The organism is Pseudomonas sp. LBUM1670 (assembly GCF_059695695.1).
On sequence record NZ_CP166783.1, the window covers coordinates 1526038 to 1756255 of the forward strand.

Here is a 230218-nt window from a genome sequence, read left to right on the forward strand (position 1 = left end):
CGTTCTTAATCGGTGCCTTGGTTTCTTTCTGCTGCATCTGCGTGGTGAAACCACCGCCCTGGGCCATGAAACCCGGGATCACGCGGTGGAAAATCGTGTTGTTGTAGAAGCCGCTGTCGACGTACTCAAGGAAGTTCTTGGTACTGATCGGCGCCTTGACCGGGTCAAGTTCGATTTCGATCTGACCGTTGGTGGTCTCCAGCAGCACGTGCGGCGCCTTGGCGGGCGTGGCGGCCATCAGGTTGGCGGCGAACAGAACGGAGCCAGCGACGAGGGCGATTTTTTTCAGCATGGGTCAGTGATCCTGAGTGTGGTGGTGTCGACTGCGGTGAGAAACTCGAGCAGGGTTTGGTTGAAGCGTTCGGGTTGATCCAGCGGCGTGGCGTGGCGCGAATCGGCGATCACCACCAGCCGCGCATCGGGCAGCAGTTTTACGTAAGTCTCCTTCAGCGACACCGGTGTGTAGTCACGGTCGGCGCTGACGATGAGGGTTGGACAGGACACTCTGGAAAGTCGTTCCTGAACACCCCAGCCAACGATCGCGTCGAAGCTGGCGAGATAAGCATGTTTGTCGTTTTTTGCCCAGCGCTCGGCGATCTTTTGACGCAATTCGGCCTGTTCCGGTTTCGGGAACAGTTTGGCGCCCATGGCTTTGCCGATGGTGCTCAGACTGAGCGCACGCATCAGGCTCCAGCGCTTGAACCACTGCCAATAGTCGTCGCGGCTGCGCAGTTTGACCTCGGGCGCGCTGTTGACGATGCACAGGCTTTTAAGCAATTGCGGCTGATCCACCGCCAGTTGAAAGCCGATCATGCCGCCCATCGAAAGTCCCACATAATGTGTCGGGCCGAGGTTTAAATGCTCGATCAGGGCGACCAGGTCGGCGCTGAACCCGGCGATGCTGTAGCGCTCGCGGGGTTTGTCCGAGCGACCGTGGCCGCGTATGTCCGGGACGATCACCCGATAGCGGGCCGACAATGCCGGGATCTGATTTTCCCAGTCCAGGGTGCTGGAACCCAGCCCGTGGACCAGCAGCAACGGCGTGCCGTGGCCATATTCCTCGTAGTGCAGGTTGCAACCGTCATGTTCGAAATAGGCCATGTGTTCACTCCGTGTCAGGCTTGTTCAGGGGCGGCGAAGGGGGCATCCAGCGGTGCGGTATCGAAGGTGCGCAGCAGTTCGATGAGGATTTGCGTCGCCGGGCCCAAGGGTTTGTCCTTGTTCGAATACAGGTAGAAGCTCGGGTTACGGCTTCCGCCCTGATCCAACGGTAGCAGCTTGAGCGTCCCTTCCTTCAATTCGCGTTCGATCATGTGCCGGGGCAGCCACGCAAAACCCAATCCGCTGCCGACAAACGTCGCGGCGGTGGCGAGGCTGCCGACGGTCCAGCGCTGTTCGGCGCCGAGCCAGCCGACATCCCGTGGTTGCTGGCGACCGGAGTCGCGGATCACCACTTGCATCTGGCTTTCCAGGTCCTGGAAATTCAGCTCGCGGTTCAGGCGATGCAGTGGGTGTTCGGGGTGGGCGACGGCGACGAATTCTACGTCGCTCAATTCCGCGCCCAGATAGCCAGGAATACTGAGGCCGGTGATCGCGAGGTCGGCCACGCCTTCGAGCAAGACTTCCTCCACGCCCGACAACACTTCTTCGCGCAGACGCACTCGGCAGCCGCGGCTTTGCGGCATGAACGCGGTCAAGGCGCGGACGAGGCGGGCGCTCGGGTACGCGGCGTCGACCACCAGCCGCACCTCCGCTTCCCAGCCTTGCTCCATGTGATGCGCCAGGTCTTCCAGTTGGCTGGCCTGTTTCACCAGTTGCCGCGAGCGGCGCAGCAACACGCCGCCGGCTTCGGTCAGCACGGCTTTACGGCCATCGATGCGCAGCAGGGGGACACCGAGCTGGTCCTGCATGCGTGCCACGGTGTAGCTGACTGACGATTGCGAGCGGTGCAGCGCTTCGGCGGCCTGGGCGAAACCACCGTGGTCGACCACGGCCTGCAACGTTCGCCATTGATCAAGGGTCACGCGGGGCGCTTTCATGTTGAGCTCCTCTTGTCCTAAGCTGGCAGTCCTTATTGGAGACTGCCGAATGAAAAAATTCTGTGTTGTGGTGCTGGCGATGTTGCCGTTGACTGCGTTTGCCTACCCGATCGACGTCCAAAAACAGCTGAATGGCTTGAGCATCGACTACAACGCGTATGACACGGATACCGACATCGCCTCCATTCAGGTGAACAACTACGGCAGCACCGATGCAGTCTGTAAGGTGGTTTTCAATAACGGTCCGGAAGCGCCGCGCACCCGCAATATCGAAGTGGCTGCCGGCAAGCACAAAAATGCCACTGCCAAGTTCAACCGGACCATCATCAAGATGCGCATCAACCTGACCTGCACCCCGAAATAGCATCGAGATCCTGTGGGAGCGGGCTTGCTCGCGAAGGCGGTGTGTCATTCAACGTATGAGGTGACTGACACGGCCTCTTCGCGAGCAAGCCCGCTCCCACAGGTCATGGTCAGCTTATAAACGAATTTATTGATGGGTTATAGCAGTTATTTGCGCTTTTTCATCGATATGACTCTGTTTAACCTTCACTCCATCGACTTACAGCATTCTCAGATGGAGCCTACATCCCATGTCCCGCGTTCTGATCATCGAAAGCAGTGCCCGTCAGCAAGACTCGGTTTCCCGTCAACTGACCCAGACCTTCATCAACCAGTGGAAAACCGCACACCCCAACGACCAGATCACCGTGCGTGACCTGGCCGTCAACCCGGTGCCGCACCTGGACATCAACCTGCTGGGCGGCTGGATGAAACCCGCCGGGCAGCGCAGCGACATCGAACAGGTTTCCCTGGAGCGCTCCAACCAGTTGACCGATGAATTGCTGGCCGCCGACGTGCTGGTCATGGCTGCGCCGATGTACAACTTCGCAATCCCCAGCACGCTGAAAGCCTGGCTCGACCACGTGCTGCGTGCCGGCGTGACCTTCAAGTACACCGACACCGGCCCACAAGGTCTGCTCAGCGGCAAGCGCGCTTACGTGCTGACCGCTCGCGGCGGGATCTACGCCGGCAGCACCGCGGATCATCAGGAACCCTACCTGCGTCAGGTCATGGGCTTCATCGGGATCCACGACGTGACCTTCATCCATGCCGAAGGCATGAACCTGGGCGGCGACTTCCAGGAGAAGGGCCTGAACCAGGCCAACGCCAGGCTTGCCGAAGTGGCTTGAGGCTTTAATCGCCGGATAATCGCTGGATGGTCTAGTGACCGAGCCAACCCTTCAAGCCTGTACGCGCATCGACCTCCCTTTGCACTTGTGGCTCCTGAGTGCTGTAGCCCGATCGAACGCTTTAGCGAGATCGGGCTTTTTTTTGCCCGGGATTTGATGGACGACACATAAACCGGTGGGAGCGGGCTTGCTCGCGAAGGCGGTGTGTCATTCAACGTATGAGGTGACTGACACGACCTCTTCGCGAGCAAGCCCGCTCCCACAAGGGATTTGTGTTGCCTGACTGTTCGCAGTGAACAGCAAAACCCGCTATCGTCGCCGCCATTCGAAACGAGGCGAGCATGGGCTATCTACTTTTTGTCACGCTGATCCAGGCGTTTTCCTTCAGTCTGATCGGCGAATACCTGGCCGGTCATGTCGACAGCTACTTCGCGGTGCTGGTGCGCGTGCTGCTGGCGGGATTGGTGTTCATTCCGTTGACGCGCTGGCGTTCGGTGGAGCCGGCGTTCATGCGTGGCATGCTGCTGATCGGTGCGTTGCAGTTCGGCGTGACCTACGTCTGCCTGTACCTGAGCTTCCGGGTGCTGACGGTGCCGGAAGTGTTGCTGTTCACCATCCTCACGCCGCTGCATGTGACGCTGATCGAAGATGCGCTGAACCGGCGCTTCAATCCGTGGGCGCTGGTCGCGGCGCTGGTGGCAGTGTTCGGCGCGGCGGTGATTCGTTATGACCGGATCAACCCGGATTTCTTCATGGGGTTTTTGCTGCTGCAACTGGCCAACTTCACCTACGCCGCCGGGCAGGTGCTTTATAAGCATCTGGTGGCGCGCCATCCGACCGATCTGCCGCATTACCGGCGCTTCGGTTATTTCTATCTCGGCGCATTGGCGGTGGCGTTACCGGCCTTTCTGCTGTTCGGCAAACAGAATTTCCTGCCCGAAGCACCGCTGCAATGGGGCGTGCTGATGTTCCTCGGCCTGGTCTCGACCGCGTTGGGGTTGTACTGGTGGAACAAGGGCGCATGCCTGGTGAATGGCGGGACGCTGGCGGTGATGAACAATCTGCATGTGCCGGTGGGGCTGCTGATTAATTTGCTGATCTGGAATCAGCATGAAGAGCTGGGGCGGTTGTTGCTGGGTGGTTCGGTGATTTTGATGGCGGTGTGGATCAGTCGGTTGGGTATACGCCAACCCGCAGTCGCACACTGACCCCCTGTGGGAGCGGGCTTGCTCGCGAAGGCGGTGTGTCATTCAACGTATGAGTTGACTGATATGGCCTCTTCGCGAGCAAGCCCGCTCCCACATGGGAATATGTATGGCTACATGACATGCTTTTCGGGCGCGGGAATGTGGCTTGCGCCTAGCACCGCCGGGAGCAACCCAGCGCGCAGATCCCCACCACTCGGCTGCTGATAAAGACTCAACCCGAACTCCGGCAGCACCGCTAGCAGATAATCGAAAATATCCCCCTGAATCCGCTCGTAATCCGCCCACGCCGTGGTGCGCGTAAAGCAGTAGATCTCCAGCGGAATCCCCTGCGCCGTGGTCTGCATCTGCCGCACCATGCAGGTCATGTTCGGCTGGATCTCCGGATGACTCTTCAAATACGCCAGTGCATAGGCGCGGAAGGTCCCGATGTTGGTCATCCGCCGCCGGTTGGCCGACATCGCCGCCACGTTGCCCTGAGCCTCGTTCCACGCCTTGAGTTCAGCCTGTTTGCGGCTGATGTAGTCGGTCAGCAGATGCACTTGGGACAGTTTCTGTTCTTCGTCATCACGGATGAAGCGCACACCGCTGGAATCGATGAACAGGCTGCGTTTGATCCGTCGCCCACCCGACTGCTGCATACCGCGCCAGTTCTTGAACGACTCGGACATCAGGCGCCAGGTCGGAATCGAAACGATGGTCTTGTCGAAGTTCTGCACCTTGACCGTGTGCAGCGTGATGTCCACCACATCGCCATCGGCGCCGACTTGCGGCATCTCGATCCAGTCGCCGACCCGCAGCATGTCGTTGCTGGTCAGCTGCACGCTGGCGACGAACGACAGCAGGGTGTCCTTGTAGACCAACAGAATCACCGCCGACATGGCGCCCAGACCCGACAGCAGCAACAGCGGCGAGCGGTCGATCAACGTGGCGACGATGATGATCGCGCCAAACACGTACAAGATCATTTTCGCCAGTTGCACGTAGCCTTTGATCGAACGGGTGCGGGCATGTTCGGTGCGCGCATAGATGTCCAGCAACGCATTGAGCAGGGCGCTGATGGCCAGCACCAGGAACAGAATGGTGAAGGCCAGTGCGACGTTGCCGAGGAAGATCAGGCCGGTTTTGCTCAGTTCGGGCACCAGGTGCAGGCCGAACTGGATTATCAGCGACGGCGTCATCTGCGCCAGGCGATGAAACACCTTATTCTGGCGAAAGTCGTTGACCCAGTGCAACGCCGGTTGGCGGCCGAGCATTTTGGTCGCGTGCAGGATCAGGTAGCGCGCCACTCGTCCGAGGGTCAGCGCCACCACCAGCAACAGAAGCAGTCCGAGGCTGGAATGCAGGAGCGGATGCTGATCGAGAGCACCCCAAAGGTCTTGGACGTTGAGCCAGAGCTGTTTGATATCCATGGGTAAAACCGTTCTTCTATAGGGCGCGTCGGGGCGATTAGAGCATTTAAGACGCTTTGCATGACGTTTAAGGACAAAAGACGCAACAAAAAAGCCACTGTTTGCGGTCGTTTGCATAAAGAAACTCGGCCTCGGCGCTCGAAACCGTTACCCTATGCAGCTGTTTTTTTGTATTTCTTCGAGGTAGCACCCGTGTTTTCCCAATTCGCCCTGCACGAACGCCTGCTCAAAGCCGTGGCCGAGCTTAAATTTGTCGAGCCAACGCCGGTGCAAGCAGCGGCTATTCCGCTGGCGCTCCAAGGGCGTGACCTGCGGGTGACAGCGCAAACCGGCAGCGGTAAAACCGCCGCTTTCGTTTTGCCAATCCTCCACCGTCTGATCGGCCCGGCGAAAATCCGCGTCAGCATCAAGACCCTGATCCTGCTGCCGACCCGCGAGCTGGCTCAGCAGACCATCAAGGAAGTCGAGCGTTTCGCCCAGTTCACTTTCATCAAGTCCGGCCTGATCACCGGCGGTGAAGACTTCAAAGTCCAGGCCGCCATGCTGCGCAAGGTGCCGGACATCCTGATCGGTACGCCGGGGCGGATGATCGAGCAACTGAACGCCGGTAACCTCGACTTGAAAGAAGTCGAAGTGCTGGTGCTCGACGAAGCCGACCGCATGCTCGACATGGGCTTTGCCGAAGACGTGCAGCGTCTGGTGGACGAGTGCACCAACCGTCAGCAAACCATGCTGTTCTCCGCCACCACCGGCGGTTCGGGCCTGCGCGAGATGGTCGCCAAGGTCCTGAACAACCCGGAACACCTGCAGCTGAACAACGTCAGCGATCTGAATGCGACCACTCGTCAGCAGATCATCACCGCTGACCACAACCAGCACAAAGAGCAGATCGTGAACTGGTTGCTGGCCAACGAGACCTATCAGAAGGCCATCGTGTTCACCAACACCCGGGCCATGGCCGACCGCATTTACGGCCGCCTGGTGGCGCAGGAATACAAAGCGTTCGTCCTGCACGGTGACAAGGATCAGAAAGACCGCAAGCTGGCGATCGATCGCCTGAAACAGGGCGGCGTGAAAATCCTCGTTGCCACCGACGTCGCCGCCCGCGGCCTCGACGTTGACGGTCTCGACCTGGTCATCAACTTCGACATGCCGCGCAGCGGCGACGAGTACGTTCACCGCATCGGTCGCACCGGCCGCGCCGGCAACGATGGCCTGGCCATCTCGCTGATCTGCCACGGCGACTGGAACCTGATGTCGAGCATCGAGCGCTACCTCAAGCAGAGCTTCGAGCGCCGCACCATCAAGGAAGTCAAAGGCACCTACGGCGGACCGAAAAAGGTCAAGGCCTCGGGTAAAGCCGTTGGCGTGAAGAAGAAAAAGGTCGACGCCAAGGGCGACAAGAAGAAAACCGGCGCCAAGGCACCGACCAAGCGCAAAATCGCCAACCGCCCGAAGACCGACGCCCTGTCGCTGGTCAGCAAGGACGGCATGGCGCCGCTCAAGCGCCGCAAGCCGGAAGCGCCGGCGGCTGAGTAAGCGTCGATAGCGATTCAATAAAAACCCGGACAGTGTCCGGGTTTTTTTTACGTCAAAAGATCGCAGCCTTCGGCAGCTCCTACCTTGGACCGCGTCCCCCTGCAGGAGCTGGCGAAGCCTGCGATCTTTTGATCTTGTCTTCAACCCTCGGCTTTCTTCTCCGCCGATCCCAACTCCTTCAAGCGCTGATCGATCAACTGGCACTTGTCCGGCAAATCCTTGCTGGCCGTGCCCAGATCCATCTTCTGCAACTCCGCATTTATTTCCTTGGCCTTGGCCGGATTCTGCTCCGTGAGTCTGGCGACTTCCTTGGCCAACAGTTCGCGCTTGGCAGTGGCTTCCTCCGGCGTGCAGGCCCAGGCGGGGAGGGCGCAAGCGAGGGTGGCGACGAGGGTGAGTTTCAGCAGGGTTTTCATGGAGTGGGCCTCGGTTCCGGTTAAGGCGGGTTATCCGGTTGAGGGTTGAGGTCAGGGGAAAGTTCAGCGCTCAGGCATCTTTTGTTTACGTACATATACCGGTGAAGTAGCCGCGCCGTTGTAAGCGACAGCACCAGTTAAAACGGGCGACCTTCAGGTCGCCCGTTTTCATTCACCGCGTAGCCGCGCTCGCAAGCGTCTACCAATGACATCCATCCTGCTCGCGAAGCGATCTATCCCCCGTGGCAGCAGCTAGAAGAAGCTTTGTCTTCATACCGATCGTGATGCCGTACCCATTCCATGATTTCCTCTTCATTACGCCCCTTGGGCGTCAGGTCGAGGTAGTTGTAGGCGCCGACCAGCATGTCCAGGCCTCGGGCATAAGTGGAATAGGTGTGAAAAATCTCGCCAGCTTCGTTGCGATAAAACACGCTGAGGCCTGGGAGTTCTTCCTCGGTAGCGTCGGATTTTTCGTAGTTATAGGTCGCCTTGCCGGCAGCGACATCTTCTGCCCGGGCCGAGACGCCAAAGTCATAGTTGAAATCGCAGCCTTCTGACGACACCCAATCGAATTTCCAGCTCATCCGCCGTTTGAAAGCCTGGAATTCGGCGAACGGTGCGTGGGAAACCGCCACCACGGCGACGTCATGATGGGCCAGGTGCTGGTTTGCACCGTCGATGTGGTCGGACAGGAAGGAGCAACCGGGGCAGCCTTCGTCCCAGCCGTCGGCGAACATGAAGTGGTAGATGACCAACTGACTGCGATCGCCGAACAGGTCGGCCAGTTTCAGCTCGCCGTTCGGGCCTTGGAAATGGTAGTCCTTGTCGATTTTCACCCAAGGCAGGGCGCGGCGTTCGGCGCTGAGTTTGTCCCGTTCCTTGGTGAAGGCTTTTTCGTGGGCCAGGTGTTGTTTGCGGGCCGCGAGCCATTCTTCTCGCGATACGACTTGATGGTTCTGAACGTTCATCGGGTTTTCTCCTGCGCAATGCGGGGAGGTGACTGACACAACCTTGTCGTTTGACCTGTGCCGAATTCGACATACCTCCGGTCAGCGCCGTTCAAAACCTGCGCTGAACGGCTGCGGGCGCCGCCGGTCACAACCTTTGAAGGACATCACACTCACGGGTTTTGGAGGTTGAACAGGATGACGACTTATAACTGGGATTTGATTGAACGCTTGCTGCACGAAGTGCAAAACGGAGCGGCCAGCTTCACGCCACGGCCCTATGCCGAGCAATATGCGGCGGAGAAAGCCACGGAAGGCGAGCAGACTGAAAACCTGGATCACCTGAAAGCGGTGGCCGGCGAGTATGAAAAGTTACTGTTGGCGCGCGGTTATATTGAACCTCGGCCAGAAGAGCAGGGGGGGACTGGTTCGAACTACATACTGACTCCACGGGGCTCGAGTTTGTTGAGCCTGATCGACAGCAGCATTCCGGGCGATGCTCATCCACGGCAGGTGCTGGATGAGCAGAAAGATGCGCTGGATGAGGCGACGTTTGATGAGGTGGCGTCCAAGGCGCAGATTGCCTGATTGAACACATGACTAACTGTGGGAGCGGGCTTGCTCGCGAATGCGGTGTGTCAGTCGACATGATTGTTGAATGACACACCGCATTCGCGAGCAAGCCCGCTCCCACAGGGTTTTGCATTGCGCCTAGCTCCGTTGCGCTGCCTTCAGGCACTTCAAATCATTGAAGTCCTTGCGCACCCCTTCAATCTTTTTCAACAACCGCTCACGCTGAGTCGGCGTGCTCTCGGCCATCAAATCCACAAACAGGCTTCGCGCCTGTGCTTCGGTATTGGCGTAGGCCTTGCGGTAATCGGACGTCCATAAACTCTCGCGATTCACCAGAAGCGTCTCGATTCGCTGTGGGAATTCAGGACTCTGACGTTGCACAACCGCCGCACTGAACTGCTTCTGCCAGTGCGCGCGGTTGGCAATCCATTGCGTGTTCTGGTCACCCAAGGCATTCGACCAGGCGACGACACGTTGTTGCTGGGTCGGACTGAGCGGGCCGAGCCAGTCATTCAAACGTTTTTCCATACGCTCGCCGCGCTCCTTGATCTGCTGATCGAGGGACGGTTTCAGGTAATTCTGCTGGCGTTTGCGCTGGTCCTTGGCAAAGGCGTCGTTCATTTCCGCCACTTGCTTGTCATCCAGCCCCTGCAACAACTCGATGGCCGACGGGGTGATTTCCCGGGCGGTCTGGGCGATGGCTTGCTTGGCTTCCTGGGTGCGGGTTTGCAGCGCGGCGTCGGTCACCTGGTTGGTTTCGACCATCACCTGCAAACGGTCGAGCCAATCGAGGTAACCCGGCAGTTGCGTGGTGCAGTGCCAGCTCAAGTGTTCTTTCAGGCGCTCGTCGAACCAGCCTTTCTGCTCGCCGTTCATGTCCAGGTAATCGCTGAGCGTCCACGGAATGATCACGTCGAGGTTGCGATAGGCCAGTCCCACGCGACTGCACGCGCCGAGGGCGAGACTGAGGGTGAGGACGATGGCGAGACACTTCAACCAGCGCGACATGGGCGAGTCCTTGCGAAAGCGTAGGTTCTCATGTGAACGCAGAATGAGCCCGGCAGTTCAGCCGATCAATAGAACGCGCGTTCGGCCTTGAGGGTGACCAGACCGTCGCATTGGCTGTTGTGCCCGGAATAGGCCAAGCAGTCGCTGCCGCTGAGGCTCGAGTCGCTGTAGATCAGGTCCAGGTCGATGCCCATGAACGGGCGGGACAATGTCAACGACCAGTCGGTGAAACTGCCGACGTAGCCACCGTCCACCGACACCGGAGTATGGAGTTGGTGGGTGGTGTATTTCATGCTGATCCCGACGCCGAACGGCTGATTGCCCCCGAGGTCGGCGAACACCGTGCTGTTCTGTTTGTCCGGGTCGTTGCTGAAGGCGGCGCCGAAACGGCTGCCCAGCAGGGTCAGGCCGCCGAAGAGTTCCTGGGTGTCGAGGGTGTCCACTTTCGGGTAGCTGTAATGGATCATGCCGACTTCGTAGCCGAGCGTTTGATCGAAGGGTTGTTTAAAACCCATGTAGGAATCGACTTCAAGGTTGTTCCCCGGACTCAACCCCATGCTCGGTGTCCATTGGCCGAAGTAGAAGCCACTGTCGTGGCTCAGGTCGAGGCCGCCGTGAAAGGAGCGGTGGCCGAGGGTTTGACCAGTCCCTGGGCCATGCTGCGGCTGGGGGAGGTGCCGAGTTTGAGATCGAAGTCTCCCAGTTCACGCTGGAAGATTTGCGCGTTGGCGACCGAACAGGACAGCAGGCCGACGAGCAAAAACAGAAAGGGTTTGAGCATGCGTCACTCCATGACAGCGAGGAGCAGAAACAAAAACTGCTGAAACGCTTAATCCAGACGTGTGCAAGCATATCGGCGAATGTTCGGCATCGAAGGCCGTTCGTCGATTTTTGAAATATTGATGTGTTTGATGGGGTGTTGCGGGAGGGTTCCAGTCCAAGCGCTTCGAAGCTCAAAGCGCTTACGGACCAGGTGACGCGAGCGGATCTTGTAAAGGTGTTACTTTTTGCCGAGCGTGATCTGCTTGGACGGGCCGAACGTCTGGCCGCTGACGCCTTTGGCAATTTGCTGGATCTCGCCACCGGACTTGAGGAACGCAGCAATCTGGCTGTTGATCGATTCGCTGGTTTCAACGGCTGGAGCTGGCTTTGCTTTGCTGTTGGATGCTTTTACACGCATGGCGGCCATTAACCTGTAGAAAATTAACTTGGCCACGCATCGTACAGGAAATACTTGACAATTGCTTGGTAAATATCCCCCTGAAATACGCATCACAAAAGCGGGATCAGTCGCAAGTTATTATTCGAGATATTCCCGTAAGCTGCTGTTTTAAATAAGAACATCGGTGGATGTAAATGTATTTCTGCCTGATTGGAAGGGGCAAAAATCCGCAGGCTGGTCTGACGAGTGGCCAGACGCGTCCAACAAACCCCAGGAAAATTAAGACCTTCAGAGGATTTTTCTCGAGCCACCTGGCCGGGCGTCGAACGCAGCGTGCAAAAACGGGTAGAATGCCGCCCACGCAATGAGGGTATTTGAAATGGCTTTAGTCGGGCGTTACAACAGTTTGCAAGTGGTTAAACACACTAACTTCGGTTTATATCTGGACGGTGGTGCGGATGGCGAAATCCTTCTGCCTAACCGTTATATTCCCAAAGATATTCCCAGCGAAGATGAAGACTGGCTCAACGTTTTTATTTATCTGGACAGCGATGACAAACTTATCGCAACTACCGAAAAGCCGAAAGTTCAAGTCGGTGAATTCGCCAGTTTAAAAGTCGTTGAAGTCAACAGCATCGGTGTTTTCCTGGATTGGGGTTTGCCGAAGGATCTGTTGCTGCCGTATTCCGAAGAGAAGCGCCAGATGACGGCTGGCGAGTACGTCGTGGTGCACGTGTATCTCGACAAGCACACCCGCCGCATCACTGCGACCGCGCGTCTGGACCGTTATCTGGACAAGGCCCCGGCCAACTATACCCCTGGCCAGGAAGTTGATTTGCTGGTTGCCGAGTCCACCGACATGGGCTTCAAGGCGATCATCAACAACAAGCACTGGGGCTTGATCCACAAGAACGAAATCTTCAAGTTCATGCGCGCCGGCAAGGAAGAGAAGGGCTTCATCAAAGAAGTCCGGGCCGACGGCAAGATCAGTCTGAGCCTGCAACCCGTAGGTGAAGAAGCGGCCACCAGCCTCAACTCGAAGATCCTCGCCAAGTTGCGCGAAAACAACGGCACGCTGCCGGTGAGCGATAAGAGCGACCCGACGGTGATCACCAGCATGTTTGGCGTCAGCAAAGGCAACTTCAAGAAGGCCATCGGTGCGTTGTACAAGAATGGCCAGATCGTTATTCATGCCGATCGCATTGAACTGAGCTGACCTCGCGCCGGCCCCATGCAGGTCGATCACATGGGTTTGACGCCGATCAACTGTAGGAGCGAGCTAGCTCGCGATGGACTTCAGGACGACGCGTGTATCCAGAGAATACGCGTTATCGTTGGCGTCCATCGTCGGAACGCCGCCCGGAGCAAGCTCGCTCCTACAAGTCGGCGCGCGTGCCGGTTGTATACAGAAAATCCTGCACCGTTAGCAGGCGGACGCGCCCTTTTCATGGGCACTCGCTGCGCTGTTTTCTAGCTGAAACTCGCTCCGTCCTGGCGTAGAAGCCATGATCTGTCACACATTTCATACCTATGGCACGCATTCTGCGTAGCACCTCGTATACAAACCATGCCAGCTCCCGTACGCAGTGTGGTCTCCACATCAACTTCGGGAGTCGCGCCTGTACTTTCGAGGAGTCCTGCGATGACCGAGCAATTGCCCAACGGCTACAGCCCCCGCCTGTATAACCAGGATCTGGGGCCGCTGCCGCAGAAATGGAATTGGTACAACATCTTTGCCTTCTGGATGAGCGACGTTCACAGCGTCGGCGGTTATGTGTTCGCCGCCAGTTTGTTCGCCCTGGGGCTGGCCAGTTGGCAGGTATTGATCGCGTTGCTCGGCGGGATCTGCATTGTGCAGCTGATCGCCAACCTGGTGGCCAGGCCGAGCCAGCAAGCGGCGGTCCCGTATCCGGTGATCTGTCGATTGGCATTCGGGGTGTTCGGGGCGAATATTCCTGCAGTCATTCGCGGCATGATCGCGGTCGCCTGGTACGGAATTCAGACGTACCTTGCCTCCAGCGCGCTGATCATTGTGGTGCTGCGCTTCTTTCCTTCAATGGCGGCTTACGCCGAGCCGCAGTTCGCCGGTTTGTCCTACTTGGGCTGGTTCGGATTCCTCAGCCTGTGGTTCGTCCAGGCGCTGGTGTTCTGGGCCGGCATGGAGTCGATCCGACGCTTCATCGATTGGGCTGGGCCAGTGGTTTACGGCGTGATGTTCATGCTGGCCGGCTGGATCGTCTGGAAGGCCGGCTGGAGCAATATCAGTTTCACCCTCGCGGAAAAATCCCTCTCGGGTTGGGAAGCATTCGGTCAAGTGATCGTCGCGACGGCGCTGGTGGTGTCGTACTTTTCCGGGCCGACCCTGAACTTCGGCGATTTCAGTCGTTACTGCCGGAGCATGAAGGACGTGCGTCGCGGAAACTTCTGGGGCTTGCCGGTGAATTTTCTGGCGTTCTCCCTGGTGACGGTGGTGATCGTATCCGGCACGTTGCCGGTGTTCGGTGAAATGCTTCACGACCCGATCGCCACCGTGGCACGGATCGACAACAGTGTGGCGGTATTGCTCGGCGCTTTTGCATTTGTCACCGCGACCGTCGGCATCAACATCGTCGCCAATTTCGTGTCCCCGGCCTTCGACTTCGCCAACGTCGCCCCGAGCAAAATCAGCTGGCGCGCCGGGGGCATGATCGCCGCCGTGGCATCGATTTTTATCACCCCGTGGAATCTGTTCAACAACCCTGAGGTGATTCATTACACCCTTGATGTGCTGGCGGCGTTCATCGGCCCGTTGTTCGGGATTCTGTTGGTGGACTACTACCTGATCAAAAAGCAGCAGATCGACGTCGATGCATTGTTCAATGACGGCCCGAGCGGTAAGTATTACTACAGCGGCGGGGTCAATTGGACGGCGGTAAAAGCGCTGATTCCTGCAACGTTGCTGGGCGTAGCCATTACCTTCACTCCCGTGCTGCAACCGATGGCGAACTTCGCCTGGTTCACGGGCTGTTTCCTCGGCGGCGTGATTTACGCCGTTCTGGCCTGGCGCGAGCAAACACCGCGGACGATTGCCGCGGCCACGGCCGGATGACGCAAGCGGGCATTTAAAGGTCTCTGGCAGGCGGCAATTTCTGGCCATCTGGTTAATAATCGACAGCATCATTTTTCGCCCCGACACCGTTTGTTCAACAAACGGGTCGGGGCTTTGCTTTTACTGTCGAGTCACTGCCATGGATTGTGTTGTCGAGGTGTCCCGGTGAGCGCCACCCGGCGTAGCGCCGATAGGTTTGCCCTGCAAGTGATGATCGGCCTGTGCCTGATCTGGGGTGTGCAGCAAGTGATGATCAAGTGGGCGGCGCCTGACATCGCGCCGGTCATGCAGGCTGCGGGGCGGTCGGGCATTTCTGCGTTGCTTGTAGGATTGCTGATCTGCTGGAAGGGCGGCTGGGATCAGGTCGGCAACACGTGGCGCGGTGGACTGCTGGCCGGCGCGCTCTTTGGCCTGGAATTCTTCTTCATTTCTGAAGGCCTGCAACTGACCACGGCCGCGCACATGTCGGTGTTCCTTTATACGGCGCCGATCTTCACTGCGTTGGGCGTGCACTGGCTGTTGCCGAGTGAACGTTTAAGGCCGGTCCAGTGGCTGGGCATTTTCCTCGCCTTCGTCGGGATTGCCATCGCGTTTGCCGGCGGCGTGTCGTGGGACAACCTCGATCGCCGCATGTTGATGGGCGATGCGCTTGGCGTATTGGCCGGCGCCGCTTGGGGCGCGACTACCGTGGTAGTGCGCGCTTCGCGCTTGTCGGAAGCACCGGTGACGCTGACGTTGTTCTACCAACTGATTGTCGGTTTCGTCGGTTTGCTGCTGATCGCGATGCTCAGCGGCCAGATCACTCACGTCAGCCTGACTACCGTGGCGGTGGCCAGTGTGCTGTTCCAGGGCTTGGTTGTATCGTTCTTCAGCTACCTGACCTGGTTCTGGTTGCTGCGTCGCTATCTGGCGGCGAACCTGGCGGTGTTCTCGTTCATGACGCCATTGTTCGGCGTCACGTTCGGTGTGGTGTTGCTGGGCGAAGCGCTGAGCCTCAACTTCGTCATTGGTGCCGTGCTGGTGTTGCTCGGCATTACGTTTGTCAGCGCTGAACAGTGGGTGCGCCGTCGTTTACGCAAAGCCCTCGGCCAGCACTGACCGGACGGAACAACAGGCCGCCAGCGATCAGCAAACCGCTGCCCGCTACGATCAGCGCCGCCTGCAAGCCGCCACTGAAATGGCTGCTCAACGCCGCCAACAACGGTCCGGCGAGCTGACCCACGGCGAAGCAGGCTGTCAGCAGTCCGGCATTACGCTGGGTGGCGTGGGGCGCCAGTTCCCGCGAGCGTTGCATCACCAGCTGCATGCAGGCCAGGAACGGCGTGCCACACAGGATTACCCCCAGCGCCAGGCCTGACCCGCTGCCCAACAGGCAGGCGAACACACCGGCCGCCTGCAGCCACAACGTTGCCATCAGCCAATGGCGGGTGGCATTGGGGTTGTGACGACGAAGACTCACCAGCGCCACGCCGATGGCCGACGCCAGACCAAAGCACGGCCAGAACAGGTCGGCTTGCCATTGGCCATGGAACTGCGCGTTGGCCATTTGCGAGAGGAAAGTGGCCGGGATGATGTAGCCCAGACCGTACAAGCTGTAGATCACTCCCAAACGACCGATGCCCTGGTTGCCCGAATCGGCAGCGTTGGAGGCGACTGCCACGGTGGCGGACGGTTGCGGCAGGAAGGGCAAAATCCCCAACAGCATCACCAGCCCGACGCCGGCGTATACCAGCCACAAGGTGGCGGAGGTCTGACTCAACAGGTTCGAGCCCAATGCCAGCAATCCTGTCAGAAAAATCCCCAAACCCGGTCCGGCAAATACCAGCGCGCCAAGCCGGGGGCGACCGGCTGCCGCGGCCAGTGGCTGGCTCAACGCGGTGATCATCACCAGCACCCAGGCGCTGGCCACGCCCGTGCCGAAACGCAGCAACAGATGCGACCAGAACCCGTTGGCCCAGAACGATGCGAGCGTGAGTAGTACACACAGCCACAACCCGCCCAGCAGCCGTCGCCGGACCTGCTCGGGACGACGGGAGAACATCGCGTCCACGGCGCCGACGAAGTACCCAAAGTAGTTGGCCGCCGCAATCAGACCGGCGGCCGTGAGGTCGACCTGACCTTCGCTGAGCAGGTGTGGCATTTGCGGGGTGAGGGCGAACCGCCCGATGCCCATGGCCATCATGAGCGCGATGAAACTGGCGAGTAAGCGAATCAGAGGCGACATAGTCTGAGTTCCGGCAGAGGATCATGACCGTCAGGCTAGGACTGATTGACTTTCTTTAAAAATGAATAATAGTGAGTAACTTGTTCTGATTTGGAGAATGGCGTGGAATTCAGCCAATTGCGGATCTTCCAGGCGGTGGCGCAAGAGGGCTCGATCACCCGTGCTGCCGAGCGTTTGCATCGAGTGCCGTCGAATCTGTCGACACGACTCAAACAACTTGAAGAACAGCTCGGTGTAGAACTTTTCGTACGCGAGCGTCAGCGTTTGCAGTTGTCACCGGCAGGAAAAGTCCTGCTGGACTACACGGCGAAGCTGTTCAACCTGCACGATGAAGCGCAAGCGGCGGTGCAGGGCGGGCAACCGGCGGGTGAATTCGTGCTGGGTACGATGTACAGCACCGCCGCCATTCACCTTCCAGGGCTCTTGGCCCGTTATCACCGCACGTACCCGGCGGTGAACCTGCAAGTGCAGTCGGGCCCTAGCGGCGAACTGCTGGAAGGCCTGCTCACCGGTCGACTCGATGCGGCGCTGGTGGACGGCCCGCTTGAACTGGCCGGGCTCGACGGCGTGCCGTTGTGCGACGAACGGCTGGTGCTCATCAGCGAAGCCGATCACCCGCCAGTGCGCAGTGCGCTGGATGTGGAGGGGCGCTCGGTGTTCACCTTTCGCCAGGGTTGTTCCTATCGGATGCGGCTGGAAGCATGGTTCGCTCATGATCACGCGGCCATGGGCCGGGCGATGGAGATTGAATCCTATCCGGGAATGCTCGCCTGCGTGATTGCCGGTTCGGGGGTGGCGCTGATGTCGGAGTCGATGCTGGCCAGTCTGCCGGGCCGCGAAAGTGTGGCGGTGCACCCCTTGGCCGAGCCGTTCGCCACGGCGACGACCTGGCTGATGTGGCGCAAGGGCATGGTCGGGGCCAATCTGAACGCGTGGATCGAGCAGCAACAGGCGGTTTTTCCATCGCAAGCAATTCCGGCGCAGGCAATAGCCTGAGCTATAGGTCAGGTATTTTGATCAATTCAGTAACAGATCATTGCGGATTTTGCCGAGCATTGCGTAGGACTTCGGACTATTATCAGTGCGAAGGGGCTACAGAATTTCAGCCGCTCGGCACTACCCTGAAGGGGGCACCATGAAAGAGAAAATCCAAAACTGGCTGCATGACCTGGGTGTCGCACTCGGTTTGATCGAACCGCCTCTGCAACCTGTACCTATTCGCACTGACGACGAACAGCGTCGACGCCAGCAACGCCGTCGGTAACGAAGGGGCGAAGGGACGAAGGGCTTGAAGGGCTTGTTGTGGCGAGGGGATTTAGCGAAACGTCGCACCGCCCCGTTCGGCTGCGAAGCAGTCGTAAATCGCCTGACGCGGTTCGCCAGATATAACCCGGGTGAATGGTCTTGGGGCTGCTTCGCAGCCCTACGGGGATAAATCCCCTCGCCACATTAATCTTGATTGCCAACCGGGGCGCATCTGCAACCCACTTCAACGCCGCCCGATCTCCAGCAAAAACCGACTCAAGTCATCCGCCGTCCTGGCGCTTTTGAGCAACCGGTCTTCCTCCGCCGTAAACGCCGTCAACCCCAGTTCATCTTCCAGATGAAAGATCAGCTCCTCGATATCTTCTTTATCCAATCCTAATGCCATCAGGCTGGAGTGATCGTCGAAGTCATCCTGACGCTCCAGCAGTCGGCTGATGAAACGATGCACAGCGGCACGCACGGTGGCTTTTTTCATGAGGGCTCTTCCAGGGCGTTGGTGTTGTCCCTGTGCTTGAGTACAGCAGGCTTCAGGCGTGCGAGCGCTGCCACTCGTCAATCATGCTGCGCAAATGTTCCCCGGAAAAACTCCCGAAATGACCGCCATGCACGGTGCGGATCGGCAACTCACGCAAGCGTTGCAGGCTGCGGGCGTAGTCGTCGAGGTTGGAGTGGTAGGCGTCTTCGATCAATGGCCCGTCGTAGATGATGTCGCCGCTGAACAGGGTTTCGGTTGCCGCCTCAAACAGGCTGATGCCACCGGGTGAATGTCCGGGTGTGTGCAGTACTTGCAGCACTCGATCACCCAGGTCCAGCACATCCCCCTCATTGATAAACCCGGTGGCCGGTGCGGCTTTGACCCGGTATTCGGCGTAGCACAACGGACAGTCCGGGTGTGCCTCGAACATGTCATCGCCGACGAACACCCGGCTCAAGTCGTTTTCGCCGTCAGGTGCCGCAAGGATGTCCGCTTCGGCAGGATGCACCAGGCGTTCAGGGAATTCGTGATGCCCGGCGATGTGGTCGAAATGGCAATGGCTGGCCACCGCCAGCAGCGGTCGTTCGGTGATCCACGGCAATTGCTCGCGCAGGCTGACCAGCCCGGAACCGCTGTCCAGCAGCAGGTCTTTGTCGCGACCCTGAATGTGCCAGAGGTTGCAGCGATAGAAAGGGCGGATGTAGGGCTCGTGAATCAGGCGGATGCCGTCGCTGAGTTGTTTGACCTCGAACCACTGATCGCGAGAAACAATCTTCATCAAAGGTTTTCTCCAGACGAAAAAAAACGGGTGTGGCAACCGACGCCACACCCGTCGAAGAAAGCATCAAGTCGTTATGTTCAGCTTAGATAGCGCTCGCCACTACTGCCGGGCGACGGGACATCAGGCTGACCACAACGAAGCTCACCAGACCTACAGCCAGGCTGTAGTAGATCGGGGTGTTGGCGTCCATACCGTCCTTGACCATGAACAGCAGCGCCGTGGCGAAGCCCATGCCCATGCTGGCGATAGCGCCGGCGGTGGTTGCGCGTTTCCAGAAGATTGCACCGATCAGCGGGATCAGCATGCCGCCCACCAACAGGTTGTAGGCCAGGGTCAAGGCACTGATCACGTCGTTTACCACCAGCGCGATACCCAGCACGGCGATGCCGGTCAGCAGGGTGAACAGGCGGTTGATACCCAGGCTCGACTGTTTACCGCCGCGCAGTTTCGGCAGCAGGTCTTCGGTCAGGGTGGTGGCGGCGGCGAGCAGGCCGGCGCTGGCGGTGGACATCATCGCCGCCAGGGCAGCGGCGATCACCAGGCCACGGATACCGTCCGGCAGGGACAGTTTGACGATGGCGGCGAAGGCGTTGTTGACGTTGTCCAGGTCCGGGATCAGCACATGAGCGGCCATGCCGATCAGGGCGCAGGCCAGCCCGTAAAGGATGCAGTAGAAGCCTGCGAATGTACCGGCGACCTGAGCCACTTTGGCGCTCTTGACGGTGAACACACGCTGCCAGATGTCTTGGCCGATCAGGATCCCGAAGAAGTAGATCATGAAGTAGGTGATGATGGTGTCCCAGCCAATCGTGGTGAAGCTGAAGGCGGTTGCCGGCAGTTTCAACACCAACTCATCCCAGCCACCGACGCGGTACAGGCAGATTGGCAACAGGATGAACATCAGGCCCACGGTCTTGATGACGAACTGGACGATGTCGGTCAGGGTCAGGGACCACATGCCGCCGATCGCCGAATAAATCACCACCACGCCACCGCCGACCAATACCGACAGCCAGAACGGCAGGTCGAACAGCACTTGCAGCACGGTGCCAATGGCCAGGATCGAGACCACGCCGATCATCAGCGCATACGCCAGCATGATCACCGCGCTCGCGGAGCGGGCCATCGGGTTGTAGCGTTTTTCCAGCACCTGGGTAACGGTGTAGATCTTCAGTTTCAGCAGCGGTTTGGCGAGGAACAGGTTGAGCGCCACGATCCCGCAACCCAGTGCGGCGCAGAGCCAGAAACCGGAGATGCCATGAACGTAGCCCAGACGCACGGTGCCCACGGTGGACGCGCCGCCGAGGACGGTGGCAGCCATGGTGCCCATGTACAGGCTCGGGCCGAGGTTACGACCGGCGACCAAAAAGTCTTCGTTGGTCTTGGCCTTGCGCATGCCGTAGTAGCCGAGTATCAGCATCGCGGCGGCGTAGATGAGTACGACGAATAAATCCAAAGCCATGATGGCGTGTCTCCGATTGTCTTTTTTATGGTGAAACAAACAAGGTTCTGTGGTGCAGCTTTTGGTGGGAGCGGGCTTGCTCGCGAAGACGGCGGCACATCCAACATCGATGTGACGTAAAGACCGCTTTCGCGAGCAAGCCCGCTCCCACAGGTAATGCGTTGAATCAGGCGGCTTGTCGCAACGCCGGTTTACCGAGCGAATCCGTGCTTTTGCTGCGTGAATCATTCGGGCCGAACACCGCAGCCGATTCCGGAAACAGGCTCAGCAGCGCCAGGTACACCAGCGAGGCCAGGCCAAGGGTCACCGGCAGGCTGATGTCGATGCCATCCGCCAGATTCCCGAGGACACCCACGAATTGCCCCGGCAGGTTCACAAAGCACAAACCGACCAATGCACTCGGGATCCAGGCACCCAGCCCACGCCAGTTCCAGCCATGCGTGAACCAGTAACGACCGCCTTTCTCGCCGCGGGTGAACACTTGCAGGTCATCCGGGCAATAGAAGCCGCGGCGCACCAGCAGACCGATGATCATGATCACCATCCACGGGGTGGTGCAGGTGATGATCAGCACGGCGAAGGTCGACACGCTCTGCACCAGGTTCGCCGCGAAGCGTCCGATGAAAATGAAGGCAATCGACATCACACCGATCAGCAGCGTGGCCTTGACCCGCGACAGCACACGCGGGAACACACTGGACATGTCCAGCCCGGTGCCATACAGCGAGGTGGTGCCGGTGGACATGCCGCCGATCACCGCGATCAGACACACCGGCAGGAAGAACCAGCTCGGCGAAACGGCCAGCAGACCGCCGACGTAGTTGTTGGCGGCGATGTAGTCCGGCGCCTTGATCGCGACGATGGTCGCGGTGGCGAGGCCGAACAGGAACGGGATGAACGTTGCGATCTGCGAGATCACCACCGCGGCCATGATCCGGCGCTTGGAAGTGTCACGCGGGATGTAACGCGACCAGTCACCGAGAAACGCGCCGAACGAAATCGGGTTGCTCATCGCTACCAGCGCGGCGCCGATGAAGGCTGCCCAGAAACCAGGCTGACCCATGTTCACGGTACCGGCGTAGTTCACGTCGAAAGGACCGGCGAAAGCGAAGATGCCCAACAGGAACAACAGGCTGGCGCTCCACACCGCGATCTTGTTGACCCACAGCAGGAAACGGAAGCCGTAGATGCAAACCGTCAGCACCAGAATCGCGAACAGACCGTAGGCCAGGCCCAGGGTCAGGTCGGTTTCCGGCAGACCGATCAGGCGTTTGGCGCCGCCGATCAACGCATCACCCGAACTCCACACCGAGAGCGAGAAGAAGGCTATGGCGGTCAACAGCGACAGAAACGAGCCGACGATCCGCCCGTGCACGCCGAAGTGTGCACCGGAAGACACGGCGTTGTTGGTGCCATTGATCGGACCGAACAGGCCCATCGGCGCGAGGATCAGCGAGCCGAGCAGCACGCCCAGCACAATCGCCCAGACACCGGCCTGAAAAGACAGGCCAAACAGCACCGGGAAACTGCCGAGCACGGCGGTGGCAAAGGTGTTGGAACCGCCGAAGATCATCCGGAACAAGTCCATCGGGCCTGCGGTGCGTTCGTTGTCCGGGATCTGTTCGACCCCGTAGGTTTCAATGTGCGTAAGGCTTTGGTCATTGTTGTTGTTATTCATGATCTGCTCCGATCATAAAGGCGCGCTCATCGTGTGTGAGCGTCACCTGTTTGGCTAAGGGGTTGGCAGCCCTTCCGGCATTGCGGACAAATGTTCATGGCAGGCCAGCCACAGGCCTTGTTGTTCTTGGCCAGACGCTTGTTTCTTGAAAACAATCGTCTCGCGCTCCTGGCTGAAGTGTTGCTCCCCTTGCGTGCGCAGCTCGGTGGCCACGTCATGGATGAAAATCGCCACGTCACCCTGCAGGCTGACAAAGGCGTTGCTCGAGGTGCACGACAGCACCTCGAAGCCATCCTCGGTACGCCAGCTGTTCCACAACGCCTGATAGGCATCGCGCGACAGCAGTGCCTGCTCGAGAGTGTAAAACACGAAGCTGGCATCGGCGCTGAACGCACCGAAGTAGGCTTCGCGATCGTTACGGGCAAAGGCAGATACCAGATCGGCGGCGGCCTTCAAAACCTGATCACGTTCGTTCACGACCGATCCTCAGCGATGGACCACGCCAGGCAGTACGCAGAGCATTTCGTACAGCAGGTTGGCGGCCAGCAGCGAGGTGTTGCCGGTGGTGTCATAAGCGGGCGAGACTTCTACCAGATCGCAACCCACCAGGTCGAGGCCTTGGCAGCCGCGAACGATTTCAATGGCCTGAATGGTCGTCAGACCACCGATTTCCGGGGTACCAGTGCCAGGTGCCCAGGCCGGGTCGATGCCGTCGATGTCGAAACTCAGGTACACCGGACCGCCGCCGACTTTTTCGCGAACTTCGGCCATCAAAGGCGTCAGGGATTTGTGCCAGCACTCTTCGGCCTGAACCACACGGAAGCCCTGGTTACGGCTCCAGTTGAAGTCGTCAGCGGTGTAACCCTGGGCGCGCAGACCGATTTGCACGACGCGGTCCGGGTCGATAAGGCCTTCTTCGACGGCGCGACGGAAGGTGGTGCCGTGGGCGATTTTCTCGCCGAACATGTGATCGTTTACATCGGCGTGGGCGTCGATGTGCACCAGGCCGACCTTGCCGTGCTTCTTGTGGATGGCACGCAGGATCGGCAGGGTGATGGTGTGGTCGCCGCCGAGGGTCAGAGGGATCACATCGTGTTCGAGGATGTTGTCGTAGGATTCTTCGATGATCCGTACGGCATCCAGCAGGTTGAAGGTGTTGATTGCCACGTCGCCGATGTCGGCAACCGACAGCGAGTCGAACGGCGCTGCGCCGGTGGCCATGTTGTACGGGCGGATCATCACCGATTCGGCGCGGATGTCACGCGGCCCGAAACGGGTGCCCGGACGCAGCGAAGTACCGATGTCCAGTGGCACGCCAACGAAAGCGGCGTCGAGGCCGGCAGCGGTAGGTACATGGGGGAGTCGCAGCATGGTGGCGATGCCGCCGAAGCGCGGCATTTCGTTGCCGCCCAGTGGTTGGTGAAGAATCTTGTCCACGGGTAGGGCCTCGTCGTTGTTTTATTTATGTCGGTTGCGCAGGTCCAGGGAGGATCGGGCACCGTTAGGGGGCCGATTCTGCGAAAGGTAGTGGCCGGGAAGAATCGCTACGGGCAAATACTTAGTTCAGATTTTTCTAAACTAATGCCTTGCCTGGCGCTAGACTCCCGGATCACCATTACCCCTGTGGGAGCGGGCTTGCTCGCGAAGGCGTCGTGTCATTCGACATCAATGGTGCCTGACCCGCCGCCTTTGCGAGCAAGCCCGCTCCCACAAGGATTGTGTTTCTACAGAAGTACCGCGCGTAACCTGGTGACCGGAGCACTTCCATGGCCAACGCTTTACCCGACCTGAAACTGTTGCGCATCTTCGTCAGCGTGGTCCGTCATCAGGGGTTCGCCAACGCCCAGCAAGAACTCAACCTCTCGACCTCGGCGATCAGCACCTACATGAGCCAGCTCGAAGCAGCCCTCGGCCTGGTGCTCTGCCATCGCGGTCGCGGTGGTTTCAGCCTGACCAGCAAAGGCGAATTGTTCCATCAGGAAACCCTGCGCCTGCTCGGCGAACTCGAAGGTTTCGAGCAATACGCGGCGGCGCTGAAGGGTGAACTGCGCGGCACGCTGAACCTCGGCGTCATCGACTCCACCGTCAGCGACAAGGCCTTGCCGTTTGCCGAAGCCATCGGCGCCTATAGCCAGGAACACCCGGCGGTGCATTTGCACCTCTCGGTGATGAGCCCGTACGAACTGCAACTCGGCGTGCAGGACAATCGTCTCGACCTGGCCATCGGCGCGTTTTCTACGCGCATGAGCGGGCTGGTCTACATGCCGCTGTACCGCGAACAGCACTGGTTGTATTGCAGCAGCCGCCATCCACTGTTCACCGAGCGACGCATCCCCGAGCAAGTCATCACCCAGCAACGCATGGTCGGCCGCGGTTACTGGAGCCAGGCCGAACTGGCGCGCCACGGTTTCAAGCACAGCGCCGCGACCGTGGAAAGTATGGAGGCGCAGCTGATCCTGGTGCTGTCCGGCGCCTACATCGGTTACCTGCCGGAGCACTACGCCCAGGCCTGGGCAGACAAGGGTGACTTGCGCGTGTTGCTGCCGGCGACCTTCGGTTATCAGGCGCCGTTCTCGATGATCGTGCGCCGGGGCCGCAGCCGCGAACCGCTGATCCAGACGTTTCGCGACCTGCTCAAATCGCAACTCAATCAGGCCGTTTAAAGGGAAAAGAAGTAATGTCCAGAACCCAGTGCCCGCGCTGCCTGCGCCCGCAAACCCATTGCTTGTGCCCCCTGATCCCGAGCCTCGACAGCCGCACTCGGGTGTTGCTGCTGCAACATCCAAGCGAAGTGAACCATGCGCTGAACACCGCGCGGTTGGCGGCGTTGGGGCTGAAGAGTGCGCAGTTGATCGTGGGCGAAGTATTCGAGGATTTGCCGGCGTTGTTGAATCAGCCGGGCTATCAGGCACGACTGCTGTTTCCTGGGGAGGAGGCGCAGCCGTTGCAGGCGTACACCGCGAATGATCAGCCGCTGTTGCTGGTCGTACCGGACGGCACCTGGCGCAAGGCGCGCAAAATGCTGCACCTCAATCCGCTGCTGGCGGCGTTGCCGAGGGTGATGCTGGCGGAGGGCGGGGTGTCGCGTTATCGCTTGCGCAAGGCGCCGGAACCGGGCGCGTTGTCGACGGTGGAGGCGATTGTGCGGGCGTTGCAGACGCTGGAAGGGCCTGTCAGTTTCGAGCCGTTGTTGAAACCGTTCGAGGCGTTGATCGAGGGGCAGATTGCGGCGATGGGGGAGGAGACCTTTCAGAAGAATCACGGGCCGAAATAATCGTTGCCAGTGAGGGCCTCTTCGCGAGCAAGCCCGCTCCCACATTTGATCGCATTCCTTCTGGAAGAACTCGGTCGAATGTGGGAGCGGGCTTGCTCGCGAAAGCGGTAGAATAATCACCAAAAACTCCGGATCCAGACTACCGCTCGCGCATCGCCTCTGTCCGCGCCTTCAACACCGGTTTCAGCAGATAATCCAGCACACTTTTCTCCCCCGTGATGATGTCCACAGTGGCAACCATGCCGGGAATAATCAACAGCGGTTTCACATCCCCACCCAAGTGATTTTTATCAGTGCGCACCTGAATCAGATAAAAACTGTTGCCCTTGTCATCCGTAATCGTGTCCGCACCAATCAACTCCAGCTTCGCACTCAACCCGCCATAAATCGTGTAGTCGTACGCACTGAACTTGACCATCGCTTTCTGCCCCGGATGCAGGAACGCCACGTCCTGCGGTCGCACCTTGGCTTCGATCAGCAGGTTTTCTTCGATGGGTACGATTTCCACCATGTCGCTGCCCGGCTGAACCACGCCGCCGATGGTGTTGACCTTCAGCACTTTGATAATCCCGTGCACCGGCGACACCACCGTGGTGCGGCTGACGCGGTCATCGATGGCGATGCTCGACGCGGTGATTTTCGACAGGTCGGTGCGTTTCTCATTGAGCTCCTTCGCCGCGTCCGAGCGGAAGGATTGTTCCGATTCGTCGATCTTGCTTTTGATCTCGTTGATGGCTGATTCGGCGCGAGGAATCGCCAGCGTCGTGGCGTTCAGCGAGCCGCGAATCTCCACCGCGCTGCGTTTAAGCCGGAGGATTTCCACCGGCGAAACCGCCCCGGTGCCCACCAACGGCGCGGACATGTTCATTTCCTGTTGCAACAGCGCCAGGCTTGAACTGAATTGACCCTGTTTCGAGCGGAACTCCGCCAGTTCCTGGGTTTTCTGCCGCAGTTGTTCGGTCAGCGTGCGCTGTTCGCTGGCCAGGCGCCGTTGCCGTTGTTCGTACAGCGAGCGCTCGTCCTCAGCGACTTGCGGCGCCTTGGCGATCACCTCCGGCGACAGCTTGAACGGCCGCCCTTCGGCCTCGGCGGACAGGCGTTCGACCTGCGCGGTCAACGCATACCGATCGACCTCGCTTTCACCCTTGTTCGACAGAAACCGTGTGTCATCCAGACGCAGCAAGGTGTCGCCCTTGTTTACCATTTGCCCTTCGCGCACGAAAATCTCGGTGACGATGCCGCCTTCCAGGTTCTGGATCACTTGAACCTTGCTCGACGGAATCGCCTTGCCTTCGCCCATGGTGACTTCCTGCAACACCGCGAACTTGGCCCAGACCACGGCGCTGATGATCAACGCAGCGGCGAGCCACACGGTGATCCGCGACCAGCGCGGAGAATCCTGCAACGAAGCGCCGGCCGTTTCTGGCATGAACTCGCTTTCGGCGCTTTTGCTGAAGCTGTCGAAGTAGCCGCGTGAACCTTGTGAAGACGACATGGGCGGACTCCTAGACGGGCGCAGAGCCGACACGGCCCTTGCGCAGTGCATCGATGACCGCTTCTTTCGGGCCGTCGGCGACGATCCGCCCGTTGTCCAGCACTACTAACCGATCCACCAGGCTGAGCATCGAGGTGCGGTGGGTCACCAGCAGCAAGGTTTTGCCCTGGACCCAACCGTGGAGTTTTTGCCGCAGGACATCTTCGCTGCTGTTGTCCATGGCGCTGGTGGGTTCGTCGAGCAGCATGATCGGTGGGTCGAGCAACAAGGCGCGGGCCAGCAACACCGCCTGACGCTGACCGCCGGACAGCAATTGCCCGCGTTCGCCGACAGGCCGGTCAAACCCTTGTGGATGTTGACGGGCCAGTTCGGTCACACCGGTCAGTTCCGCCACTTCCAGCATTCGTGAATCGCTGATGTAACGCGCGCCGAGGGTCAGGTTGTCGCGCAGGCTACCGGCCAGCAGCGGCAGGTCATGGGCGACGTAACCGATCTGTTGGCGCAGGTCGGCGACGTCCAGTTGCCGCAGGTCCAAGCCATCGAGCAGCAGTTGACCTTCCTCCGGCTCGTAGAAGCCCATCACCAGTCGCCCCAGGGTGCTTTTGCCCGAGCCGCTGCGCCCGATGATGCCGACCCGTTCACCGGGTTTCAGGCTGAAACTGATGTTGGCCAGCGCCGGTGCGTTCTGGCCGTTGTAGCGAAAGGTCACGCCGTGGACGTCGAGAGCGCCCTGCAATTGCGTGCGTTCCAGCGGCCGCTGTTTGGCGTCGCGCTCTTGCGGCAGCCCCATCAGCGCATCGGTGCTTTTCATGGTCAGTTGCGCTTGCTGATAGCGCGTGATCAGCCCGGCGATCTGCCCCAGCGGCGCGAGTACGCGACTGCCGAGCATGTAGGTCGCCACCAGCGCACCGACGCTGAGGTTGCCGGCGATGATGCTGTAGACCCCGGCGACAATGGTCGCCATGCCGGAGAACTGCTGGATGAACAGCGTGCCGTTGGTGGCCAGCGCCGAGAGGTTGCGCGCGTGGCTGTCGAGGCGGGTGAGGGCGCCGTGGGTGCTTTCCCATTTGTGCTGGCGTTCGCTTTCGGCGCTGCAGGCCTTGAGGGTTTCCAGGCCGCCGAGGGTTTCGATCAGCAAGGCCTGGCGCTCGGCGCCGAGAGTCAGGCTTTTTTGCACGGTGTCGCGCAGGCGCACCTGAATCACCATCGCGAACAGGATCGTGAGCGGAAACGCCAGCAACGGAATCACTACCAGCCAGCTACCGAGCAGGCCGATCACCACCAGCATCAGCACGGCGAAGGGCAGGTCGATCAGGCTGGTCAGCGTGACGGCGGTGAGGAATTCGCGCAGACCCTGAAAGTCATGAATGCTCTGGGCAAAACCGCCAATGGTCGCCGGGCGCGCTTTCATCGACATGCCGGTGATGCGTTCGAACAGCGTCGCGGAAAGGATCACGTCGGTTTTCCTCCCGGCAGTGTCCAGCAAATGCGCGCGAACCACTCGCAGTGCCAGTTCGAAACCGGTGCCGATCAGCAAGCCGATGGACAGCACCCACAAGGTTGAAGTGGCCTGGTTCGGCACCACCCGGTCGTAAGTCTGCATGACGAACAGCGGTACCATCAGCCCCAGGAGGTTGATCAGAAAACTCGCCAGGATCGCATCGCTGTACAGCCATTTCGACAGCTTCAACGTGTCGCGAAACCACGCCTCGACCCGTGGCACCAGCGGCGAGCGCAAGTCTTCGAGTTCATGCCGTGGCCGGGCGAACAAGGCCTGGCCGCTGTAGTTTTCGCTGAGTTCTTCGCGGCTGACCCACTGCTCGCCGCCATCGGCTTCGCTCGGCAGAATCAGCAAGCGGCCGTCATCGCCAAAGCGACGCAGGACGGCGGTGCGGCCGTTGTTGAGGATCAGCAACACCGGCAGGTTGAGCGCGGAAATGTCTGCCAGGTCACGGCGTAACAGCCGCGCCTGCAAACTGGCCCGGGCCGCTGCACGCGGCAGCAGGTCCAGGCTCAGGCGTTGGTGTGCCATTGGCAGCCCGGCACTCAGGCTGGCGCGACTGACCGTCGCGCCGTGGAGTTTGCAGAGGATCAGCAGACCGTCCAGAAGCGGGTCATCGAAGCTCAGCCGCGGATCGACACCAGAGTTGCCGGGTTCCATGCTGGTCACATTGATCGCTCCCTTTGAACCGTGGATACACATCTCACTGTAGGAGCTGCCGCAGGCTGCGATCTTTTGATCTTGATCTTAAAAAACAAAATCAAAAGATCGCAGCCTGCGGCAGCTCCTACATGAGGTAACTTCATTTGAGTTCAGGCAAGCGGGCTTCGTTCTTCACTTCGGTCCGGGCGATCGCATCGGCAGGCAGCACCACCCGTTGTTTGCTCAGCAACTGACCCATGTTCGCCAGCACGCGGTACATCGAGAATTCCTCGGTGTAGCGCACTTCGGTGTAGCGGCGGTTGGCGTTGTAGAGCTCGTTTTCGCTGTCGAGTACGTCGAGCAGGGTCCGTTGGCCGAGGCCGAACTGGTCCTGATACGCCGCCCGCACACGGGTGGTGGTTTCCGCGTATTCGCGGGCGGTCGGGGTTTGTTTTTTCGCGTTGACCATGGCGTTCCAGGCCAGGCGGATGTCCTCGTTGAGCTGGCGCAGGGCGTTGTTGCGGATGTCCATCGCCTGGTTGATCTTGTGTGCATCGGACGCCAGCCGCGCCTTGTCGCTACCGCCGCGGAACAGGTTGTAGTTCATCACGATACCGACGCGCCACTGGTTGTCGTGGCCTTCTTCACCGGCGATATTGTTGTTCGCGCCCACCGCTGCCTCAGCGTCGAAGCGTGGGTAGAACGGCGACTTGGCGACTTCGTACTGGCTCTCGGCCGATTGCACATCGGCCTGGGCGGATTTCAGGTACGGGTTGTTGTCGACCATGCTCTGTTGGGCATCCTGGATCGTGGCCGGCAATTCGCCACGAATCGATGGCAGCGTTTCCAGTTCATCGGGCATGCGCCCTGTGACGGCGTAGAAATTCGCTTCGGCATCGGCCAGATCGACTTCGGCGGTATCGAGGTTGTTCTCCGCCAACGCCCGGCGAGCCACGGACTGATCGGCGTCGGCGTTGCTGCCGATACCGCGCTGGGTACGCAGGCCGATCTGGTCGTTGACCCGCAGGTGCGCCTGCAAATTGTTCTTGGCCAGGGTCACCAGTTCGCGGCGCTTGAGCACTTCGAGATAGACCTCGATGGTGCGCAGTGCCAGGTCCTGAGCGGTGCCCTGGGCGTAATAGGCCCGGGAGTTGACCACGCCTTTGGTGCGCTCGACTTCGTTGGATGTATTGAAACCATCGAAGAGCATCTGCCGCAGGCGCAGTTCCGACTGGGTGTAGTTCAGGATTTCCGTGTGGTGATTGCCGAAGGCCCGGGTGTTGGTGTTGTCGCTGTACCCGCGCCCGTACGCGGCATTCAGATCAACAGAGGGATAAAAACCGCCCTTGGCGACTTTCACGTCTTCATCCGCAGACAGGCGGCTGTCTACCCGCGACGCGAGTTCCGGGTGGGTGGCGATGGTGCTCTGGATCGCCTCGGTCAGAGACATGGCTTGAGCCTGGGTCGTGCAAGCCATGGCCAATAGAATCGCACTGCAAAGCGGGGACAATCGGCGCATGGGGCATCTCCCTGAAATCCTTATGGTGCTTATTATTCGCCAAATATTTGGCGGTATTTATAGGTGTAACTGTTTCATACTTGTAACATCAGAGCTAAGAACATTTTCAATAGAACCTTAGAAGCTTTTCTCATAATTGGTATGTCGAAAAAAACTTATGCGCTCTGAAAAATCCAGCACATTGTTCACTGCGAAAGCCTTTGATTTTAGAGCTTTCGGGAGCTTCTTGAGGGTCGAGAAAAGTTCAATCCAATTATCGACACAGGGCGAGGAAGTGCTGGAAGGGGAGGGACGCGAAACGGTTTTTCGGTGACGGTTTTTTGTCACTTGCTGGTTCAAAACCGTTACGCATTGCTCGTAGGTTAGGTGGTTTCGCAACGGCATTCCGATGTGATTGATTACATTGGGTTTTATGCCGAAGCGGAACACTTCGCCCACGAGTGAAACGCTTGGCGAGAATGTCGCCAGGGCAGCGGCTTGATCAGGCAAGCCGCTGCCCGGTAGACGATCCGCCGATAACCCGCTCACGCCATGAACACGTTCTTCGCAATCAACAGGATGCCGACAGCGGTTGGCAGCGGAGGAAGTGCACATGGCTACGCTCATCGGTATCGTCAGTAAGGTCATTGGTCAGGTGTTCGCGCAAGCAAGCAACGGCACCCGACGTGCGTTGATCGAGGGGGACAGGCTGTTCGCCGGCGATCAACTGGTCACGGGTGCCGAAGGCGCGGTGGCGGTGCACCTGCAAAATGGCCAGGAACTGACCCTCGGGCGTGGCAGCAGCCTGCAAATGAACTCGCAGTTGCTTGCACATCAGGTGCCCCATGTGGATACCGCTGAAGCGAGCACGCCGACGCAGGCGCAACTGACCGACGTCGAACGACTGCAAAAAGCGATCGCGGCGGGTGATGACCCGACTCAGACAGCGGAAGCCACGGCGGCAGGCCCGGGTACACCGGGCGCACCCGGAGGTGCATTGGGTGGCGGCCACAGTTTTGTGCTGCTGGAAGAAGTGGCGGGGCGGGTCGATCCAACCATTGGTTTCCCTACCGCCGGCTTCAACGGTATTCCTGAATTTCCTCTGGAGCGTCTGGCCGGTGATCCGGACAACGGTGGCAACGCGGCTGCGGCGCCGATTGGTGCTGATACTTCGGATGTTCCGGGCGTTCCGGATGTTCCGGATGTTCCGAATGACCCTGAAGCTTCGGACAGTCCCGTCACCCTCAACGGCCTCGATGTTCCCGGTGGCGAACTGACCGTCTACGAAAAAACCCTCACCTTCGGCACCGACCCCGATGCCCCGGCTCTGACCCGGACGGGTACCTTTACTGTCAGCGCGCCGGATGGCTTGCAAACCCTGACTGTCGGCGGCATCGCCATCGTCACCGCTGGCGTGGCGGCAGGCTTCCCGCAATCGGCCGACACCTGGCACGGCAGCACGCTAACCATCACCGGTTACGACCCGGCTACCGGCGTGGTGAGCTACAGCTACACCCTCAATTACGACAGCGATCACCCGAATGCCGATGGCGCCAACAGCCTCTCCGAAAACTTCGACGTCATTGCCACCGATGCGGACGGCAGCACCGCGACCGGGCAAATCAACGTCAACATCGTCGATGACACGCCGAACGCCAACCCCGACGCAACGTCGGTGACGGAGGGCGGCGTGGTCAGCGGCAACGTGCTGTGGAACGACGTCGCCGGCGCCGATGGCCCCTTGCTCGGCGGTGGCGTGGTCGGCGTGCGCGCCGGTTCGGACACTTCGACCCCGGTCACTGGCGGCCTCAACACCCAGATCAACGGCACCTACGGTTACCTGACCCTGGACGCTCAGGGCAACGCCGAATACCACAGCTACCCGAACGGGGTGAATGGCCCCGGCGCGACCGACGTGTTCACTTACACCCTGCGCGATAACGACGGCGACGAAAGCACCACGACCATCACCATCGACGTCAACAACAGCTGTATCAACAACCCGGTCACCCTCAACGGCCTCGATGTTCCCGGTGGCGAACTGACGGTTTACGAAAAAAACCTCACCTACGGCACCGACCCGGATGCCCCGGCCCTGACCCAGACCGGCACCTTCACCGTCAGCGCGCCGGATGGTCTGCAGACCCTGACCGTGGGCGGCATCGCCGTGGTCACCGCTGGCGTGGCCGCCGGCTTCCCGCAATCGGCCGACACCTGGCACGGCAGCACGCTAACCATCACCGGTTACGACCCGGCCACCGGCGTGGTGAGCTACAGCTACACCCTCAATTACGACAGCGATCACCCGAATGCCGATGGCGCCAACAGCCTCTCCGAAAACTTCGACGTCGTCGCCACCGATGCGGACGGCAGCACCGCGACCGGGCAAATCAACGTCAACATCGTCGATGACACGCCGAACGCCAACCCCGACGCAACGTCGGTGACGGAGGGCGGCGTGGTCAGCGGCAACGTGCTGTGGAACGACGTCGCCGGCGCCGATGGCCCCTTGCTCGGCGGTGGCGTGGTCGGCGTGCGCGCCGGTTCGGACACTTCGACCCCGGTGAACGGCGGCCTCAACACCCAGATCAACGGCACCTACGGTTACCTGACCCTGGACGCTCAAGGCAACGCCGAATACCACAGCAACCCGAACGCCGTGAACGGCCCCGGCGCGACCGACGTGTTCACTTACACCCTGCGCGATAACGACGGTGACGAAAGCACCACGACCATCACCATCGACGTCAACAACAGTTGTATCAGCCCGGTCACCCTCAACGGCCTCGACGCATGCGGCGGCGAGCTGACCGTCTACGAAAAAAACCTCACCTACGGCACCGATCCCGATGCCCCGGCCCTGACCCAGACCGGCACCTTCACCGTCAGCGCACTGAATGGCTTGCAAACCCTGACTGTCGGCGGCATCGCCATCGTCACCGCTGGCGTGGCGGCAGGCTTCCCGCAATCGGCCGACACCTGGCACGGCAGCACGCTAACCATCACCGGATACGACCCGGCCACCGGCGTGGTGAGCTACAGCTACACCCTCAATTACGACAGCGATCACCCGAATGCCGATGGCGCCAACAGCCTCTCCGAAAACTTCGACGTCATTGCCACCGATGCGGACGGCAGCACCGCGACCGGGCAAATCAACGTCAACATCGTCGATGACACGCCGAACGCCAACCCTGACGCCACGTCGGTGACGGAGGGCGGCGTGGTCAGCGGCAACGTGCTGTGGAACGACGTCGCCGGCGCCGATGGCCCCTTGCTCGGCGGTGGCGTGGTCGGCGTGCGCGCCGGCTCGGACACTTCGACCCCGGTCACTGGCGGCCTCAACACCCAGATCAACGGCACCTACGGTTACCTGACCCTGGACGCCCAAGGCAATGCCGAATACCACAGCTACCCGAACGGGGTGAACGGCCCCGGCGCGACCGACGTGTTCACCTACACCCTGCGCGATAACGACGGTGACGAAAGCACCACCACCATCACCATCGACGTCAACAACAGCTGTATCAACAACCCGGTCACCCTCAACGGCCTCGATGTTCCCGGTGGCGAACTGACGGTTTACGAAAAAAACCTCACCTACGGCACCGACCCGGATGCCCCGGCCCTGACCCAGACCGGCACCTTCACCGTCAGCGCGCCGGATGGTCTGCAGACCCTGACCGTGGGCGGCATCGCCGTGGTCACCACTGGCGTGGCCGCCGGCTTCCCGCAATCGGCCGACACCTGGCACGGCAGCACGCTAACCATCACCGGATACGACCCGGCCACCGGCGTGGTGAGCTACAGCTACACCCTCAATTACGACAGCGATCACCCGAATGCCGATGGCGCCAACAGCCTCTCCGAAAACTTCGACGTCATTGCCACCGATGCGGACGGCAGCACCGCGACCGGGCAAATCAACGTCAACATCGTCGATGACACGCCGAACGCCAACCCCGACGCAACGTCGGTGACGGAGGGCGGCGTCGTCAGCGGCAACGTGCTGTGGAACGACGTCGCCGGCGCCGATGGCCCCTTGCTCGGCGGTGGCGTGGTCGGTGTGCGCGCCGGTTCGGACACTTCGACCCCGGTCACTGGCGGCCTCAACACCCAGATCAACGGCACCTACGGTTACCTGACCCTGGACGCTCAGGGCAACGCCGAATACCACAGCAATCCGAACGGAGTGAACGGCCCCGGCGCGACCGACACGTTCACCTACACCCTGCGCGATAACGACGGTGACGAAAGCACCACCACCATCACCATCGACGTCAACAACAGTTGTATCAGCCCGGTCACCCTCAACGGCCTCGACGCATGCGGCGGCGAGCTGACCGTCTACGAAAAAAACCTCACCTACGGCACCGATCCCGATGCCCCGGCCCTGACCCAAACCGGCACCTTCACCGTCAGCGCACTGAATGGCTTGCAGACCCTGACCGTGGGCGGCATCGCCGTGGTCACCGCAGGAGTGGCGGCCGGCTTCCCGCAGTCGGCCGACACCTGGCACGGCAGCACGCTAACCATCACCGGTTACGACCCGGCCACCGGCGTGGTGAGCTACAGCTACACCCTCAATTACGACAGCGACCACCCGAATGCCGATGGCGCCAACAGCCTCTCCGAAAACTTCGACGTCGTCGCCACCGATACGGACGGCAGCACCGCGACCGGCCAAATCAACGTCAACATCGTCGATGACACGCCGAACGCCAACCCTGACGCCACGTCGGTGACGGAGGGCGGCGTGGTCAGCGGCAACGTGCTGTGGAACGACGTCGCCGGCGCCGATGGCCCCTTGCTCGGCGGTGGCGTGGTCGGCGTGCGCGCCGGCTCGGACACTTCGACCCCGGTCACTGGCGGCCTCAACACCCAGATCAACGGCACTTACGGTTACCTGACTCTGGATGCCCAAGGCAACGCCGAATACCACAGCAACCCGAACGCCGTGAACGGCCCCGGCGCGACCGACACGTTCACTTACACCCTGCGCGATAACGACGGTGACGAAAGCACTACCACCATCACCATCGACGTCAACAGTGGCTGCATCCAAGCGACCAGCGACAACGACGTAACCGTCATCACCAACGTGCTGTCGGGCAGCGTCACGGTGCCTGGCGACGTGCTGCCGGCCAACGACACCGACACCAACCCGCTGACCGCCTCGCCAACCACCTTCAACACCGGCTGGACCGCCAAAGGCGCGGACTTCACCGGCAGCAACCAGAACTACAGTTTCACCGGCAGCAACGCGCAATCCGTGACCATCGCCCGCAGCGCCTTCGTCGCCAACACCGCCGCCATGACCGCGGTGCTGGTGGTCAGCGGCGCGTTGGGCGAAGTCAAACACAACACCGCCAATGACGAAGACCGCATTACCGTCAGCCTCAAACAGGGTGAAACCCTCAACCTCGACCACAACCTGGCGACCGGTCACGTCGCCATGGAGTACTCGGTCAACGGCGGCCCGTTCATTGCCATCGGCGATGGCCAGACCATCACCGCAGCAGCGGACGGCACCTACCAGATCCACATCACCAACATCGACAATGACGGGCCGGGCCACAGCGGCAAGGGCGCAGAAAACTACCAGCTGACCCTGACTGTCGACTACTCCGGCGTCCACAACGTCACCCCGGACTACCACGGCACCTACACCGTCAACGACGACCATGGCGGCAGCGACAGCGCTGCGGTGACCATTACCTATCAGGACGGCCACACCCTCACCGGCACGGCGGGCGATGACGTGTTGGTGGCAGGCACCGGCAACAACGTGATCAACGCGGGCGACGGCAACGATGTGCTCACCGCCGGTGCAGGCAACAACGAACTGCACGGTGGCGCTGGCAATGATTTGCTTTACAGCGGACCGGGCAACGACCTGCTCGACGGCGGCGATGGCATCGACACCGCGAGCTACGCCCATGCCACCGCCGGGGTCAAGGTCGACCTGAGCCTGCTCGGCGCGCAAGGTACCTTAGGCGCCGGCACAGACACCCTGACCGCGATCGAAAATCTCATCGGCTCCAACTTCGACGACACACTCACCGGCGACAACCACAGCAACATCATCACCGGCGGCCTCGGCAACGATGTGCTCAACGGTGGCGGCGGTGACGATTTTCTCATCGGCGGCCTCGGCAACAACACCCTCAGCGGTGGTGCCGGCGCGGACACCTTCCAGTGGCTCAAAGGCAACAGCGGCCACGATGTGGTCACCGACTTCACCCCGGGCACCGACAAACTCGACCTGTCGCAACTGCTGCAAGGCGAGAACGGCACCGCGGCGTCGCTGGATGACTACCTGCACTTCAAAGTCACCGGCAGCGGCGAGTCACTGGTCACCAGCATCGACGTCAGCGGCATGGCCGGCGCCGCGCCGAACCAGACCATCGACCTCGCGGGGGTGAACCTGGCCAGCCATTATGGGGTGACGCCGGGAGCGGGCGGGGTGATTGCCGGCGGGGCGGACACGGCGACGATCATTAACGGCATGTTGAATGACCATTCGTTGAAGGTGGATACCGTGTGATCTGAAGCTTTAAACCACAAAACCCGCCATCCCTGTGTAAGGGATGGCGGGTTTTTTGTTGCGCGTAGTTCAGGGAAGTGTCCGACCAGCGGTAGCAAAACCTGTGATTTCTGACAGTAGCCATTCTTCTGGTAGTGCCTTTAAATCGAGTCATCGGTTAGTCAAAACATCCGTCTAATCACCGCTGTAACGCGCTGCCGATCCAACGCTGCGGAAAATGCAAATCAGGTTCTCGAACAGGCGCCGGGTCACTTTGGATTGGGCGTTGAATCGTTAAGTGGGCGCAACGCCCGATGACTGAAAGGAGCTGTGAAATGACCATCCTTGAAAAGCCAACCGCAACCGCAAAAGAACAGAGATTGCAGAACTACAGGAAGAAACGTCGTATTGCTCAGGCCGACATAGCAGCGCCGACATTAAAAACAATTGTGTTACTGCCAGCGACGGCGGACGACCCGGGCAATCAGCTTCATTCCAGAGATCGAGGTCTTGCAATGGACCTGAAGTTTGAAAGATTTCCAACGGCAGATTATCCAGATGAATCAACCATCACAGTGCAAGCCCTGTTCAACGGCACCCCGGTAGGAAACATATTGACCGAGGCCACGCCACTGAAAGACTCATTTTTTGAACAAACGTTGACGATACCGGCAGGTCTGACAAACCAACCAGGCGAACATTTGGTGCAATACCGCGTCGGTTATCGTTTAAATGGAGATGATTCGTTGCCGTTAACCGTCAATGTCGACGATGAGTCCCCTGTCCTTTCGGTGGAAGTTATCGTTCCTGCTCCAATTAAAAATGAGGGTATTACCGCTGAATTTTTTGATACTAACAATTTCGTGCCGTTGAGTTTGGCCGCTACGTATACCGGTGCAAAAATTAACGATATCGTTCAATATTTTATTAAAGAGTCTGGTCAGCCAACAGCAAGCGCTACGCTTATAGATACCATAGTGCGCACTGATCTTGCTGTTCCATTGAATACCGAAAAGCTTACCAAGGCGTTGGTCGGGATCGATGAAGGGAAGGTTGATGTTTATGCGGTAGCAACTGATCGTAAAGGCAATGTAAGTCAAACGTCTCCGTTGCTGGTACTTGATGTGTCACTCTTTCCTTCCCCAAGGGACCAGGCGGTGACAGTCGAACTGCATGATGATGACGGTGTTATCTTGTTCGAAGATGCACGAACACCAGTCAATACAGTTCTGGCTTATCTTAACTATAAACCTGATGATAAGTGGCGGCTCTCCGTAGAGAATCAGCTCCCTGCAGTGGAATTGGATCTTACTGGAGGCTCGCATACCCATACGTTTCTGTACAAGTATCTATACAATGGGAACGCTGGTGAGAAAGTAGTCGATTTCAACTGGCAAATCAGGCGCGGTGACAAGCTCTATCCGCCGGGTTTGCCACACAACAAAAAATTGAAGATTGATTTAAGAACACCAGGTGAACAACCCGATCCCGAGAACCCGGGATTGCCAGGCTCGCCTGATCCGAGATTGGAGCTGATCACGGTTCAAGGTGTAGATAGGTCGAGGTCTAACTACCTGATCACGGCAGACTCGGAACATGGGGCGAAGGCTTTCGTTAAAATACATAAAGACCATAAACCGGGTGAGCAAGCACATTTGGTCTTTCACGGCGTTGAAATCGAAGAGGCAGAAGGAGGCGTCTTTACGGTGGAGGCTAGCCACGATGATGACACTATTATGTGGTTTGATGTTCCGTCCGATTATATCAAGGGTGGAGGTAATAATAAGCAGACCCGTGTAGAGTACTATCTGACTCATAGTTTGAATTCCACAGTCATTCGCTCGAATGTCACGTTTGTAGAGGCTTATATTAATCCTACCTCTATGGAACAGGCCAACTTCGCGATTACCGGTGATGCGGGCGATGGTCCAGAGTTGTACTGCGGCTCCTTACAACACAACGGCGACTTGGGCACTATGGCGGTGGAGGCCACGTTTGCCGGAGGCGCTCAATTCGCGAATTCGATTATTAAGTTTCACGTCCAGGGTTATGAAAATACGCAAGATACCGGCGGCAACAATGTGCCAGGCTTGGTCATTCCTGATGCAATAGATACCGTGGAGATACAATTAGACGCTAGCGGGAGCGCGAAGAGCGCGTTTTTTACTTATCACGTCTTTGAGAAAATCAAAAACGGTTGGTGTGAAATTACCACTTCTACCAAACAGGACGGTTATTCGACGCCATCTGAACCACGTTTGTTCCGGGTAGGTATGGAGCGCCCCGGGGGAGATTTCTGCAGAATTCCCTGATCAAAAAATGGAGGCGCTTAGGCGCCTCCTTTTTTTTCATAGTGTCTTTATTGTGTTGCGGGTTGGCTTGGCGTCAGGGGATTTTTCCTCAAGTGATCAGAGATTAATCCTACATCCTTCTGTAGGAGTAAACGCTATTGTCCGCCCCCCTCACAGTCCTCCCTTTGTCGTTAACCGACGAGGAGGTAACGATGAACAGGACATGAAGCCATGACGACTGACAACACAAAGAAACGTTTATCCATCGCTACAGATTCCATCGCCATGCTGGCACTAATGCCGGCATTTTTATTGATGAGTTCCTCCGCTTTGGCAGCGGTCATTGTTGATAACGGCGCCACACTGGATATCGATTCGAATGATGCATCTATCGATTACCTGGTGCGCAATAACAGTGTGCTGAATATCAATGGCGCGACGACCCAAAGCGTACAGATCCAATCGGGCTCCACCTTAAATATTGACGGCGCGACCGTTGTTGGTAATCCGGGGAATGCCGGTATAACGATCAACAGCAGTCGGGCGACCATTGATCGCGCAATAGTCTCCAGTGACACCATGGCGTTAGTGCTTAACCGGCCGCCATTATCCACTCAGGGCTCGACCGTTACCGCTGCCAACAGTGACTTCACAGGTGGTAACGCCGGTGCGGCTGTGTCGGCGTTCAGCACACTCGAACTCATCGATAGCGACGTGACAGGAACAAACGTAGGCAGCTACGGCTTGATCATTGCGGGTGGGACAGTACGTGCCACAGCCAATACTCGTATCAGTGGTGATGCTTCGGGTGTATTGATGGACAGCGACCCGCTCGGTGCTAACCCGTCGCTGGTTCTGGACAATTCCAGCGTCGAAGGCCGTAGCGGCCCGGCAATCCTGGTCGATCAGGGTGTCGACGCCAGTATTCAGGTATTGAACGGTTCCAGGTTGATCGCCGCCGACGGCAATTTGCTGAAGGTGCAAGGTGCTTCGACGGCGAACATGTTGGTCGGTCGCAGCATTCTGGAAGGCAATGTGGACGTGGATGGCAACAGCACCGCCAATCTCACGCTTGACGGTGCTCAATGGACCGGCGACTTCAATGTCGGAAGCGGTTCCACTGGCAATCTTGACTTGCGAAACCAGTCACGCTTTACCGGGCGTCTGGACGGGGTCAGCAATCTGTCGATCAACCAGTCGGAATGGATCATGACCGGTAACGACACCGTCGGCGCATTGAACATGGCGGGCGGCATTGTACGTTTCGGTGCTGCCAGTGCGCCGGGTACTTACTATCAACTGAACCTTGGCAGCCTCAACGGCAGCGGCACGTTTTTCATGAAGGGGGACTTCGAGACGGGTGAGCGTGACTTCCTGAACATTGCCGGCGCGGCCAATGGCCAATTCGGTCTTGCGGTCAGCGCTTCCGGCAAGGATACCGTGTCTCCGCAACAATTGACGCTGGTGCACATGGACTCCGGCAGCGCAACATTCTCGCTGGTGGGCGGTCGCGTGGACCGTGGCGCCTGGTCTTATTCGCTGGCCAGTTCCACCAACGCCGCGGGCGGCACCGATTGGTACCTGGACCCGTACTCCAGAACGATCAGCCCCGGTGCGCAATCGGTGGTGGCATTGTTTAAAACGGCACCTACCATTGCTTATGGCGAGCTGACGTCGGTGGAAAAGCGCATGGATGAGTTGGAATCGAACGCTAACCTTCAGGGCTTCTGGATCCGGCCGTTCAGCAACAGGTACAACGTCGCCGATGTTTCTGGCGTCGGGTATCAGCAGCGACAGCAGGGCCTTTCCCTGGGCGCCGATACCCGGCTGGGTGACAGCCTGTGGCGGGTCGGTGTGTTGGCGGGTTACAGCCATGCCGATATTGATCTTAAGGGTGGTACTTCCGCGACGGTCGACAGCGTTTTCGCAGGTCCTTATTTCAACTGGCAAAATCCGGACAACGGCGTTTACGTCAACGGCGTATTCAAGATCAACCGTTTTCGGAATAAATCCAAAGTCAGCTTGAGCGACAGCACCCGTGCCAAGGGCGATTACAACAACTCAGGGGTGAGCGCGCTGGTCGAGGTTGGCCAGAACATCAAGCTGGATAATGACGTATCCATCAAACCGTTTGCCCAGATATCGGCGGCTGTTATCGGCGGCGCAGAGTACGATTTCGACAATGAGATGGCCGCTGATGGCGACCGTACGCACTCGTTGCGCGGCAAGTTGGGCGTCGCTACTGGTCGCAATTTCAACGTTGGCAACGACACGACCGTGCAGCCGTATGCTCATGTTGCGTTGCTTCATGAATTTGCCAATAAAGACGGCGTTCAGGTCAACGGCAACGATCTTAATACCGATTTGTCTGGCTCCGGTTTTGAGATCGGTACCGGGGTAGCTGTTTCGTTGTCCAAGAACATCCGCGTGGATGCGGGGTTTGATTATGCCAAGGGTAAAAGCTTTGAGGCGCCTTTCGCGGTGAGCTTGGGGTTTAGCTACGCGTTCTGATTGATGCGCATAAAAAAACCGCCTGTGAAGGCGGTTTTTTTATGTCGCTGAAATATCAACTGAAGGCTTTTGGCAGTTTTAGATGTCTCACTATGGCAAAACTGTAACTACGTAATCATCGGACGCTGGGGTTGAGCCATCCGACTCCTGGATGGTGAAGGTGTACTTGGCAGGGGGCAATTTGCTGACGAAGTGGACGCATATGCCATTTTCATTGGCTGTATCATCTGATGGAGGAACGGGGGCACCATTTAATTTCATTCTCTTACCCGCCGCTGCTTTACCTCTGACGACGAGCCACTTGCTTTTGGTCGCGCCCCCGTTTTCGATCTGCTCATTATTCTCGCCAACGAGAAGGGTGATTTCGGATGGCTTGGCTGTTTCCACAGTAAATGAGTAAGTTCTGGACTCACCACCTTCGGGGTAACGAGCTACGGCTTTAACTACGTAAGGCTTGTTGGAGAGCGGGCCTATTTCGATTTTGCAGGTCCCGTCTGCCTTCACGACTTCTTGACCCAATAGGGTCTCTCCGTCGAAAGCCTGGATCTCTTTGTCTTTCTCGCCTGTGCAATTAACGAACAGTGATTTTTCGGAAGTGGTGCTGTCCTCTGCAATCACGTTATTTGCAGCGTCGGTAATGTCAACGAGAGTGACGGCGGTAGCGGCTCTTACAGTAAAAGTCCGCGGGGTTGTGGGGGCAAGCCGATTGCCGATTGCTTCTGCGGTAACGCTGTAAGGTCCGTTGGCTAAGTTTACGAAACGATGCGTCCAGTTGCCTTTATCGTCAGCCTTCACGTCGACGGGGGTGGGAACCCCACCCACGAGTTTGACTTTCGCGAGTGCACCAGCTGTGCCGATGAGGGTCAGGTTTTTCTCAATGGTGCTCTCACCCTCAGGCACGCTGGTGTCATCGTCAGTGAGTACATCATCAATGCTCAGCGGGACACCTTCTCCCTTTGTAAAGGTAAAGACGCTGGACTCTTTTCCATCAGGTGCCTGGAACTTGATCTCGTATTTTTTTTCTTCCAGCCCGCTCAAGGTGAATTTAAAGAGACCACAGGCATTAACCGTCGCCTTTTCACTCAACTCAGTCTCGCCGTCAAATACCTTGAGCATTGCACTTGGAGGAGCATTGCCGGTGAATTCGGCGGCGTCGCCATCGTAGCCCCCACCGTTTTCAATGGGTTTCCCATCACCTGTAACGGTGTTAATGATTGGTGTCAGGGTCGCTGCGGTCAATCTTCTGGGACCGGAATAGTCAAAGGGGGCTTTTTTTTCTATAGCGGAAAGTACGACGCATTTGAATAGTGGCAGCGTAAACGTTTTGGTCCAAATCCCGCCTGGGCCGCTTGTCACCTCAGTCAATGGGGTAACTCTATCGCGCAACACAAGTTCAGTGTCGGGTGCAGCCCTGCCCTTAACTGTCACGGTCGAATCATAGGTTATTGCGTTTTCATCAATGACCGCGCCATTGCGGTCACGGATATCTTCGATAGTCACAGTGGCGGTTTCATCGGGAAACGGGGTATTGACGGTCATGGCGATGACTCCAGTCATTTAGGGGGGACGGAGTGATTTAAAGAGGGAAACGCCAGATTGGCTACTGTCATAACTAACAGGTTTTTCCGAATTTCCGACGAATGGATCCGGCCCATGTACCGCTAGAGCAATAGGAAAATTTTTGTTGAAGTGAGGGAGCAGGAAATAGCTTGGCTGGTGAAGTAGTTCAGGATTTGCGCAAAGTCTTCTGCCGAAGAATATAAGCCGTCACCAGCACCGCGCTGGTCAGCATAAAACCGCGTGCCCACGGCAGGGGCACCAGGTAGCACGACAACAGAATGCTGACCCACATCAAACCAATGGCATACACCTTGCCCTTGAGCGGAATGCCGTTGCCGTCAAGGTAATCGCGAATCCACGGACCCAGCCGTGGATGCTCCACCAGCCAATTGTAAAAGCGCGGTGAACTGCGGGCAAAACACGCGGCCGCCAGTAGCAGGAAAGGCGTGGTGGGCAACACCGGCAGGAAAATTCCGATCACCCCCAGCGCTACGCTCAGCCAGCCGATGGCCAGCAGCCCGTAACGCAACATCAGGGAGCGGTTGCCTATGGGGTTGTCCATAGGCAGAACCTTAGTGGTGACGTGGCTTGAGGATCGCCGGTTTTTCGTCTGGCGCGTTGCACAGCAGGTACAGCGCGGTCAGGGCTTCCGGGATCTGCACGATCATGTCGTCCATCAGGTTCGGGTCGGCCGCGATGTCGGAGAACTCGGGCTGTTCGTCGAACAGACCGGAACCGACCATGATCGGCAGCAGCATTTCGCTGACTTCGTCTTCGGCGGTTTCGAACCAGGCCGCTTCGCGCAGGAACACGCCTTCCATGAAGCCGATGCACCAGCCGCGCAGGTCGGAATCGTCCGGCTCTTCGCCAAGGTCGAGGTCGCATGGCAGTTCGAATTCTTCATCGGACGCCAGTTGGCGAGCGATGTGAGCCTTGAGGGCCAGCAGGGTGGATTCGATGGCTTCACGCTCGGTGTCGTCGGCGTAATGCGGCTCTTCGGCGAAGAGGGCATCGATCCATTCACGGTCGGGAACGCTTTCGGAACAGATCGACAGCGCAGTGAGGTAGCCGTGGGCGGCCACGTAGTCCAGCGCCTCGTCATGCAGTTCATCGGCGTCGAGGAAGACTTGCAGGCGGGTTAGTTGCTCAGCGAAGGACATTAAAGGGCTACCTTGGGAATTAAACGGATGCGGGAATTCTAGGCCTTCTTGAGCACTCAGGCCAGCCGCGCGGGATATTTGAACCCTAGAGGCCTCGCGGAGCACCGCAAAGCCTGTGGGAGCGGGCTTGCTCGCGAAAGCGGAGTGTCAGTCGACATTAATGCTGCCTGACACAACGCATTCGCGAGCAAGCCCGCTCCCACAGGTTCTGCGCCATATTGGATTTTGTGTGTCTTCTCAGCGGCGCCCTTTGCCGGACAGGCCTCGGGTATACTCCCGCGTTTTGTGATGCCCTGCTGGCGTCGCGGCTGAAATGTGAAGCGTCATGCAATGCGCACTTACGATTTGTCGGTGCAGCCTTGCGGATCCTGAACCAGCCTTGCAGGGATGTTTTGGTGATTTTTGGAGTTTTTATGCTCGAACAGGCTCAACGCGTCCTCAAGGACATCTTCGGCTACGACAGTTTTCGTGGCCGTCAGGGTGCAATCATTGAGCGCGTGGCCAGTGGCGGTGACGCTCTGGTGCTGATGCCTACCGGCGGTGGCAAATCCTTGTGCTTCCAGGTGCCGGCGCTGCTGCGCGAAGGCCTGGCGGTGGTGGTGTCGCCGCTGATCGCGCTGATGGACGATCAGGTCGCGACCCTCGAAGAACTGGGCGTCGCCGCCGCTGCGTTGAACTCCACGCTGAGCGCCGAGCAGCAACGCGACCTGGCCGCACGGATCAAGCGCGGTGAAGTGAAGATGCTTTATCTCGCGCCCGAGCGTCTGGTTCAGCCGCGCATGCTGGCGTTCCTGCAAAGTCTTGAAATCGCTTTGTTCGCCATTGACGAGGCGCATTGCGTGTCCCAATGGGGCCATGATTTCCGCCGCGAATATCTGCAACTGGGTCAGTTGGCGGAGCTGTTCCCCAACGTTCCGCGCATTGCCCTGACCGCGACGGCGGACAAGCGTACTCGCGAAGAAATCGTCGATCGTTTGCACTTGCAGGATGCCGAGCGCTTCCTCTCGAGCTTCGACCGGCCGAACATTTTCTATCGCATCGTACCCAAGGAGCAGCCGCGCAAGCAGTTGCTGGCGTTCCTCGCCGAGCGGCGCAGCGATGCCGGCATCGTTTACTGCCTGTCACGCAAGAAAGTCGACGAGGTGGCGGTGTTCCTCAGCGAGCAAGGCTTCCCGGCGCTGCCGTACCACGCCGGCCTGCCCAACGAAACGCGAGCGCTCCACCAGAAACGCTTCCTCAACGAGGAAGGCCTGATCATGGTCGCCACCGTGGCGTTCGGCATGGGCATCGACAAGCCCAACGTGCGCTTCGTTGCTCACCTCGACCTGCCGAAATCCCTTGAAGCTTACTACCAGGAAACAGGGCGCGGTGGCCGTGACGGTCTGCCGGCGGATGCCTGGATGGCTTACGGCCTGCAAGACGTGGTGATGCTCAAGCAGATGCTGCAGAACTCCGAAGGTGACGAGCGCCACAAGCGTCTGGAGCAGCACAAGCTCGACGCCATGCTGTCGCTCTGCGAAGAAACCCGCTGCCGTCGTCAAACCCTGCTGGCGTATTTCGACGAAGACATGCCCGAGCCATGCGGCCACTGCGACAACTGCGTCGATGGCGTGCAGACCTGGGATGCCACCGAGCCGGCGCGTCAGGCACTGTCGGCGATCTTCCGCACCGGTCAGCGCTATGGCGTCGGCCATCTGGTGGACGTGTTGCTGGGCAAGGACAACGAAAAGGTCCGCAGCTTCGGCCATCAGCATCTGTCGGTATACGGTGTCGGCAAGTCGATGGGGGAGAGCGAATGGCGCTCCCTGTTCCGCCAGCTGGTGGCCCGTGGTCTGGCCGACATCGACCTTGAAGGCTACGGTGGCCTGCGCCTCAGTGCCACTTGCCGGCCGTTGCTCAAGGGCGAAGTGACCCTGGAATTGCGCCGAGACCTCAAGCCGCAAACCACGGCGAAAAGCAGCAAGAGCCAGGCGAGCCAACTGGTGCGTGGCGAAGAGCGCGAGCAGTGGGAAGCCTTGCGCGCCCTGCGTCGCAAGCTCGCCGAAGAGCACGGTGTGCCGCCGTACGTCATCTTCCCCGACTCGACGTTGCTGGAAATGCTCCGCAGCCAGCCGACCTCGCTGTCGGAAATGGCCACGGTCAGCGGCGTCGGTGCGCGCAAACTGGAGCGTTACGGCGAGGCCTTCCTCGAAGTGCTCGGCGGTCAGGTCGAGGCGCCGAAAGTGGTGGCCGATGTGCGTCACGAGCTGATCACCCTCGCTCGCGCCGGCATGACGCCGCTGCAAATCGCCGGTCAACTGCAATGCTCGGAAAAGAACGTCTACGCCATGCTCGCCGAGGCCATCGGCAAGCAGCAGTTGTCGCTGGAACAGGCGCTGGACCTGCCCGAAGACTTGATGGGCGAAGTCCAGGATGCGTTCCTCGACGGCGAGGGCGAATTGCCGCCGGTGGCGGAGATTGCGGCACTGTTCGCCGGTCGCGTGCCGGAAGGTGTTTTGTATTGCGTACGTGCCGCGCTGCAATCGGAATTCGAGATCTGAAGCCTGAATCCCGAAAACGGTTGTATGGGTGTAACGATTCAGTACAGAGCAAGCCTTGCCTCAAGCCAAGGGTCATGCTTAGCTGACTAATAATTAGTTTTTCTCTATTTCAGTCTAACCATGAGTGTTTTATGCCGTTAACCGATCAACACCGATTTGGCATGCAACTGGCCCAGATGTCGCGCGGCTGGCGTGCTGAACTGGACCGCCGTCTGGCCGGCCTGGGTTTGTCCCAGGCGCGCTGGCTGGTGCTGCTGCACCTGGCACGTTTCGAGGAGGCGCCGACCCAGCGTGAACTGGCGCAAAGCGTCGGCGTCGAAGGGCCGACCCTGGCGCGACTGCTCGACAGTCTGGAAAGCCAGGGCCTCGTCCAGCGCCAAGCCGTGGTGGAAGACCGCCGGGCGAAAAAAATTGTCCTCTGCGCCCCGGCCCGTCCCCTGATCGAACAAATTGAAACCATCGCCACTCAACTGCGCCACGAGCTGTTTGATGGTGTTGACGAGGCGGAGTTGAAGGTCTGCATGCGTGTTCACGGGCACATTCTGGCCAACCTGGAAAAATCTTGAGGCATAACCGGGTGTAAGCTTTTTGAGATACCCCGTTGGGCAGACTATAAAGAACTACTAGGCAATATCGTGTTCGTACCGGATGTGCGAACACGCACCGGTTGGTTCTGGTTATATAAGGGATGCTCATGCTCACGAGTTGGCACGTTGTATTGCGGTGGTGCGCCAGGCTGCTTCTGGCCAGCGGGGCTGTGACCTACTCGGCATTGGCGCCCGCGCTGGGGCTGGGTGAAATCACCGTGCATTCGGCATTGAATCAACCGCTGCGTGCCGATATCGCCCTGGTGGATGCTGCGGGTCTGGAGGAGGGCGATCTGTCCGTCAGTCTGGCGGCCGCTGACGAATTCAGTCGCGCCGGCGTCGAGCGGGTGTTCTTTCTCAATGACCTGAAGTTCACGCCAATCCTGAGGGGCAACCAGAGCCTGATCCGGGTGAGCTCCAGCAAAGTGGTCGACGAGCCTTTCCTGAATTTTCTCGTGCAGCTCAATCAGCCCAATGGGCGTGTGCTACGCGAGTACACGGTGCTGATCGATCCGCCGGGTACGCCGGGAATCGTGCCGGTTGCCGACGAAGCGGTCGCCAGCTCTCCGCACTCTCCATTCCCGAGCGTCCAACCGGCCACTGCACCGCCATCCGCCGCGAAGAAAACTGCCTCTGCAGTTGAACCCACCGTTGCACCGGTCGTTGATCCCGTCGCCGAGCAATTGGCCGCCAGCGTGCTGCAAAACCAGCAACTGCAAACATCCGTCGACGAGCTGAACGCGAAACTTCAGGCCCGGGACGAGCAGGTCGCCGGCCAGAAAAAACAGATAATCGAACTGGAAACCCGGTTGGTGGAGATCCAGCAAGCGCCCCCGGTTACGCCGCCAGCGGTGGCGCCAGCCCCGGTCGCGGTACAAGAGCCCGAGACGTCCGACTGGCCGCTGATAGCCGGGTTGTCGGCGTTGGTGGCATTGCTGTTGGTGGGACTGTTCGTTCTCCGCCGCCGCCAACGACAGCAGGTTCAGGTCCTGGCTGCAGATCGTCCCGTTTTGCCGTCGCGACATGAGCCGGTGCTCAATCAAACCGAGGAGCCGTCAGCGAAGCCCACCCCGCCGAAACCTGCCCCCGATCGTCATGACGAGACACCGTCAGGCGATGTGCTGGAAGGCGTGGGCATCTATCTGGCCTATGGCCGTTTTTCCGAAGCGGCGGGCTTGTTGCGTGATGCCTTGGAGAAGGAGCCACAACGTACGGACCTGGCCGTGCAATTGATGGAAGTCCTCGGCAAGCAAGGGGATGGGCCAGCCTATGACGCGCAGGAAAACAGCCTGCGTGACGCCGGGTTCGATGCTCAGCAACTTCAGGACATCCGTGCCCGCTACCCGAAACTGGAGAATGCGGTGCCCGTGGCTGCTGCGGCAGCCATCACAACACCGGTGAAATCCGAAGCAGCGCCCGGCGACGAATTCCAGCTGAATCTGGATGACCTGTCGATGGATTCGAGTTGGGATCTGGTCAGTCCGTTCGAAAGCACTCATCCCTCGGACAAACCACCTGAGGTCGTGGAGCCCGTATTCACCTCGAACCTGCACGTGTTGCCTGATCTGTCGGATATGCCTGAAGAACCGACCCTGGACGAGCCCGAGCTGGAATGGATAGCCGAACCGGACTCACAGACTCTGGACGACGATTTTCTCGATGAATTCAGTGATGCCGGTCAGTCACTCGAACTTGAGCCTCTGAACCTGGAACCGGGGGAACCGACCAACGCAGGTAAACTGGAACAGGCCCAGACCTGCATCGATGACGGCGATCTGGAGAGTGCCATCGAGCTGCTCAACGAGTTGCTCAAGGACGGCGATGAGCCGCTCAAGCAGACTGCGCGGACATTGTTGGCCGGTATCCGCTGACGCTTTATCATGGCGACGCCCTCTGGCTCAGGAGTTTCGCCCGTCATGACCACGCACAAACCGGAAATCGTCATCACCTACTGCACGCAGTGCCAATGGCTGTTGCGTGCCGCGTGGTTGGCGCAAGAACTGCTCAGTACCTTTGGCGATGATTTGGGCAAAGTGTCGCTGGTGCCTGGCACCGGTGGCGTGTTTCACATTTTCTGTAACGATGTGCAGATCTGGGAGCGCAAGGCGGACGGCGGTTTCCCGGAGGCCAAGGTGCTGAAGCAGCGGGTCCGCGATCAGATCGATCCGGACCGCGACCTTGGGCACAACGACCGCACTCAGTGAGACGCGGCTTCGGCAGCGACTACTTTTTTGCTTGAAGCGCCCGATAGCCTGCTGGACACCACAATCGCCACGATGATCAAGGCACCGCCGATCAGCATGCGCAGCGTCGGGTTTTCATCGAACAGCAGCCAGGCCACGGTGATGCCGTAAACCGGCTCCAGCGCGAACACCACGGCGGCGGTTCGCGCCTTGATCACCGCGAGGCTGGCGACGAACAGGCTGTGAGCGACGCCGGTGCAGAACACCCCGAGCAGGCCGATCCACAGCCAGTCGATGGCGCGGACTTCGCTCAACTGTGGCGCCGCCACCGGCAGCAGGCACAACGCGACCACCACGTTCTGGCACAGCGCGGCCTGTACCGGCGGAATTCGTCCGGAACTGGCGCGGTTGGTCAGGGACAGTAGTGAAAACAGCAATCCGGAGCCCACCGCCCACAACAGGCCGGTGGTGGCGCCGCTGGCCAGATCGAAGTCAGGCGTGACCAGCACCAGTCCGACACTCACCAACACCACCAGGAGTATTTCATTGGCGCGAATGCGCTCGCGGAAAATCAGCCCTTCCAGGATCACCGTAAACGCCGGGAAACTGGCGAAACCCAGGGTCGCGATCGCTACGCCCGCGACTTTCACCGCAATGAAAAAACTCACCCAGTGCCCGGCCAGCAACAACCCGCTGAGCAGCAGGCGACGCCAGTCCACGGCGTGCAGTTTCTGCCAGCGCGTCTGACTGGCGAACCGCGCGAAAACGGCGAGGGCGAGCACGGCAAACGCTGCACGGCCGAAGACGATGACGGCGGGGGAGGCAGCGGCGAGTTTGCCAAACACACCGGTCAGGCCAAACATCAGTGCGCCGATATGCAGGGCGCCAAGGGCGGAACGGGGAGTCATTGCAATCCTTAACAACAAACGAACAGAGGCGTAGGAGCTGCCGCAGGCTGCGATCTTTTGATTTTGATCCTGAAAAACAAAATCAAAAGATCGCAGCCTTCGGCAGCTCCTACATTGAAGCGTGTAAAGCGGGGTCTGTCTGTCGCGAGACTATTGTCATTTGTTGCCAGCCTCGCGCCGCAATTTCCCGGGGGAGGCACCAAACTCCCGCAACACCGCCGCTGAAAATGCACTTTGCGAACTGTAGCCAACCCGACTGGCAATCTCGCCAACGGGCAACGCCGAATCCCGCAACATGCTCACGGCCATGTGCAAACGACGACTGCGAATGTAGTCCATCGGCGTCTGTCCGCATTCCGCGACAAACCGCGCATGCAGCCGAGCGCTGGACAGGCCGGCGATGCGCGCCAGATCGGCGACTTGCAGCGGATAGGCCGCGTACTGATCGATGTGTGTATTCAACGCGGCGTAGGGAAGACGCCGACCGCCCATCACATCGGGTCTGGCATTGTTGAGGCTGGCCAACAACAGCACCGCACCTTGTTGCGCAATCAAGGGGTCGCTGACCTGACTGCTCGCCAGCCAGTTCACCAATTGGCTTTGCCCGGCATCCAGCGGCAGGCGCCCTGCGTTGTCGAGTAAACGACGGCTGGCGTCGGCGTGCTCGCCAAGGGACTGAGCCACCCATTGATCGCTCGGCACGTCCAGCACCAGGCAGCGGCTGCCATTGGCGCTGCCACAGGCATGATGGAATCCGGACGGGACGACCACGAAACTCTGCTGAACCACCTGACTGCCACGCCCGTCGACCTCGAAATCCAGCGCGCCCGAGAGGCCGAACACCAGTTGCGCGTGGTCATGGCTGTGGACGATCAGGTCGTGAGTGTATTGGCGTAGCGTGAGGATCGGTCTCATCGCAGGGTCTCCCGAGTAAGGCCGTCAGTCTACACCGGGGTCGCTCCAACGCGTTGTCACAGGACTGACTTGTCACTGTCATGGGCAATTAACCGGACCGGCGCAAGCTTGCAAAAAATATCGCAGAGGGTTGCCCATGACCAGCGCCGAGCTCGCCAAACCCAGCCGTAAGCAACGTGTGCGGACCCTATGGATTTCCGATGTGCATCTAGGCACCCGGGATTGCCAGGCCGAGCACTTGTCGCAGTTTCTCAAGGGCTACCACGCGGACAAGATCTACCTGGTCGGCGACATCATCGACGGCTGGAAACTGCGCAGCGGGATGTACTGGCCTCAGGCGCACACCAACGTGATCCGTCGCCTGTTGACCATGAGCAAGCGCGGCACCGAGGTGATCTACGTCACCGGCAACCATGATGAATTCCTGCGCCGTTATTCGAAGCTGATTCTGGGCAACATTCAATTGGTGGACGAAGCCGTGCACGTGACCGCCGATGGCCGCCATTTGCTGGTGATCCATGGTGACCAGTTTGACGTGATCACCCGCTATCACCGCTGGCTGGCCTTCCTCGGCGACTCGGCCTACGAATTCACCTTGACCCTCAACCGCTGGCTCAACCACTGGCGTGCCCGTTACGGCTACGGTTACTGGTCGCTGTCCGCGTACCTCAAGCACAAGGTGAAAACCGCGGTCAGTTTCATCAGCGACTTCGAAGAAGCCATCGCCCACGAATGCGTCAAACGCGAATTGCACGGGGTGGTGTGCGGGCACATTCACCATGCCGAGATTCGCAAGGTCGGCGAAGTGGATTACCTCAATTGCGGGGATTGGGTGGAGTCGTGCACGGCGCTGATCGAGCATTGGGATGGCTCGATCGAGTTGTACCGGTTGGCGGATGCCCAGGCGCGGGAGGCGGAGTTGAAAGCCATTAAAATCGCAGAACCCGCATAACATTTTGGGTGTTTGAGCCGGCCTCTTCGCGAGCAAGCCCGCTCCCACATTTGATCCAAGGTGGTCACAAAACCTGTGTTCACAGAAGATCAAATGTGGGAGCGGGCTTGCTCGCGAATGGACCGCGAAGCGGTCCCGCTGGATCTGTCAGGCCGGCGCGTGTTCTTCCATCGCCGCCCTGTAAATCGAGCTCTTCGGCTCCGTAAACAACCGCTCCATCATCGGCTCGAAGAAACTCAGCGGTAATGTCTCGTAAGCCGGATCAAACGCCGCCGCATCGTACTTCGCGCAGAATTCGATGGTCGCCTGATACTGCGGATGAGCGCTGAACTGCTCGCGCAAATGCCGATCCATGCCCAGGTGATGGAAAAAGTAGTACCCCTGGAAGATCCCGTGTTTCTCCACTATCCACAGATTCTCGGCGCTAACGAATGGCTTGAGGATCGCTGCCGCGATGTCCGGGTGGTTGTAGGAGCCCAAGGTGTCGCCGATGTCGTGAAGCAGGGCGCACACCACGTACTCTTCGTCGCGGCCATCGCGCCAGGCACGGCTGGCGGTTTGCAGGGAATGGGTCAGACGATCCACCGGGAAGCCGCCAAAATCACCCTCCAGCAGTTTCAGGTGCGCCACAATCCGTGTCGGCAATTGCTTCGCATAGGCACCGAAGTCGGCGGCGATGATCGCCCAGTCTTCCTGCGTGCCGTCCTGCATGTGGGTGAAACGGGCATTGGCATTCATCGGCTATCCTCTTGTCTGGTCGAAAGGGATTTTTTCAGTGTACGACCTGTATCCATTTGCGCACTGACTGCGCAGGACGCATTGCTGGCAAATCGGGCCTAGAACGGCACGCGGCCCAGAATCATGTCGCGGTACATGACGAAATCGCCGAGCAGGCTGTAAAACGGATGTTGAAAAGTCGCAGGACGGTTCTTTTCAAAGAAGAAATGCCCGACCCAGGCGAAGCTGTAGCCGGCCAGCGGAACGGCCAGCAGCCATAGCCAGGCCCCTTTGCCGATGGTCAGGGCCAGAATGAAAATAACCAGTGTCGTGCCGATAAAGTGCAATCGTCGACAGGTACTGTTGCTGTGTTCACTCAGGTAATACGGGTAGAACTCGGCGAAGCTGTTGAAACGTTTGATGTTTTCCACGACTGCGATCTCTGTGTTTATTGTTCTGATTGCAAGTTGTTCTGCGAGTAGCTTATTTGAGTCTAGAGTGATCATTGGCATCAGCCAGTGACAATGGGCGCCACTTTAGTATCCTTCGGAAATTGGCCGTAGCATGCGGCTCACCATGTAAGTAGACGCCATGAGCGAACGAACGACTTCTGCAAGCTGGGCGATGGGGATTGTCAAAGCACTGGAGATGGACGGCCTGGATTGCCGGGTTCTGTTCGAGCAGTTGGGGCTCGACTACGCGTCACTGGACGATCCGGATGCGCGCTTCCCGCAAGATTCCATGACGCGACTGTGGCAGCGAGCGGTCGAGTTGTCCGGCAACCCGGCGATCGGCCTGAACATGGGCAAGGCTGTGCGACCTGCGCAGTTTCATGTGACCGGCTACGTCCTGATGTCCAGCCAGACCTTGGCCGAAGGCTTCAAGCGGTTGGTGCGTTATCAGCGAATCATTGCCGAAAGTGCGGACTTGAGTTTCCGCCTGCTGGATGAGGGCTACGCGCTGATTCTGACGGTCCACGGCGACCACTTGCCGCCGACCCGACAAAGTGCCGAAGCCTCGCTGGCCTGTGCGCTGGCGTTGTGCGGATGGCTGACCGGGCGCACCCTGCAACCGCGCAAGGTGCTGATGCAGGGCGAACAGCCCGCCGATCTCGAACCTTATAAACAAGCCTTCCATGCGCCGCTGGTGTTCAACGCGCCCTATGACGCGCTGATCTTCGAACGCGCCGACATGGAAGCACCGTTGCCGACCGCCAACGAGGCCATGGCGCTGCTGCATGACCGGTTTGCCGGCGAATACCTGGCGCGGTTTTCCGAAAGCCGCGTGACCCACAAGGCACGTCAGGTGTTGTGCCGCTTGCTGCCCCAGGGCGAGCCCAGGCGCGATACCGTGGCGCAGACGCTGCACCTGTCGCAACGGACGTTGCAGCGGCGCTTGAAGGAGGAGGGCACGAGTTTTCAGGCATTGCTTGATGACACCCGGCGCGAACTGGCCGAGCAATACCTCGCGCAGCCAACCATGACCCTGCTGGAAATTGCCTACCTCTTGGGGTTCGCCGATCCGAGCAATTTCTTCCGCGCCTTCCGACGCTGGTTCGACGCCACCCCCGGCGAATACCGGGTGCGGCTGATGGAAACGCCGAACAGGGTCAGTGACGCCAGAACGCCGGAATACACAGAACAAACACCGTAATGATCTCCAGTCGACCGAGCAGCATGCCGAAGGAAAGAATCCATTTGGCGGCATCCGGCAGGGTGGCGAAGTTGCCCGCCGGGCCAATGGTCTCGCCGAGTCCCGGCCCGACGCCGGACACGGTGCTAGCCGCGCCGGTCAGGGCGGTCATCCAGTCGACGCCGAGCAGCGACAGCAGCAAGGCGATCACGCAGATGGTAATGGCGAAGAAGAACGAGAACGTCAGGATTGAACGCACGATCTCTTCGTCGAGGCGATGGCCGTTGTACTTCTGCTTGATCACCGCGCGCGGGTGAATCAGCTGGTTAAGGTTGGCCTTGAGCAATATGTAGGCGACCTGGAAGCGGAAAATCTTGATCCCGCCCGCGGTCGATCCCGAGCAACCGCCGACAAACCCCAGATAAAAGAACAGCATCAGCGAGAAATTGCCCCAGAGGCTGTAGTCCCCGAGTGCGAAACCTGTGGTCGTCACCACCGACGTCACGTTCAGCGCCACATGTCGTAGCGCGTCCAGCCAATGCAGCTGAGTGGTCCACCAGTACCAGGTGGTGAGCACCAGCCACGTCACCAGCAACATGCCGAGCAAACCTTGCACCTGCTGATCCTTGATCAGGGCCTGGCGGTTACCGCGCAAGGTCGCCACGTACAGCGTGAACGGCAGACTGCCGAGAATCATGATGACGATCGCCACCCAGTGCACCGCCGGTTGCGTCCACTTGGCCAGGGACTGGTCGGAGGTGGAGAAACCGCCGGTGGAAATCGCCGACATCGCGTGGTTGATCGCGTCGAACGGGCTCATCCCCGCCCACCAGAACGCCAGGCTGCCGAAAATGGTGATGCCGACGTAGGCCGCTACGATCAACCGCGCCACCATGTGCGAACGGGGCATGACTTTTTCGGAACGGTCCGACGACTCGGTCTGAAACAGCCGCATGCCACCGATACGCAGCAATGGCAGAATGGCGACCGCCATGCCGATAAAGCCGATGCCGCCGATCCAGTGCAGCAACGAACGCCACATCAGGATGCCGGGAGACATGTCATCCAGACGATTGAGCACCGTCGCCCCGGTGGCGGTGATACCGGACATGCTTTCGAAGAACGAGTCGGTGTAGCTGATACGCTGGGTCAACAGGAACGGCAGCGCGGCGAAAATGCACACCACCAGCCAGCTGCTGACGGTCAGCAGGTACATGTCTCGCGGACGCAGGTGCACGTGCTCGGGACGACCGGGGATGACCAGCGCCAGACCGGCGACAAAGGTGATCATGCTGGCCCAGAGGAACGACGGCAGGTCGCCGGTGCGATCGAAAATCACCAGGGTGGCCATGGGCACGGCCATGGCGATTGCCAGCGTGATCAGGAAGAGGCCGATGATGAAACCAATGAGACGTAAGGTCGGCAACGCCATGAAGTCCGCTCGGGCTGAAAGTAGGAAGGGCGCCATTCTACCCGTGGGGCAGGGCATGTAAACCGGCATCCCCGTGGCACTTGCAGCTAGAATAGCCAGACATTTTTTTCAGGAGGTGGCCGATGCAGGCTCTCGACGCTTTGCTCAACCGTGTTTCCGTTCCACGACTGATCGACCCGGCCCCCACCGCCGAGCAGCGCGAAGTGCTGTTTGCCGCCGCCATGCGTGCGCCGGACCACGGCCACTTGCAGCCTTGGCGCTTCCTGACAGTCGAAGGCGCAGCGCGTGAGCAGATGGGCGAGTTGCTGGCCGAAGCCGCGAAACTGCAGGACAGCGACGTGTCCGAAGCTGCGTTGGACAAGGCGCGTAACGGCCCGCTGCGTGCACCGCTGGTGGTTGTGGTGATCGCGCGGTTGCAGGATCACATCAAGTATCCGAAGTCCGAGCAACTGCTGGCGGCTGGCTGCGCGGCGCACGGAATTTTGCTGGCGGCGTACGCGCAAGGGATTGGCGCGGTGTGGCGCACGGGAGAGCTGGCGTATTCGGCGCAGGTGGCCAAAGGGTTGGGTTTGGCGGAAGGGGAAGAGGTGATTGCGTTTCTTTACCTGGGTACGCCGCAGAAAGAACCGCGGGTTGCGGAAAAAGCCGATCTGGCTGAATTTGTTAGCGCCTGGCCTTCCAAGTCCTAAGATCAAATGCTTCGCGGGCAAGCCTCGCTCCTACAGCTTTTATGTCAGTCACAATGCCGTGGCACGACACCTAAACCTGTAGGAGCGAGGCTTGCCCGCGAAGCTTTTAGGGTTGGACCACTGCCCCCGGTACCAAGGGTAATTCCAGGCTGGCGATGAACCCGCCATCCGGATGATTGGCCAGCACCAGACTTCCGCCATGTCGCTCCGCCGCCCGGCGCGCAATGGCCAGTCCCAAACCATGCCCCGCCGCCGTCTGCCCCGGCGCCCGATAAAACGGCTCACCCAACTGGTTCAAATGCTCGGCATCAACGCCAGGCCCATGGTCGCGCACGCTCACCACAATCCGCTCACCCTGCCGCACCGCCTGCATCTCGATCGATCGCCCCACCGGGTTAAAGCGCTGAGCGTTGCGCAGCAGGTTGTCCAGGGCGCGCTCGATCATCGTCGGCCAGCCTTTCAGGTTCAATTGCGGTTCGGCGTCGAGGCGAACGGTCTGCTCCGGCGAACCCAGTTGCGCATCCTTTTGCAGCGTGTTGAGCAGCGCATTCAGGTCGACGTCTTCAGCACTGGCATTGTCGGCATCGACCCGCGCCAGCACCAGAATCTCGCTGATCAGCGCTTCGAGCCGGTCGCACTCGCGGGACAGGCGCGGCGAGAGTTTTTCCCGCTCTTCGGGGTTGGCCCGCTCCGCCAGTGCCAGCGCAATGCGCAAACGGGCGAGGGGTGAGCGCAATTCGTGGGACACATCTCGCAGCAGTTGGCGCTGACTGCCGATCAGACTTTGCAGGCGCGCACCCATGCGGTTGAAGTCGTTGGCCAGCACACCGAACTCGTCGCGACGGTTGGCCAGTTTCACCAGGCTGTTTTGTTGATAAGTGGTTTGCCCCAGATCATGCACCGCACCGCGCAGGCGGCTAAGCGGGCGAGTGATGGACAGGGTCACGAACAGGCTGAACAGGGTCAGCACCACCAGCGCAATGCCCAACGCACTTAATGGCCAGAGCAGGCTTTCGCGGTGCCATGAGTCCAGCTCCGGGTGCGGAATACGATAAATCAGAAGGTAGGTGTCGCCGGTTTTTTCGCTGGTGTACTCAGCGGTCAGACGACGCCAAGGCAGACGCCGGTCTTCGTTGTTCTGCCGCGCTTCGAAGGCGGCCGCGCGGCGCGGAAAGGTGCCGCGAACGACCGGATCACCGCTCTCGTTGAGCACTTGAACGTTGATGTGATACTGGCGTTTGCGCTGTTCCAGAATGTCCTGGGCGGCTTCTTCGCCTTGTGCTTCGTAGGTCTGCGTCCACTGTTCGGCCAAGGTGTTGAGGCCCGGGTGACGGCTGAGAATCCACGCATCCTGGTTGAGCATGTGCCCGAGCAGAATGGAAAGCCCCGCAACCAGAGCGATGGCCAGCCAGAAGCTGGCCAGGATACGCCAGAACAATGAGCGCACAGAAGATCCTCAAACAAACACAGATCCATGTGGGAGCGGGCTTACTCGCGAAAGCGGTGTGTCAGTCAACAAATGCGTTGCCTGACACACCGCTTTCGCGAGCAAGCCCGCTCCCACATTAGACTGAGTGGTGTCAGACCCAACGGGGTACAGCCGTTGGGTCCAGGGTTAGCGCATTATTGCGCTTTTTGCGGTTGTTGCGCTTTCCACGCCTTGAACTCGGCCCATTCGGCGCGGCGCTCAGCCTGTTTTTTCTGGATCTCGTCGAATTGCTTCTGTTGATCCGGTTTCAGCAGGGCACGCACATCGGCCTCGGCTTTCTTGTGGTTGGCGGCCATTTCATCTTTCATGGCCTTCTGGTCGGCTGGCGAGAGTTTTTCCAGGTACTTGTCGACCACTTGCTTACGCTCGTGCATCTGCTCGCCCATGACCTTGCGGATCTGTTCGCGCTGTTCGCGGCTCAGGTCCAGTTGGCTGTACGGGCCTTTGCCGTGCATGCCGTGCATCTGACCGCCGTGGCGCGAGCCGTCCATCGGACCACCCATCGGGCCGGCACCTTCAGGCATGGCCATGGCAACGGTCGGCAGGGCGGCAGCGAACATCAGAGCGATAAGAGTCTTGCGCATGGTGAATCTCCTTGTCTCGTTCCCGGTACGTTCCGGATGAGTTCAGATTACGGAGATCAAGGTCAGCGGCGGTCAGCGGAGCGTAAAGCTTGGGTAAAGACGGTTTCTCGCCGACCTTACAAACACCATGCCCCCTGTAGGAGCGAGCTTGCTCGCGATGGACGTCAACGATAACGCGTACTGCCTGGATGAACGCGTTGTCCCGACGTTTTTCGCGAGCAAGCTCGCTCCTACAAGGACACATCAGAGGCTGTAGTAGTAACCGCGGCTGCGCAGGGCGACGATACGCGGACGGCCGTCGGGGTGGGGGCCGATCTTTTTGCGCAGGTTGCTGACGTGCATGTCCAGGCTGCGGTCGTACAGGGTCAGTTTGCGGCCGAGGGCGATTTGCGCCAGTTCCTGTTTGTCCAGCGGCTCGCCGGGTTGCTTGAGCAAGGCTTCGAGCAATCGGCTTTCGGACACGGTGAGGGTAAACTCCTGTTCATCGATGCTGACCACGCCGCGCACCGGGCTGAAACACAAATCGCCCAGTTCGAGCTGGCTGGACACCGCCGCCGGATGACTGCGGCGCAATACGGCGCGCAGGCGGGCGGTGAGTTCCCGTGGGTCGCACGGCTTGGCCAGGTAATCGTCGGCGCCCAGTTCCAGGCCGAGGATGCGGTCCAGCGGCTCGCCACGGGCGGAGAGCATCAGCACCGGCAAGTCCGGGTGATCGCTGCGCAATTGCTTGAGCAGTTCCAGACCGCTGCCATCCGGCAGCATCACGTCCAGCACCACGGCGGCGGGGGAGGTTTCGGCCAGCGCGCGACGGGCGCTCTGGCCGTCGTGGCAGGCACGAACCTGGAAGCCTTCCTGGCTCAGCCAACTGACCAGCAGCTCACACAGCTCCTGGTCATCATCAATTAATAACAGCTCGCTCATGACTCACTCAATTTACCCATTGTCGACGTTTTCGATTTGCACCACTGGCGAAGATACCGCAGAGCAGGGCCAATAGCGCTACTCCCGCGCCGATCACGAACCATTGCTGCTGATCTGTCAGATAACGCGGCGGCGAACTGCTGGCCTGGGCTTCCTTGAGTTGCAGCTTCAGACGCTGGTTCTCCTGGCGCAACCGGCTCAGCTGAGCGCTTTCGCGTTCGGCATCGGCATTTTGCAGTTGTTTGCTCAACTCTTCCCGTTGCTGTTCGCTTGCCTTCAAGCGCTGCTGCAACTCGGTGATCTGGCTGCCGGCGCTCAAGGACAGCGGCGTTGCGCTTTCTTCACCGTGGGCAGGCGCCACGATCGACAACGTGACCAACATCAGACACAACGGACCTTTGCGCATCGGAGCTCCTGATTCCAATCGAGTATTGGGCAGGTTGTCGGCAGGCAAACGAGAATAATGAGCGATTGAGCGCGCGATGAACCAAGAAGGTTCATCGCGTGGGACCAATGCCGTTCACTTAGAAGGGGCACACATACTTTTGTGGCGAGGGGATTTATCCCCGTTGGGTCGCGAAGCGGCCCTCGGCAGTATTAAGACAAACCTAGTTGTCTGTTTTTACGACTGCTTCGCAGCCGAACGGGGCGGTGCGACGTTTCGCTAAATCCCCTCACCACAAAAGCTACGGGAGGACTTGCTTGAACGGCTTGACTGAAACGTTGGCGTAGACGCCTGCGGCGACGTACGGATCGGCGTTCGCCCAAGCCTGGGCGGCGCTCAGGGAATCGAATTCGGCGATGATCAGGCTGCCGGTGAAACCCGCAGCGCCCGGATCATTGCTGTCGACCGCCGGGTTCGGGCCGGCCAATACGATACGACCTTCGCCCTTGAGCACTTGCAGGCGTTCAAGGTGTGCAGGCCGTGCGGCCAGGCGAGCTTCCAGGGAGTTGGCGACGTCTGTGGCAATGATTGCGTAAAGCATGTCAGTCCTCGGTTTTTGGCGTGGTGGTATCGGCGTCGTGCAGGTGGCGGGACAGGTAGATGCCCTGAGCGACCAGGAACAGCAGCGTCATGCCCAGGCTGCCGAAGACTTTGAAGTCGACCCAGTAGTCCTGGAACGTGAACGCGACGAACAGGTTGGCGGCACCGCAAAACAGGAAGAATGCGATCCAGGCGATGTTCAGGCGAGTCCAGACCTGGTCCGGCAGGGTCAGCGCGTGGCCCATGATGCGCTTGATCAGCAACTGGTCACCGATGAAGTGGCTGCCGATGAACGCCAGGGCAAACAGCCAGTTGACCACCGGCGCTTTCCATTTCAGGAAGGTTTCGCTGTGGAACGCCAGGGTCAGGCTGCCGAAGACCAGGCAGGCAATGAGGGTCAGCCACTGGCTCTTTTCCAGATTGCGCTGCTTGATGAAGAGCGTGCCGTAGACGACCAGGGAGCTGATGATCAGCATCGCGGTGGCGCTGTAGATGCCACCGACTGTCAGTTGATGACCGCCAATGTCAACGACCCGTGGGTCAATCTTGAACACAATGAAAAACAGCAGAAGCGGGATGAAATCGATGAATTGTTTCACAGTGGCAGCCAGAAGCAGGATGTGGCGGCATAATAACAAACATATGGGCGCGCGATAGCGCCAGCTGATTTGAGGTAACACATCCCCGTGAATGTTGATTTGCACTGCCATAGCACCGCCTCCGATGGCGCTCTCGCGCCTGCTGTCCTGGTGGCGCGTGCGTACGAGAAAGGCGTGCGAGTCCTGGCCTTGACCGATCACGACACCCTCGAAGGCCTCGATGAGGCCCGCAGTGCCGCGACTGCGCTGGGGATGCAACTGGTCAACGGCGTCGAATTATCCTGCACCTGGGGTGGCGCGACCATTCACGTGTTGGGCTACGGGTTTGATGTGAATGCAGCGCCGTTGGTCGAAGCCATCGCCAAATTGCACGATGGTCGCTGGTTACGGTCCGAAGAAATAAGCCGCAAGCTGGCATTGAAAGGCATGCCGGGCGCGCTGGACGGCGCCCGGGCGATCCAGCAGGAACTGGGCGACAGCGGTAATGCGCCGGCCCGCCCGCACTTCGCTGACTGGATGGTGCGCGAAGGTTTCGTCAAGGATCGCGCCGAAGCGTTCCGCAAATGGCTGGGCGCCGGCAAGCTGGGGGACGTCAAGCAACACTGGCCGACCCTGGAAGAGACGGTCGAAACCCTGCGTGCGGCCAAAGCCTGGGTGAGCCTGGCGCATCCCTGGCACTACGATTTCACTCGCAGCAAGCGTCGCCGCCTGATTTCTGACTATATTCAAGCCGGGGGCCACGCGATCGAAGTGGTCAATGGCCATCAGCCCGCCGAGCAAGTGGGCAGCCTGGCGATTCTTGCCCGCGAGTTCGGTCTGCTGGTCAGCGCCGGCAGTGATTTTCATGGACCTGGAGGCTGGTCCGAGATCGGTGAATACCGCCCGCTCCCGGAGGATCTGCCGCCACTGTGGTGTCGATTCAAACATGACCCAAATATTGCCGCCGTCTGAACAGGTAGAAAATGTGAGTCAATTTTTCCAGATTCATCCGGAAAACCCGCAAGCGCGCCTGATCAAACAGGCTGTCGAGATCATCCGCAGCGGCGGGGTGGTGATTTATCCCACAGACTCTTCCTACGCCATTGGTTGCCAGATCGGCGACAAGAATGCCGTGGAGCGCGTGCGTCGGTTGCGTCAACTGGATGAAAAGCACAACTTCGCGCTGATTTGCAGCGACCTGTCGCAACTGGGGCTGTTTGCCAAGATCGACACTGGCACCTTCCGCCTGCTCAAGGCGCACTTGCCGGGGCCTTACACCTTTATTCTCAACGCCACCCGCGAAGTACCGCGGCTGTTGTTACACCCGAAAAAACGCACCATCGGCCTGCGCGTGCCCAGCCACCCGATTGCCCTGGCGCTGCTGGAAGAGCTCGGCGAGCCGCTGATGAGCGTGACGCTGATCATGCCCGGCGACACCGATCCGCTGACCGATCCGTATGAAATGCGCCAGTTGCTCGAGCATCAGGTCGACCTGATCATCGACGGCGGCTTTGGCGGAATCAAGGCATCCACCGTGATCAGCCTCGCCGACGGCGAGCCGGAAGTGATCCGTGTTGGTTGCGGCGACCCGACGCCGTTCATGGCCGAGGCGTAGATGTCTGCAGTAGAACCCGTTATCGACAATCAGGCCGGCGCCCAGCAAGAGCTGCCCTTCGCCATGGTCTATGGTCAGGCGGTTCTGGAAATGCCGCTGGACCTGTACATTCCGCCGGATGCGCTCGAGGTGTTTCTTGAGGCCTTCGAAGGCCCGCTCGACCTGCTGCTGTACCTGATCCGCAAACAGAACATCAACATCCTCGACATTCCGGTGGCGGAAATCACCCGTCAGTACATGGGCTATGTCGAGTTGATGCAGTCGGTGCGCCTGGAACTGGCCGCCGAGTACCTGGTAATGGCCGCGATGCTGGCCGAGATCAAGTCGCGGATGCTGTTGCCGCGAGCCGAAACCATTGAAGACGAAGAAGACGATCCGCGCGCCGAGCTGATCCGCCGCTTGCAGGAATACGAACGCTTCAAGGCCGCCGCCGAAGGCATCGATGGCCTGAGCCGTGTCGGTCGTGATGTGGTGGTGCCCAAGCTGGATGCCCCGGAAGCCCGGGCGCGCAAGCTGTTGCCGGACGTGAGTCTGGAAGAGTTGCTGATGTCCATGGCCGAGGTCCTGCGCCGTGGCGACATGTTCGAAAGTCACCAGGTCAGCCGCGAGGCGCTATCCACCCGCGAACGCATGAGCGATGTGTTGGAGCGGCTCAAGGGCGGCGGTTTTGTGCCGTTTGTCGAGCTGTTCACTGCCGAAGAAGGGCGTTTGGGTGTCGTGGTGACCTTTATGGCGATCCTCGAACTGGTCAAGGAATCTTTGGTCGAGCTGGTGCAGAATGAGCCGTTCGCGGTGATCCACGTGCGAGCCCGAGCCGAATAACGAGTTGAATCATGAACCTGACTGAACCCCGCGAGCTGGCGCCACTGCTTGAAGCCTTTCTGTTGGCCTCCGGAAAACCGCAATCGCTTGAACGCCTGTTCGAACTCTTCGAAGAGGGCGAGCGCCCCGAGCCGCCCGTCTTCAAGAAAGCCCTGACGATTCTCGCCAAGTCCTGCGACGGTCGTGCCTTCGAGCTGAAGGAAGTCGCCTCCGGCTATCGCCTGCAGATCCGCGAAAAGTTCTCGCCGTGGGTCGGACGTTTGTGGGAAGAGCGGCCGCAGCGTTATTCCCGCGCCATGCTCGAAACCATGGCGTTGATCGCCTATCGCCAGCCGATCACCCGGGGCGAGATCGAGGATGTGCGCGGCGTGGCGGTCAACAGTCACATCGTCAAGACGTTGCTGGAACGCGAGTGGATTCGCATCGTCGGTTACCGTGATGTGCCGGGTAAGCCGGCGATGTTTGCCACGACCAAGGCGTTTCTCGATCACTTCAACCTGAAGAATCTTGACGATTTGCCGCCGCTCGCCGAGCTGCGTGAGCTGGAGCCTGACCCGGTACTCGACTTCGACGACGCGCCGGTGCCGGCCGGGTTGCAGGAACTGGCGGATGCTAGCGCCGAGCCGGAAGAGCCGAAGGAAGAAACCAGTTTCCATACGTTGTTGCTGGAGCTGGACACCATGGAAGAGGGGCTCAAGACCGATTTCGATGACATTTTGCGCGATGGCCAGATGAGCGCGACCGAAGAGGTTTTGGCGCAGCCGGAACCGGTCATTGAAGTTGAACTTCAAGTCGAACCAGAAGCCACAGTCGAAGAAGAGCTGGAAGATGACGTGCTCGGCATCGCCGAAGCGCGCGAAAAACTCCTCGCTGCTGTTGCTGCGCTAGAACAGCAGAACCCCGAGCCCGAGTTGACCGACGAAGAAGCCGAGGCCCGGGCCCTCGCCGAAGCGATCGAGGCCGAACGCCGCGAATTCGAAGACTGACTCTATCCTGTGGCCTATGGGAATCCCCTGTGGGAGCGGGCTTGCTCGCGAATGCGGTGGATCAGGCAACAAAGAAGTCGACTGACCCTCCCTCTTCGTGAGCAAGCCCGCTCCCACAGGGTTTTGTGTTGACTGGAGTGTTTGATGAGTTCTACCAAAGACCCCTGCATCAGCGTCTGCACATTCACCGATGACATCTGCCTCGGCTGCGGCCGCAGCAAGCGCGAGATCAAGGCCTGGAAGAAATTCGACAAGACAGACAAACGCGCTGTTCTCGCCGAAGCTTCGCTGCGCCTGATCAACCTCGGTGCCACCGGTCGGCGGAAAAACAAATAACCCTGCCTCCATCAGCTAGTCTCTGATGCGCGAACGCTTCCATGAGCGTATGATTCGCGACCCTCCGGCGATCCCTTCGCCCGAGAACCAGCTTTCAACTCTTCAGGCCAGGCCTGAACAGACCACACCGGGAGGTGCCCAGATGAGTATCAACGACCAGAAAGACGACCAGGAAATCGGCCCAGCAGGCGAAAAACTGCAGAAAGTCCTCGCCCGTATCGGCGTCGGCTCGCGCCGTGACGTAGAAGCCTGGATCAGCCACGGCCGCATCAAGGTCAACGGCAAAGACGCCACCCTCGGGCAGCGCGTCGACATGCACGACGCCATTACCATTGATGGCAAGGTGATCAAGCGCGAAGAAGCCGCCGAGTCGGTACGCCGCGTGATCATGTACAACAAGCCCGACGGTGAAATCTGCACCCGCCTTGACCCGGAAGGCCGCCCAACCGTTTTCGACAAGATGCCACGCCCCAAAGAAGGTCGCTGGATTAACATCGGTCGTCTGGACATCAACACCACCGGTCTGCTGATGTTCACCACTGACGGCGAACTGGCCAACCGCCTGATGCACCCTTCCTACGAAATGGACCGTGAATACGCGGTACGTGTCCGTGGCGAAGTCGATGACGAGATGATCGAGCGCTTGAAAGCAGGCGTCGTCCTCGAAGACGGCCCGGCCAAGTTCACCGACATCAAGCAAGCACCAGGTGGCGAAGGCTTCAACCACTGGTACCACTGCGTGGTGATGGAAGGTCGCAACCGCGAAGTTCGTCGTCTGTGGGAATCTCAGGGCCTGGTGGTCAGCCGTCTGAAGCGTGTGCGCTTCGGTCCGGTGTTCCTCAACTCCGACCTGCCGATGGGTCGCTGGCGCGAAATGAGCCAGTACGAAGTCGACATTCTGAGTGCGGAAGTGGGCCTGACGCCTGTGGCCATGCCGCAGATGAACGCCAAGAGCAAAGACAAGCTCGACCGTATGCAGCGTAAATCGTCTCGTCCGATGGGCAAGACCGAGCGCGTGCGTTCGTTGCGTCCTGCCATCGGTAACCAGTCCGCTGCTACACCGCGCGATACCCGTGAACCGCATATCGAAGGCGAGCGTCCAGCCCGCAAACCAGTAGCGCCACGCGCTGATGGCGAGCGCGGTCCACGCACTCCGCGTCCGGCCAACGGTCGCACTGAACGTGGCGAAGGCCGCGGTGCGCCAAGCGGTGGTCGCAGTGATCGCGGTGCCCCTGCTGGTCGTGGAGAGTCGGGGCGCGGTACGCCAGTGGCGGATCGTCCGTCCGACACCAAGCGTCCGGCCAAACCAGCGCCGAAGAAACGCCCGGGCATCGTCCTGGTCGACAAGGACGCACCATCGGGCAAGCGCCGTGGCGCGCCAGCCGGTTCCGGCCAGCGTCCGGGCTTTGGTCGTCGCAAGCCTGAGTAATCGGTGAGCGGTACATAAAAAACGCCAACCTTCGGGTTGGCGTTTTTTTTTTTGCCTGACTTCAGCTCTGGGGTGTTTGGCCGGACGTCTTCGCGAGCAAGCCCGCTCCCACAGTTGACCGAGTTGTCTTAGGGGTATGCGATCAACTGTGGGAGCGGGCTTGCTCGCGAAGGCTTTCGCTGCGGCACCACAGAATCCGGAGTGGAATGCCGACGTTACGCCCCGTAACGAAGACTTTACGAAACCCACTAATTGACCTCGTGAAATCGTCATCATCCAAGAGGTGTAAGAAAATACTGACGCCTATTGCCTCCCCTGACTCTTTCCAACGCTCTGGCCCGCTTGTTTCACTGCTTCATGCAGGGTGAGATGCGCCCCATGCCTGTCGTGCAGGTGCATAACAAAAAGGAGGCGCAATGTACGCCGTGATTCATCTCCATCTCTTCCCGTGGGGCGGTTTTTCCATCGCCCACACCCATGATCCGCAAAGGTCTGACTCACTCTTTGCAGCCGCCCGAGATCCTCGAGGCGGACACAGGCAATCCCGGCAACCGACACGCTGACCCAGCGGTGTCTGGCAGCAGGGGGTTAGCGGTGTACAATGCGCCGCGTTTTACCTGTGACCTCCTGCGCAGCTGCGCAAACCTCAAGGCTACCCGCCTTGTTCACTCCGCCACGTCACGAGCGTGTCGGGTTCGATTTCGTCACAGATAAAAACAAACAGGTGACGCATGACCGTTGCAAATACGCTGAACGTGGGGCCCTTTTCATGAGTGGACAAAACTCGCATTCAGGCGAGCTGAAACGCGGCCTGAAGAATCGTCATATTCAACTGATCGCCCTCGGTGGCGCGATTGGTACCGGCCTGTTCCTCGGCTCGGCCGGTGTACTGAAATCCGCTGGCCCGTCGATGATCCTCGGCTACGCCATCTGCGGCTTCATTGCCTTCATGATCATGCGCCAGCTCGGCGAAATGATCGTCGAAGAGCCGGTTGCCGGCTCCTTCAGCCACTTCGCGCACAAATACTGGGGTGGTTTCGCCGGGTTCCTGTCGGGCTGGAACTGCTGGATTCTGTATATTCTGGTGGGCATGTCGGAGCTGACCGCGGTCGGCAAATACATCCATTACTGGGCGCCGGAAATCCCGACCTGGGTTTCGGCAGCCGGATTCTTCGTGCTGATCAACCTGATCAACCTCGCCAACGTCAAAGTCTTCGGTGAGGCCGAGTTCTGGTTCGCGATCATCAAGGTCGTGGCGATCGTCGGCATGATTGCCCTGGGCAGCTATCTGCTAGTCAGTGGCCACGGCGGGCCGCAAGCGTCGGTCAGCAACCTGTGGTCCCACGGCGGTTTCTTCCCGAACGGCGTCAGTGGTTTGGTGATGGCCATGGCGATCATCATGTTCAGCTTCGGCGGCCTGGAAATGCTCGGCTTCACCGCGGCGGAAGCGGACAAGCCGAAAACCGTGATCCCGAAAGCGATCAACCAGGTGATCTACCGCATCCTGATTTTCTACATTGGTGCGCTGGTCATTCTGCTGTCGCTGACGCCATGGGACAGCCTGCTGGCGACCCTGAACGCGTCCGGCGATTCCTACAGCGGCAGCCCGTTCGTGCAAGTGTTCTCGATGCTCGGCAGCAACACCGCGGCGCACATCCTCAACTTCGTGGTGCTGACCGCGGCGCTGTCGGTGTACAACAGCGGCACCTATTGCAACAGCCGCATGCTGCTGGGCATGGCCGAGCAGGGCGATGCGCCGAAAGCCCTGGCGAAGATCGACAAGCGCGGCGTGCCGGTGCGTTCGATCCTGGCGTCGGCTGCGGTGACGCTGATCGCGGTGCTGCTGAACTACCTGATCCCGCAAAATGCGCTGGAACTGTTGATGTCGCTGGTGGTGGCCACGTTGGTGATCAACTGGGCGATGATTAGCTTCTCGCATTTCAAATTCCGCCAGCACATGGACAAGACTAAACAGACGCCGCTGTTCAAGGCGCTGTGGTACCCGTACGGGAACTACATCTGCCTGGCGTTCGTGGTGTTTATCCTTGGTGTGATGCTGCTGATCCCGGGCATCCAGATCTCGGTGTATGCGATTCCGGTGTGGGTCGCGTTCATGTGGGTGTGCTACGGCATCAAGAACAAGCGCAGCGCGCAGCAGGTGTTGCAGGCTGCAGTGAAATAACGCAGCGTGCAGCCCCAACAAACCCGGCCAATGCCGGGTTTTTTGTGCGCGATGCAAAACCTGTAGGAGCGAGGCTTGCCCGCGAAGAACGATAACGCGATTTACCAAATGAACTGCGGCGCCTTCTTCGCGGGCAAGCCTCGCTCCTACAAGGGCGCATTCGTTCAGTCCATTCGCGGTATCCTGCGCGTTCTGAATAGGGACGCTTTTCCATGCTGGTGATTTCCAACAACGTGCATCTGCCGGATGCCGAGATCGAGTTGACGGCCATTCGCGCCCAGGGCGCCGGCGGGCAGAACGTCAATAAAGTCTCCAGCGCCGTGCACCTGCGCTTCGACATACCGGCCTCGTCCTTGCCCGAGTTCTACAAAGAGCGGCTGTTGGCGTTGCGGGACAGTCGAATCACCAGCGAAGGGGTGCTGATCATCAAGGCCCAGCAATACCGGACGCAGGAGGCCAATCGCGCCGATGCGCTGGAGCGGCTGACCGAGTTGATCCTCAGCGCCACCAAGGTCGAAAAGAAACGCCGTCCGACCAAACCGACCCTCGGCTCGAAAAAGCGTCGGCTCGAATCCAAGACCAAACGCGGCAGCATCAAGGCCGGGCGCGGCAAGGTCGACTTCTAGCGCGCAGCTCTTTCTTCGCGGTGCTTTTCATTAAGGTGCTTGGGTGCTTGCCTGTAGAGGTAAAGGCTTAAAGCCAAACCGCTCAGCGCGGCAATCGCGGCGAACAGGAAGATCGAGGCAAAGCCGAAGCCTGCAGCAATCGCGCCCGCCAACGGCCCGGTAATCCCCAGCGACAAATCGATGAACAGCGAGTAAGCCCCGACCGCCGCACCACGGCTCGACGCCGGCACCAGATTGACCGCTTCCACACCCAACGCCGGGAACACCAGCGAAAAACCGAAGCCACTCAGCGCCGCTCCCGCCAGTGCCCAATGGGCATCCGGTGCCAGCCACAACAGCAACAGGCCCAGGGTTTCCACCGACAGACAGGCAATCGCCACGCGGAAACCGCCGAGACGGTTGATCAGGTTGCCGAACAGCAGCCGTGCGCCGATGAAGCTCGCGCCAAACAGGCTCAGACACAACACCGCGTTGTCCCAATGTTGCGTGGCGTAATACAGGGTGATGAAGGTGGCGATGGTGCCGAAACCGATCGAGCCCAGCGCCAGGCCGCAACCGTGCGGCAGCACCCGACCCAGCACATGCATGAATGGCAAACGTTCACCGACCACAATCGGCGAAGCGGTCTTCGGCCAAGCCAGCGCCAGGCCCAGCACGGCCAGCAACACGATGCTGACGCCCATGCTCCACAAACCCAACTGGCTGACCAGCCACACACCCAGCGGCGCGCCGACGGCCAACGCGCCGTAACTGGCGATGCCGTTCCAGGAGATGACTTTGGCGGTATTCGCGGCGCCGACCCGGCCGATGCCCCAGCCAATCGAGCCGGAACCCACCAGGCTTTCCGCGCTGCCAAGCACCAGACGACCGATCAACAGGCTGATCAGACTCAACGTCGGCAGGCTTTGGGTCCAGGCCGAAACCAGCATGAACACACCACTCAAACCGCAACCGGCAAGGCCATACATCACCGCCAGTTTGCAGCCCTTGTTGTCGATGATTTTCCCGGCGTAAGGACGGCTGAGCAGGGTGGCCAGGTATTGCACGCTGATCACCAGGCCGGCGACCACGGCACCGAAACCCAAATCGCTGTGGACGTAGCCCGGCAACACGGCCAGGGGAATGCCGATATTGAGGTAGCCGATAAAGGTAAACAGGACGATGGAAACGACTTGCAGCGTGACCGCCAGGGGGCGCTGGTTTTCAGACATGGGTAAAGGTCCACGGGAAAGCAGGATAGATAGGCTGCTTATGATAGCGGCGCGAACGGCCACGGGGCGTGAAAAAGTAAAACTATTTGCCGGGGGCAGTGATTCAGGGCTTGGCGGGGGCGACCAGTTGCGTCGTGACCAGGGCGGCCAGGGCATTTTCTTGGCTGCCGAAACGGGCGAGCAAGGCGGCTTGTTTCTCGGGGGACAGACGATTCCAGATCTCGATCATCTTCTCGGCGGTGCCGATCAGGACGCTGGCCTGCAACTCTTCATTTAAAGTGGGAGAGAATTCGTCGGTCATGGTGGTGGAACTCGAGGGTTCAGGCGGTGTGGAAAGCGCATGTTAGCGCTTTCCACACGGTCTGGCATTGCGGGTGTTTCAGTCTGCGCTGTCGGCCTGGCGGCGTTCAGTGGCTTCCTTCGGCTCGGGCTGTTGGGCGCCGGCTTGTTGCGGGGGTGTCTGCTCAGGTTCGTGCAGGCTTGGGAAGGGGAGATTAGGGATCTCGTGCATATTTCGCGCTCCTCGCAAAGTCTGTTGATAGATCTGGTAGATCCGCGCTTTTTCAAAGCCTGGGAAGGATACAGCAGGAGAAATGACAAATAGAGTTTTATATCCATTTGTTTCGACGGATGGGGTTGTCTAGACAGGTGTGTAGCGGTTGCTACCGTTCCCTGAAGGAGCGAGCTTGCTCGCGATGGAGTGTCAGGCGACACCGATGTGTTTGACACTTCATCGCGAGCAAGCTCGCTCCTACAGGGGGATGCAGTGCTTGAAGGTTATTTGCAGACTTGTGCGATTGCCTCGGCCAGCAAATCCAGACGCGTCGCATCAATCCCCGCCACGTTCGCCCGGCCAGTGCCGACCATGTAAACGCTGTGGTGATCACGCAGCTGTTTAACCTGATCAGGCGTCAACCCGGTGTAGGAAAACATCCCGCGCTGTACACCAATGTGCGCAAAGCGATCGCGCAAACCGTGAGGTTCCAGCGCTTCCACCAGACCGCTGCGCAGTTGCGCGATACGCAAACGCATGGCTTCCACTTCGTCGGCCCAGAGGCTTTTCAGCTCCGGGTCGCCGAGGATCGTCGCCACCACGGCCGCTCCATGATCCGGCGGAGTCGACCACAGGTTGCGGGCGATGTTGGCCAGTTGACTGCGAATATCCACCAGCTTCTCAGCGGTCTTCGCGCAGACAATCAACGCCCCGGTGCGGTCCCGGTAAAGGCCGAAGTTCTTCGAGCAGGAACTGGTGATCAGCACTTCCGGCAACGCGTCAGCGAACAATCGGGTCGACCACGCATCCTGTTCCAACCCGTCGCCGAAGCCCTGATAGGCGAAGTCGATCAACGGGACCAGATCACGATGGCGCACCACGTCCAGCACGCGGCGCCAGTCGTCATGGGACAGATCGAACCCGGTCGGGTTGTGGCAGCAAGCGTGCAACAAAACCACGTCGCCCTTCGGCGCTTCATTGAGCACCGCCAGCATCGCTTCAACATCGAGACGGTTATCGCTGCCGACATAAGGGTAATGATTAACCTTGACCCCGGCCGTGGCGAAAATGGTTTCGTGAATCGGCCAGGTCGGGTTGCTCAGCCACACGCCGCGCCCCGGCAGGCACTGGGCGATGAAGTCCGCGCTCAAGCGCAACGCACCGGTGCCGCCCGGCGTCTGGGTGACGCCGGCCCGTTTTTCGGCGATCAGCGCTGAATCGGCGCCGAGCACCAACTCATTGATGACTTTGCCGAACGCCGGTTCGCCGTGACCGCCGATGTAGGTCTTGGTGGTCTGACGATCCACCAGGCGCTGCTCGGCTAGCTTCACGGCCTGGGGAATCGGCGTCAGGCCAAAGGCATCCTTGTAGACGCCCACGCCAAGGTCGAATTTGCGCGGGTTCGTGTCCTGCGCATAGGCCTCCATCAGGCCGAGAATCGGGTCGCCGGGTACTCGACCTATGGCGTCGAAATGCATTATTTGCGGCCCTCGGCGTCCTTGGCCACTTCGTCAGTGCGCGCGGCCATGATGAAATCGTTGCGGTGCAGGCCCTTGATGGAGTGGCTCCACCAGGTCACGGTGACTTTGCCCCATTCGGTCAGCAGGCCCGGGTGGTGACCTTCAGCCTCGGAAATTTCCCCGACCGCGTTGGTGAAAGCCAGCGCGTGCTTGAAGTTCTTGAACAGGAAAACCTTTTCCAGCTGCATGATGCTGTCGCGAACTTCGATGTTCCAGTCAGGGATCTGCTTGATCAGTACTGGCAGCTCTTCGTCGCTGACTTGAGGGGCGCCGGCCTGGCAGGCTTCGCAGTGGGCTTGGTTCAAAGTGGACATGATGTGTTCCTGAAATCGAATTATTGGAAATCGGCCGTCAGTGTCATCACGCTAAACCAAAGCGTCGATTCCTGACAGGCTCACTTGATTCTAAAAGCTACGGATCACGCGGCTTTCGGCGGAAACTTCGGTGTGTGCAAACCCAGCTGCATGCCTTGCTTGACCATGCCCATGATGTCTTCGTGGGCCAGGTCAAACAAACGCTTGAGGTTCGGCAGGACAAAGTACAGCGGCTGCAGGATGTCGATGCGATACGGCGTGCGCATGCATTCCAGCGGATCGAACGCCTGATGTTCAGGTTCGTCCGACAGGCAGTAAACGGTTTCTTTCGGCGAGGAGAGAATGCCGCCGCCGTAAATGCGCTGGCCTTGTGGTGTATCGACCAGGCCGAACTCGATGGTCATCCAGTACAGACGCGCCAGGTACACGCGTTCTTCCTTGGAAGCCTGTAGGCCGAGTTTGCCGTAGGTGTGGGTGAATTCAGCGAACCAGGGGTTGGTCAGCAGCGGACAGTGGCCAAAGATCTCGTGGAAAATGTCCGGCTCTTGCAGGTAATCCAGCTCTTCGCGTGTACGAATAAAGGTCGCCACTGGAAACTGCTTGTTGGCGAGCAGTTCGAAAAAGGTCTGGAAGGGAATCAGTGCGGGAACCCGGGCAACTTGCCAGCCGGTGGTTTCACCGAGGACTTTGTTGATTTCGCCGAGTTGCGGAATGCGGTCGTGGGGCAGACCGAGTTTTTCGATACCGTCCAGGTATTCCTGGCACGCACGCCCTTCGATCACTTTCAGTTGGCGAGTGATCAGCGTGTTCCACACCGCGTGTTCTTCGGCGGGGTAGTCGATAAAACCTTGCGCATCGGGCTCGCGAGCCACGTATTGCGTCTGCTTCATGCTGCTCTCCTGCTAGGGGATTTCGTTCTTGTTATGTCCTGCTATGGACTCAGAAATACCTCAGGAATTGCGATGTTGCAGCAGGTGAAAGCCTTAGTGCGTAGGAAAATTCGTCGGTTTTCGTAAAATTTTCGTTACGGAAAGGCTGCTATGGCGCTGCGCTTGAGATTTTCGGGTTTGAAAAGGCTCACAGGTGTCACATAATCTTGACGACTAAATGAGCTTCTCGGCAAAAAATATATCCGAGGGCACTGCAATTCAGGGTGGGAGCGGGCTTGCTCGCGAAGGCGGTCTGTCTGATACATCAATGTTGGATGTGCCTACGATTTCGCGAGCAAGCCCGCTCCCACAGGTTGCGTGCCAGGCATCAACTCACCGCTTTTTTCGGGCCTTTATATGCGTATCAAAGTTCACTGCCAGAACCGCATCGGCATCCTGCGCGACATTCTTAACTTGCTGGTCGAGTACGGGATCAACGTCGCTCGCGGCGAAGTGGGCGGGGAGCATGGCAACGCGATCTACCTGCATTGCCCGAACCTGATCAACATTCAGTTCCAGGCGCTGCGTCCGAAATTCGAATCGATTGCCGGAGTCTTTGGCGTCAAGCGTGTAGGGCTGATGCCCAGCGAGCGTCGGCACATGGAACTCAATGCCTTGCTCGGCGCCCTGGAATTTCCGGTGCTGTCGATCGACATGGGCGGTTCGATCGTCGCGGCCAACCGCGCGGCGGCGCAGTTGCTCGGGGTGCGTGTCGATGAGGTGCCGGGGATTCCGTTGTCGCGGTATGCCGAGGATTTCGATTTGCCGGAGCTGGTGCGCGCCAACAAGTCGCGGATCAACGGGCTGCGGGTCAAGGTCAAGGGCGACGTGTTTCTGGCCGACATCGCGCCGCTGCAATCGGAGCATGACGACAGCGAAGCCATGGCCGGCGCGGTGCTGACGCTGCATCGTGCCGATCGGGTAGGGGAGCGCATTTACAACGTGCGCAAGCAGGAGCTGCGCGGGTTCGACAGCATCTTCCAGAGTTCGAAAGTGATGGCCGCCGTGGTGCGTGAAGCCCGGCGCATGGCGCCGCTGGATGCGCCACTATTGATAGAAGGCGAAACCGGCACCGGTAAAGAATTGTTGGCGCGGGCCTGTCACCTGGCCAGTCCGCGGGGGCAGTCGCCGTTGATGGCGCTTAACTGTGCCGGGCTGCCGGAGTCGATGGCCGAGACCGAGTTGTTCGGCTACGGCCCCGGCGCATTCGAAGGCGCTCGCGCCGAAGGCAAGCTCGGGCTGCTGGAGTTGACGGCGGGCGGAACGCTGTTTCTCGATGGCGTCGGGGAAATGAGTCCGCGCTTGCAGGTGAAATTGCTGCGCTTCCTGCAGGATGGTTGCTTCCGTCGTGTAGGCAGTGACGAAGAGGTTTATCTGGATGTGCGAGTGATCTGCGCAACGCAGGTCGACCTGTCGGAATTGTGCGCCCGTGGCGAGTTTCGCCAGGATTTGTATCACCGCTTGAACGTGCTGTCGTTGCACATCCCGCCGCTGCGTGAATGCCTGGATGGCTTGACGCCGCTGGTGGAGCACTTCCTCGATCAGGCCAGTCGGCAGATCGGTTGTCCGCTGCCGAAACTGGCGCCGGCGGCCATGGAGCGGCTCAGTCATTATCATTGGCCGGGCAATGTTCGGCAGCTTGAAAACGTGCTGTTCCAGGCGGTTTCCCTGTGTGAGGGCGGGACGGTCAAGGCCGAGCATATTCGCCTGCCGGATTATGGCGTGCGTCAGCCGCTTGGCGATTTTTCGCTGGAGGGTGGGCTGGACGCGATTGTCGGGCGCTTCGAGAAAGCAGTCCTTGAACGCCTGTATTCCGAGCATCCAAGCAGTCGGCAGTTGGGTAAGCGGTTGGGGGTTTCCCATACCACTATTGCCAATAAATTGCGTGAGTATGAAGTCGGCAAGACTGAGCCATAGCGGGCATCTGCTGTGTTTGTTGATCCTGGAAATACCTAAATAGTGAGGCAAATTGTTTTGTCTTCGTTATTGATGCGCCGCTCATGAACAAGTCCGACAGGGGACGCCAGTGTTAGCCGAGCGCTGGCCAAGCGCATTCAGCGGCCGGGCTCAGTTCGGCTGTCGAGCCGGTGGATGCCTTGTGCCCGCAGTTGGAGTGCTCGCGCAACTGGCATAGCTGGCATGTGATTTGCTGGACCGGGGCTAGTCACCACTTTTTCATTGTTTGGTGGCGATTTTTTGACAGGGCAGAGCCCCGGTTTCCGCTGCATACATGAGGTTCAGGATGCAAAAGAAGATAGCTGTGGTGCAGTCGAACTATATTCCCTGGAAGGGCTATTTCGATCTGATCCGCAGCGTCGATGCGTTCATCCTGTATGACGATGTTCAGTACACCCGGTGTGACTGGCGCAACCGCAACAAGATCAAGACCGCTCAGGGTGAGCACTGGCTGAGTATTCCGGTCAAAAAGAAGGGCCGTCTCGGACAGTTGATCAATGAAGTCCAGATCAGTAGTCCGGGTTGGGCCGAAGCGCACTGGAAGACTATTGAGCAGAGCTACCGGCGCGCACCGTGCTTCACCCAGATGGAGGCGCCGATTCGCGCGCTCTACGAGCAGGCTGCCAGCCTCACCCACCTGACCCGCATCAACCACCTGTTCATCGCCGGCTTGTGCCCCCTGCTGGGAATTCACACGCCACTGTACCGTTCCGAGGAGCTGGGAGGTGTAGAGGGCAGGAATGAGCGCCTGATCCACCTATGTCAGGTCCTCGGCGCCAGCGAATACCTCTCCGGACCAGCGGCCAGTTGCTACCTCGACGAAGCGGCGTTCGCCGCCGCCGGGATTACGGTGTCGTACATGAGCTATGCCGGCTATCCCGAGTATCCGCAGGTGTACGGCGACTTCCAGCATGCGCTCAGTGTCATCGACCTGTTGTTCAATACCGGCGCGGATGCATCGGCTTTTCTGAAGCGAGGGGCTGCCTGACCGGGCCTTGCCAGCGACACCCTATTTGATTCTGGAGATTGCACCCGATGTCGAACCCTGCGCAGCTGGACGCTTACTCGCTCGAACAGGCGTTGGCGCGTCTGCGGCTGATGTATGCCAAACCCGAGCATCCTTACTACTTTCTGGCGCCTGCTTACCGTGACACCTCGTCGGGCATCGTCTCGCTGCACTATCTCTGCCATATGCTCAATCTCAATGGGCGTGAGGCTTACATCTACGGCACCGATGTAGTCAATCCAGAACTGAAGACGCCGCTGCTCAATTCGACGATTGCCCAGCGCCATGTGGCAGCGGGCAAGGTACCGATTGCGGTTTATCCCGAGGTGGTCACGGGCAATCCGCTCAACTGTGCGGTCGTGGCGCGTTTTCTACTGAACTTCGAGGGTTTTATCTCGGGAAAAAGCATGGAAGCCGCGGCCAGCGACTTGTTTTTTTATTACGCAGCCCGGCTCGGCGAGCACCGTGGCGACCCTGACGGTGACCTGTTGTGCCTGCCGACCATCGATGTCGAGCTGTTCTCGACACCGGTCCCTGGAACCGTGCGCGAGGGGTGTTATCTGTACCAGAACCGCCACCCGCTGGCGCAGATCGACTACTCGCAACTGCCAGCGGGTATCCGTCTGCTGAGCATGGCCAATGCCCTGGCCCTGCCTGAGCTGGCCGAGCTGCTGCGCAATGCAGAGGTGATGTACACCTATGAGTGGTCGATGACGTGCGTGATCGCGGTGCTGTGTGGATGCCCGGTGATATTCATTCCGGGATATGGCGTCGACCAGCAACTGCTCGACAGTAGTTTCTTCGGCAGTATTGGCTTTGCCATGCTCGATCAGCCGCAGCCGTTGGAACATGCTCAAGCAAGCCTCGGTGGTGCATTGCAACGTTATGTTGAACGCACAGCGTCTTTCTGGCAGCAGTTGGACGTGTTTATAGCCAAAACCCAGGCTGCCGCTCGAGAGGCGGTCGGCAACCGTTTGGGTGTGCTCGACTGGTTGCGCCAACGCTACCCGCTGGCGCAGCAACTGCGTCTGATCAATGAGCGGTTGGCGAGCCCGGCGGCGCCTGGCTTCACTGTCCTGGTCCGCGACGACGGCGATCCGTTGGCATTGGCTCGCACCCTGGACAGCCTGGATCAACAGTTGTACCAGCGCGTCCATGTGTGCGTGATGGGCGGCGCTGACCCGGGGCGTGTCAACGTCCAGTGGTTGGCGTGTGATCCGAGGCTACCGGCGGCAGCGATCAATGGCTTGCTCGAATGCAGCCAGAGCGACTGGTTCATGCTGATCGAGGCGGGGGAGGAGTTCATCGCCGCGGGGCTGCTGGTGACGGCTCTGAATCTGCTTGAAGCGCCTGACAGTTGCCTGGCGGTGTACGCCGACGAGGCGCAGCGTATGGCTGATGGGGTGGTCGACATCTCGTTGCGGCCCGATCTGAATCTGGATTTGCTATTGGCGTTTCCGGCCAGCCTTTCCCGTCACTGGATGTACCGTCGTGAGGCGCTGGTGCGCCTGTGCGGTTTTGACAATTCCTGCGGCGGCGCCTTCGAATTGGCCTATCAACTGCGCCTGATCAGCGAGCGAGGGGGGGCGAGCATTGGTCATGTCAGCGAACCCCTGCTGATCGCCAACGAGGTGCGGCAGTCGGAATGCGCTGATGAGTGCGCGGTCATTGATGCGCATCTGCAGGGGCGTGGCTATGGTCAGGCGCGAGCGATTGCACTGGAAAGGGGGCCGGGCCGCTATCGTATCGACTACGGCCATGAGCGGCAGGCCTCGGTCAGTATTCTGATTTACCTGGAAGGGCAGTTGGTGCATTTCCAGCGTTGCCTGGAAAGCATGCTGATGCAGACTGACCTTGTGGACTACGAAGTCTTGCTGATTGAGCCGGGCTGCGACGAACCAGCATTGCTGGAGTGGCTGGGGCTGGTCGAACAGATGGGCGAAGGCCGTTTCCAGGTGTTGCGTTTCATGCCGGGGCAGTCTCGTGCGGCCATGTGCAATGCGGCGGCGCAGGAGGCGCGCGGCGAGTTTCTGGTCTGGCTCGATGCGCATAGCACTGTGCTTGAGTCTGGGTGGTTGCAAGCATTGCTCAATCACGCCCAGCGCCCAGAAGTCGGCGCCGTGGGAGGCAAGTTGCATGATAGCGATAACAACATACGCCAGGCGGGCCTTGTATTGGGGCTGGGAGGGACTGTCGGTCGGCCTTTTGAGGGCTTGTCATCCCAGAATGCGGGTTACATGGGACGGCTTGGGCTTGAGCAGAACTGCTCCGCAGTTGGCGGCGAATGCCTGATGCTGCGTCGAGCGCTTTTCCTTGAGGCAGGTGGCTTCGACACTGATCCGCTGCTGGCACCCTGGACAGATGTTGACCTGTGTCTGAGGCTGCAGCAGGCGGGTTACCTGAACGTCTGGACGCCCCACGCACGACTGTTGCTGGACCCTGTGTCAGGTACCTGTGCGAGTAGCGAGCAGGAGGATGCCTTGTTCGCGCGCTGGTTGCCTCAGTTGGCCTGCGACCCGGCCTACAATGCCAACTTTTCGCTGCGCGCCGGCGAGGGCTTTGCCCTGGAAAACAATGACCTGAGCTGGCATCCGTTGCAAGGCAGCGTGCCGAGGGTGTTGGCCTTTGTCACCGAGCAGCAGGCTGCGGGTGACTCGCGACTGATTCAGCCGCTCAGGGCGTTGCTTGAAGCCGGGCAGGTCGACGGCGCGGCTGTTTCGAGTTTGCTGTCGCTGGTGGAGATCGAGCGCCTGGCGCCGACAAGCGTGGTGTTGCAGCGCCCTCTGGATGATGCCGGGTTATCGGCTCTGCGCCGCCTGAAGGCGTTTTCCAAGGTATTCACGGTCTACGATCTGGACGGTTACTTGCCGCAGATGGAGTTGAAGGGGGATTACTCTGCCGATGAGCTGCTGGAGCGTCTGCGGTTCGGGATGATGCAGGCCGATCGGGTGCTGGTCGCCACGCCTGCGCTGGCCGAACTGTTGCAGGGCCAGCACGACGACATCCGCGTGCTGGAAAGCCTGCTACCGGCCACATGGGGGCGTGTACAAGGCAAGCGGCGCATGGGGGCCAAGCCACGCCTGGGCTGGCTGGGTGGCAAGGATGCGCAACTGCTGGCCGATGTGCTGCCAGCATTGGCTGACGAAGTCGAGTGGGTGGTGCTCGGCGACTGCCCCGAAGCCCTGCAGCCTTTGCTGTCGGAGCTGCATCCAGGCGTCGAGCAGCACCAACTGGCAGGGGCCTTGGCAGCGTTGAATCTTGATCTTGCGCTGGTACCCATGGCGGAAACCCTGGGCAACGCCTGTTCTGCTGATCTGCGTGTCCTGCAGCATGCGGCTTGTGGGCATCCGATCATTTGCAGCCGGGTGCCGGGTTTTGTCGGGGGCGAGGTATTGCCGCTGTCACGGGTGAGCAACCAGGCGCAAGACTGGATCCGGGCGATTCGCTTGCATCTGGAAGACCGTGAGGCCTCTGCGACTCTGGGGGACGCGTTGCAGTCGATCGTGCGTGCGCAGTGGCTGCTCGAGGGCGAGCGCCTGGACGCCTGGCGACGGGCTTGGTTGGCCAATTGATCCGTACTAATTATTACCTTGGCCGCGCAGCGGAGTGCATGTGACATGAGCAACCATCTTGATACCTTCATCGCAGCCTACAGCGACAGCTTTGGCTACTCCTATGACAACAACATCATCCTTAATTGGTATCCCCAACGCATCATGGCGCTATGCACCAAGGAGCACAGCCTGCTGGAGCTCGGTGTTGGCCATGGTTTCACCACCAACCGCTTCTCGCAGTTCTTCAGTGCGCACACGGTAATCGATGGCTCTGCATCGGTGATCGCCCAGTTCAAGACCCAGTACCCGGACAATACTGCCGAGATCGTCGAAAGTTACTTTGAGACATTCGACACCGACAAGCGTTTCGATCTCATCGTGATGGGGTTTGTCCTTGAACATGTCGATGATCCGCAGGCCGTACTGCAAAAGTTCAAGCGCTTTCTTGCACCAGGTGGTCGTTGCTTCGTGTTGGTTCCTAATGGCGAGTCTCTGCATCGGCGGTTCGGTCATGCTGCCGGACTGCTCGGCGATATGATGGCGCTGGGGCGTGGCGATCTGGAGCTGGGCCATGTGCGCAGCTACTCGCTGCAGACCCTGACCGCTGAACTGGAAGCTGCCGGGCTCCAGGTGGTGCGCAAGGAGGGTTTGTTTCTCAAACCTTTCACCACCGGGCAATTGAAAGACTTGAACTTGAGTGCGGACATCATTACTGCCATGTGCACCGTGGGCATCGATTATCCCGAGCTTTGCTGTGCAATGATGCTTGAAGCGACAGTCGCCCGGTTATGAAAAGCCTGGTAATCGGAAGTACCTCAGCCATTGGCAAGGCGGTCGCCCGGGAGTTGTCGCGCTATGGCCAAGTCAAGTTGGCAGGGCGCCGGGATGCCGATATTGTCTTTGACTTGAGTAGCCAGGTGCCCTCCGCCTGCGACGAGCGCTTCGACATGGTCGTGCTGGCCGCTGCCGATTTCGGCGGCGGCCAGCCGGATGATCTGGTTCGCGCCGAACTGGTCAACAGTGTCGGTACATTGGCTGCCTGCCGCCTGGCCGAACAATGCGGGGCGCGTCATTTTATTCTGCTGTCGTCGCGTTCGGCCAGCGACCAGGCGACGGATCCCTACTTTGGCATCTACTCGCTGTCCAAGCGCCATGCCGAGGAAGTGGCGAGCCTGTATTGCCAGGAGCGGGGCATGACGTTGAGTGTCCTGCGCATCAGTCAGGTCTACGATAGCGGGGAGCAGTGCAGGTCTCACCAACCGTTGTTATACGCCATCGCCGACAAGGCCCAGGCGGGGCGAACCGTCGAGCTGTATGGCAGCAACGACGCCAGGCGCAACTACCTGCATCTGAGTGATCTTGCCGAGGTCTGCGCGCGGATGGCAGAGCAGGGCATTGCTGGCGTGTACAACTGCGGCCACCCCGAAACCCCCCGTCTTTCCGAGATCGCCCACGCCGCATTCGAGGCGTTTGGCAAGCCGGTGGATGTCTGCTTCCTGCCGGAAAAAAACGATATCCCCGATCTGCCGCCCTTTGACTGTGCGCGTGAGCTGTTCGAGCAAATCGGTTTCGCTCCGCGAATAGATGTTCGCCGGGGCTTTGAGCTGATGAGAGCGCACCGGGAAAATCTGTCATGAAGACCGTCATGGTGACTGGCGTAGGGGCCATCATGGGCTACGGCCTGCTCAAGTCGTTGCGTGTGGCGGCCCCCTCCGTTCGCCTGGTCGGCACTGATATCTATGACGATGCTGTCGGTCGCGGCTGGTGCGATGCATTTGAGCAGGCGCCGTTGACCGCTGCCCCGGAGTATGGCCAATGGCTGGGCGATACACTGGCCAGACACAAGGTTGACCTGCTTATTCCGGGGATCGAACAGGATATTCACTGGCTGTCGGACAACCGAGCGTTGTTGGCCACATTTGCTTGCCAGGTCGTGCTCAACAACCAGAACTTGATCGACCTTTCCAGGGACAAATGGGCAATGGACCAGGCACTGGTGGCGCTGGGGGATGCCAGCCGTATTCCCAGCCTGCTGTCGGGGGATTTTCACTCGCTCAAGACTGTCCTGGGCCTGCCGTTTTTGCTCAAACCGCGCAGAAGCTACGCCTCCAAAGGGCTGGTCTGGGTTCACGACGAGCGCGACTTTACGCCTCACGCGGCACTGCTCGGTGACTACCTCATGGCGCAACCCATCATTGGCAGCGCCGCTCAGGAGTTCACCGTGGCGGCGTTTGGCGATGGCCGGGGCGATACCGGTCCGACCATCACCTTCCAGCGCAGTCTCGCCTCAGACGGGTCCACCGCCAAGGCTTGGGTGTATCAGGACGACTCACTGGATCAGGCGGTCGCCAGGCTCTGCCGTGCGTTCAAGCCGGTGGGGCCGACCAACTTGCAGTTCCGCCGTGGCAGCGACGGCTCCTGGAGCCTGCTTGAGATCAATCCGCGAATATCCTCGACGAGTTCGATACGCCGCGCATTTGGTTACAACGAGGCCGCCATGTGCCTGGATCATTACCTCGACAACAAGACACTGCGTCAGCCAACCATTCGTAGTGGTTTCGCTGTTCGTTATATAGAGGATTTCATTGTCTATGATCGGGATCATTTCTGATGTACATGGCAATTACAGCGCCCTTCGGACAGTGCTTGCCAAGCTTGATGAACTGGGTGTGTCGCGGATTATCTGCCTGGGTGACACGGCCGGTTATTACAGTCAGGTCAATGAGTGTTGCGAGGCCTTGCGCGAGCGCAATGTCGTTTCCGTGATGGGCAATCATGACTGGTACCTGGCCAGGCATGAGCGATGTCCTCGCTCCAATAGCGCCAATGCCTGCCTGGACTATCAACGGGGCATCATCACTTCGCAGAATCTGGCATGGCTGGGATCGCTCGCAGAGCACTCAATCCAGCAGGGTGTGAGTATTGTCCATGGCGGCTGGAGCGATCCGCTGGACGAATACGTGCTGCCATCGCAAGCGTATTTCGCGCCGTTGCCTGGCCGGTATTTCGCATCAGGCCATACCCATGTTCAGTACTTGTGGAGCGGCGAAGACAAGGTCTACTGCAACCCCGGCTCTGTCGGCCAGCCACGTGATGGTGATCCTCGGGCCGGGTTCGCGACCTGGGATGGTGAAGCGTTCAACCTGCATCGGGTTGAATACGATATTGGTGAAACTCAACAGGCGATGAAGAGGGCCGGCTTCACCCCGTACTTCTATGAAAATCTTGATACAGGCACTCAGATCGGTGGGCGGGTCAGTACGGTTTGAGGTTTTGTGCTGTGCGCCATTAATTAACATGCCCACCCAGGGGAATTTGCAATGAGCAACGAAACGATACTCTTCAACCGCCCGCATATGACCGGCAAGGAGCTGGATTACATTGCCCAGGCCAAGTTCGGCAACATGCTCGCGGGTGATGGCCCGTTCACCAAGCGTTGTCACCGCTGGCTGGAGTCGCACACTGGTTGCAACAAGGCATTGCTCACCCACTCGTGTACCGCTGCGCTGGAAATGGCGGCCTTGCTGCTGGAAATCCGGCCTGGCGACGAAGTCATCATGCCTTCGTACACCTTCGTCTCCACGGCCAATGCATTCGTGTTGCGTGGCGCGGTGCCGGTCTTCGTCGATATCCGTCCAGATACCCTAAACCTGGACGAGCGTCTGATCGAGGCGGCGATCACGCCACGGACCAAGGCTATCGTGCCCGTCCATTACGCCGGTGTGGCCTGCGAGATGGACAGCATCCTGGCCATTGCGCGTAAGCATGGGCTAGCTGTGGTTGAAGACGCCGCGCAAGGTGTGATGTCAAGCTACAAGGGCCGAGCCCTGGGCAGTATCGGCGACCTTGGGGCATTCAGCTTTCACGAAACCAAGAACGTGATCTCGGGGGAGGGCGGGGCTTTGCTGGTCAATGCTCCTGCACTGGCAATACAGGCCGAGATGATCCGGGAAAAAGGTACCGATCGCAGTCGATTCTTCCGGGGCGAGGTGGACAAATATACCTGGCAGGAGGTGGGCTCCTCGTTTCTGCCCGGAGAAATAACTGCAGCCTTTCTCTGGGCCCAGTTGGAAGAAGCTCGAGCCATCACCAATAGCCGCTTGGCAATCTGGGACAATTACCATACTGCTTTGTCAGAACTTGAGCTGCAAGGGGCACTGCGTCGTCCGATAGTTCCTGAAAGTTGCCAGCACAACGCACACATGTACTACGTACTCCTCGCCCCTGGCGTGGAGCGCCAGTTTATTGTTGATGAGCTTAAGAGGCACGCAATCTATGCTGTGTTTCATTACGTGCCGCTGCATTCATCGCCCGCTGGAGCGCGCCATGGGCGTGTGCATGGCTCAATGGATGTTACTGATGGATATTCTGAGCGTCTGCTTCGTTTGCCACTTTGGCTCGGTTTATCCAGTGATCAGCAAGACCGGGTGGTGAGTGTCCTGGCCAGTGCTTTGGCAAAGGCCTGACTGGCCGGTTGAATGCACTATGTTAAGGCTAATGCGCCTGGCAAGATCAAACAGCCTGATCAAGGCAGTTGTACCCGTAAGGTTTCACTAGGGAAACTCTGAAGACCTCCAAATCTGGTGAAATACCCGCCTGACACGAGCGCGACGGTCCACCTTCCTCGCCCGGCCGACAAGGGCGATTGGGTCTGCGTATTTTTAAGCGGACGCAATTGCCCTTAATGCCAGGATCGCCATGCGCCAACGCAAGTCCTACCCGAAATCGGGCTCGCTCAATGATCCGCATCGATTCCGTCTGGGCCACCGACCCCATGGACATGCGTGCCGGCACCTAGACTGCGTTGGCCAGAGCGACCGATTCCTCGTAAAAATCTTGCTCATCTTATTGCCCAAGTGGTCGATACAGAGAGGAAGGGCCATCCCACTCATGTTCTTATCGCTTACGGGAGGGCTGAAGTCATAAAGCAACAGGAGCCGGTATGAAAGTCTGTATTACCCACCGAGAAGCCTTTTATCACCTTCTCAATGCGGTTTTTAACGCGTGCAACAAACAGCCAGTCGTTGCCGAGCTGGGTGTCCTGCGCGGTGAAAACGCGCTGAAGCTTTACAATGCACTGAACCCGAAAAAGATGGTCCTGATCGACAGCTGGAGCCCGGCTGCCAATGATGCCTACAGCCCTTTTGATCAATTGCCGCCATGGGTTAATTCGGTTGACAAATATGCTTACTACTATGGCGGTCCCATGTATGACATGGCCACCTATGACAATCTGTATCAGGAATGCCTGAGCAAATTCACCGACAAGGACAACGTGACTGTTATCCGCGCCGAGACCATTGCCGCGATTGACGAAATCAAGCCTAGAACCGGTATCGAAAAGTTCGATCTGGTCTACATCGACGCAAACCATCAGTACGAGTACATCCTGCGTGATTTGATGTACTACCAAGACTTACTGGCCGACGATGGCTTCATCCTGTTGAACGATTGCTGCCACAGCCTGCACGGTACCAAGCAAAACCTGGGCGTGCTCGAAGCAATGAGCAGTTTTATCAAGCGCTCGGACTTTATCCCCGTGGCGGTCACCAATACCGACTGGTCTGACGTGATCCTGGTCAGAAAGAACTCAATAATGCTGCAGCTTGTCGACATTGCGCTGACCAACTCGGATATCCCGTTTGTCGAAATCCCTTACCAACTGATGCCTGCGGCGCGGGTTGTCTACGGAAAACAGCGCATCAACCTGAGCTTTGCTTGATTCGTCCGATACGAAGCCCGATTTTAGGGCTTTGTTTTTCTGCGGCCCTTTGGGCCGCCGCGATGTGCTTTGTCGAATCCTGAAAAACTCTGGCTCGACTCATCAGGTAGGCAGCGAACCCGTCAGCGACCAGCCTTGTAGTGTGGCTTGCTCGCGAAGGCGGTAGTCCGTTTAACTTCCAGGCCAGTCCTTGCCTCTTACCGGCATAACACCGCCGGTTTTTCGACTTCGACACAATCCCCCATTCCCCTCTGAACCCCTCAAGTCCTTTGTTTACCGGGCCCCGCGCCGCCAGAAAAAAGTTGGTCTGCAAATTGCTTATGGCTCAGCAGTACAGCGGTGGGCGGCAAACGTCCGGCATGCAGAGGAAAGAGTGTGGACAAGTACCTTTATGTGGCAATGACCGGCGCCAGCCAGAATGCACTGGCGCAGAAGGCTCATGCGAACAACCTGGCGAACATCTCCACCAACGGTTTCCAGAGAGACCTGGAGCAGGCGCGTTCGATGCCGGTGTTCGGTGACAGCTTTCCGGCGCGTGCATTTGCCATGTCCGAACGTCCGGCCACCGACTTCTCCGCGGGCTCCCTGGTACAAACCGGTCGCGACCTCGACGTCGCGGTGCAGGGCAATGGCTGGATCGCGGTGCAGAACCCGGACGGTGGCGAAAGCTACGTGCGCACAGGCAGCCTCAACGTCGACGCCTTGGGCGTATTGCGCGCCGGCAACGGTATGCCGGTGATGGGCAATGGCGGGCCGATCTCCGTGCCGCCCGAGCAGCAAATCGAAGTCGGTGAGGACGGCACCGTCAGCATCCGTGCGATGGGCGAAGGTCCTCGCGTGATGGCGGAAGTCGACCGCATCAAGCTGGTCAACCCGGACTTCAAGAACATGACCAAGGGCCTGGACGGTTCGATTCACACCAAGGACGGCAAGCCGGCGCAGGCCGATGCCAACGTCAAACTGGTGTCCGGGTTCCTTGAGTCGAGCAACGTCAATGCCGTGGAAGAGATGACCTCGGTACTGGCCCTGGCCAAGCAGTTCGAATTGCACATCAAGATGATGAACACCGCCAAAGACGACGACCAGGCCATGGCTCGGGTCTTGCAGATCAGCTAATTATCAGAACGTCGCGCCGTAAAACAGGCGCACGAGGAGAATTGAATGCTTCCGGCTCTATGGGTTGCCAAAACAGGTCTGTCCGCCCAGGACACCAACCTGACCACCATTTCCAACAACCTGGCCAACGTGTCGACCACGGGTTTCAAACGTGATCGTGCCGAGTTCCAGGATTTGCTGTACCAGATCAAACGCCAGCCAGGCGCCCAGTCGACCCAGGACAGCGAACTGCCGTCGGGCCTGCAAGTGGGTACCGGTGTGCGCATCGTCGGCACCCAGAAAAACTTCAGCGCCGGCAGCCTGCAAACCACCGAGCAGCCGTTGGACATGGCCATCGACGGTCGTGGCTTCTTCCAGATCCTGCAGCCGGACGGCACCACGTCCTACACCCGTGACGGCACGTTCCACCTCGATTCCAACGGCCAGATCGTCAACGCCAGCGGCTTCGCCCTGGAGCCGGCGATTGTCATCCCGAACGAGGCCCAGACCTTCACGGTCGGTCGTGACGGTACCGTGTCCATCACCATCGCCGGCAACCCCGCTGCCCAGGTGATCGGCAACCTGCAAACCGCCGACTTCATCAACCCGGCCGGTCTGCAAGCCGTGGGTAACAACCTGTTCCTGGAAACCGCCGCCAGCGGCGCGCCGCAAGTCGGTACGCCAGGCCTGGCCGGTTTCGGCACCACGCTGCAGAACACCCTGGAAACGTCCAACGTCAGCACCGTTGAAGAGATGGTCAACATGATCACCACTCAGCGCGCCTACGAGATGAACTCCAAGGTGATCTCCACCGCCGACCAGATGCTCTCGTTCGTAACGCAGAATCTGTAATCAAGTCTATGAGGCGGCCATGAGGTCGCCTGCAACACCGTGAGGTAGGGTCATGAATCGCTTTGTATCTGTTCTGGCACTGAGTGGGGCCGTCGTGGTCGCGGGTTGCGTTGCCCCGCCGCCCAAGCCCAATGACCCTTACTACGCCCCGGTGTTGCCGCGTACGCCGTTGCCGGCTGCCGCGAATAACGGCTCGATCTATCAGGCCGGTTTTGAGCAGAACCTGTACAGCGACCGCAAGGCGTTCCGGGTCGGTGACATCATCACCATCACCCTGAACGAGAAGACCCAGGCCAGCAAGAACGCCAACTCGCAAATAGGCAAAAACAGCAAGACCGACATCGGCCTGAAGTCGTTTTTCGGCGGTGGTCTGAGTACCAGTGATCCAGTGGGCAGCGGTAGCCTGAGCCTGGACGTCGGTTACGAAGGCGACCGCGCGACCAAGGGTGACAGCAAGGCCGGGCAGGGCAACAGCCTGACCGGTTCGATCACCGTGACCGTCGCCGACGTCTTGCCCAACGGCATCATCGCCGTGCGCGGCGAGAAGTGGATGACCCTCAATACCGGTGATGAGCTGGTACGGATTGCCGGCCTGGTCCGGGCCGATGACATCGCCACCGACAACACCGTCTCGTCGACCCGCGTCGCCGATGCGCGCATCACCTACTCGGGCACCGGCTCGTTTGCCGATGCGAGTCAGCCAGGCTGGTTCGACCGTTTCTTCCTCAGCCCGCTGTTCCCTTTCTAGGTGGCTACGTTGAATTTCAAACACCTGATGGTGGCTGCGTTCCTGATGTCCGCAGCCTTCGGCGCTCAAGCCGAGCGGCTGAAGGACATCGCCAGTATTTCCGGCGTGCGTTCCAACCAATTGATCGGCTACGGCCTGGTGGTCGGGCTTAACGGCACCGGCGACCAGACGACGCAAACCCCGTTCACCCTGCAGACCTTCAACAACATGCTTTCCCAGTTCGGCATCAAGGTGCCGGAAGGCTCGGGCAACGTGCAGCTGAAGAACGTCGCGGCGGTGTCGATCAGTGCCGAATTGCCGGCCTTCGCCAAACCCGGTCAGCAGGTGGACATCACCGTTTCCTCCATCGGCAACTCCAAGAGCCTGCGTGGCGGCACCTTGCTGCTGACGCCGCTCAAGGGTATCGATGGCAACGTGTACGCGGTCGCTCAGGGCAACCTGGTGGTCGGCGGTTTCGATGCCGAAGGTCGCGACGGTTCGAAGATCACCGTCAACGTTCCGTCGGCCGGTCGAATTCCCGGTGGTGCATCGGTTGAGCGTTCGGTGCCGAGCGGTTTCAACCAGGGCAACAGCCTGACCCTGAACCTCAACCGTTCCGACTTCACCACCGCCAAGCGCATCGTCGACAAGATCAACGACATGCTAGGCCCTGGTGTGGCCCAGGCCATCGACGGCGGTTCGATTCGCGTCACGGCGCCACTGGATCCGAGCCAGCGGGTCGACTACCTGTCGATCCTTGAAAACCTCGAAGTCGATCCGGGGCAGGCGGTGGCGAAAGTCATCATCAACTCGCGTACCGGCACCATCGTGATCGGCCAGAACGTCAAGGTGTCCCCGGCCGCCGTGACTCACGGCAGCCTGACCGTGACCATCACCGAAGACCCGATCGTCAGCCAGCCCAACGCTCTGTCCAATGGTCAGACGGCGGTCGTGCCACGCTCGCGGGTCAACGCCCAGCAGGAAGCCAAGCCGATGTTCAAGTTCGGTCCGGGCACCACCCTCGACGAGATCGTGCGTGCGGTGAACCAGGTCGGCGCGGCACCGGGTGACTTGATGGCCATCCTCGAAGCTCTGAAGCAGGCCGGCGCGTTGCAAGCCGACCTGATCGTGATCTGAGGACGGCGACCATGGATATGCGCAAGAGCGGTCTGGTCAGCAGCAGCGATTCGGGGTCCTATTCGGACCTCAATCGCCTGAACCAGCTCAAGGTCGGCGACAAGGACAGTGACGGGAACATGCGCAAGGTGGCGCAGGAATTCGAATCGCTGTTCCTCGGTGAAATGCTCAAGTCCATGCGCTCGGCCACCGAAGCGCTGGGTCAGGACAATCCGCTCAACACCCCGGCGGCCAAGCAGTATCAGGAAATGTACGACCAGCAGTTGGCCGTTTCCATGTCCCGCGAGGGCGGTGGTATTGGTCTGGCGGACGTGCTGATGCGTCAGATGTCGAAGAACAAGCCGATGGCGCCGGGCGAAGCAGCTGCCGCATCGGCGGCCAAGCAGGCGGCCGCGAAAGCCGCCGTGGAAACGCCGATTGCGGCCGGTACGGTCGCCGTCAACGGGCCGTTGTCGCGGATCAATGGCCAGCGACCGCTGTGGGCGTCGCGTGCGATCCATGCACCGCAAGCAGCGGGCGAGGGCGCGCATCGCAATGACATGGAACTGATCAATCAACGGCGTCTGGCGTTGCCACCGAAACTGGCTGACCGCTTGCTCGCAGGTCTGGTGCCTTCCGCGACGACGACGGCCGCGACAGCCAACAGGATTCAACGGCCGGAGCGCAACACGCCGACCGGTTCAGGTCCGTTGTACAACGGCGACTGGCTGGAAAATGCGCAAGCGTCAGCGGGCGCCGGCCTGCAGATTCATGGTCGCGCCATGGCTCAAATACCTTTGGCGCCCGCGAAGAAAGCCTTCAGTTCCGCCGACCAGTTTGTCAACACCATGTTGCCGATGGCCAAGGAAGCCGCCGAGCGCATTGGGGTCGATCCGCGTTACCTCGTGGCTCAGGCGGCGCTGGAAACCGGTTGGGGCAAATCGGTCATGCGCGCACAGGATGGCAGCAGCAGCCACAACCTGTTCGGCATCAAGGCCAGCAGCAACTGGCAGGGCAATTCGGCACGCGCGATCACCAGCGAATTCAGGAATGGCGCGATGGTCAAGGAGACGGCCGAGTTCCGTTCCTACGACTCTTACAAGGACAGCTTCCATGACCTTGTGACTTTGCTGCAAACCAACAATCGCTATCAAGATGTCGTGAAGTCGGCCGATAACCCAGAACAGTTTGTACGCGAGTTGCAGAAGGCCGGTTACGCAACCGACCCGGACTACGCGAGCAAGATTTCGCAGATAGCCAAGCAGATGACGAGTTACCAGAACTACGCTGCGGCGGGCGTTTCCACCACGCCTTTATAGGCACAAGGATTAAGGTCTGAACCATGAGTTTGCTCAATATCGGGATGTCGGGTCTGGCCGCTGGCCAATCCTCGTTGATGACCACCGGCAACAACATTGCCAACGTCGACACCGCCGGGTACTCACGCCAGCAAACAGTGCAGGGCACTAAAGCCTCGCAGCAGTTCGGCAACGTGTACATCGGCACCGGCACGACGCTGGCCGATGTGCGTCGGGTGTACAACAGCTACCTCGATGCGCAGTTGCAGACCACCACTTCGCTCAACAGCGATTCGGCCGCCTACCTGAATCAGGTCACGCCGCTGGACAAATTGCTCTCCGACACCAGCACTGGCCTGAACGGCGCACTGACCAAATTTTTCGCCTCGGTGCAGAACGTCAACGCCAAGCCGGGTGACGATGCTTCCCGCCAGTTACTGCTCAGCGATACCCAGGCCTTGAGCAATCGTTTCAACTCGGTCTCCACGCAGCTGAACCAGCAGAATGCCAACATCAACGGCAACCTGACGAACATGGCGGATCAGGTCAACAAGCTGGCCACTACCGTGGCGCAGTTGAACCAGAAGATCTCCGAGATTTCCAGCTCCGGCGGCATGCCGAACGAGCTGCTCGACTCGCGTAACGAAACCGTGCGCCAACTGTCGACCTTCACCGGTGCTCAAGTAGTGGAGCGTGAAGGCAACCTCGACATCTACCTGGGCAGCGGTCAGCCGCTGGTCATGGGCAACACCGTCAACAAACTTGAGACGGTGCCAAGCAAAGACGATCCGGGCCGTCTGGCGCTGCAGCTCAATCGTGGCTCGAGCACCATCGACATCACGTCGATCGTGACCGGCGGCGAAATCGGCGGTCTGCTGCGTTATCGCAGCACCGTACTGGACCCCGCCATGAACGAATTGGGCCGTGTTGCCCTGGTCGTCGCCGATAAGATGAACGGCCTGCAGGCCCAGGGCATCGACAAGAACGGTGACTTCGGTTCGAACCTGTTCACCAACATCAACACGGCCAAGCTGGTCTCTGAGCGCAGCATCGCCAGCACCAGCAACGTGGGCGCCGGCAACTTCGATGTGAGCATCAAGGACACTGGCAAGCTGACCATCAACGATTACAAGGTCACGTTCACCACGGCTACCGACTACACCGTTCAGCGCCTGCCGGACAACTCGCCCATGGGCACCTTCAGCACGGCAGCGCCGGTAACGGCACCGGTCATCGACGGCTTCGAACTGAAGTTCAACGCGGCTTCTGCCACGGCGGGCGACACCTTCAAGATCACCCCGACCCGCGATGCTGCGGCGAACATCAAGACCGAGATGTCCGACTCCAAGCGTCTGGCCATCGCGGCACCCCTGGGCGCGGCTATTGCGGCGAGCGGCAGTGGCAACGGCACCCTGACGATTCCGGCCAGCGGTCAACCGACGTTGACCACCCAGTTCGACATCTACGACACCGCGACCACCACCGCGATGCAGAACGGCCTGAAAAACTCCACGCCGACCAAGATTGTGTTTGGTGCCGTGTCCGCCGCCGGCACCAGCCAGACCTACCAGTTCCTGGATGCCAAGGGGGGAGTGATCAGCAGCGGCACCATCAAGCCAGGTGAGAGCAACACCCTGAACCTGAGCATTCCTCTCACGGACGCTGCGGGGGCACCGATCCCTCCTGCGCCGGCGACTCAGTACACCGCGGGCTTCAGCATGACCATCGCCGGCGCCCCAAGCAACGGCGCGGGGATTAACGTCTCGCTCAGTCAGCCGGGCAGCCTGGACAACCGTAACGGCACCGCACTGGCCGGCTTGCAGACCGCCCCGACCGTGGACACCGGCTCGGCCAGCAAAGGTATTTCCCTGAACGACGCTTACGGAAAATTGGTCGAGGGCGTGGGTTCCAAGGCTGCACAGGGCAAGCTCGACAGTGCGGCGACCGACGCTATCCTGGCGAATGCCAAGGGCGCGCGCGACTCGCTCTCGGGTGTCGACCTCGATGAGGAAACCGGCAACCTGGTCAAGTATCAGCAGTACTACACCGCGTCTTCGCAGATCATCAAGGCTGCGCAGGAAACCTTCAGCACACTGATCAACAGTCTTTAAGGAGTCGTAGCCCATGCGCATTTCTACCGCCCAGTTTTACGAGTCCTCGGCTGCGAACTATCAGAAGAATTTCGCCAACATCGTCAAGAGCAGCGAAGAGGCGAGCAGCCTGGTTCGCGTCAACACTGCCGCCGATGATCCGGTTGGCGCCTCGCGTCTGCTGCAATTGGGTCAGCAGGCTTCGATGCTCGATCAGTTCACGAACAACATTACGACGATCAAAGCCACGCTTGGCCAGACTGAAGCGGTGATGACCAGCATCGGCAATGTGCTGCAACGTGCCAAGGAACTCGCCCTGGGTGCCGGCAACGCCGGTTATACCGATAGCGACCGCCAGGCCAACGCTTCGGAGCTCGGCCAGATCGAAGAGCAGCTGTTGAGCCTGATGAACACCAAGGACGAAAACGGCAAATACATTTTCGCCGGCTCCAAGGGTGACACCGTTCCGTTCACGCGTAACACCGACGGCACCTACAGCTATAACGGTGATCAGGTCACGCTGGACCTGCCGATTGGCGATACCCAGTCGATGGCCACCAACAGCACCGGTTGGGCTGTGTTCCAGCAAGCGATCAACACCAGCCGCACGCAGTCCACCATGACCTCGCCCACGCCAGTCGTCGATGGCGGTCGTGTGGTGCTCTCCGATGGTCAGGTGAATTCGGACGTGACCTACAACGCCAAATTCCGTAGTGGCGAGCCCTACACCGTGAATTTCCTCAGCCCTACGCAACTGGAAGTCCGGGATTCGCTGGGTAACGACGTCACATCTGAGGCTTCTGGAAATGGCGTGTTCAGTTCCAGCAGTGGTGCGGCCACGCAGACGATCGGTTTCCGTGGCGTTGATCTGAAGTTGAACATCAACATGCAACCAGGTGATGTTCCGGCAACCGTGTTCGGCAACAACTACAGTTTCACCCTGGCGGCCAAGCCGGACAGCTTCAATGTGTCCCGGGCTCCAGGCAACGTGTCGACAGAGGTGGTCACCAACACGGCAATCACCAACAGCGCCGCCTACCACGCCAGCTTCCCGGAAGGTGCGGCGATTCTCAAGTTCAGCAGTCCTACCGCTTTCGATTTGTATGCCGCGCCTCTGACCGCGAACAGCAAGCCGGTTTCCAGCGGCGTTCTGGCGGGCAACGTCGCCACCGCATCGGGTGTCGCCTTTACGCTGAGCGGGACGCCGGCGCCGACGATGTTTGCCGGTGACCAGTTCTCTGTCGCGGTCAACACTCACCAGACGCAGAACATTCTGGACACCGTCAGCCAGCTGAAAACCGCGCTGTCGACGCCGACCAACAACAATCCGGTGGCCATTCAAAAACTGAACGCGGCAATGGTTTCGGGCATTGGCAACCTGACCAGCGGCACCGACCAGTTGACCTCCGGCCTCAGTTCCGTGGGTGGCCGCGGTGCGTCGCTGACGACCCAGACCGACATCAACCAGAGCCTGGTGCTGGCCAACACTCAGACCCAGGGGGCAATCCGTGATTCGGACCCGGCCACGGTGATGACCCGCCTGACCTTGCAGCAAACCATGCTGCAGGCCTCGCAATTGGCGTTCAGCAAAATCGCTCAGTTGGGACTGTTCAACAAAGTCTGAGTCGAGGCCTTCGCGCCATTGGCGCGAGGGTTGAGGCACCGAGTGCAAACCGTCTTTTTTTCAGCGGTTCAGGGCTGCTCCACTCGTTCCAGAGTGAGCGCCCGCCGCTCGAGAGTTCCCCCGCCGTGAAACCAGCTCCTCTTGTCAGCATCGCCATTCCCGCCTACAACGCACCGTACTTTCAGGCCGCGCTGCAAAGTGCTCTGAATCAGACTTATGCGCCGCTTGAAGTGATTGTCTGTGACGACAGCAACAGCGACGAAATCCATGACCTGGTCCAGGCTTGCACGGTGCCGGAAGGCTTGACGCTGCGCTATGTGCGCAATGATCGGCACTTGGGGTTCAAGGGGAATCTGATCGCCTGCGCCGAGCAGGCAACCGGGGAGTACCTCAAGTTTCTCTGTGATGACGATCAATTGCTGCCTGAGTGTATTGCCCGTCAGGTGCAGGGTTTCATCGAACATGACGATGTGAACCTGGTGATTGCCCAGCGTCGGTATTGCGACGGTGAAAGCCTTCTGCTTCCCGAGCGACTGGAGAACACCAGCTTTGCCTCGGGGGATACGCTGTTCAAGGGCGAAGACTTGCTGGATGTGCTGGAAAGCACGGCTCTCAACTTTCTCAGCAATCTGAGTGGCGCGCTGATGCGTACCTGTCAGGTGCTAGAGTATTTGCCTGCTTTGACCCAGATCGGTGAAGGGTTTGTCGCCCGTCTCGATTTCGCTTTGTTTGTGTGTCTGTTGCGTCGCGGTAATCTGGCGGTAATGGGGCAAGTGCTGAGCTTCGAGCGCTTGCACCCGGCGCGCATGAGCAATCAATTGGAGGTCGAACAGGCCGTCATGGTCGAGCTTGGCTGGCTGACCCAAATGCTGGCGGTGCGCAGCGGCGAGCCGGCACCCGCGCCGGGACATGTTCGCTACATCGATCTGGCCAGCGCCGCCCTCGGTGAGCCGTATGCCTGGGAGGAGATGCCTCTCAGTCGCTCACTGGGCTTTTCTGCGACCTTGATCCGTTCGCGGGTGGGTGAAAACTGTAACAGCTTCGCTGATGTGTACCAGCAATGGCTGGCCTGTCGCACCCTGAACCCGGCCCAGCAACGCCTGTTGCCCACGCGCCTTGCCTCGTGGGCATGGCTGCCACGAATTGTACCGGTGGTGATTGATGCCGACGCCGATGATGCGGCGCTGGGCGTCACACTGGAGAGCATCGAACGGCAGGTCTATGCCGCCGAAACGGTGTTGGTGCTCTCCGCTGAAAATCGTACCAGTGCCCTTGCTGGTAACGTGATTCGTGTGACCTTGCAAGGCGACGGACATGAGCAGCTCAATGTCCTGCTGATGCAGATGGACGGTGCGGACTGGTTCTATCTTCTGCGGGCGGGTGATCGCCTGAATGAGCTGGCCTTGCTGCTTTTGGCCGAGCGCATGGTCGAGAGTGCCGACGCGTTGTGCATTTACAGCGATGAAGGTGGTCTGCGCAATGAGTTGTCGGTGGAGCCGATCTTCAAATCCGATTTCAATCTGGACCTTCTGCGCAGTTATCCCTACATCGGGCGGACACTGGCCATTCAGCGTCAGCGCTTTGTGGACGCGGGTGGTTTCAACCCGGACTTCGCCGAACTCAGCCCCCATGATCTGGTCTGGCGGCTCGTTGAAAACCACGGCGCGCATGTCGTGGAGCATGTCGCCCAAGTGCTGGTCGAGTCCTCGTTCGGCATGTCGCAATGGCTCGCTCTGCCGCAGGTTATCGAGCAGAACTCTCGCGTACTGACCGCGCACCTTGATCGTATCGGCGCTGCACATGAGGTCCGGCAGGGCAACGTGCCGCTGATCAATCGAATTGACTACCACCATGGCTTTCAGCCGTTGGTGTCCATTGTTGTGGTGATGCGGGACCGGCTTGGCCCGCTTCAGCGCTGCATCGAGAGTGTGCTGGAGCACACGGCGTATGCTCACTACGAATTGTTGATCGTGGACAACGCAAGCACCTCGATCGAGGCGCGGGACTGGTTGGGCGCGATGGCGCAAATGGGCGGCGAAAAATTGCGCGTGCTGCACTGCGATTACCCCGATAACCCGGCCGCGGCGCAGAACTTCGCGGTGGCTCAGGCTCGCGGCGAGTATGTGCTGTTGCTCACCCCGGACAGCCTGATCGTCAACCGCGACTGGCTTGGCGAACTGCTGAATCACGGCTTGCGTCCGGAAGTGGGGGTCGTTGGCGGCCGAATGGTCAGCCCTCAGGGGCGCATTGAAGGTTCGGCGCTGGTACTGGGGATGCGCGGGCCTGTTGGCGTGCCTTGGCGCGGGGAAGCGGTGACCGCCGCGGGTTACATGCAGCGCCAGCAAGCGGTGCAGAACTTGAGTGCTGTGAGCACCGAATGCCTGCTGGTCCGCAAGCAAGTGTTCGATGAACTCCAGGGGTTTGACGATCAGGCCTTTTCCCAAAGGCTCGGCGGCCCTGATTTCTGTCTGCGTGTCAGGCAGAAGGGATATCTGGTGGTCTGGACACCGTATGCCGAATCGCTCAGCGTGGCTGCCGAGACGGAAAACGGGCCGGTGGCATCAACGCTGGTGGCTGAGCACAAGTGTTTTTATCAGCGCTGGCTGCCGATCATCGCCAGAGATCCGGCGTACAACGTCAACCTGAGCCTCAACACCAATAATTTCAGCCTTGAACCGGGTTTCAAGAACGATTGGAATCCTTTCGCCCGTCACATGCTGCCGCGGGTTCTGGCGATTCCGATCAACGAGACCGCGGTGGGGCATTACCGTGTCACCCAGCCGTTTCTGGAGCTGGAAGCTGCGGGTCGAGTGCTCGGTAACCTTGCTTTCCATACGCCCTCGGACATTGACCTGGAACGCCAGTCGCCCGACGTCATCATCCTGCAGGGACGCTACAGTCAGAGCGCGGTGGATGAAGTGGAGCGGGTCAGGAACAGCTCCCGGGCCTTCCGGATCTTCGAGCTTGATGACTACGTCATCGATGTTCCCAAGAAAAATGCTCACGTGCGCAAGGCCGTCGTTGGTGTCGAGCAAATCGTGCGACGTGCGATCGGGTTGTGTGACCGGGTGGTGGTGTCTACCCAGCCGCTGGCCGATACACTCAAAGGCATGCACGATGATATTCGCGTGGTGCCGAACATGCTTGCTCCGCATCTGTGGACCGGTCTTAGCAGTCAGCGACGTACGTCCCGCAAGCCGAGGGTCGGCTGGGGTGGAGGGACCAGTCATGATGGGGATCTGGCGATCATTGCCGATGTCGTTCGCCTGCTGGCGGATGAAGTCGAATGGGTGTTTTTCGGCATGTGCCCGCCGGCACTCAAGCCTTACGTACATGAATTTCATCCGGCCGTCGGCCTGCAGGCTTACCCCGCCAAACTGGCCAGCCTGAACCTCGATCTGGCATTGGCGCCGTTGGAGTTCCACATCTTCAATGACTGCAAGAGCAACTTGCGGCTGCTGGAGTACGGCGCGTGCGGTTACCCGGTGATCTGCACGGACACCGAGGCCTATCGCGGTTACCTGCCGTGTACCAAGGTGGTGAGCAACAGTACCGAAGAATGGCTGGAGGCGATTCGTATGCACCTGGCTGATCCGGACGCGAGTTATCGTATGGGTGATGCGTTGCGTGAGGAAGTGCTGCGCGACTACATGCTGCGGGGCAACAATCTGAATTACTGGGCTGAGGCTTGGTTGCCGAACTGATCCGGGTACAAGAAAAAAGCCAGGACTTGGTGACCGGTTTTTTCGTGTACATATCCATTCCTGCGGTAACGGCGGCTTATGGTTTCGCCCTTACGGCGAGTCCCTTTTTCAAACGCCAAAAAGGAACCAAAACGCTTACTTGCAGGCTTTAACGCGGCGCGGATCAACGTTGGTAGAGGCTCCGATGGAGATCGTCACAGGTTGACGGACAGGCTCAGGGCGTGGCGGGGCAGATCAAAAGCCAAAGCAAAAGCAAGATCAACAGCCAGAGCGAACTCACAACTGTAGGAGCGAGCCTGCTCGCGAAAAACGTCCAAGCACCGCGTTCATTCCGACAGCACGCGTTATCGTTGACGTCCATCGCAGGCAAGCCAGCTCCCACAGGGGAGCGCGTACACCTGAAATCAGGTCGGCTGGCAGGCCGCCTCGCGTGCTGTTGCGGTACACGCCCCCTCGAGAGGCCGAGTGCAGGTTCTGCGCAGTGGGCAACCCGGCATGGATGCCGGGTTAGCCGCCCCCGGCCATGGATGGCCGATGGCGGCGGGCCCACGGAGCAGGACCGGAGCGAGGGCATGCCGAGCCTAGGCGAGGCACCGAACGAAAGGGGCAAAAGCGCTTGGTTACTTGGCGCTTTTCCAAGTAACCCGCCGTAAGGGCGGAAACAATAGTCGCCATCACCGAAATAACGGATATACACCCAACCGCCCGAACACCAACCCGATACCTGGCTTCTACGTTTCAGACCCCGCCGACCCTAGAGAAAGAGCTGGCGCGTTTCCTGCAGGTCCCCCCGATATCGCCATAAAACGAGCACTTCCGGTGAATCCAGAAGCGCCCTGACCGGCATTGAAGGTTTTATCCAGACGGCCCGCGAAAGCTTGATACAGCTTGGCTGAGCCCTGTGACGAACAAGAGGGGAGACGATGAAGGCAGTTATTTTGGCGGGTGGTCTGGGCAGGCGCCTCAGTAATGAGTCGCACCTCAAACCCGGGCCGATGATTGAAATCGGCGGCAAGCCAATTCTCTGGCACATCCATTAAGCGACAACTTTATTCAAGCATTCATCAGGCAATCGGTCTGTGGTGGGGAAGGATATGCAAGGCATTTACGGTTCTGAAAACACGCGCTCCCTGAGTGAGCTGGTCACTCTGGTGCTGATTACACACAATCGCCCGGCGTTCCTGCGCAGGGCATTGCAGTTCTACAGCACGTTGCCTTGCAAGATTCTGGTCCTCGATTCATCGACCGTCGCGCTGGAAGGCGCGGCTGCGGTCGCGGACACCATCGACTATCGGCATTTGCCGCAGTTCGGCTACGGGGGTATCCAGACCAAACTGGTGTACGGCGTCGAGCAGGTCACCACGCCGTACATGGTATTCGCCTCCGATGATGATTTTCTGTTGCACGGTGCACTCACCGAGTCGGTGAACTTCCTCGAAGCCAATCCCGACTACGGTCTGTGCCATGGCTATTGCCTGATGTACCTGACCCACTCCAACTATGTGCAGTACTACCGGCGTGACAAGAAAGTGCGCGAGGACTACAACGCCGAGCGCGGTCAGGATCGTGTACTCGATTACATGAGCCAGTACATTCCGCCGTTCTATGCGGTCCAGCGCACCTCGCTGTTGCGTGACTGGTATCAGGCGATGCCTGAAAAAACGACTTTCGAGTGGCATGAAATCGGTCATGTCTACTACATGCTGGCACGGGCAAAGGCGCGGATTCTCCCGACGCCTTACGTGGTGCGTGAGGTCAACGATGGCCGCTCGGATCACAACACCGAAATCATGACGGCCCTGACCTTCAAGGATGCTCGTTCTGTTGCCGAGCGTGAGCGCTTTGCAGGATTTCTGGCATCGCTACCGACTGGCAGTGACCTGGATGAGCAACAGACGGCACAGGTTGCCCTGCAAAGCTTCGCCGCTTTGGCCGAGAGCCTGACGACCCGTAACGCGCTGACCATCGAACCGATTTTCGAGTCTTACTGGACGGATCCGACGGCGGAGCCGAAGCGGGTTTTCGGCGCTCAGCAATACGTCGAAATGCCGTTCTACAACAGTGCCTTTTTCGAACAACTGTCGCAGTGCGAATTTCTGCTTCATGCGATGCCGGCCGGGCGTCTGCAACTCGAAGAAATGGAAGGCGCACTGCTCAAGCAGGAGAACTTGCAGCGCACCTACTCCAATGACAGTACGGCGACGATTCAGAGCCGTCTGCTTCAAGCTGTTCAACTGGGTGCCTTCAACCGTCGGGTGGTGCAAAAGCTTGCGCAGCAGTTGCTGGATATGGATGAGGCCGCCGATGCCCAGGTGCTGACCGACTGGGTTCAGCGTCTGGACAGCGTGCCCGTTTTTGACAGTCGTCAGTTGCTCGACACGATGCCGTCGGGGCGTGTGCGGAACTGGTTGCAGGCCCGTCAACCGAACGACACCGCAGTGAGGAAAATCAACCAGCACCTGGCCGCCAACGACGGTGGTCCTCAGTTCGGTATTTTGCTGCTGAATCTGGACGCTGACATGGACAAGCTCCAGATCACCCTGGATAGCCTTATGGCGAGTGCGTTCCGGGCATTCAAAGTGGTGATCTTCACCACGGGTGACTTACCGGCGGTCACCACCGCACAAAACACGCTGCATTTCGTCAAGGTCACGGCGGCCAATTACGTCGACAAGCTGAACCAGATCGCTCGTCAGTCAACCTCGGACTGGTTACTGCTGGCCGAGGCGGGCGACGAGTTCACCGCTGCCGGATTCCTGCGTGCCAGTCTCGAGCTGCAGAACGCCGAGGGTTGCCGTGCGGTGGCGATGGACGAGATTCATCGCCAGGCCAATGGCACATTGGTCGACGTCTTCCGGCCAGCCTTCAACCTTGACCTGTTGCAAAGCCTGCCGGCGCTGGTTGCACGGCACTGGCTGATCCGCCGCGAAGCGTTGGTGGAGGCCGGTGGTTTTTCCCGCGAGTTCACGTCGGCGCTCGAGTTCGACCTGTTGCTGCGTTTGATCGAAACCGGCGGCATTGGCGGCCTTGCTCATCTGGCAGAGCCGTTGCTGATCACCGCAGCACCGGAGTTGGCGCCCAACGAACACGAACGTCAGACGTTGGTTCGGCATCTGGCGACTCGCGGTTATCAAGCGCAGGTCAACGCCGAAGCGTCGGGTGGTTACCATATCGACTACCGCCATGCCGATCGCCCGAAAGTGTCGATCGTCGTCCACAGCGAGGACAACCTGGAGCATTTGCAGCGCTGCCTGGTCAGTGTCTTGCAACGCACGCGTTATCAGAACAATGAAATCGTCATTGCCGATAACCATAGCCAGTCCGCCGAGCTGCTCGACTGGCTCGACAGCCTGGAGAAAAACGGTCGTGGCCGGATTCGTCTGGTCAAGGCCGCGCAGCGACTGAGCACTTCGGCGCTGCTCAACCTGGCAGCCGAGCAGACTCAAGGTGAGTACCTGGTGCTTTTGGCAGCGGACGCCGAAGTGATCAATGCGAACTGGATCGAAGCGTTACTCAATCAGGCCCAGCGTCCCGAAGTCGGGGTGGTCGGTGCGAAACTGGTGGATCGCGAGGGTAATGTGAGCGGTGCAGGTCTGATTCTCGGGTTCGATGGCGGGATCGCTTCGCCATTCACCGGCGAGAAAAAGGATGCACCGGGCTACATGCGCCGACTGGCCGTCGAACAGAATTACACGGCCGTTTGCGGCGCGTGCCTGATGATTCGCAAGGAAGTCTTCGTTGCCCTCGGCGGACTGGATCGCGAGCATTTCGATGAGGTCTACGCCGATGTCGATCTCTGCCTGAAAGTCGCCAACGCCGGGTTGCTGACGGTGTGGACGCCGCAGGTTCAGATTGCACACCCGGGCACCTTGCCGAACGATCCTCAGGTGCTGGCGGCCTTGCGCGATAAGTGGCAGGTGCGCTTCGACCATGACGAGGCTTACAACACCAACCTGGCCTTGACCGGCAAGGGCTTTTCCCTGGGTGAACCGACCCCGGTGAACTGGGCGCAGTTGCTCGCATAAGCCTGACTGATAGTTAAAAGGACTCAAGGCATGTTCAACGGTAAATCGATTTTCATCTCTGGCGGCACCGGCTCGTTCGGGCGCAATTTCATCCGCCGGCTGCTGGAGCAATATCAGCCGAAGCGGGTGGTGGTGTTCTCTCGCGATGAGCTCAAGCAGTACGAGATGCAGCAGACGTTCAACGCACCGTGCATGCGTTATTTCCTCGGTGATGTGCGCGACGCTGACCGTTTGCGTCAGGCCATGCGCGGCATCGATTACGTGGTGCATGCCGCGGCACTGAAACAAGTGCCGGCAGCGGAGTACAACCCGACCGAATGCATCCGCACCAACGTCAACGGCGCGGAAAACATCATCGCCGCAGCCATCGACAACGGCGTGAAGAAAGTCGTCGCACTGTCCACTGACAAGGCCGCCAGCCCGATCAACCTGTATGGCGCGACCAAGCTGCTGTCGGACAAGTTGTTCGTCGCCGCGAACAATATTGCCGGCGACCAGAACACCCGTTTTTCGGTGGTCCGTTACGGTAACGTCGCCGGCTCGCGGGGGTCGGTGGTGCCGTTTTTCAGCAAACTGATTGCCGAGGGCGCCACAGAACTGCCGATCACCGATGAGCGCATGACGCGTTTCTGGATCACCCTCGATCACGGTGTACAGTTTGTGCTCGACAGCTTCGCCCGCATGCACGGTGGTGAAGTGTTCGTGCCGAAGATCCCGTCGATTCGTATCGTCGATCTGGCACTGGGCATGGCTGAGCATTTGCCACACAGGAACGTTGGCATTCGTCCGGGAGAAAAACTCCATGAGTTGATGGTGCCGCTGGACGACGCGCGGATGACTCTGGAGTTCGCCGATCACTACACCATTCAGCCATCGATTCGTTTCACCAGCGTCGACGTGGATTTTGCCGTCGACACACTGGGCGAGCAGGGCAGGCCTGTCAGTGAAGATTTCGAGTACCGTTCCGACACCAATCCGCACTACCTGTCGGTTGGCCAGATTGCCGACCTGCACGCGAAGCTGTCGGCATGATCCCCTACGGTCGGCAGAGTCTCGATCAGGCAGACATTGATGCGGTGGTCGCCGTGTTGCAGTCGGACTGGCTCACTCAAGGCCCGACCATCGAGCGCTTCGAACAGGCCACGGCCGAACGTTGCCAGGCTGATTTTGCGGTGGCGGTGTGCAATGCCACGGCGGCGTTACACATTGCCTGCCTCGCTGCCGGACTCGGGCCGGGCGATCGGCTATGGACCACGCCGAACACTTTCCTGGCCTCGGCCAACTGTGGCCGCTACTGCGGCGCCGAGGTGGATTTTGTCGACATCGATCCACTGACGTGGAATCTCGACACCTATGCCCTGACGTCGAAGCTTGAGGCCGCCGAGCGCGATGGCACGCTGCCGAAGGTGCTGGTGGCCGTGGCGTTTTCAGGTCAGAGCTGCGACATGCGGATGATCGCCGAACTGGCCGCACGTTACGGCTTTACGGTGATCGAGGACGCGTCCCACGCGGTCGGTGCTACCTATGCCGGGCGTCCGGTGGGTTGCGGCGAATTCGCGGCGATGACGGTGTTCAGTTTTCACCCGGTGAAAATCATCACCAGCGCCGAGGGGGGCATGGTGTTGACCAACCGCCCTGAACTGGCAGAGCGTTTGCAGCGTCTGCGCAGCCACGGCATGACCCGCGATCCGCAACAGATGACCGAATCCAGTCACGGCCCCTGGTACTACCAGCAAGTGGAACTGGGCTTCAATTACCGGATCACCGACCTGCAAGCGGCACTGGGTCTGTCGCAACTGAACAAACTCGATGGCTTCATAGTGCGCCGCCGTGAACTGGCGGCGCGTTATGACCGATTGCTGGCGTACTTGCCGCTGACCTTGCCCGGCGCGCAGCCTGATGCCGAATCGGCGTGGCATCTGTACGTGGTGCGGTTGCACACAGACCGGATCAACCTCAGCCATCGGCAGGTATTCGAAGGCTTGCGAGCGGCCGGGGTCGGTGTGAACCTGCACTATATTCCGGTGCATTTGCAGCCGTACTATCGCGACCTGGGGTTTGCCGAAGGTGACTTCCCGCAGGCTGAACGTTATTACGCCGAGGCCATCAGCCTGCCGATGTTTCCCTTGCTGAGCGATGAACAGCAGGACTTCGTGGTCGAGCAACTGCGGCGTCTGGTTCTTGAGGAGTAGTGTCTTGAGCAGCGTTGCGATCATTCCGGCCCGAGGCGGCAGCAAGCGAATCCCGCGCAAGAACCTCAAGCCGTTCGACGGCGTGCCGATGATTGTTCGTTCGATCCGGACGGCGCTGGAGTCGGGGCTGTTCGATCAGGTAGTGGTCAGCACCGACGATGACGAAATTGCCGAGGTTGCACGGGTTCATGGGGCACAAGTTCCGTTTATTCGACCTGCGCAACTGTCCGATGATTTTACCGGGACTGCGGCTGTAATCGTCCATGCCCTGAGCGAACTCCAGCGCTTCGACTATGCCTGCTGCATCTACGCCACGGCGCCGCTGCTGCAGGCGCGTTATTTGCGTCAGGGACTTGAATTGCTCAAGCAGCATCCGGATAAATCTTTTGCTTTTTCCGTGGCCGGTTTCGGCTTTCCGGTGCAGCGTGCGTTGACCCTTGACGAGCAGGGCGCCCTGACCGCGCTCTATCCTGAATTTCGCAACACCCGTTCCCAGGATTTGCCCGAAGCTTTTCAGGATGCCGGCCAGTTTTACTGGGGGCGCAGCGAAGCCTGGTTGCGAGGGGATACGTTGTTTTCTTCGGCGAGTCTGCCGGTGATTCTGCCGCGACATCTGGTGCAAGACATCGACACCCCCGAAGACTGGAAGCGTGCCGAATACCTTTTCGCCGCGCTCAAGGCCGGTGGTGAGTTGCAATGAGAGTGCTGATTCGCTCCGACGCATCGCCAACCATTGGCAGCGGTCATATCGCTCGCTTGTTGCCGTTGGCCAGAACCTTGCGCAAGCAGGGTTCGCACGTTGCGTTTGCGTGCCGCCAGCTGCCGGGGCATCGGCTGGACATGCTGGAGGCCGAAGGCTTCGAAACCTTCGCGCTGCCGGATCGGTATCCCGATGAAGACCCGCAGCAGGCCATTGAATCCATGCTGCCGTGGCAGGCGGACATTGACGCTTTGGCGCAAGCGCTGGAAAACCATTGCGCGTTTGACTGGATCATCGTCGACCACTATGGCCTCGATCATCATTGGCAGACCGCAGCCCGGCGCTGGGCGCCGCGGATTGCGGCGGTGGATGACCTTGCCACTCGCACCTACGCCGTCGACCTGTTGCTCAATCAGAATCTGTCCGGAACACCAGAGGCGTACACCTCGTTGCTGACACCGAATTGCCAGGCCTTGCTCGGCCCGCGTTTTGCGATGCTGCGTGATGAATTCAGCGGCCCGGTGATCGAGATCAAGCCTCAGGCGAAGCGGGTGCTGGTGAACTTCGGTGGCTTTGATGCGGCGATGCAGACTCACCACGCGATGCTGGCGCTGGCGGACTTTCATGAGCTTGAAGTCGATTTCGTTGCGGGTGCCGATAACCCGGCCTGGGAGAAAATGCAGGTGCTTGCGGCGGATCACCCAAATTGGCGCCTGCACAGTTTTGTCAGTGACTTCTACCAATTGATGACCGAAGCCGACCTGTTCATCGGTGCGGGCGGCGGTACCAGTTGGGAGAGGGCGGCCCTGGGGCTGCCGACGATCTGTATTGCGGTTTCGAACAATCAGCAAGCCAACGGCAAGGTCATGGCGACTGCCGGGGCCCATGTGTATTTGGGCGCCCGTGAGCAGGTCAGCGTCGCACAGTTGCGTCAGGCCATCGGTTTTGTCGCGGGCAATCAGGGGATCCGCCAAAGTCTGGCCGAGCACTCCCGGCGGTTGGTCGATGGCCGGGGCGCACAGCGGGTGGCGGCAGCCCTGGCCGGTGCAGTGTTGCCGATTCGTCCCGCGACCGCAGACGATGCGCAGCTGCTGTTTGATGGACGCAATGCCGAAGCGGTACGGCGCTGGTCGCTGGAGACCGGGTTGATTGAATGGCCGACGCATCAAAACTGGCTGGCCGCCAGTTTGAGTAATCCGCAGCGCTTGCTGCTGATCGCCGAGGCCGATGACGGTCCGGTGGGTGTGTTGCGTTATGACTTGCGCGGCGTTGCGGCCGAAGTTTCGATTTATCTGTTTGAAGATCGCATCGGCCTGGGCTGGGGGAGGGCGCTGTTGGCCCGCGGCGAGACTTTCGTCACAGCCTGCTGGCCGCAACTGACGGCCATCACCGCCCAGGTGTTGCCGGCCAACCAGCCGTCGCTGAAGGTTTTTCGCGAAGCCGGTTTCACTCAGAGTGCTTGCGTGTTCACGCGCGTATTGAAGGATCACCACCATGACTAGTTTCAAAATCGGCCATCGCTCCATCGGGGCCGACTCGCCACCGTTCATCATCGCCGAGATGAGTGGCAACCATAACCAGTCTCTGGAGGTGGCGCTGCAGATCGTCGACGCTGCGGCCAAGGCCGGTGCGCATGCCTTGAAGCTGCAAACCTACACCGCCGATACCATGACCCTGGACCTGTCCGAAGGGGAGTTCTTCATCAAGGACCCGAGCAGCCTCTGGGCCGGTTCTTCGCTGTACGCGTTGTACGAAAAAGCCCACACCCCTTGGGAGTGGCACGCACCGATTTTCGCCCGTGCCAAGGCGCTGGGCATGCTTGCGTTTTCCACGCCGTTTGATGACACCGCAGTGGACTTCCTCGAAAGCCTCGACGTGCCGGCTTACAAGATCGCCAGTTTCGAGAACACCGACCTGCCGTTGATTCGTCGGGTCGCTGCGACCGGCAAGCCGTTGATCATTTCTACCGGCATGGCCAGCATCGCTGAACTCGACGAAACCGTGCGTGCCGCCCGCGAGGCCGGCTGCAAGGATCTGGTGTTGCTTAAGTGCACCAGCACTTACCCGGCAACGCCGGCCAACAGCAACGTGCGGACGATTCCTCATTTACGCGAGTTGTTTGGCTGCGAAGTCGGGCTGTCCGACCACTCCATGGGCGTCGGTGTGTCCGTGGCCGCGGTGGCGCTTGGGGCGACAGTGGTAGAAAAGCACTTCACCCTTGACCGTAGCGCGGGTGGGGTGGATGCGAGTTTTTCGCTCGAGCCGGCTGAGCTCGCCAGCCTGGTGATTGAAACCGAACGCGCCTGGCAGGCCATGGGGCAGGTGCATTACGGTGTGACGGACGCTGAGCGCAAGTCGATGGTTTTCCGTCGCTCGCTCTATGTGACTCAGGACATGGCTGCCGGCGAGCCCTTCACCATCGCCAATCTGCGAGCCATTCGTCCGGGGCATGGGTTGGCCCCGAAACACACGGAAACCCTTCTGGGCCGTCGCGCCCGTCAGGCCATCAAGCGCGGAACGCCGCTGGATTGGTCGTTGGTCGAATAACCGCTTGTAAGGCTGATTCGGCAAAATAGCGTGACCCGCGAGTCATAACGCGCATCTTCACTGTATTGTATTAATAGGGAAGGTGGCGCCTGGCCTGTTTTTAGCCCAGTGATAGCCTTTTATTCTTCCCGACTGTCGCCTCGATGGGGCGGCGTTTTTCTCTGTTTGTCGGCGCCCCTCGAATCATTACGAGCGGTGGAATTGGGCAGTTTATTATTGGGAAGCCGTAATGATTGGCATAAAAAGCATTGCGAGCTACGTTCCTGTAGCCGGCGTGGACAATTACGAACAAGGTGCAAAATTCGAAAAGGATGAAGAGTTCATCCTGGGCAAGATCGGTTCGGCCTTCCTGCCGCGCAAAGACCCCGGTCAGGAAACTTCGGACCTGTGTGTCGAAGCAGCCAACGCGCTGTTCGCCAATAACCCTGACTTGAAACGTGAAGCCATCGACGTGCTGATCGTCGTCACCCAGAACGGCGACGAAGAAGGCCTGCCACACACCGCTGCCATCGTTCAGGACAAACTGGGCCTGCCGACCACCGTAGCCGCGTTCGATATTTCCCTGGGTTGCTCCGGCTACGTCTATGGCATCTACGCGATCAAGGGCTTCATGGAAGCCGCAGGCCTGAAGAATGGCCTGCTGATCACCGCCGATCCGTATTCGAAGATCGTCGACCCGGAAGACCGCAACACCACCATGCTGTTCGGCGATGCCGCCACTGCGACCTGGATGGGCGAAAACGCGCCTTGGCAGTTGGGCAAGGCCAAGTTCGGCACCGACGGTTCCGGCGCGCCACACCTGAAGGTCACCGATGGCGTGTTTTTCATGAACGGCCGTCAGGTGTTCAACTTCGCGTTGCTCAAGGTTCCGGCACATTTGCATGAACTGCTGATCGACTCGCAGCTGACGGCTGACGATATCGATGCCTTTTGCATCCATCAGGGCAGTGCAGCAATTGTCGATGCCGTGGCTCGACGTTTCGAGGGCGAACCCGAGAAGTTCATCAAGGACATGGTCGAGACCGGCAACACCGTGTCGTCGAGCATTCCGTTGCTGCTGGAAAAACACGTGCTGGACTCCAGCTGGAAGCGCGTTGCATTGAGCGGTTTCGGCGTGGGTCTGTCATGGGGATCGGCAATTATCTATCGCCCCTGAACTTCTAAAAGTCAGGCACAAAAAAAGCGTTCAAGGTGTAACCTTGAGCGCTATTTTTTTGCCCGAATGAAAAGCGAGGCTCCATGAGCGAGTTCTTTGAGCGCAACGGCGAGTTGATTCAGCGGCGCTGGCCCAAGGTCTGGCATCGACTGTCGGTTGAGAACAGCGCGGCCTTGCAAGTTGATCTGGTGGAAGGCCTGGGCTCGACGTTGAGCATCAATGGCATTCAGTTGACCAGTCGCCATGACCGCACCCGCGAAGCCGCGCTTCAGGCTGATAGCCTGCCCCTCGACAGTCCGGTGCTGCATGTCTATGGCACCGGCCTGGGGGATTTGCAGGCGCAATTGCTGGAGCGTGCCGGGCTTGAACGGTTGTACGTGCATATTTTGAACGGTGCGGTGTTTGCCCTGGTGCTGCAACTGCTCGATCAACAGCAGTGGCTCGGCGATTCGCGAGTAGAGCTGTTGTACGCCGGCGATCTGGCGGAAATTCAGTTGCCGTATTTCGCGCTGCCGTCGGAACTGGTGCTGGCGGACGACTTCAACGCCAAGATCCGCGACCGGCTCATCAGCGAGACCCACCTGACCTTCAATAATCGTAACTTCGATCCGGACAATCCCGAGATTGCCGAGCGATTGCAGGCATCTGTCGAACGTGTTCGTGCCGATGCCGATGCTGCCGAGTTGTTTGCCACCTGTACCGGCAGGCAGGTGTTTGTCATCGCCACCGGGCCGAGCCTGGAACAGCACTTCGACACCCTGCGTTCGGTACGCGAACGCGCGCAGAGGCCTTTGTTCATTTGTGTGGATACCGCCTACCGACCGCTGATCGAGCAGGGCATAAAGCCGGATGTAGTGGTCACGATCGATCAGCGTATCTCGACCCGACATTTACCGCCCGATGGCACCAGCGATATCACACTGGTCTACATGCCTATGGTCGAGCCAGCGGTTTTGGGGGCCTGGCAGGGCAAGCGTTACGTGGCCTATTCCGCCAGTCCGATCTATAGAGAGTTGCGCGAGAGACTACCCAGGGCCCAGCTCTATGTCGGGGGCAGTGTGATCCACCCGGCTGTGGACCTCGCGGTAAAAATGGGCGCCAGCCAGATCACGCTGTTCGGCGCTGACTTTGCTTTCCCGAACAACAAAACCCACGCAGGCTGGAATGACGGTGATCTTGGACCGCAATTGGGCGCAGCCAGGCATTGGGTGCTCGACGGCCACGGTCAGCGGGTCAAGACACAGCTCAATTTCCGCAGTTACTTGTGCGAGCTGGAACGGTATATCGCCGGGCATCCTCGGGTGGGTTTCTATAACAGCAGTCGGGCAGGGGCGATGATCGTCGGCACGACGTTTCACCCGGAGTTCACGCGATGACTCAACGCTTGCTGGCTGCCCAGGCGCAGCACTGTTCTGGTTTGTTCCGTCTGGGGCGAGACGTCGAAGCGGCGCTGCTGATGGTTCAGGTGTGCAGCGATGTTCAACGCGTGATGGGGCGTGCGAGTGTCGAGGTTCAATCCCGCTGGACAGCGTTGCTCACCGACATGTTGGCCCGTCAGGAGGCGCAGGACTGGTTGGCGCTGGCGGATCGTCTTGACTATGAGCTGTCGGAACTGCTGAAGGCGGCAACCGCCGTTTGATGCTTTTGATATGTGCCGGTACAGGCGAGTCCTCGCTGTCCCGCTACTGGCATTTCCCTGACGTCACTTTTTTGCATTGAGCTGCCGCCAAGCCCTTGTTTCATGAGGGGGTGGCAGTGTGATGGCAAATATTTTTCAAAATCCCCTAAAGCAACCTGCATTCGCGACGATAACTATTACGAAGGTTCTCTAGGCCATACCCGGCGGTTGCCAGGGCCGGAAGCCGCAGTACCCAACCAACGAGGAATTCGTCATGGCTTTGACAGTAAACACCAACACTACTTCGCTGAATGTTCAGAAGAACCTGAACAAGGCTTCCGATGCTCTTTCGACTTCGATGACTCGCCTGTCTTCCGGCCTGAAAATCAACAGCGCCAAAGACGACGCCGCCGGCCTGCAAATCGCTAACCGTATGACCTCGCAGATCCGTGGTCAGACCATGGCTATCAAAAACGCTAACGACGGTGTTTCGATCGCTCAGACCGCTGAAGGCGCTCTGCAAGAGTCGACCAACATTCTGCAACGTATGCGTGAAATCGCACTGCAATCGCGCAACGACTCCAACGGCACTGCTGACCGTACCGCTCTGGACAAAGAATACCAACAGTCGATCTCTGAACTGACCCGTATTGCTCAGTCCACCAACCTGAACGGCAAGGCGCTGATCGACGGTACTGCTGGCTCGATGGAATTTCAGGTAGGCGCAGGTACTACTTCCGACAACCAGATCACTCTGACCCTGAGTTCGAGCTTCGACGCCACCACCTTGGGAATGACCGGTACCATCTCTGGTACTAGCAACGCGGCTAACCACAGCGATGTTGATGCGTCCATCTCGGCCATCGACACGGCGCTGAACACAATCAACGCCACTCGCGCTGACCTCGGTGCTGCTCAAAACCGTTTCGCCACTACCATCTCCAACCTGCAGAACATCAACGAAAACGCCAGTGCTGCACGTAGCCGCGTTCAAGATACCGACTTCGCTGCTGAAACTGCAGAGCTGACCAAGCAACAAACTCTGCAACAGGCTTCCACCTCGGTTCTGGCTCAGGCCAACCAACTGCCATCCGCTGTACTGAAACTGCTTCAGTAATCGCTGGGTGAGTGCTGGCGGGGGAGTGCGCGCGCGCTCTCTCGCTTTTTTAGTTTAAGAGGTGATGGACATGGATATGAGCGTGAAGCTGAACTTGTCTTATCCAGCCGCGAAGCCGGCGACGACTGTTGCTGACAAACCGGCGGAAAAGCCTCGAGCCGATGCTGCCGCTGTGGCACCGGTCAAGGATGAGCCAAAAGACGCGGTAACCGAGCAGGACAAACTGAAGATGGCCGTTCAGGAAATCGAAAAGTTCGTTCAGTCGATCAAGCGCAATCTGGAGTTCTCGATCGATGAGCCTTCAGGCAAAGTGATTGTCAAAGTGATTGCCAGCGACTCGGGTGAAGTGGTTCGCCAGATCCCTAACGAAGAAGTCCTCAAGCTGGCCAATAGTTTGAATGATGCAAGCAGTCTGTTGTTCAGCGCTAAAGTCTGACAGCTGGCACGAATTTTGTTGCTATGTTCTTTTGGGCGTTGTAGTGGTCAAAAGGCCGGCGACACACTGAAGGGAGTTCAACATGGCAAGTCCAATTCTACCGGGTTCGGGTTTAGGCTCCGGCATTGACACCGGTGCTATCGTCAAAGCCTTGGTTGATGCTGACAAGGCGGCCAAGCAGAGTCAGATCAACCGGCAGACGACTACCAATACCTCGCAGATTTCCGGTGTCGGGACCCTCAAGAGTGTGCTGGCGAATTTCCAGACTGCGCTCAAAAACCTCGGCGATACGAAAAACCCGCAGTTCCTGGGTTACAGCGCCACGAGTTCCGATCCCAAAGTGCTGACCTCTGTCGCCAGCAACACGGCGGTCAACGGCACTTATGTCATCAAGGTCAACACCCTTGCGACTTCATCGAAAGTGGCGACTGCTGTGGTTCCCCCTAACACAGTCTTTGCGGGTGGTACGCTCAATATCACTCAAAATAACATTGTCCGTCCTGTTGTAATTCCCCCTAACGCTACGTTGCAGTCGGTACGGGATGCGATCAATGCCCAGCAAGGTGCCAATGGCTTCAGTGCCAACATTGTCACAGACTCCACCGGTTCGCGTCTGGTCATGGGGTCTACCGTCACCGGTCTGGGTTCCGATATCGAGCTCAGTGGTATTCCCGGTCTGGTAATCACCCCCGGCCAGAAAATGGGCCCGACGCCTACGGCGGCCTCGGCCGGTGCCATCGGCGAACTCGCCGCGGACGCCAGCTTCACGGTTGACGGACTGGCGATCACCAGCAAATCCAACACCGTAAGCAGTGCCATTTCCGGTCTGACACTGAATCTGGTGGCGGGTGGTGGGGCGACATCCACTGTGACGGTCGGACCGAACAGTGACGGTTTGAAAAAATCGATCCAGGCCTTTGTCGATGCTTACAACCAGGTTGTCACCAGCGTCAATACGCTGAGCAAGCCCTCCCTGGATAAAGATGGCAAACCAACCGTTGCTGCGGCATTGACCGGTGACTCGCTGGGGCGGGGTATCCTGGCGTCGATCCGTGAGCCGTTGACCAGTACCGGTGCGGGCGACAAGCTGACCGTACTTTCGCAGTTGGGTATTACCACCAACCAGAAAACCGGTGCGCTCGATTTTGACAGCACCAAGTTCTCTACGGCGATGGATACGCAAAAGCTGGGTGGAGAGATTCAGAAGCTGTTCCTGGGTGATCCGACGGCGACGGGTACTGCGGCTCAAGGTCTGCTGGAACGAATGAGTACGGCGATCACGCCTTATACCCTGACCGGCAGCGGCGGCATCCTTGATGCGCGTTCTGCCAACCTGGCAAAAGTCAAAACTAACCTGGCCAGCCAGCAGGAAGCACTGGATCGTCGGGTCGAGACTCTGACCGCCGTGCTGACCAAGAAGTACAACGACATGGACACCCTGGTCGGCAAGCTAAAGGCGACTGCCAGCAACATTACCTCGATGTTCGAGGCGATGAACGCACAGAAAAACGCCTCATAGCGCCCAAGCGCCAAAAGCCCGGCAGCGGATTCCGCCTGTCGGGCTTTTTTTGTTTGAATCTAAAGTTTTTTGACGCCGTGTCGATACACTGGCTATACGAATCACAAAGTTTTGATGAGGTACAACATGAACCCGATGTTAGCCCTTCGGCAGTACCAGAAGATTGGCGCTCAGGCCCAGACTTCCGAAGCCAGCCCCCATCGCTTGGTGCAAATGCTGATGGAAGGTGGTCTGGATCGCATCGCTCAGGCCAAGGGTGCCATGGAGCGCAAGGATATCCCCAACAAAGGCATCTTCATCGGCAAGGCGATCGGGATCATCGGCGGCTTGCGTGAAGGCTTGGACCTGGAAAATTCTGTTGAGTCTGTGGGTGAGCTGGACAAGCTGTACACCTACATGATGAAGCGTCTGACAGAAGCCAACCTCAAAACCGATCCAAAAATTCTCGACGAAGTCGCCGATCTGCTTCGCACCGTCAAGGACGGCTGGGACGCTATCGCCGCGCCGGGTCCGCAGTTTTAAGGAGATCACCATGAGTCTTGTATTGCAGCGAATCGAAGAAACCCGTGAAGGCCTGGTCGGTGCCCTGGCCGAGCGAAACTGGGAAGCCATTGGTGAGCTGGACCTGGCTTGCCGTTCCTGCATGGAAGACGTCTTGAGTGAAGCTTCGGTGGACGAGGCCGCGTTGCGCGACAACCTTGAAGAGTTGCTGGGGGTGTATAAACAGCTTCTTGAGGCGGCGACGGGGGAGAGGCAAGCAATAGTCGATGAGATGTCGCAGATCCATCAAGCACAGAACGCAGCAAAGGTTTACCATCTGTTCGGTTAATTAATCCTCAGTTAATCCAGACCGGGTGCGCCATAAATTTGACTGTGCACGGTTTTTTGACTTAACTAGTGGCTGGTTGCAGATTTCAGGCGTCTACGGGCTTAACGTGCCTGCAGGCGTCTAGCTTGCCCATCATTTCGGGCATTGAGTTGACTAGGGAAGTTGCTATTGCATGTGGCGTGAAACCAAAATTCTGCTGATTGATGACGATAGCGTCCGCCGCCGCGATTTGGCGGTGATTTTAAATTTTCTCGGCGAAGAAAATTTACCCTGCGGTAGCCATGACTGGCAGCAGGCTGTCGGCTCTTTGTCATCAAGTCGTGAAGTCATCTGTGTCCTCATCGGGACGGTCAATGCTCCAGGTGCACTTCCGGGCTTGTTAAAGACACTCTCTACCTGGGATGAGTTCCTTCCGGTTTTGTTAATGGGCGATAATTCTTCCGTTGACCTGCCAGAAGACCAGCGTCGCCGAGTGCTTTCGACCCTCGAAATGCCGCCCAGCTACAGCAAGCTGCTCGATTCGCTGCACCGTGCCCAGGTCTATCGCGAGATGTATGACCAGGCTCGCGAGCGCGGGCGTCACCGTGAACCCAATCTTTTCCGCAGTCTTGTCGGCACCAGCCGGGCGATTCAGCACGTCCGTCAGATGATGCAGCAAGTCGCCGACACCGACGCCAGCGTGTTGATCCTCGGCGAGTCTGGCACCGGCAAGGAAGTGGTTGCGCGTAACCTGCACTATCACTCCAAGCGTCGTGATGCGCCGTTCGTACCGGTCAACTGCGGGGCGATCCCGGCCGAGTTGCTGGAAAGCGAACTGTTCGGTCATGAGAAGGGTGCCTTCACCGGGGCAATCACCAGTCGCGCCGGGCGTTTTGAGCTGGCCAACGGCGGCACGCTGTTCCTCGATGAAATTGGTGACATGCCGCTGCCGATGCAGGTCAAGTTGCTGCGCGTGTTGCAGGAGCGCACCTTCGAACGCGTGGGCAGTAACAAGACCCAGAGCGTCGATGTGCGCATCATCGCGGCGACCCACAAGAATCTCGAAAGCATGATCGAGATCGGCACCTTCCGCGAAGACTTGTACTACCGCCTGAACGTGTTCCCGATCGAGATGGCGCCGCTGCGTGAGCGCGTCGAAGATATTCCGTTGCTGATGAACGAACTGATCTCGCGCATGGAGCACGAAAAGCGCGGTTCGATCCGTTTCAACTCCGCGGCGATCATGTCGTTGTGCCGTCACGGCTGGCCGGGCAACGTTCGCGAGCTGGCGAACCTGGTGGAGCGCATGGCGATCATGCACCCGTACGGGGTCATCGGCGTCGTGGAGCTGCCGAAGAAATTCCGCTACGTCGACGACGAAGACGAGCAACTGGTCGACAGCCTGCGCAGCGATCTGGAAGAGCGCGTGGCCATCAACGGCCATACGCCGGACTTCACCGCCAACGCCATGCTGCCGCCGGAAGGCCTGGACCTGAAAGACTATCTTGGTGGTCTGGAACAAGGGCTGATCCAGCAGGCGCTGGATGATGCGAATGGCATCGTGGCACGCGCCGCCGAGCGGCTGCGGATTCGCCGTACCACGCTGGTGGAGAAGATGCGCAAGTACGGCATGAGCCGTCGCGACGGTGATGAGCAGGCGGATGATTGACGCCTGTTTTTCAAGTCGTTCATTTATAGGCGGTTTTTTTTAGGCACGGGTATTGCTACGTCCCTCGCAACGTTCCGTTTCACTGACGGTCAGCCACGCGAGAGAGCACGATGCCCCACGCCGCCCAGATGTCTCCTGTCCCTGACGCTTCGGGGCACCCGTCGTCCGTAGAGCAGGCAAGCCGGTTTGGCCTCGAGCAGGCGTTCACGCTGTTCAACCAGATGTCGAGCCAGTTGACCGACTCCTACAGCATGCTCGAAGCGCGGGTTACCGAGCTCAAGGGTGAGTTGGCGGTGGTTAGCGCTCAGCGCATGCAGGAGCTGGCGGAAAAAGAACGCCTGGCCAACCGGCTGCAAAACCTCCTCGACCTATTGCCTGGTGGCGTCATCGTCATCGATGCCCAGGGCATTGTGCGCGAGGCCAATCCCGCGGCCCGCGAACTGCTCGGTCTACCCCTCGACGGCGAGCTGTGGCGCCATGTCATTGCCCGTTGCTTTGCGCCGCGTGAAGACGACGGTCATGAAATCTCTCTCAAGGACGGTCGGCGCCTGTCGATCGCCACTCGCTCGCTGGATGCCGAGCCCGGCCAGTTGGTGTTGCTCAACGACCTGACCGAAACCCGCCACCTGCAAGATCAACTGGCCCGCCACGAACGCCTGTCATCACTCGGTCGCATGGTTGCGTCGCTGGCTCATCAAATCCGCACGCCCTTGTCCGCTGCATTGCTCTACGCCAGTCATTTGACTGAGCAAGCGTTGCCGGTCGCCACGCAACAGCGTTTTGCCGGGCGTCTGAAAGAGCGTTTGCATGAGCTGGAACATCAAGTGCGCGACATGCTGGTGTTCGCTCGCGGCGAGCTGCCGCTGACTGATCGCGTCACGCCGAAGATGCTGATGCAGTCCCTGCAATCGGCCGCATTGACCCATGTGCAGGACCTGCCGATTCGCTGGCAGTGCGACAGTCATACGGGAGAATTGCTGTGCAATCGCGACACTCTGGTCGGCGCGATTTTGAACCTGATCGAGAACGCCATCCAGGCCAGTGCCGGCGACGTCCGTTTGAAAGTTCATCTCTACAGTCGTGGCAACAACCTTCGGGTATCGGTCAGCGACAGCGGCAGCGGTATTGATACGAAAGTGCTGGCGCGTCTCGGTGAACCTTTCTTCACCACCAAAACCACCGGAACCGGCCTCGGTCTGACCGTGGTCAAGGCAGTGGCGCGTGCTCATCAGGGAGAATTGCAGCTGCGCTCGCGGCTGGGGCGCGGCACTTGCGCGCAGGTGATTCTGCCGCTTTTTTCTGATGAGAAGCGTAGCGCTCAGAGAGCGGAGTGAAGGGCATGGCAATCAAGGTTTTACTGGTCGAGGATGACCGCGCGTTGCGTGAGGCGCTGGCGGATACGCTGTTGCTCGCAGGGCACGACTACAAGGCTGTCGGTTCGGCGGAAGAGGCGCTCGAGGCTGTCGGTGTCGAGACGTTCAATCTGGTGCTCAGCGACGTCAACATGCCGGGCATGGACGGCCATCAACTGCTCGGTTTGTTGCGGGCTCGTCAGCCGCAATTGCCAGTCTTGCTGATGACGGCTCACGGCGCCGTGGAGCGCGCGGTCGATGCGATGCGTCAGGGGGCGGTGGATTATCTGGTCAAGCCGTTCGAGCCGAAGGCACTGTTGGATCTGGTGGCGCGTCATGCGCTGGGCAGTCTGGGTGCTCCCGAGAGCGAAGGGCCTGTCGCGGTCGAGCCGGCCAGTGCGCAATTGCTGGAGCTGGCCGCACGAGTGGCGCGCAGTGATTCCACAGTGTTGATCTCTGGCGAGTCCGGGACCGGTAAAGAAGTGCTGGCACGTTACATCCATCAGCACTCGCATCGCGTCAGTCAGCCGTTCATTGCCATCAACTGTGCAGCGATTCCCGACAACATGCTTGAAGCGACGCTGTTCGGTCACGAAAAGGGTTCGTTCACCGGCGCCATCGCGGCGCAGGCCGGCAAGTTCGAGCAAGCCGACGGCGGCACCCTCCTGCTGGATGAAATTTCCGAAATGCCCCTCGGCCTTCAGGCCAAGTTGCTACGCGTGTTGCAGGAGCGCGAAGTCGAGCGAGTGGGGGCACGCAAGCCCATCACGCTGGACATCCGCGTAGTCGCGACGACCAACCGTGACCTGGCCGCAGAGGTGGCGGCGGGGCGTTTTCGTGAAGACCTCTATTATCGCCTGTCGGTATTTCCGCTGGCCTGGCGTCCGTTGCGCGAGCGCACCGCCGATATCCTGCCACTGGCCGAGCGCCTGCTGGCCAAACACGTCAATAAAATGAAGCACGCCGCGGCGAGACTGTCGCCCGAGGCGCAGGCGTGCCTGATCGGTTATCCATGGCCAGGCAACGTGCGAGAGCTGGATAATGCGATTCAGCGTGCATTGATTCTGCAGCAGGGCGGATTGATCCAGCCTCAGGATTTCTGCCTCGCCGGGCCGGTTGCCTGTGCGCCATTGCCGGCATTGGCGTCGGTGCGAGCGGTGGAGGTCGAATCCGAGTCGGCGGGTGCGCTGGGCGACGATCTGCGTCGCCGCGAATTCCAGATGATTATCGACACACTGCGCTCCGAGCGTGGGCGCCGCAAAGAAGCGGCCGAGCGTCTGGGAATCAGTCCGCGGACGCTGCGCTACAAGCTGGCACAAATGCGCGATGCCGGAATGGACGTGGAAGCTTATTTGTTCGCCACCTGAAGATTGGCGGAAACACACCGATACAAATGTGGGAGCGGGCTTGCTCGCGAAGGCGGTGTGACAGATACATAAATGTCTACTGACACACCCTTTTCGCGAGCAAGCCCGCTCCCACAATGGTTTTTCGCTCGGAAGGCTTTTGTTCAGAGCGGCCACGGAGCTGGCACCCTTGTTGCTAACACCTCACTATCCGCCGAGTGAGTGTCAAAAAATTGCGGGTCGCCAAAGAGAGTAGTCCATGAGCCAAGGTATTGAATTCAATCGATTGATGCTGGATATGCGTTCCATGCAAATGGATGCCATGTCTGCGCCTAAATCGACTGCCGCCGTCCCTGAACTGAGTGGCAGCAGCTTTTCCGACATGCTCGGTCAAGCCGTCAATAAAGTGAACGATACGCAGCAGGCGTCCAGCCAGTTGGCCAATGCCTTCGAGATCGGCAAGAGCGGCGTGGATCTGACCGACGTGATGATTTCCTCGCAGAAGGCCAGCGTGTCTTTCCAGGCGTTGACCCAAGTGCGCAACAAGCTGGTTCAGGCATACCAAGACATCATGCAGATGCCGGTTTAAGGACGAGATTGAGTCATGGCAGAAGCAGTCGCCGATAATGTTCCGGCCAAGGCCACTCCGATAGACGGCAAACCGCCGCTGTTCGGCTTGTCCTTCCTGGAAAACCTCTCCGAGATGACCATGTTGCGTCAGGTGGGCTTGTTGGTCGGCCTGGCTGCGAGCGTGGCGATTGGCTTCGCCGTGGTGTTGTGGTCCCAGCAACCGGACTACCGGCCTCTGTACGGCAGCCTTGCCGGTATGGACGCCAAGCAAGTCATGGATACCCTGGCTTCCGCTGACATTCCCTACACCGTTGAACCGAACTCCGGTGCCTTGCTGGTCAAGGCCGATGACCTGTCCCGTGCGCGACTCAAGCTCGCGGGCGCTGGTGTCACTCCCAGCGACGGCAACATCGGTTTCGAGATCCTCGACAAGGACCAGGGCCTCGGCACCAGCCAGTTCATGGAAGCGACCCGTTATCGTCGCGGTCTCGAAGGCGAACTGGCCCGGACCATTTCCAGCCTGAACAACGTCAAGGGTGCCCGCGTGCACCTGGCGATTCCGAAGAGTTCGGTATTCGTGCGTGACGAGCGCAAGCCAAGCGCGTCGATTCTGGTCGAGCTGTATTCCGGTCGCTCGCTGGAGCCGGGTCAGGTGCTGGCGATCATCAACCTGGTGGCGACCAGCGTTCCTGAACTCAGCAAGTCGCAGATCACCGTCGTCGATCAGAAGGGCAATCTGCTCTCGGATCAGGCGGAGAACTCCGAACTGACCATGGCCGGCAAGCAATTCGATTACAGCCGCCGCATGGAAAGCATGCTCACCCAGCGCGTGCACAACATTCTGCAGCCGGTGCTGGGCAACGATCGTTACAAAGCCGAAGTCTCCGCCGACGTGGACTTCAGTGCCGTCGAGTCGACCTCCGAGCAGTTCAATCCGGATCAGCCGGCGCTGCGCAGCGAGCAGTCGGTCAACGAACAACGTACCACCAGCAATGGCCCTCAAGGTGTTCCGGGTGCGCTGAGCAACCAGCCGCCGTCGCCTGCTTCGGCGCCGCAAACCACCGGAGGCGCCAGCGCGCAGGCCGGTATGGTGCAGCCAGGCCAGCCACTGCTGGATGCCAACGGTCAGCAAATCATGGACCCCGCCACTGGCCAGCCGATGCTGGCGCCGTACCCGGCGGACAAGCGTCAACAATCCACCAAGAACTTCGAACTCGACCGTTCCATCAGCCACACCAAGCAACAGCAAGGCCGGTTGAATCGCCTGTCGGTGTCGGTGGTGGTGGACGATCAGGTCAAGGTCAACGCGGCCAACGGCGAAACGACCCGTGCGCCGTGGAGCGCCGATGAACTCGCGCGCTTCACCCGCCTGGTACAGGACGCCGTCGGCTTCGACGCCAGCCGTGGCGACAGTGTCAGCGTGATCAACATGCCGTTCTCCGCCGAGCGCGGTGAAGTGATTGCCGATATTCCGTTCTACTCCCAGCCGTGGTTCTGGGACATCGTCAAGCAAGTGCTGGGTGTGTTGTTCATCCTGATACTGGTGTTCGGTGTGCTGCGTCCGGTGCTCAACAACATCACCAATGGCGGCAAAGGCAAACAACTGGGCCTCGGCAGCGACGTAGAACTCGGTGGCATAGGCGGCCTGGACGGCGAACTGGCCAACGACCGCGTCAGCCTCGGTGGTCCGACCAGCATCCTGCTGCCGAGCCCGAGCGAAGGCTATGATGCACAGTTGAACGCAATCAAGAGTCTGGTGGCAGAAGACCCGGGTCGCGTGGCCCAGGTCGTGAAAGAGTGGATTAACGCAGATGAGTGATAACCGAGCCATTGCCGCCAAACTGTCCCGGGTCGACAAAGCCGCGATTCTGCTGCTGTCCCTGGGGTCAACCGATGCCGCGCAAGTGCTGCGCCACATGGGGCCCAAAGAGGTCCAGCGTGTGGGTGTGGCCATGGCGCAGATGGGTAACGTGCACCGCGAGCAGGTCGAACAGGTGATGAGCGAGTTCGTCGACATCGTCGGCGATCAGACCAGCCTGGGCGTCGGCTCCGACGACTACGTGCGCAAAATGCTCACCCAGGCCCTGGGCGAAGACAAGGCCAACGGCCTGATCGACCGGATCCTGCTGGGCGGCAACACCAGTGGCCTCGACAGCCTGAAGTGGATGGAACCGCGCGCCGTTGCCGACGTGATCCGTTACGAACACCCGCAGATCCAGGCGATCGTCGTGGCGTATCTCGATCCGGACCAGGCCGGCGAAGTGCTGGGCAACTTCGACCACAAGGTGCGTCTGGACATCATTCTGCGGGTCTCCTCGCTGAACACCGTGCAACCAGCGGCCCTGAAAGAACTGAACCAGATTCTCGAGAAGCAGTTCTCTGGCAACTCGAATGCCTCGCGCACCACCCTGGGTGGCATCAAGCGTGCGGCCGACATCATGAACTTCCTCGACAGCTCGATCGAAGGTCAGCTGATGGACTCGATCCGTGAAGTCGACGAAGACCTGTCCGGTCAGATCGAAGACCTCATGTTCGTGTTCAACAACCTGTCCGATGTCGACGACCGCGGGATTCAGGCGTTGCTGCGCGAAGTCTCCTCCGACGTGCTGGTGCTGGCCCTCAAGGGCTCGGACGAAGGCGTCAAGGAAAAGATCTTCAAGAACATGTCCAAGCGGGCGGCCGAACTGTTGCGCGACGACCTCGAGGCCAAGGGCCCGGTGCGCGTCAGCGACGTGGAAACCGCACAGAAAGAAATCCTCACCATTGCTCGCCGTATGGCCGAAGCCGGAGAAATCGTTCTCGGCGGGAAGGGCGGCGAAGAGATGATCTAAGGTCACTATGTCGTCCAAACATGATGAGTCCCAGACCGACCTGATCCGTGCCAAGGACGTCGGTGGTTTCGATGTCTGGTCGCTGCCCAGTTTCGACCCGCATGTTCCCGAGCCCGAGCCTGAACCTGAGCCCGAGCCGCCGGAAATGGAAGAAGTGCCGCTGGAAGAAGTCCAGCCACTGACCCTCGAGGAACTCGAAAGCATTCGCCAGGAGGCCTACAACGAGGGCTTCGCGACGGGCGAGAAAGAAGGGTTCCACAGCACCACGCTCAAGGTTCGTCAGGAAGCCGAGGCCGTCCTGGCGCCGAAAGTCGCGGCGCTGGAACAGCTGATGGCCAACCTGTTCGAACCCATCGCCGAGCAGGACACCCAGATCGAAAAGTCGCTGGTCGACCTCGTTCGGCACATCACCAAACAGGTGATTCAGCGCGAGCTGGCCATCGACTCGACGCAGATCGAACACGTCATGCGCGACGCCCTCAAGCTGTTGCCGCTGGGCGTGGGCAATGTGCGGCTGTACATCAATCCGCAGGATTTCGAACAGGTCAAAGCCCTGCGCGAGCGCCATGAAGAAACCTGGCGCATCGTCGAGGACGAAGCGTTGTTGCCTGGCGGTTGCCGGGTCGAGACCGAGCACAGTCGCATCGACGCCACTGTCGAAACCCGGATCGCCAGGGTCATGGACAAGCTGTTCGATCAGTTGCACGAACAGGCCTTGCACCCGGCCGCACCGGACCTGAGCCTGGAGCTGCCGATCGATGCCAGTCCTGTCGTCGAGCCCGAACCGGAAGATCCCGATGCGCCTTGACCGCACCAGCTTCGCCAAACGCCTGGGCAGTTACGCCGAGGCCACGGAGCTGGCCGGCGCACCCATCCTGGAAGGCCGCCTGCTGCGCATGGTCGGCCTGACCCTCGAAGCCGAAGGCTTGCGCGCCGCCATGGGCAGTCGCTGCATGGTGATTAACGACGACAGTTACCACCCGGTGCAGGTCGAAGCCGAAGTCATGGGTTTCTCCGGCAGCAAAGTCTTCCTGATGCCGGTCGGCAGCGTCGCCGGCATCGCGCCCGGCGCCCGTGTGGTGCCTATGGCTGACACCGGCCGCTTGCCGATGGGCATGAGCATGCTCGGGCGGGTGCTGGATGGCGCCGGTCGTGCGCTGGACGGCAAGGGCGGGATGAAGGCTGAAGACTGGGTGCCGATGGACGGCCCGACGATCAACCCGCTCAAGCGTCACCCGATCAGCGAGCCATTGGACGTGGGCATTCGTTCCATCAACGGTTTGTTGACGGTCGGTCGTGGGCAGCGGCTGGGGCTGTTCGCCGGTACTGGCGTGGGCAAGAGTGTGCTGCTGGGCATGATGACCCGCTTCACCGAGGCCGACATTATCGTCGTCGGGCTGATCGGTGAGCGGGGTCGCGAAGTTAAGGAATTCATTGAGCACATCCTCGGTGAAGAAGGCCTCAAGCGGTCGGTGGTGGTGGCATCCCCGGCGGACGATGCACCGCTGATGCGTCTGCGCGCCGCGATGTATTGCACGCGGATCGCCGAGTATTTCCGCGACAAGGGCAAGAACGTGCTGTTGCTCATGGACTCCCTGACCCGTTTCGCCCAGGCCCAGCGGGAAATCGCCTTGGCCATCGGCGAACCGCCGGCGACCAAGGGTTACCCGCCATCGGTGTTCGCCAAGTTGCCGAAGCTGGTGGAACGGGCCGGTAACGCCGAGAAGGGTGGCGGTTCGATCACGGCGTTCTACACCGTGCTGTCCGAAGGTGATGACCAGCAGGATCCGATTGCCGATGCGGCGCGGGGCGTACTCGACGGGCATATCGTCCTGTCCCGGCGCCTGGCCGAGGAGGGGCATTACCCGGCCATCGATATCGAAGCCTCCATCAGCCGGGTCATGCCGTCGGTGGTGTCGCCGGAACACATGACCCGCGCACAATATTTCAAGCAGCTGTGGTCGCGTTATCAGCAGAGTCGGGATTTGATCAGCGTGGGCGCCTACGTCGCTGGCGGTGACCGGGAAACCGACCTGGCGATTTCCCTGCAGCCACAGCTGGTCAAATACCTGCGTCAAGGGCTTAACGACAGCATCAGCCTGGGCGAAAGCGAAGCCTATCTCGGCTCGATCTTCGCCCCTGCGGCGGGCGGTTAATCGATCATGGCCCAGAGTCGGGCAGGGCGTCTGGCGCCGGTGGTCGAAATGGCCGAGAAGGCCGAAAAGACCGCCGTACAGCGTTTGGGCCACTTTCAAGGCCAGGTTCGTCTGGCGGAAAGCAAACTCGCCGACCTTGAGGCCTTTCGTCTCGATTATCAGGAGCAGTGGATCATTCGTGGCAGCAGCGGCGTTTCGGGCCAATGGTTGCTGGGGTATCAAGGCTTTCTTGCGCAACTGGGCGTCGCCATCGATCAGCAGCGGCAAAGCCTGGCGTGGCATCAGAACAATCTGAACAAGGCGCGGGAAACCTGGCAGCAGGCGTTTGCCCGGGTCGAAGGCTTGCGCAAGCTGGTTCAGCGCTATGCGGACGAGGCGCGCTCGCTGGAAGACAAGCGCGAGCAGAAGCTGATGGATGAGTTGTCGCAGCGGTTGCCGCGTGAGAGTCCGTATTGATTGTTTCGTGCACCCCTGTAGGAGCGAGCCTGATCGCGATGGTCGTCAACGATAACGCTGTTTTCCTGATACCCTTTGGCACGCTCAGGTTCATCGCGAGCAAGCTCGCTCCTACACTTGCCCCCATCCCCGCCAAGTGCTAAACCTTCTACACGTACGTTCGCCAAAGACAAGGAAGCCGCTCAATGTCAGTCGTCACAGAAGTCTCCCCGGATGGTCAAAAACTGACGATATCGATCAAGGGAAGATTCGATTTCGCCAAACATCAGGAATTTCGTGAATCCTACGAAAACCTTGAGCCAAAACCCGAGTCCTTTGAAGTGAACCTGAAGGACGCCACTTACCTCGACAGTTCAGCGCTCGGCATGTTGTTGCTGCTACGTGATCACGCCGGTGGCGAGAGCGCCGAGATCACGTTGACCCACGCCAACGCCGATGTGCGCAAGATTCTCGCCATCTCCAACTTCGAACAGATCTTCGACGTGGCGTGACGGCCATGCAATCGTTGTTCGAACCGCTGACGATACTGATCGCTGAGGACAGCGCGGCCGATCGCATGCTGCTGTCGAGTATCGTCCGCCGACAGGGCCATGAAGTACTGACGGCGGCCAATGGCGCCGAAGCGGTCGAAGCGTTTCGCCAGCAACGACCGCAACTGGTCCTGATGGACGCCATGATGCCGGTGATGGACGGTTTCGAGGCGGCGCGGCAGATCAAGGCGCTGGCTGGGGAAACCCTGGTGCCGATCATCTTTCTGACCTCGCTGACCGAAAGCGAGGCGCTGGCCCGCTGCCTTGAAGCTGGCGGCGACGACTTTCTGGCAAAGCCCTACAACCAGGTGATCCTCGCTGCCAAAATCAAGGCGATGGATCGCTTGCGGCGGTTGCAGGCCACCGTGCTGGAGCAGCGTGACCAGATCGCCAGGCATCACGATTACCTGCTCAACGAACAGCGCGTGGCCAAGGCCGTCTTCGATAAGGTCGCCCATTCCGGCTGCCTGAGCGCCCCCAATATCCGCTACCTGCAATCGCCCTATGCGCTGTTCAACGGCGACCTGTTGCTGGCGGCATTCACCCCGGCCGGCGACATGCACGTGATGCTCGGCGACTTCACCGGCCATGGTTTGCCGGCTGCCGTCGGGGCAATGCCACTGGCTGAAGTGTTTTACGGCATGACTGCCAAGGGCTACGGCCTGTCGGAAACCCTGCGCGAGATGAACGCCAAGCTCAAGCGCATCCTGCCGGTGGACATGTTCTGTTGTGCAACGATGCTGTGCCTGAGTTTTCAGCGATGCTCGGTGGAAGTCTGGAACGGCGGGATGCCGGACGGTTATCTGCACAACGTTGCGAGCGGCGAGCGCACGCCGCTGGCGGCCCGGCATTTGCCGCTCGGCGTGCTGAGCCCGCAGACCTTCGATGACCGCACTGAAGTCTTTCCGATGGCCGTCGGCGATCGGGTCTTCCTGTTGTCCGACGGGGTCATCGACACCTGCGACGCCCATGAGCAGTTGTTTGGTGTCGAACGGTTGCAACAGGTGTTCGCGGCCAACCGTCAGCCCGACCAGCTGTTCGAAGAGATCGAGCAGGCGCTGCGGGATTTTGGCGGTGAGGCCCGCGACGATGTCAGCATGGTCGAAGTCAGCTTGCTTGAAGCGGCGCAGTTGAGTCCGCCGGCGCCCGTCTATTCCGATAGCGGCCAGTCCTGCCCGCTGGACTGGTCGGTGAGTTTCGAGTTTCGCGCCGATACCCTGAAACGCTTCAATCCGCTGCCGTATCTTTTGCAGTTGCTGTTGGAGGTCCATGGTTTGCGCGCGCAGAGCGGGGCGCTCTACAGTGTGCTCGCGGAGCTGTATTCCAATGCGCTGGAGCACGGCGTGCTGGGTCTGGATTCAAGCCTCAAACGCGATGCTGCGGGTTTTGCCCGTTATTATCAGCAGCGCAATGCGCGTCTGGATGAGTTGCGCGATGGCTACGTGCGGGTGCATTTGCAGGTCACGCCAAAGGATGGTGGCGGTTGCCTGACGATTCGGGTCGAAGACAGTGGCAAGGGTTTTGATGTCGAGCGGGTGATGGCGCGCCCCATTGATGGCATCCGTCTGTCGGGACGTGGTGTCAGTCTGATTCGCCAGTTGAGCCGAAACGCCAGCTGGTCCGACGAAGGTAGAAGTGCCCGCGTGGAATTTTTCTGGGAGGCTCTGGCATAATCCACGCATTCTTGATCAAGGAGTGAGCAAGTGGCTGACACACACCTGGACCGCGACGTGCTGAGCGCGTTGCAAGAGGTCATGGAGGATGAGTACCCGACGTTGCTGGATACCTTCCTCGCCGATTCCGCAGAGCGCCTGAGTCTGTTGCACAAGGCTGGGGATGCCGAGACGCTCGGTGCCACAGCGCACAGTTTCAAGGGCAGTTGCAGCAACATGGGCGCCCTTCGCCTCGCGCAGCTGTGCGATGAACTCGAGCAGCGAAGCAAGCACAAGTCTCTGGAAGGCATCGAGGAACTGGTCGGAGAAATCGATGGCGAATTCGCCATTATCCGTCCCCTCTATGAAGCAGAACGCCAGCGCGCTCTCGCTGAGAGTGCGACCGTCCGGCGTTTTTAACGCCGCTAGAACAAAACTGGCTCAACCCTTGCAGCATTCACCGCAACTGTACCTACGATCCCAGTGCCGCGGAGACCGTTTCATGCCCGTTACCCCCAATATTCTTCTTCAGGCCACCGCGCAGGCCAAGACTCAAGCCGCCTCCGCCAATACACCGGCGCTGTCCGCTGAGCCCGGGGACAAGGCGTCCAGCTTCGCTCAGGTTTACGCCACTCAGGCCCAGAACAAACCCTCTGCGGCCTCTGATAGTTCAGCGAAGCCGGTACGCGATAAATCCCCGGACAGCCCTGGTAAAAAGGACGTCGGCAGCGACAAGTCTGCCGCCCCGGAGCCAGCGGTTGCCGATAGCGGCAAATCCTTGCCCGCCGACAAACCGGCACCGAGCGACGACAAGACTGCCAGTGATGATGCGGCTGACGCTGTCGCAACGCCGGTGGCCGACACCGCGCCGGTTGATCCGGCCCTCGATCCTGCTTTGTTGGCAGAGTTGCAGCCCGTAGTGACCACCCCTGTTGCGGAGGCGCCGCCAGTGGTCGCCTCCGTGCAGCCGCAAGTCGAAGTGCCAGTCATTGCGGCAGCGGCAGCGGCAGCGGCAGCAGCAACGGCGGCGCCGGTTGCCGCGGCGACTGATAGCGATTTCGATCCCGAAGCCGATCCTCTCGATGCGTTGCCAGCGGTGCGCATGGCTATGGAGCAGGGTGGTCATATTTCGGCGGCGAGTCAGGCGCAGCCCAAGGCAGCACCGACATCCGCGCAGGCTCAGGCCGATGGCGAGCCGACCTCGGCGCAGAACTTCGCTGCCGGTATGGCTGGCATGCTCGATGTGCAGGCCGATAAGGACAGTACCAGTCAGGGTGGCGAGAAAGCGTTCAGTGGGTTGATCGATGGCGGCCTCAAGGATTTGAAGTCTGCCAGCAGCGATACCCGCGTCGATGATTTCGCCAACCGTCTGGCGGCGCTGACCCAGGCCGCCACGCCGAAAACCGCCAATGCCTTGCCGGTAAATCAGCCGATTGCCATGCATCAGAGCGGCTGGACCGAAGAGGTGGTGAACCGGGTCATGTACCTGTCCAGTGTCAACCTCAAGGCAGCCGATATCCAGTTGCAACCTGCCGAACTGGGTCGCCTCGATATTCGGGTGAACATGGTGCCGGACCAGCAGACCCAGGTAACTTTCATGAGTGCGCATCCCAGCGTTCGCGAAGCGCTGGATGGCCAGATGCATCGCTTGCGTGACATGTTCGCGCAGCAGGGCATGGGTCAGGTCGATGTCAATGTTTCCGACCAGTCTCGCGGCTCTCAGCAAGGTCAGGACCAGGCTCAACAAAGTCAGGGCGGACGTACCAATGCCAGCGGCGGTCGTCTCGACGGCATGGATGAAGAGCTCGCGCCGACTGTCGCCGAAGTGGCGGCCAGCACGACCAGTGTTATCGGCTCCAGCGCCGTCGACTATTACGCCTGATCCAGCCCAACACCCTGTGGGAGCGGGCTTGCTCGCGAAAGCGGTTTAACAGTCGATATAGATGTCGACGGTTAAACCGCTTTCGCGAGCAAGCCCGCTCCCACATTAGGTGTGGGGTGTTTTCAAAATTTCGCTTGGTCCCATCCATTCTCCCTCCGACACTTCTGGCATAACACTTGCTCTTGCCTTGCCGTGCGACTGTGAAAACCCGAATAGTGACGGATTATTGGCATGGCGAAGAGCGAAGCAGCAGCTGTAAAAGACCCCGCAACCAAAGGCAAAATCAAGCTGATCATTGTGATCGTGGTGGCCCTGCTGCTGGCGATCGGCTTGTCCGTGGGGGCGACCTGGTTCTTCATGCACAGCGCCCAGAGCAAACCTGCCGCCGTGGCTGAAATCGCCCCGGTCGGCAAGCAACCAGCGGTTTTCGAGCCCATGGCGCCGGCCTTCGTGGCCAATTACAACCAGAACGGCCGTCAGCGCTACATGCAGGTGAGCATCACCATGCAGGGCCGCAATCAGGCTGATCTGGAAGCGCTCAAAGTCCACATGCCGGTGATCCGCAATAACCTCGTCATGCTGTTCTCCGGGCAGGATTTCGCGACGCTGGCGTCGCCGGTCGGTCAGGAAATGTTGCGTCAGAAGGCTACCGCCAGCGTCCAGGAAGTGGCGCAGAAAGAACTCGGCAAAGTGGTCATCGAACAGTTGCTTTTCACTAATTTCGTACTGCAGTAGGAACACGACATGGCCGTGCAGGACCTGCTGTCCCAGGATGAGATCGATGCGCTGTTGCATGGCGTCGATGACGGTCTGGTACAGACCGATATCGCTGCCGAGCCCGGTAGCGTCAAAAGCTACGACCTGACCAGCCAGGATCGCATTGTCCGCGGACGCATGCCGACCCTGGAAATGATCAACGAGCGTTTTGCCCGCTACACCCGCATCAGCATGTTCAACATGCTGCGCCGCTCGGCGGACGTTGCTGTCGGTGGCGTGCAGGTGATGAAGTTCGGCGAGTACGTGCACTCGCTGTACGTACCGACCAGCCTCAACCTGGTCAAGATCAAACCGTTGCGCGGCACCGCGTTGTTCATCCTCGACGCCAAGCTGGTGTTCAAACTGGTGGACAACTTCTTCGGCGGCGACGGCCGTCACGCGAAAATCGAAGGGCGTGAGTTCACCCCGACCGAGCTGCGTGTGGTGCGCATGGTGCTGGAGCAGGCCTTCGTCGATCTGAAGGAAGCCTGGCAGGCAATCATGGAAGTGAACTTCGAGTACATCAACTCGGAAGTGAACCCGGCCATGGCCAACATCGTCGGCCCGAGCGAAGCCGTTGTGGTGTCGACGTTCCACATCGAACTCGATGGCGGTGGCGGCGATCTGCACGTGACCATGCCGTATTCGATGATCGAGCCGGTGCGCGAAATGCTCGACGCCGGCTTCCAGTCGGACCTCGACGATCAGGACGAGCGCTGGGTCAATGCCCTGCGCCAGGACGTGCTGGACGTTGACGTGCCGATCGGTGCCACGGTGGCTCGTCGCCAGTTGCGCCTGCGGGACATTCTGCACATGCAGCCGGGGGACATTATCCCGGTCGATATGCCGGAAGAAATGATCATGCGCGCCAACGGCGTGCCTGCGTTCAAGGTCAAGATGGGCTCGCACAAAGGCAACCTCGCGTTGCAAGTGATCGAGCCGATCGAGCGCCGTTAAGCGGCGCAGCTCCCTATTCGCTATTAACTGACGGCAGTCCGTTCAAGGGTTGCCCGCCGAGGACACATGATGGCTAACGATATGAATACCCAGGACGACCAGGCGCTGGCCGATGAATGGGCTGCGGCCCTGGAAGAAACCGGCGACGCCGGGCAGGACGACATCGACGCCTTGCTGGCTGCCGACGCCGCGAGCTCGCCGTCCAACCGTCTGCCGATGGAAGAGTTCGGCAGCATGCCGAGAAACAACGACCCGGTGACCCTGGACGGTCCGAATCTTGACGTGATCCTCGACATCCCGGTGTCGATTTCCATGGAAGTGGGCAGCACCGACATCAACATCCGCAACCTGCTGCAACTCAACCAGGGTTCGGTGATCGAGCTCGATCGTCTGGCCGGTGAGCCGCTGGATGTGCTGGTCAACGGCACGCTCATCGCTCACGGTGAAGTGGTGGTGGTCAACGAGAAGTTCGGCATCCGCCTGACCGACGTGATCAGCCCAAGCGAACGTATCAAGAAGCTGCGCTGAGTGAAAAAGATTCTGGGGTTGTTACTGGCCTTGCCGTTTAGTGCGCTGGCGGCCGAACCGGCGGCTAATGCTGTCGCGGCCGCGGCACCTGCGGTCAGCAGTGGCGTGGCGGGGCAGTTGACGCAGCTGGTGTTCGGTTTGCTGCTGGTGTTGGGGTTGATCTTCTTCCTCGCCTGGCTGTTGCGCCGGGTCCAGCAGGCCGGGCCGGCCGGCAAGGGGCAGGTGATCGAACTGATCGGCTCCCGCGCGCTGGGCCCGCGTGACCGTTTGATGCTGGTGCAGGTCGGCAACGAGCAGATTCTGCTCGGGTTGAGTCCCGGCACCATCACTGCTTTGCATGTGCTCAAGGAGCCGGTGCAGGTGCCGGTCACCGAAAAAGCGACCCCGGAGTTTGCCCAGCGCCTGATGGAGCTGATGGGCAAGGATCAGAAGGATAAGAAGTAATGGGTGCGTTACGCATCATCTTGACGCTGGCCCTGATGCTGGCCGCGCCGCTGGCCTTCGCCGCCGACCCGTTGTCAATCCCGGCGATCACGCTGGGCACCAATGCCCAGGGTGCTCAGGAATACTCGGTCAGCCTGCAAATCCTGCTGATCATGACCGCGCTGAGTTTCATTCCGGCGTTCGTCATGCTGATGACCAGTTTCACTCGGATCATCATCGTCTTCTCGATCCTGCGTCAGGCCCTGGGCCTGCAGCAGACGCCATCGAACCAGATCCTCACGGGGATGGCGCTGTTTCTGACCATGTTCATCATGGCGCCGGTGTTTGACCGGGTTAACCAGGATGCCTTGCAACCGTATCTGGCGGAAAAACTCACCGCGCAGGATGCCGTAGCCAAGGCCCAAGTGCCGATCAAGGACTTCATGCTGGCCCAGACGCGCAGCAGCGATCTGGAGCTGTTCATGCGCCTTTCCAAGCGCACCGACATCGCGACCCCGGATCAGGCGCCGCTGACCATCCTGGTGCCGGCGTTCGTCACGTCCGAGCTGAAGACCGCGTTCCAGATCGGTTTCATGATCTTCATTCCGTTCCTGATCATCGACATGGTCGTGGCCAGTGTGCTGATGGCCATGGGTATGATGATGCTCTCGCCACTGATCATTTCTTTGCCGTTCAAGATCATGCTGTTCGTGCTGGTAGATGGTTGGGCGCTGATCATCGGTACGTTGGCCAGCAGCTTCGGCGGTGTCTCGCCATGACGCCGGAAGTCGCGGTAGACATCTTTCGTGAAGCGCTCTGGCTGACCACCATGATGGTCGCCGTGCTGGTGATTCCGAGCTTGCTGGTGGGGTTGTTGGTCGCCATGTTCCAGGCCGCCACCCAGATCAACGAACAGACGCTGAGCTTCCTGCCGCGCCTGCTGGTGATGCTGGTTACGCTGATCGTCGCCGGTCCGTGGCTGGTGCAGACTTTCATGGAATATATCCTGCAGTTGTACGGCAATATTCCTCGGGTCATCGGCTAAGCCATGTCGTTGCTGCAGCTGACCGACACCCAGATCAGTACCTGGGTCGCTTCGTTCATATTGCCGCTGTTTCGCATCGGCGCGGTGCTGATGACCATGCCGATCTTTGGCACGACCCTGGTGCCGACCCGCGTGCGATTGTATTTCGCGTTGGCCATCACCGTGGTTGTCGTGCCTGCTCTGCCACCGATGCCGCAGGTTCATGCGCTGGACCTGAGCGCACTGCTGCTGATCGCCGAGCAGATCATTATCGGCGCATTGATGGGGCTCTCCCTCCAGCTGTTTTTTCAGGCGTTTGTCGTCGCCGGGCAGATCATTTCGATTCAGATGGGGATGGGCTTCGCCTCCATGGTCGACCCTACCAACGGTGTGTCGGCGGCGGTGATCGGGCAGTTCCTGACGATGCTCGTGACCCTGCTGTTTCTCGGCATGAATGGGCATCTGGTGGTGTTCGAAGTGCTCACGGAGAGCTTCACCACCCTGCCGGTCGGCAGTGCAATGCTGATCAACCACTTCTGGGAACTGGCCAACAAACTGGGTTGGGTGCTGGGCGCGGCGATGCTTCTGGTATTGCCGGCGATCACGGCGTTGCTGGTGGTTAACATCGCCTTCGGGGTGATGACGCGGGCGGCGCCGCAGTTGAACATTTTCTCCATCGGTTTCCCCCTGACCCTGGTGCTGGGTCTGGTGATTTTCTGGGTCAGTCTCGGCGACATTCTCAATCAGTATCAGCCCTTGGTCACCGAGGCCCTGCAACTGTTACGTGACATGGCGAAGGCGCGCTAGCCATGGCCGAGAGCGAGAGCGGTCAGGACAAAACAGAAGACCCCACGGAGAAACGCAAAAAGGACTCCAGGGACAAGGGTGAGATTGCCCGATCCAAAGAGCTCAATACCCTGGTAACCATGATGGCCGGTGCTGGCGGTTTGTTGATCTATGGCGGCGGACTGGCCCAGGATCTGCTGGAAATCATGCGCCTGAACTTTTCCCTGCCGCGGGACGTGTTGCTTGATCCCGGGCAGATGGTTCAGTACCTGCTGCATTCGGGAAAGATCGCAATTCTGGCGGTACAGCCGATATTGCTGGCGCTCCTGCTGGCGGCGATTCTGGGGCCGATTTCCCTGGGCGGCTGGTTGTTCGCCGGCAAGAGCCTGGCGCCCAAATTCAGCCGGATGAACCCGGCTGCGGGTCTCAAGCGCATGTTCTCCAGTACCGCCGTGATCGAACTGCTCAAGGCGCTGGCCAAGTTTCTGCTGATCCTGTTTGTTGCATTGTCCGTCCTGCGTTCGGACATCGATGACCTGTTGCGCATTGCCCATGAGCCGCTGGAGCAGGCGATCATCCACAGTGTTCAGTTGGTGGGCTGGAGTACATTGTGGATGGCGTGCGGGCTGATTCTGATCGCGGCGGTGGATGTTCCGGTGCAGCTTTACCAGAGCCACAAGAAACTGCTGATGACCAAGCAGGAAGTGCGCGACGAGCACAAGGATCAGGAGGGGAAGCCGGAGGTCAAACAGCGGATTCGCCAGTTGCAGCGCGAGATGTCCCAGCGGCGGATGATGGCAGCGATTCCCGAGGCCGACGTGGTGATTACCAACCCGACTCACTACGCTGTGGCGCTCAAGTACGATCCGGAAAAAGGCGGTGCGCCGATGCTGCTGGCCAAGGGTAGTGACTTCGTGGCCCTGAAAATCCGCGAAATCGCCGTGGCCAATGAAGTGTTGCTGCTGGAGTCGCCGGCCCTGGCGCGTTCGATCTATTACTCCACCGAGCTGGAGCAGGAAATTCCTGGCGGGCTGTACCTCGCCGTCGCCCAGGTGCTGGCTTACGTCTACCAGATCCGCCAGCACCGCGCCGGCAAGGGCAAGCGTCCCGAGCCGCTCAAGGATGATTTGCCGATTCCGCCGGATCTGCGGCGCGATTCCTGAGTTTAGTGTTGTCACTAAGGGCCCCTTCGCGAGCAAGCCCGCTCCCACATTTAACCGCGCTCTACCAGAGGAATGCGGTCGAATGTGGGAGCGGGCTTGCTCGCGAAGGCGTCTGTTCAGGCAACACAAATCCCCCTCGATAACCGCCCTGTTCCAAACCCCTGCAAAAGTTGGAAGGCTTCTTGCAGTAGCCGCTCTGCGCCTGCTTCGGGCGTCAAAAGTTTGCTTTAAAGGAACGGGGAAAACCGGTGGATCGCTCTCAGTTACTCAACAGTGCCCGCACTAACGTCGCCGACCTGAGTCGGGGCAATCTGGGTGTGCCGTTGTTGCTGCTGGTCATGCTGGCCATGATGATGTTGCCGGTGCCGCCGTTCCTGCTGGACGTGTTCTTCACCTTCAACATTGCGCTGTCGATTGTCGTGTTGCTGGTCTGCGTCTACGCCTTGCGGCCGCTGGATTTCGCGGTGTTCCCGACCATTTTGCTGGTGGCAACGCTGTTGCGGCTGGCGCTGAACGTGGCCTCCACGCGGGTGGTTATGCTCCATGGCCAGGACGGCCATGCCGCTGCCGGTAAGGTGATCCAGGCCTTTGGCGAGGTGGTGATCGGCGGCAACTACGTGGTCGGTATCGTGGTCTTCGCGATTTTGATGATCATCAACTTTGTCGTGGTGACCAAGGGTGCCGGGCGGATTTCCGAGGTGAGCGCGCGTTTCACCCTCGATGCAATGCCCGGTAAACAAATGGCGATCGACGCCGATTTGAACGCCGGCCTGATCGATCAGAACCAGGCAAAAATGCGCCGGATGGAAGTGGCCCAGGAGGCCGAGTTCTACGGTTCCATGGACGGTGCCAGCAAATTCGTGCGCGGTGACGCCATCGCCGGTTTGCTGATTCTGTTCATCAACCTGATCGGCGGTATGGCGGTCGGTATCTTCCAGCATGGCATGACCTTCGGCGATGCCGGCAAGGTTTACGCGCTGCTGACCATCGGTGACGGTTTGGTGGCGCAATTGCCATCACTGCTGTTGTCCACTGCCGCCGCGATCATGGTGACCCGTGCTTCCGGTTCGGAAGACATGGGCAAACAGATCAATCGCCAGATGTTCGCCTCACCCAAGGCGCTGGCTGTCGCGGCGGGTTTGATGGCGGTGATGGGCCTGGTGCCCGGCATGCCGCACTTCTCCTTTCTGAGCATGGCGGCCCTCGCGGCCGGTGGCGCGTACCTGTTCTGGAAGAAGCAGAACGTCGTCAAGGTTCAGGCCCTGCAAGAGGTCAAGCGTCAGCAGGAGCTGCTGCCATCGCCCGCTCGCGCGCAGGAAACCAAGGAGCTTGGCTGGGACGATGTGACGCCGATCGACATGATTGGTCTGGAGGTCGGTTATCGCCTGATTCCGCTGGTGGATCGCAATCAGGGTGGTCAGTTGCTGGCGCGGATCAAGGGCGTGCGCAAGAAGCTGTCCCAGGATCTGGGTTTCCTGATGCCGACTGTGCATATCCGTGACAACCTCGACCTCGCGCCAAGTGCCTATCGACTGACCCTGATGGGGGTGATCCTGGCCGAAGCGGAGATTTATCCGGATCGGGAGTTGGCGATTAATCCGGGTCAGGTCTACGGTTCGCTCAACGGCATCACCGCCAAAGATCCGGCTTTCGGGCTGGAAGCGGTCTGGATCGAAATCAGCCAGCGTGCGCAGGCGCAATCCCTTGGTTACACGGTGGTCGATGCCAGTACAGTAGTGGCAACTCACTTGAACCAGATTCTGTACAAACACTCCAGTGAGCTGATCGGCCACGAAGAAGTGCAGCAACTCATGCAATTGCTGGCCAAAAGCTCGCCTAAACTGGCCGAGGAACTGGTGCCGGGCGTGGTGTCGTTGTCGCAGTTGCTCAAGGTTCTCCAGGCGTTGCTGGCCGAACAGGTGCCCGTGCGGGACATTCGCAGCATCGCCGAGGCAATCGCGAACAATGCCGCCAAGAGTCAAGATACTGCCGCTCTGGTGGCCGCTGTGCGCGTCGGCGTATCCCGTGCAATCGTCCAAAGCATTGTAGGGACTGAGTCGGAGCTACCAGTTATCACTCTTGAGCCAAGGTTGGAACAAATATTGCTCAATAGTCTTCAGAAGGCAGGACAAGGCTCGGAAGAGGGCGTTCTGCTGGAGCCAAGCATGGCCGAAAAACTGCAACGCTCGTTGATCGAAGCGGCGCAGCGTCAGGAAATGCAAGGTCAACCGGTGATTCTGCTGGTGGCCGGTCCGGTTCGCGCGATGCTGTCGCGATTTGGCCGACTGGCAGTCCCGGGTTTGCATGTGTTGGCTTACCAGGAAATCCCTGACAACAAGCAAGTGACCATCGTTGCGACTGTAGGGCCCAACGGCTGAGGTAGTGGTTTATGCAAGTTAAGCGTTTTTTCGCCGCCGATATGCGTCAGGCCATGAAGCTGGTTCGTGATGAGCTGGGCGCTGATGCCGCCATCATTGGCAACCGCCGGATCGCCGGCGGTGTCGAGCTGACGGCCGCCCTCGATTACAAACTGTCGGCACTGGCCCCGCGTGTTCCGAACATGGAACTCGAGGACGAGCTGCGCAAGACCCAGTCGCGGATCGTGACCGCCCAGGCCGAACTGAGCCTGCGTAGCGAAGGCGAGAGCGACAAGGCCACCAATCGCCAGTTGTTCGCCGGTCTGCCGCTGACCGCCGCCGAACCGCTGATCGAACCGACTTACACCGAACCCCGTCGTGCAGCGCCGGCCCCTGCGCCAGCCACCGGCGGTGTCGATCCGCGGGCTTTCGATTCGATGCGTTTCGAACTCAACAGCCTGCGCGAGCTGATGGAAGTACAACTCGGCTCCCTGGCCTGGAACCAGCTGCAAGGCAGCCGTCCGGCCCAGGCCAATCTTTGGCGTCGCTTGCAGCGCATCGGTTTGTCCGGCCCGTTGTCCCGCGATCTGCTGGAACTGATTACCGACATTGAAGAACCTCGTCAGGCCTGGCGCATGTTGCTGGCGCACCTGGCGCGGATGATCGCCACACCGGAAATCGAGCCGCTGGAAGAGGGTGGTGTGATTGCCATGGTCGGTCCTGCCGGCATGGGCAAGACCACCACCCTGGCCAAGCTCGCGGCCCGTTACGTGCTTAAGTATGGTGCGCAAAACATCGCGCTGGTGAGCATGGACAGCTACCGTATCGGCGCTCAGGAACAACTCAAGACGCTCGGCCGGATCCTCAACGTGTCGGTAACGCACGTCGACCCGGGCCAGTCCCTGGTGCAGGCGCTGGACCCTTTGCTGCGCAAACGCGTGGTGCTGATCGATACCGCAGGTCTTCAGGCCAGCGATCCGGCACTGCGCATGCAGCTCGAAAGCCTGGCCGGTCGTGGCATCAAATCAAAAAACTATCTGGTTCTGGCAACCACCAGCCAGAAACAGGTTCTAACCGCCGCTTATCACAGTTACAAGCGCTGCGGGCTCGCTGGCTGCATCCTGACTAAACTGGATGAAACGGCAAGTCTGGGCGAGGTGTTGAGCCTGGCAATCAGCCATGAGTTGCCGGTGGCTTACCTGACCGATGGACCGCGGATTCCGGATGATTTGCATCTGCCGCGTCGTCATCAGCTGGTCAGCCGCGCCGTCAGTGTGCAAATGCAGGATGAACCCAGCGAAGAAGCCATGGCTGACATGTTCGCTGATATTTACCACAGCCCGACCAAGCAGGTCAGCTGAGGTATTAATGAATAGTTTTTGTACCTACATCGATGGTCTGCCATGCATTGTTCAGTTGATGAACGCGCAGCCAGTAATGTGGCCTCCGTCTATGCAAGACAAGGTAAAGAAATAACATGGGCAGCATGCATCCCGTACAGGTGATCGCGGTGACCGGCGGCAAAGGTGGCGTCGGGAAGACTAACGTGTCAGTGAACTTGTCCCTGGCTCTAGCTGAGCTCGGCCGGCGCGTCATGCTGCTGGACGCCGATCTGGGGCTGGCGAACGTCGACGTCCTGCTGGGACTGACACCCAAACGTACCCTGGCCGACGTGATCGAAGGCCGCTGTGAGCTGCGCGACGTGTTGTTGCAGGGGCCAGGCGGCATCCGCATCGTCCCGGCGGCGTCCGGCACTCAGAGCATGGTGCATCTGAGCCCGGCACAGCACGCCGGCCTGATCCAGGCGTTCAGCGATATCGGCGACAACCTCGACGTCCTGGTGATCGACACCGCCGCGGGTATTGGTGATTCGGTCGTCAGTTTCGTTCGCGCCGCGCAAGAAGTCTTGCTGGTGGTCTGCGACGAGCCGACCTCGATCACCGATGCCTACGCGCTGATCAAACTGCTGAACCGCGACTACGGCATGAACCGCTTCCGCGTCCTGGCCAACATGGCCCAGAGCCCGCAGGAAGGTCGCAACCTGTTCGCCAAATTGACCAAGGTCACGGATCGCTTCCTCGACGTCGCCTTACAATACGTCGGTGCGGTGCCGTACGACGAATGCGTGCGCAAGGCCGTTCAGAAGCAGCGCGCGGTTTATGAAGCTTTCCCGCGTTCCAAGTGTTCCCTGGCCTTCAAGGCCATCGCACAAAAGGTCGATACCTGGCCGCTGCCCGCCAACCCGCGTGGGCACCTGGAGTTTTTTGTCGAGCGCCTCGTGCAACAAACGGCAGGTCCCGTGCTATGACAGCCAGCGGTTACAACCTTTACAAGAAGTCGGCACGTGACGCGCAGTACGAGCTGATCGAGCGTTACGCGCCACTGGTCAAACGCATTGCTTACCACTTGCTGGCGCGTCTGCCGGCCAGTGTCCAGGTCGAAGACCTGATCCAGGCCGGCATGATCGGCTTGCTTGAAGTATCGACCAAATACGACGCCAGCAAAGGCGCGAGTTTCGAGACGTACGCGGGCATTCGAATCCGCGGCGCGATGCTCGATGAAGTCCGCAAGGGGGACTGGGCGCCACGTTCGGTCCACCGCAATACCCGCATGGTCAGCGACGCAATTCGCTCGATTGAAGCTAAAACCGGTCGTGACGCTAAAGATCACGAAGTTGCGGCCGAACTCCAATTGAGTCTCGACGATTACTACGGGATTTTGAACGACACCCTGGGCAGCCGGTTATTCAGTTTCGACGATCTGTTGCAGGACGGCGAACACGAAGGGCTGCACGAGGATGGCGCGAGTGCTCATCTCGAGCCGTCACGCGATCTGGAAGATGAACGCTTCCAGGCGGCGCTGGCGGACGCGATTGCCAATTTGCCGGAGCGTGAGCGACTGGTGTTGGCGCTGTACTACGACGAAGAGTTGAATCTCAAGGAAATCGGTGAGGTCCTGGGGGTCAGCGAATCTCGGGTAAGCCAGTTACACAGCCAGTGCGCGGCCCGTTTGCGGGGGCGTTTGGGGGAGTGGCGAGCGCGCTGAAGGCAGTGTGGGGACACTGCGAACGTGGTTGGTGTGGTGTTGAACTGCGCCGGTTTCGATCTGTTGTGCTCCAGACAGTCATAGAGTGCTTTGCCGGATTGAATGAAATGGCGCGTCCAGGTGCTGGGCGCGTTTAAGACTGCTTGGAGGTCGAATTGGACAAGAACATGAAAATCCTCATCGTTGATGACTTCTCAACGATGCGGCGGATCATAAAAAACCTGTTGCGTGACCTTGGGTTCACCAACACGGTCGAGGCCGACGATGGCACTACTGCCATTCCGGTTCTCAACAGCGGAAGCATCGACTTTCTGGTAACGGACTGGAACATGCCTGGCATGACCGGTATCGATCTGCTGCGTCACGTGCGCGCCGATGAAAAGCTCAAGCACCTGCCGGTGTTGATGGTGACCGCTGAAGCCAAGCGCGAGCAGATCATCGAAGCGGCCCAGGCCGGTGTTAACGGCTATGTGGTCAAACCCTTCACGGCCCAGGCGTTGAAAGAAAAAATCGAGAAGATTTTCGAACGCATCGGTTGAGAAACTGCGCCACGGGGGGAGCTATGGACCAAAACGAATCTTCACAGGGCGATTTTGAATCGACCCTGAAAAAACACGCGGTCGAACTGGTCGAAAGCCTTGAAAAAGGCAAGTTCGGCGACGCTGTACAACTGATCCATGAGCTCAATCAGACCCGTGACCGCGGCCTGTATCAGGAAGTGGGCAAGCTCACCCGCGAGCTGCACAGCGCGATCGTCAATTTCCAGATTGACCCGCACATGCCGCAAGCCGAGGAAGTGTCGCAGATCACGGATGCCACCGAGCGTCTGGGTTACGTTGTGAAACTGACCGAAGCTGCCGCCAACCGCACCATGGATCTGGTCGAAAACTCCACGCCGCTGGTCAACAGCCTGAGCGATGAAGCCCAGGCGCTGAGCACGGACTGGGGGCGGTTCATGCGTCGCGAAGTCGGGGCCGAGGAGTTCCGCGAACTGGCACGGCGTGTCGACGGTTTCCTGGCACGCAGCAGCGCGGACAATCGCGCGGTGTCGAGCAACCTCAACGACATTCTGCTCGCTCAGGATTACCAGGACCTCACAGGTCAGGTGATCAAGCGTGTGACCCAATTGGTTACTGAAGTTGAAAGCAACCTGCTCAAGCTCGTGCTCATGGCCAGTCAGGTGGACCGCTTTGCGGGCATCGAACATGACCGTGAAGCGATGCTTGCTGAAAAAGATCCGCAAAAACATCTCTCTCAGGGTGAAGGTCCGCAGATTCATGCCGATAAAAGAGAAGACGTTGTGTCCGGTCAGGACGATGTGGACGATTTGCTATCCAGCCTAGGGTTTTAGAATTCTAGGTATTTTAGGTTTTTAAACCTGTTAGGAGCACACCCTTAATGAGCTTCGGCGCCGATGAAGAGATCCTTCAGGATTTCCTGGTTGAGGCCGGCGAGATTCTTGAGCACCTGTCCGAACAGCTGGTCGAGCTTGAAAGCCGACCGGATGATGCGGACTTGCTCAATGCAATTTTTCGCGGTTTTCACACTGTAAAAGGGGGCGCCGGCTTCCTCCAGCTCAACGAGCTGGTGGAGTGCTGTCACATCGCCGAGAACGTGTTCGACATCCTTCGCAAGGGTGAACGTCGCGTCGACTCGGAATTGATGGACGTGGTTCTCGAAGCGCTGGACGCGGTGAACAGCATGTTCAGCGAAGTCCGCGAACGCAGCCCGATCACGGCTGCCACGCCTGAATTGCTTGCGGCCCTGGCCCGTCTGGCCGAGCCGCAAACCGCCGATCCAGCCGCGCCTGTGGCTGAAGTGGTGGAAGAGCCGGCTGCCGAAGCCGATTCGGGCGACATCACCGATAGCGAATTCGAACAACTGCTGGACTCGCTGAACGCCGTCAAGGCTCAGGCCGAGGCGCCGGCGGCTGCTCCGGTTGCAGCTTCCAATGCGGCCAGCGACGAAATCACCGATGCAGAATTCGAGTCGTTGCTCGATCAACTGCACGGCAAAGGCCAGTTCGCCGTCGACGCGATCGCCGCGCCCGCAGCACCGGCTGCCCCGAAAGCGCCAGGCGACAGCTCCGACATTACCGACGACGAGTTCGAAGCCCTGCTCGATCAGTTGCACGGCAAGGGCAACTTTGCCGTCGACGCGCTGGAATCGGCGATCGCTTCGGTCCCGGTCGCCGCTGCGCCCATCGCCAAAGCGGCTGGCAGCGATCTGATCTCGGATCACGAGTTCGAATCGCTGCTCGACGAATTGCACGGTAAAGGCAAGTTCACTGAAGTCGGCACCGGTTCTGCCGCTTCTTCGGTAGCGGCGCCCGTCGCCAAAGCCCCGGCACTTGTCGCCAAGGCGCCCGAGCCAAAAGCCGAAACACCGAAGCCTGCCGCCGCTGCACCGGCGCCTGCCCGTGCACCGGCCGCGCCACCTGCGGAAAAACCGGCCAGCGAAGCCGAGACCACCGTGCGGGTCGACACCGCGCGTCTCGATGAAATCATGAACATGGTCGGCGAATTGGTATTGGTGCGTAACCGCCTGGTTCGCCTGGGCGCCAACAGCGCCGATGAAGCCATGTCCAAGGCCGTGTCGAACCTCGACGTGGTCACGGCCGACCTGCAAACCGCGGTCATGAAGACCCGGATGCAACCGATCAAGAAAGTCTTCGGGCGCTTCCCGCGCCTGGTTCGCGACCTGGCTCGCCAGCTCAAGAAAGAGATCAACCTGGAGCTGGTCGGCGAAGAAACCGACCTCGACAAGAACCTCGTCGAGGCCCTGGCCGACCCGCTGGTCCACTTGGTGCGCAACTCGGTCGACCACGGCATCGAAGAGCCGGCCGATCGCGAAGCGATGGGCAAGCCGCGTAGCGGCAAAGTGATTCTTTCCGCCGAACAGGAAGGCGACCACATCCTGCTGTCCATCTCCGATGACGGCAAGGGCATGGACGCTGACGTGTTGCGCGGCATCGCGGTCAAAAAAGGTTTGATGGACAAGGATGCGGCGGACCGTCTCAGCGAGTCCGACTGCTTCAACCTGATCTTTGCGCCGGGTTTCTCGACCAAAACCGAGATCTCCGACGTGTCGGGTCGTGGCGTGGGCATGGACGTGGTGAAAACCAAGATCGCCCAGCTCAACGGCACCATCAACATCTACTCGACCAAGGGCAAGGGCTCGAAGATCGTCATCAAGGTGCCGTTGACCCTGGCGATCATGCCGACGCTGATGGTCATGCTTGGCAACCAGGCGTTTGCGTTCCCGCTGGTGAGCGTCAACGAGATCTTCCACCTCGACCTGTCGCGCACCAACGTGGTGGACGGTCAGGAAGTGGTGATCGTGCGGGACAAGGCGCTGCCACTGTTCTACCTCAAGCGCTGGCTGATCAGCTCCGCCGCTCACGAAGAGCAGCGCGAAGGCCATGTGGTGATCCTTTCGGTAGGCACCCAGCGGATCGGCTTTGTCGTCGATCAACTGGTCGGCCAGGAAGAAGTGGTCATCAAGCCTTTGGGCAAAATGCTCCAGGGAACTCCGGGCATGTCCGGCGCCACCATCACCGGTGACGGCCGCATTGCGCTGATTCTCGATGTTCCGAGCATGCTCAAGCGTTACGCCGCACGGCGTATTTGATTCTGGGGGGGGCGGGGCGACTGAGCCTCGCCCCCGCCTAACGGAGTGTTTATGGTAGTCAAAGTCCTGGTGGTGGACGATTCGGGGTTTTTCCGCCGCCGCGTCTCGGAAATTCTTTCAGCGGATTCGAATATCCAGGTCGTCGGTACGGCGACCAACGGAAAAGAGGCGATTGATCAGGCGCTGGCCCTCAAGCCGGACGTGATCACCATGGACTACGAGATGCCGATGATGGATGGCATCACGGCGGTGCGGCACATCATGCAGCGCTGCCCGACTCCGGTGTTGATGTTCTCCTCGCTGACGCACGAAGGCGCCCGGGTCACCCTGGATGCGCTGGACGCCGGCGCGGTGGATTTCCTGCCGAAGAATTTCGAAGACATCTCGCGCAACCCCGAGAAGGTCAAGCAACTGCTGTGCGAGAAGATTCTCAGCATCTCGCGCAGTAACCGTCGTGTCAGTGCTTACAGCGCACCGGCACCCGTCGCCACGCCAGCCCCGACCCCTGCGCCTTCCAGCGTCAGCAGTTATGTCAGCAGCGCGCCTGTTCGTCCGGCACCGATCCCGGCTCGTGCACCGGCGCACGCACTGTCGTCGCCCGCGCCGAAACGCAAAGCCTACAAGCTGGTTGCCATTGGCACCTCCACCGGCGGCCCGGTTGCCCTGCAGCGCGTATTGACGCAATTGCCGGCCAACTTCCCGGCTCCAATCGTGTTGATCCAGCACATGCCGGCCGCTTTCACCAAAGCGTTCGCCGAGCGTCTGGACAAGCTCTGCCGCATCAGCGTCAAGGAAGCCGAGGATGGCGACATCCTGCGTCCGGGCCTGGCGTTGCTGGCGCCGGGTGGCAAGCAAATGATGGTCGACGGCCGTGGCGCGGTGAAAATCCTGCCGGGCGACGAGCGTCTGAACTACAAGCCGTGCGTGGACATCACGTTCGGTTCGGCCGCCAAGTCCTACGGTGACAAAGTTCTGGCGGTCGTACTGACCGGCATGGGCGCCGACGGTCGTGAAGGTGCGCGTCTGCTCAAGCAGGGCGGCAGCTCGATCTGGGCTCAGGATGAAGCCAGCTGCGTGATCTACGGCATGCCGATGGCCATCGTCAAAGCCGAACTCGCCGATGCGGTGTACGGTCTCGACGACATTGGCAAGCACCTGGTCGAGGCGTGTGTCTGATGGATGTACTCAGCCTTATCGGGATCATCCTGGCGTTTGTCGCCATCATCGGTGGCAACTACCTTGAAGGCGGTCACCTCGGCGCGCTGGCCAACGGCCCAGCGGCGTTGATCGTGCTCGGCGGGACCGTCGGTGCGGCGCTGCTGCAATCGCCAATGAGCGCCTTCAAACGCGCGATGCAGATTCTCGGCTGGATCCTGTTCCCGCCGCGCGTGGACCTCGCCGGCGGCGTCGACCGCGTGGTGAACTGGAGCCTGACCGCCCGCAAGGAAGGTCTGCTCGGCCTGGAAGGTGTGGCCGACGCCGAACCCGACGCCTACTCGCGCAAAGGCTTGCAACTGCTGGTGGACGGCGCCGAGCCGGAAGCGATTCGCACCATTCTGGAAGTGGATTTTTACACCCAGGAAAGCCGCGACATCGAAGCCGCCAAAGTCTTCGAAAGCATGGGTGGCTATGCGCCGACCATCGGCATCATCGGTGCGGTGATGGGCCTGATCCACGTCATGGGCAACCTGGGCGACCCTTCGCAACTGGGCAGTGGCATCGCCGTGGCCTTCGTCGCCACCATCTACGGCGTGGCCAGTGCCAACCTGGTGCTGCTGCCGATTGCCGCCAAACTCAAATCCGTTGCATTGCGCCAGTCGCGTTATCGCGAAATGTTGCTCGAAGGCATCCTGTCGATCGCCGAAGGCGAAAACCCTCGCTCTATTGAGTTGAAGCTTCAGGGCTTCATGGATTGATGGGGGATATGGAAAAATGGCCCGTCGTCGGCAACCTGAAGAACATGTAAACCACGAACGCTGGCTGGTTTCCTACGCCGACTTCATTACGTTGCTGTTCGCCTTTTTCGTGGTGATGTACTCGATTTCTTCGATCAACGAAGGCAAGTACAAGATCATTTCGGAAGCGTTGATTGGCGTATTCACCGATTCGGATCGCGCGCTCAAGCCGATCCCCATCGGTGACGAACGTCCGAAAACCGTGACCCCGGCCAAGCCGCTGGTCAAGGACAGCGAGCAGGTTGACGCCGGCATCGCCGGTGCCAGTGATCCGCTGAAAAGTATCGCCGATGACATCAGCGCCGCGTTCGGCGACTTGATCAGCTCCAACCAGATGACCGTTCGCGGCAACGAGTTGTGGGTCGAAATCGAGCTCAATTCCAGCCTGTTGTTCGGCAGCGGCGACGCCATGCCCAGCGACATGGCGTTCAACATCATCGACAAGGTCGCGGCGATTCTGAAGCCGTTCGACAACCCGATACACGTCGAAGGTTTTACCGACGATCAACCGATCCGTACCGCGCAGTACCCGACCAACTGGGAATTGTCCTCGGCGCGTTCGGCGAGCATCGTGCGCATGCTGGCGATGCAGGGTGTGAACCCTGGCCGGCTGGCGTCGGTGGGTTACGGCGAATTCCAGCCGGTGGCTAACAACACCACGGCAGAGGGCAGGGCGCGCAACCGTCGCGTGGTGCTGGTCGTGTCACGAAATCTCGATGTACGTCGCAGCCTCACCGGCACCGGAACCGCCCATGCGCAACCGGATGCCGCGTTGAAGCGTGCTGGCACACAAACTGCACCTGCACCGGTCAAGTCGCCGGGACGAGAGAGCGCCGTCAATTCTCCGTCACCCGCATTAATACGTTGAGCTATTTCCCGGTCGACCCGACCGGGAGGAACAATCCGAATGAGAGTCTGGGCAGTCGCCAATCAAAAGGGTGGTGTCGGTAAAACCACTTCCTCCATCGCTTTAGCCGGGTTACTGGCCGAGGCGGGCAAGCGCGTGGTCGTGGTCGATCTCGACCCCCATGGCTCAATGACCAGCTACTTCGGTTACGACCCCGACAGCCTGGAACACAGCAGCTACGACCTGTTCCTGCACAAGGGCAGCGTGCCGCAAGGCTTGCCCGGTCAGTTGTTGTTGCCCACCAGTCACGCGAGTATTTCCCTGCTGCCGTCGAGCACAGCGCTGGCGACGCTTGAGCGTCAATCGCCGGGCCAGAGTGGCTTGGGCCTGGTAATCGCCAAGAGCCTGGCGCAACTGTGGCAGGACTTCGATTACGCGGTGATCGACAGCCCGCCGTTGCTCGGTGTGCTGATGGTCAATGCCTTGGCGGCCAGTCAGCAATTGGTGATTCCGGTGCAGACCGAACACCTGGCGGTCAAAGGCCTGGAGCGCATGGTCAACACCCTGGCGATGATCAACCGCTCACGCAAGCTGCCACTGGCATTCAGCATCGTGCCGACGCTGTTTGATCGGCGCACGCAGGCCTCCCTCGGGACCTTGCGGGTATTGCGCGACAAGTACCCTGAAGAAATCTGGCAAGGCTACATCCCGGTCGACACGCGTTTGCGCGATGCCAGCCGTGCCGGCGTCACGCCTTCGCAATTCGACGGCAAAAGCCGTGGCGTATTGGCCTATCGCGCACTGCTCAAGCACATGCTGACGCAGCAATCCGTTGCGCAGGTGGCCTGACATGAACCCAATATCTGTAGGAGCTGCCGCAGGCTGCGATCTTTTGATCTTGCTTTGCGATAACTTCGAATCCGACAAAAGATCGCAGCCTGCGGCAGCTCCTACGGTGTACGCATGAACCGGCCGGTGAAGGTCACCTCGCGTCCGCAATTGGCGCTCCAGTCCTATCTGGAGAGCTTGCTGATGGACGCGACCGAAGAGTTGCCGCCGGAAATCGAAGCGATTCCCGAGGTGGTCGAGGTGGAAGCGGCGCTGGACGAGTTCCAGGCTGCGGTGCTTGAAGAGCAGGCCCGCGATGCGCAGAAACCTGCCGAGACACCGGTAGCCGTTGCCGCGCCGGTCGCAGCGCCCGTGGTGAAAGCCCCGGTTGCGCTGATCGAGGCGCCGGCACCGGTACTGGCGCCCGTCTCGACCATCGCGCCGCTGCTGCAAGCCTTGGTGCCGCCGATCGCGCCAATGCTGCAAGCCCTGGTGCCGCCGATCGTCGAAGTTCATCTGCCACCGAGCAACACGCCGCCACCGGTGGAAACCGACGGCCGTCCTGCGTGGGCCGCCGAGCCGTTCGAATGCCTGTTGTTCGATGTCGCCGGGTTGACCCTGGCGGTGCCGCTGGTGTGCCTGGGCTCGATTTATTCCCTGGCCGGTCAGGAGCTGACACCGTTGTTCGGTCAGCCGGAATGGTTCCTCGGAATCCTGCCGAGCCAGGCCGGCAACCTGAAAGTGCTCGATACCGCCCGTTGGGTCATGCCCGACCGCTATCGCGATGACTTCCGTCAGGGCCTGCAATACGTTATTTCGGTTCAGGGCTACGAGTGGGGGCTGGCGGTGCATCAGGTCAGCCGCTCGTTGCGTCTGGACCCGAACGAAATCAAATGGCGCAGCCACCGTGGTCAACGACCATGGCTGGCGGGCACAGTGATTGAACACATGTGTGCGTTGCTCGATGTTTCCGAACTGGCCGAGCTGATTGCCAGCGGTGGGGCGAAGCACATGGGTGGCCTTAAGCCGATCCACAAACCGACATAACAACACGCGGGGCAAGTGACTTGCCATCGCACCGAACACACACCGCCAGGGGCGGTTTTTCGAGGGGTCAGGGTATGAATGATAAGGCGTCGTCTGCAAAGGGTTCCGAAGATCCGATCCTGCAATGGGTAACCTTCAAGCTGGACAATGAAACCTACGGCATCAACGTGATGCGCGTTCAGGAAGTCCTGCGTTACACCGAAATCGCCCCGGTCCCGGGTGCCCCGAGCTACGTGCTGGGCATCATCAACCTGCGCGGTAACGTGGTCACCGTGATCGACACTCGTCAGCGCTTCGGCCTGATGAACGCCGAAATCAGCGACAACACCCGGATCGTCATCATCGAAGCCGACAAGCAAGTGGTCGGCATCATGGTCGACAGCGTGGCCGAAGTGGTTTACCTGCGTCAGTCGGAAATCGAAACCGCGCCGAACGTGGGTAACGAAGAGTCCGCCAAGTTCATTCAAGGCGTGTGCAACAAGAACAACGAATTGCTGATCCTGGTCGAGCTGGACAAGATGATGAGCGAAGAAGAATGGTCGGACCTGGAGAACATCTGATTGATTCTTGAGGTTGCGGTCATTGTCCTGTTCCTCTTCTGGGCAGGCACGCTGGCGATGTTTCTGGCGTACATTCGGGGCCAGCGGCAGATCGCTGCGCAACAGGCCCAGGGCGATGCGTTGCGCGATCAGCGCATCAAGGACCTGGGCAAACGGGTCGATGACTACCAGAACGGTAACGTGCGCATGGGTGAAGACCTGCACGAACTGCGCGCGGTGGTCAGGCCGTTGCCGGACAAGCTGGCTCAGCTTGAACAGCGCGACCCGTCGAGCCTGTCGTTTGCCCAGGCAGCACGCTTGGTCGGAATGGGCGCGAGCGTCGATGAACTGACTCAGTCCTGCGGGTTGACCCAGGCTGAGGCGGAGTTGATGAGCAAGTTGCACAAGAACTGATTTTTGCGATTGCGTTGAGATCGCTATTCGCGAGCAAGCCCGCTCCCACATTTGATCTTCAGCGGACACAGATTTTGTGTGCGACCGAGATCAAATGTGGGAGCGGGCTTGCTCGCGAAGGCGTCTTCGAAACCTCAGTAATCATCCCCGCGTTCGGTGATGTCCTTCTCGACCATCAGCACACTCGGATCATGCCCCTCCGGAAACTTGCCCTTCAGATTCCAGGCAAACGCAATAATCTCCGCAATCGTCCGATACAACTCCTCCGGAATACTGTCCCCCAGCTCCATTCTCGCCAGCAGTTTCACCAGCTCGGCATTTTCGTAAATTGGCACTTCACAATCACGGGCAATCTTCAGGATTTCTTCCGCCAGTTCTTCGTCGCCCTTGGCCGTGAGGGTCGGGGCGTGGGTGCCGTCGTATTTGAGGGCGATGGCCTGGCGTGGAGTGTCGGGATTTCTCATGCGGTTTCGTCGACCCAGCGTTGTTCCAGTCGGGTTTGGGGACCTTGCGGCGGTGTGCCGAGGTGGCAATCGAGATCGCCGACGTTCAGGCCTGACGCCAGCAAGCGTTCGCGCAGCCCGGCCAGATTGCTCTCGATCAGGCTGGCGGTGTAGGGCCGTTCGGCCCACAGCTGGCTGGACAGGCTGCCCTCGATCAACTGCGCCTGAATTTGCATCGGGCCCAGCGGCTCCATGTTGAACGCCAGCTCGACGCGCCAGAGTTGTTGCTTGGGTTCGCGTTCGTCACGGCGTTCCTTGGGTTGATCTTTTTCGGGTGCTTCCTCGCGCTGAAACTTGAGCTGCAACGGCACGATGTCCTGCATATTGCGCATCGGGATTTCCAGCTGCCAGGTGCTCATCAGCCGACCGTCGTCCGTGACGCCGCTCTGCTCCAGGCTCGACAGTTGATGGCTTTGCAGACGCGAAACCGCCGCGGCGGCCAAGCGCAGCAAGTGCTCCAGATCACCTTCGCCCTCCAGGCTTTGCAGGAAACGCTCAGGCAGGGGAAAACTGGTCGGCTGCGGTTTGGCGCTGACCTGACCGAGCATGCCAAGGGCGCTGCGCACGAAACTCGGCATGGTCTGGGCCAGCGTATTGGCAGCAATGATCGCGTTGAGGTTGGTGTTGGCCGGCAGCCCCTGGCTCAGCTGCGCGATCAGCTTGAGCAGATCGCCTTTCATGTCCGGGGCCAGCGTCGGATTTTGCCCGGTGAGCAGTTTTGCCTCGAGGAACAGCCCGCTATTGGCCAGTGCCAGGGCCAGGCCTTTTGGCGTGCTCAGTTGCTGAACATCCGGCAGGCCGGTGAGCAATGTGTTCACTGCGGTTCGCAGGTCACTGGCGGTCTGGTCCGAGGCGGGCAGGTTTTGCAGGAGTTTGAGCAATCCGTCCAGCGAACCCTGGCGGCTTTGCTGGCTGACCAGTTGCTGGGTGACCGCCAGTTGTTCCTGACGGCTGCTCAGCGGGACGAATTTCAGGGTCTGGGTGTCTTGCACCAGCGCACTCAGCAAGGTGCCGATGCGCAGCGGCGTCGGACTGTCGATGCTCAGGGTGCTGCCACTCAGCCCGGTGTTGAGCAGGCTTACCAGCGAGCGGAACACCGTCGGTTGCCCCGGCACTTGCGGCATCACCTGGGAAGTCAGCACTTTGCCTTGCAGCAAGGTGCCCACCGGCAGTTGCGCCGTGTCGATGCGGGTGAGGGTGGCAACGCTGGAGGCGATGGCCTGTTGCACGGTGACGGCCAGGTTGCCCGCCGACGGCTGGGTGATCGCCAGGTTCGTGCCCTGAGGCAACGGCTGACTGCTGGTGGCCTGAACCGTGGTCTGCCGGCCACTTTCGAGGGTGACTTTAAGTAGCAGTTGAAAAGACTGATCCGCCTGCTTGAGCGACAGCACTTCGGCCTTGGCAGATTGCCCGGGTGTGATCAGGCCATCCATCGGCTTCAGCAGCGTGAGCAAATCGCCACTCACCACCAGCGGCCGCGAAGTCGCGGGAGTGGTTGGGGGGAGCGGGAGGATGTTCATTTCGCCTGTCATACGCGGTCACAACCTGAGGAAATTGCCCTCTTTCGAGTAGGGCATGGCATGTATAATGCCGCCCGTCTTTCGGAGAGTGGCGAAAACATTGCAATTGTTTGACGCAGCTCTCTAGAACAGGCCGCCAATGCATCTATGCTGCATCTCTTTAGCGGCCGCTCCGCCGCCGACTTGAACCGCAAAAGGCCCGTGATCTCTTGACCAGTCCTGTCCTGCAAACCGTTGCCCTCGCCTGTGAGCGAGACCTTCGGCTGCTCTTCGAAAATCTCGAATTGAGACTGGCCAGTGGCGAAATGTTGCAAATCAGCGGCCCCAACGGCAGCGGCAAAACCAGCCTTTTACGTCTGCTGTCGGGTCTGATGCAACCGACCGCCGGTCAAGTGCTGCTCAACGGCCAGCCATTGAACGAACAACGCAGTGAACTGGCGCGCAACCTGCTCTGGATCGGTCATGCCGCCGGCATCAAGGATTTGCTGACCCCGGAAGAAAACCTCAGCTGGCTCTGCGCCCTGCATCAACCGGCCTCTCATGAAGCCATTTGGGAGGCGCTTGCCGCTGTCGGACTGCGCGGTTTCGAAGATGTTCCTTGTCACACCCTGTCCGCCGGTCAGCAACGTCGCGTGGCGTTGGCCCGTTTGTATCTGGACAGTCCGCCGCTGTGGATCCTCGACGAGCCATTCACCGCACTCGACAAGCAAGGCGTGGCGCAACTGGAAGAACATCTGGCCGCGCACTGTGAGCGCGGCGGCATGGTCGTGCTGACCACTCACCACACGCTGAACCGAATGCCGACCGGCTATCGCGACATCGATCTGGGGAATTGGGCCGTATGAGTGTTTTCGGCCTGTTGGTCGCCCGTGAGGCTCGCTTGTTGTTCCGCCGTCCGGCTGAGTTGGCCAATCCGCTCGTATTCTTCGCGATCGTGGTTGCGCTGTTCCCTTTGGCGGTCGGCCCCGAGTCTCAATTGTTGCAAACCTTGTCTCCGGGACTGGTCTGGGTGGCAGCCCTTTTATCGGTTTTGCTCTCGCTGGACGGGCTTTTCCGCAGTGATTTCGAAGACGGTTCCCTTGAACAGTGGGTCCTTTCGCCGCACCCCCTGCCTCTTCTGGTTTTGGCCAAGGTACTGGCACACTGGGCCTTCTCTGGTCTGGCACTGGTTTTGCTCGCTCCACTGCTGGCGTTGATGCTCGGTTTGCCAACCGCCTGTCTGCCGGTGTTGCTGCTTTCCCTGTTGCTCGGTACACCGGTGCTCAGCCTGCTCGGTGCGGTGGGCGCAGCCCTGACGGTGGGATTGAAGCGCGGCGGCCTGTTGCTGGCGTTGCTGATTCTGCCGTTGTACATCCCGGTGTTGATTCTCGGCAATGGCGCCTTGCAGGCAGCCTTGCAGGGCATGCCGGCGACCGGTTATCTCCTGTGGCTTGGTAGCCTGACCGCCCTGGCGATAACCCTGACACCTTTTGCAATAGCTGCTGGCCTGAAGATCAGCGTCGGCGAATAATAATGAGGTCTGATCAATTTTTGATCGCTTTCTTTTGATTGAAAGGCAGACCCTTCGCTACTCGTGATGGCGAGTGGCAACCGTGATGGAAACAGTAATGAACTGGACCTGGTTTCATAAGCTCGGCTCACCCAAATGGTTTTACGGCATCAGTGGCAAACTGCTGCCGTGGCTGAGCATCGCCGCGTTGCTGCTGATCGGCGTCGGCGTCGTTTGGGGCCTGGCCTTTGCGCCGCCTGATTACCAGCAAGGCAACAGCTTTCGCATCATCTATATCCACGTGCCGGCCGCCATGCTCGCGCAGTCCGTCTACGTGATGCTGGCGGTGTGCGGCATCGTCGGTCTGGTGTGGAAGATGAAACTGGCCGACGTCGCCCTGCAATGCGCGGCGCCCATCGGTGCCTGGATGACTGCCGTGGCGCTGGTCACCGGCGCGATCTGGGGCAAGCCGACCTGGGGTTCGTGGTGGGTCTGGGATGCACGACTTACGTCCATGCTGATTCTGCTGTTCCTGTACTTCGGTCTCATTGCGCTGGGCAACGCCATCAGCAATCGCGACAGCGCGGCCAAGGCCTGCGCGGTGCTGGCGATTGTCGGCGTGATCAACATTCCGATCATCAAATACTCGGTGGAGTGGTGGAACACCCTGCACCAGGGCGCGACCTTCACCCTCACCGAAAAACCGGCGATGCCGGCCGAAATGTGGCTGCCGTTACTGCTGACGGTGCTGGGTTTCTACTGTTTCTTCGGCGCGGTTTTGCTGCTGCGCATGCGCCTTGAAGTGCTCAAGCGCGAAGCTCGCGCCAGTTGGGTAAAGGCAGAAGTGCAGAACAGTCTGGAGGCCGCTCGATGAGTTTTGCTTCATTCGGCGACTTCCTCGCCATGGGTCATCATGGCCTGTATGTCTGGTCAGCCTATGGCATCTGCCTGACGGTGCTGGCCCTCAACGTGGCGGCGCCGGTCCTGGCCCGCAAGCGGTATCTGCAACAAGAGGCGCGTCGTTTGCGCCGGGAGAACGGCAAGTGAATCCGCTGCGCAAAAAGCGTCTTATCATCATTCTCGCGATCCTGGTCGGTGTCGGCGCTGCCGTCGGCCTGGCCCTGAGCGCCCTGCAGCAGAACATCAACCTGTTTTACACCCCGACGCAAATCGCGAATGGCGAAGCGCCGCAAGACACGCGCATTCGTGCGGGCGGCATGGTCGAGAAGGGTTCGCTGCAACGTTCCGGCGATTCGCTGGACGTAAAATTCATCGTCACTGACTTCAACAAATCCGTGACGATCAGCTATCGCGGGATCCTGCCGGATCTGTTCCGCGAAGGGCAGGGCATCGTCGCGCTGGGCAAGCTCAACGCTGACGGCGTGGTGGTGGCCGATGAAGTGCTGGCCAAGCACGACGAGAAATACATGCCGCCTGAAGTGACCAAGGCGTTGAAAGACAGCGGTCAATCTGCTCCAACGCCCGCAAAGGAGGGTTGATCGATGACGTCTGGAATCTTTATCCCCGAACTTGGCCATCTGGCCATGATTCTGGCGCTGTGTTTCGCGCTGGTTCAGGCCGTTGTGCCGTTGCTCGGCGCCTGGCGCGGTGACCGTTTGTGGATGAGCCTCGCTCAGCCAGCGGCCTGGGGACAATTCGCGTTTCTGCTGTTTGCTTTCGGTTGCCTGACCTACGCGTTCATGGCCGACGACTTCTCCGTCGCCTATGTCGCCAGCAACTCCAACAGCGCGTTGCCGTGGTACTACAAGTTCAGTGCGGTGTGGGGCGCGCATGAAGGTTCGTTGCTGTTATGGGCGTTGATCCTCGGCGGCTGGACCTTTGCAGTGTCGGTGTTCTCCCGGCAGTTGCCGCAAGTGATGCTGGCCCGGGTACTTGCGGTAATGGGCATGATCAGCACCGGTTTCCTGCTGTTCCTGATCCTCACCTCGAATCCGTTTGCCCGCATCCTGCCGCAAATTCCGGCGGACGGTCGCGACCTCAACCCGTTGTTGCAAGACATCGGTCTGATCGTTCACCCGCCGATGCTGTACATGGGTTACGTCGGGTTCTCCGTGGCGTTCGCCTTCGCCATCGCAGCATTGCTGGGCGGTCGTCTTGATGCGGCGTGGGCGCGCTGGTCGCGTCCATGGACCATCGTCGCCTGGGCCTTCCTCGGCATCGGCATCACCCTCGGTTCGTGGTGGGCTTATTACGAACTCGGCTGGGGTGGCTGGTGGTTCTGGGACCCGGTGGAAAACGCCTCGTTCATGCCATGGCTGGTGGGCACCGCGCTGATCCACTCGTTGGCGGTCACGGAGAAACGTGGCGTGTTCAAGAGCTGGACCGTGTTGCTGGCCATCGCCGCGTTTTCGTTGAGCTTGCTCGGGACTTTCCTGGTGCGTTCCGGCGTGCTGACGTCGGTTCACGCATTTGCGTCCGATCCTGAGCGCGGCGTGTTCATCCTGATCTTCCTGCTGTTCGTGGTCGGCGGTTCGCTGACGCTGTTTGCCCTGCGCGCGCCGGTCGTGAAGAGCCATGTCGGCTTCAACCTCTGGTCCCGGGAAACCCTGTTGCTGGGCAACAACCTGGTGCTGGTGGTGGCGGCGTCGATGATCCTCCTTGGAACCTTGTACCCGCTGATCCTTGATGCGATGACCGGCGCCAAGCTGTCGGTCGGCCCACCATATTTCAACGCGCTGTTCATTCCGTTGATGGCGTTGCTGATGGTGGTGATGGCGGTCGGCATGCTGGTGCGCTGGAAAGACACCCCGGTCAAATGGCTGATGAGCCTGTTGACCCCGGTGTTGCTCGGCAGCGCCGCGTTGGCCGTGGTGGCCGGTGTCGCTTATGGCGATTTCAACTGGGCGGTGATCGCGACGTTCATGCTGGCGGCCTGGGTGTTGCTGGCCGGCGTTCGCGACATCTTCGACAAGACGCGCCACAAAGGCTTGATCAAAGGCCTGCCGACCCTGACCCGCAGTTACTGGGGCATGCAAGTTGCGCATTTGGGCATCGCCGTGTGCGCGCTCGGTGTCGTGCTGTCGAGTCAGAACAGTGCCGAACGCGACCTGCGCCTGGCGCCGGGCGAGTCCATGGACCTGGGCGGTTATCATTTCGTGTTCGAAGGCGCCAAGCACTTCGAAGGCCCGAATTTCACGTCCGACAAGGGCACCGTGCGGGTGATCCGCGACGGCAAGGAAATCAGCGTACTGCATCCAGAAAAACGCCTGTACACCGTGCAGAACTCGGTGATGACGGAAGCCGGGATCGACGCCGGTTTCACCCGCGATCTCTATGTCGCCCTCGGCGAACCCTTGGGCGAAGGCGCCTGGGCCGTGCGCGTACACGTCAAACCGTTCGTGCGCTGGATTTGGTTCGGCGGTCTGCTCACCGGTTTGGGCGGGTTGCTGGCGGCGCTGGACCGGCGTTATCGGGTCAAGGTGAAAAGCCGCGTGCGTGAAGCATTGGGCATGACGGGAGCGACGGCATGAGACGTTGGTTGATGCTGTTGCCGCTGGTGATTTTCCTGGTGGTGGCTGTGTTTCTTTATCGCGGGCTCTATCTGGACCCGGCCGAGCTGCCTTCGGCAATGATCGGCAAACCGTTCCCGGCGTTTTCCCTGCCAGCGGTGCAGGGCGACAAGACCCTGACCAAGGCTGACATAGTGGGTAAACCGGCACTGGTCAACGTCTGGGGCACCTGGTGCATTTCCTGCCGGGTCGAGCATCCGGTGCTGAACAAGCTGGCCGAGAAGGGCGTGGTGATCTATGGCATCAACTACAAGGACGTCAACGCCGACGCCTTGAAGTGGCTGGCGGAATTCCACAACCCGTATCAACTGGACATCCGTGACGATGAAGGCACGCTGGGCCTGAACCTCGGGGTGTACGGCGCTCCGGAAACCTTCTTCATCGATGCCAAAGGCATCATCCGCGACAAGTTCGTCGGTGTGATCGACGAACAGGTCTGGCGCGAAAAATTGGCGGCCAAGTATCAGACGCTGGTCGATGAGGCGAAACCATGAAGCGCTGGATAGCCGCTGTTGTATTGGGCTTGAGCATGGCCGGCGTCGCCCACGCCGCCATCGACACCTACGAGTTCGCCAAAGAAGGCGATCGCGAGCGTTTTCGCGAGCTGACCAAAGAGCTGCGTTGCCCCAAGTGCCAGAATCAGGACATCGCCGATTCCAACGCCCCGATTGCCGCCGACCTGCGCAAAGAGATTTTCCGCATGTTGGGCGAGGGCAAGGACAATCAGCAGATCATCGATTTCATGGTCGATCGCTACGGTGATTTCGTCCGCTACAAACCCGCGCTCAACGCCAAAACCGCTGTGCTCTGGTTCGGCCCGGCCGGCCTGTTGCTGGGCGGTTTTGTGATCATCGCCGTGATCGTCCGCCGTCGTCGCGTGCAGCGCGCCGACAGCCCGGACGCGCTTTCTGCCGAGGAGCGCGAGCGCCTCGACCACCTGTTGGATAAAACCAAGAATGATTGATTTCTGGCTCGCTGCAGGTCTGCTGCTTCTGGTTGCCCTGAGTTTTCTGCTGATCCCCGTTCTGCGTGGCCGTCGTGCTCAACTGGAAGAGGATCGTACTGCCCTGAACGTCGCGCTGTATCAGGAGCGCGTGGCTGAGTTGCAGACTCAGCAGGAAGAGGGCGTTCTCGACACCGCGCAACTGGACACCGGTCGCGCCGAAGCGGCCCGTGAACTGCTTGCCGACACCGAAGGCGTCGAAGCGCCGCGGGTGTCCCGTCTGGGCAAACCCTTGCCACTGCTGGCGGCGATTCTGGTGCCGGTGCTGGGGCTGGGTCTTTATCTGCATTTCGGCGCCAGCGACAAGGTCGAGCTGACCCGCGAATTCGCCCAGGCGCCGCAGTCGATGGAAGAGATGACCCGTCGCCTGGAACGCGCCGTCGCGGCTCAACCGGACTCGGCAGAAGGCCTGTACTTCCTGGGTCGGACCTACATGGCGCAGGATCGTCCCGGTGACGCGGCGAAGATCTTCGAACGCACGGTGAACCTGGCCGGTCGTCAGCCGGAATTGTTGGGGCAATGGGCGCAGGCTCAGTATTTCGCCGATGGCAAGAAGTGGTCGGACAAGGTTCAGACCCTGACCGACGAAGCGTTGAAAGCCGATCCGAAGGAAGTCACCAGTCTTGGTCTGCTCGGTATCGCCGCGTTTGAGAGTGCGCGTTATCAGGACGCCATCGATTACTGGAATCGTCTGCTGGCGCAACTGCCGCCGGACGACAATTCCCGGGCTGCGCTGCAAGGCGGGATTGCCCGGGCCACTGAGAAACTCGAAGCCAGCGGCGGCAAGGTTGTCCAGGCGCCTGCGGCAAAGGCTGCGGTATTGCTCAAAGTCAGTGTCGATCTGGCACCCGAGCTCAAAGCCAAGGTGCAGCCGGGTGACAGCGTGTTCATTTTCGCTCGCGCCACCAATGGCCCACCGGCGCCACTGGCCGCCAAACGCCTGACCGTGGCTGACTTGCCGGCGACTGTCGAACTGGGCGATGCCGACGCAATGATGCCGCAGTTGAAACTGTCGAACTTCCCTGAAGTCCAACTGGTTGCGCGCATCTCCCGTGCGGGTCAACCGACCGCCGGCGAATGGATCGGTCGCAGCCAGCCGTTGGCCAGCAGCACCACCGCGCCGCAAAAACTGATCATCGACAGCCCGGACAAATAACAGGAACCAACGCTATGACCGCCATTGCTCGTATTACCCTGCTCAGTCTCGTTCTGGGGTTAAGCGCGTGTGCGGTCCAGCGGCCGGAGCCGACGCCGCTGCCCCCGATTCCGCCTTCACAACCCCGCCCGACACCGTCAACGACACCGACGCCAGGCAAACCGGGCATTCCGGCCAAACCCGCCAAACCACTGCCGCGCACCTCTGCCAGCTTCGCGCCGCCGCCGGGTGGCAACAGCCATTGGGATCCCAAGCTTGGCGTTTATGTGCTGGATGATCAGACCAATACCTTCTACCGCCAGCGCACGTATTACCGCTGGAACAACGGCTGGAGCCGCTCGATCAGCCCGAACGGGCCTTGGGAAGATACGGATATCCATGGTGTGCCGGGTGGGTTGGGACGGCAATTCGGGCAGTAATGCAAAAGGCGACTTTTGGGGTCGCCTTTTTTGTGGGCGCAGAAAAAGAGACGGGACCACCGCTGAACCTTGTGGGAGCGGGCTTGCTCGCGAAGGCGGCCTGATAGGCGACGGTGTTTTTGATGGTGTACATATCCGTTGCTGGGGTAACGGCCACCTAGGGTTCCGCCCATACGGCGGGTCACTTGGAAAAACGGAACGCCGCCCGGCGCCCAGTAACCAAACGCTCTCGCCCCTGACGTACGGTGTCTCGCTTAGGCTGGACATGCCCTCGCTCCGGTCCTGCCCACTGCGCAGAACCTGCGCTCGGCCTTCCAACGGGGCAGATCAAGATCAGAAGCAAAGCAACGGCAAGATCAACAGCTTCGCGAGCAAGCCCGCTCCCACAAGGTTCAGTGGTATCCCCACCCGCTCTGCGTTGCTAAGCGTATTCCGCGACCTGGTGGCGCATCCGCTGGTGCAACGGGTGTCAGTGATGGACCACTCGCCGGGCCAGCGCCGGTTTGTCCTGGAATCCAAGTACCGTGAGTGCTACATGGGCAAAAATCACCTGACGACTGCGCAGATGTAAGACGTCATCCTGTGCGCCGATCTGGCACAGGCGTGGTGTCAGGACGGTTTTCCGGTGGTCCGGCAAGTAGGGCGACGAGCGAAGAGGATTTTTTGATGTCAGGCAGGTTGATCTATCTCATCGGGCCTTCAGGTTCGGGCAAGGACAGCCTGCTTGATGCCGTGCGAACGCGGTTGGCCGAACGCGGCTGTCGTATCGTGCGGCGGGTCATCACGCGCTCGGCGGAAGCGGTCGGCGAGGCGGCGCTGGGTGTCAGCATGCAGCAGTTTGCCGAGATGCAGGCTCAGGGTGCATTTGCCCTGAGCTGGCAGGCCAATGGACTGGCTTATGGCATCCCGCGGGAAATCGACGAGTGGTCGGCAGCGGGGGACGACGTATTGGTCAACGGTTCACGCGGGCATCTGGCGCAAACCCGTGAGCGTTATCCGCACGTGTTGGTGGTGTTGCTGACCGTGGACGAGGCGGTGTTGCGCCAGCGCCTGCTGGCGCGCGGGCGTGAGTCGGTGGCCGAGATCGATCAGCGATTGGCGCGTAATGCCCGTTTCAGTGAGCGCCTGTTGGCTGAGGACCCGAGCGTGCATGTGCTCGACAACTCCGGACCGCTGGAGCGCACTGTCGAACACCTGCTGGCCTGCATCGACGAGCCCAACCCATGCGCCTGACCTTGTTGGGCACCGGCGATGCGTGTGGTTTAGCGATTGGACACTACGCAGTGATGATCGAACCGTATTTAGAGCATGGCGTGGTACTGAATCAAGGCCTTGGTCGAGTTTGTCAGGCCTTGTCGCGACAGAAGATTGAGATAGCTGTCGACATCCAGAGGTGGCATTTTTAACTGTTGCCGTTGGCTATGCGCCGCCATGATTACTGCAGACGAGTCCAGGTCGAAGAGGTTACCGACGAACTCGTCAGGATGCTGTGCTTCGCGGGGTAAAGCACACATGCGTCATATACAGCGGTAAAAGAGGAGTGCCTCACTCGTATCCTGTCCTTAACGCTTGTGCCTGCTCGGCGAGAAGCTTCATTGCTTGCTCGCTGGCAATGTTGCGCCGGGTTTTATAGTCCATCAAATCGGCAAAGCGCACACGTCGGTGCTTGCCGGTTTTGTGGTAGGACAAGTCGCCGGATTCCAGCAGTTTGATCAGGTGCGGACGTGAGACGTTGAGCAAGTCTGCTGCTTCCTGGGTAGTGAGTTCAGCGTGGACCGGGACGACCTTAACGGCGTTGCCTGCCGCGAGCTCAGCCAGGATATCGACCAGCAACTGAAGTGCCGAGGTGGGCAGTTCTACAGAATGAGCTTCGTTTCGCTCATCAAAAATCTGGATGTGCTGGGTTTCGAATCGAGTCGCAAGATACGCCGCCAAAGCGCGCTGGCCTTCGATGGCGGCTTGTACCTCACTCTCCATAGGCAAGGTGATCGGTGGGTGGATGACAGGCGGCATGGCGTTTCCAATATTCTGAATAATCGAAGCTGGGAGGCTATTTCGAATTAATCGAAAGTCGCAATAAACGAAATAATCGAAACGTTAGGCTCCTTTCACCAACAACCCCCGCACATACTCCACAAACGCCCGAGCCTTTGCGCTGGTCATCCGCCCGGTAGGAAACACCGCCCACAGGTCCTGATTCGGCAGCGCCCACTCCTTCAGCACTCCCTCACCGCTTCTTGGCACCAATCACACTCGGCAGCCGCCCATCGTGGCAACCCGGACTTTGCCGACATGGGATGGGGAATGCTGGAGCTGGACATCGCGCCATATATGGGCAAGACCGAGAAGGTCAATGTAACGTTGCCTGGCTGTGATTCAGCGTATTGACCGGTACGTGCGCGAGCACAATGTCAAAAGCTGCTCTTCCTTTCTGGCAGATGCGGCGATGGAGAAGCTGGTTCGGCACTAAGCGAAGTCAGGTACATCGCCTTCGCGGGCAAGTCGGATCGCCGCATCGCTCGCTCCTACAGGTCCAGCGCAAATCCTGTAGGAGCGTGGCTTGGTCTGGGCGGCATTCCGACGAAGCTGTTGGCGTCTTAAGCCGTCGCCAACGAACGCTCCTGCGAAACACTCAAAAACCGCAACAACGCCAACAGTGGAAACGCGCTGCCCACAATCACGATCCACAACCAGCCGCCGTGCTCATACACCGCACTGGCCACCGAGGAGCCAAACGCGCCGCCGATGAAGATGCTGGTCATGTACAGCGCATTCAGGCGACTGCGGCTTTTGGCGTCGAGGGCGTAGACCGCACGTTGACCGAGGACCATGTTCATTTGTACGCAGAAGTCGAGCACCACGCCGGTGACGGCGAGGCCGATGACGCTGTAGGCCGGATGGATGAACGCTGGCAGGAAGCTCAGGCTGGCGAACAGCAGGGCCAACAGCGAAGCGATTCGGGTGTGGCCGGCGTCAGCCAGTCGACCGGCAATCGGCGCAGCGATCGCACCGATGGCTCCAACCAAAGCGAAAATCGCAATCTGGGTTTGCGACAGGCCGTGATTGCGTGCCAGCTCCAGCGGCACGGCTGTCCAGAACAGGCTGAACGTGGCGAACATGCAACCCTGGTAAAACGCGCGCTGACGCAGTACCGGTTGTTGGCGCAACAGCGTCCACAGCGAACCCAGCAACTGGCCATAAGAGGCGCTGTGATCCGGCTGGCGCTTGGGAATCGTTACGGCCAGTACGATGCTGATCGCCGCCATCAACACGGCCGCGATCACGAACATCGCGCGCCAGCCAAAGTGGTCGGCCACCACGCTGGACACCGGCCGCGCCAACAGAATCCCCAGCAGCAAACCGCCCATGATTCCGCCGACCACACGGCCACGAGTCTCTTCCGGCGCCAGGTGCGCGGCCAGTGGAATCAGGATCTGCACCGACACCGAGCTGAAACCCACCAGCAACGAGATCAACAGAAACACGTTCGGCTGATCGGTAAATGCCGCGCCCAACAGACTGGCAATCGCCACCACCGTGGTAATGATCATCAACCGACGGTTTTCCAGCAGATCGCCCAACGGCACCAGGAAGAACAGGCCCAGCGCGTAACCAATCTGGGTCAGCGAAACAATCAGGCTGGCCATGGTGCTGGTCAGGCCAATGTCCGGCGCGATCAGGCCGATGATTGGCTGGGCGTAGTAAATGTTGGCAACAATGGCGCCGCAGCAAAAGGCGAACAGCAGCACCATGCCTTTGGTCATTGTCGCGGCGCCGTGGGGTGCCTGATTCGCTGGGTTCATAACGTGTCTCGCTGAGCAAAATGGAATGCGCGCAGGCTAAGCGGCCGGCCGGAACGGCGGAAGTGGGATTGGAGTGATAGTAATCATTCCTTTGCGGAATGAGTGACGCCGAGCTGTGTCGTGTGCCGATCAACCATGCGCCAGTATTTCGAGGTCCGATGATACATTCACATACATCTTGTTCGATAGCGTGCTTATGTTCTCTCTTCACGACTCATCATCGGAAGGCACTTTCATGAACGCGATGTTCCGTCACCTGATTCGCGGTGCTTCAGTTGTCAGCTTGATAGGCTTGTTCACCGCAGGTCTCGTCCAGGCGGCTGAAGCGCCGGGGATGCGCATCGGCGTGCGTGGCGAGATTACCGGGGTGAGCCCCGATAACTTGAAAGTCCACGCCAACAGTGGAGAGAACGTGGTCATTCACCTGACCAAGGACACCAAGGTCCGGGCCGTCACCCTGGCCAATATTGAAGACATCAAGCCCGGCAGTTACATCGGCTCGGCTGCCATTCCCCAGGAAGATGGCTCGCTGAAGGCGCTGGAAGTCCATGTCTTCCCACCGGAGCTGGCCGGCAGCGGCGATGGCCATCGACCGTTCGATCTGGCGAAGGGCAGCAGCATGACCAATGGAAGTGTCGGCGATCTGGTGGTCAGCAATGGCCGTGTGCTGACCGTCAACTACAAGGGTGGTCAGCAGAAGATTCTGGTGCCGGAGGATGTGCCGATCGTGAACCTGGTGCCGGGGGATCGCAGCTTGCTGAAAGTGGGCGTGAAGATCGTGACGTTCGTAACGCAAAGTGCCGACGGGACGCTGACGGCGCAGTCGATTTCGGCGGGCAAGGATGGCGTCACGCCGCCGATGTAGCTGCATGTCGCAGATCCAGTGGGAGCGAGCGGCCTCGCTCCCACAGTGGTTCTGTGGTGTGGCAAAAACTCCCAAAAAAAAAGGCGACGGTATGACTCACCCACACAGGTAACAAAACAGTTCAAGCACATAGGCAACAGTTTTTGCGCCAGCGATTTTCTGACCTTCAGGCGTTCTTTGAATAGTCCCTTTTAGGGTTCGACGAAATTATTTACTCAGTTTGTCGGCCAGGTTTCAGTATTTCATATAGCCAATAGATAAAAGAAAACACCATGCATACGGCTAGATAAATGAAAATTAAATAGTATTCTGCTACGCGAGCTGCCATGCCATTGAATTCTTTTGAATAGGAAATTGAGGCGGTTTGCTGATCCGACCCTATGCGGATAGCGTATTCGTCGAGTTTAGAATATGAAGTTGGAAACCAGGCCCAAAGCCTGTAGTGTCCTGCTTGTCTAATGGAGGAAATTTTATAGCGTCTGGTAAGTTCAGATACTTTAACTATTTCCTTTTTATCGTCCTCGATCATCAATAGGGCGTCCTGTGGTAAGTCAATGTAAATATCTTTTGCTATAGCGTCCCCATCATTTGATAACGATAAAAAAACCATTGTTTCATATCGGTTTATACCCGCGGCGAAGGGAGCGTTCCAAGGCCTGAGCACTCTGGTCCGGATTTCCTTGAAGAGTTTTTCGTTCTGCTCAAAATTAGATTGTGGGAAGTTTTCGTTTATGAATTTCGAAAGGTTGTCCGAATTTACAGACTCCTGAGTTGCGTTCATAAGCTCTTCGAATTGAGGAGGTAGATATGAGGTTTGTTTGGTAATCTCTGCGTTGAGTTTTGCATTAGGTGCAGATAAGGAAATGTAGAGAGTTGCTAAGGCCGTTGCGGACGCTATTACGCCGAAAATCAAGCCGCCAATTGTTTCTGCCTTCAATTGCTTTTCCTTTGCTATTTAACGGTTGGTGTCTGTTTGATGGTTATTTGTGTTTAACATGGGATTGTTTGTTTAAATGTAAAAAGACGACCCAAGGGTCGCCTTTTCATTTGGAACTAAAGATTTACTGAGCGTAAATCTGATCAAAAATCCCGCCATCATTGAAGTGAGTCTTCTGCACGGTGCGCCAGTCACCAAAGGTCTTCTCCACCGACAGGAAATCCACTTTCGGGAAGCGATCGGTGTATTTGGCCAGTACCGCCGGATCACGCGGACGCAGGTAGTTGGCGGCGGCAATTTCCTGACCTTCCGGCGACCACAGGTACTTCAGGTATTCCTCGGCGGCCGCGCGGGTGCCTTTCTTCTCGACCACTTTGTCGACCACAGACACCGGTGGCTCGGCTTCGGCGGAGACACTTGGGTAGATGACTTCGAACTGGTCACGACCAAATTCCCGGGCAATCATTTCCGCTTCGTTTTCGAAGGTCACCAGCACGTCGCCGATCTGGTTGGTCATGAACGTGGTGGTGGCGGCACGGCCACCGGTATCGAGTACCGGCGCTTGCTTGAACAGCTTGCCGACGAAGGCTTTGGCCTTGTTCTCGTCACCGCCGTTTTTCAGCACATAACCCCAGGCCGAGAGATAAGTGTAGCGGCCGTTGCCAGAGGTTTTCGGGTTCGGCACGATCACTTGCACGCCGTCCTTGAGCAGATCCGGCCAGTCTTTCAGGGCTTTCGGGTTGCCTTTGCGAACGATGAAAACAGTCGCCGAGGTGAATGGCGCGCTGTGGTTCGGCAGGCGGGTGACCCAGTTGTCCGGGACCAGTTTGCCGTTGTCCGCCAGGGCGTTGATGTCGGTCGCCATGTTCATGGTGATGACGTCAGCCGGCAGTCCGTCGATCACGGAGCGCGCCTGTTTGCTGGAACCGCCAAAGGACATCTGCAGAGTGATGTTTTCGTTGTGCTCGGCTTGCCAGTGTTTCTGGAACGCAGTGTTGTAGTCCTTGTAGAAATCTCGCATCACGTCGTAGGAAACGTTGAGCAGGGTCGGTGCAGCCTGAGCCACGCTGGTCAGGGCCAGGCCAGCGGCCAGAAGTGAGGCGCCAAAGAGTTTTTTCACTGCGCAGTCCTTGTTCTATTTTGTAGGGGCTGCCGGAGGCTGCGATCTTTTGATGTTGCTCTGAAAAGATCAAAAGATCGCAGCCTCCGGCAGCTCCTACGGATTAGTTGTCAGTCGTTAAAAGAGGTGTTGCCACCGTTTTGCCAGCGACTATAACCGGGCGCTCATAGTCCTTTAAAGATTAAAAAGCACTTTGCTTATTCCAGTTTCTTGAACAGTGCATTGCCGCACCGAGAGCAAAATGCGGCGCCATGCTCGTGGCTGTTTTTCTTGCACACCGGGCAATCGTGTTGCAACTGTTCGCCGCGCATGGCGTTGGCCAGCTCAGCGGTGAAAATCCCCGTTGGCACCGCGATGATCGAGTAACCGGTGATCATCACCAGCGACGAAATCACCTGACCCAGCGGGGTCTTGGGCACGATGTCGCCAAAGCCTACGGTGGTCAGCGTCACGATAGCCCAGTAAATGCCTTTGGGAATGCTGGTAAAGCCGTGCTCCGGGCCTTCGATCACATACATCAGGGTGCCGAATACCGTCACCAGCGTGCAGACGCTGACCAGAAACACCACGATCTTCTGCTTGCTGCCGCGCAGCGCCGACATCAGATAATTGGCTTGTTTCAGATATGGACTGAGCTTGAGCACGCGGAAAATCCGCAGCATCCGAATGATCCGGATAATCAGCAAATACTGCGCATCGGCGTAATACAGCGCGAGGATGCCGGGCACGATCGCCAGCAAATCCACCAGCCCGTAAAAGCTGAACGCGTAACGCAAGGGCTTCGGCGAACAGTAGAGCCGCAGGCCATATTCGATGGCGAAGATAACGGTGAAGCCCCACTCGATGTACGCCAGCACGTCGGCGTAGTTCTGGTGGATCGTGTCGATGCTGTCGAGCATCACGATCACAATGCTGGCGAGGATGATCAACAACAGAATGCCGTCGAAGCGCCGTCCGGCCTTGGTGTCGCTCTGGAAAACCATGACGTAAAGCTCTTCACGCCAGTTTTTGCTGCTGTCCATGGAAAACGCCTGAATCGGGAATCAGCGAAGCCTAGGGTGATTCTCCTCTCGAGTGCAAGGCGTATGGGCGACAGCGGTCTTGCCGAGCATTTGAACAACCGTGCGGATCAGCCAACAGGCGAGGATGAACGGCGCGGTCAGCGTTGGCAGACCGATGGCGGCAAACACCGGCGTCAGCAACAGCGTTGATGCGATGCCGGCCAGCGGCAGCCATGGCTGCTGGCGCAGCGAGCTGAAGGCGAGGGCGGCGAGTATGGCGTTATAGCCACCGAGGCCGATCAATGCGGTATAGAAGTCGTGATGCAGCATGCTCCAGCCCATGCCCGCGACAGACGCCAACAATGCCCAGCAGAATGCGCGGCGATCAGCGATCAGCAAACCCACGGCAATCATCGCACCGGCCAGCGGATGACTGAGGAACATCACCTGACCGAAGCCTTTCAGTGGTGCGGCGAGCACGTTCAGCGTATTGATTTCGATCAAATGCGCTTTTGTCGAGGGTGTGGCGAAGCACAGCAGCAACCAGCCCAACCCCACGAAGGGCGCCGTATAGGCAGGCAGGTAGTGGCTGACCCGGACGCGTTTGAGCCATTGCTGAGTGAGCATCGCACTCAGGCCTCCCGCGGCAATGATCAGCGGCGGCAACAGCGCGGACCAAGGGAAATACAGGCTCAGCAGCAAGCCGAGGAGGACACCGTTGTAACTGAACAGCCCGGCCTGACGATCGGCCTTGGCGTAGTTGCGACGTTGTGCGGTGAGCAGGCCGGCGACACCGCCCAGCAGGGCGCCTCCGAGCAGGGTTGGCGCGGTAAAAAGAATGGCGAGCAGGCACAGCAGGCCAAACAGCGGATGGCGCTGGAGGAAGATCTGGCTGAAACCGTTGAGCAGGGCTGTCGCCCAGTCGGGGCAGTGGGTGTTGAAATGGTTGGCAGGCATGATGAAGTCTAGGGGCAGAGGAAAATCCAAGTTCTTGCATAAACTTTGTGGCGAGGGAGCTTGCTCCCGCTGGGCTGCGAAGCAGCCCCAATTCGGCGAATGCGGTTTTTCTGTTGGAACCGTCATGCCAAAGCGACGACTGCTACGCAGCCGAGCGGGAGCAAGCTCCCTCGCCACAAAAACGCGTTTGCTAAATCAATGTTTCGATACGCAAGGAGTTAGTCGACCCAGGCTGCCCAAATGGCACACCCGCCGTGATCAATAAAGTGTCCCCGCGCTGCGCCATGCCCTGCGCCTGCGCAATTTCCAGCGCCGTCGAGCACACTTCATCCACTTGCCGCAGTCGATCATTCACCACCGAGTGCACGCCCCACGCGACCGTCAAGCGGCGAGCCGTCTGCAGGTTCGGCGTCAGGTTCAGAATCGGCACCGTCGGCCGTTCCCGCGCCGCACGCAGGCTGGAAGTGCCCGACTCGCTGTAGTTCACCAGCACCGCCACCGGCAGCACATTACTGATGCGCCGGATCGCACAACTGATCGCATCGGAAACAGTCGCCTCAGCCTTCGGTCGGCTCACGTCCAGTTGCGTCTGATAGTCCGGACCGTTTTCCACCTGGCGAATGATTTTGCTCATCATCTGCACGGCTTCCATCGGGTACTCGCCGGACGCGGTTTCCGCCGACAGCATCACCGCATCCGCCCCTTCGGCCACGGCGTTGGCCACATCGGTGACTTCGGCGCGGGTCGGCGCCGGGGAGAAACGCATCGACTCGAGCATCTGCGTCGCTACCACCACCGGTTTACCCAGCTCGCGGCAGATGCTGATGATGTTTTTTTGAATCTGCGGCACGCTTTCGGCTGGCACTTCGACGCCGAGGTCGCCACGAGCAACCATGATCGCGTCGCTCAATTCAGCGATTTCCCGCAGCTGAGAGAACGCTGACGGCTTCTCGATCTTGGCCATCAAAAACGCTTTGTCGCCGATCAGTTCACGCGCTTCGCGAATGTCTTCCGGGCGCTGCACGAACGACAGTGCGACCCAGTCCACACCCAGCTCCAGGCCGAAACTCAAGTCGCGACGATCCTTGGCGGTCAGCGGGCTCAGTTCCAGCACCGCTTGCGGGACGTTCACCCCTTTGCGGTCCGACAACTCACCGCCATTGAGCACCGTAGTGTCGATGGCGTCGGCGTATTGGGTGACCACGCGCAGACGCAGTTTGCCGTCGTCCAGCAGCAGGTCCATGCCCGGCTCCAGCGCGGCGATGATTTCCGGGTGCGGCAAATTAACGCGACGTTGATCACCCGGCGTCGGGTCCAGGTCCAGGCGCAGGGTTTGGCCGCGATGCAGTTGCACCTTGCCTTCGGCGAACTTGCCGACCCGCAGTTTCGGACCTTGCAGATCCATCAGAATGCCCAAGGGGTAATTCAGCTGACGCTCGACTTCACGAATCCACTGGTAGCGCTGGGCGTGGTCGGCATGATCGCCGTGGCTGAAGTTCAGGCGGAAAATGTTGACCCCGGCCTGTACCAGCTCACGGATGTCTTCGAGGCCTTTGGTGGCCGGGCCGAGGGTGGCGAGGATTTTGACCTTTTTATCAGGCGTCATGTTCAGGGCTCTCGAGAATCAGAATGGCGCGGAAGTCGTTGACGTTGGTGCGGGTCGGCTCGGTGACGATCAGTGCGTCCAGCGCCGCGAAATAGCCGTAGCCATTGTTGTTGTCGAGTTCGTCGCTGGCGCTCAGGCCGAGTGCAGCGGCGCGGGCGTAACTGTCCGGGGTCATGATCGCGCCGGCGTTGTCTTCGGAACCGTCGATGCCATCGGTGTCACCGGCCAGCGCGTAGACGCCACGCAGGCCTTTGAGGCTGTCGGTCAGGCTGAGCAGGAATTCGGCATTGCGTCCGCCACGACCATTGCCGCGCACGGTGACGGTGGTTTCGCCGCCCGAAAGGATCACGCACGGCGCAGCCAATGGCTGGCCATGCAGGACCACTTGCCGCGTGATGCCGGCGTGAACCTTGGCAACTTCGCGGGATTCGCCTTCGAGGTCACCGAGGATCAATGGGCTGAAGCCGGCCTGACGCGCTTTCACCGCTGCGGCTTCAAGCGACTGTTGTGGACGGGCGATCAATTGGAAATGACTGCGCGCCAGGCTCGGATCGCCGGGTTTGACCGTCTCCGATTCCGGGCTTTGCAGCCAGTTGCGCACGGACGCCGGGACGTCGATGCCATAGCGTTTGAGGATCGCCAGCGCTTCGGCAGAGGTGCTCGGGTCGGCCACGGTGGGGCCGGAGGCGATGACCGTGGCGAGGTCGCCCGGTACATCGGAAATCGCATAGGTGTAAACAGTGGCAGGCCAACAGGCTTTGCCGAGACGACCACCCTTGATTGCCGAGAGGTGCTTGCGCACGCAGTTCATCTCGCCAATGGTCGCGCCGGATTTGAGCAGGGCTTTGTTGATTGATTGCTTGTCGGCAAGGGTGATGCCGGCAGCGGGCAGGGCCAGCAATGCCGATCCACCGCCGGAGAGCAGGAAGATCACGCGGTCGTCTTCGTTCAGGTTGCTGACCAGCTCCAGCACGCGTTTGGCGACGGCCAGACCGGCAGCATCCGGCACCGGGTGCGCGGCCTCGACCACTTCGATTTTTTCGCACGGGGCGCCGTGACCGTAACGCGTCACCACCAGACCGGACACTTCACCCAGCCAGCAGCGCTCGACCACCTGGGCCATGGCGGCCGCGGCTTTGCCGGCACCGATGACGATCACTCGACCGCTGCGATCGGCGGGCAAATAGGCTTCGAGGACGTGCTGCGGGTGGGCTGCGTCGATGGCAGTGGCAAACAGCTCGCGCAGGAATTGTTGTGGATCGACCGACATGGCGGGCTCCCGGATATTCTTGTTATTTGAAGGGCAACTCGGTTCCCTGTGGGAGCGGGCTTGCTCGCGAAAGCGGCCTGACATTCAACACATAGGTTGACTGACACACCGCCTTCGCGAGCAAGCCCGCTCCCACATGGGATTTGTGCAGGGCTTACTTCTTATCGCGAATCGAGAAATTCGCCATGTGCTCCAGGCCCTTGATCAGCGCCGAGTGGTCCCAGTTGCTGCCACCGATGGCCGCGCAGGTGCTGAACACTTGCTGGGCGTTGGCGGTGTTCGGCAGGTTGATGTTCAGCTCTCGGGCGCCTTGCAGGGCCAGGTTCAGGTCCTTCTGGTGCAGGCTGATGCGGAAGCCCGGGTCGAAGGTGCCTTTGATCATGCGCTCGCCGTGCACTTCGAGGATCTTCGACGAAGCGAAACCGCCCATCAGCGCTTCACGCACCTTGGCTGGATCGGCACCGTTTTTCGAGGCGAACAGCAGGGCTTCGGCGACGGCCTGGATGTTCAGCGCCACGATGATCTGGTTCGCCACTTTCGCGGTTTGCCCGTCGCCGTTACCGCCGACCAGGGTGATGTTCTTGCCCATCGCCTGGAACAGCGGCAATGCGCGTTCGAAGGCGTCGGCGTCGCCACCGACCATGATGCTCAGGCTCGCAGCCTTGGCCCCGACTTCGCCGCCAGACACGGGGGCGTCGAGGTACTGCGCACCTTTTTCGTTGATTTTGGCGGCGAATGCTTTGGTGGCGGTGGGCGAGATCGAGCTCATGTCGATCACGATTTTGCCTTTGCCGACACCGGCCGCGATACCGTCGGCGCGGAACAGTACGTCATCGACCTGCGGGGTATCCGGCACCATGACGATGATGAATTCGGCTTCTTGCGCGACTTCCTTCGGGTTCGCCAGGGCGATGGCGCCTGCGGCGACCAGATCGGCAGGCGCGGCGTCGTGGTGCGCCGACAGGAACAGGCTGTGACCGGCTTTCTGCAGGTTCAACGCCATTGGGTGGCCCATGATGCCGGTGCCGATAAATCCGATTTTAGCCATGAGAAATTCCTCTTGTTTTTGTCTTGCTCAAGCAAATAGGGGAAAGCTTTTGGTGGGAGCGGGCTTGCTCGCGAATGCGGTGGGGCAGGCAACATCCATGTTGAATGTCACACTGCATTCGCGAGCAAGCCCGCTCCCACAGGGGATCTGTGTCAGATCGCGTTATGGGTTTTGAGCCAGCCCAGACCCGCTTCCGTAGTGGTCAGCGGCTTGTATTCACAGCCAACCCAACCCTGATAACCAATGCGGTCCAGATGTTCGAACAGGAAGCGGTAGTTGATTTCACCGGTGCCCGGTTCGTTGCGCCCAGGGTTGTCGGCCAACTGGATGTGGTTGATCTCGTCCAGGTGCGCGGCCATGGTGCGGGCCAGGTCGCCCTCCATGATTTGCATGTGGTAGATGTCGTATTGCAGGAACAGATTGGCACTGCCGACCTGTTCGCGAATCGACAGGGCTTGCGCCGTGTTGTTCAGGTAGAAACCCGGGATGTCGCGGGTGTTGATCGCTTCCATCACCAGTTTGATGCCCGCCGCTTGCAGCTTGTCGGCCGCGTACTTGAGGTTGGCGACGAAGGTTTTCTCCACGGTGGCATCATCGACACCTTGTGGACGAATGCCGGCCAGGCAGTTGACCTGGGTGTTGCCCAGCACTTGCGCGTAGGCGATTGCCAGATCGACACCGGCGCGGAACTCTTCAACGCGGTCCGGCAGGCACGCGATACCGCGTTCACCCTTGGCCCAGTCACCGGCCGGCAGGTTGAACAGCACTTGGGTCAGGCCGTAGGCGTCGAGCGTGGCTTTGATTTCGGCGGAACTGAAGTCGTAAGGAAACAGGTACTCGACACCACTGAAGCCGGCCTTGGCGGCCGCTTCGAAACGGGCGAGAAAATCCTGTTCGGTGAACAGCATGGACAGGTTGGCTGCGAAACGCGGCATGGTGGTCTCCCGTAAATGTGTGAGCCCCCTTGTGGGAGCGGGCTTGCTCGCGAAAGCGGAGTTACATTCAGCATCCATGTCGACTGACACTCCGCTTTCGCGAGCAAGCCCGCTCCCACACGGGGGAACGATCAGCAGTTAATCGAGCAACGAAATCGCAGTCGGCGCATCGTTGCCGACCAGCGCCAGGTCTTCGAATTCGTTGACCGCGTTGATCTCGGTGCCCATGGAAATGTTTGTCACACGCTCCAGAATGATCTCGACGATCACCGGCACCTTGAACTCTTCGATCAGTTCCTGAGCCTTGCGCAGGGCAGGCTGGATCTGAGCCGGTTCGAACACACGCAGCGCCTTGCAACCGAGGCCTTCGGCGACCGCGACGTGATCGACACCGTAACCGTTGAGTTCCGGAGCGTTCAGGTTGTCGAAGGACAGCTGCACGCAGTAGTCCATGTCGAAACCGCGTTGAGCCTGACGAATCAGCCCCAGGTACGAGTTGTTTACCACGACGTGGATGTACGGCAGCTTGAACTGCGCGCCCACCGCCAATTCCTCGATCATGAACTGGAAATCATAGTCGCCCGACAGTGCCACGACCTTGCGGGTCGGATCCGCCTTGACCACGCCCAGCGCTGCCGGAATGGTCCAGCCCAACGGGCCGGCCTGACCGCAGTTGATCCAGTGACGCGGCTTGTAGACGTGCAGGAATTGCGCGCCGGCAATCTGCGACAGACCGATGGTGCTGACGTAGCAGGTGTCTTTGCCGAACACCTGGTTCATCTCTTCGTAAACGCGTTGCGGCTTGACCGGCACGTTGTCGAAGTGAGTCTTGCGCTGCAGGCTGGCTTTCCGCTGCTGGCAGTCTTGCAGCCAGGCGCTGCGGTTTTTCAGTTTGCCGGCGGCTTGCCATTCGCGAGCGACTTCGATGAACACGGTCAGCGCGGCAGCGGCGTCGGACACGATGCCCAGGTCCGGGGTGAACACGCGGCCGATCTGAGTGCCTTCGATGTCGACGTGAATGAACTTGCGGCCTTCGGTGTACACGTCGACCGAACCGGTATGACGGTTGGCCCAACGGTTACCGATGCCCAGCACCACGTCGGATTTCAGCATCGTCGCGTTGCCATAACGGTGCGAGGTTTGCAGACCGACCATGCCGACCATCAACGGGTGATCGTCGGGAATGGTGCCCCAGCCCATCAGGGTCGGAATCACCGGGATACCGGTCAGCTCAGCGAACTCCACCAGCAAGTCACTGGCGTCGGCATTGATGATGCCACCACCGGCTACCAGCAATGGGCGTTCGGCCTGATCGAGCAGGGCCAGGGCTTTTTCCACCTGAACGCGGGTCGCGCTCGGCTTGGCCAATGGCAGCGGCTGGTAGGCATCGATGTCGAATTCGATTTCGGCCATCTGCACGTCGAACGGCAGGTCGATCAGCACCGGGCCTGGGCGGCCGGAGCGCATTTCGAAGAAGGCTTTCTGGAAGGCGTAAGGCACCTGGCCCGGTTCCAGAACGGTGGTTGCCCACTTGGTCACTGGCTTGACGATGCTGGTGATGTCGACTGCCTGGAAGTCTTCCTTGTGCATCCGGGCGCGGGGTGCCTGGCCGGTGATGCACAGGATCGGGATCGAGTCGGCCGAGGCGCTGTAGAGCCCGGTGACCATGTCAGTACCGGCAGGGCCGGAGGTGCCGATGCACACGCCGATGTTGCCGGCCTTGGTGCGGGTGTAGCCCTCGGCCATGTGCGAGGCGCCTTCAACGTGGCGAGCGAGGACGTGATCGATGCCACCGACCTTCTGCAAGGCGTTGTACAGCGGGTTGATCGCGGCGCCCGGGATGCCAAAAGCGGTATCAACCCCTTCACGGCGCATCACCAGAACGGCGGCTTCGATTGCTCTCATTTTGCTCATGGTTTTGTGCCTCTTACGTTTTGTAATTGTATACAAGTGGCTTTGCGCAGAGTGTATTCACGGCGGACGGCGCAGGTCAATCCATTTTCTCAAGCGGTTGTTTCATTCGTCGGAAGCCTGTTCTGCTGTGGCTTTTCGTCGCATGCGGCGCTTTTCGAGAATTATTGTATACAAAATAATTATTCATTGTGTTCTATTTGTTGCAGCGGACTGCGGCGCAAGCGCGCAGTCCATCCGCTTTCCCTATAACAAAATGAGGACGGCACCATGAGCGCTTTAACCTTGAAAGTGGCAGTCAACCTGACCAGTCAGGCCATCTCCGCCGCGCGTGCAATTTCCGCGGCCCCGTTGACCATTGCCGTGCTGGATGCCGGCGGGCATTTGCTCTCGCTGCAACGCGAAGACGGCGCCAGCCTGCTGCGACCGCAAATCGCCATCGGCAAAGCCTGGGGCGCCATCGCGCTGGGCAAAGGCTCACGCCTGCTCGCGCTGGACGCCCAACAACGTCCGGCGTTTATTGCAGCTTTGAACAGTCTGGGGCAGGGCAGTGTGGTGCCGGCACCGGGCGGTGTGTTGATCCGGGATCAGGACGGGAATGTGCTGGGCGCGGTGGGCATCAGCGGGGATTTGTCTGATGTTGACGAGCAGTGTGCGATCAATGCGATCGAGGCGTTGGGGTTGCGGGCGGATGCGGGGGTGACTGCTTGATGTTTTTTGTTGATTGATCTGCCGCTTTCGCGAGCAAGTCCGCTCCCACACTGGATTTGTGTACAACGCTGATCCACTGTGGGAGCGGGCTTGCTCGCGAAGGCTATCTCCCAGACACATCCAGCTAAAAGTCTGTCGCACAACTATCTGTTCTGAGGTCTAGCCTTTCGATGACTTAATCATGAAAGGGGCAAAGGAATGCCTGAGCTGTCAGCTTCACACCGGCTGCGCATCGGCCGTTATGCCGAGCAAAACCGCATCTATCTTCTGACTGCCAATACGCTTAAGCGGGAACCTGTTTTCAAGGATTACACCTTGGGCAGATTGGTCGTTCACCAATTCAAGCAAGCACAGGAGCAAGGGTTTGCTGACTCCTTGGCCTTTGTTGTCATGCCTGACCATTTTCACTGGTTAATCCAGCTACAAAGAGGATCGCTGGGACAGCTGATGTGCCAGGCCAAATCCTTGAGTACTCGATCAATCAATGCGGCGGCTGGCAGGGCAGGCAGTTTTTGGCAGCAGGGTTTTCATGATCATGCGTTGCGGCGGGATGAAGATTTGGTGAAGCTTGCTCGGTATGTTGTCGCCAACCCGTTGCGGGCGGGGCTGGTGGAGAAGCTAGGCGACTATCCGTTGTGGGATGCGATTTGGGTTTGAGCTGAAACCGGGTTGCCTTCTTCGCGAGCAAGCCCGCTCCCACAGGGGATTTGTGAACACAGGAGATCCAATGTGGGAGCGGGCTTGCTCGCGAAGGCCGCGCCGCGGACTACCTGTCCGGCTCACACCCTTTAAGCACCAACCGAATAATCGTCTGCGCCGCCGCTTCATAATCCTCTTCATCCAGCTTGGCCTTGCCGGTAATGGCGGTGATCTGCCAGTCAAAGTCGGCGTAGGTCTGCGTGGCGGCCCAGATGCTGAACATCAGGTGGTTGGGGTCGATGGGGGCGATCTGGCCGCGGTCGATCCAGGTCTGGATGCAGTCGATGTTGTGTTTCGCCTGGCTGTTCAGTTGTTCGACCAGGTCGGCGCTCAGGTGCGGGGCGCCATGCATGATTTCGCTGGCGAACACCTTCGAGGCGAAGGGCAGGTCGCGGGAGATGCGGATTTTCGAGCGGATGTAGCCGCTCAGCACTTCACTGGGTACGCCGTCGGCGTTGAACGGCGTCGAGGCCTGCAGGATGGGCTCGATGATGCTTTCCAGAACCTCGCGGTAGAGGTTTTCCTTGGATTTGAAGTAGTAGTAGACGTTGGGCTTGGGCAATCCCGCCTTGGCTGCGATGTCACTGGTTTTGGTCGCAGCGAAGCCCTTGTCGGCAAATTCTTCACTGGCGGCACGCAGGATCAGTTCTTTGTTGCGCTCGCGGATTGTGCTCATAAACCAGGTGGTTCCTTGCCTGTTCTGGCGGTTGCGCATGGTAGCACCGGCCTCGCGCGGCGCTCAAGAATGCCCCGTGCGGCGCTCGGCCACGCTATGCTGCCCAGCATTCATTCCAGAAGGACACCTGATCCATGGCAGGAAGCAGTTTACTGTTGCTGATCGACGACATTGCCGCCGTACTCGACGACGTGGCGTTGATGACCAAAATGGCCGCCAAGAAAACCGCCGGCGTGCTCGGTGACGATCTGGCGCTCAACGCCCAACAGGTTTCCGGGGTGCGTGCCGAACGGGAAATTCCGGTCGTGTGGGCGGTGGCCAAGGGCTCGTTTCTCAACAAGCTGATCCTGGTGCCGTCAGCGCTGGCGATCAGTGCGTTCATTCCGGTGCTGGTCACACCGTTGCTGATGGTGGGCGGCGCCTACCTGTGCTTCGAAGGTTTTGAAAAACTCGCGCACACATTCCTGCACGGCAAGGCTGAAGACCAGGCCGAGCATGCGGAGCTGGTCGAGGCCGTGGCCGATCCGGCAGTCGATCTGGTGGCGTTCGAAAAGGACAAGATCAAAGGTGCCATCCGTACCGACTTCATTCTCTCGGCAGAAATCATCGCCATCACCCTCGGCACCGTGGCAGACGCCTCACTGACCCAGCAGGTCATCGTACTGTCGGGCATTGCCATCGTCATGACCATCGGCGTCTACGGCTTGGTGGCCGGCATCGTCAAGCTCGATGACCTCGGTCTGTGGCTGACCCAAAAACCTGGCCAGATGGCCAAAAGTATCGGCGGCGGGATTTTGCGGGCGGCGCCGTACATGATGAAAAGCCTGTCGGTGATCGGCACGGCGGCGATGTTCCTGGTGGGTGGCGGGATTCTGACCCACGGCGTACCGGTGGTTCATCACTGGATTGAAAGCGCCAGCGCAGGGGCGGGCGGTGCCGGGTTTATCGTGCCGACGTTGCTGAATGCGGTGGCGGGGATTGTGGCGGGTGCGGTGGTGTTGGCGGGTGTGATGGTTGTCAGCAAAATCTGGAAAGCGCTGAAAAGCTGAAGCCGAGCACTATTCAAATGTGGGAGCGGGCTTGCTCGCGAATGCAAAGTGTCATTCAGCAGATAAGTTGACTGATCTACCGCATTCGCGAGCAAGCCCGCTCCCACAGTTGATTTGTGGTGTTTGAAGTTCGCGCATGAAAAAGGCCATTCGACTCCCATCGAATGGCCTTTTTTGTTGCCGACGGAATTACTCGGCAATCTGCAACTTACGCGACTCGGTGTACACGTATCGCACTTTCTCGTATTCGAACGGCGAGTTCAGCTGGCCATAACGGAAGCCGGTCTGGTTGCGCCTGTCGATACTGCGCAACACCCAGACTTCAGGATGGTTGGAGCTGACTTCGGCGACGTTCAGGAAGTTGATCGCCGACTCGGCGGTGAAGTCCACGGCCAGGCCGCCGGTGTCGCGGATATTGGAAGGGCCGAGGATCGGCAGCACGAAGTAGGCGCCGCCCGGTACGCCGTAGAAACCGAGCGTCTGGCCGAAGTCTTCGCTCTGGCGCGGCAGGCCCATGGCGGTGGCCGGGTCCCACAGGCCAGCGATGCCGATGGTGGTGTTGAGCAGCAGGCGCGCGGTGGTTTCCATCGAGCGCTTGCCTTTGAACTGCAGCAGGCTGTTCATCAGGTTCGGCACGTCGCCGAGGTTGTTGAAGAAATTGCTGACGCCGGTGCGCAGGAAGCTTGGCGTGATGTAGCGATAACCGTCGACCACTGGCAAGAACACCCATTGGTCGAAGCGATAGTTAAAGTGATACACCCGGCGGTTCCACTCTTCCAGCGGGTCGTAGACGGCCAGCGCGCTGAGTGACGAGCGTTCGAACTCGCGCTGATCCAGGCCCGGGTTGAATTTCAATTTGCTTAACGGCTCCTTGAAACCGTCATTGTCGATGACAACCGGGGCGTTGGCTTTGCTGTTGTCGGCATTGGCGACGCCTGCACAGAGTAACGCTGCGATGAGCAGGAGGTATTTAGCCACGGAAGAACTCCAGCATGGCGTCGCTGTTGACGCGGTAGTTAAGGTTGCCGCAATGGCCGCCCAGTGGATAAACAGTCAAGCGGTCGCCGAAGGTCTTGCGCAGAAAGCCGAGGTCCCCAGGACCGAGAATCACATCGTCAGCATTGTGCATGACCGCGATTTTCGGGCTCTCGTGCAGGTAATCCTTCAAGGCATACAGGCTGACCTGGTCGATCAGTTGCAGCAGGCTGCCGCCGTCAGTGCGCGCGCGCCACATCGGGATCACCTGTTCAGTGAGGTAGCAGTCGAAGTCGCATTGCAGTGCACGCTTGAGGTACGGCGTGAGACTGGTGCCTTCTGTGATGGGCGTTTTCGGTGGAGTGATCAGGCCGCGACGGTTGATCAGGTCCGAGGTAAAGGCGATGTCGGCGGCCGAGAAGCGGAACGAGGTGCCGATCAGCATGGCCATCTGTTCGTTGCTCAGGTGCTGCTTGGACTGCTGGAAGTCATAGAGCAGGGCATCGTTGAGGTCGATGTAGCCTTTTTGCTGGAAGTATCGGGTCAGTTTGTCCAGCACCAGTTCATAGAACGTGGTGGTGTTGTTGATGCCCTTGACCTCTGTCTGGACGAGTCTGTCCAGGTTGGTGATCGAGGTGTAGAGGTTGACCGGCGGGTTGAGCAGCAAGACTTTCTTGAAATTGAAACTGCGGCGGGTTTCGTCCAGGTGCGCGACGAATGCGGCGTCCAGTGCACCCAGGCTATAACCGGTCAGGTAATAATCGGTGACGGGCAGTTGCGGATTTTGCGCCCGCACGGCTTGCATCACCCGGTACATGTCTTCGGCGTCATCCTTGGTGATACCGGGTGTGGCAAAGCGTGAAGCGGCACTCATGAAGTCGAAGCTGGTGGGCGACGACAGTTGCACCACGTGGTAGCCGGCCTTGTAGTAGAGCTTTTTCAAATATTCATTAAGGCTGCTGTCATAGCGCGCGCCAGTGCCGGAGATCAGGAAGATCAGGGGTGCGGCTTTATCCTGGGTGGCGATCCGGTAGGTGAGTTTCTTCACCGGCCAGAAGTTGTCCGGCAATTCGAATTCACGCTCCGGGCGCAGCGTGACGCTGCGGTCCGACTGATTGATGTCTTCGTCCAGCGGCAATTCCGGACGCAGGTCCGGCGGTGTCGTCGCAATGGTTGCCTCGAACGGATTGGTCAAGGGGTAGCCATAACTGGCGGCGTCGATATCGACCGCCAGTGCGGACGCACTCAAAATAAGGCCGCCAAACAGGGCGGCGAAGCGCAAGGAACGGAGCATGACTAGATCCCTTAGAGAGAAAGGTGTCGAATGAAGTTCGCAGGCTATGACCACGGGGGTTGCGCCAAAGTGCCATGCCTCGGCACCAAACAGGCCTGATTTCGGAGTAATGGTAGCTGGACGATACACTTTGCAGCGATTTCATGACTATTTATCTGTTTTGCGCGTTTGTTTACCGCTGTAGGGGGATTAAGCTGGCCGCCGTTTTCGTTTATTGGAGTGCTTCATGTCCCGCCGTCTGCCCGTGATTCTGCTGCTCGTTTTACTGCCTTTATGGCTGGCCGCCAGTTATGGCGCGCGTTATGGCTTCATGGAGGATGCGCAGTGGGTCGGTCTCTGCGTTGACGACGCGAGTCGCTGGGAATGCCTGGTCCGTTCGAACCTGGGTCTGATGATTCATTTCAAGGTATTGGGCTGGGCGGCCCTGGCGGCAGCGGTGATTGGCTTTGTGTTGCCGGGCCGGGCAGGGTGGTGGTTGGCGGTGCTGGCGCTGGTGTTTGGGTTTCCGGCGCTGGCGTTGTACAACACGACGATGGCGGTGTTTGCGGTGGTGATTGCTGCTTTGCGTCTGGTCCGGGCGTCTCGTAGCGCCTGATAGTCAGTCTTCGCGAGCAAGCCCGCTCCCACAGGATCTTTGTCGTACACAAAATCTGTATTCGCTGAAGAACCTGTGGGAGCGGGCTTGCTCGCGAAGAGGCCATCAGCCGCGCTGAAGATCAGCCCTTGCGAACCCGAAAACTGCGCCACAACGCCGCCACCATCAACACACTCACCAGCGCCCAACCCCAGGCCTGCTGGTTCTGCAAACCTTCGCGATACAACTGCGGCGCAATGCCAGCACCGATGATGAAGGTCAGCAGGGCAATCTCTCGACGTGGCACGCTCACCGGACGGCACAGGTAAACCAGCGCTGGCAGGATGAACGCTACGCTCGGAAAGCTGCGATAACGCGGATCGAACACCAGCTCCAGCATCATCACCGCCGCCGCAAAACCTGCCACCGCCAGCAACCAGCCCGCCCGACGCTCCAGCACATTGAAGGCCCGCCCACGCCAGCCCGTGCGAGCACTCAACGTCAGCGCTGCATGCGCCAGCACCAACAGATTCAAACCCGTCAGCAAGGCGACCCACAACCATTCGCTGGCAAACCGTGTGGTCACTCGCGCCAAATCGCCCCACGCGCCAATCGAGCAGGCCGCCAGCGCACCCAGCAGTGGCAGGACCAATGCCGCACGGGTGCTGCGTACGCGTCCGCCAAGGATCAGCGTGCCGAGAAAAATCACTCCCCCCACCGCCAGCCATTGCGACCAGTACGGCACGTTCGACACCAGCCCCGTCAGCACGCCCTTGTCCTGGCGATCAGCATCAAACAGCCCCCAGTAACCGCCGACCGCCCCTTCACTGGCGCGTTTCCAGGGTTGGTCGAAGGCTTCGATCAGGTTGTAATGCCAGCCTTGCTGCTCGGCCATGATGACAAACCCGCGAATGAATTTGGCTTCGTTAGCCCGGCTCGGCACAGCGGTCATGCGCTGACGGCCTTCGCTTGGCCAGCCTGTTTCACCAATCATCACGTCTTTGGGCGCGAACATTTTGCCGAACATCTGACGCACTGCGGCGACCTGCATCAGGGCGACGTCGATATTCGCAGGGTGGTCCTCCCAATACGGCAGTAAATGGATGGTAATGAAGTCGACCGCTGGAGCGACTTCCGGGTGCTTTTGCCAGAACTCCCAGACGTCGGCGTAAGTGACGGGTTGTTTAACGTGGCTTTTGACTTTATCAATAAGCTTCACCAGCTGAGCACCGGTAACTTCCTTGCGCAACAGGGTTTCGTTGCCGACGATCACCGACGTCACCACGTCCGCGTTGGCGTTGGCTGAGGCAATCAGCAAGTCGACTTCTTTCTCGGTGTCCACCGGATTGCTGTTGACCCAGGCGCCGATCATCAACTTCAGACCATGCTTGCGCGCGAGATCGGGCAGGGCCTCGAGGCCGGTCATGGAATAGGTGCGGATGCATTCGAAGCGAGTGGCCAGCAGGGCGAGGTCGGCGTCCATGCGCTCGGGGCGCAACTTGAACGGCTGATCGAACGGCGATTGGTCTTTGTCGAATGGGGTGTACGAGGCGCATTGCAACTTGTGCGTCGCGCTGGCCACATCCGGCAGAATCACCGGTTTTCCGAGTCCGTACCAAAAACCGCCGAGGGCAAAAAGCCCCAGCAGGCAGGCAAATAAATAAGCAAAAAAAGGAAAGCGCGATGTCACGGGCATGGTCAGGCCGTCTGGGAGCAAAGCCGCGCATGTTACCTGCAATTGCCCCGCGCTTGGTGGCCTGCATAATTTTGACATGCAAAGTTCGGGCGGATTGGCGGGAGCATTAGAGGTGGTCGTAATTAATGGCGTTCTGATGTCGTTTCTCGATGCCTTGAGGTCGCTGACAGCACAGGTTCCGGATGGCGTCAGGTTGATTATCGAGGCGTCAGTACCCTCATTGATAAATCGGGCTGATGATCGAACGAGTTTGCGGTGAGGCGTGATGGGGGCGCTGTGCACCATAACAATACGTTGACGCGACTCGGCACCCGTCGAGCGCAGCACTTTCGGGGAAGTAACGATGAAGATGCGACGACTTTTAGGCGCAGGTGCCGCTTTGGTGCTTGCGATCGGTTCGACAGTAGCCAGTGCCGATAGCAAAACCCTGAACATTGGTTACGTTGACGGCTGGTCTGACAGTGTTGCGACCACCTTCGTGGCGGCCGAGGTGCTGAAGCAGAAGCTGGGTTATGACGTGAAGCTGCAAGCGGTCGCGACCGGGATCATGTGGCAGGGTGTCGCCACTGGCAAACTCGACGCGATGCTGTCTGCGTGGCTGCCGGTAACGCACGGCGATTATTGGACCAAGAACAAGGACCAGGTTGTCGACTACGGTCCGAACTTCAAGGACGCGAAGATCGGCTTGATCGTTCCGGAGTACGTCAAGGCGCAAAGTATTGCCGACCTGAAGACCGATGACACCTTCAAGAATCGCATCGTCGGTATCGACGCCGGTTCGGGCGTGATGCTCAAGTCCGATCAGGCAATCAAGGACTATGGCCTGGACAATTACACCCTCAAGGCAAGTTCCGGCGCTGGCATGATTGCCGAGCTGACCCGTGCCGAGAAGAAAAACGAATCGATCGCCGTCACCGGTTGGGTGCCGCACTGGATGTTCGCCAAGTGGAAACTGCGCTTCCTGGAAGACCCGAAAGGCGTATATGGCGCAGCTGAAACCGTAAACAACATCGGTAGCAAAGGCCTGGAAGCCAAGGCGCCGGAAGCGGCCAAATTCCTGAAGAATTTCCAGTGGGCGTCGAAAGACGAAATTGGCGAAGTCATGTTGGCGATTCAGGACGGCGCCAAACCTGAAGCCGCTGCGAAGGATTGGGTCGCCAAGCACCCGGAGCGCGTTGCCGACTGGACTAAGTAACAGCAAGGATCGCTTTCCCTGTGGGAGCGGGCTTGCTCGCGAAGGCGGTTTGTCAGTTAACTGAGATGTTGACTGACAAACCCCTTTCGCGAGCAAGCCCGCTCCCACACTCGTTTCTACATGCTGGGAAATGGTGATTCTGTCATGTCGTTCTAATACTAAGGTCGTCTGGAACCTGCCCCGCAGCCGCATAGAGTGGATACCGTTCCAACATTAATCTGTGCTGCGAGGATAAAAACAATGAACGACAGCATTTACCTCTCGATTCAAAACAGCCCGCGCTTCAAGGAGCTGGTCAGTAAGCGAGAAAGGTTCGCCTGGATTCTTTCGGCGATCATGCTTGGGCTTTACTCCGGATTCATCCTTTTGATCGCTTACGGGCCGCATATTCTGGGCGCGAAAATCAGCCCTGAGTCATCGATAACCTGGGGTATACCGATCGGTGTCGGGCTGATTGTTTCAGCCTTCATCCTGACCGGGATCTATGTTCGACGCGCCAATGGCGAATTCGACGACCTGAACAATGCGATTCTCAAGGAGGCTCAGCAATGATCCGGCGTCTAATGGCTCTTTTGAGCATCGCAGCCTTCGCACCTGGCGCCTGGGCGGCTGACGCCCTGACGGGCGCGGTGCAGAAACAACCCCTCAACGTTTCCGCAATTCTGATGTTTGTTGCTTTCGTCGGCGCGACCCTGTGCATCACCTACTGGGCGTCCAAACGCAACAAGTCGGCGGCCGACTACTATGCAGCTGGCGGCAAGATCACCGGCTTCCAGAACGGTCTGGCGATTGCCGGCGACTACATGTCCGCGGCGTCCTTCCTGGGTATTTCCGCCCTGGTGTTCACCTCCGGCTACGATGGCCTGATCTACTCGATCGGCTTCCTGGTGGGCTGGCCGATCATTCTGTTCCTGATCGCCGAGCGCCTGCGTAACCTGGGTAAGTACACGTTTGCCGACGTGGCGTCCTACCGTCTCGGGCAAACCCAGATTCGCTCGCTGTCCGCTTGTGGTTCGCTGGTGGTGGTGGCGTTCTACCTGATCGCGCAAATGGTCGGCGCCGGCAAGCTGATCCAGCTGCTGTTCGGCCTCGACTATCACGTTGCCGTGATCCTGGTCGGTATCCTGATGTGCATGTACGTATTGTTCGGCGGCATGCTGGCGACCACCTGGGTGCAGATCATCAAAGCTGTGCTGTTGCTGTCCGGTGCCTCGTTCATGGCGCTGATGGTAATGAAACACGTCAACTTCGACTTCAACGCACTGTTTTCCGAGGCGATCAAGGTTCACCCTAAAGGTGAAGCGATCATGAGTCCTGGCGGTCTGGTGAAAGATCCGATCTCCGCGTTCTCCCTGGGGCTGGCACTGATGTTCGGTACCGCTGGCCTGCCGCACATCCTGATGCGCTTCTTCACCGTGAGTGACGCGAAAGAAGCTCGCAAGAGCGTGCTGTATGCAACCGGCTTCATTGGTTACTTCTACATCCTGACCTTCATCATCGGCTTTGGCGCGATCCTGCTGGTCAGCACCAACCCGGTCTTCAAAGATGCGGCTGGCGCGCTGTTGGGCGGCAACAACATGGCGGCGGTGCACCTGGCCAACGCGGTAGGTGGCAGTATCTTCCTGGGCTTCATCTCGGCGGTAGCGTTCGCGACCATTCTGGCAGTGGTTGCCGGTCTGACCCTGGCCGGTGCTTCGGCGGTGTCCCATGACCTGTATGCCAGCGTGATCAAGAAAGGCAAGGCCAACGAGAAGGACGAGATCCGTGTCTCGAAAATCACCACCATCGCCCTGGCGGTGCTGGCGATCGGTCTGGGCATTCTGTTCGAAAGCCAGAACATCGCGTTCATGGTGGGCCTGGCGTTCTCCATCGCGGCGAGCTGTAACTTCCCGGTGCTGCTGCTTTCCATGTACTGGAAGAATCTGACCACGCGCGGTGCGATGATTGGTGGCTGGCTGGGTCTGGTCAGTGCCGTAGGCTTGATGATCCTTGGGCCAACCATCTGGGTGCAGATCCTGCATCACGAGAAGGCGATCTTCCCGTATGAATACCCGGCGCTGTTCTCGATGATCATTGCGTTTGTGGGGATCTGGTTCTTCTCGGTCACTGACAAGTCGACGGCTGCGGATAATGAGCGGGCGTTGTTCTTCCCGCAGTTTGTTCGTTCGCAGACGGGGCTGGGGGCGAGTGGGGCGGTTTCGCACTAAGGCTTCGAAATTGTTTGTGTAAGTTGGGTTAAACAGAAATGCCCCGGTCGAGAGATCGGGGCATTTTTTGTTGGGTGGTTATCGCCCTTTGTAGGAGCGAGGCTTGCCCGCGAAAGCTATGTCATGACTAGCCGGGCTATTTTGATTGTGTACATATCCATTCCTGCGGTAACGGCTGCTGGCGGTTTCGCCCTTACGGCGAGTCCCTTTTCCAAACGCCGAAAAGGAACCAAAAGGCTTTGCCCCTGACGTCCGGCCCTTCGCCTAGGCTCAGGGTTCCCTCGCTCCGGCCCTGCTCCGTGGGCCCGCCGCGATCGGCCATCCCTGGCCGTGCGCGGCTAACCCGGCATCCATGCCGGGTTGCCCACTACGCAGAACCTGCGCTCGGCCTTCCGACGGGGCAGATCAAGATCAAAAGCCAAAGCAAAGCAAAGCAAAGCAAAGCAAAAGCAGAGCAGATACCCATCTTGCGCCGGACAAAAATTCAAATGTGGGAGCGGGCTTGCTCGCGAATGCGGTTTGGTATCCGCCATTGATGTCGACTGACACGGCCCCTTCGCGAGCAAGCCCGCTCCCACAGTGGATCGGCGTACGGCTGTCGCTTTTCACCAATCATCAGGTCGAACGTTAGCTCGCCTGCAGCTTTTGATCTTGCGGTGTACGCCCCCTCGAGAGGCCGAGTGGAGGTTCTGCGCAGTGGGCAACCCGGCATGGATGGCGGCGGGCCCACGGAGCAGGACCGGAGCGAGGGCATGCCGAGCTTAGGGGAGGCACCGAACGAAAGGGGCAAAAGCGCTTGGTTACTTGGCGCTCTTCCAAGTGACTCGCCGTAAGGGCGAAACCGCCAGCCGCCGTTACCGAAGAAACGGATTTGCACGCAACCAAAGAGCCAGTCGGCCCTAAGGCCGCTGAGACACCACAAACAAAAACGGCCTCTATTTATTTAGAGGCCGTTCCCGTTACAACTCAAGACGTTATCGCAAGACAGGTCTTATTTGCGGTCTTCCAGCTTGGTGATATCACGCGACTCGTAGCCAGTGTACAGCTGGCGCGGACGGCCAATCTTGTACGGGCTGGAGAGCATTTCTTTCCAGTGGGAGATCCAGCCGACAGTCCGCGCCAGAGCGAAGATCACGGTGAACATGCTGGTTGGAATGCCGATCGCCTTGAGGATAATCCCCGAGTAGAAGTCGACGTTCGGGTACAACGAGCGCTCGATGAAGTACGGATCGGTCAGAGCGATCTCTTCCAGGCGCATGGCCAGTTCGAGTTGCGGATCGTTCTGGATGCCCAGTTCCTTCAGCACTTCGTCGCAAGTCTGCTTCATGACGGTAGCGCGAGGGTCGCGGTTCTTGTAAACCCGGTGACCGAAGCCCATCAGCTTGAACGGATCGTTCTTGTCCTTGGCCTTGGCGATGAACTTGTCGATGTTCGAGACATCGCCAATTTCATCCAGCATGGTCAGAACGGCTTCGTTCGCGCCACCGTGGGCAGGGCCCCACAGTGCAGCGATGCCGGCGGCGATACAGGCGAACGGGTTGGCACCCGAAGAGCCGGCCAGACGCACGGTGGACGTCGATGCGTTCTGCTCGTGGTCGGCATGGAGGATGAAGATCCGGTCCATGGCCTTGGCGAGTACCGGGCTGATCGGTTTGATCTCGCACGGGGTGTTGAACATCATGTGCAGGAAGTTTTCCGCGTACGTCAGGTCGTTGCGCGGGTACATCATGGGTTGGCCCATGGAGTACTTGTAAACCATCGCTGCCAGGGTCGGCATCTTGGCAACCAGACGGATCGCGGAGATTTCGCGATGCTGCGGGTTATTGATGTCGAGGGAGTCGTGGTAGAAGGCCGAAAGGGCGCCGACTACGCCGCACATGACGGCCATCGGGTGGGCGTCGCGACGGAAGCCGTTGAAAAACGTCTTGAGCTGCTCGTGAACCATGGTGTGGTTCTTCACGGTGCTGACGAACTGGGCCTTCTGTTCTGCGGTCGGCAATTCGCCGTTGAGCAGCAGATAGCAGGTTTCCAGGTAGTCCGACTTTTCAGCCAGCTGTTCGATCGGGTAGCCGCGGTGTAGCAGAATGCCGTTGTCGCCGTCGATATAGGTGATCTTCGACTCGCAGGAAGCGGTCGACATGAAACCAGGGTCAAAGGTGAAACGGCCCGTGGCCGTCAGGCCCCGAACATCGATAACATCGGGACCAACGGTGCCGGTTAAAATGGGCAGCTCGACGGGGGCAGCGCCCTCGATGATCAACTGCGCTTTTTTGTCAGCCATGTGGCCTCCTATTTATGCTTGAAATCATCAGACAGACCCCCCACGCAGGGCCCGCACCACTATAGTGGGATAAATTCGAATGTCAATTTGCCTAAAGTCTTGCTCCAGAAGGCTTTAACCGGACTTTTTCCTCGAAATTGACTGCCATTTACGCCTTTTATCAAACTTGTGCAATCAGCTATTTGGGGAAGGCGAACGCGTTGTCATTAGTAGCCTAACTGTCTATACTCGGCCACCGACCGCCAGGGGCTTTTGGGCCTGCTTTATTGGGGGTCGCATCCCTGGGTGGTGTTTACCTGACCAGTGCACTCCCCAACAACTTTGCCCTGATTGTTAGGGGCTCTTCAGTGTGAAAAAAAGCCGTGAAAAGCCAACGACCTGTAAACCTAGACCTAAGGACCATCAAACTCCCCATCACCGGCGTTACGTCGTTTCTTCACCGTGTTTCCGGCATCATCCTCTTCCTGGGCCTTGGCTTCATGCTGTATGCATTGAGCAAATCCCTGGGTTCCGAGGAAGGTTTTGCCGACGTGAAGGCAACCTTGACCAGCCCTCTGGCCAAGTTCGTAGCATGGGGCCTCCTGTCCGCTCTTCTGTATCACCTGGTAGCCGGTGTGCGCCATTTGATCATGGACATGGGCATCGGTGAGACGCTGGAAGGCGGCAAGCTGGGCTCGAAAATCATTATCGCCGTGTCTGCGGTGTTGATCGTTCTGGCGGGAGTTTGGATATGGTAACCAGCGTTACGAACCTGTCGCGTTCAGGCCTCTATGACTGGATGGCACAGCGTGTGTCTGCGGTCGTTCTCGCGGCTTATTTCATCTTCCTGATCGGATACCTCGTTGCGAATCCGGGCATTGGCTACGACCAGTGGCATGGCCTGTTCGCCCACAACGGAATGCGTATCTTCAGTCTGCTGGCCCTCGTTGCCCTTGGCGCTCACGCCTGGGTCGGCATGTGGACCATCGCGACCGACTACCTGACGCCGATGGCGCTGGGCAAGTCCGCGACTGCAGTACGTTTCCTTTTCCAGGCGGTATGCGGCGTTGCAATGTTCGCTTACTTCGTCTGGGGTGTGCAGATTCTCTGGGGTATCTGATTCATGTCTACTACAGTTAATACGCTTTCGTTCGACGCCATCATCATTGGCGGCGGCGGTGCTGGCATGCGCGCTGCGCTGCAACTGGCACAGGGTGGTCACAAGACTGCCGTGGTCACCAAGGTTTTCCCGACTCGTTCGCACACCGTATCCGCCCAGGGTGGCATCACCTGCGCCATCGCGTCCGCTGATCCGAACGATGACTGGCGCTGGCACATGTACGATACCGTCAAGGGTTCCGACTATATCGGTGACCAGGACGCTATCGAATACATGTGTTCCGTAGGCCCGGAAGCGGTCTTCGAACTCGAGCACATGGGTTTGCCGTTCTCCCGTACCGAACAGGGCCGCATCTATCAGCGTCCGTTCGGCGGTCAGTCGAAAGACTTCGGTAAAGGTGGCCAGGCTGCCCGTACGTGCGCCGCTGCCGACCGTACCGGTCACGCACTGCTGCACACCCTGTACCAGGCCAACCTCAAGGCCGGCACCGTATTCCTCAACGAATACTACGGCGTCGACCTGGTGAAGAACGAAGACGGTGCCTTTGTCGGCATGATCGTCATCTGCATCGAAACCGGCGAAACTTCCTACGTCCGCGCTAACGCCACCGTTCTGGCGACTGGCGGCGCAGGCCGTATCTACTCGTCCACCACCAATGCCCTGATCAACACCGGTGACGGCGTCGGCATGGCTTTGCGTGCTGGCGTACCGGTACAAGACATCGAAATGTGGCAGTTCCACCCGACCGGCATCGCCGGCGCCGGTGTACTGGTTACAGAAGGCTGCCGCGGTGAAGGCGGTTACCTGATCAACAAGCACGGCGAGCGTTTCATGGAGCGTTATGCTCCGAACGCCAAAGACCTGGCGGGTCGTGACGTTGTTGCTCGTTCGATGGTAAAAGAAATCATCGCCGGCAACGGTTGCGGTCCGGATGGCGACCACGTAATGCTGAAACTCGATCACCTCGGTGAAGAAGTTCTGCACAGCCGTCTGCCAGGCATCATGGAACTGTCCAAGACCTTCGCTCACGTCGATCCAGCCGTGGCGCCGATTCCGGTCGTTCCAACCTGCCACTATATGATGGGCGGCGTTGCCACCAACATTCATGGTCAGGCAATCACTCAAGACGCTGACGGCAAAGACCAGATCATTCCTGGCCTGTTCGCTGTAGGCGAAGTGGCGTGCGTATCGGTTCACGGTGCCAACCGTCTGGGCGGCAACTCGCTGCTCGACCTGGTGGTATTCGGTCGTGCCGCCGGCCTGTTCCTGGAGCAGACCCTGAAAGAAGGCGTTGATTACGCCCGTCCTCGCCAGTCCGACATCGACGCTGCCCTGGCACGTCTCGATGGCCTGAACTCGCGTACCGAAGGCGAAGACGTCGCCACTCTGCGTAAAGAACTGCAAAGCTGCATGCAGAACTACTTCGGTGTATTCCGTACCGGCGAATACATGCAGAAGGGTATCGCCCAGCTGGCTGATCTGCGTGGCCGTATCGCCAACGTCAAGATTAACGACAAGAGCCAGGCGTTCAACACGGCTCGTATCGAAGCCCTGGAACTGCAAAACCTGCTGGAAGTGGCCGAAGCCACTGCCATCGCTGCAGAGATCCGCAAAGAGTCCCGCGGCGCTCACGCCCGTGAAGACTTCGAAGATCGCGACGACGAAAACTGGCTGTGCCACACCCTGTACTTCCCGGGTGACAAGCGCGTGACCAAGCGTGCTGTGAACTTCTCGCCGAAGACTGTTCCGACTTTTGAACCTAAGATTCGGACTTATTAAGGGTGGCCGCCATGTTGCAAGTCAGTGTTTATCGCTACAACCCTGATCAGGACGCTGCGCCGTTCATGCAGGAATTCCAGGTCGATACCGGTGGTAAAGACCTGATGGTGCTGGACGTGTTGGCCCTGATCAAAGAGCAGGACGAAGGTTTCTCCTATCGTCGCTCTTGCCGTGAAGGCGTTTGCGGTTCCGACGGCATGAACATCAACGGCAAAAACGGTCTGGCGTGCGTCACGCCGCTGTCTTCTGTCGTAAAAGGTAACAAGCTGATTGTTCGTCCGCTGCCAGGTTTGCCGGTTATCCGTGACCTGGTCGTCGACATGAGCATCTTCTACAAGCAATACGAGAAGGTGAAGCCATTCCTGCAGAACGACACGCCGGCTCCGGCCATCGAGCGTCTGCAGACTCCGGAAGAGCGTGAAAAGCTCGACGGTCTGTACGAGTGCATCCTGTGCGCTTGCTGCTCGACCTCTTGCCCGTCCTTCTGGTGGAACCCGGACAAGTTCCTGGGTCCAGCTGCCCTGCTGCAAGCGTACCGCTTCCTGGCAGACAGCCGCGACACCAAGACTGCCGAGCGTCTGGCTTCGCTGGATGACCCGTTCAGCGTATTCCGCTGCCGCGGGATCATGAACTGCGTCAACGTCTGTCCGAAAGGCCTGAACCCGACTAAGGCCATCGGTCACGTACGTAACATGCTGCTGCAAAGCGGCGTGTGATTCAGCTGCTGTACCCGTAGGACCGCAGTACCCGTAGATGCTACGGCGCAGGCTTCAACCGGCGCCGTAGTTTTAACCTGAGCAGCAGCTATAAAGCTGCCGCTCTTATTTTGAAGAAATGAGACAAGCAGGGGCATCCGGGCTGGTACCCGGACTATCAGCGTGATCCTAAGTGGCTTGTTTTGGTCGCTGCATTCGGACTTCTGCAAGTTTGCTCGGTGTCGACGCCGGTGGTGTTCCCCTAACCGAGGGTGACCAAGCATGCAAGAAAGCGTGATGCAGCGCATGTGGAACAGCGCCTACCTGTCCGGTAGTAACGCTGCCTATGTGGAAGAGCTCTACGAGCTCTACCTGCACGACCCTAACGCTGTGCCAGAAGAGTGGCGCACCTACTTCCAGAAGTTGCCTGCTGACGGCAACACTGCTACCGATGTTTCGCACTCGACAATTCGCGATCATTTCGTCTTGCTGGCAAAGAACCAGCGCCGCGCACAACCGGTTTCCGCCGGCAGCGTGAGCAGTGAGCACGAGAAGAAGCAAGTTGAAGTGCTGCGATTGATCCAGGCCTACCGTATGCGTGGCCACCAGGCAGCCCAGCTTGACCCGCTGGGGCTGTGGCAGCGTCCTGCACCTGCAGACCTGTCGATCAATCATTACGGCTTGACCAATGCCGATCTTGATACGACCTTCCGTGCCGGCGACCTGTTCATCGGCAAAGAGGAAGCGAGCCTACGCGAAATTCACGAAGCGTTGCAGCAGACATATTGCCGCACCATCGGCGCTGAATTCACGCATATCACCGATTCCGAGCAGCGCCAGTGGTTCCAGCAGCGTCTGGAAAGCGTGCGTGGTCGTCCGACGTACTCCGCCGACATCAAGAGCCACCTGCTCGAGCGCGTCACTGCTGGCGAAGGCCTGGAAAAATACCTGGGTACCAAATACCCGGGTACCAAGCGTTTCGGTCTGGAAGGCGGCGAAAGCCTGATTCCGATGCTCGACGAGTTGATCCAGCGTTCCGGTTCCTACGGCACCAAGGAAATCGTTATCGGCATGGCCCACCGTGGCCGTCTGAACGTGCTGGTCAACACCTTCGGCAAGAACCCGCGCGAGCTGTTCGACGAGTTCGAAGGCAAGAACAAGGTCGAGCTGGGTTCCGGTGACGTTAAATATCACCAGGGCTTCTCGTCCAACGTGATGACCACCGGCGGTGAAGTTCACCTGGCCATGGCGTTCAACCCGTCCCACCTGGAAATCGTATCTCCAGTGGTCGAGGGTTCGGTTCGCGCCCGTCAGGATCGTCGTAACGACCCTACCGGCGAGAAGGTTCTGCCGATCTCCATCCACGGTGACGCGGCATTCGCCGGTCAAGGCGTGGTGATGGAAACCTTCCAGATGTCGCAGACCCGCGGTTTCAAGACCGGCGGTACCGTGCACATCGTGATCAACAACCAGGTCGGTTTCACCATCAGCAACCCGCTGGACTCGCGTTCCACCGAATACGCGACCGACGTTGCGAAAATGATCCAGGCGCCGATCCTCCATGTGAATGGTGATGATCCGGAAGCCGTATTGTTCGTGACCCAGCTGGCCATCGACTACCGCATGCAGTTCAAGCGTGACGTGGTGATCGACCTGGTCTGCTACCGTCGTCGCGGCCACAACGAGGCCGACGAGCCAAGCGGCACCCAGCCGATCATGTATCAGCAGATCATCAAACAGCGCACCACCCGTGAACTGTACGCCGATCGTCTGACCCAGGGCGGTGTGCTCGACGCAGAGCGTGTTCAGGCGAAAGTCGACGAATACCGCAACGCGCTGGACAACGGTCTGCATGTTGTAAAAAGCCTGGTCAAAGAGCCGAACAAAGAGTTGTTCGTGGACTGGCGTCCGTACCTGGGCCACGCCTGGACTGCGCGTCACGACACGCGTTTCGATCTGAAAACCTTGCAGGAACTGTCCGCCAAGCTGCTGGAAATTCCGGAAGGCTTCGTGGTTCAGCGCCAGGTCTCGAAAATCTACGAAGACCGTCAGAAGATGCAAGCCGGCGGCCTGCCGATCAACTGGGGTTACGCCGAAACCATGGCGTACGCGACCCTGGCGTTTGAAGGTCACCCGATTCGCATGACGGGTCAGGACATCGGTCGCGGTACGTTCTCGCACCGTCACGCTGTCTTGCACAACCAGAAAGACGCGGGCACCTACATCCCGCTGCAAAACCTGTACAAGGGCCAGCCACGTTTCGACCTGTACGATTCGTTCCTGTCCGAAGAAGCCGTACTGGCGTTCGAATACGGTTATTCGACCACCCAGCCAAACGCGCTGGTTATCTGGGAAGCCCAGTTCGGCGACTTCGCCAACGGTGCCCAGGTAGTTATCGACCAGTTCATCACCAGTGGCGAGCACAAGTGGGGCCGTCTCTGCGGTCTGACCATGTTGCTGCCGCACGGTTATGAAGGTCAGGGTCCGGAGCACTCGTCGGCTCGTCTGGAGCGTTACCTGCAGCTGTGCGCCGAGCACAACATTCAGGTGGCCGTACCGACTACGCCGGCTCAGATCTACCACTTGCTGCGCCGTCAGGTGATTCGCCCGCTGCGCAAACCTCTGGTAGTCCTGACTCCGAAGTCGCTGCTGCGTCACAAGCTGGCCATCTCGACTCTGGAAGATCTGGCGGAAGGTTCGTTCCAGACCGTTATCCCGGAAATCGATGCTCAAGACCCGAAAAAGGTCGAGCGCGTTGTCCTGTGCAGCGGCAAGGTCTACTACGACTTGCTGGAAAAACGCCGTGCCGAAGGTCGTGAAGACATCGCCGTCGTGCGTATCGAGCAGCTGTACCCATTCCCTGAGGACGACTTGAACGAAGTCCTGGCTCCTTATACCAACCTCAAACATATCGTTTGGTGTCAGGAAGAGCCGATGAACCAGGGTGCCTGGTACTGCAGTCAGCACCACATGCGCCGCATCATCGGCAATCACGACAGGTCGCTCTTTCTCGAGTACGCCGGCCGTGAAGCTTCTGCTGCACCGGCTTGTGGTTATGCATCGATGCACGCCGAGCAGCAGGAAAAACTGCTGCAAGACGCCTTCACTGTTTAACGCCTTCGCGCACCTGAAACCGAATTTAAGGACCCACAGATAATGGCTATCGAAATCAAAGCCCCCACTTTCCCGGAATCGGTTGCCGATGGCACCGTTGCCACCTGGCACAAACAACCGGGCGACGCTGTAAAGCGTGACGACCTGATCGTCGACATCGAAACCGACAAGGTTGTGCTGGAAGTGTTGGCGACTGCTGACGGCGTGCTGGGCGCTATCGTCAAGAACGAAGGCGACACCGTTCTGTCCGACGAAGTCCTGGGCTCCATCGAAGCGGGCGGCGCTGCTGCCGCTCCAGCTGCTGCCGCTGCTCCGGCTGCTGCACAAGCTGCTGCTCCAGCCGCCGAAGGCGAAGACGATCCTGTTGCTGCACCGGCTGCTCGCAAGCTGGCTGAAGAAAACGGCATCAACATCGCTTCCGTTGCCGGCACCGGCAAAGGCGGTCGTGTGACCAAGGAAGACGTGGTTGCAGCCGTTGCTGCCAAGAAAGCCGCTCCGGCTGCCGCGCCTGCCAAGGCTGCTGCTCCGGCTGCCGCTGCTCCTGTGTTCGCCGCTGGCGACCGCATCGAGAAGCGCGTTCCGATGACCCGCGTTCGCGCTACCGTGGCCAAGCGTCTGGTAGAAGCCCAGTCGAACATGGCGATGCTGACTACTTTCAACGAAGTCGACATGACCGAAGTCATGGCCCTGCGTTCGAAGTACAAGGATCTGTTCGAGAAGTCCCACAACGGCGTACGCCTGGGCTTCATGTCGTTCTTCGTGAAAGCGGCCACCGAAGCGCTGAAACGCTTCCCGGCTGTCAACGCATCGATCGACGGCGGCGACATCGTTTACCACGGCTACGCTGACGTCGGTGTGGCTGTTTCCAGCGACCGCGGCCTGGTTGTACCGGTTCTGCGTAACGCCGAACTGATGAGCCTGGCTGAAATCGAAGGCGGCATCGCCACCTTCGGCAAAAAGGCGCGTGACGGCAAACTGTCGATGGACGAAATGACCGGCGGCACGTTCACCATCACCAACGGTGGTACCTTCGGTTCGATGATGTCGACTCCGATCGTCAACCCGCCGCAAGCGGCTATCCTGGGCATGCACAACATTCTGCAGCGTCCTATGGCGATCAACGGTCAGGTCGTTATCCGTCCGATGATGTACCTGGCACTGTCTTACGATCACCGTCTGATCGATGGCAAAGAAGCTGTGACCTTCCTGGTTACCATCAAGAACCTGCTGGAAGACCCGGCTCGTTTGCTGCTGGATATCTGATTTCGTTGCACGGGCCGCTGCGGGATGGGCGGCCCACTTGTAATGACCAGCTTCGTCCCACGACAGTCCCCAAAAGGGACTGTCCGGTTTGATTCGAGAAGGAATGACACATGACTCAGAAATTCGACGTGGTAGTGATTGGCGCGGGCCCTGGCGGCTACGTGGCTGCCATTAAGGCAGCGCAGCTTGGTCTGACGACTGCCTGCATCGAGAAATACACCGACAAGGAAGGCAAACTGGCCCTGGGCGGTACTTGCCTGAACGTCGGCTGCATTCCATCCAAGGCGCTGCTGGACAGCTCCTGGAAATACAAGGAAGCCAAAGAAGGCTTCGCGATCCACGGTATCAATCACGCTGGCGTGACCATGGACGTGGCCGCAATGGTTGGCCGCAAAGCCAACATCGTCAAAGGCCTGACCTCTGGCGTTGCTACCCTGTTCAAGGCGAACGGCGTCACTTCCCTGCAAGGCCACGGCAAACTGCTGGCCGGCAAGAAAGTCGAACTGACCAAGCCAGACGGCACCGTTGAAATCATCGAAGCCGAGAACGTGATTCTGGCTTCGGGCTCGCGTCCGATCGACATTCCACCGGCTCCGGTTGACCAGAAAGTAATCGTCGATTCGACCGGCGCGCTGGAATTCCAATCGGTTCCAAAACGTCTGGGCGTGATCGGCGCTGGCGTGATCGGTCTGGAACTGGGTTCGGTATGGTCGCGTCTGGGCGCTGAAGTCGTTGTTCTGGAAGCGCTGGAGAAGTTCCTGCCTGCCGCTGACGACGCCGTTTCCAAAGAAGCCTACAAAACCCTGACCAAACAAGGTCTGGACATCAAGCTGGGCGCTCGCGTCACCGGTTCCAAAGTGAACGGCGACGAAGTCGTTGTGAACTACACCGATGCCAACGGCGAACAGAACATCACTTTCGACAAACTGATCGTTGCCGTTGGTCGCCGTCCAGTGACCACCGAACTGTTGGCTGCCGACAGCGGTGTGAACATCGACGAGCGCGGTTTCGTATTCGTTGACGACCAGTGCGCCACCAGCGTACCGGGCGTTTACGCGATCGGTGACGTGGTTCGCGGCATGATGCTGGCGCACAAGGCGTCCGAAGAAGGCATCATGGTGGTCGAGCGCATCAAGGGTCACAAAGCGCAAATCAACTATGACCTGATCCCGTCTGTTATTTATACTCACCCGGAAATCGCGTGGGTCGGCAAAACCGAGCAGACCTTGAAGGCTGAAGGCGTTGAAGTTAACGTTGGCACCTTCCCGTTCGCAGCCAGTGGCCGTGCCATGGCAGCCAACGATACCGGCGGTTTCGTGAAAGTCATTGCCGATGCCAAGACTGACCGCGTATTGGGCGTCCACGTGATTGGCCCGAGCGCTGCAGAACTGGTTCAGCAGGGCGCGATCGGTATGGAATTCGGCACCAGCGCTGAAGACCTGGGCATGATGGTTTTCTCCCATCCGACCCTGTCTGAAGCCTTGCACGAAGCAGCTTTGGCAGTGAATGGCGGCGCCATTCACATCGCCAACCGCAAGAAGCGTTAAGACACAATAAGAAACCACGGCGGTTTGGCCCGTCGTGAGCCTTGCATGCAAGACTCACCGCGGAATATCCGCTGGACGCAGTCTTGCGTAGCTGCACCGGTTGTCCGGAAAGGCTACGCAAGCAGCAGTCACAGGTGGTGCGGCACTTGAACAAGTGCAGCACCGAATGCGCAGTACCTAACGAAGACGGTAATAAGCATGAATCTTCACGAGTATCAGGGTAAGCAGCTGTTCGCTGAGTACGGCCTGCCAGTTTCCACCGGTTATGCGGTAGACACCCCGGAAGCAGCAGCAGAAGCTTGCGACAAAATCGGCGGCACCGAGTGGGTTGTCAAAGCCCAGGTCCACGCTGGTGGTCGCGGTAAAGCGGGCGGCGTAAAGCTGGTTCGCAGCAAAGAAGACGCCAAGGCATTCGCACAGCAGTGGCTGGGCAAGCGTCTGGTGACTTACCAGACTGATGCCAATGGTCAGCCAGTCACCAAGATCCTGGTTGAGTCGTGCACTGATATCGCTAAAGAGCTGTACCTGGGCGCTGTCGTTGACCGTTCGAGCCGTCGCATCGTGTTCATGGCTTCCACCGAAGGTGGCGTGGACATCGAGAAAATCGCTCACGACACCCCTGAGAAAATCCTCAAGGCCACTATCGATCCACTGGTTGGCGCTCAGCCATTCCAGGGTCGCGAGCTGGCATTCCAGCTGGGTCTGGAAGGCAAGCAGGTGGCTCAGTTCGCCAAGATCTTCGTAGGTCTGGCCAAACTGTTCAAGGATCACGACCTGGCTCTGCTGGAAGTGAACCCGCTGGTGATCAAGGCTGACGGCGATCTGCATTGCCTCGACGCCAAGATCAACATCGACGCCAACGCCATGTACCGTCAGCCTAAGCTGAAGACTTTCCACGATCCGTCGCAAGACGATCCGCGCGAAGCGCACGCTGCCAAGTTCGAACTGAACTACGTAGCGCTGGAAGGCAACATCGGTTGCATGGTCAACGGTGCTGGCCTGGCCATGGGTACCATGGACATCGTCAACCTGCATGGCGGCAAACCAGCCAACTTCCTCGACGTGGGCGGCGGTGCTACCAAAGAACGCGTTACCGAAGCGTTCAAGATCATCCTGTCCGACACTAACGTCGCTGCAGTACTGGTCAACATCTTCGGCGGCATCGTTCGCTGCGACATGATTGCCGAAGGCATCATCGGCGCTGTGAAAGAAGTCGGCGTGAAAATCCCGGTTGTTGTTCGCCTTGAAGGCAACAACGCTGAGCTGGGCGCTAAAGTACTGGCAGAAAGCGGTTTGAACATCATCGCTGCTACCAGCCTGACCGACGCTGCTCAACAAGTCGTTAAAGCTGCGGAGGGCAAATAATGAGCGTCCTGATCAATAAAGACACCAAAGTTATCTGCCAGGGTATTACCGGTTCGCAAGGTAGTTTCCACACCCAGCAAGCCATCGAATACGGCACCAAGATGGTTGGCGGCGTAACACCTGGCAAAGGCGGCACCGAGCACCTGGGTCTGCCAGTGTTCAACACCGTGAAAGACGCTGTAGCTGCCACTGGCGCCACCGCCAGCGTGATCTACGTTCCAGCTCCTTTCTGCAAGGACTCCATCCTGGAAGCAGCATTCGGCGGCATCAAGCTGATCGTTTGCATCACTGAAGGCATTCCTACCCTGGACATGCTGGATGCCAAGGTCAAGTGCGACGAGCTGGGCGTAGTCCTGATCGGTCCTAACTGCCCAGGCGTGATCACTCCAGGCGAATGCAAGATCGGCATCATGCCAGGTCACATTCACTTGCCAGGCAAGGTCGGTATCGTTTCCCGTTCCGGCACCCTGACCTACGAAGCTGTTAAGCAGACCACTGACGCCGGTTTCGGTCAGTCGACTTGCGTCGGCATCGGCGGTGACCCGATCCCGGGTTCGAACTTCATCGACATCCTGAAGCTGTTCCAGGAAGACCCGAAGACCGAAGCGATCGTGATGATCGGCGAGATCGGCGGTTCGGCTGAAGAAGAAGCGGCTGCCTACATCAAGGCAAACGTGACCAAGCCGGTTGTTTCCTACATCGCTGGTGTGACTGCCCCTGCGGGCAAGCGCATGGGCCATGCTGGCGCAATCATCTCTGGCGGCAAAGGCACTGCAGACGAGAAGTTTGCTGCCCTGGAAGACGCAGGCGTTAAAACCGTGCGTTCGCTGGCAGACATCGGCAAGGCTTTGTCCGAGCTGACCGGTTGGGCTGTCAAGTAAGCCTCGCGCTTAGCTGACGCTTCACCAAACAAAGGCCACCGTCGGGTGGCCTTTGTCGTTTCTGGGATTTGTGTTGTTGGTGCTGGCCTCTTCGCGAGCAAGCCCGCTCCCACATTGGATCTGTGGTCAACATGGCTCTGGTGTGCGGCGGCGATCAGTGTGGGAGCGGGCTTGCTCGCGAAGACGGACTTACAGGCGCCAACCATTTACATGCAAAAACGCGACACAAAAATGTCGCAGATCGGATAGTTCGCCCCCTAACAGTGCGTTTGTCGTGCAAATTCGTTAGGCTAGCCGCCATTTTTGCGTCCGCATCCCACAAGGAAGCTTCGCGCTAAAGGGTCGGTCCTATGCGGACCGACAGCATTTCCCTCACCCATAAGGGAAATCCCTCTCTAAATTCCGATTCAGTAGTGTGGTATTTCCTTAATGAAAGTGTTGAAAGGCCAGGACATCCTGGCGCTTGGTTTTATGACGTTTGCCCTGTTTGTCGGGGCTGGCAACATCATCTTCCCGCCTATCGTCGGTTTGCAGTCCGGGCCTCATGTCTGGATGGCGGCGCTGGGCTTTCTGATCACTGCGGTCGGTTTGCCGGTGATCACCGTTGTAGCCCTGGCCAAGGTCGGCGGCGCCATGGATGCCTTGAGCAGCCCGATCGGCAAAGTCGCCGGTGGCCTGCTGGCCGCTGCCTGCTACCTCGCCGTTGGGCCGCTGTTCGCAACGCCGCGCACCGCGACCGTATCGTTCGAAGTGGGCCTGGCGCCGCTGACCGGCGAAAGCCCGCTGGCGCTGTTCCTCTATAGTTCGGTGTACTTCCTGCTGGTGTTCTTCATCTCGCTCTATCCGGGCCGTTTGCTGGATACCGTAGGACGTTTCCTTGCGCCGCTGAAGATCATCGCCCTGGCCGCACTCGGCATTGCCGCGTTCGCGCTGCCGGCCGGTGATATCGGCGTGGCGACACCTGAGTATGTGGCGGCACCGTTTTCCCAGGGTTTCATCAATGGTTACCTGACCATGGATACTCTGGGCGCACTGGTGTTCGGCATCGTTATCGTCAACGCCATCCGCTCCCGCGGCGTCGAGTCACCGGTGTTGATCACCCGCTACGCGATCATTGCCGGGCTGATTGCCGGCGTTGGTCTGGCGCTGGTGTATGTCAGCCTGTTCCGCCTCGGTTCGGGCAGCCATGAAGTGGCTGCGGGTGCTACCAACGGCGCGGCGGTGTTGCACGCTTACGTTCAACACACCTTTGGCTCATTGGGCAGCGGTTTCCTCGCGGTACTGATCTCCTTGGCCTGCCTGGTAACAGCCGTCGGTCTGACCTGCGCCTGCGCCGAATACTTTAGCCGTGTGCTGCCACTGTCCTACAAGACGTTGGTCATCCTCCTGGCCGCGTTCTCCCTGCTGGTGTCCAACCTGGGCCTCACCAAGCTGATCGCGTTCTCGATCCCGGTGCTCACCGCGATCTACCCGCCGTGCATCGCGCTGGTCGCCCTGAGCTTCTGCAAGGACTTCTGGCATGAGCAGGGCCGAATCGTCGGTCCGGTGATGCTGGTGTCGTTCATCTTTGGCCTGATCGACGCGCTCAAGGGCGCGGGTCTGGCGGACTGGATGCCGACGCAACTGGCTCACCTGCCGCTGAGCGAGCAAGGGCTGGCGTGGCTGGTGCCGTCGGTCATGACGCTGGTAATTGCGGTGGCTTGCGACCGCCTGCTGGGCAAGCGCGAAGAAGCGCTGGCTTAAGCTTTAAGGCTTGCCACAAGCGAGTCTCAAGCAGAAACAGAAATGCCCCGTATCAATCGATACGGGGCATTTTTTATGCGCGTGATGCAGTGTCCTTTTCCTTACGCTAACGTCGAAGCATTGCAAAAATCTAATGTGGGAGCGGGCTTGCTCGCGAAGGGGGCTTATCATTCAACATTGATGTCTACTGACCCACCGCCTTCGTCGGAACGCCGCCCGGAGCAAGCCCGCTCCCACAGGGTTCCGGTACTCCGCAAACACATCACAAGGACCTGCATGTCGTTCATCCACACCAACCTGATCCACATACTTGCCGCTGTCTGGTTTGTCATCTGCTGGGGCGGCTACACCCGTTATGCGACGTGGAAGGGCCGTGACACTGCGTGTCTGGCCAGTGTGCTGCACCTGTACCGCGAAGACTGGATGCGCCGCATGCTGCTGCGGGACAACCGCATCGCCGACGCCAGTGTGGTCGGCAACCTGGAGCGCAACGCTTCGTTCTTCGCCTCCAGCACGCTGATTATCCTGGCCGGCATTCTCACCGTGCTGGGCGCGTCGGAGAGGGCGGTGTCGTTGCTGGCGGATATCCCGATGGTGCAGCAGGCCTCCCAGGGGATGTCCGAGATCAAGTTGCTGTGCCTGGCGCTGGTGTTTGTGTATGCGTTCTTTACGTTCAGCTGGTGCATGCGCCAGTACAACTTCGCGGCCATTCTGATCGGCTCTGCACCCATGGTCGGCGAAAGGCATGTCTCGGAGCAGGAACGCAAAGCCTTTGCTGCACGGGCGGCGCGTGTCATCTCAATGGCCGCCAACCAGTTCAACTTCGGCCTGCGCTCCTATTACTTCGGCATGACCATGCTGGCCTGGTTTGTCAGCCCCTGGTTGTTCATGTTGATGAGTGCCGGCGTGGTGCTGGTGCTCTATCGTCGGGAGTTTCATTCCGACGTTCTCGACGTGATGGTCTATACCCCTACAGAGGCGCCATTGCCTGAAGCGAACAAAGAGGCTGCTTGATGAGTATTCCGTTCTGGTGTGTGTTTATCAGCGCCTTGCTGATTTACGTGGCCCGCATGCCGGTGGCCAAGGCCATGAAAGAGCAGGGCGGTTATAACAACCACCTGCCACGCCAGCAGCAGGCACAACTCACCGGCTTCGGTGCCCGAGCGGTGGCGGCCCATCAGAACTGCTTCGAAGCCTTCATATTGTTCGCGGTGGGGGTGTTGATGGCGCACACCACACAGACGGCGGGATGGCTGATTGATTCGCTGGCCATCATCTTCGTGATTACGCGCATCATTTACTTATTGTGCTATTGGGGCGATCTGGCCTGGCAACGAAGTCTGGTGTGGTTTGTCGGACTAGTGTGTTCGTTGCTGCTGATGATTAGTCCGACTTTTAGAACTATTTTGCTCTAGCGGGGCAAATGACAGGCAAAAGAAAACCCGCACTTGGCGGGTTTTCTTTATCACGCTAAAAACGTTTTAGTTTTTAGGTGCTTCTTTTGCTGCTTCTTTTGCTGCAGCTGCATCCGATTCAGCCTGAGCTTTGGCTGCTTCGGCGTTTTCTTTCGCAGCGTCGTTCACTTTATCCTGAGCTTTGTTCATGTCTTGCTGAGCTTGCTCAGCATGTTGGGTGGCATCTTGAGCTTTGTCCTCGGATTTTTTATCGCAGGCAGCGAGACCGAGGGAAGCGGTCAACATCAAGGCAATAGCTAAAGTCTTACGCATGGGGTGTTTCTCCTTATGGAAAATATCTACTTGGCCTTTCGAGCACAGCGATCAGGGTTAAGTTCCTCAATTCGCTCAGATATATAAGATTATTCCCACGGGAACTTTTACCGACACGCCTAGTGCGATGTCGGGATACTAAGAAGAGTTTTTATCAAATGGCCGAAAACCCCGTTTTTGAGCGCGCGACGCGATTTTTATCGGCATTGCGACACTGTCAGGTACTCGGGCTGCGAGTTCACAGCGCCAGCAGTGACGGGCTCACCGTGATTCTGCCGTACAGCCCGCAAATCATCGGTAACCCGCAAACCGGCGTGATCCACGGCGGTGCGCTGACGACCTTGATGGACACCGCGTGTGGCATGTCCACCCTTTGCGTGCTGCCCGAGTTCGAAGTCTGCCCGACCCTCGATTTACGCATCGACTACATGCACGCGGCCGAGCCGCATAAAGATGTGTATGGCTTTGCCCAGTGTTACCGGGTCACCACGGACGTGATCTTCGCCCGTGGTTTTGCCTATCAGGACGATCCCGAACAGCCCATCGCCCACGTCGTGGGCACGTTCATGCGCATGGGCAAGGCCGTCAAAGGCACCAAAGGGTTTGGTGGCGCCATCGCCGGAGGGGTGAAATGACCGACAACTTCAAGGGACAACTGCAACAGGCCCATGAGCAGGGCGACTATGCCGCGCTGCTGCACCTGATTCCCTACGCCAAATTGATCGGTGTCGAATGCTCGCGGGTCGGGGATGACCTGTTGTTTCGCCTGCCGGCGAACAAGGACAACATTGGTAACCCTTTATTGCCGGCGATTCATGGCGGCGTGATTGCCGGATTTATGGAGCTGTCCGCCGCGCTGCACCTGCTGATTCTCACTGGTTCGCCGGGCGTGCCGAAGATCATCGACTTTTCCCTCGACTACCTGCGTGCCGGGCAGTTTCGCGACACCTGGGCCAGATGTCAGGTGTGCCGTCAGGGGCGGCGTGTCGCAAACGTGGCAGTGACCGCCTGGCAAAGCACCGAAGCCGAACCCATCGCCACCGCCCGTGCCCACTTCAAAATCGATGAGCCCTTGAAATCCTGATCCGAGCCCCCAACTCTGATGACAACCCGCCGCCGACCCTTTAGGTCGCGGCCACTGCCATCTGATTGGAGTTTGATGACCATGAGTGTGGAAACTCAAAAGGAAACCCTGGGCTTCCAGACCGAGGTGAAGCAATTGCTGCACCTCATGATCCATTCGCTGTATTCCAACAAGGAAATTTTCCTTCGCGAATTGATCTCGAACGCCTCTGACGCTGTCGACAAATTACGTTTCGAAGCCCTGTCCAAGCCTGAATTGCTGGAAGGTGGCGCCGAACTGAAAATCCGTGTGAGCTTCGACAAAGACGCCAAAACCGTCACCCTCGAAGACAACGGTATCGGCATGAGCCGTGAAGATGCGATCACCCACTTGGGCACCATCGCCAAATCCGGCACCGCTGATTTCATGAAGCACCTGTCTGGCGATCAGAAAAAGGATTCGCACCTGATCGGTCAGTTCGGTGTCGGTTTCTACTCTGCATTCATCGTTGCCGATAAGGTCGACGTGTTCAGCCGTCGCGCCGGTGCTGCCGCCAGCGAAGGCGTGCACTGGTCGTCCAAGGGCGAAGGCGATTTCGAAGTTGCCACCGTCGAGAAAGCCGAGCGTGGCACTCGCATTGTCCTGCACCTGAAGTCCGGTGAAGACGAGTTCGCCGATGGCTGGCGCCTGCGCAACATCATCAAGAAGTACTCCGACCACATCGCTTTGCCGATCGAGTTGCCGAAAGAAGTGGCAGCCGTCGAAGGCGAAGTGAAGCCAGCCGTTGAATGGGAAACCGTCAACCGCGCCAGCGCCCTGTGGACCCGTCCTCGCACCGAGATCAAGGACGAGGAATACCAGGAGTTCTACAAACACATCGCTCATGACTTCGAAAATCCGCTGAGCTGGAGCCACAACAAGGTCGAAGGCAAGCTCGAGTACAGCTCGCTGCTTTACGTACCGACCCGTGCTCCGTTCGACCTGTACCAGCGTGAAGCGCCGAAGGGCCTGAAGCTGTACGTGCAGCGCGTGTTCGTCATGGACCAGGCCGAGTCGTTCCTGCCGCTGTACCTGCGCTTCATCAAAGGCGTGGTCGATTCCAACGACCTGTCGCTGAACGTGTCGCGGGAAATCCTGCAGAAAGACCCGATCATCGATTCCATGAAGTCGGCGCTGACCAAGCGCGTGCTGGACATGCTGGAAAAACTGGCGAAGAACGAGCCTGAGCAATACAAGGGCTTCTGGAAAAACTTCGGTCAGGTCATGAAAGAAGGCCCGGCAGAAGACTTCGCCAACAAAGAGAAAATCGCTGGCCTGCTGCGTTTTGCGTCCACTCAGGGTGAAGAAGGCGAGCAGGTTGTAGGTCTGGCCGAGTACCTGGCTCGCGCCAAGGAAGGTCAGGACAAGATTTACTACCTGACCGGCGAAACCTACGCGCAAGTCAAAAACAGCCCGCACCTGGAAGTCTTCCGCAAGAAAGGCATCGAAGTGCTGCTGCTGACCGACCGCATCGACGAGTGGTTGATGAGCTACCTCAGCGACTTCGACGGCAAGAGCTTTGTCGACGTGGCGCGTGGTGACCTGGACCTGGGCAACCTCGACTCGGAAGAGGACAAGAAAGCCGCGGAAGAAGTCGCCAAGTCCAAAGAAGGTCTGGTCGAGCGTCTGAAAACTGCACTGGGCGATTCGGTTGCTGAAGTGCGGGTTTCCCACCGTCTGACCGACTCCCCGGCGATTCTGGCCATTGGCGAGCAGGACCTGGGTATGCAAATGCGTCAGATCCTCGAAGCCAGTGGTCAGAAGGTGCCGGATTCGAAGCCGATCTTCGAATTCAACCCGGCTCACCCGCTGATCGAGAAACTCGACAACGAGCAGAGCGACGAGCGCTTCGGCGACCTGTCGCACATTCTCTTCGACCAGGCGGCCCTGGCGGCCGGCGACAGCTTGAAAGACCCGGCAGCGTATGTGCGCCGCCTTAACAAGCTGCTGGTTGAACTGTCGGTTTAACGGCGTTGTATAAAAAAAACCCGCTTCGGCGGGTTTTTTTATTCTGGTTTTTTACCGATCGTTACCACGTCAGGAATTGATGCTGCTTTTGATGCTTTCGGTGTCAATGCCGGCCTCTTCGCGAGCAAGCCCGCTCCCACATTGGATTGCGGTCAACTGTGGGAGCGGGCTTGCTCGCGAAGACGGTACAACTGACGCTAGAGATCTCAGGGCAGTTCGATTCGTTCGCTTTCCCCGGGCACCGTCGGCCAATCCCCGGCCGCCCAGCGCCGGCGTGCTTCATCGATAGCCGCCGGATCGCTCGCTACAAAATTCCAGTTGATCCTTCGCGGCCCGTCCAGCGGCGCGCCACCCAACAGCACCGCATGACAATCGCTCTCGGCGAACAGCGTCATTTCCTCCCCTGCAGGCAGCACTACCAGCGAATGCGGTTCTATCAGCTCACCATCGAGTTGCACCTCGCCGCTCAACACATACAGCGCCCGTTCTTCATGCTCGGTGGGAATCAGCAGCGTGGTCGCTGTCTGCAGGTTCAGTTCCGCGTATAGCGTAGGAGAAAGTACCGGCACCGGCGATTCCAGGCAAAAGCCTGACCCGGCGATCATCCGGATCTTCACCCCAAGGTTATCGCTGACCGGCAGTGTGGTCGCCGGATGATGACTGTAGTGTCCTGGGCCTTGCTCATGATCCTTGGGCGATGCCAGCCAGATCTGCAAACCGTGCAGGGTGAATCCGCTTGCCTTCAATGCCTCAGGCGTACGCTCGACGTGGGCAATGGCGCTGCCGGCGGTCATCCAGCTGACGTCACCGGCCTCCACCACCTGATCGGAACCGAGGCTGTCCTTGTGCTGGATTTTTCCTTTGAACAAGTAGGTGAGGGTCGACAGACCAATGTGCGGATGCTGACGGATGTTCATGCCATTGCCCGCCGTATAACGGGTTTCCAGCATGTGGTCGAAAAACACAAAAGGCCCGACGCTGCGGCATTTGGCTGACGGCAGCGGACGAAGAATCGGCTGGCCTTCGACATCTTCGGCGCGGGGGCGGATCACGAGCGGAGTGTTCATGGTGCATTCCAGGCTGAGCGGGTGACGCATGGAGCATAACCCGCTTGCCAAAGCCTTGCCGCTATTGGCTGAAGGCCCCTTCGGACAGATGGGTTTCGATGCTGACGTCGGTGGTGGTCATCAGCTTGTGCACCGGGCAACGGTCTGCCACGCGGTGCAGTTCGTCGCGCTGGGCATCGGTGAGCACGCCTTTGAGGGTCAGTTTGACGTGCAGGGCGTATTTGCCTTTCTGTTCTTCACTGTTGTCGCGTTTGACCTCGACCGTGACACCGGTCAGCGGGATGTCTTTTTTCCTGGCGTACATCTTCAGGGTCAGGGCCTTGCAGGCACCGAGCGCGGCGTCGAAGTAATCGTGGGGCTCTGGTGCAGTGCCTTCGCCGCCGACATCTTTGGGTACATCGGCAAACAGTTCGTGCTCATCGATCTGGACGCTGTGGCGAAAACCTTCGGCGGAAACGGTATTGACGGTAACAGTCATGGGAAGCCTCACAGGCAGTAGGAAAAGTCATTCGATCAAAAAAGACCTTGAAGTTATAGAGCAGTCCTACTGATGCACGTTCCACTTTCTTGTTGAAGTAACCGCAATCCCCTGTGGCGAGGGAGCTTGCTCCCGCTGGACTGCGTAGCAGTCCCCTTTTTGGGGTCGCTTCGCAACCCAGCGGGAGCAAGCTCCCTCGCCACAGGTTATGCAGGCGAAGCATTAGACGAAAAAAAGCCCCGCAATTGCGGGGCTTCTTGTTTCGATCCGGATCAGCTGCCTTTGACAGCCTTGCCGTTGACCTTACCGTCGAGGAGCATGATGTTGTACTCCTTGCCGTCGGTTTCGACCTGTTGCAGGCGGACCAGCAGGTAATCCCAGTCCTTGGCGAACCACAGCACGGTGATGCGCTTGCTTTGTGTCGGGTCGCGCACGCGTTCGACCTTGATCGCGTCGATCTGGCCAGCCTTGGTGTCGACTTTTTCCGAACCCAGCACGCGGAAGTCATAGGTGTCGACTTCACCATCATCGACGACCTGATAGCTCATGCTTTTTTTGCCGGCGGCCACGTCGTGTTGCAGGGCCAGCTGATAGGTGGATTTGTCGACCATGCCGCGGTTGAGCGGGATCTTGACCGCGTCGCCGCGATCGGTGCCGGTGACCATTTTGGTGGTCCAGTCAAAGTCCAGGTCAGCCTTTTTGGCTTTACCCAGGCCACCGCGTTCGAAGTGGTAGGACTGTGGCAACAGGGTGTCCTTGTCCAGGGTCAGGGTGCTTTCTTCGGTCAGGCTGGCGATCATCATCGAGGCCTTGAAGCTGAGCTTCCAGACGCCGTTGGCTTCCTTGGTCAGGCTGCGCTCGGCAGTGCCGCTCATTGGAAGCTGCTTCCAGTCGGCGGTGTAGCTGGCGGAGAAGGGTTGAAGTTCTGTTGCCTGCGCGAAAGGCAGGGCAAGCAGAGCGCAAGCGAAGAGCAGGGCGCGACGCATAAAATCTCCTAGGTTCGAATCAAGTGGCCGCTGGCCGCGAGTAACTTGCCATCCAGTAAAGCACCTTGTTCGCCGAGTGATAACCGGCCTTCGGCAAACCAGCGTACGGCCATCGGGTAGATCAGGTGTTCCTGAGTGTGAACTCGCTGCGCCAGACTCTGCGGCGAATCGTGCAACTCTACCGGTATTACTGCCTGTACGACCAGTGGTCCGCCATCGAGTTCCTCGGTGACAAAGTGCACGGAACAGCCGTGTTCAGTGTCGCCAGCCTCCAGCGCGCGCTGATGGGTGTGTAACCCTTTGTATTTGGGTAGCAGCGAGGGATGGATGTTGAACAGGCGACCCGCGTAGTGGCGCACGAAGTCAGCGCTGAGGATGCGCATGAAACCGGCCAGGACCACGAGTTTGGGATTGAAGGCGTCGATCAGTTCGATCAGCGCGGCGTCGAAGGCTTCGCGGCTTTCGAAAGCCTTGTGATCCAGGGCGCGGGTGTCGATACCCGCATCCCTGGCGCGTTGCAGGCCGTAGGCGTCGGCGCGGTTGGAAATCACCGCGGCGATGCGGACCGGGCTGTCGCCGGTCCGCGTGCTGTCGATCAGGGCCTGCAAGTTACTGCCGGTGCCGGACAACAGCACCACCACATCACAGGTGACGGACATTAATGAGCCTTGAGGTTCTTCAGTTCAACCTGAGCTGCGCCTTCGGCAGCGGTGGCGATCTGGCCGATGACCCAAGGTTGCTCGCCGGCTTCACGCAGCACGTTCAGCGCGGTTTCAACGTGCTCTTGAGCGACGCAGATCACCATGCCGACGCCGCAGTTCAACACGCGGTGCATTTCGTTTTCGTCGACGTTGCCTTTCTCTTGCAGCCAGTCGAACACGGCAGGGCGAGTCCAGCTTGCAACGTCAACCACCGCTTGAGCGCCTTTTGGCAGCACGCGCGGGATGTTGTCCAGCAGGCCGCCACCGGTGATGTGGGCCATGGCTTTGACCGCGCCGGTTTCCTTGATCAGCTTCAACAACGGCTTCACGTAGATACGGGTCGGAGCCATCAGCAGGTCGGTCAGCGGCTTGCCGTCGAGCTGGATGTTTTCGATGTCGGCACCGGACACTTCGATGATCTTGCGGATCAGCGAGTAGCCGTTGGAATGCGGGCCGGAAGACGGCAGGGCGAGCAGGGCATCGCCGGCAGCGACTTTCGAACCGTCGATGATTTCGGATTTTTCCACGACGCCGACGCAGAAGCCGGCCAGGTCGTAGTCTTCGCCTTCGTACATGCCAGGCATTTCAGCGGTTTCGCCGCCGACCAGGGAGCAGCCGGACAGTTCGCAGCCCGCGCCGATGCCGGTCACGACCTGGGTCGCGGTTTCGACGTTGAGTTTGCCGGTGGCGTAGTAGTCGAGGAAGAACAGCGGCTCGGCGCCGCACACCACCAGGTCGTTCACGCACATGGCCACCAGGTCGATGCCGATGCTGTCGTGCTTGTTCAGGTTCAGCGCCAGACGCAGCTTGGTGCCGACGCCGTCGGTGCCGGAAACCAGCACAGGCTGTTTGTAGCCGGCCGGGATTTCGCAGAGGGCGCCAAAACCGCCCAGGCCGCCCATGACTTCCGGGCGCGCAGTGCGCTTGGCGACGCTCTTGATGCGTTCGACCAATGCTTCACCGGCGTCGATGTCTACACCGGCGTCCTTGTAGCTCAGGGAGGGTTGCTTGCTCATGATCCAGGCCTTTAGGGGGGATTCAGGGGTAACGACCGAGTCCAGTGGGACCGCCGAAACAAACGAAGGGCATATGCCTTACGCGAATTTCAGGGTGCCCGGCTGTTGCCGGTCTGCGAAGGCGCGCGATTTTATCAGGCTTGAGGGGCAGCGGCCATCCTCAGGCCGACAGCAGGGGCATATCGATACAAAAAAACCGCTATTGCCCGTGTTGGTCGCCTCCCGCTTGGCTGTATAAGGTATCGCGATTATCCGTCTATCGTTATGGCAGTGCGAAAAACTTAACCGGGACGTGTGAATGTTTTGCGTGGGGCGATGGTCACAGCCTTGCTCGATTGTCTTCATGCGGTCAGTTCCAGCCGCTCTTGTCGTCAGGAATCTTCCATGCGTTTTTTCAGATCATTATTTGTGGGTTGTTTGTCTCTGGTCAGCCTGGCGAGTCATGCCGAAACCGTCAAAGGCCTTTATCAGGTGCGCGAGCCCGTCACCAGTCAGGCGCCTGAAGAGCGCGCTCAAGCCACCCAACGCGCGCTCGACACACTGGTGCTGCGCCTGACCGGCGATCCCAAAGCTGCGCAAAGTCCGGGGCTGGCGGCCATTCGCAAGGACCCGCAGCAGATCATCAGCCAGTACGGTTTCGACGCCGGCCCGCCGGAAGTGCTGAAAGTTGATTTCGACCCGGCCAGCACCGAGCAGGCGTTGCGCCGCGCCGGTTTATCGCTGTGGGGTGCGAACCGGCCATCGATTCTGACGTGGTGGCTGAACGACACAACCGAAGGTTCGAGTCTGGTCGGTGATGGCCAGGCCAGCGCCGCGCCACTGCGTCGCGCGGCGCAACACCGTGGTCTGCCGCTGCGTCTGCCGCTGGCGGACCTGAGCGAGCAACTGGTCGCCACAGCGCCGAATCTTGAAGGCACGGATGCGTCGCCCCTGCGCGGCGCATCGGATCGTTACAACGCTGACGCCTTGCTGGCCGTGCATGCCCGTGAAGAAGGCGGTCAGTGGCAGGCCAAGTGGCGTCTGTGGCTCGGCGATCAGAAGGAAGCAGGCAGCGTGCAGGGCGCGGATCAGGCCGCCGTCGCCGATGCGGTGCTGCTGGCAGTCAGTCAGCGCCTGGCGCCACGCTTTGTGGTCAAGCCGGGTGCTTCGGGTGAGCAGTTGCTGGAAGTGCAGGGCATGAATCTGGAACGTTACGCGACGCTTGGGCGTTTGCTGGAGCCGTTTGGCGCGCGCCTGCAGAGTGTCGACGCTGACCGGATTCTCTACCGGGTCAATGGCAGCGCCGAGCAGTTGCGCTCGCAGTTGTCGCTGGCGAAGTTGCAGGAGGTTCCGGCGGGTGAGGCGCCGGCACCGACAGTGCCTGTTCAGCCGGTGGCCCAGGGTTCGGCGCCCGCTGTCGCGCCACCGCCTGCACCGGTGCCGCAGTTGCGTTTCCGTTGGTAAGGTTTTCTTTCTTTATATAGATGTATATGGAGTGGTACATGGCCGATACGCGGCGTTGGTTCTGGTTGGGTGGGGTGGTTCTGCTCTGCGCGTTTATCTGGCTGTTGCATCCGATTCTGACGCCGTTTCTGGTGGCGCTGTTGTTGGCGTATCTGTTCGACCCGCTGGTGGATCGGTTGGAAAAGGCCGGCCTGTCCCGGACCTGGGGCGTGGTGGCGGTGTTCGCGCTGATCACCTTGATCTTCACCACGTTGTTGCTGGTGCTGGTGCCGATGCTCGCCAAGCAGTTGTTTCGCTTGTATGAACTGGCGCCGCAGATGCTCGACTGGTTGCAGCACACTGCATTGCCATGGGCACAGTCCAAATTCGGGCTTTCTGACGGTTTCTGGAAGTTCGACAGACTCAAAGCCGCCATCAGCGAACACATGGGCCAGACCACTGACATCGTCGGCGTGGTGCTGAGTCAGGCGACCGCTTCCGGTCTCGCGTTGATCGGTTGGCTGGCTAATCTGGTGCTGATCCCGGTAGTGAGCTTTTATCTGTTGCGGGACTGGGATGTGATGGTGGCCAAGATCCGCAGCCTGCTGCCCCGTGATCGTGAAGAGCGCGTGGTGACCCTGGCGGGCGAATGCCATGAAGTGCTCGGTGCGTTCGTGCGCGGGCAGTTGTTGGTGATGGTGGCGCTGGGTGTGATCTATTCGGCGGGCTTGATGCTGGTAGGGCTGGAGCTGGGGCTGCTGATCGGGATGATCGCCGGCCTGGCGGCGATTGTGCCGTACATGGGGTTTGTCATCGGGATTGGTGCGGCGCTGATTGCCGGCCTGTTCCAGTTTGGTGGCGACTTGTACCCCATGGTTGGCATCGTCGCGGTGTTCATGGTTGGCCAGGCCCTGGAGGGCATGGTGCTGACGCCGTTGCTGGTGGGCGACCGGATCGGTCTGCACCCGGTGGCGGTGATCTTTGCGATTCTGGCCGGTGGTGAGCTGTTTGGTTTCACCGGCGTGCTGCTGGCGCTCCCGGTGGCGGCGGTAATCATGGTGCTGGTGCGCCATGTGCATGATTTGTATAAAGATTCTGATATCTACAGCGGCGTCGACGAACCTGAGCTCTAGGGTTCGCCGGTGACGCGTTGCGGGCGGCCTGGTTCAGTGCCAGGCTGGCCCGTGTCCCATGGGCGGCATGTCACATGCGCCGCCAAAGAAACGCTCATGAAACCGGTGAGATAACGCAAACCTTTGATTTTGCTTATGGTCTGTCGCATTGTGCCGTCAGCTTCACGGGTATAAACTTCGCAAACTTTACACAGAGGCCACTAACGGTTCCTTTGGAACTGTTCAGTCAGCATGAAACCGATTCAGCTGCCCCTAGGTGTGCGTCTGCGTGATGACGCTACCTTTATCAATTACTACCCAGGCGCCAATGCCGCTGCACTCGGCTATGTCGAGCGGCTGTGCGAAGCCGACGCCGGTTGGACCGAAAGCCTGATTTATCTCTGGGGCAAGCACGGGGTAGGGCGCACGCATTTGTTGCAGGCGGCCTGCTTGCGCTTCGAACAGATGGGTGAGCCGGCGGTGTATCTGCCACTCGCCGAGTTGATGGATCGCGGTATCGAAATTCTCGACAATCTTGAACAGTACGAACTGGTCTGCCTGGATGATCTGCAGGCGGTTGCCGGCAAGGCGGACTGGGAAGAGGCGTTGTTCCATCTGTTCAACCGCCTGCGTGACAGCGGTCGACGCCTGCTGATTGCAGCCTCGACGTCACCGCGTGAATTGCCGGTGAAGCTGGCGGACCTGAAATCGCGCCTGACCCTGGCGCTGATCTTCCAGATGCGACCGCTGTCTGACGAAGACAAATTGCGTGCCTTGCAACTGCGTGCATCCCGTCGTGGACTGCACCTGACCGATGAAGTCGGGCATTTTATTCTGACCCGGGGCACTCGCAGCATGAGCGCGCTGTTCGAGCTGCTCGAACGTCTCGATCAGGCCTCTCTTCAAGCTCAGCGCAAACTGACCATTCCGTTTCTAAAAGAGACGCTGGGCTGGTAAACCTGGGTTTTGGCACATTTCAGGCGCCAGAAAGTTCGCTTTCCTACAAGGTGTAGGCCGCGCAAGTGTCTAAATGGGGCTTAAGCGCTTAGATGGAAACGCGAAACCGGAAAGTCACATAAAGTTCGATTGAATTTGCAAATGAGGATGATAGCGGGCATAGTCTCGGCTTCTTTACAACTATCAGCCACGGTCGTGCCCATGCTAAATCGCTTTGCACCCCTCGTGCCTCTCGCACTCGTCACCCTGTTATTCGGTTGCGCTGCCCACTCTCCAGTGTCGGAACAAGCGCCTCAACAGCAGGTTAAAAATTCAGTTACTGCGCAATCCTCTTCCGTTCTCTTCCAGGAAGCTCTTTACCAGGACGGCGTGGCCACCGATAACGAACTGACAGACTTCGCCGATGGCAAGTCCTACCAGCTTCCGGTTCTGGCCGACAGCATTCTCGAACGTGGCATGTCCCTGATCGGTACCCGTTACCGTTTCGGCGGCACCTCCGAGGCTGGCTTTGATTGCAGCGGCTTCATCGGTTACCTGTTCCGTGAAGAGGCCGGCATGAACCTGCCGCGTTCCACTCGCGAAATGATCAACGTGGACGCACCGCTGGTTGCTCGCAGCGCCCTCAAACCGGGCGATCTGCTGTTCTTCGCCACCAATGGCCGTCGCGGTCGTGTCAGTCACGCCGGGATCTACCTCGGCGACAACCAGTTCATCCACTCCAGTAGCCGCAAAAGCGGTGGTGTCCGGGTCGATAGCCTGGGCGACAGCTACTGGAGCAAGACCTTCATCGAAGCCAAGCGCGCACTCGCGATGGCACCGACCGTGGTCACGGCACGCAAGTAACTGTCTAGCCTGTCGCCACATCGGTGGCGACAAAGGCCGCTCTGCAACAGAGTAGGCGGATAGTTTGTAAGGCGAACTTAAAGTCTTACTTGAAGTTTGCCGCGTACCCGCTAGAATCCTGATCTATTATTGATGGCAAACCGCCTGCGTCCTGCGCAGGCGGTTTTCTTTTCTGTCCTGTCGGCAGAAAAAAGCCGCAGCCAGATCAGGATGTTCTGCTTATGACGATGTCGGCCCGCCTCTCACTCATGTTCTTCGCCGCGCTGCTCAGCGCGTGCGCCAGTCGCACACCGCCCCCTGCGCCGGTGGTTCGCGCGCCGATTGTTTTCGGTTCTTCCCAGGCATTTTCTCCCGAGGCAGAAGACGTGCTGTTCCGTGCGTTGGGCCTCGTGGGCACGCCTTACCGCTGGGGCGGCAACACGCCGGATTCCGGGTTCGATTGCAGTGGCCTGATCGGTTATGTCTACCGTGACGTCACCGGCATCTCTCTGCCGCGCACCACACGCGAGATGATCAGCATGCAAGCGGCCAATGTCGGCAAGGAAGGCCTGCAAACCGGCGACCTGATTTTCTTCGCCACCAATGGCGGCTCTCAGGTCAGTCACGCCGGGATCTATGTCGGCGAAGGCCGCTTCGTCCATGCGCCGGCCACTGGCGGCACGGTGAAGCTCGACAGCTTGTCCAAAGCTTATTGGCAGAAAGCCTACCTGAGCGCCAAGCGTGTTTTGCAACCCGAGCATTTGGCGCGCAATCCTTAGTTCCAAGAGGTTGTTGTCATGACCGCCCGCACGCTCAATCTCGACGATTCCCTGTATCAATACCTGCTCGACGTTTCCCTTAGGGAAACGCCGCTGCTCAAGCGTTTGCGCGATGAAACCCAGGCGCTGCCGATGGCGCGCTGGCAGGTGGCCCCAGAACAGGGGCAATTCCTCGCATTGCTGGTGAAACTCACTGGCGCCAGGCACTTGCTGGAAGTCGGCACGTTCACCGGTTACAGCGCGTTGTGCATGGCGGCGGCATTGCCGGATGACGGTTCGCTGATCTGCTGTGACATTCCTGGCGACTACAACGCCACGGCGCGCCGTTACTGGCAGGAAGCGGGGCTTGCCGAACGAATTGACCTGCGCCTGGCGCCCGCGCTGGAAACCCTGGCTCAGTTGGATCAGCCCGAACAATTCGATTTGATTTTCATTGATGCCGACAAGGCTAACTATCCAGCCTATCTGGAGCACGCGCTGCGTCTGCTGCGCGTCGGTGGTCTGGCGGTGTTCGATAACACGCTGTGGAGCGGGCGGGTGCTTGAGCAGAATCCCGAGAGTGAAGACACCCGAGCCATCCAGGCGCTTAATCTCGCCTTGAAGGATGACTCGCGGGTGGATTTGTCGTTGTTGCCGCTAGGAGATGGATTAACCCTCTGCCGCAAGCGTTAGCCGCTGATCCGTGTGGGAGCGGGCTTGCTCGCGAAGGCGATGTGTCAGTCAAAACTAATGTCGACTGACACACCGCCTTCGCGAGCAAGCCCGCTCCCACATTTATTATGTATTGGCAGTTGGAAATTACTTAACTGCCGAAACCCGCCACACCTTATTCCCCACATCATCCGCCACCAGCAAGTCCCCTTGCTGATCAATCACCACACCCACCGGCCGGCCCATGGCATCTTCATCTTTATTCAGGAAACCCGTGAGCACATCAACCGGTTGCCCGGTCGGCTTGCCCGCACTGAACGGCACGAAAATCACTTTGTAACCACTGTGCGGGTTGCGGTTCCACGAGCCGTGCTGGCCGATGAAGGCGCCTTCCTTGAATTGCGTTGGCAGCGTGTTGCCTTCAGCGAACGTCAGGCCCAGTGACGCGGTATGCGGGCCGACCGCGTAGTCCGGCGCGATAGCCTTGGCGACCAGGTCCGGGTTTTGCGGCTCGACGCGAATGTCGACGTGCTGGCCGTAATAGCTATAAGGCCAGCCATAGAACCCGCCGTCCTTCACGGAAGTGATGTAGTCCGGCACCAGGTCGCTGCCGATTTCATCCCGCTCGTTGACGGCTGTCCACAGTGCGCCGCTCTGCGGCTCCCAGGCCAAACCATTTGGATTGCGAATCCCCGAGGCGAAGATCCGGTGATTGCCGGTGGCACGATCCACTTCCCAGATTGCCGCGCGACCTTCTTCCTGATCCATGCCGTGTTCGGCGACGTTGCTGTTGGAACCCACCGTAACGTACAGCTTGCTGCCGTCCTTGCTGGCGATGACATTTTTGGTCCAGTGGTGGTTCAGCGTGCCGCCCGGTAGATCAACCACTTTGATCGGCTGCGACTTGATCGCCGTGTCGCCGTTCTCATAGTGGAAGCGCAGCAAGCGGTCCGTGTCAGCGACATACAGGTCATTGCCGACCAGGGTCATGCCGAAGGGCGAATTGAGGTTTTCCAGAAACACCGTGCGGGTTTCGGCGATGCCGTCGTGGTCCTTGTCGCGCAGCAATGTGATGCGGTTCGGGCTGGGTACGCCGGCACCCGCGCGGCCCATGGCTTTCTTCATGACCCAGCCTTTAACGCCTTTGCCATCGTCGGGTTTGGGCGGCGCGTTGGTTTCGGCGACGAGCACGTCACCGTTCGGCAGCACATACAGCCAGCGCGGGTGATCGAGGCCTTCGGCGAACGCGGCCACCTGAGTGCCCGGTGCGGCGGTGGGTTTCGCACCGTCCGGCCAGCCGATCGCCGGGGCGATGTTCACCGTCGGGATCAGGGTTTTGTTCGGTTCGGGCAGTTTGGGCGACGGGCCGGTGCCGTCGGAGACTTGCAGTCTGGAGGTTTCGCCGCAGGCGGCGAGCCCTCCGGCGAGGGCGATGACGAGAACGAGCGGGGGCTTGCGCATGCTGATCTTCCCTATAAATGCAGTGACCTGATCAATAGAGAAGCGCAAACCCGCGATGGTTCAACCAGTCAGCCGCGAGCTTCCTTGAACAGCACGGCGATACCGGGGTGATAGTGGCCGGCTTCGTTGCGCAACTTGCGGTAGGCGTAGGGGAAATACCAGGCGACGGCGCAGGTGTGTTCCTTTTGCAGGTCGTCGACCATGTCCTGGAGTTCTTCCGGGGTAGCGCTTTGCTGGGCTTTTTGCGGTGCAACGAACAGGCAGCCGAGTTTCAGGTCGCTGGCGTAGCTGATGCGCCTGGCGTCGCTGGTGATATCGGCCAGCGCCTGTGTCAGGTTGAGGCTGTTGACCCGTGGCCAGCGCTGCGTGGCTTGAAGGTAGGCACGCTCTTCGCGGGTGGCGATGAACAGGTCGGCGCGGGCGTTGCGTTCGCCTTCTTCGTTCTGTTTGCGGGTCGGTGTCTGTTGCAGCGTGACCATTTCCGCCATCCACGCGGCGGCCGAGAGCAAGCCGAGGTTGGCGTTTTCGTCGTACCAGTAAGGCGTGTCGTTATCGCCGCGCACGGCGTTGTAGCGGTCGATACAGTCAAACCAGCGTTCGAGAACCGGGCGCAGGAATTCCAGCTTCGGATTGCTGACGATCATGCCTTGCATGTGGCTTACCCTTGTTATTGTGATATGGGGTTGTGGCTCTTTGATATCATTGCTGGAAGTGAGGCACAAGATTGGCGTCGGTTAATTGATCAACGGCAGTTATTCGCCCCACGGCTTCCCGGCTTTAATTGACGCTCCACCCCCAACCCTCTAACCTTCGCGGCTTGTTTCAGGTGCTCTGTGGCCTTGGTCGACAGAGTGAAACAGGGAAGCCGGTGAGTGCGTTCGTTCAACTCATGAACAATCACGATCCCGGCGCTGCCCCCGCAACGGTAAATGTGTGAAGACTGCGCCTTGAGCCACTGTGTCGATATCGACATGGGAAGGCGCGCAGTCAGGCGTAACGCCGCTCATGAGCCCGGAGACCGGCCTGATCCATCCAGCGGCATCACGGTGGGCGATGCCAGGCTTCTTGCCGTCTATTCTTGTGCCTGCCCGCCGTTATCCAGCCTCAACGGAGAGCTCCCCATGACTGATTCCCCTGATCGTGACGAACGCCACCTGGCGCGCATGCTGCGCAAAAAAGCCGTGATCGACGAACGCATCGCCAACTCACCGAATGAGTGCGGCCTGCTGCTGGTGCTGACCGGCAACGGCAAAGGCAAAAGCAGTTCGGCGTTCGGCATGCTCGCCCGCTCCATGGGTCACGGCATGCAGTGCGGCGTGGTGCAGTTCATCAAGGGCCGCAACAGCACTGGCGAAGAACTGTTCTTCCGGCGCTTTCCCGAGCAGGTGCGTTTTCATGTGATGGGCGAGGGCTTTACCTGGGAAACCCAGGACCGCCAACGAGACATCGCCGCCGCCGAAGCCGCGTGGGCCGTTTCCCGCGATCTGTTGCGCGATCCGTCGATCGGTCTGGTGGTGCTGGATGAGTTGAACATCGCCCTCAAGCACGGTTACCTCGACCTCGATCAGGTGCTCAGCGACTTGCAGGCGCGTCCGCCGATGCAGCACGTGGTGGTCACCGGTCGCGGCGCCAAGCCGGAAATGATCGAACTGGCCGACACCGTCACAGAAATGGGCGTCATCAAGCACGCCTTCCAGGCCGGGATCAAAGCGCAAAAAGGCGTCGAGCTGTGAATCAACCACGTCATTGCCCGGCGGTCTTGATTGCCGCGCCGGCCTCCGGTCAGGGCAAGACCACCGTCACCGCCGCGCTGGCCCGTTTGCATCGCAATCAGGGGCGCAAGGTTCGCGTGTTCAAATGCGGACCGGACTTTCTCGACCCGATGATTCTCGAGCGCGCCAGCGGAGCGCCGGTCTATCAACTGGACATGTGGATGGTCGGCGAGCAGGAAAGTCGTCGGCTGTTGTGGGACGCCGCCGGCGAAGCTGATCTGATCCTGATCGAAGGCGTTATGGGGCTGTTCGACGGCACGCCGTCCAGCGCCGATCTGGCGCGACACTTTGGCGTGCCGGTGCTCGGCGTGATCGACGGCACGGCGATGGCGCAAACGTTCGGCGCGCTGGCTTTGGGGTTGGCGAAATATCAGCCGGACTTGCCGTTTGCCGGGGTGCTGGCCAACCGCGTCGGCACCTTGCGTCATGCGCAATTGCTCGAAGGTAGCCTCACTGAAGGCCTGCGCTGGTATGGCGCGTTGTCCCGGGAAACCGGGATTGAATTGCCGAGTCGGCACCTCGGTCTGGTTCAGGCCAGCGAGCTGAACGATCTTGATCTGCGCCTCGATGCGGCGGCGGATGCCTTGGCCAGCAGTTGCGAAGTCGAGCTGCCACCCGCAGTGGAATTCGCTGCACCTGATGTGATCGCTGCCGAGCCGTTGCTGGCCGGTGTGCGGATTGCCGTGGCCCGTGATGAAGCCTTCGCATTCACCTACGGCGCGAGCCTGGATCTGTTGCGAGCCATGGGCGCCGAACTGCTGTTTTTCTCACCGATCCGCGACACGCAATTACCGGAGGCCGACAGCCTCTATCTGCCGGGCGGTTACCCGGAATTGCACCATGTGGCGCTGGCACAGAACACCCCGATGCTCAACGCCATCCGCGCTCACCACGCGGCGGGCAAACCGTTGTTGGCCGAGTGTGGCGGCATGCTGTATTTGCTCGACTCGCTGACCGATGTCGAAGGCACTCGCGCAGAGCTGGTCGGTTTGCTGGCCGGTGATGCGGTGATGCAGACACGGCTGGCGGCGCTGGCGTTGCAGGCGGTCGAATTGCCGGAAGGCTCGCTGCGCGGGCACACCTATCACCATTCGTTGACCAGTACCGAACTTGAGCCGATTGCCCGTGGCCTCAGCCCTAACGGCGGGCGTGGGGCGGAGGCGGTTTATCGTGAGGGGCGGATGACGGCTTCTTATGTGCATTTCTATTTTCCGTCCAATCCGTCGGCGGTTGCCGCGCTGTTTGCGCCTGACCTTCAGACCGCTTTCGCGAGCAAGCCCGCTCCCACATTGAATGGCGTATTGCCTGTAGAAACGCGGTCAACTGTGGGAGCGGGCTTGCTCGCGAAGAGGTCATGACTGACAACGCATTCAGCCAGGCCGAACGCGAAGCGGTGTATCGCGCCATCGCCGAACGCCGCGACATGCGCCACTTCAGCGGTGGCACCGTCGAACCCGAGTTGCTCCGGCGCCTGCTCGAAGCCGCGCACCAGGCGCCGAGCGTCGGCCTGATGCAGCCTTGGCGATTCATCCGCATCAGCGATCGCGCCCTGCGCGGCAAGATCCAGTTGCTGGTGGAAGAAGAACGCATCCGCACCGCTGAAGCCCTTGGCGAACGCACCGACGAATTCATGAAACTGAAAGTCGAAGGCATCAACGACTGTGCCGAGGTGTTGGTCGCCGCGCTGATGGACGATCGCGAACGCCACATCTTCGGCCGCCGCACCTTGCCGGAAATGGACATGGCCTCGTTGTCCTGCGCGATCCAGAACCTGTGGCTGGCCTCCCGTGCCGAAGGACTGGGCATGGGTTGGGTGTCTTTATTCGAGCCGCAAGCCCTGGCCGACCTGCTGGGTTTGCCTGCCGGGGCCAAGCCTCTGGCGATTCTTTGCCTCGGGCCGGTCAAGGAATTCTATCCGGCGCCGATGCTGGTACTCGAAGGCTGGGCGCAGGCGCGTCCGCTAAGCGAATTGCTGTATGAAAATTATTGGGGAGTGAGTCAATGAGTGTGGCGTTGTTGAGTGTCGCCGCGGTTGCGCTGGATGCGCTGCTGGGTGAACCCAAACGCTGGCATCCGCTGGTGGCGTTCGGCCGTTTTGCCGACCGCATCGAACAACGTTTCAACGGCGGTGGACGCGGCTGGCGCAGTCACGGCGTTACCGCCTGGGTGATCGCGGTCGTGCCGCTGACCTTGCTCGCCACGGCTTTTTCCTGGGCGCCTTATGTAGGCTGGATCGTCGAGATTCTCGCGCTCTATTGCGCGCTCGGCATGCGTAGCCTCGGTGAACACGTCGAACCGGTTGCCAAGGCGCTGCGCAGTGATGATCTGGAGGAAGCGCGCAAACGCGTCGGTTACCTGGTCAGCCGCCAGACCAGCGAACTGGATAAAACCGAAGTCGCCCGCGCCGCCACCGAATCCGTCCTGGAGAACGGCAGCGACGCGGTGTTTGCCGCACTGTTCTGGTTTGCCGTGGCGGGCGCGCCCGGCGTGGTGCTCTACCGATTGAGCAATACGCTGGATGCGATGTGGGGTTATCGCAACGAGCGCTTCGAACGTTTCGGCTGGGCCGCGGCGAAGATCGACGACGTGCTCAACTACATTCCTGCGCGGTTGGTGGCGTTGACCTACGCGCTGCTGGGCAAAACCCGTCTCGCGCTGAAATGCTGGCGTATCCAAGGCCCGACCTGGGACAGCCCGAACGCCGGTCCGGTGATGGCTGCAGGGGCCGGTGCGCTGGGTGTCGAGTTGGGCGGCGCGGCGATTTATCACGGTGAATTGCATCAGCGTCCGCAGTTGGGCGAAGGCGCGCCGGCGGACGCCGACTCCATCGACCGAGGCTGGAAATTGGTCCGGCGCGGGGTATGGTTATGGCTGCTGATTCTCTGCGTGGGGGCTGAATTCTATGCTTGAGCACGGTGGTCGGTTGCGCAAGGCGGCGCTCGAATACGGTATCGCCGAAGCCGATTGGCTCGACCTGTCCAGCGGCCTCGCGCCCTGGCCGTTTCCGGTCCCGGACATTCCGTTGCGCGCCTGGGCGCGATTGCCGGAAACCGATGACGGACTGGAGCAGGCGGCCTGCGATTACTACGGTGCCGCGCAAGTGCTGCCGGTGGCCGGTTCTCAAATGGCGATCCAGTTGCTGCCGCGTTTGCGTCGGGTCGGCAAGGTCGGCGTGCTGTCGCCGTGTTACGCCGAGCACGCCGAAGCCTGGCGCCGCAGCGGTTACATCGTGCGTGAAGTGTTGGAGCAGGAGGTCGACTTCTTCCTCGACAGCCTCGACGTACTGGTGGTGGTCAACCCGAACAATCCCACCGGCCTGAGCCTGACGCCGAGCCGTCTGCTTGACTGGCATTCCAGGCTGGCTCAGCGCGGTGGCTGGCTGGTGGTGGACGAAGCGTTCATGGACAACACTCCACAGCTGAGCCTGGCGCCGTACGCGCATCAGGTCGGCTTGATCGTGCTGCGCTCTTTCGGCAAGTTTTTTGGTCTGGCCGGTGTGCGGTTGGGGTTCGTGCTGGCGGAGCGCAAGCTGCTCAAATTGCTCGCCGAACAAGTCGGACCCTGGGCCGTCAGCGGACCGACTCGCGTGCTGGGCCAGGTTTGTTTGCAGGATACCGAAGGCCACGCCAGACAGCGTGTGCGTACCGAACAAGCCAGCGAGCGTCTGGCTCATCTGCTGGAAAAACGCGGTTTCAAACCTCAGGGCGGTTGTGCCCTGTTTCAGTGGTTGACCACCGAACGCGCCGAAGAACTGCATGAGTTCATGGCCCGGAACGGCATTCTGCTGCGGTTGTTCACCCACAACAGCAGCCTGCGTTTCGGCCTGCCGGGCGAAGAGGCCGACTGGACCCGACTCGAGCAAGCGTTCGAGGCCTACGCCAAGGAAACCCGATGACTACGTTGATGGTGCAAGGCACCACCTCCGACGCCGGCAAAAGCACACTGGTAACGGCGCTGTGTCGCTGGGTCACGCGCCAGGGCATACGCGTCGTTCCGTTCAAGCCACAGAACATGGCGCTCAACAGTGCCGTAACCGCGGACGGTGGCGAGATCGGACGTGCGCAAGCGGTGCAGGCTCAGGCCGCCCATCTCGAACCGCACACCGACATGAATCCGGTGTTGCTCAAGCCCAACAGCGACACTGGCGCCCAGGTGATCATTCATGGTCGCGCCGTCACGACGATGAACGCGGTCGCGTATCACGACTACAAAGCTATCGCCATGCAAGCGGTGCTGGCCTCCCATGCGCGGCTGAGCGCGGCGTATCCAGTGGTCATGGTCGAAGGTGCAGGCTCGCCGGCGGAGATCAATCTGCGCGCAGGCGACATCGCCAACATGGGTTTCGCCGAAGCGGTGGATTGCCCGGTGGTGCTGATCGCCGACATCAATCGCGGCGGGGTTTTCGCGCATCTGGTGGGCACCCTGGAACTGCTGTCACCGAGCGAGCAGGCGCGGGTCAAAGGTTTCATCATCAACCGTTTTCGCGGCGACATTGCCTTGCTGCAACCAGGCCTCGACTGGCTGGAAGCGCGCACCGGCAAACCGGTGATCGGCGTTCTGCCGTACGTGATGGACCTGCATCTGGAAGCCGAGGACGGCATCGATCAGCGCCAGACCGACAAGGCCGATCAAGTGCTCAAAGTGGTGGTGCCGGTGTTGCCGCGCATCAGCAACCACACCGATTTCGATCCGCTGCGCCTGCACCCGCAAGTGGACCTTCAATTCATCGGCCCCGGGCAGGCAATTCCGCCCGCCGACCTGATCATTCTTCCCGGCTCGAAAAGCGTGCGCAGCGACCTTGCGTATTTGCGCGCCAATGGCTGGGACACCGCCATCGCCCGGCATTTGCGCTACGGCGGAAAAGTGTTGGGGATTTGCGGCGGTCTGCAGATGCTCGGCGAGCAGGTGCACGACCCGCTGGGCCTCGAAGGCGCGCCGGGCTCCAGCGACGGTCTGGGTTTGTTGGCGTTTGAAACGCAGCTTGAAGAAGAGAAGCAACTGCGCAATGTGCGCGGGCGTTTGGCGCTGGAGAATGCTGAAGTCAGTGGCTATGAAATTCACGCCGGCGTGACCACCGGGCCGGCGTTGGAAAACGCCGCCGTGCAGTTGGAAGATGGCCGTTGCGATGGTGCGCAAAGTGTCGATGGGCAGATTTTCGGCACCTATCTGCATGGCCTGTTCGAATCGCCGGCAGCGTGCAGCGCGCTGTTGCGCTGGGCGGGTTTGCAGGATGTGCAGGAAGTGGACTATCACGGGTTGCGCGAGCGTGATATCGAGCGGTTGGCGGATCTGGTGGAGAAGCATCTGGATACCGGGCTGTTGCGTGAGCTCTGCGGGATTTGAGGTGACCGGGCTGGCCCCTTCGCGAGCAAGTCGAATCGTCGCACCGCCGCTCCCACATTGGAACGCGGTCAACTGTGGGAGCGGGCTTGCTCGCGAAAGCGGCAGTCGCCTCACCGAATATTTAAAGGATGTAACCATGCTGCAACTGATCCTCGGCGGCGCCCGCTCCGGCAAAAGTCGCCTGGCCGAAAAACTGGCAACAGACAGTCAGCTCCAGGTGACCTACATCGCCACCAGCCAACCGCTGGATGGTGAAATGAACGAACGGGTCGCCCACCACCGCGCCCGTCGTCCGGCCGAATGGGCGCTGATCGAAGAGCCCGTTGAACTCGCCCGTGTCCTGCGCGAATCCGCCCGCGCCGATCGCTGCCTGCTGGTGGATTGCCTGACCCTGTGGATGACCAATCTGCTGATGCTCGACGACACCGAGTGCCTGGCCGCCGAGCGCGAAGCCTTGCTGGACTGCCTGGATGAATTGCCGGGTGAAATCATTTTTGTCAGCAACGAGACCGGAATGGGTGTCGTGCCGCTGGGCGAACTGACTCGCCGCTACGTCGATGAAGCCGGTTGGCTGCATCAAGCTCTGGCCGAACGCTGTCAGCGAGTCGTCCTGACCGTCGCCGGCCTGCCCCTGACTTTGAAAGGAACTGCGTTATGACTCAATCCTGGTGGCTGAACCCGTGCAAGCCGATTGACGCCCAAGCCGTCGAACAGGCCCAAGCACGGCAACAGCAGCTGACCAAACCCGCCGGCTCCCTTGGGCGGCTCGAGTCGGTGGCGGTGCAATTGGCCGGGTTGCAGGGGCAGGTGAAGCCGAGACTGGATCAGCTGTGGATCGCGATTTTTGCCGGTGACCATGGCGTCGTCGCCGAAGGTGTGTCGGCGTTTCCCCAGGAAGTCACCGGGCAGATGCTGCACAACTTCGTCAGCGGTGGCGCGGCGATCAGTGTGTTGGCGCGCCAACTCGGCGCTTCCCTCGAAGTGATCGACCTCGGCACGGTGACGCCATCGTTGAATCTGCCGGGCGTGCGTCACCTGAACATCGGCGCGGGCACCGCGAATTTTGTTGAAGGCGCGGCCATGACTCAAGCACAGGGCGAACTCGCCTTGCAGGCCGGTCGTGACAGCGTGCAGCGTGCGCTCGCGGCGGGCGCGCAGTTGTTCATCGGTGGCGAGATGGGCATCGGCAACACGACGGCGGCCAGTGCGTTGGCCTGTGCGTTACTGGATTGCCCGGTGGTGCACTTGACCGGGCCGGGCACCGGCCTGAACGCGGCGGGTGTCAGCCATAAAGCCCAGGTCATCGAGCGAGCTTTGGCCTTGCACAGTGCTCAGCGTGGCGACGCGCTGCAAACCCTGCTCAATCTCGGCGGTTTCGAAATTGCAGCGTTGGTCGGCGCGTATCTGGCGTGTGCCCAGGAAGGCGTCGCAGTGCTGGTGGACGGGTTCATTAGCAGCGTCGCTGCGTTGGTGGCGGTGCGCTTGAATCCTGGCTGCCGCCAGTGGCTGTTGTTTGGTCATCGCGGCGCCGAGCCGGGTCATCGTCACGTGCTGGAAACCCTGAACGCCGAACCCTTGCTGGACCTCGGTCTGCGTCTGGGCGAGGGCAGCGGCGCCGCGTTGGCCGTGCCGTTGCTGCGCCTGGCGTGTGACCTTTACGGGCAAATGGCGACGTTCGCCGAAGCGGCCGTGGCGGATCGTCCGGCATGACCTTGCGCCTTGACCTGTTGCGCCACGGCGAAACCGAACTCGGCGGCGGCCTGCGCGGCAGCCTCGACGATGCGTTGACCGACACAGGTTGGGCGCAGATGCGCGCGGCGGTGGTCGATCAGGGGCCTTGGGATCGCCTGGTCAGTTCGCCGTTGCAACGCTGTGCGCGGTTCGCTGAAGCGCTCGGGACGCAACTGGGTTTGCCGGTGCAGCTGGATAAAGATCTGCAGGAACTGCATTTCGGCGCGTGGGAAGGGCAGAGCGCGGCGGCGTTGATGGAAACCGATGCCGAAGCGCTGGGCCTGTTTTGGGCCGACCCTTATTCGTTTACGCCACCTCAAGGGGAGCGGGTCGAGGATTTTTCGACGCGGGTATTGGCGGCGGTCGCTCGGTTGCAGGTGGCGTATGCGGGCGAACGTGTGTTGCTGATCAGCCATGGCGGCGTCATGCGTTTGTTGCTGGCGCAGGCGCGGGGCTTGCCTCGTGAGCAATTGCTCAACGTTGAAGTCGGCCATGGTGCGTTGTTTTCTCTGAGCGTCGAGACTGGCGTCATTCTCAAGGAAGCGAGCTGATCATGTTGCCGTTCTGGATCGCCCTGCAATTTTTGAGCAGTCTGCCGATTCGTCTACCGGGCATGCCGGCGTCTCAGGAATTGGGGCGCTCGCTGCTGTTCTATCCATTGGTCGGGCTGCTGTTTGGCGGGATTTTGTGGGCGCTGAACTGGCTGTTGCTCGGCACACCGTTGTTGCTGCACGCGGCGTTGTTGTTGACGGTTTGGGTGTTGCTCAGCGGAGCGTTGCACCTCGACGGTCTGGCTGATAGCGCTGACGCCTGGCTCGGTGGATTCGGCGACCGCGAGCGCACGCTGACGATCATGAAGGATCCGCGCAGCGGTCCGATCGCGGTGGTGACGCTGGTGCTGGTGTTGCTGCTGAAGTTCGCCGCGGTGCTGGCGTTGATCGAGCAACAGCACAGCGTTTTTTTGATCATCGTTCCGTTGATTGGCCGCGCTGCGTTGTTGGGGTTGTTCCTGACCACGCCGTATGTGCGGGCGGGTGGTTTGGGGCAGGCGCTGGCGGATCATTTGCCGCGTTTGGCCGGTAAACAGGTGCTGGCGGTCAGTGCGCTGGGTTGTGTCCTTATTTCAGGCCTGAGCGGTGTTTGGGCGCTGGTGCTCGCTGCACTGGTTTTCGTCTGGTTGCGGCAGGTGATGCTGCGACGATTGGGCGGGACGACGGGCGATACGGCGGGGGCGTTGCTGGAATTGCAGGAGATGGTGGTGCTGGTTGGTTTGGCATTGACCTGATGTTTTTTGCGGTGGATGTGCTGGCCCCTTCGCGAGCAAGCCCGCTCCCACAGTGGATGTGTGGTGTTCCACTATCGCCTAATCAATGCAAAAACCTGTGGGAGCGGGCTTGCTCGCGAAGGCGATCTCCCTTACAACGAGAATTCTGAAACTTGCTTTCATTTAACCGCGGGTATATACACGCACCATGCTCGACTCCCAATGTTTATGCATCAACCTGCGTCGCGCCGCCCGTGGCGTCAGCAGGCACTACGACGGCGCTCTCGACGGCTTCGGAATCAACGTTGCCCAGTATTCTTTGCTGTGTAATCTGCAGCGTCTGAATCAACCGAGTATTTCCACCCTGGCGGAAGCCATGGGCCTGGACCGCAGCACTCTCGGTCGTAATCTGCGAGTGCTGGAGGGCGAAGGCCTGGTGATGCTGGTCGAGGGCGAAGACATGCGCAATCGCATCGTCAAGCTGACCGAGGCCGGTGCTGAACGGCTGACGGCGGCCCTGCCAGCCTGGGAGGCGGCGCAGCAGCGACTGGTTGATCGACTGGGTGCCGAAAAACGCGAAATCTTGCTGAAGCTGCTGGACGAACTGGCCTGACGCCGGTTTTTCCGATCTTAAGCGGGTATATACCCGCTACCGGAGAATAAGAATGACATCGATGTGGCGTACTTGCGGTTGGGTTCTGTTGGGGAGTGCGCTGATCCTTGCGTTGTCTCTGGGGGTGCGACACGGCTTCGGGCTGTTCCTGGCGCCGATGAGTGCCGAGTTCGGCTGGGGGCGTGAGACGTTCGCCTTTGCCATCGCCTTGCAGAACCTGATCTGGGGGTTGGCGCAGCCCTTTACCGGCGCGTTGGCCGACCGTTTCGGCGCGGCGAAAGTGGTGCTGATCGGTGGCGTGCTCTACGCACTGGGCCTGGTGTTCATGGGGCTGTCGGACTCGGCAGTGACCCTGTCGTTGAGCGCCGGTCTGTTGATCGGCCTCGGTCTGTCGGGCACGTCGTTCTCGGTGATCCTCGGCGTGGTCGGCCGCGCGGTGCCGCCGGAGAAACGCAGCATGGGCATGGGCATTGCCAGTGCCGCCGGTTCGTTCGGTCAATTCGCGATGTTGCCCGGTACGCTGGGGTTGATCGGCTGGCTCGGCTGGTCGGCGGCATTGCTGGTGCTGGGCTTGCTGGTCGCGCTGATTGTGCCGTTGGTGAGCATGCTCAAGGACAATCCGTTGCCGGTCCTCGGCCATGAGCAGACCCTCTCCGAAGCATTGCGCGAAGCCTGTTCCCATTCGGGATTCTGGCTGCTGTCGTTCGGCTTTTTTGTCTGCGGTTTCCAGGTGGTGTTCATCGGCGTGCACTTGCCGGCGTATCTGGTGGATCAGCACTTGCCCGCCACAGTCGGCACTACGGTGCTGGCGCTGATCGGCTTGTTCAACATTTTTGGTACTTACACGGCAGGCTGGCTCGGCGGGCGGATGTCCAAGCCGCGTTTGCTCACCGGTCTGTATGTGCTGCGGGCGGTGGTGATTGCGCTGTTTCTGTGGGCGCCGGTCACGACCACCACGGCATATCTGTTTGGCATGGCCATGGGTTTCCTGTGGCTGTCGACCGTGCCTTTGACCAACGGCACCGTAGCGACCTTGTTCGGCGTACGAAATCTGTCCATGCTCGGTGGGATCGTTTTCCTGTTTCACCAGCTCGGATCGTTCCTCGGCGGCTGGTTGGGCGGGGTGGTGTATGACCGAACCGGGAGCTATGACTTGATCTGGCAGGTAGCGATTCTCTTGAGTCTGTTGGCGGCTGCCCTGAACTGGCCAGTGCGTGAGCGGCC

General features: G+C 59.5%; 213 protein-coding genes, 6 pseudogenes and 1 riboswitch (2 of these 220 running past the window's edge). Of the genes and pseudogenes, 151 read left to right on the forward strand and 68 right to left on the reverse strand.

Annotated elements, in window-relative coordinates; all coding sequences use genetic code 11:
* The 3 genes and pseudogenes from ACA073_RS06980 to ACA073_RS06990 all read right to left on the reverse strand — a co-directional run.
* A protein-coding gene (locus ACA073_RS06980; protein ID WP_214381376.1) for a peptidylprolyl isomerase crosses the window boundary here: on the reverse strand, positions 1–292 show its 5' portion. The gene continues 272 nt to the left of window position 1, outside the view; only the first 292 of its 564 coding nucleotides appear in the window; it begins with the start codon at positions 290–292; its stop codon lies beyond the left edge, outside the window.
* A 3-nt stretch (positions 293–295) separates the two neighbouring features.
* Positions 296–1101, reverse strand: a pseudogene (locus ACA073_RS06985) (alpha/beta fold hydrolase).
* 14 nt (positions 1102–1115) lie between these two features.
* Positions 1116–2039 carry a PA3225 family LysR-type transcriptional regulator gene (locus ACA073_RS06990; protein WP_497402612.1) on the reverse strand — a complete coding sequence of 308 codons (924 nt, stop codon included), beginning with the start codon at positions 2037–2039 and terminating at the stop codon, positions 1116–1118.
* Between the two features lie 49 nt (positions 2040–2088).
* Here ACA073_RS06990 and ACA073_RS06995 point away from each other — a divergent pair, with 49 nt between their 5' ends.
* The 3 genes from ACA073_RS06995 to ACA073_RS07005 all read left to right on the forward strand — a co-directional run bounded on the left by ACA073_RS06995 (position 2089) and on the right by ACA073_RS07005 (position 4440).
* Positions 2089–2403, forward strand: coding sequence for a 3-phosphoglycerate kinase (locus ACA073_RS06995; RefSeq protein WP_497402614.1), 315 nt, complete (start codon positions 2089–2091; stop codon positions 2401–2403).
* Between the two features lie 229 nt (positions 2404–2632).
* The gene (locus tag ACA073_RS07000) at positions 2633–3232 is read left to right on the forward strand and encodes an FMN-dependent NADH-azoreductase (protein WP_497402616.1); all 600 of its coding nucleotides are present in this window, start codon (positions 2633–2635) and stop codon (positions 3230–3232) included.
* 341 nt (positions 3233–3573) lie between these two features.
* On the forward strand, positions 3574–4440 hold the full coding sequence (locus ACA073_RS07005; protein ID WP_497402617.1) for a carboxylate/amino acid/amine transporter: 867 nt from the start codon (positions 3574–3576) through the stop codon (positions 4438–4440).
* 110 nt (positions 4441–4550) lie between these two features.
* Here the strand turns inward: ACA073_RS07005 and ACA073_RS07010 are convergent, their stop codons facing one another.
* A complete protein-coding gene (locus ACA073_RS07010) occupies positions 4551–5849 on the reverse strand; it encodes a mechanosensitive ion channel family protein (RefSeq protein ID WP_497402619.1) in 1299 nt (432 codons plus the stop codon).
* Positions 5850–6041: 192 nt separating this feature from the next.
* On the opposite strand from ACA073_RS07010, the gene ACA073_RS07015 reads away from it, so the two are divergent.
* Entirely contained in the window at positions 6042–7388 is a 1347-nt protein-coding gene (locus ACA073_RS07015; RefSeq protein WP_497402621.1) for a DEAD/DEAH box helicase, read from the forward strand.
* A gap of 140 nt (positions 7389–7528) precedes the next feature.
* Here the strand turns inward: ACA073_RS07015 and ACA073_RS07020 are convergent, their stop codons facing one another.
* Together ACA073_RS07020 and ACA073_RS07025 are read right to left on the reverse strand one after the other, a co-directional pair.
* Positions 7529–7804 carry a hypothetical protein gene (locus tag ACA073_RS07020; protein WP_497402622.1) on the reverse strand — a complete coding sequence of 92 codons (276 nt, stop codon included), beginning with the start codon at positions 7802–7804 and terminating at the stop codon, positions 7529–7531.
* Positions 7805–8037: 233 nt separating this feature from the next.
* Positions 8038–8772 (reverse strand): DUF899 domain-containing protein, encoded by a 735-nt coding sequence (locus ACA073_RS07025; protein WP_497402624.1) that lies wholly within the window; start codon positions 8770–8772, stop codon positions 8038–8040.
* Between the two features lie 177 nt (positions 8773–8949).
* Between ACA073_RS07025 and ACA073_RS07030 the strand changes: the two genes are divergently transcribed.
* Positions 8950–9339 (forward strand): transcriptional regulator, encoded by a 390-nt coding sequence (locus ACA073_RS07030; protein WP_497402626.1) that lies wholly within the window; start codon positions 8950–8952, stop codon positions 9337–9339.
* Between the two features lie 123 nt (positions 9340–9462).
* Here the strand turns inward: ACA073_RS07030 and ACA073_RS07035 are convergent, their stop codons facing one another.
* The 3 genes and pseudogenes from ACA073_RS07035 to ACA073_RS07045 all read right to left on the reverse strand — a co-directional run bounded on the left by ACA073_RS07035 (position 9463) and on the right by ACA073_RS07045 (position 11521).
* The gene (locus tag ACA073_RS07035) at positions 9463–10332 is read right to left on the reverse strand and encodes a DUF6279 family lipoprotein (protein ID WP_497402628.1); all 870 of its coding nucleotides are present in this window, start codon (positions 10330–10332) and stop codon (positions 9463–9465) included.
* A 65-nt stretch (positions 10333–10397) separates the two neighbouring features.
* Positions 10398–11113, reverse strand: a pseudogene (locus ACA073_RS07040) (TorF family putative porin).
* Positions 11114–11332: 219 nt separating this feature from the next.
* Positions 11333–11521 (reverse strand): PFL_1563 family small protein, encoded by a 189-nt coding sequence (locus tag ACA073_RS07045; RefSeq protein ID WP_172668627.1) that lies wholly within the window; start codon positions 11519–11521, stop codon positions 11333–11335.
* A gap of 352 nt (positions 11522–11873) precedes the next feature.
* Between ACA073_RS07045 and ACA073_RS07050 the strand changes: the two genes are divergently transcribed.
* The 3 genes from ACA073_RS07050 (at position 11874) to ACA073_RS07060 (ending at position 15680) form a co-directional block, all read left to right on the forward strand.
* On the forward strand, positions 11874–12710 hold the full coding sequence (locus ACA073_RS07050) for a CvfB family protein (protein ID WP_497402630.1): 837 nt from the start codon (positions 11874–11876) through the stop codon (positions 12708–12710).
* Positions 12711–13136: 426 nt separating this feature from the next.
* The gene (locus ACA073_RS07055) at positions 13137–14582 is read left to right on the forward strand and encodes an NCS1 family nucleobase:cation symporter-1 (protein WP_497402631.1); all 1446 of its coding nucleotides are present in this window, start codon (positions 13137–13139) and stop codon (positions 14580–14582) included.
* Positions 14583–14747: 165 nt separating this feature from the next.
* Positions 14748–15680 carry a DMT family transporter gene (locus ACA073_RS07060; RefSeq protein WP_497402633.1) on the forward strand — a complete coding sequence of 311 codons (933 nt, stop codon included), beginning with the start codon at positions 14748–14750 and terminating at the stop codon, positions 15678–15680.
* On the opposite strand, the gene ACA073_RS07065 is transcribed toward ACA073_RS07060, so the two are convergent.
* Complete coding sequence (locus tag ACA073_RS07065; protein ID WP_497402634.1) at positions 15625–16806, reverse strand: MFS transporter; 1182 nt, start codon at positions 16804–16806, stop codon at positions 15625–15627. The genes ACA073_RS07060 and ACA073_RS07065 overlap by 56 nt on opposite strands.
* A gap of 102 nt (positions 16807–16908) precedes the next feature.
* On the opposite strand from ACA073_RS07065, the gene ptrR reads away from it, so the two are divergent.
* Both ptrR and ACA073_RS07075 read left to right on the forward strand, forming a co-directional pair.
* Positions 16909–17802 (forward strand): putrescine utilization regulator PtrR, encoded by an 894-nt coding sequence (gene ptrR, locus ACA073_RS07070; protein ID WP_497402635.1) that lies wholly within the window; start codon positions 16909–16911, stop codon positions 17800–17802.
* A gap of 139 nt (positions 17803–17941) precedes the next feature.
* Positions 17942–18070, forward strand: coding sequence for a PA1414 family protein (locus ACA073_RS07075; protein WP_007914492.1), 129 nt, complete (start codon positions 17942–17944; stop codon positions 18068–18070).
* A gap of 225 nt (positions 18071–18295) precedes the next feature.
* Here the strand turns inward: ACA073_RS07075 and ACA073_RS07080 are convergent, their stop codons facing one another.
* The 6 genes from ACA073_RS07080 to speB all read right to left on the reverse strand — a co-directional run bounded on the left by ACA073_RS07080 (position 18296) and on the right by speB (position 23905).
* Positions 18296–18547, reverse strand: coding sequence for an acyl carrier protein (locus ACA073_RS07080; RefSeq protein WP_497402637.1), 252 nt, complete (start codon positions 18545–18547; stop codon positions 18296–18298).
* 52 nt (positions 18548–18599) lie between these two features.
* Positions 18600–19325, reverse strand: coding sequence for an MBL fold metallo-hydrolase (locus tag ACA073_RS07085; protein ID WP_497402638.1), 726 nt, complete (start codon positions 19323–19325; stop codon positions 18600–18602).
* Between the two features lie 85 nt (positions 19326–19410).
* Positions 19411–20790 (reverse strand): sodium:solute symporter family protein, encoded by a 1380-nt coding sequence (locus ACA073_RS07090; protein ID WP_497402639.1) that lies wholly within the window; start codon positions 20788–20790, stop codon positions 19411–19413.
* A 166-nt stretch (positions 20791–20956) separates the two neighbouring features.
* Positions 20957–22468 carry a purine-cytosine permease family protein gene (locus tag ACA073_RS07095; RefSeq protein WP_497402641.1) on the reverse strand — a complete coding sequence of 504 codons (1512 nt, stop codon included), beginning with the start codon at positions 22466–22468 and terminating at the stop codon, positions 20957–20959.
* A 54-nt stretch (positions 22469–22522) separates the two neighbouring features.
* Positions 22523–22945 carry a YybH family protein gene (locus ACA073_RS07100; RefSeq protein WP_497402642.1) on the reverse strand — a complete coding sequence of 141 codons (423 nt, stop codon included), beginning with the start codon at positions 22943–22945 and terminating at the stop codon, positions 22523–22525.
* Positions 22946–22954: 9 nt separating this feature from the next.
* Positions 22955–23905, reverse strand: a complete 951-nt coding sequence (gene speB, locus ACA073_RS07105; protein ID WP_497402643.1) for an agmatinase — start codon at positions 23903–23905, stop codon at positions 22955–22957.
* Between the two features lie 329 nt (positions 23906–24234).
* On the opposite strand from speB, the gene ACA073_RS07110 reads away from it, so the two are divergent.
* Both ACA073_RS07110 and ACA073_RS07115 read left to right on the forward strand, forming a co-directional pair.
* Positions 24235–25131, forward strand: coding sequence for a LysR family transcriptional regulator (locus tag ACA073_RS07110; protein ID WP_497402645.1), 897 nt, complete (start codon positions 24235–24237; stop codon positions 25129–25131).
* A gap of 14 nt (positions 25132–25145) precedes the next feature.
* Complete coding sequence (locus ACA073_RS07115) at positions 25146–25742, forward strand: tRNA-uridine aminocarboxypropyltransferase (protein WP_497402646.1); 597 nt, start codon at positions 25146–25148, stop codon at positions 25740–25742.
* A 139-nt stretch (positions 25743–25881) separates the two neighbouring features.
* On the opposite strand, the gene ACA073_RS07120 is transcribed toward ACA073_RS07115, so the two are convergent.
* The 4 genes from ACA073_RS07120 to ACA073_RS07135 form a co-directional block, all read right to left on the reverse strand.
* Positions 25882–27237, reverse strand: coding sequence for an HlyD family type I secretion periplasmic adaptor subunit (locus ACA073_RS07120; protein WP_497402647.1), 1356 nt, complete (start codon positions 27235–27237; stop codon positions 25882–25884).
* A gap of 10 nt (positions 27238–27247) precedes the next feature.
* Complete coding sequence (locus tag ACA073_RS07125) at positions 27248–29407, reverse strand: type I secretion system permease/ATPase (RefSeq protein WP_497402649.1); 2160 nt, start codon at positions 29405–29407, stop codon at positions 27248–27250.
* A 133-nt stretch (positions 29408–29540) separates the two neighbouring features.
* Positions 29541–30899 (reverse strand): TolC family outer membrane protein, encoded by a 1359-nt coding sequence (locus ACA073_RS07130; RefSeq protein ID WP_497402650.1) that lies wholly within the window; start codon positions 30897–30899, stop codon positions 29541–29543.
* 117 nt (positions 30900–31016) lie between these two features.
* On the reverse strand, positions 31017–31493 hold the full coding sequence (locus tag ACA073_RS07135) for a hypothetical protein (protein ID WP_497402651.1): 477 nt from the start codon (positions 31491–31493) through the stop codon (positions 31017–31019).
* Here ACA073_RS07135 and ACA073_RS07140 point away from each other — a divergent pair.
* From ACA073_RS07140 to ACA073_RS07150, 3 genes are all read left to right on the forward strand, one after another.
* Positions 31492–37425 (forward strand): retention module-containing protein, encoded by a 5934-nt coding sequence (locus tag ACA073_RS07140; RefSeq protein ID WP_497402653.1) that lies wholly within the window; start codon positions 31492–31494, stop codon positions 37423–37425. The genes ACA073_RS07135 and ACA073_RS07140 overlap by 2 nt on opposite strands.
* Before the next feature lie 314 nt (positions 37426–37739).
* Positions 37740–39716 carry a DUF4249 domain-containing protein gene (locus ACA073_RS07145; RefSeq protein ID WP_497402655.1) on the forward strand — a complete coding sequence of 659 codons (1977 nt, stop codon included), beginning with the start codon at positions 37740–37742 and terminating at the stop codon, positions 39714–39716.
* Between the two features lie 210 nt (positions 39717–39926).
* Complete coding sequence (locus tag ACA073_RS07150) at positions 39927–42206, forward strand: autotransporter outer membrane beta-barrel domain-containing protein (protein ID WP_497402657.1); 2280 nt, start codon at positions 39927–39929, stop codon at positions 42204–42206.
* A 90-nt stretch (positions 42207–42296) separates the two neighbouring features.
* Here ACA073_RS07150 and ACA073_RS07155 read toward each other — a convergent pair whose 3' ends face one another.
* From ACA073_RS07155 to ACA073_RS07165, 3 genes are all read right to left on the reverse strand, one after another.
* Positions 42297–43745: a carboxypeptidase-like regulatory domain-containing protein gene (locus ACA073_RS07155; RefSeq protein ID WP_497402659.1), complete on the reverse strand. Its 1449-nt coding sequence runs from the start codon at positions 43743–43745 to the stop codon at positions 42297–42299.
* 187 nt (positions 43746–43932) lie between these two features.
* On the reverse strand, positions 43933–44328 hold the full coding sequence (locus ACA073_RS07160; protein ID WP_497402661.1) for a YbaN family protein: 396 nt from the start codon (positions 44326–44328) through the stop codon (positions 43933–43935).
* A 10-nt stretch (positions 44329–44338) separates the two neighbouring features.
* Positions 44339–44926 (reverse strand): UPF0149 family protein, encoded by a 588-nt coding sequence (locus ACA073_RS07165; RefSeq protein ID WP_262164422.1) that lies wholly within the window; start codon positions 44924–44926, stop codon positions 44339–44341.
* Positions 44927–45339: 413 nt separating this feature from the next.
* Between ACA073_RS07165 and recQ the strand changes: the two genes are divergently transcribed.
* The 4 genes from recQ (at position 45340) to ACA073_RS07185 (ending at position 50257) form a co-directional block, all read left to right on the forward strand.
* Positions 45340–47466: a DNA helicase RecQ gene (recQ, locus tag ACA073_RS07170; protein ID WP_497402663.1), complete on the forward strand. Its 2127-nt coding sequence runs from the start codon at positions 45340–45342 to the stop codon at positions 47464–47466.
* A 131-nt stretch (positions 47467–47597) separates the two neighbouring features.
* Positions 47598–48032 (forward strand): MarR family transcriptional regulator, encoded by a 435-nt coding sequence (locus ACA073_RS07175; protein ID WP_497402665.1) that lies wholly within the window; start codon positions 47598–47600, stop codon positions 48030–48032.
* Between the two features lie 128 nt (positions 48033–48160).
* A complete protein-coding gene (locus tag ACA073_RS07180) occupies positions 48161–49924 on the forward strand; it encodes a motility hub landmark protein FimV (RefSeq protein ID WP_497402667.1) in 1764 nt (587 codons plus the stop codon).
* A gap of 45 nt (positions 49925–49969) precedes the next feature.
* Complete coding sequence (locus ACA073_RS07185) at positions 49970–50257, forward strand: Rdx family protein (protein ID WP_461951378.1); 288 nt, start codon at positions 49970–49972, stop codon at positions 50255–50257.
* Here the strand turns inward: ACA073_RS07185 and ACA073_RS07190 are convergent.
* Together ACA073_RS07190 and ACA073_RS07195 are read right to left on the reverse strand one after the other, a co-directional pair.
* A complete protein-coding gene (locus ACA073_RS07190; RefSeq protein ID WP_497402669.1) occupies positions 50251–51144 on the reverse strand; it encodes a DMT family transporter in 894 nt (297 codons plus the stop codon). The two genes, ACA073_RS07185 and ACA073_RS07190, sit on opposite strands and share 7 nt — an antisense overlap.
* Before the next feature lie 156 nt (positions 51145–51300).
* The gene (locus ACA073_RS07195; protein ID WP_497402671.1) at positions 51301–52059 is read right to left on the reverse strand and encodes a helix-turn-helix transcriptional regulator; all 759 of its coding nucleotides are present in this window, start codon (positions 52057–52059) and stop codon (positions 51301–51303) included.
* 136 nt (positions 52060–52195) lie between these two features.
* On the opposite strand from ACA073_RS07195, the gene ACA073_RS07200 reads away from it, so the two are divergent.
* The gene (locus ACA073_RS07200) at positions 52196–53011 is read left to right on the forward strand and encodes a UDP-2,3-diacylglucosamine diphosphatase (RefSeq protein WP_084320514.1); all 816 of its coding nucleotides are present in this window, start codon (positions 52196–52198) and stop codon (positions 53009–53011) included.
* A gap of 147 nt (positions 53012–53158) precedes the next feature.
* Here ACA073_RS07200 and ACA073_RS07205 read toward each other — a convergent pair whose 3' ends face one another.
* Both ACA073_RS07205 and ACA073_RS07210 read right to left on the reverse strand, forming a co-directional pair.
* Positions 53159–53749 (reverse strand): HD domain-containing protein, encoded by a 591-nt coding sequence (locus ACA073_RS07205; protein ID WP_497402673.1) that lies wholly within the window; start codon positions 53747–53749, stop codon positions 53159–53161.
* Positions 53750–53847: 98 nt separating this feature from the next.
* The gene (locus tag ACA073_RS07210) at positions 53848–54159 is read right to left on the reverse strand and encodes an Mpo1-like protein (RefSeq protein WP_497402675.1); all 312 of its coding nucleotides are present in this window, start codon (positions 54157–54159) and stop codon (positions 53848–53850) included.
* Between the two features lie 160 nt (positions 54160–54319).
* Here ACA073_RS07210 and ACA073_RS07215 point away from each other — a divergent pair, with 160 nt between their 5' ends.
* Positions 54320–55381: an AraC family transcriptional regulator gene (locus ACA073_RS07215; protein WP_497402677.1), complete on the forward strand. Its 1062-nt coding sequence runs from the start codon at positions 54320–54322 to the stop codon at positions 55379–55381.
* On the opposite strand, the gene ACA073_RS07220 is transcribed toward ACA073_RS07215, so the two are convergent.
* Positions 55338–56792 (reverse strand): TrkH family potassium uptake protein, encoded by a 1455-nt coding sequence (locus ACA073_RS07220; RefSeq protein WP_497402679.1) that lies wholly within the window; start codon positions 56790–56792, stop codon positions 55338–55340. The genes ACA073_RS07215 and ACA073_RS07220 overlap by 44 nt on opposite strands.
* A gap of 122 nt (positions 56793–56914) precedes the next feature.
* Here ACA073_RS07220 and ACA073_RS07225 point away from each other — a divergent pair, with 122 nt between their 5' ends.
* The gene (locus ACA073_RS07225; protein WP_497402681.1) at positions 56915–57481 is read left to right on the forward strand and encodes an NAD(P)H nitroreductase; all 567 of its coding nucleotides are present in this window, start codon (positions 56915–56917) and stop codon (positions 57479–57481) included.
* Positions 57482–57587: 106 nt separating this feature from the next.
* On the opposite strand, the gene ACA073_RS07230 is transcribed toward ACA073_RS07225, so the two are convergent.
* The 6 genes from ACA073_RS07230 to ACA073_RS07255 all read right to left on the reverse strand — a co-directional run bounded on the left by ACA073_RS07230 (position 57588) and on the right by ACA073_RS07255 (position 62059).
* Positions 57588–58928 (reverse strand): sensor histidine kinase, encoded by a 1341-nt coding sequence (locus ACA073_RS07230; RefSeq protein ID WP_497402683.1) that lies wholly within the window; start codon positions 58926–58928, stop codon positions 57588–57590.
* A gap of 176 nt (positions 58929–59104) precedes the next feature.
* Positions 59105–59554 carry an LTXXQ domain protein gene (locus tag ACA073_RS07235; protein WP_497402685.1) on the reverse strand — a complete coding sequence of 150 codons (450 nt, stop codon included), beginning with the start codon at positions 59552–59554 and terminating at the stop codon, positions 59105–59107.
* Between the two features lie 243 nt (positions 59555–59797).
* On the reverse strand, positions 59798–60475 hold the full coding sequence (locus ACA073_RS07240; RefSeq protein WP_150637657.1) for a response regulator transcription factor: 678 nt from the start codon (positions 60473–60475) through the stop codon (positions 59798–59800).
* 7 nt (positions 60476–60482) lie between these two features.
* Positions 60483–60881, reverse strand: a complete 399-nt coding sequence (locus ACA073_RS07245) for an SH3 domain-containing protein (protein ID WP_497402687.1) — start codon at positions 60879–60881, stop codon at positions 60483–60485.
* A 280-nt stretch (positions 60882–61161) separates the two neighbouring features.
* Positions 61162–61461 carry a YciI family protein gene (locus tag ACA073_RS07250; protein ID WP_497402689.1) on the reverse strand — a complete coding sequence of 100 codons (300 nt, stop codon included), beginning with the start codon at positions 61459–61461 and terminating at the stop codon, positions 61162–61164.
* Position 61462: 1 nt separating this feature from the next.
* Positions 61463–62059: a septation protein A gene (locus tag ACA073_RS07255; protein WP_497402690.1), complete on the reverse strand. Its 597-nt coding sequence runs from the start codon at positions 62057–62059 to the stop codon at positions 61463–61465.
* Positions 62060–62146: 87 nt separating this feature from the next.
* Between ACA073_RS07255 and ACA073_RS07260 the strand changes: the two genes are divergently transcribed.
* The 8 genes from ACA073_RS07260 to arfB all read left to right on the forward strand — a co-directional run bounded on the left by ACA073_RS07260 (position 62147) and on the right by arfB (position 70034).
* A complete protein-coding gene (locus ACA073_RS07260; RefSeq protein ID WP_497402692.1) occupies positions 62147–63010 on the forward strand; it encodes a PHP domain-containing protein in 864 nt (287 codons plus the stop codon).
* A 13-nt stretch (positions 63011–63023) separates the two neighbouring features.
* The gene (locus ACA073_RS07265; RefSeq protein WP_461951362.1) at positions 63024–63653 is read left to right on the forward strand and encodes an L-threonylcarbamoyladenylate synthase; all 630 of its coding nucleotides are present in this window, start codon (positions 63024–63026) and stop codon (positions 63651–63653) included.
* Positions 63654–64475, forward strand: coding sequence for a segregation and condensation protein A (locus ACA073_RS07270; RefSeq protein ID WP_497402693.1), 822 nt, complete (start codon positions 63654–63656; stop codon positions 64473–64475).
* An 11-nt stretch (positions 64476–64486) separates the two neighbouring features.
* On the forward strand, positions 64487–65461 hold the full coding sequence (gene scpB / locus ACA073_RS07275; RefSeq protein WP_497402695.1) for an SMC-Scp complex subunit ScpB: 975 nt from the start codon (positions 64487–64489) through the stop codon (positions 65459–65461).
* A gap of 144 nt (positions 65462–65605) precedes the next feature.
* Entirely contained in the window at positions 65606–65797 is a 192-nt protein-coding gene (locus ACA073_RS07280) for a DUF1289 domain-containing protein (protein WP_497402696.1), read from the forward strand.
* Between the two features lie 142 nt (positions 65798–65939).
* Entirely contained in the window at positions 65940–67226 is a 1287-nt protein-coding gene (gene rluB, locus ACA073_RS07285) for a 23S rRNA pseudouridine(2605) synthase RluB (RefSeq protein WP_497402697.1), read from the forward strand.
* Positions 67227–67995: 769 nt separating this feature from the next.
* Positions 67996–69408, forward strand: coding sequence for an amino acid permease (locus tag ACA073_RS07290; protein ID WP_497402699.1), 1413 nt, complete (start codon positions 67996–67998; stop codon positions 69406–69408).
* Positions 69409–69620: 212 nt separating this feature from the next.
* The gene (gene arfB, locus ACA073_RS07295; RefSeq protein ID WP_008010994.1) at positions 69621–70034 is read left to right on the forward strand and encodes an alternative ribosome rescue aminoacyl-tRNA hydrolase ArfB; all 414 of its coding nucleotides are present in this window, start codon (positions 69621–69623) and stop codon (positions 70032–70034) included.
* On the opposite strand, the gene ACA073_RS07300 is transcribed toward arfB, so the two are convergent.
* The 6 genes from ACA073_RS07300 to phhA all read right to left on the reverse strand — a co-directional run bounded on the left by ACA073_RS07300 (position 70031) and on the right by phhA (position 74462).
* On the reverse strand, positions 70031–71245 hold the full coding sequence (locus tag ACA073_RS07300) for an MFS transporter (RefSeq protein WP_497402700.1): 1215 nt from the start codon (positions 71243–71245) through the stop codon (positions 70031–70033). The genes arfB and ACA073_RS07300 overlap by 4 nt on opposite strands.
* Before the next feature lie 103 nt (positions 71246–71348).
* Entirely contained in the window at positions 71349–71546 is a 198-nt protein-coding gene (locus ACA073_RS07305) for a hypothetical protein (RefSeq protein WP_497402702.1), read from the reverse strand.
* Between the two features lie 78 nt (positions 71547–71624).
* On the reverse strand, positions 71625–71756 hold the full coding sequence (locus ACA073_RS07310) for a hypothetical protein (protein ID WP_497402703.1): 132 nt from the start codon (positions 71754–71756) through the stop codon (positions 71625–71627).
* Between the two features lie 266 nt (positions 71757–72022).
* Positions 72023–73216 (reverse strand): amino acid aminotransferase, encoded by a 1194-nt coding sequence (locus ACA073_RS07315; protein ID WP_497402704.1) that lies wholly within the window; start codon positions 73214–73216, stop codon positions 72023–72025.
* Entirely contained in the window at positions 73216–73572 is a 357-nt protein-coding gene (locus ACA073_RS07320) for a 4a-hydroxytetrahydrobiopterin dehydratase (protein WP_461951352.1), read from the reverse strand. The genes ACA073_RS07315 and ACA073_RS07320 overlap by 1 nt, the downstream gene beginning before the upstream one ends.
* A gap of 104 nt (positions 73573–73676) precedes the next feature.
* The gene (gene phhA / locus ACA073_RS07325) at positions 73677–74462 is read right to left on the reverse strand and encodes a phenylalanine 4-monooxygenase (RefSeq protein WP_149632007.1); all 786 of its coding nucleotides are present in this window, start codon (positions 74460–74462) and stop codon (positions 73677–73679) included.
* A 396-nt stretch (positions 74463–74858) separates the two neighbouring features.
* Between phhA and ACA073_RS07330 the strand changes: the two genes are divergently transcribed.
* From ACA073_RS07330 to ACA073_RS07660, 67 genes and pseudogenes are all read left to right on the forward strand, one after another.
* Positions 74859–76418 (forward strand): sigma-54-dependent transcriptional regulator, encoded by a 1560-nt coding sequence (locus tag ACA073_RS07330; RefSeq protein ID WP_497402705.1) that lies wholly within the window; start codon positions 74859–74861, stop codon positions 76416–76418.
* A gap of 325 nt (positions 76419–76743) precedes the next feature.
* A complete protein-coding gene (locus tag ACA073_RS07335; RefSeq protein WP_497402706.1) occupies positions 76744–77445 on the forward strand; it encodes a WbqC family protein in 702 nt (233 codons plus the stop codon).
* Positions 77446–77492: 47 nt separating this feature from the next.
* Positions 77493–81035, forward strand: a complete 3543-nt coding sequence (locus ACA073_RS07340) for a glycosyltransferase (protein ID WP_497402707.1) — start codon at positions 77493–77495, stop codon at positions 81033–81035.
* 45 nt (positions 81036–81080) lie between these two features.
* Positions 81081–81809: a class I SAM-dependent methyltransferase gene (locus tag ACA073_RS07345; RefSeq protein ID WP_497402708.1), complete on the forward strand. Its 729-nt coding sequence runs from the start codon at positions 81081–81083 to the stop codon at positions 81807–81809.
* Positions 81806–82654, forward strand: coding sequence for an NAD-dependent epimerase/dehydratase family protein (locus ACA073_RS07350; protein WP_497402709.1), 849 nt, complete (start codon positions 81806–81808; stop codon positions 82652–82654). Before ACA073_RS07345 ends, ACA073_RS07350 begins: the two co-directional genes overlap by 4 nt.
* Positions 82651–83628, forward strand: coding sequence for an ATP-grasp domain-containing protein (locus ACA073_RS07355; RefSeq protein ID WP_497402710.1), 978 nt, complete (start codon positions 82651–82653; stop codon positions 83626–83628). Before ACA073_RS07350 ends, ACA073_RS07355 begins: the two co-directional genes overlap by 4 nt.
* Positions 83609–84286: a metallophosphoesterase family protein gene (locus ACA073_RS07360; RefSeq protein WP_497402711.1), complete on the forward strand. Its 678-nt coding sequence runs from the start codon at positions 83609–83611 to the stop codon at positions 84284–84286. The genes ACA073_RS07355 and ACA073_RS07360 overlap by 20 nt, the downstream gene beginning before the upstream one ends.
* A 51-nt stretch (positions 84287–84337) precedes the next feature.
* A complete protein-coding gene (gene rffA / locus ACA073_RS07365; protein WP_497402712.1) occupies positions 84338–85483 on the forward strand; it encodes a dTDP-4-amino-4,6-dideoxygalactose transaminase in 1146 nt (381 codons plus the stop codon).
* A gap of 476 nt (positions 85484–85959) precedes the next feature.
* Positions 85960–86739: a class I SAM-dependent methyltransferase gene (locus ACA073_RS07370; protein ID WP_497402713.1), complete on the forward strand. Its 780-nt coding sequence runs from the start codon at positions 85960–85962 to the stop codon at positions 86737–86739.
* Between the two features lie 375 nt (positions 86740–87114).
* Entirely contained in the window at positions 87115–87855 is a 741-nt protein-coding gene (locus ACA073_RS07375; protein ID WP_497402714.1) for a flagellar basal body rod protein FlgF, read from the forward strand.
* 45 nt (positions 87856–87900) lie between these two features.
* Positions 87901–88686, forward strand: a complete 786-nt coding sequence (gene flgG, locus ACA073_RS07380; protein WP_497402715.1) for a flagellar basal-body rod protein FlgG — start codon at positions 87901–87903, stop codon at positions 88684–88686.
* A gap of 52 nt (positions 88687–88738) precedes the next feature.
* Positions 88739–89434 carry a flagellar basal body L-ring protein FlgH gene (flgH, locus tag ACA073_RS07385; RefSeq protein ID WP_497402716.1) on the forward strand — a complete coding sequence of 232 codons (696 nt, stop codon included), beginning with the start codon at positions 88739–88741 and terminating at the stop codon, positions 89432–89434.
* A gap of 27 nt (positions 89435–89461) precedes the next feature.
* Positions 89462–90550 carry a flagellar basal body P-ring protein FlgI gene (locus tag ACA073_RS07390; protein ID WP_497404003.1) on the forward strand — a complete coding sequence of 363 codons (1089 nt, stop codon included), beginning with the start codon at positions 89462–89464 and terminating at the stop codon, positions 90548–90550.
* Positions 90551–90561: 11 nt separating this feature from the next.
* Positions 90562–91848 (forward strand): flagellar assembly peptidoglycan hydrolase FlgJ, encoded by a 1287-nt coding sequence (gene flgJ / locus ACA073_RS07395; protein ID WP_497402717.1) that lies wholly within the window; start codon positions 90562–90564, stop codon positions 91846–91848.
* 23 nt (positions 91849–91871) lie between these two features.
* The gene (gene flgK / locus ACA073_RS07400) at positions 91872–93938 is read left to right on the forward strand and encodes a flagellar hook-associated protein FlgK (protein WP_497402718.1); all 2067 of its coding nucleotides are present in this window, start codon (positions 91872–91874) and stop codon (positions 93936–93938) included.
* A gap of 13 nt (positions 93939–93951) precedes the next feature.
* Positions 93952–95541, forward strand: coding sequence for a flagellar hook-associated protein 3 (locus ACA073_RS07405; protein WP_497402719.1), 1590 nt, complete (start codon positions 93952–93954; stop codon positions 95539–95541).
* A 125-nt stretch (positions 95542–95666) separates the two neighbouring features.
* Positions 95667–99245, forward strand: coding sequence for a glycosyltransferase (locus ACA073_RS07410; protein ID WP_497402720.1), 3579 nt, complete (start codon positions 95667–95669; stop codon positions 99243–99245).
* Between the two features lie 923 nt (positions 99246–100168).
* Positions 100169–100279: pseudogene (locus ACA073_RS07415) on the forward strand (sugar phosphate nucleotidyltransferase); the annotation flags it as partial.
* Positions 100280–100339: 60 nt separating this feature from the next.
* Positions 100340–103270 (forward strand): TIGR00180 family glycosyltransferase, encoded by a 2931-nt coding sequence (locus ACA073_RS07420; RefSeq protein ID WP_497402721.1) that lies wholly within the window; start codon positions 100340–100342, stop codon positions 103268–103270.
* Between the two features lie 30 nt (positions 103271–103300).
* On the forward strand, positions 103301–104302 hold the full coding sequence (gene pseB / locus ACA073_RS07425) for a UDP-N-acetylglucosamine 4,6-dehydratase (inverting) (RefSeq protein ID WP_497402722.1): 1002 nt from the start codon (positions 103301–103303) through the stop codon (positions 104300–104302).
* On the forward strand, positions 104299–105462 hold the full coding sequence (gene pseC, locus ACA073_RS07430; RefSeq protein ID WP_497402723.1) for a UDP-4-amino-4,6-dideoxy-N-acetyl-beta-L-altrosamine transaminase: 1164 nt from the start codon (positions 104299–104301) through the stop codon (positions 105460–105462). Before pseB ends, pseC begins: the two co-directional genes overlap by 4 nt.
* A 4-nt stretch (positions 105463–105466) precedes the next feature.
* Positions 105467–106162, forward strand: a complete 696-nt coding sequence (gene pseF / locus ACA073_RS07435; RefSeq protein ID WP_497402724.1) for a pseudaminic acid cytidylyltransferase — start codon at positions 105467–105469, stop codon at positions 106160–106162.
* Complete coding sequence (gene pseG / locus ACA073_RS07440) at positions 106159–107664, forward strand: UDP-2,4-diacetamido-2,4,6-trideoxy-beta-L-altropyranose hydrolase (RefSeq protein WP_497402725.1); 1506 nt, start codon at positions 106159–106161, stop codon at positions 107662–107664. The genes pseF and pseG overlap by 4 nt, the downstream gene beginning before the upstream one ends.
* A complete protein-coding gene (gene pseI / locus ACA073_RS07445; protein ID WP_497402726.1) occupies positions 107657–108709 on the forward strand; it encodes a pseudaminic acid synthase in 1053 nt (350 codons plus the stop codon). Before pseG ends, pseI begins: the two co-directional genes overlap by 8 nt.
* A 229-nt stretch (positions 108710–108938) precedes the next feature.
* A complete protein-coding gene (locus ACA073_RS07450) occupies positions 108939–109865 on the forward strand; it encodes a ketoacyl-ACP synthase III (RefSeq protein WP_497402727.1) in 927 nt (308 codons plus the stop codon).
* Positions 109866–109948: 83 nt separating this feature from the next.
* Positions 109949–111241: a motility associated factor glycosyltransferase family protein gene (locus tag ACA073_RS07455; protein WP_497402728.1), complete on the forward strand. Its 1293-nt coding sequence runs from the start codon at positions 109949–109951 to the stop codon at positions 111239–111241.
* Positions 111238–111504, forward strand: a complete 267-nt coding sequence (locus ACA073_RS07460; RefSeq protein WP_497402729.1) for a hypothetical protein — start codon at positions 111238–111240, stop codon at positions 111502–111504. Before ACA073_RS07455 ends, ACA073_RS07460 begins: the two co-directional genes overlap by 4 nt.
* Before the next feature lie 253 nt (positions 111505–111757).
* The gene (locus ACA073_RS07465) at positions 111758–112600 is read left to right on the forward strand and encodes a flagellin domain-containing protein (protein ID WP_497402730.1); all 843 of its coding nucleotides are present in this window, start codon (positions 111758–111760) and stop codon (positions 112598–112600) included.
* 70 nt (positions 112601–112670) lie between these two features.
* Complete coding sequence (locus ACA073_RS07470; RefSeq protein ID WP_497402731.1) at positions 112671–113036, forward strand: flagellar protein FlaG; 366 nt, start codon at positions 112671–112673, stop codon at positions 113034–113036.
* A gap of 82 nt (positions 113037–113118) precedes the next feature.
* Positions 113119–114555, forward strand: coding sequence for a flagellar filament capping protein FliD (gene fliD, locus ACA073_RS07475; protein WP_497402732.1), 1437 nt, complete (start codon positions 113119–113121; stop codon positions 114553–114555).
* A 126-nt stretch (positions 114556–114681) separates the two neighbouring features.
* On the forward strand, positions 114682–115077 hold the full coding sequence (gene fliS / locus ACA073_RS07480; RefSeq protein ID WP_497402733.1) for a flagellar export chaperone FliS: 396 nt from the start codon (positions 114682–114684) through the stop codon (positions 115075–115077).
* A gap of 10 nt (positions 115078–115087) precedes the next feature.
* Positions 115088–115384, forward strand: coding sequence for a flagellar protein FliT (gene fliT, locus ACA073_RS07485; RefSeq protein WP_017337176.1), 297 nt, complete (start codon positions 115088–115090; stop codon positions 115382–115384).
* 172 nt (positions 115385–115556) lie between these two features.
* On the forward strand, positions 115557–117032 hold the full coding sequence (locus ACA073_RS07490) for a sigma-54 dependent transcriptional regulator (RefSeq protein ID WP_008044600.1): 1476 nt from the start codon (positions 115557–115559) through the stop codon (positions 117030–117032).
* A 128-nt stretch (positions 117033–117160) separates the two neighbouring features.
* The gene (locus tag ACA073_RS07495; protein WP_497402734.1) at positions 117161–118366 is read left to right on the forward strand and encodes a sensor histidine kinase; all 1206 of its coding nucleotides are present in this window, start codon (positions 117161–117163) and stop codon (positions 118364–118366) included.
* 5 nt (positions 118367–118371) lie between these two features.
* A complete protein-coding gene (locus ACA073_RS07500) occupies positions 118372–119751 on the forward strand; it encodes a sigma-54-dependent transcriptional regulator (protein ID WP_497402735.1) in 1380 nt (459 codons plus the stop codon).
* Between the two features lie 238 nt (positions 119752–119989).
* Complete coding sequence (gene fliE, locus ACA073_RS07505) at positions 119990–120319, forward strand: flagellar hook-basal body complex protein FliE (RefSeq protein ID WP_017337179.1); 330 nt, start codon at positions 119990–119992, stop codon at positions 120317–120319.
* A 15-nt stretch (positions 120320–120334) separates the two neighbouring features.
* Positions 120335–122119 (forward strand): flagellar basal-body MS-ring/collar protein FliF, encoded by a 1785-nt coding sequence (gene fliF, locus ACA073_RS07510; protein WP_497402736.1) that lies wholly within the window; start codon positions 120335–120337, stop codon positions 122117–122119.
* Positions 122112–123131 (forward strand): flagellar motor switch protein FliG, encoded by a 1020-nt coding sequence (fliG, locus tag ACA073_RS07515; RefSeq protein ID WP_497402737.1) that lies wholly within the window; start codon positions 122112–122114, stop codon positions 123129–123131. Before fliF ends, fliG begins: the two co-directional genes overlap by 8 nt.
* Before the next feature lie 7 nt (positions 123132–123138).
* Entirely contained in the window at positions 123139–123939 is an 801-nt protein-coding gene (gene fliH / locus ACA073_RS07520) for a flagellar assembly protein FliH (protein WP_497402738.1), read from the forward strand.
* Positions 123929–125287: a flagellar protein export ATPase FliI gene (gene fliI / locus ACA073_RS07525; RefSeq protein WP_497402739.1), complete on the forward strand. Its 1359-nt coding sequence runs from the start codon at positions 123929–123931 to the stop codon at positions 125285–125287. Before fliH ends, fliI begins: the two co-directional genes overlap by 11 nt.
* A 6-nt stretch (positions 125288–125293) precedes the next feature.
* Positions 125294–125743 carry a flagellar export protein FliJ gene (fliJ, locus tag ACA073_RS07530; RefSeq protein ID WP_497402740.1) on the forward strand — a complete coding sequence of 150 codons (450 nt, stop codon included), beginning with the start codon at positions 125294–125296 and terminating at the stop codon, positions 125741–125743.
* 185 nt (positions 125744–125928) lie between these two features.
* Positions 125929–126234: an STAS domain-containing protein gene (locus tag ACA073_RS07535; RefSeq protein ID WP_461951316.1), complete on the forward strand. Its 306-nt coding sequence runs from the start codon at positions 125929–125931 to the stop codon at positions 126232–126234.
* A gap of 5 nt (positions 126235–126239) precedes the next feature.
* Positions 126240–127946 carry an ATP-binding SpoIIE family protein phosphatase gene (locus ACA073_RS07540; RefSeq protein ID WP_497402741.1) on the forward strand — a complete coding sequence of 569 codons (1707 nt, stop codon included), beginning with the start codon at positions 126240–126242 and terminating at the stop codon, positions 127944–127946.
* A gap of 30 nt (positions 127947–127976) precedes the next feature.
* Positions 127977–128345, forward strand: a complete 369-nt coding sequence (locus ACA073_RS07545) for an Hpt domain-containing protein (protein WP_497402742.1) — start codon at positions 127977–127979, stop codon at positions 128343–128345.
* A gap of 82 nt (positions 128346–128427) precedes the next feature.
* A complete protein-coding gene (locus ACA073_RS07550) occupies positions 128428–129807 on the forward strand; it encodes a flagellar hook-length control protein FliK (RefSeq protein WP_497402743.1) in 1380 nt (459 codons plus the stop codon).
* 231 nt (positions 129808–130038) lie between these two features.
* Entirely contained in the window at positions 130039–130542 is a 504-nt protein-coding gene (gene fliL, locus ACA073_RS07555; RefSeq protein WP_497402744.1) for a flagellar basal body-associated protein FliL, read from the forward strand.
* 9 nt (positions 130543–130551) lie between these two features.
* The gene (gene fliM, locus ACA073_RS07560) at positions 130552–131520 is read left to right on the forward strand and encodes a flagellar motor switch protein FliM (protein WP_461951311.1); all 969 of its coding nucleotides are present in this window, start codon (positions 130552–130554) and stop codon (positions 131518–131520) included.
* A gap of 69 nt (positions 131521–131589) precedes the next feature.
* Positions 131590–132048: a flagellar motor switch protein FliN gene (fliN, locus tag ACA073_RS07565; RefSeq protein WP_497404005.1), complete on the forward strand. Its 459-nt coding sequence runs from the start codon at positions 131590–131592 to the stop codon at positions 132046–132048.
* Positions 132049–132492, forward strand: coding sequence for a flagellar biosynthetic protein FliO (gene fliO, locus ACA073_RS07570; RefSeq protein WP_497402745.1), 444 nt, complete (start codon positions 132049–132051; stop codon positions 132490–132492). It abuts the gene before it with no gap.
* Positions 132492–133250, forward strand: coding sequence for a flagellar type III secretion system pore protein FliP (fliP, locus tag ACA073_RS07575; RefSeq protein ID WP_497402746.1), 759 nt, complete (start codon positions 132492–132494; stop codon positions 133248–133250). Before fliO ends, fliP begins: the two co-directional genes overlap by 1 nt.
* On the forward strand, positions 133247–133516 hold the full coding sequence (fliQ, locus tag ACA073_RS07580; RefSeq protein WP_008024593.1) for a flagellar biosynthesis protein FliQ: 270 nt from the start codon (positions 133247–133249) through the stop codon (positions 133514–133516). The genes fliP and fliQ overlap by 4 nt, the downstream gene beginning before the upstream one ends.
* A gap of 3 nt (positions 133517–133519) precedes the next feature.
* Positions 133520–134302, forward strand: a complete 783-nt coding sequence (gene fliR / locus ACA073_RS07585; protein ID WP_497402747.1) for a flagellar biosynthetic protein FliR — start codon at positions 133520–133522, stop codon at positions 134300–134302.
* 2 nt (positions 134303–134304) lie between these two features.
* Positions 134305–135444: a flagellar biosynthesis protein FlhB gene (flhB, locus tag ACA073_RS07590; protein WP_497402748.1), complete on the forward strand. Its 1140-nt coding sequence runs from the start codon at positions 134305–134307 to the stop codon at positions 135442–135444.
* 248 nt (positions 135445–135692) lie between these two features.
* The gene (gene flhA, locus ACA073_RS07595) at positions 135693–137822 is read left to right on the forward strand and encodes a flagellar biosynthesis protein FlhA (RefSeq protein ID WP_497402749.1); all 2130 of its coding nucleotides are present in this window, start codon (positions 135693–135695) and stop codon (positions 137820–137822) included.
* An 11-nt stretch (positions 137823–137833) separates the two neighbouring features.
* Complete coding sequence (gene flhF / locus ACA073_RS07600) at positions 137834–139162, forward strand: flagellar biosynthesis GTPase FlhF (protein WP_497402750.1); 1329 nt, start codon at positions 137834–137836, stop codon at positions 139160–139162.
* A gap of 116 nt (positions 139163–139278) precedes the next feature.
* Complete coding sequence (gene fleN, locus ACA073_RS07605) at positions 139279–140109, forward strand: flagellar synthesis regulator FleN (protein WP_020299275.1); 831 nt, start codon at positions 139279–139281, stop codon at positions 140107–140109.
* A complete protein-coding gene (gene fliA / locus ACA073_RS07610) occupies positions 140106–140846 on the forward strand; it encodes an RNA polymerase sigma factor FliA (protein WP_007894214.1) in 741 nt (246 codons plus the stop codon). The genes fleN and fliA overlap by 4 nt, the downstream gene beginning before the upstream one ends.
* Before the next feature lie 167 nt (positions 140847–141013).
* Positions 141014–141385 carry a chemotaxis response regulator CheY gene (locus tag ACA073_RS07615; protein WP_003183998.1) on the forward strand — a complete coding sequence of 124 codons (372 nt, stop codon included), beginning with the start codon at positions 141014–141016 and terminating at the stop codon, positions 141383–141385.
* A gap of 23 nt (positions 141386–141408) precedes the next feature.
* On the forward strand, positions 141409–142197 hold the full coding sequence (locus tag ACA073_RS07620; RefSeq protein ID WP_008039817.1) for a protein phosphatase CheZ: 789 nt from the start codon (positions 141409–141411) through the stop codon (positions 142195–142197).
* Positions 142198–142244: 47 nt separating this feature from the next.
* Positions 142245–144476, forward strand: coding sequence for a chemotaxis protein CheA (locus ACA073_RS07625; protein WP_497402751.1), 2232 nt, complete (start codon positions 142245–142247; stop codon positions 144474–144476).
* A 51-nt stretch (positions 144477–144527) separates the two neighbouring features.
* Positions 144528–145652, forward strand: a complete 1125-nt coding sequence (locus ACA073_RS07630; protein ID WP_497402752.1) for a protein-glutamate methylesterase/protein-glutamine glutaminase — start codon at positions 144528–144530, stop codon at positions 145650–145652.
* Complete coding sequence (locus tag ACA073_RS07635; RefSeq protein WP_497402753.1) at positions 145652–146392, forward strand: flagellar motor protein; 741 nt, start codon at positions 145652–145654, stop codon at positions 146390–146392. Before ACA073_RS07630 ends, ACA073_RS07635 begins: the two co-directional genes overlap by 1 nt.
* A 16-nt stretch (positions 146393–146408) precedes the next feature.
* Positions 146409–147299, forward strand: coding sequence for a flagellar motor protein MotD (gene motD / locus ACA073_RS07640; RefSeq protein WP_497402754.1), 891 nt, complete (start codon positions 146409–146411; stop codon positions 147297–147299).
* Positions 147300–147338: 39 nt separating this feature from the next.
* Entirely contained in the window at positions 147339–148127 is a 789-nt protein-coding gene (locus ACA073_RS07645) for a ParA family protein (RefSeq protein WP_497402755.1), read from the forward strand.
* 114 nt (positions 148128–148241) lie between these two features.
* The gene (locus ACA073_RS07650) at positions 148242–149153 is read left to right on the forward strand and encodes a CheW domain-containing protein (RefSeq protein WP_497402756.1); all 912 of its coding nucleotides are present in this window, start codon (positions 148242–148244) and stop codon (positions 149151–149153) included.
* A 74-nt stretch (positions 149154–149227) separates the two neighbouring features.
* Positions 149228–149713 carry a chemotaxis protein CheW gene (locus ACA073_RS07655; RefSeq protein ID WP_131061597.1) on the forward strand — a complete coding sequence of 162 codons (486 nt, stop codon included), beginning with the start codon at positions 149228–149230 and terminating at the stop codon, positions 149711–149713.
* Complete coding sequence (locus ACA073_RS07660) at positions 149714–150106, forward strand: DUF2802 domain-containing protein (RefSeq protein ID WP_497402757.1); 393 nt, start codon at positions 149714–149716, stop codon at positions 150104–150106. It begins immediately after the preceding gene.
* 134 nt (positions 150107–150240) lie between these two features.
* Here ACA073_RS07660 and ACA073_RS07665 read toward each other — a convergent pair whose 3' ends face one another.
* Positions 150241–150570, reverse strand: coding sequence for an EscU/YscU/HrcU family type III secretion system export apparatus switch protein (locus tag ACA073_RS07665; RefSeq protein WP_497402758.1), 330 nt, complete (start codon positions 150568–150570; stop codon positions 150241–150243).
* The gene (fliK, locus tag ACA073_RS07670; RefSeq protein WP_497402759.1) at positions 150567–152141 is read right to left on the reverse strand and encodes a flagellar hook-length control protein FliK; all 1575 of its coding nucleotides are present in this window, start codon (positions 152139–152141) and stop codon (positions 150567–150569) included. Before fliK ends, ACA073_RS07665 begins: the two co-directional genes overlap by 4 nt.
* A 197-nt stretch (positions 152142–152338) precedes the next feature.
* Here fliK and ccmA point away from each other — a divergent pair, with 197 nt between their 5' ends.
* The 12 genes and pseudogenes from ccmA to phnN all read left to right on the forward strand — a co-directional run bounded on the left by ccmA (position 152339) and on the right by phnN (position 160959).
* On the forward strand, positions 152339–152974 hold the full coding sequence (ccmA, locus tag ACA073_RS07675; RefSeq protein ID WP_497402760.1) for a cytochrome c biogenesis heme-transporting ATPase CcmA: 636 nt from the start codon (positions 152339–152341) through the stop codon (positions 152972–152974).
* The gene (gene ccmB, locus ACA073_RS07680; protein ID WP_497402761.1) at positions 152971–153639 is read left to right on the forward strand and encodes a heme exporter protein CcmB; all 669 of its coding nucleotides are present in this window, start codon (positions 152971–152973) and stop codon (positions 153637–153639) included. Before ccmA ends, ccmB begins: the two co-directional genes overlap by 4 nt.
* Before the next feature lie 97 nt (positions 153640–153736).
* A complete protein-coding gene (locus ACA073_RS07685; protein ID WP_219095659.1) occupies positions 153737–154492 on the forward strand; it encodes a heme ABC transporter permease in 756 nt (251 codons plus the stop codon).
* Entirely contained in the window at positions 154489–154665 is a 177-nt protein-coding gene (gene ccmD / locus ACA073_RS07690; RefSeq protein WP_497402762.1) for a heme exporter protein CcmD, read from the forward strand. The genes ACA073_RS07685 and ccmD overlap by 4 nt, the downstream gene beginning before the upstream one ends.
* Entirely contained in the window at positions 154662–155117 is a 456-nt protein-coding gene (gene ccmE / locus ACA073_RS07695) for a cytochrome c maturation protein CcmE (RefSeq protein ID WP_008026817.1), read from the forward strand. The genes ccmD and ccmE overlap by 4 nt, the downstream gene beginning before the upstream one ends.
* Before the next feature lie 3 nt (positions 155118–155120).
* The gene (locus ACA073_RS07700; protein ID WP_497402763.1) at positions 155121–157109 is read left to right on the forward strand and encodes a heme lyase CcmF/NrfE family subunit; all 1989 of its coding nucleotides are present in this window, start codon (positions 155121–155123) and stop codon (positions 157107–157109) included.
* Positions 157106–157642: a DsbE family thiol:disulfide interchange protein gene (locus ACA073_RS07705; RefSeq protein ID WP_497402764.1), complete on the forward strand. Its 537-nt coding sequence runs from the start codon at positions 157106–157108 to the stop codon at positions 157640–157642. The genes ACA073_RS07700 and ACA073_RS07705 overlap by 4 nt, the downstream gene beginning before the upstream one ends.
* Positions 157639–158112 (forward strand): cytochrome c-type biogenesis protein, encoded by a 474-nt coding sequence (locus ACA073_RS07710; RefSeq protein ID WP_497402765.1) that lies wholly within the window; start codon positions 157639–157641, stop codon positions 158110–158112. Before ACA073_RS07705 ends, ACA073_RS07710 begins: the two co-directional genes overlap by 4 nt.
* A complete protein-coding gene (gene ccmI / locus ACA073_RS07715) occupies positions 158105–159307 on the forward strand; it encodes a c-type cytochrome biogenesis protein CcmI (RefSeq protein ID WP_497402766.1) in 1203 nt (400 codons plus the stop codon). Before ACA073_RS07710 ends, ccmI begins: the two co-directional genes overlap by 8 nt.
* Positions 159308–159321: 14 nt before the next feature.
* Complete coding sequence (locus ACA073_RS07720; protein ID WP_497402767.1) at positions 159322–159726, forward strand: hypothetical protein; 405 nt, start codon at positions 159322–159324, stop codon at positions 159724–159726.
* A 421-nt stretch (positions 159727–160147) separates the two neighbouring features.
* Positions 160148–160294 (forward strand): annotated as a pseudogene (locus tag ACA073_RS07725) (alpha-D-ribose 1-methylphosphonate 5-triphosphate diphosphatase); the annotation flags it as partial.
* Between the two features lie 98 nt (positions 160295–160392).
* A complete protein-coding gene (gene phnN, locus ACA073_RS07730) occupies positions 160393–160959 on the forward strand; it encodes a phosphonate metabolism protein/1,5-bisphosphokinase (PRPP-forming) PhnN (RefSeq protein ID WP_497402768.1) in 567 nt (188 codons plus the stop codon).
* 68 nt (positions 160960–161027) lie between these two features.
* Here the strand turns inward: phnN and ACA073_RS07735 are convergent, their stop codons facing one another.
* The 3 genes and pseudogenes from ACA073_RS07735 to ACA073_RS07745 all read right to left on the reverse strand — a co-directional run.
* The gene (locus ACA073_RS07735) at positions 161028–161240 is read right to left on the reverse strand and encodes a VapC50 family PIN domain-containing toxin (protein ID WP_497402769.1); all 213 of its coding nucleotides are present in this window, start codon (positions 161238–161240) and stop codon (positions 161028–161030) included.
* Between the two features lie 31 nt (positions 161241–161271).
* Positions 161272–161739, reverse strand: a complete 468-nt coding sequence (locus tag ACA073_RS07740; protein ID WP_497402770.1) for a helix-turn-helix domain-containing protein — start codon at positions 161737–161739, stop codon at positions 161272–161274.
* 84 nt (positions 161740–161823) lie between these two features.
* Positions 161824–161949 (reverse strand): annotated as a pseudogene (locus tag ACA073_RS07745) (LysR family transcriptional regulator); the annotation flags it as partial.
* Positions 161950–161979: 30 nt separating this feature from the next.
* Between ACA073_RS07745 and ACA073_RS07750 the strand changes: the two are divergent.
* A pseudogene (locus ACA073_RS07750) lies at positions 161980–162196 on the forward strand (type II toxin-antitoxin system HicB family antitoxin); the annotation flags it as partial.
* Between the two features lie 127 nt (positions 162197–162323).
* Here the strand turns inward: ACA073_RS07750 and ACA073_RS07755 are convergent.
* Complete coding sequence (locus ACA073_RS07755; RefSeq protein WP_497402771.1) at positions 162324–163529, reverse strand: MFS transporter; 1206 nt, start codon at positions 163527–163529, stop codon at positions 162324–162326.
* Between the two features lie 235 nt (positions 163530–163764).
* Between ACA073_RS07755 and ACA073_RS07760 the strand changes: the two genes are divergently transcribed.
* Entirely contained in the window at positions 163765–164394 is a 630-nt protein-coding gene (locus tag ACA073_RS07760) for a hypothetical protein (RefSeq protein ID WP_497402772.1), read from the forward strand.
* A gap of 211 nt (positions 164395–164605) precedes the next feature.
* On the opposite strand, the gene ACA073_RS07765 is transcribed toward ACA073_RS07760, so the two are convergent.
* The 9 genes from ACA073_RS07765 to gcl form a co-directional block, all read right to left on the reverse strand.
* Positions 164606–165331 (reverse strand): hypothetical protein, encoded by a 726-nt coding sequence (locus ACA073_RS07765; RefSeq protein WP_497402773.1) that lies wholly within the window; start codon positions 165329–165331, stop codon positions 164606–164608.
* Between the two features lie 124 nt (positions 165332–165455).
* Complete coding sequence (locus ACA073_RS07770) at positions 165456–166451, reverse strand: sulfate ABC transporter substrate-binding protein (protein WP_497402774.1); 996 nt, start codon at positions 166449–166451, stop codon at positions 165456–165458.
* A gap of 197 nt (positions 166452–166648) precedes the next feature.
* Positions 166649–167473 (reverse strand): ion transporter, encoded by an 825-nt coding sequence (locus ACA073_RS07775; protein WP_497402775.1) that lies wholly within the window; start codon positions 167471–167473, stop codon positions 166649–166651.
* 21 nt (positions 167474–167494) lie between these two features.
* Entirely contained in the window at positions 167495–168409 is a 915-nt protein-coding gene (locus tag ACA073_RS07780; RefSeq protein ID WP_497402776.1) for an urea transporter, read from the reverse strand.
* A 190-nt stretch (positions 168410–168599) separates the two neighbouring features.
* On the reverse strand, positions 168600–170015 hold the full coding sequence (gene pyk, locus ACA073_RS07785; protein WP_497402777.1) for a pyruvate kinase: 1416 nt from the start codon (positions 170013–170015) through the stop codon (positions 168600–168602).
* A complete protein-coding gene (locus ACA073_RS07790; protein ID WP_497402778.1) occupies positions 170005–171285 on the reverse strand; it encodes a glycerate kinase type-2 family protein in 1281 nt (426 codons plus the stop codon). The genes pyk and ACA073_RS07790 overlap by 11 nt, the downstream gene beginning before the upstream one ends.
* A gap of 154 nt (positions 171286–171439) precedes the next feature.
* Positions 171440–172333 carry a 2-hydroxy-3-oxopropionate reductase gene (locus ACA073_RS07795; RefSeq protein WP_497402779.1) on the reverse strand — a complete coding sequence of 298 codons (894 nt, stop codon included), beginning with the start codon at positions 172331–172333 and terminating at the stop codon, positions 171440–171442.
* 152 nt (positions 172334–172485) lie between these two features.
* Positions 172486–173268 carry a hydroxypyruvate isomerase gene (gene hyi, locus ACA073_RS07800; RefSeq protein ID WP_497402780.1) on the reverse strand — a complete coding sequence of 261 codons (783 nt, stop codon included), beginning with the start codon at positions 173266–173268 and terminating at the stop codon, positions 172486–172488.
* Between the two features lie 138 nt (positions 173269–173406).
* Positions 173407–175182 (reverse strand): glyoxylate carboligase, encoded by a 1776-nt coding sequence (gene gcl / locus ACA073_RS07805; RefSeq protein WP_084320601.1) that lies wholly within the window; start codon positions 175180–175182, stop codon positions 173407–173409.
* Positions 175183–175449: 267 nt separating this feature from the next.
* Between gcl and ACA073_RS07810 the strand changes: the two genes are divergently transcribed.
* Both ACA073_RS07810 and ACA073_RS07815 read left to right on the forward strand, forming a co-directional pair.
* Entirely contained in the window at positions 175450–175890 is a 441-nt protein-coding gene (locus ACA073_RS07810) for a GlcG/HbpS family heme-binding protein (RefSeq protein ID WP_497402781.1), read from the forward strand.
* Between the two features lie 198 nt (positions 175891–176088).
* Positions 176089–176547, forward strand: coding sequence for an REP-associated tyrosine transposase (locus ACA073_RS07815; protein WP_497402782.1), 459 nt, complete (start codon positions 176089–176091; stop codon positions 176545–176547).
* 109 nt (positions 176548–176656) lie between these two features.
* Here the strand turns inward: ACA073_RS07815 and ACA073_RS07820 are convergent, their stop codons facing one another.
* Positions 176657–177265 (reverse strand): TetR/AcrR family transcriptional regulator, encoded by a 609-nt coding sequence (locus ACA073_RS07820; protein ID WP_008026771.1) that lies wholly within the window; start codon positions 177263–177265, stop codon positions 176657–176659.
* Between the two features lie 134 nt (positions 177266–177399).
* Between ACA073_RS07820 and ACA073_RS07825 the strand changes: the two genes are divergently transcribed.
* On the forward strand, positions 177400–178314 hold the full coding sequence (locus ACA073_RS07825; protein ID WP_497402783.1) for a DUF808 domain-containing protein: 915 nt from the start codon (positions 177400–177402) through the stop codon (positions 178312–178314).
* Positions 178315–178503: 189 nt separating this feature from the next.
* Here ACA073_RS07825 and ACA073_RS07830 read toward each other — a convergent pair whose 3' ends face one another.
* Together ACA073_RS07830 and ACA073_RS07835 are read right to left on the reverse strand one after the other, a co-directional pair.
* Entirely contained in the window at positions 178504–179292 is a 789-nt protein-coding gene (locus tag ACA073_RS07830) for an MlaA family lipoprotein (RefSeq protein WP_497402784.1), read from the reverse strand.
* Complete coding sequence (locus tag ACA073_RS07835) at positions 179285–180583, reverse strand: serine/threonine protein kinase (protein ID WP_497402785.1); 1299 nt, start codon at positions 180581–180583, stop codon at positions 179285–179287. The genes ACA073_RS07830 and ACA073_RS07835 overlap by 8 nt, the downstream gene beginning before the upstream one ends.
* Positions 180584–180809: 226 nt before the next feature.
* On the opposite strand from ACA073_RS07835, the gene ACA073_RS07840 reads away from it, so the two are divergent.
* The gene (locus ACA073_RS07840) at positions 180810–181178 is read left to right on the forward strand and encodes a hypothetical protein (RefSeq protein ID WP_497402786.1); all 369 of its coding nucleotides are present in this window, start codon (positions 180810–180812) and stop codon (positions 181176–181178) included.
* Positions 181179–181299: 121 nt separating this feature from the next.
* Here the strand turns inward: ACA073_RS07840 and ACA073_RS07845 are convergent, their stop codons facing one another.
* Positions 181300–182895 (reverse strand): glycoside hydrolase family 17 protein, encoded by a 1596-nt coding sequence (locus ACA073_RS07845; RefSeq protein ID WP_497402787.1) that lies wholly within the window; start codon positions 182893–182895, stop codon positions 181300–181302.
* A gap of 301 nt (positions 182896–183196) precedes the next feature.
* Here ACA073_RS07845 and ACA073_RS07850 point away from each other — a divergent pair, with 301 nt between their 5' ends.
* The 3 genes from ACA073_RS07850 (at position 183197) to ACA073_RS07860 (ending at position 186255) form a co-directional block, all read left to right on the forward strand.
* Positions 183197–184048: a glycine betaine ABC transporter substrate-binding protein gene (locus ACA073_RS07850; RefSeq protein WP_497402788.1), complete on the forward strand. Its 852-nt coding sequence runs from the start codon at positions 183197–183199 to the stop codon at positions 184046–184048.
* 240 nt (positions 184049–184288) lie between these two features.
* A complete protein-coding gene (locus tag ACA073_RS07855; RefSeq protein WP_008026759.1) occupies positions 184289–184600 on the forward strand; it encodes a DUF485 domain-containing protein in 312 nt (103 codons plus the stop codon).
* Positions 184597–186255 (forward strand): cation acetate symporter, encoded by a 1659-nt coding sequence (locus tag ACA073_RS07860; RefSeq protein ID WP_497402789.1) that lies wholly within the window; start codon positions 184597–184599, stop codon positions 186253–186255. Before ACA073_RS07855 ends, ACA073_RS07860 begins: the two co-directional genes overlap by 4 nt.
* Before the next feature lie 991 nt (positions 186256–187246).
* Here ACA073_RS07860 and gltA read toward each other — a convergent pair.
* Complete coding sequence (gene gltA, locus ACA073_RS07865) at positions 187247–188536, reverse strand: citrate synthase (protein ID WP_392886569.1); 1290 nt, start codon at positions 188534–188536, stop codon at positions 187247–187249.
* 362 nt (positions 188537–188898) lie between these two features.
* Between gltA and sdhC the strand changes: the two genes are divergently transcribed.
* The 12 genes from sdhC to ACA073_RS07925 all read left to right on the forward strand — a co-directional run bounded on the left by sdhC (position 188899) and on the right by ACA073_RS07925 (position 203437).
* Positions 188899–189273 (forward strand): succinate dehydrogenase, cytochrome b556 subunit, encoded by a 375-nt coding sequence (sdhC, locus tag ACA073_RS07870; protein ID WP_497402790.1) that lies wholly within the window; start codon positions 188899–188901, stop codon positions 189271–189273.
* The gene (gene sdhD / locus ACA073_RS07875) at positions 189267–189635 is read left to right on the forward strand and encodes a succinate dehydrogenase, hydrophobic membrane anchor protein (RefSeq protein WP_007959040.1); all 369 of its coding nucleotides are present in this window, start codon (positions 189267–189269) and stop codon (positions 189633–189635) included. The genes sdhC and sdhD overlap by 7 nt, the downstream gene beginning before the upstream one ends.
* Before the next feature lie 3 nt (positions 189636–189638).
* Positions 189639–191414, forward strand: coding sequence for a succinate dehydrogenase flavoprotein subunit (gene sdhA / locus ACA073_RS07880; RefSeq protein ID WP_392886571.1), 1776 nt, complete (start codon positions 189639–189641; stop codon positions 191412–191414).
* 11 nt (positions 191415–191425) lie between these two features.
* Complete coding sequence (locus ACA073_RS07885) at positions 191426–192130, forward strand: succinate dehydrogenase iron-sulfur subunit (protein WP_157711726.1); 705 nt, start codon at positions 191426–191428, stop codon at positions 192128–192130.
* A gap of 261 nt (positions 192131–192391) precedes the next feature.
* Positions 192392–195223, forward strand: a complete 2832-nt coding sequence (locus ACA073_RS07890; RefSeq protein WP_497402791.1) for a 2-oxoglutarate dehydrogenase E1 component — start codon at positions 192392–192394, stop codon at positions 195221–195223.
* A gap of 42 nt (positions 195224–195265) precedes the next feature.
* On the forward strand, positions 195266–196486 hold the full coding sequence (gene odhB / locus ACA073_RS07895) for a 2-oxoglutarate dehydrogenase complex dihydrolipoyllysine-residue succinyltransferase (protein WP_157711728.1): 1221 nt from the start codon (positions 195266–195268) through the stop codon (positions 196484–196486).
* 110 nt (positions 196487–196596) lie between these two features.
* Positions 196597–198033 carry a dihydrolipoyl dehydrogenase gene (lpdA, locus tag ACA073_RS07900; protein WP_497402792.1) on the forward strand — a complete coding sequence of 479 codons (1437 nt, stop codon included), beginning with the start codon at positions 196597–196599 and terminating at the stop codon, positions 198031–198033.
* Positions 198034–198231: 198 nt separating this feature from the next.
* Positions 198232–199398 carry an ADP-forming succinate--CoA ligase subunit beta gene (gene sucC / locus ACA073_RS07905; RefSeq protein WP_007898980.1) on the forward strand — a complete coding sequence of 389 codons (1167 nt, stop codon included), beginning with the start codon at positions 198232–198234 and terminating at the stop codon, positions 199396–199398.
* Positions 199398–200279 (forward strand): succinate--CoA ligase subunit alpha, encoded by an 882-nt coding sequence (sucD, locus tag ACA073_RS07910; protein WP_056859731.1) that lies wholly within the window; start codon positions 199398–199400, stop codon positions 200277–200279. The genes sucC and sucD overlap by 1 nt, the downstream gene beginning before the upstream one ends.
* Before the next feature lie 429 nt (positions 200280–200708).
* Complete coding sequence (gene brnQ, locus ACA073_RS07915; RefSeq protein ID WP_497402793.1) at positions 200709–202022, forward strand: branched-chain amino acid transport system II carrier protein; 1314 nt, start codon at positions 200709–200711, stop codon at positions 202020–202022.
* Between the two features lie 276 nt (positions 202023–202298).
* Positions 202299–203036, forward strand: coding sequence for a DUF599 domain-containing protein (locus ACA073_RS07920; protein ID WP_497402794.1), 738 nt, complete (start codon positions 202299–202301; stop codon positions 203034–203036).
* Entirely contained in the window at positions 203036–203437 is a 402-nt protein-coding gene (locus ACA073_RS07925; protein ID WP_214381637.1) for an MAPEG family protein, read from the forward strand. Before ACA073_RS07920 ends, ACA073_RS07925 begins: the two co-directional genes overlap by 1 nt.
* Positions 203438–203503: 66 nt before the next feature.
* On the opposite strand, the gene ACA073_RS07930 is transcribed toward ACA073_RS07925, so the two are convergent.
* Positions 203504–203749: a hypothetical protein gene (locus tag ACA073_RS07930; protein ID WP_497402795.1), complete on the reverse strand. Its 246-nt coding sequence runs from the start codon at positions 203747–203749 to the stop codon at positions 203504–203506.
* Between the two features lie 158 nt (positions 203750–203907).
* On the opposite strand from ACA073_RS07930, the gene ACA073_RS07935 reads away from it, so the two are divergent.
* The 3 genes from ACA073_RS07935 to htpG all read left to right on the forward strand — a co-directional run bounded on the left by ACA073_RS07935 (position 203908) and on the right by htpG (position 206819).
* Positions 203908–204384: a PaaI family thioesterase gene (locus ACA073_RS07935; RefSeq protein ID WP_497402796.1), complete on the forward strand. Its 477-nt coding sequence runs from the start codon at positions 203908–203910 to the stop codon at positions 204382–204384.
* Complete coding sequence (locus tag ACA073_RS07940) at positions 204381–204833, forward strand: PaaI family thioesterase (protein ID WP_497402797.1); 453 nt, start codon at positions 204381–204383, stop codon at positions 204831–204833. Before ACA073_RS07935 ends, ACA073_RS07940 begins: the two co-directional genes overlap by 4 nt.
* A gap of 81 nt (positions 204834–204914) precedes the next feature.
* Positions 204915–206819 carry a molecular chaperone HtpG gene (gene htpG / locus ACA073_RS07945; protein WP_497402798.1) on the forward strand — a complete coding sequence of 635 codons (1905 nt, stop codon included), beginning with the start codon at positions 204915–204917 and terminating at the stop codon, positions 206817–206819.
* A 206-nt stretch (positions 206820–207025) separates the two neighbouring features.
* On the opposite strand, the gene ACA073_RS07950 is transcribed toward htpG, so the two are convergent.
* From ACA073_RS07950 to purM, 5 genes are all read right to left on the reverse strand, one after another.
* Entirely contained in the window at positions 207026–207886 is an 861-nt protein-coding gene (locus ACA073_RS07950; RefSeq protein WP_497402799.1) for a pirin family protein, read from the reverse strand.
* Between the two features lie 61 nt (positions 207887–207947).
* Positions 207948–208364: an OsmC family protein gene (locus ACA073_RS07955; protein WP_497402800.1), complete on the reverse strand. Its 417-nt coding sequence runs from the start codon at positions 208362–208364 to the stop codon at positions 207948–207950.
* Positions 208365–208636: 272 nt separating this feature from the next.
* Entirely contained in the window at positions 208637–209350 is a 714-nt protein-coding gene (locus ACA073_RS07960; protein ID WP_497402801.1) for a DUF3108 domain-containing protein, read from the reverse strand.
* Positions 209351–209358: 8 nt separating this feature from the next.
* Positions 209359–210009 carry a phosphoribosylglycinamide formyltransferase gene (gene purN, locus ACA073_RS07965; protein ID WP_497402802.1) on the reverse strand — a complete coding sequence of 217 codons (651 nt, stop codon included), beginning with the start codon at positions 210007–210009 and terminating at the stop codon, positions 209359–209361.
* Positions 210009–211067: a phosphoribosylformylglycinamidine cyclo-ligase gene (gene purM, locus ACA073_RS07970; RefSeq protein WP_008013877.1), complete on the reverse strand. Its 1059-nt coding sequence runs from the start codon at positions 211065–211067 to the stop codon at positions 210009–210011. The genes purN and purM overlap by 1 nt, the downstream gene beginning before the upstream one ends.
* Positions 211068–211451: 384 nt before the next feature.
* On the opposite strand from purM, the gene ACA073_RS07975 reads away from it, so the two are divergent.
* From ACA073_RS07975 to ACA073_RS08000, 6 genes are all read left to right on the forward strand, one after another.
* On the forward strand, positions 211452–212510 hold the full coding sequence (locus ACA073_RS07975; RefSeq protein ID WP_497402803.1) for a DUF2066 domain-containing protein: 1059 nt from the start codon (positions 211452–211454) through the stop codon (positions 212508–212510).
* 38 nt (positions 212511–212548) lie between these two features.
* Positions 212549–213622, forward strand: coding sequence for an AI-2E family transporter (locus ACA073_RS07980; protein ID WP_497402804.1), 1074 nt, complete (start codon positions 212549–212551; stop codon positions 213620–213622).
* A gap of 231 nt (positions 213623–213853) precedes the next feature.
* On the forward strand, positions 213854–214558 hold the full coding sequence (gene hda / locus ACA073_RS07985) for a DnaA regulatory inactivator Hda (protein ID WP_007936072.1): 705 nt from the start codon (positions 213854–213856) through the stop codon (positions 214556–214558).
* A 201-nt stretch (positions 214559–214759) separates the two neighbouring features.
* On the forward strand, positions 214760–215401 hold the full coding sequence (locus ACA073_RS07990; protein ID WP_497402805.1) for a C40 family peptidase: 642 nt from the start codon (positions 214760–214762) through the stop codon (positions 215399–215401).
* Between the two features lie 221 nt (positions 215402–215622).
* A complete protein-coding gene (locus tag ACA073_RS07995; protein ID WP_497402806.1) occupies positions 215623–216159 on the forward strand; it encodes a C40 family peptidase in 537 nt (178 codons plus the stop codon).
* 18 nt (positions 216160–216177) lie between these two features.
* A complete protein-coding gene (locus tag ACA073_RS08000; RefSeq protein WP_497402807.1) occupies positions 216178–216831 on the forward strand; it encodes an O-methyltransferase in 654 nt (217 codons plus the stop codon).
* Between the two features lie 126 nt (positions 216832–216957).
* Here the strand turns inward: ACA073_RS08000 and ACA073_RS08005 are convergent, their stop codons facing one another.
* A complete protein-coding gene (locus ACA073_RS08005; protein WP_497402808.1) occupies positions 216958–218271 on the reverse strand; it encodes a PQQ-dependent sugar dehydrogenase in 1314 nt (437 codons plus the stop codon).
* 68 nt (positions 218272–218339) lie between these two features.
* Positions 218340–218924, reverse strand: coding sequence for a hypothetical protein (locus ACA073_RS08010; protein ID WP_497402809.1), 585 nt, complete (start codon positions 218922–218924; stop codon positions 218340–218342).
* Positions 218925–219078: 154 nt separating this feature from the next.
* A riboswitch (cobalamin riboswitch) is annotated at positions 219079–219312 on the forward strand.
* Positions 219313–219392: 80 nt separating this feature from the next.
* Between ACA073_RS08010 and cobO the strand changes: the two genes are divergently transcribed.
* The 12 genes from cobO to ACA073_RS08070 form a co-directional block, all read left to right on the forward strand.
* Positions 219393–220004, forward strand: coding sequence for a cob(I)yrinic acid a,c-diamide adenosyltransferase (gene cobO / locus ACA073_RS08015; RefSeq protein WP_497402810.1), 612 nt, complete (start codon positions 219393–219395; stop codon positions 220002–220004).
* The gene (locus tag ACA073_RS08020; RefSeq protein WP_497402811.1) at positions 220001–221401 is read left to right on the forward strand and encodes a cobyrinic acid a,c-diamide synthase CobB; all 1401 of its coding nucleotides are present in this window, start codon (positions 220001–220003) and stop codon (positions 221399–221401) included. The genes cobO and ACA073_RS08020 overlap by 4 nt, the downstream gene beginning before the upstream one ends.
* Complete coding sequence (bluB, locus tag ACA073_RS08025) at positions 221398–222048, forward strand: 5,6-dimethylbenzimidazole synthase (protein WP_497402812.1); 651 nt, start codon at positions 221398–221400, stop codon at positions 222046–222048. Before ACA073_RS08020 ends, bluB begins: the two co-directional genes overlap by 4 nt.
* The gene (cbiB, locus tag ACA073_RS08030; protein ID WP_497402813.1) at positions 222045–222953 is read left to right on the forward strand and encodes an adenosylcobinamide-phosphate synthase CbiB; all 909 of its coding nucleotides are present in this window, start codon (positions 222045–222047) and stop codon (positions 222951–222953) included. The genes bluB and cbiB overlap by 4 nt, the downstream gene beginning before the upstream one ends.
* Positions 222946–223938: a threonine-phosphate decarboxylase CobD gene (cobD, locus tag ACA073_RS08035; protein WP_497402814.1), complete on the forward strand. Its 993-nt coding sequence runs from the start codon at positions 222946–222948 to the stop codon at positions 223936–223938. Before cbiB ends, cobD begins: the two co-directional genes overlap by 8 nt.
* The gene (locus ACA073_RS08040; RefSeq protein ID WP_497402815.1) at positions 223935–225386 is read left to right on the forward strand and encodes a cobyric acid synthase; all 1452 of its coding nucleotides are present in this window, start codon (positions 223935–223937) and stop codon (positions 225384–225386) included. The genes cobD and ACA073_RS08040 overlap by 4 nt, the downstream gene beginning before the upstream one ends.
* A gap of 136 nt (positions 225387–225522) precedes the next feature.
* On the forward strand, positions 225523–226044 hold the full coding sequence (gene cobU / locus ACA073_RS08045; protein WP_497402816.1) for a bifunctional adenosylcobinamide kinase/adenosylcobinamide-phosphate guanylyltransferase: 522 nt from the start codon (positions 225523–225525) through the stop codon (positions 226042–226044).
* The gene (cobT, locus tag ACA073_RS08050; protein ID WP_497402817.1) at positions 226041–227096 is read left to right on the forward strand and encodes a nicotinate-nucleotide--dimethylbenzimidazole phosphoribosyltransferase; all 1056 of its coding nucleotides are present in this window, start codon (positions 226041–226043) and stop codon (positions 227094–227096) included. The genes cobU and cobT overlap by 4 nt, the downstream gene beginning before the upstream one ends.
* Positions 227093–227668 (forward strand): alpha-ribazole phosphatase family protein, encoded by a 576-nt coding sequence (gene cobC / locus ACA073_RS08055; protein WP_497402818.1) that lies wholly within the window; start codon positions 227093–227095, stop codon positions 227666–227668. The genes cobT and cobC overlap by 4 nt, the downstream gene beginning before the upstream one ends.
* Before the next feature lie 2 nt (positions 227669–227670).
* The gene (locus ACA073_RS08060) at positions 227671–228402 is read left to right on the forward strand and encodes an adenosylcobinamide-GDP ribazoletransferase (RefSeq protein WP_497402819.1); all 732 of its coding nucleotides are present in this window, start codon (positions 227671–227673) and stop codon (positions 228400–228402) included.
* Positions 228403–228589: 187 nt separating this feature from the next.
* A complete protein-coding gene (locus ACA073_RS08065; protein ID WP_497402820.1) occupies positions 228590–228994 on the forward strand; it encodes a MarR family winged helix-turn-helix transcriptional regulator in 405 nt (134 codons plus the stop codon).
* A gap of 52 nt (positions 228995–229046) precedes the next feature.
* Positions 229047–230218, forward strand: the 5' portion of a protein-coding gene (locus ACA073_RS08070) for an MFS transporter (protein WP_497402821.1). Its footprint extends 37 nt past the window's final position; the window shows 1172 of its 1209 coding nt (coding positions 1–1172); its start codon is at positions 229047–229049; its stop codon lies beyond the right edge, outside the window.

Bases quoted from the DNA above. Each gene is read 5' to 3' on its own strand.
- ACA073_RS06990 (WP_497402612.1), bottom strand. From the start codon at position 2,039: ATGAAAGCGCCCCGCGTGACCCTTGATCAATGGCGAACGTTGCAGGCC.
- ACA073_RS06995 (WP_497402614.1), top strand. From the start codon at position 2,089: ATGAAAAAATTCTGTGTTGTGGTGCTGGCGATGTTGCCGTTGACTGCG.
- ACA073_RS07000 (WP_497402616.1), top strand. From the start codon at position 2,633: ATGTCCCGCGTTCTGATCATCGAAAGCAGTGCCCGTCAGCAAGACTCG.
- ACA073_RS07005 (WP_497402617.1), top strand. From the start codon at position 3,574: ATGGGCTATCTACTTTTTGTCACGCTGATCCAGGCGTTTTCCTTCAGT.
- ACA073_RS07010 (WP_497402619.1), bottom strand. From the start codon at position 5,849: ATGGATATCAAACAGCTCTGGCTCAACGTCCAAGACCTTTGGGGTGCT.
- ACA073_RS07020 (WP_497402622.1), bottom strand. From the start codon at position 7,804: ATGAAAACCCTGCTGAAACTCACCCTCGTCGCCACCCTCGCTTGCGCC.
- ACA073_RS07025 (WP_497402624.1), bottom strand. From the start codon at position 8,772: ATGAACGTTCAGAACCATCAAGTCGTATCGCGAGAAGAATGGCTCGCG.
- ACA073_RS07030 (WP_497402626.1), top strand. From the start codon at position 8,950: ATGACGACTTATAACTGGGATTTGATTGAACGCTTGCTGCACGAAGTG.
- ACA073_RS07035 (WP_497402628.1), bottom strand. From the start codon at position 10,332: ATGTCGCGCTGGTTGAAGTGTCTCGCCATCGTCCTCACCCTCAGTCTC.
- ACA073_RS07045 (WP_172668627.1), bottom strand. From the start codon at position 11,521: ATGGCCGCCATGCGTGTAAAAGCATCCAACAGCAAAGCAAAGCCAGCT.
- ACA073_RS07050 (WP_497402630.1), top strand. From the start codon at position 11,874: ATGGCTTTAGTCGGGCGTTACAACAGTTTGCAAGTGGTTAAACACACT.
- ACA073_RS07055 (WP_497402631.1), top strand. From the start codon at position 13,137: ATGACCGAGCAATTGCCCAACGGCTACAGCCCCCGCCTGTATAACCAG.
- ACA073_RS07065 (WP_497402634.1), bottom strand. From the start codon at position 16,806: ATGTCGCCTCTGATTCGCTTACTCGCCAGTTTCATCGCGCTCATGATG.
- ACA073_RS07075 (WP_007914492.1), top strand. From the start codon at position 17,942: ATGAAAGAGAAAATCCAAAACTGGCTGCATGACCTGGGTGTCGCACTC.
- ACA073_RS07080 (WP_497402637.1), bottom strand. From the start codon at position 18,547: ATGAAAAAAGCCACCGTGCGTGCCGCTGTGCATCGTTTCATCAGCCGA.
- ACA073_RS07085 (WP_497402638.1), bottom strand. From the start codon at position 19,325: ATGAAGATTGTTTCTCGCGATCAGTGGTTCGAGGTCAAACAACTCAGC.
- ACA073_RS07090 (WP_497402639.1), bottom strand. From the start codon at position 20,790: ATGGCTTTGGATTTATTCGTCGTACTCATCTACGCCGCCGCGATGCTG.
- ACA073_RS07095 (WP_497402641.1), bottom strand. From the start codon at position 22,468: ATGAATAACAACAACAATGACCAAAGCCTTACGCACATTGAAACCTAC.
- ACA073_RS07110 (WP_497402645.1), top strand. From the start codon at position 24,235: ATGGCCAACGCTTTACCCGACCTGAAACTGTTGCGCATCTTCGTCAGC.
- ACA073_RS07115 (WP_497402646.1), top strand. From the start codon at position 25,146: ATGTCCAGAACCCAGTGCCCGCGCTGCCTGCGCCCGCAAACCCATTGC.
- ACA073_RS07120 (WP_497402647.1), bottom strand. From the start codon at position 27,237: ATGTCGTCTTCACAAGGTTCACGCGGCTACTTCGACAGCTTCAGCAAA.
- ACA073_RS07130 (WP_497402650.1), bottom strand. From the start codon at position 30,899: ATGCGCCGATTGTCCCCGCTTTGCAGTGCGATTCTATTGGCCATGGCT.
- ACA073_RS07140 (WP_497402653.1), top strand. From the start codon at position 31,492: ATGGCTACGCTCATCGGTATCGTCAGTAAGGTCATTGGTCAGGTGTTC.
- ACA073_RS07135 (WP_497402651.1), bottom strand. From the start codon at position 31,493: ATGTGCACTTCCTCCGCTGCCAACCGCTGTCGGCATCCTGTTGATTGC.
- ACA073_RS07145 (WP_497402655.1), top strand. From the start codon at position 37,740: ATGACCATCCTTGAAAAGCCAACCGCAACCGCAAAAGAACAGAGATTG.
- ACA073_RS07150 (WP_497402657.1), top strand. From the start codon at position 39,927: ATGACGACTGACAACACAAAGAAACGTTTATCCATCGCTACAGATTCC.
- ACA073_RS07155 (WP_497402659.1), bottom strand. From the start codon at position 43,745: ATGACCGTCAATACCCCGTTTCCCGATGAAACCGCCACTGTGACTATC.
- ACA073_RS07160 (WP_497402661.1), bottom strand. From the start codon at position 44,328: ATGGACAACCCCATAGGCAACCGCTCCCTGATGTTGCGTTACGGGCTG.
- ACA073_RS07165 (WP_262164422.1), bottom strand. From the start codon at position 44,926: ATGTCCTTCGCTGAGCAACTAACCCGCCTGCAAGTCTTCCTCGACGCC.
- recQ (WP_497402663.1), top strand. From the start codon at position 45,340: ATGCTCGAACAGGCTCAACGCGTCCTCAAGGACATCTTCGGCTACGAC.
- ACA073_RS07175 (WP_497402665.1), top strand. From the start codon at position 47,598: ATGCCGTTAACCGATCAACACCGATTTGGCATGCAACTGGCCCAGATG.
- ACA073_RS07180 (WP_497402667.1), top strand. From the start codon at position 48,161: ATGCTCACGAGTTGGCACGTTGTATTGCGGTGGTGCGCCAGGCTGCTT.
- ACA073_RS07185 (WP_461951378.1), top strand. From the start codon at position 49,970: ATGACCACGCACAAACCGGAAATCGTCATCACCTACTGCACGCAGTGC.
- ACA073_RS07190 (WP_497402669.1), bottom strand. From the start codon at position 51,144: ATGACTCCCCGTTCCGCCCTTGGCGCCCTGCATATCGGCGCACTGATG.
- ACA073_RS07195 (WP_497402671.1), bottom strand. From the start codon at position 52,059: ATGAGACCGATCCTCACGCTACGCCAATACACTCACGACCTGATCGTC.
- ACA073_RS07200 (WP_084320514.1), top strand. From the start codon at position 52,196: ATGACCAGCGCCGAGCTCGCCAAACCCAGCCGTAAGCAACGTGTGCGG.
- ACA073_RS07205 (WP_497402673.1), bottom strand. From the start codon at position 53,749: ATGAATGCCAATGCCCGTTTCACCCACATGCAGGACGGCACGCAGGAA.
- ACA073_RS07215 (WP_497402677.1), top strand. From the start codon at position 54,320: ATGAGCGAACGAACGACTTCTGCAAGCTGGGCGATGGGGATTGTCAAA.
- ACA073_RS07220 (WP_497402679.1), bottom strand. From the start codon at position 56,792: ATGGCGTTGCCGACCTTACGTCTCATTGGTTTCATCATCGGCCTCTTC.
- ACA073_RS07225 (WP_497402681.1), top strand. From the start codon at position 56,915: ATGCAGGCTCTCGACGCTTTGCTCAACCGTGTTTCCGTTCCACGACTG.
- ACA073_RS07235 (WP_497402685.1), bottom strand. From the start codon at position 59,554: ATGCGCAAGACTCTTATCGCTCTGATGTTCGCTGCCGCCCTGCCGACC.
- ACA073_RS07240 (WP_150637657.1), bottom strand. From the start codon at position 60,475: ATGAGCGAGCTGTTATTAATTGATGATGACCAGGAGCTGTGTGAGCTG.
- ACA073_RS07245 (WP_497402687.1), bottom strand. From the start codon at position 60,881: ATGCGCAAAGGTCCGTTGTGTCTGATGTTGGTCACGTTGTCGATCGTG.
- ACA073_RS07250 (WP_497402689.1), bottom strand. From the start codon at position 61,461: ATGCTTTACGCAATCATTGCCACAGACGTCGCCAACTCCCTGGAAGCT.
- ACA073_RS07270 (WP_497402693.1), top strand. From the start codon at position 63,654: ATGTCTGCAGTAGAACCCGTTATCGACAATCAGGCCGGCGCCCAGCAA.
- scpB (WP_497402695.1), top strand. From the start codon at position 64,487: ATGAACCTGACTGAACCCCGCGAGCTGGCGCCACTGCTTGAAGCCTTT.
- ACA073_RS07280 (WP_497402696.1), top strand. From the start codon at position 65,606: ATGAGTTCTACCAAAGACCCCTGCATCAGCGTCTGCACATTCACCGAT.
- rluB (WP_497402697.1), top strand. From the start codon at position 65,940: ATGAGTATCAACGACCAGAAAGACGACCAGGAAATCGGCCCAGCAGGC.
- ACA073_RS07290 (WP_497402699.1), top strand. From the start codon at position 67,996: ATGAGTGGACAAAACTCGCATTCAGGCGAGCTGAAACGCGGCCTGAAG.
- arfB (WP_008010994.1), top strand. From the start codon at position 69,621: ATGCTGGTGATTTCCAACAACGTGCATCTGCCGGATGCCGAGATCGAG.
- ACA073_RS07300 (WP_497402700.1), bottom strand. From the start codon at position 71,245: ATGTCTGAAAACCAGCGCCCCCTGGCGGTCACGCTGCAAGTCGTTTCC.
- ACA073_RS07305 (WP_497402702.1), bottom strand. From the start codon at position 71,546: ATGACCGACGAATTCTCTCCCACTTTAAATGAAGAGTTGCAGGCCAGC.
- ACA073_RS07310 (WP_497402703.1), bottom strand. From the start codon at position 71,756: ATGCACGAGATCCCTAATCTCCCCTTCCCAAGCCTGCACGAACCTGAG.
- ACA073_RS07315 (WP_497402704.1), bottom strand. From the start codon at position 73,216: ATGCATTTCGACGCCATAGGTCGAGTACCCGGCGACCCGATTCTCGGC.
- ACA073_RS07320 (WP_461951352.1), bottom strand. From the start codon at position 73,572: ATGTCCACTTTGAACCAAGCCCACTGCGAAGCCTGCCAGGCCGGCGCC.
- phhA (WP_149632007.1), bottom strand. From the start codon at position 74,462: ATGAAGCAGACGCAATACGTGGCTCGCGAGCCCGATGCGCAAGGTTTT.
- ACA073_RS07330 (WP_497402705.1), top strand. From the start codon at position 74,859: ATGCGTATCAAAGTTCACTGCCAGAACCGCATCGGCATCCTGCGCGAC.
- ACA073_RS07335 (WP_497402706.1), top strand. From the start codon at position 76,744: ATGCAAAAGAAGATAGCTGTGGTGCAGTCGAACTATATTCCCTGGAAG.
- ACA073_RS07340 (WP_497402707.1), top strand. From the start codon at position 77,493: ATGTCGAACCCTGCGCAGCTGGACGCTTACTCGCTCGAACAGGCGTTG.
- ACA073_RS07345 (WP_497402708.1), top strand. From the start codon at position 81,081: ATGAGCAACCATCTTGATACCTTCATCGCAGCCTACAGCGACAGCTTT.
- ACA073_RS07350 (WP_497402709.1), top strand. From the start codon at position 81,806: ATGAAAAGCCTGGTAATCGGAAGTACCTCAGCCATTGGCAAGGCGGTC.
- ACA073_RS07355 (WP_497402710.1), top strand. From the start codon at position 82,651: ATGAAGACCGTCATGGTGACTGGCGTAGGGGCCATCATGGGCTACGGC.
- ACA073_RS07360 (WP_497402711.1), top strand. From the start codon at position 83,609: ATGATCGGGATCATTTCTGATGTACATGGCAATTACAGCGCCCTTCGG.
- rffA (WP_497402712.1), top strand. From the start codon at position 84,338: ATGAGCAACGAAACGATACTCTTCAACCGCCCGCATATGACCGGCAAG.
- ACA073_RS07370 (WP_497402713.1), top strand. From the start codon at position 85,960: ATGAAAGTCTGTATTACCCACCGAGAAGCCTTTTATCACCTTCTCAAT.
- flgG (WP_497402715.1), top strand. From the start codon at position 87,901: ATGCTTCCGGCTCTATGGGTTGCCAAAACAGGTCTGTCCGCCCAGGAC.
- flgH (WP_497402716.1), top strand. From the start codon at position 88,739: ATGAATCGCTTTGTATCTGTTCTGGCACTGAGTGGGGCCGTCGTGGTC.
- ACA073_RS07390 (WP_497404003.1), top strand. From the start codon at position 89,462: ATGGTGGCTGCGTTCCTGATGTCCGCAGCCTTCGGCGCTCAAGCCGAG.
- flgJ (WP_497402717.1), top strand. From the start codon at position 90,562: ATGGATATGCGCAAGAGCGGTCTGGTCAGCAGCAGCGATTCGGGGTCC.
- flgK (WP_497402718.1), top strand. From the start codon at position 91,872: ATGAGTTTGCTCAATATCGGGATGTCGGGTCTGGCCGCTGGCCAATCC.
- ACA073_RS07405 (WP_497402719.1), top strand. From the start codon at position 93,952: ATGCGCATTTCTACCGCCCAGTTTTACGAGTCCTCGGCTGCGAACTAT.
- ACA073_RS07420 (WP_497402721.1), top strand. From the start codon at position 100,340: ATGCAAGGCATTTACGGTTCTGAAAACACGCGCTCCCTGAGTGAGCTG.
- pseB (WP_497402722.1), top strand. From the start codon at position 103,301: ATGTTCAACGGTAAATCGATTTTCATCTCTGGCGGCACCGGCTCGTTC.
- pseC (WP_497402723.1), top strand. From the start codon at position 104,299: ATGATCCCCTACGGTCGGCAGAGTCTCGATCAGGCAGACATTGATGCG.
- pseG (WP_497402725.1), top strand. From the start codon at position 106,159: ATGAGAGTGCTGATTCGCTCCGACGCATCGCCAACCATTGGCAGCGGT.
- pseI (WP_497402726.1), top strand. From the start codon at position 107,657: ATGACTAGTTTCAAAATCGGCCATCGCTCCATCGGGGCCGACTCGCCA.
- ACA073_RS07450 (WP_497402727.1), top strand. From the start codon at position 108,939: ATGATTGGCATAAAAAGCATTGCGAGCTACGTTCCTGTAGCCGGCGTG.
- ACA073_RS07455 (WP_497402728.1), top strand. From the start codon at position 109,949: ATGAGCGAGTTCTTTGAGCGCAACGGCGAGTTGATTCAGCGGCGCTGG.
- ACA073_RS07460 (WP_497402729.1), top strand. From the start codon at position 111,238: ATGACTCAACGCTTGCTGGCTGCCCAGGCGCAGCACTGTTCTGGTTTG.
- ACA073_RS07465 (WP_497402730.1), top strand. From the start codon at position 111,758: ATGGCTTTGACAGTAAACACCAACACTACTTCGCTGAATGTTCAGAAG.
- ACA073_RS07470 (WP_497402731.1), top strand. From the start codon at position 112,671: ATGGATATGAGCGTGAAGCTGAACTTGTCTTATCCAGCCGCGAAGCCG.
- fliD (WP_497402732.1), top strand. From the start codon at position 113,119: ATGGCAAGTCCAATTCTACCGGGTTCGGGTTTAGGCTCCGGCATTGAC.
- fliS (WP_497402733.1), top strand. From the start codon at position 114,682: ATGAACCCGATGTTAGCCCTTCGGCAGTACCAGAAGATTGGCGCTCAG.
- fliT (WP_017337176.1), top strand. From the start codon at position 115,088: ATGAGTCTTGTATTGCAGCGAATCGAAGAAACCCGTGAAGGCCTGGTC.
- ACA073_RS07490 (WP_008044600.1), top strand. From the start codon at position 115,557: ATGTGGCGTGAAACCAAAATTCTGCTGATTGATGACGATAGCGTCCGC.
- ACA073_RS07495 (WP_497402734.1), top strand. From the start codon at position 117,161: ATGTCTCCTGTCCCTGACGCTTCGGGGCACCCGTCGTCCGTAGAGCAG.
- ACA073_RS07500 (WP_497402735.1), top strand. From the start codon at position 118,372: ATGGCAATCAAGGTTTTACTGGTCGAGGATGACCGCGCGTTGCGTGAG.
- fliE (WP_017337179.1), top strand. From the start codon at position 119,990: ATGAGCCAAGGTATTGAATTCAATCGATTGATGCTGGATATGCGTTCC.
- fliF (WP_497402736.1), top strand. From the start codon at position 120,335: ATGGCAGAAGCAGTCGCCGATAATGTTCCGGCCAAGGCCACTCCGATA.
- fliG (WP_497402737.1), top strand. From the start codon at position 122,112: ATGAGTGATAACCGAGCCATTGCCGCCAAACTGTCCCGGGTCGACAAA.
- fliH (WP_497402738.1), top strand. From the start codon at position 123,139: ATGTCGTCCAAACATGATGAGTCCCAGACCGACCTGATCCGTGCCAAG.
- fliI (WP_497402739.1), top strand. From the start codon at position 123,929: ATGCGCCTTGACCGCACCAGCTTCGCCAAACGCCTGGGCAGTTACGCC.
- fliJ (WP_497402740.1), top strand. From the start codon at position 125,294: ATGGCCCAGAGTCGGGCAGGGCGTCTGGCGCCGGTGGTCGAAATGGCC.
- ACA073_RS07535 (WP_461951316.1), top strand. From the start codon at position 125,929: ATGTCAGTCGTCACAGAAGTCTCCCCGGATGGTCAAAAACTGACGATA.
- ACA073_RS07540 (WP_497402741.1), top strand. From the start codon at position 126,240: ATGCAATCGTTGTTCGAACCGCTGACGATACTGATCGCTGAGGACAGC.
- ACA073_RS07550 (WP_497402743.1), top strand. From the start codon at position 128,428: ATGCCCGTTACCCCCAATATTCTTCTTCAGGCCACCGCGCAGGCCAAG.
- fliL (WP_497402744.1), top strand. From the start codon at position 130,039: ATGGCGAAGAGCGAAGCAGCAGCTGTAAAAGACCCCGCAACCAAAGGC.
- fliM (WP_461951311.1), top strand. From the start codon at position 130,552: ATGGCCGTGCAGGACCTGCTGTCCCAGGATGAGATCGATGCGCTGTTG.
- fliN (WP_497404005.1), top strand. From the start codon at position 131,590: ATGGCTAACGATATGAATACCCAGGACGACCAGGCGCTGGCCGATGAA.
- fliP (WP_497402746.1), top strand. From the start codon at position 132,492: ATGGGTGCGTTACGCATCATCTTGACGCTGGCCCTGATGCTGGCCGCG.
- fliQ (WP_008024593.1), top strand. From the start codon at position 133,247: ATGACGCCGGAAGTCGCGGTAGACATCTTTCGTGAAGCGCTCTGGCTG.
- fliR (WP_497402747.1), top strand. From the start codon at position 133,520: ATGTCGTTGCTGCAGCTGACCGACACCCAGATCAGTACCTGGGTCGCT.
- flhB (WP_497402748.1), top strand. From the start codon at position 134,305: ATGGCCGAGAGCGAGAGCGGTCAGGACAAAACAGAAGACCCCACGGAG.
- flhF (WP_497402750.1), top strand. From the start codon at position 137,834: ATGCAAGTTAAGCGTTTTTTCGCCGCCGATATGCGTCAGGCCATGAAG.
- fleN (WP_020299275.1), top strand. From the start codon at position 139,279: ATGGGCAGCATGCATCCCGTACAGGTGATCGCGGTGACCGGCGGCAAA.
- fliA (WP_007894214.1), top strand. From the start codon at position 140,106: ATGACAGCCAGCGGTTACAACCTTTACAAGAAGTCGGCACGTGACGCG.
- ACA073_RS07615 (WP_003183998.1), top strand. From the start codon at position 141,014: ATGAAAATCCTCATCGTTGATGACTTCTCAACGATGCGGCGGATCATA.
- ACA073_RS07620 (WP_008039817.1), top strand. From the start codon at position 141,409: ATGGACCAAAACGAATCTTCACAGGGCGATTTTGAATCGACCCTGAAA.
- ACA073_RS07625 (WP_497402751.1), top strand. From the start codon at position 142,245: ATGAGCTTCGGCGCCGATGAAGAGATCCTTCAGGATTTCCTGGTTGAG.
- ACA073_RS07630 (WP_497402752.1), top strand. From the start codon at position 144,528: ATGGTAGTCAAAGTCCTGGTGGTGGACGATTCGGGGTTTTTCCGCCGC.
- ACA073_RS07635 (WP_497402753.1), top strand. From the start codon at position 145,652: ATGGATGTACTCAGCCTTATCGGGATCATCCTGGCGTTTGTCGCCATC.
- motD (WP_497402754.1), top strand. From the start codon at position 146,409: ATGGCCCGTCGTCGGCAACCTGAAGAACATGTAAACCACGAACGCTGG.
- ACA073_RS07645 (WP_497402755.1), top strand. From the start codon at position 147,339: ATGAGAGTCTGGGCAGTCGCCAATCAAAAGGGTGGTGTCGGTAAAACC.
- ACA073_RS07650 (WP_497402756.1), top strand. From the start codon at position 148,242: ATGAACCGGCCGGTGAAGGTCACCTCGCGTCCGCAATTGGCGCTCCAG.
- ACA073_RS07655 (WP_131061597.1), top strand. From the start codon at position 149,228: ATGAATGATAAGGCGTCGTCTGCAAAGGGTTCCGAAGATCCGATCCTG.
- ACA073_RS07665 (WP_497402758.1), bottom strand. From the start codon at position 150,570: ATGAGAAATCCCGACACTCCACGCCAGGCCATCGCCCTCAAATACGAC.
- fliK (WP_497402759.1), bottom strand. From the start codon at position 152,141: ATGACAGGCGAAATGAACATCCTCCCGCTCCCCCCAACCACTCCCGCG.
- ccmB (WP_497402761.1), top strand. From the start codon at position 152,971: ATGAGTGTTTTCGGCCTGTTGGTCGCCCGTGAGGCTCGCTTGTTGTTC.
- ACA073_RS07685 (WP_219095659.1), top strand. From the start codon at position 153,737: ATGAACTGGACCTGGTTTCATAAGCTCGGCTCACCCAAATGGTTTTAC.
- ccmD (WP_497402762.1), top strand. From the start codon at position 154,489: ATGAGTTTTGCTTCATTCGGCGACTTCCTCGCCATGGGTCATCATGGC.
- ACA073_RS07700 (WP_497402763.1), top strand. From the start codon at position 155,121: ATGACGTCTGGAATCTTTATCCCCGAACTTGGCCATCTGGCCATGATT.
- ACA073_RS07705 (WP_497402764.1), top strand. From the start codon at position 157,106: ATGAGACGTTGGTTGATGCTGTTGCCGCTGGTGATTTTCCTGGTGGTG.
- ACA073_RS07710 (WP_497402765.1), top strand. From the start codon at position 157,639: ATGAAGCGCTGGATAGCCGCTGTTGTATTGGGCTTGAGCATGGCCGGC.
- ccmI (WP_497402766.1), top strand. From the start codon at position 158,105: ATGATTGATTTCTGGCTCGCTGCAGGTCTGCTGCTTCTGGTTGCCCTG.
- ACA073_RS07720 (WP_497402767.1), top strand. From the start codon at position 159,322: ATGACCGCCATTGCTCGTATTACCCTGCTCAGTCTCGTTCTGGGGTTA.
- phnN (WP_497402768.1), top strand. From the start codon at position 160,393: ATGTCAGGCAGGTTGATCTATCTCATCGGGCCTTCAGGTTCGGGCAAG.
- ACA073_RS07735 (WP_497402769.1), bottom strand. From the start codon at position 161,240: ATGTGTGCTTTACCCCGCGAAGCACAGCATCCTGACGAGTTCGTCGGT.
- ACA073_RS07740 (WP_497402770.1), bottom strand. From the start codon at position 161,739: ATGCCGCCTGTCATCCACCCACCGATCACCTTGCCTATGGAGAGTGAG.
- ACA073_RS07755 (WP_497402771.1), bottom strand. From the start codon at position 163,529: ATGAACCCAGCGAATCAGGCACCCCACGGCGCCGCGACAATGACCAAA.
- ACA073_RS07760 (WP_497402772.1), top strand. From the start codon at position 163,765: ATGAACGCGATGTTCCGTCACCTGATTCGCGGTGCTTCAGTTGTCAGC.
- ACA073_RS07775 (WP_497402775.1), bottom strand. From the start codon at position 167,473: ATGGACAGCAGCAAAAACTGGCGTGAAGAGCTTTACGTCATGGTTTTC.
- ACA073_RS07780 (WP_497402776.1), bottom strand. From the start codon at position 168,409: ATGCCTGCCAACCATTTCAACACCCACTGCCCCGACTGGGCGACAGCC.
- pyk (WP_497402777.1), bottom strand. From the start codon at position 170,015: ATGACGCCTGATAAAAAGGTCAAAATCCTCGCCACCCTCGGCCCGGCC.
- ACA073_RS07790 (WP_497402778.1), bottom strand. From the start codon at position 171,285: ATGTCGGTCGATCCACAACAATTCCTGCGCGAGCTGTTTGCCACTGCC.
- ACA073_RS07795 (WP_497402779.1), bottom strand. From the start codon at position 172,333: ATGGCTAAAATCGGATTTATCGGCACCGGCATCATGGGCCACCCAATG.
- hyi (WP_497402780.1), bottom strand. From the start codon at position 173,268: ATGCCGCGTTTCGCAGCCAACCTGTCCATGCTGTTCACCGAACAGGAT.
- gcl (WP_084320601.1), bottom strand. From the start codon at position 175,182: ATGAGCAAAATGAGAGCAATCGAAGCCGCCGTTCTGGTGATGCGCCGT.
- ACA073_RS07810 (WP_497402781.1), top strand. From the start codon at position 175,450: ATGAGCGCTTTAACCTTGAAAGTGGCAGTCAACCTGACCAGTCAGGCC.
- ACA073_RS07815 (WP_497402782.1), top strand. From the start codon at position 176,089: ATGCCTGAGCTGTCAGCTTCACACCGGCTGCGCATCGGCCGTTATGCC.
- ACA073_RS07820 (WP_008026771.1), bottom strand. From the start codon at position 177,265: ATGAGCACAATCCGCGAGCGCAACAAAGAACTGATCCTGCGTGCCGCC.
- ACA073_RS07825 (WP_497402783.1), top strand. From the start codon at position 177,400: ATGGCAGGAAGCAGTTTACTGTTGCTGATCGACGACATTGCCGCCGTA.
- ACA073_RS07835 (WP_497402785.1), bottom strand. From the start codon at position 180,583: ATGCTCCGTTCCTTGCGCTTCGCCGCCCTGTTTGGCGGCCTTATTTTG.
- ACA073_RS07840 (WP_497402786.1), top strand. From the start codon at position 180,810: ATGTCCCGCCGTCTGCCCGTGATTCTGCTGCTCGTTTTACTGCCTTTA.
- ACA073_RS07850 (WP_497402788.1), top strand. From the start codon at position 183,197: ATGAAGATGCGACGACTTTTAGGCGCAGGTGCCGCTTTGGTGCTTGCG.
- ACA073_RS07855 (WP_008026759.1), top strand. From the start codon at position 184,289: ATGAACGACAGCATTTACCTCTCGATTCAAAACAGCCCGCGCTTCAAG.
- ACA073_RS07860 (WP_497402789.1), top strand. From the start codon at position 184,597: ATGATCCGGCGTCTAATGGCTCTTTTGAGCATCGCAGCCTTCGCACCT.
- gltA (WP_392886569.1), bottom strand. From the start codon at position 188,536: ATGGCTGACAAAAAAGCGCAGTTGATCATCGAGGGCGCTGCCCCCGTC.
- sdhD (WP_007959040.1), top strand. From the start codon at position 189,267: ATGGTAACCAGCGTTACGAACCTGTCGCGTTCAGGCCTCTATGACTGG.
- sdhA (WP_392886571.1), top strand. From the start codon at position 189,639: ATGTCTACTACAGTTAATACGCTTTCGTTCGACGCCATCATCATTGGC.
- ACA073_RS07885 (WP_157711726.1), top strand. From the start codon at position 191,426: ATGTTGCAAGTCAGTGTTTATCGCTACAACCCTGATCAGGACGCTGCG.
- ACA073_RS07890 (WP_497402791.1), top strand. From the start codon at position 192,392: ATGCAAGAAAGCGTGATGCAGCGCATGTGGAACAGCGCCTACCTGTCC.
- odhB (WP_157711728.1), top strand. From the start codon at position 195,266: ATGGCTATCGAAATCAAAGCCCCCACTTTCCCGGAATCGGTTGCCGAT.
- lpdA (WP_497402792.1), top strand. From the start codon at position 196,597: ATGACTCAGAAATTCGACGTGGTAGTGATTGGCGCGGGCCCTGGCGGC.
- sucC (WP_007898980.1), top strand. From the start codon at position 198,232: ATGAATCTTCACGAGTATCAGGGTAAGCAGCTGTTCGCTGAGTACGGC.
- sucD (WP_056859731.1), top strand. From the start codon at position 199,398: ATGAGCGTCCTGATCAATAAAGACACCAAAGTTATCTGCCAGGGTATT.
- brnQ (WP_497402793.1), top strand. From the start codon at position 200,709: ATGAAAGTGTTGAAAGGCCAGGACATCCTGGCGCTTGGTTTTATGACG.
- ACA073_RS07920 (WP_497402794.1), top strand. From the start codon at position 202,299: ATGTCGTTCATCCACACCAACCTGATCCACATACTTGCCGCTGTCTGG.
- ACA073_RS07925 (WP_214381637.1), top strand. From the start codon at position 203,036: ATGAGTATTCCGTTCTGGTGTGTGTTTATCAGCGCCTTGCTGATTTAC.
- ACA073_RS07930 (WP_497402795.1), bottom strand. From the start codon at position 203,749: ATGCGTAAGACTTTAGCTATTGCCTTGATGTTGACCGCTTCCCTCGGT.
- ACA073_RS07935 (WP_497402796.1), top strand. From the start codon at position 203,908: ATGGCCGAAAACCCCGTTTTTGAGCGCGCGACGCGATTTTTATCGGCA.
- ACA073_RS07940 (WP_497402797.1), top strand. From the start codon at position 204,381: ATGACCGACAACTTCAAGGGACAACTGCAACAGGCCCATGAGCAGGGC.
- htpG (WP_497402798.1), top strand. From the start codon at position 204,915: ATGAGTGTGGAAACTCAAAAGGAAACCCTGGGCTTCCAGACCGAGGTG.
- ACA073_RS07950 (WP_497402799.1), bottom strand. From the start codon at position 207,886: ATGAACACTCCGCTCGTGATCCGCCCCCGCGCCGAAGATGTCGAAGGC.
- ACA073_RS07955 (WP_497402800.1), bottom strand. From the start codon at position 208,364: ATGACTGTTACCGTCAATACCGTTTCCGCCGAAGGTTTTCGCCACAGC.
- ACA073_RS07960 (WP_497402801.1), bottom strand. From the start codon at position 209,350: ATGCGTCGCGCCCTGCTCTTCGCTTGCGCTCTGCTTGCCCTGCCTTTC.
- purN (WP_497402802.1), bottom strand. From the start codon at position 210,009: ATGTCCGTCACCTGTGATGTGGTGGTGCTGTTGTCCGGCACCGGCAGT.
- purM (WP_008013877.1), bottom strand. From the start codon at position 211,067: ATGAGCAAGCAACCCTCCCTGAGCTACAAGGACGCCGGTGTAGACATC.
- ACA073_RS07975 (WP_497402803.1), top strand. From the start codon at position 211,452: ATGCGTTTTTTCAGATCATTATTTGTGGGTTGTTTGTCTCTGGTCAGC.
- ACA073_RS07980 (WP_497402804.1), top strand. From the start codon at position 212,549: ATGGCCGATACGCGGCGTTGGTTCTGGTTGGGTGGGGTGGTTCTGCTC.
- hda (WP_007936072.1), top strand. From the start codon at position 213,854: ATGAAACCGATTCAGCTGCCCCTAGGTGTGCGTCTGCGTGATGACGCT.
- ACA073_RS07990 (WP_497402805.1), top strand. From the start codon at position 214,760: ATGCTAAATCGCTTTGCACCCCTCGTGCCTCTCGCACTCGTCACCCTG.
- ACA073_RS07995 (WP_497402806.1), top strand. From the start codon at position 215,623: ATGACGATGTCGGCCCGCCTCTCACTCATGTTCTTCGCCGCGCTGCTC.
- ACA073_RS08000 (WP_497402807.1), top strand. From the start codon at position 216,178: ATGACCGCCCGCACGCTCAATCTCGACGATTCCCTGTATCAATACCTG.
- ACA073_RS08005 (WP_497402808.1), bottom strand. From the start codon at position 218,271: ATGCGCAAGCCCCCGCTCGTTCTCGTCATCGCCCTCGCCGGAGGGCTC.
- ACA073_RS08010 (WP_497402809.1), bottom strand. From the start codon at position 218,924: ATGCAAGGCATGATCGTCAGCAATCCGAAGCTGGAATTCCTGCGCCCG.
- cobO (WP_497402810.1), top strand. From the start codon at position 219,393: ATGACTGATTCCCCTGATCGTGACGAACGCCACCTGGCGCGCATGCTG.
- bluB (WP_497402812.1), top strand. From the start codon at position 221,398: ATGACTGACAACGCATTCAGCCAGGCCGAACGCGAAGCGGTGTATCGC.
- cbiB (WP_497402813.1), top strand. From the start codon at position 222,045: ATGAGTGTGGCGTTGTTGAGTGTCGCCGCGGTTGCGCTGGATGCGCTG.
- cobD (WP_497402814.1), top strand. From the start codon at position 222,946: ATGCTTGAGCACGGTGGTCGGTTGCGCAAGGCGGCGCTCGAATACGGT.
- ACA073_RS08040 (WP_497402815.1), top strand. From the start codon at position 223,935: ATGACTACGTTGATGGTGCAAGGCACCACCTCCGACGCCGGCAAAAGC.
- cobU (WP_497402816.1), top strand. From the start codon at position 225,523: ATGCTGCAACTGATCCTCGGCGGCGCCCGCTCCGGCAAAAGTCGCCTG.
- cobT (WP_497402817.1), top strand. From the start codon at position 226,041: ATGACTCAATCCTGGTGGCTGAACCCGTGCAAGCCGATTGACGCCCAA.
- cobC (WP_497402818.1), top strand. From the start codon at position 227,093: ATGACCTTGCGCCTTGACCTGTTGCGCCACGGCGAAACCGAACTCGGC.
- ACA073_RS08060 (WP_497402819.1), top strand. From the start codon at position 227,671: ATGTTGCCGTTCTGGATCGCCCTGCAATTTTTGAGCAGTCTGCCGATT.
- ACA073_RS08065 (WP_497402820.1), top strand. From the start codon at position 228,590: ATGCTCGACTCCCAATGTTTATGCATCAACCTGCGTCGCGCCGCCCGT.